Source organism: Jutongia hominis (assembly GCF_014384965.1).
Lineage (GTDB): Bacteria > Bacillota > Clostridia > Lachnospirales > Lachnospiraceae > Butyribacter > Butyribacter hominis.
The window spans coordinates 1-230,686 of record NZ_JACRSW010000001.1; the positions used below are offsets into that span (position 1 = coordinate 1).

The window sequence follows — 230,686 nt, forward strand, 5'->3', positions numbered from 1 at the left end:
CCGCCTCTGCCAGACACCTTGTCATCCGTATGCATGCATCCGTCTGTCTGCGGTGTCTGTCCTAGCTGCGTTGCAGCTATCTGTGCTACGCACAGAAACGGCGGTAAATTATCGTTTATCCTATTATTCAATTCAATTTTTTCATCTATGTTCGACAAAATCGCTGCTATTTTCTTTTGCGTTAGTAGATCAAAATTTGGCACTTCGTATTGCATTATTGCAGTTTTATCACCACGAGGCATTTTTGTACCTTTGGATGTTGCTGTCGAATAATTGAAAAAGGCATCATCGGCAAGCACATAATAAAGGAATTTTGCATTAATATTCTCTTTTGCTCTCAAAACCAGTACATCATTTGAACAGCCACCGTCGCAATCAGCAAACCATATTTTTTTGAAATACGGTCTTATATTTGACACCAAAACATCACCTTTTTGATAAGCCCGTGTTTGAGCAGTTTTCGGAAGCGATGACGCAGTAGTTACACCTTCCTTGTTAGGCAACATATTTTCTGTTGAAATATAATCTGTACCTTTCAAAACGTTCACATCAATTTTTCCCGTAGCATAAAAGCATATGTCTTTCAACTTATATTTCATACCCAATCGCCCCCAATTTCTTTCTGATTTCATCCTCCAGCTCATGCGATCTTGCAAACATATCCGAAAGTTCAGATGTAAGACGAGTCATTTTTTCTTCAAACGGTTCTCCATCATCTTCCTGTTCCTCAATGCCTACATAGCGTCCCGGTGTAAGAATATAATCCTGCTTTTCAATTTCCTGAATGTCTGCCACCTTGCAAAATCCAAGTATATCTTCCTGTGTACCGTTTTGGAACGCCTCAAAAGTATCTGCCAATTTTTGAATGTCCTCATCCGTAAAATCACGATGTTTCCGGTCAACCATGTGGCCCATTTTTCGTGCATCAATAAAAAGTGTTTTTCCTTTTTGCCTTTTCCCTTTTGTAATAAACCACAATGTTACCGGAATTGTTACACTGTAAAACAACTGTGTTGGCATCGCAATAATTCCTTCAATCAAATCATCCTCTATGATTTTCTTGCGAATTTCTCCTTCGCCACTGGATTGTGTAGAAAGTGCACCATTTGCAAGAACAAGACCAATTTTTCCATTTGGTGCAAGATGATGAATCATGTGCTGAATCCAAGCGTAGTTGGCATTACCGGCAGGTGGAAGTCCATATTTCCAACGCTTATCCTCCATCAACTTATCTTGTCCCCACGGATGATAATTGAAGGGGGGGTTAGCTAAAATAAAATCTGCCTTTAAAGTCGGATGTAAATCACTTGTAAAAGTATCTGCATTGTACGGACCAAGATCTGCATCAATGCCACGAATTGCCATATTCATCTTTGCCATTTTCCAAGTATCCGGATTTGCTTCTTGTCCATAAACAGAAATGGCACTTCTTTTATGACTGTGTGCTTCAATAAATTTCTCACTCTGCACAAACATACCGCCAGAGCCACAGCAGCAATCATATACTCGACAGTTATCAAATGGTCGAAGGATAGAAACCAATGTTTTTACAACACTAGATGGTGTATAGAATTCTCCACCACCAACACCTTCTTTCTCAGCAAACTGAGCAATGCAATACTCATATGTGCGTCCAAGCAGATCTTCACTTGCTTTTGCATCACTCATATCAATATTATTAGTGAAAATATCAACCACATCACCTAAAATTCTTTTATCCAAATCCGGGCTTGCATAATTTTTCGGAAGAACATTTTTCAGTTTCTTATTCTCTGATTCTATCGCTCTCATTGCATTATCAATGATTGTACCAATTTCCGGTGTGTGTGCCTTAGACGCAATATTTCCCCAACGTGCTTCCTCCGGAACGAAAAATACATTGTCCATTTCATAAGCATCACGATCATCTTCAAAACCATCACCCTCATCAACAAGTTCTTTGTAACGCTTATCAAATGCCGCCGAAATATAGCGAAGAAAAATCAATCCTATAATTACTTTTCTATACTCTGCTGCCGGAATGTGTCCCCACAAAACACAAGCTGCATCCCAAAGTTGTTTTTCAAATCCAATATTGGCGTTTGTCTTTTCTGCCATTATAATATCCTCCATATCAAGCATTTATCTTCAAATTTCAATCATTTTAAAATAACATATCGCCCTATTACTCACCTCTGTCATTTTTATTTCTGTAAATGCCCTTTGTTCTATTTTATCATAAGAAATAGCATTCAACAATATCACCTGCAATAATGAATACTCAGCAATTCTGTTCATTTTCCTATTCTGATAACAAGATTTTTTAATCAATATCCTCACCATTTCCACTTGTTCTATTCCACCAGCATAACCATGGGATAAAACTTTTCATTCAAAAATATCATAAATGATCAAAAAGCTTCAAAATTATATATATTCCTCAAAACAAAAAAGAACCAATCAAAAATCGACTGGTTCTAGTCTCTCTGAAAACTTATTATAACTTACTTTGATAATTTTCCAATTGATGAAAAATTCCAATTACATTGACAACATCTGCTGTCACATCAAAAATGATGATATAATTCATTTGCGGCACAATGGCTTCGCGATATCCTTTCTTGGCAAGATATTCATCTTTGCATTCCAGAAATTGATATGGATTAAACTCCAATCTTTCATAAATAATATTGATACCATCCAATAGATGTCTAGCAGCCTGTTTATTATTCAGGCGGTCAATCAAATGATATATATGATGATCAAGTAATTCATCAGCATATTCTGTAATATTCAATTTATAAGCCATACTTTTTCCTCATTTCTCCTAGTGCAGCTTTGGCATCTTTTACCTGACCTGCTTCTATCTGCTTTTCAGAAATTTCAATATCTCTATACAAATTAAATTTTCCCATCATTGTCTCATAACTTTCCATGCTCATAATAACCATATCACCATAACCATTTTTTGTTACATAGATCGGTTCCTCCATCTTGTGACACATATCAGAAATTTCTGATGTATTTTTTAAATCTTTAATCGGAATAATCTGTGGCATAATATGCACCTCCTTATCTATGGATTAATTATACCATAATTATACCCTGTTTCAACCCATTTATTATTACTTCCGATCATTTTTCCACAAAAAAAGACGATAGCCTCTAACTATCGTCCTCTGAATGCACCAGGTGGGATTTGAACCCACACAGTGTTGCCACCGACGGATTTTGAGTCCGTTGCGTCTGCCGTTCCGCCACTAGTGCATGCTGTGTCACAACAAAAAATATATTATCATACATAATGGAACTTGTCAACTGCCTGATGGCATTTTCCCATCTGTTTTATGAGCCGTTTTCCACCTGTTTTATACATAAAAAGCTGTTTTTATCAGCACTACGCATGAGATTATCATATAATAAACATTTCTGCCATCTTGACAATAAAAGCTGCTGCACTTGCACCTACCGCAACAGTCAAAAGTCCTTTCTTAGCAAATGCCAATACCAAAGCGACGATTGTTCCGGCAATTGCAGAGACCAGTCCGTTGGTTGAAAAAATAATAGCCGGAAAGGTCATCGCCCCCAGGACAGCATAAGGTACATATGTTAAAAAGGAACGGATAAATACGTTTTTGACCTCACCTTTGCATAACACAAACGGAATTGCACGGATCAGATAAGTAACGCCCGCCATCACTGCTAAATAGATAAAAAATAAAACCGTATCCATAATATTCTCCTTTTGTAAATTTATCCTATCTGTTCTTCCTGTTCCATTGCTTCCATCTCTTCTTCCGATGGCACCGGATACAGCCATGCTCCGATCGCGGATGCCACAACCGCGCAGATAATAACAACAAATCCCGATGAAAGCTTACAAAGAACCGGAAGCCATTTGAACGCACAACTCATCGCTGCCGCAATCAATATGACAAATAAAAAGCGATAATTTTCTTTTGCTTTCGGTATAATGATTGCTAAAAACATTCCATAAATGGCAATTCCCAAGGCATCTGACAAAACAGCCGGCAAAACACTTCCAAGTAACGCCCCCATTACTGTTCCAACTGCCCAGCCAAGATAGGGAACAATGATCAGTCCGGATAAATACCGGCGGTCTACTTTTCCTTTCCGACTCATGGCAACCGCAAAAATTTCATCTGTAATACCGACTCCGGTAATAAAACGCCATGGTGTATTTAATGACTTATCTACTTTCTGCGATAAAGATAATGCCATCAATGCATAACGCAGATTGATCACGAATTGTGAAAGTGCCATCTCAATAAAAGCACCTCCAGCAACCATAATGTCCAATCCTGCAAACTGTCCGGCAGATGTAATACATGTCATAGAGATCAGGACAGCCTGCCACCAGCTCATCCCGACGTTTACAGCCATCAATCCAAATGTAAAACTAACCGAGACATAACCTAATGCGATTGGAATTCCATCTTGCATTCCTTCTTTTAATGACTTCATCCTTCCCACTCCTCACTATTTCTTTCCTATCTTCTGATAATACCTTACACTGCTCTTTTATATTTTTTATAAGATCACGACGCAAAAGAAAAGCACCGTATAGCTATTGCTACGATGCTTTCCTGAAAATCATAGAATCATTCTCAATCTTCTATCAAATAATTAACCAATAATTCTTCTTGCACATGCCGGTGTTCTGTATCTGTAGTTAGAAATCTTGATACCGTCTTTCTTATTACTAGCATGAACAACACGTCCGCCACCGATATACATAGCAACGTGACCAATACTTCCACCATTGCGATAGAAGATCAGATCTCCTGGCTGTAAGTTTGAAAAACTTACGCTTCTACCACAACCTGCCTGTGCACCCGATGAATGTGGCAAGCTATATCCAAACTGTGCATAAACAGCCATCGTAAATCCGGAACAGTCTGCACCATTTGTAAGACTTGAGCCGCCCCATACATATGGATTACCAACAAACTTCGTTGCATAGGATGCAATCGAAGAACCTGATCCACTGCTTGATACAGATGGACTGCTCGAACGTCTGCTTGAGCTTGAACTGCTTGATGAACTTGATCGTCTGCTTCTGCTTGACGAACTTGAACGTCTGCTTGACGAACTTGAACTGCTTGATGAGCTTGAACGTCTGCTTGACGAACTTGAACTGCTTGATGAGCTTGAACGTCTGCTTGATGAACTTGAGCTGCTTGACGAAGACGAACTGCTTGATGATGCACTCTGTCTTTCTCTTGCAAGTTCCTCCAAACGCTGCTGTTCAGCTTCTTCGGCTGCCTTCTTACGACGAGCCTCGGCTTCTTCTTCTTCAATAGAAACAGCCTTTTTAAAACGAACTCTTGTATTTACAAACTCTTTTGCAATATATCCTTTGACACCTTCATCAATCTCTACTTTATACCAATTATCGCTTTCACCAAGGATTTCATACTTTTCATCCTCAGGAATCTGTGTAATGATCGTTGAAGTTGTACTCTTCTTAGAACGGACATTTAATGTAATGACACCTTTCTTTAAGAACGCATATGCTGTGCCATATTTTCCTGCTAACTTCTGAGCATCTGCACCAATAGCAAGAAGATCCTTACGAATATAACCTGTAACAGAGCCGGATGAAATCTTAACCCATCCATTCTTTTCACTTAAAATCTCTGCTGAGGAACCTTTATAAAGTTTTCCGACGATTTTACTGTCTGTATTTGGCTTCTTACGGATATTTACATAATCACTTGCGGTTGAAATACCAAGATTTCTAAACTGCTTTGCAACTGATTCTTCTTTTCTCTGCTCTTCTGTCTGAGCTGCCTGTGCTGCCTGCGTTGCAGCAGGATCTGCTGTCTGTGCAGCCTGAGCATTCTGTGCAGCATCTACTGCGGCATCCGTTGCCGGAACAGCACCTGCTTCTACACTTGCTGTTGCAACAGGATCTGCTGCTTGTGCTTCCTGCTCCTCCTGTGCTACGTTCTCTAAATAATATTTATCAAGCGACAAGGAAAGACCTGCCATTTCTGTTTCCTGACCGTAACTTGCAGCATCCGCATTATCACTAACACTTGTATATGTAGCTAATGATAATGTAACGGCTGTGCCGAAAATAGCAGCATTTCTTATCCAACGTGTCTTTAACATAATAACCCTCCATAAAAATTTGAAACACTAAATGAATTCTAGCGATCTGTGTAATACATACAATGCCATAACATTGCCGATTGTTTTATCCTATGAATGATTTTTTCATAAAATATTACAAATTTATTACACATCAAAAACAATTATAACAAGGTCTCCCTTCATTGTCAACCCACCCGCCAGAAGTTTTATCTAAACGAATGCCTTAATTTATGGGACTTTTTCGTCATATTCCATTTATTGGATGATTATTCTTCATACCGAAATCTTTTCTACGATCGTAGAATTTTCTGTAATATTTTATCCGGACCAGATTATCACACATTTATTTACATTTTATTATTTGATCGCGATCGCTTCTACTTCAATAGCAACATCTTTTGGAAGCTTTGCAACCTGTACACAGGATCTTGCAGGATACGGTGCCACAAAATAGTCTTCATAAATAGCATTGATCTTTGTAAAATCATCCATATCTTTAATAAATACAACTGTTTTTACTACTTTTTCCATAGAAGATCCTGAAGCTTCTACTAAAGCCTTTAAATTCGAAAAAGCCTGTTTTGCCTGTTCTTCAACAGAACCGGTTACCAGTTCTCCTGTAGCAGGGTTGATTGGGATCATACCTGATGTATATACCATATTATTTACTTCAATTGCCTGTGAATAAGGTCCGATTGCTGCCGGTGCATTTTTTGTACTGATCTCTTTTTTCATAATTTACCTCTTTTCTGCGTCAAAACGCTTATACTGTTTTGTTTTTCAACAATAGTATAACATTCTTTCTTCGTTTTTCAACCGGACTATTTTTCAATACGCCATTATCTATGAACCATTATCGCAACATATTTATCTTTATAAAACTATATAAATATGATATAATAATTCCAAGATACAAGCGTTACACGCTTGACGCACTTTGTGCTGTATTTAATTTTGTCCTTCATGAATTCTGCACCAGAAAGCCAGCTCTCCTGTGTTGCGAATTCATGATATTGTATTGAAGATAATACAACAACCGGATATACTCTCGGAATTTTCTAAATGAAAAATTTCGAGAATACATCCGGACAGAACGGAGGTAATAATGACACAAAAAATCGAACTGGGTAAATATCAGGAACTGATCGTTACAAAGAAAACAGATTTCGGTGTATTCTTAAACACACCAACCGGTGAGGATTCTCAAAAAATTCTTCTACCCAAAGCACAGGTACCGGCAGGAACGGATTTAAAAGACGTTCTCAAGGTATTTGTCTATAAAGATTCCGAGGATCGCCCGATCGCAACAACTTTAGAACCGGATCTTACTTTAGGCAATGTCGCACGTCTTTATGTTACACAAGTCACCCCGATCGGTGCTTTCTTAGAATGGGGGCTTGCGAAAGATCTTTTTCTTCCATTTAAAGAACAACTGTATAAAGTACAAGAAGGTGATGCCGTATTAGTCACTCTGTATATTGATAAGAGTGAACGCCTTTGTGCATCCATGCACGTCTATGATGCTCTTCGCAATGATTCGAATTATCAAAAAGATGATGAAGTAAGTGGCAGAGTTTACGAGATCAGCGAAAACTTCGGTGTATTTGTCGCCGTGGATGATATGTATTCAGCTCTGCTTCCGAAAAAGGAAGTATTTGAAACATACCGCATCAACCAGCCAATCTACGCCCGTGTAGCACAGGTAATGGAGGATGGCAGACTGACATTAAGTGTTAAAAAGAAAATACCGGAACAGATGAATGAAGATGCTGATTTCATTTACCGGTGTCTCGAACAGGAAGGCGGCTTTTTGCCATTTCATGATAAAAGTGCACCGGAAGCGATCAAGAACCGGTTCCATATGAGCAAAAATGCTTTCAAACGCGGCATCGGTCATTTGATGAAAAAAGGTCTGATCACGATCGCTAACGATGGTATTCGCAAGGTATAACATATCTGCTTTACTTTGTGAAACTAGCAGGAAAAGGGGTTGCGGTTGTCGCCGACCAGATTCGTGAACTCTCCGAACAGACAAAAAAATCAACAGAACAGATTGAACAAATTGCAGAACAGCTAAATTCCAATGCAGATGTTACTGCAGATCTTGTTGGAAAATCTTTGTCTGCCACCATGCAACAGAAAGATTTGATCGAACAAAATGCAGCAAGCTTTGTTCAATTGCGTAATCATTCCGACAGTCTTTCTGAACGTGCAGATAATTTAGAACATGAAATCAAGCATCTGCTTCATTCTAATAACCGTATTGTGGAAAGCATCACCCAACTTTCTGCTGTTAGTGAGGAAGTCACTGCAAGTACCCAGGAAGCCAGTGATATGAGTGAACATGATCTGGAAGAATTAGAATCTGTCACCATCCGTATCTTAGACGTACAAAAAACAGTAGATCAGTTGAAACAATATCATACAGAGGATTCTGAATCTGCTGAGCAAACTGATTGATCAGCTCTAAAAAGATCATAGCATAACAAACAATATTAGCATTGTAAAACGGTCATACAGAGAAGTGTTCTCTATATGACCATTTTAAGTACTCAGAGAATTAAAGATCTGTTCTCTGCTCTTTAACTTATACTTTTGCCTTTTATCTCTTTTGGCACATATCTAAAAAGTAAGCATGGACTTTATCACAATCTGTCACTTCCGGATGAAAGGCAAGACCTAATTGTTTTTTATATTGCACGGCAACTATCTTTTCATCAACCTGTGCTAAAATTTCTACCTCATCCGTGCACTTTGTAACATAAGGTGCACGGATAAAGTTCATCGGGATCATGCCTACACCTTTCATTTCATGTGTTGTATGAAAACTTCCTAACTGTCTTCCATATGCATTTCTTTTTACTTCTACCGGCATCGTAGCAAAATGTACCACATCATCATCTGCCAATTGTTTTGCCAATAGGATCAGACCTGCACAGGTTCCCATAACCGGAAGCCCCTCTTTAATCCTCTTATGAAGCGGATCAAAAAGATCCAGATCTTGTAAAAGCTTTCCCATCACTGTACTTTCACCACCCGGCAGTATCAAACCATCCATCGGATTTTGCAGATCTTTTGCCTGACGGATTTCAAAAACATCCGCTCCAAGAGCAGTCAGCTTCTGTTCATGTTCTGCAAAAGCTCCCTGTATTGCTAATACACCAATATTCATTGTTATCTCCTTTTTTACAGCAACACTGTCATAGTGTTTTTCTTCACTGTCCATCAGTTAATCTGTCATAGCATTTCTCTTTATTGCCCGACAGTTAATCTGTCATTATATTTCTCTTTATTGCCCGACAGTTAATCTGTCATTATATTTCTCTTTACTGCCACCTGACACTAATCGGTCAAATTTCTATTTTCCACGTTCTGCCATCAAAAGCTCGATTTCCTGCTCATTGATACCAACCATGGCTTCACCTAAATCCTTTGAAAGCTCTGCAAGCAGTTTAGCATCATTATAATTCGTTACCGCCTGTACGATTGCCGCTGCTCTCTTTGCAGGATTCCCTGACTTAAAGATACCGGATCCGACAAAGACACCTTCTGCACCAAGCTGCATCATCAAAGCCGCATCCGCAGGGGTTGCTACACCACCGGCTGCAAAATTTACAACAGGAAGTCTCTTTTCCTCATACACCTGTTTTACTAATTCATATGGTACCCGTAATTCCTTTGCTGCCTGGAAAAGCTCGTCTTCACGCATCGATACCAGTTTTGCGATCTCCTGATTCATTTTACGCATATGTCTGACTGCCTGTACAATATCTCCTGTTCCAGGCTCACCTTTTGTACGGATCATGGATGCCCCTTCATTAATTCTTCTAAGAGCTTCGCCTAAATCCTTTGCACCACATACAAATGGTACATTAAACTTTGTCTTATCGATATGGAACACATCATCTGCCGGAGAAAGCACTTCACTTTCATCGATATAATCTATTTCAATGGCTTCTAAGATCTGTGCTTCTGCAAAATGACCGATACGGCACTTTGCCATAACAGGAATGGATACCGCTTCCTGAATGCCCTGTATCATCTTCGGATCACTCATACGTGATACACCACCGGCTGCACGGATATCTGCCGGGATTCTTTCTAATGCCATAACTGCACATGCTCCTGCTTCCTGTGCGATCTTTGCCTGCTCCGGTGTCGTAACATCCATAATCACGCCGCCTTTTAACATCTGTGCTAACTGTTTATTTAATTCATAACGATTATCTGACATATTTTCCTCTTTTCTGCACATCATTCCTTTGTAACCGGGCCCTGTTCTATCCGATGTGCGGGATATACGTTGTATTATAACAAAGTTTGGATATATTAAAATAACCATTTTTGTTTATTTTAATAAGGTCAGTTTTTTTGCAATTTCCATAAAAAGGTGCAAAGCCAGCGCTTTGCACTCCAAGAATTGCTAAAGCAATTCTTGTTGGTGTACCACTACTGTACGAGCAGTTTCCTATTCCATAAAAAAGTGCAAAGCCAGCGCTTTGTCAAAAGTTTAATGGAACATTAAACTTTGCAAGAATTGCTAAAGCAATTCTTGTTGGTGTACCACCGCTGTACGAGCAGTTTCCTATTCCTTTAAAAAAAGAGAAACATCTCAAATGAAACATTTCTCTATCCTGACTTTTATTCTTTTGGGGGACAAAACACCTGATCCATTCATTACTCTGCCGTCATGATATATGCACACTTTTCCAAATTCGTAAATGACAGATCGTTTCGCTTAATGGCAGATCATTTCACTTAATGGCAGATCATTTCACTTAATAGCAGATCATTTCACTTAATAGCAGATCATTTCGCTTAATGACAGATCATTTCACTTAATGACAGATCGTTTCACTTAATGACAGATCATTTCGTTTGATCACATATCGTTTATTCTATAAATTCACCGAATTTACGGAAACGGTTGTATCTTTCTTCTAAAAGCTCGTCGATATCCTTCTTTTGCAGTTTCGGAATGGTTTCACACAAAGCTTCTTTCAACGCATCTGCTGTATATTCGAGATTGTTTTCCAGTCCCTCTTTAGGTTCTAAGAACATCTTGTCGATCACTTCATTTTGTAAAAGATCTCTGGCTGTCATTTTCATCAGCTCTGCTGCTTCTGCAACTCTTGACGAATCACGCCATAAAATACTTGCAAAACCCTCAGGCGAAAGCACAGAATACATACCATGCTCTAACATCCATACCCGGTCAGCAACGGCGAGTGCTAACGCACCGCCACTTCCACCTTCACCAATAAAAATACTGATGATCGGTGTTTTCAGACGTGACATTTCCATCTGGTTACGAGCCAATGCTTCTCCCTGACCACGTTCCTCTGCACCGATTCCGCAAAAAGCTCCGGCTGTATTGATAAACGTAATGACCGGACGGTGGAATTTCTCTGCCTGCTTCATCAATCGAAGAGCTTTGCGATATCCTTCCGGATTCGGACATCCAAAATTACAGGCAACATTTTCATCTAACGTATGTCCTTTTTGCACTCCGATCACGGTAACAGGAGTTCCATTCAATGAAGCAATCCCACCAACGATCGCACCATCATCCGCATAATAGCGGTCACCATGAAATTCCATAAAATCATCAAAAATAGCTTTAATAAACTGCCTGGTGTTCGGTCTCTCGATCATTCTGGCGATTGCTACCGAATTCATTGCATTACTCATCTAGGCTTCCTCCCTTCCGGTCTGGCTGTGTAGGCGAAGAATCTTACCAAGCTCATTGCGAAGCTTCTCACGATGAACGATCCGGTCTACAAATCCATGCTCTAATTGAAACTCGGCACGCTGAAAACCTTCAGGAAGATCCTGATGGATCGTTCCTTTGATCACACGCTGTCCTGCAAAACCGATCAAGGCTTTCGGTTCCGATAGGATAATATCTCCAAGCATAGCAAAACTTGCTGTCACACCACCGGTCGTTGGATCGGTAAGAACAGTCACATATAAGAGTCCTGCTGCATCATGTCGTCCTAACGCTTCTGATACTTTCGCCATTTGCATTAGTGAAATGATACCTTCCTGCATTCTAGCACCACCGGATGTTGTAAAGATGATGATTGGCAGACGATGTTTTGTTGCATATTCTACTGCTCTTGTAATCTTTTCTCCGACAACAGATCCCATGCTTCCCATCATAAAATGACTATCCATAATAGCAAGAACCGTCTTTTGCCCATGAATCGTACATCTTCCGGTCACAACGGCTTCTTTGATCCCTGACTTATCCTGTGCTTTCTTTATCACCTGATCATATTCCGGGTAATTCATTGGATTCTTCGGATGCATATTCTGATCAAATTCCTCAAAGGAACCTTCATCACATGTAATGGCGATCCGTTCAGCCGGGTTCATTCGAAAATGTGCATCACAATTCGGACAAAGCTTATACTCTGTTACTTCTTTTTTGTAAATAATCGCTTTGCATGTATTGCACTTGATCCACATTCCATCCGGGATCGATGGCTCTGCTTTCTTTCTTTTATCCACCTTTTTTGTCCGTTCCCTGTTCTCTATAGAAATATAATTTTTCTTACCAAATAAATTCAACGAATCAGTCCTTTCGATCTATCACTTTTTCTTCCAGAAATGTTGTATCAAAATCTCCGGCAATATATTCTTCGTGATTCAATATCTTTTCCTGAAATGCAATATTCGTATCAATTCCTTTAATGATAAATTCATACAATGCACGTTTCATCTTTGCAATTGCTTCTTTACGATCCCTGCCATGAACGATCACTTTTGCGATCATCGAATCATAATACGGAGGGATCTCATATCCTTCATAGACTGCTGTATCTACACGGAGCCCAAGACCTCCTGCCGGCAAAAGCAAATACTCGATTGTTCCCGGACAAGGAGCAAAATTCTTATCCGGATTTTCTGCATTGATCCTGCATTCAATCGCATGACCGGAAATCGTTACATCTTTTTGTGCGATCGACAGACGTTTTCCATCTGCAATACGGATCTGTTCTTTGATAATATCAACTCCGGTGATCATTTCCGTAACAGGATGTTCTACCTGTACACGGGTATTCATTTCCATAAAGTAAAACTGCTTGGATCTGTCATACAAAAACTCAATCGTGCCTGCACTCTGATAACCTGCCGCTTTCGCCGCACGGACAGCCGCTGCACACAATTCTTCCCTGACAGACTGCGGTACAGCGGGCGACGGTGCCTCTTCTAATACTTTCTGGTTCTTACGCTGTAAAGAACAATCTCTTTCTCCTAAATGGATCACATTACCATAATCATCACCAAGGATCTGGACTTCGATATGTCTTGCATGTTCGATCACTTTTTCCATATAAAGTGCATCATCACCAAACGCTGCCTTTGTCTCACTTTTAGCTGATTCAAATGCTTTTGCAAGATCTTCTTTTCTTCGCACGATACGGATTCCTTTTCCGCCGCCTCCGGCAGAAGCCTTTACCATAACGGGATATCCAAGTTTTTCTGCAATCTCGTAAGCCCGGTCGATATCTTTTACCACACCATCACTTCCTGGAATGACGGGAACCTGTGCATTTTGCATCATCGTTCTTGCATTTGCTTTGTTTCCTAAAAGATCGATCACTTCAGGATCCGGTCCGATGAACTTGATATTACATTCCTTACACATAGCAGCAAATGTACTATTTTCTGATAAGAAACCAAAGCCCGGATGAATCGCCTGTGCTTTTGTCAATACTGCTGCACTGATAATATTATTCATATTATTATAACTGTCTGCTGCTTTTGCAGAGCCAATACAGACAGCTTCATCTGCAAGCTGTGCATGAAGTGCCTCTCTGTCCGGTTCCGAAAAAACAGCTACCGTTTTTATTCCCATCTCGCGACAGGCACGTATGATCCTGACGGCAATTTCGCCACGATTCGCTATCAAAATTTTATCAAACATCTGCGCCTCCCATAAAGAACCTGTGTCTTTATTCTACAATGAACATAAACTGTTCTACCTGACATGCTACCTGGTCGCCCACATAGGCTGTCCCGTGTCCGATACCTATATTTCTCTTTAACTTATCAATTTCTAATTCCAGACGAAGTGTATCTCCGGGTACGACTTTTCTTTTAAATTTTACATTCTTGATCGCACCAAAATACCCTGTCTTGCCACGGAATTCATCCATTGAAAGAATCGCCACTGCTCCTGCCTGTGCCATTGCTTCTACGATCAGAACACCCGGCATAACCGGTTCCTGCGGAAAATGTCCTGCAAAAAACGGTTCATTATAAGAAACGTTCTTTAAGGCAGTAATTGATTTTCCTTCTTCCATCGATTCGATCCGGTCGATCAAAAGAAACGGCTGTCTGTGAGGGAGGATCGACATGATCTCATTAATATCCATTACCATAATATTCTCCTTTATCTGACACGGAACAATTCCTGGCCATACTCTACAAAATCACCATCATTAACAAGAATTTCCGTAATCGTTCCACTAACTTCACTGTTTACTTCATTCATAAACTTCATTGCTTCAATAATACAAACGACATCTCCTTTTGCAATCGTATCGCCTATCTTTACAAAAGGTTCTTCATCTGGCGAAGCACTTTGATAAAATGTACCAACGATCGGTGACTTGATCACTTTATCGCCCTGATTTTCGCTCTCATCTGCTGTTGGCACAGTACTACTTATGTTCTCTTCTACTGTCTCTCCACTTGCTGCTGTCTGTGACGTCAGAACAACAGGCTGTGTGGCTACGGTTCCCTGTGTCTGTGTATCAGTACTTCCCGTATGTGTAAAAGGAGATACTGCTCCGCGGTTTAGGCGAAGTACCGCATTATCTAACTGTACTTCCATATCGTTTAAATCTGTCTTTTCAAAAATTGCGATCAATTCTTTAATCTGTTCATATTGCACGGTCTTATACCAGCCTTTCCGGTTTGTTGCTTATTTACCAGTCCATTTTTTAAAGCAAAGCACGCCATTATGTCCTCCAAAACCAAGTGAGTTTGACAATGCATATTCTGCTTCTTTTGCTTCCCTTCCTACATTTGGAATGTAATCAAGATCACATTCTTCATCCGGTGTATGATAATTGATCGTAGGAGGCAAAAAGCCTTCCTCTAATGCTTTCACGCAGGCTATTGCCTCGATCGCACCTGCTGCACCGAGCAAATGTCCTGTCATAGATTTTGTGGAACTGATCGGGATGTTCTTTGCACATTCTTCTCCCATTGCAAGCTTGATCGCTTTTGTCTCTCCGACATCGTTTGCATGTGTACTGGTTCCATGTGCATTAATATAACCAACCTGCTCCGGTGTGATACCTGCTTCCTGCATTGCGAACTTCATGGCTTTCGCTGCACCTTCCCCGGTTGGTTCCGGTAACGTTACATGATAGGCATCTGCTGTAGCACCATAACCTACGACTTCACCATAGATCTTTGCACCACGCGCTAAAGCATGCTCTAATTCTTCCAAAACAAGGATGCCTGAACCATCGCCCATAACAAATCCGTTTCTTTCTTTGTCAAATGGTCTGCATGCTTTTTTCGGATCTTCTTCCGTTGATAATGCCGTCAGATTCGTAAAACCTGCTACACCGATTCCACAGATAGCACCTTCTGCACCACCTGCAATACAGGCATCCAGATAACCATGCTTAATATTACGAAATGCTGTTCCGATCGCATTTGTTCCGGTTGCACAGGCTGTTACGATATCTTCACAAACACCCTTTGCACCGACACGGATCGCAATGTTACCTGCAGCCATGTTACCGATCGTCATGGTAATAAACAGTGGGGATACTCTTGATGGTCCTTTGTCTGTCAGTCTTTTTACCTGCTCTTCCATTGTCATAAGGCCACCGACACCGGAACCTACAATCACACCGATTCTGTCTGCATCTTCTTTTTCCATATCTAACTTTGAATCTTCAAAAGCCTGCATACCGGCTGCCAATGCATAGATAGCAAAAAGATCATTTCTCTTAACATCTTTCTTCGTCATATACTGTTCCGGATCAAAATCCTTAATCTCGGCCGCGATCTTTACTTTATAATCTGTCGTATCAAATTTCTTGATATAATCAATTCCACATACACCATTCTTAAGTCCATTCCAATACTCTTCTACTGTATTACCAAGTGGTGTAACTGCTCCGAGTCCTGTGATCACGCATCTTCTTTCCATGTTCAACCTCTACTTTCTTACATTACCATTCCACCATCTACATTTAACACCTGTCCGGTAATATAAGTATTCTTTGCGAAGAACACTGCTGCATTCGCAATATCTTCTACCTGACCATAGCGTTTTAATGGAATCGCTTCTAACATCATGCTCTTTTGTTCGTCTGTCAAAACGGCTGTCATATCTGTCTCTACGAAGCCCGGTGCAATTGCATTACAAGTCACTCCTCTGGCTGCAAGCTCTTTTGCTGTTGCCTTGGTTAGACCGATCACACCGGCTTTTGAAGCCGCATAATTTGCCTGACCGGCATTTCCTGTCACACCAACGACAGATGACATATTGATGATCGCACCACTGCGCTGCTTTAACATCACACTGCTGACATGGCGGATCATATTAAAGGTACCTTTTAAGTTTGTCTGTATCACACTGTCAAACTGTTCTTCACTCATACGCATCAAAAGCATATCTTTTGTGATTCCTGCATTATTCACTAAAACATCAACCGTTCCAAATTCTTTTTTGGCTTTCTTTACAATCTCTGCAGCAGTTGCGAAATCACTGACATCGCCCTGAAGCGGCATGCATTTAACATTGTATGCTTCAATCTCTTTGATCGTATCATCCGATACATTGCTACGGTAATTCAAAACAATATTGCATCCCTGCTTTGCAAATGCCAATGCAATCGCTTTACCGATACCCTTTGCCGCACCGGTTACTAACACGGTCTTTCCTTCTAACATAAGACTTCCTCTCTTTCTGCACTAAACAAGTTCATGAAGCTTTTTCATGGTCTTGTCTAATGTTGCACAATCTTCAACATTTAAAATAGATACTCCTTTGACCGTTCTTTTTACAAATCCGCATAAGGACTTGCCCGGTCCTAATTCAATAAACGTATCTGCACCTTTATCATACATCTTCTGGATAATATCCGAGAAACGCACCGGACTAACAATCTGTTTTTCTAAGATCGGAATAATCTGATCTTCGGATTCTACAAGCTGTGCATCTACGTTTGTATAAACCGGTATATGCATTGGTTTCATATGCAACTTACGCAATTCTACACTAAGCTTTTTCGCAGCCGGATCAAGCATTGGTGTATGAAAAGGTCCGCTTACTTTTAGCTTAACTGCTAATTTGGCACCTTTTTCTTTGGCAAGCTTTGCGGCCTTCTCTACCGCTTTTGCGGCACCTGCGATCACAATCTGTCCCGGGGCATTATAATTTGCGGGAATGGCAAGTCCGAGGCCTGCATCTACCGCTTCTTTACATGCTTCTTCTACTAATTCTGTATCTAAACCTATAATGGCATACATTGCTCCTTCTCCTGAAGGAACGGCTTCTGCCATGAATTTTCCTCTTTTTTGAACTAAAGCGACTGCTTCTTCAAATTCCATTGCCCCGCTGGCAACATAAGCAGAATATTCTCCTAAACTTAATCCTGCAGTCATTTCTGCACGAACGCCCTGTTCTTCTAACACTTTCATTGCCGCAATACTCATTGTAAGGATTGCAGGCTGAGCAAACTCTGTCTCACCCAATTTTTCTTCATCTTGAAAGCAAATATCTTTGATCGAATATCCTAATACTTCATCCGCCCGATCAAATATTTCTTTTGCTACAGAATGATTTTGATATAAATCTTTTCCCATGCCAGCGTACTGAGCACCCTGACCGCTAAACATAAATACTGTTCTCATAAAAATTAGTACCTCCCTGGGAATTATTCCCGGTATGAAAGCGGCACATAACCATGTGCCGCAGTCTTACAGCTCCGACAGCAATTCTGTCTGCGGTATGCTGTGTCATCCATCATTATTTGTGGCTTTCTACAAAATCTACTGCATCTTTTACAGTAACGATCTCTTCCGGATTTTCAACAGATACATCGAATTCATCTTCAATATCATTGATGATCTGGAATAAATCTAAAGAATCAGCATCAAGATCCTCTTTTACATTAGTCTCTAATGTGATCTCGCTCTCATCCTTTCCTGTCTGCTCTGCAATAATTTCTCTGATTTTCTCGAATACCATATTTTTGTCCTCCTAATTTTTTAATAATATATATATACTGCATTTGCAGTAATACACGCTACCATTCGACGATCATAACGCCCCATGTCATACCACCGCCAAAACCGGCAAGTACGATCTTATCTCCACGTTCAATCAGTCCTTTTTCATTTAACTCATTCAAAGCGATCGGAACGCTTGCAGAAGATGTATTTCCATACGATTCCATATTAATATAAAATTTATCCATTGGAATCTTTAATTTCTTTGAAATCACTTCCACGATACGGATATTTGCCTGATGTGGCACGATATACCGGATATCATCCCCTGTCAGACCTTCTTTGTCTAACAGCTCCTGAATACTGCTGATCACCTTTTTCGTTGCAAACTTAAAAACTTCTCTTCCATCCATAGAAACATAATACTTTGGATGAATTCTTTGCTCTTTTACAATACTGAAAGGATTTGTGCATTCCGAATATCCCTCTGTTAATATATCATATAATGAGCCATCAGAACCAATTTTCCTGCTCACAATACCACCTTGTTCTGAAGCTTCTATATATGCTCCGCCTGCACCATCGCCAAAAAGGACACAGGTGCTTCTGTCTGACCAGTCAACAATTTTTGATAATGTCTCTCCACCGATCACAATCGCATTTTTATACATACCGGAACGAATATACATATCTGCTGTATTTAATGCAAAGATAAACCCGGTACAGGCAGCCGTAATATCAAATGCAACAGCATTGATAGCATGAATTTCTTTCTGAACCATGCAGGCTAAAGACGGTGTACCATAATCCGGTGTTACGGAAGCTACAATGATCAGATCTATATCTTCAGCATTCACGGAAGCCTTCTCTATTAACTGTTTTGCGACATCAATTACAAATACCGATGTATTTTCTCCATTTGATATATGTCTCGAATGGATTCCCGTACGCTGTACGATCCATTCATCACTCGTATCCACGATCTTCGCAAGATCATCATTTGTGATCACCTGATCCGGTGCTTTTGCAGCAGTTGCAATAATTCTACTCGACATTCTTTTCTATTCTCCCATCTTTTTGGTCTTTTGGTTCTGACACGATCCATTCTCCTGCTCACGGCAGTCCGTTTTTTCCGATCAATGTTTTGCTGTTTGGATTGATTGATATCCTCTGTCAACAAAACCTTTCAGATTCAACATTGCTTTTGATACAACAACCTGTTCTTCTTCTGAAAGATCTTCGATCATCGCATCTACAAGATTTTTATGAAAAGCTTCATGTGCACTAAAGATCACTTTTCCTTGCTTAGTCAGTCCCAGTTTTACAATTCTGCGATCTTTTTCACTTTTATATCGCTCCACATATCCCTTGTGAACCAAATTATTGATTGCTACAGTCAGAGTACCTACTGTAATATGTAATTTTTCAGCAATCTCGCCCATGCTGCAAAGCATGTCCGAACCTACCGCGGATATTGTATGTATTTCAGACATGGACAACTTTTTACCAACATTCGTATTGACAAATTCATGCTCTACCTGCATTACGTTTTCAAATATTTCTACTAACTGTTTGCTGATCGTACTCTTTCCATCATTCATATGCACTCTCCGTAGATACTTTGTTAATCAAAACTTTTCTAAACATCTAACAGTATATTCCATACATCTGCTTCTCGTCAACAACACATTTGCATATTTTTCAAATTATATTCAAGTCATTTTTGTGCAACTCTTACAATATATATCATGTGTTTTTGAAAACCACATTGATTCATATGCATATCGGCATCATCTGTTATTTTGATTCTCAAAGCTTTTTTATCCTTTTTCAATGAAGAGAGCGTTTTGTACTTTTCCGACACCCGATAAGTTTAAAAATGCCATTCCTGCAAAACAATTTGCAGAAATGGCATTGTTCCTGTCTTTTGTTCTAAAATCAATCTTCTTTGTGTTCCTCACAATGTTTTTTCAGCATATCTAATGTCGCCAAAAGAACTTCATCTTCCCATGGCTTTGGAATCAGATATTTTACTCCGACACTGCGCACTTCCTCTAAGGTGCCGGAATCACATAAAGAACTCAGCATTAAGATTGTGGCATCTGGATCTTTTTTCATTAAGATCTCTGCTGTCTCTAATCCATCAATTCCCGGCATTATAATATCTAATATTACAATATCAGGATGGAGTTGGTCATACATAGCAATCCCTTCTTCACCATTCTTGGCATAACCGATCACTTCATAGCCATTTTCTTCGACAACATCTTTTAACTGCTTTGATGTAAATGGAGAATCATCAACTACAATAATTGTTGTTTTCTTCATTATTATTCTCACTCCTCTGTATTATCCATAATTTAATCTTAAAATCTTTTTACAATATTGCAACATTTAGTCTGAGCATGCTATCACATGCAAAACACCCTTTTCTGATTGGTACGGCAGTACCATTCTATTCTCCTCCGGAATCTCTTCGAGTATATCCGATCGTGCATATAAGTGCGGAACGGTTATTCTGGTTGACTTTCCAAGCATATCATTTAGCCTTGATATTGCATGACCGCAAGTGATGTTGATAAACTCACCGATATATAATTGCCTCTCATCTTCTGAAGGAAGACTACCACAGTTCATTGTACGTACAATATAATAATACAATTCCTCCGGGAAATAATAAATCAATGTTGCATTCAAGTAACCATGCATATGAATGACACCACGATAATACTCCTTTGTCTCATCCGGTTTCCAGCCATTTGCATCTGTCATCTTTCGTAACTCTATTCGAAGCAGTTTATGACTGACCTTGTAAATGGCTTCATCAAAGATAGAAAGAACCTGCTGTTTCTCTTTCTCTATCAATATGCCACCTCCAGTTTGAACATGAGATCAAGGTTATTCCCCCAGAAATCTCATCTTCCCTTTACTGCTTGCTTTTATACCAGAAGCATGCTGTTGTTCTTTTTCTTGATACATACTGGAAAACTGATTCGTCATTTTCTTTTTACATTCACTACAATATCTTCCTGTTAAAATCGCTCTTCCACAATTCTCACATTCAATTGAAATACCGGAATCTTTTGTGAATGCCAGTCTTTCCTGACGTACCCATTTCTTGATCTGCTGGATTGGCACATCCATTTCCTCTGCTACCGTTGACATTGATGCCTTTGGGTTATCATAAATATACGTTCTGACATCAAAGAACTTCGCTTCCAGCTCTTTTGCACATGCCGGGCATAACGGCTCCCCCGTAAAATTAAATAGTTTTCCGCACTTCTTACAATTTCTAACATCCATATCATATGCCTCCTACTCTGCTTGTCCCGAACATAGACATAAGAAATATATATTTTGTACCCCAATTTTCCTCATTACCTGCGAACAAGCTTCTATCGTACTTCCTGTTGTGTAGATATCATCTATTATTATAACACAATTTATGTTTGTATACAACTCTGCTTCCTTTACGGCAAACGCCCCCTGAAGATTTTGAAAGCGTTCCTGTGCGGACAGTTCCTTTTGCGGAAGTGTATTTTCCTGACGACAGAGCCAGTCAGTTACAACCGGGATTCTTGCATGTACTCCAAGCTCTTTTGCGATCAATTCAGCCTGGTTATATCCTCTTTGCTGCAGCCGTTTTTTATGAACCGGTACAGGCAGCAGCATATCCGGCTGAATCTTTTGTATCCATTCTTTATGGACTTTATACATCATTCTTCCATAATAAGAAGCATATTCCTGTCTTCCATGATACTTAAACCTTGCAATCGATCGTCGCAGATCGCGATTGTAGGAAAAAACAGATCTGCCACAAAGAAATGTTGTCTTTTTGGATTGACAGTCTTCGCAATATTCCTGTCCTTCCGGCACACGTTTTCCGCATTTCATACAAAAATTCTCTCCGATCAATAAGGGAAGTCCTTTGCATTGGCTGCAGATTTCCTGTTCTTTCATTCTTAATATCCGATCACAGATCACACACCTTCTTGGATAGAAAATATCCCAGATCCCCACTAGCATTCCCCCTGTTCTTCTAACATACGGTCATGTATTCTCTGACATAAACCGGAATACCTTTTTTGTTCATGTACATTGCCTATCATCTGGTAAACCGTTTCTTTGCTTCCCACTAAAGTCACACATTTTTTTGCTCGTGTTACTGCTGTGTACAAAAGATTCCGATTCATTAACATACGCGGTCCGCCGAGGATTGGAATCACAACAGCAGGATATTCACTTCCTTGCGATTTATGGATCGTAATTGCATAGGCAAGCTCCATCTCATCCATCTGTGAAAAATCGTATTCTACCATTTTACCCTCTTCGAATTCTACTTCTACAACCTCCTCTGTCTCATAGATGCGCTGTATAATGCCGACATCACCGTTAAAAACTCCGGTTCCCTCTTCATATACATCACCAAACCTTGTCACTTTCTTCCATTTCATCTGGTAATCGTTCTTGATCTGCATGATCTTGTCCTGCTCGCGGAATAAAACACCATGAAATTCTCTCTCCTTTTTACCCATTTCCTGTGGATTGACAAACCGCTGCAGGATCTTATTCAGATTTTCCACACCCAGTTCCCCTTTTCGCATCGGTGCTAACACCTGAATATCATACGGTGATGCATCCACATAAGATGGCATATTCTTCATCACAAGCTGAATCACAACATTAATGATATCCTGAATCTTATATCTCTCTAAATGAAAGAAATCAACACTCTGATTATCTAACGCAATTGCTTCTCCTGCGTTGATCTTATGTGCATTGACTACGATCTGGCTTTTGGCTTCCTGACGATAGATCTGATTCAGTCGTACGACATTACAAAATTCAGACTGGATCATATCACGCAACACATTTCCCGGTCCCACAGACGGAAGCTGGTTGACATCTCCGACAATGATCAGACGGCATCCCGGCACCAGAGCATTAAGTAACGCATTAAGCAAGTAAATATCTACCATCGAAAACTCATCAACAATCAAAACATCGGCTTCTAATGGCTGCATTTTATTTCTTTCAAAATGCATGCCGGACTTATCGTCATCATTCACACCACCATTTAATTCTAACAGACGGTGGATCGTCTGTGCTTCCCAACCGGTTGTTTCCGACATTCTCTTTGCTGCACGGCCTGTCGGTGCAGCCAGCAAAACATCCATTCCATCTTCATCAAAAACCTGTAAGATAGTATTAATAATTGTAGTCTTACCGGTACCCGGTCCGCCGGTAATGATCGTAACACCATTTTGCACAGCCTGATGCACTGCTTTCTTTTGCAAATCATCAAGACAAAAGCCTTGTCTTTTTTCCACCTCGCGAATTCTTTTTTGCAATAATTCTTCTTCTACCGGAAAATCTAAATTCAGATCTAAGAGCATTCCCGCACAGTTCATTTCCATATAATATAAAGTACTCGAATAGAGCCGTCTTTCTTCTCCGACCTCGTCAAACTTTACTTCTTTATCCAGCACCAACTTTTCTAGTGCTGTAGAAACAAGTTCTTTTTCCACGCCAAGCAATTTAGCAGTCATTTCAATCAATTCTGCCTCCGGCAGATAACAATGTCCCTGATTGCCGGATTGCTGCAATACATATAAAACTCCTGCACGAATACGAAACTCCGAGTCAATATAGAATCCACCCTTTTGTGCAATACTATCAGCAATCTTAAAACCGATACCAGAAATATCTTCTGCCAGACGATATGGATTTTTACGGAGAACTTCGTAAATCTCTTCTTTATAATAACGATAAATTTTAACTGCCATATTCATGGAAATACCATAATCCTGTAAAAAGATCATTGCCTGACGCATCTGCTGTTTTTCATTAAACTGATTTGCAATGCTGACCGCCATTTTCTGGCTGATCCCTTTAATCTCTGCAAGTCTTTCCGGTTCCATCTCCATGATAGAAAGGGTATCTTTTCCAAACTTCTTAACAATTCTTGCTGCCAGTGCGGGACCGATGCCTTTAATCGCACCAGAGCCCAAATATCGTTCTAATGCAACGGTATCATCCGGCTGCTTTTCTTCATAGCTTTCAACCAGAAGCTGTGGTCCATAATTTTTATGTATGGTTCTTTTTCCTTTTACTAACAGGTAAGAACCTTCCGCTACATAAGAAAAACAACCGACGCAGCATTCTTCCTCATCTTCGGTATCTTCTGCTTTTGGATTTACCAGATATAAGACAGTATAGCCATTTTCTTCATTCCGAAATGTGATGCGGTCTACATAACCTTCAAATTCGTCCATAAGTCACCTCAATTTCCTATTCCATAAAAAATGCCACTGCAAAAACAGTGGCCCTTTTTCTTATTTTATTTTCATCAAAAGAATTTATAACAAACACACAGTTTTACGCATTATTTTTCACTTTGCAAAATGCATTGCCTGTTATAATTCTCTTTTTTATACATGATACGTGGTCTTCATTGCATCATATAACTGCTGTGCAAGACCTGTGCCACCATTTTCCGTAATAGCATCCGCATATTGCTGGTTTAAGATATCACCAAAGTACTGCATATACTCACCCTGATCTTCATCATCTTCATCTGCAATCGTTGCTTTAGCTGATTCAATGACTTTTTGTACAAAATATGATTCAAAGCTTTTACAAGCCTCCAACAGCTGATCATCAGAAGATGTGTCACTGACATTGCCAAGTGAACTTTGTAATGTAGAAGATACCGCATTTGATGCAGTTTGTGAATATGTATTATAAAGAGAAGAAGTATCTAAAATAGAACTCATCTTTTCACCATTCCTTTCTTCTTACATTTTATGAACGTAAGTTATTTGCCTGCTGTAACATTTCATCCGATGCAGTAATCGCTTTTGAATTCATTTCATAGGCTCGCTGTGTTACGATCATATCCACCATCTCATCAACTGCCTGAACAGAAGATGCCTCCAGATAGCCGTTCTTGATCACACTGACACTTAATGCTGCGTCCTGTCCTTCGATTCTGGCATTGCCTGATGCTGCGGACTCTGCAAAATAACTATCTCCAAGCTTTGTCAAACCGGATGGATTGTTAAACTGGGCTGCGCCGATACGAACACCTGTCGGCTGAATAACACCCTGTGCATTTTTATAAAAGATATTACCATAATTATCAAATGACAATCTTGTCGTATCCGTAGCTGCATCAAAAGTGATTGCCTTTCCATTCGAGTCTAACACACTATATCCATCTGCTGTTGTCAATGTTGTTCCGCCATTTGGATTGATCGCCATCAGAAAATTACCATTACGTGTATATCCTGTTGTGCCATCCGGCATCTCAATCATGAAAAACCCATTTCCCTGAATTGCGAAATCAAAGTCGCCTGTTGAAGCAGTTAACTCACCTTGTTCGAACTCCGTTGAAACTGCCGAAACTTTAACACCTAATCCGACCTGAGCACCGATTGGTTTGGGATTTCCTTCATGATCTGTTGTCTTTTCCTGAATCGTTTGATACAGAAGTGACTGAAATTCTGTTCTCTCTTTTTTATAACCTGTTGTATTGATATTTGCTAAGTTATTTGAAATTGTATCAAGACTGGTCTGCTGTGATTTCATACCAGAAGCAGCCGTCCAAAGTGATCTCATCATAAACTACTCCAATCCTGCTGTTTAACAACATACTTTGTCATGAGCTATCAGACTTTTCCAATCTGATTTACCGATGCATCCAGAAGGGAATCCTGTGTGCGAATCATCTTCTGACCGGCTTCATATGCACGCGTGATCGTGATCATCGAAACCATCTCGGAAATTACATTTACATTAGATTGTTCTGTATATCCCTGCTCAATCTGTCCTACCGCATCTTTTGTCGTAGCTCCGTCTACTGCGTTAAACATATTGTCACCATACAACTCAAGATAATTATAATCTTCAAAGTCTGTCAAAGTAACCGTATCTACTAATACTCCGTCTGCATATACTGAACCATCATTTTTGATCGCTATTTCCTGTGCATCAACCGGAACCTGTAGATCACCACCACTTCCCTGTAAGTGGTTTCCATCTGCATCTACAATATAACCATCTGATGTGCATTTAAAAGTGCCGCATCTGGTATATTTGATACTGCTTTCTCCATTCGAATCGGTAACACGCATCGCAAAAAATCCATCGCCTTCAATGGCAAGATCATAGGTATTTCCTGTCTCTCTAAGAGAGCCTTGTCCCCAATCCATATAAGTCTCTCCGATTTTTACACCGGGATTGAATTTACCGATCACCTCATCAGTATATCCATTCGAGCCATCACGGATCTTTACTGCCATAAAATCCTTAAAGGAACGACTTGTAACATTTTCCTCTTTGTATCCGATCGTGGCAGAATTTGCAAGATTATTCGAAATGATATCCAAACGTTTCTGTTCATTTGACATGCCCGTATAAGCAGTATACAAACCTCTTACCATTTATTTATCTGCCTCCCATCCATCAATCTAGTATTTATATCGTCAAAAAAAGAATATTTATTAAGACATACCTGACAAAATTCTTTTCAGGATGAACTGCTTTTCTTATTCTTTTTCTTTGCCATCTTCAGAAATCTACTCGTCGTCTCTGACACCTGCTAAAAATTCAACAAATTTACCGGTTCCAACCGCTACTGCTGTCATTGGATCTTCCGCTGTCATTGTGTTGATTCCTGTCTTTTCTTCGATCAGTTCTTCCAAACCATATAAAAGACTTCCGCCACCGGTCAATACGATACCTCTGTCTGCAACGTCTGCTGCTAATTCCGGCGGAGTTTTTTCCAAGACACTGTGAACTGCTTCTACAATCTGTGATGTAATCTCTTTTAATGCTTCTAATGTTTCATCAGAAGTAACAGTGATCGTCTTTGGCAGACCTGTCACCAAGTTACGTCCACGAACATCCATAGAAACCACTTCCGGTCTCTGGTATGCAGAACCGATATTGATCTTGATCTCTTCTGCTGTTCTTTCACCGATCAGAAGATTATGTGTCTTTCTCATATAACGAACAATCGCTTCATCAAAGTTATCTCCTGCTACTTTGATAGATGTACTTACTACCGTACCACCTAAAGAAATCACGGCAATATCAGCAGTACCGCCACCGATATCAACGATCATGTTACCGCATGGTCTTGAAATATCAATACCAGCTCCGATCGCTGCGGCAATCGGTTCTTCGATAATAGCTACTTCACGGGCACCTGCTTCGTAAGTGGCATCTTCTACGGCTTTCTTTTCTACTTCTGTAACACCACTTGGTACACAGACACTGATACGTGGTTTTCTAAAACGTGACTTTCCACAGGATTTCTGAATAAAGTAACGAAGCATCTTCTCTGTTACGGTATAATCCGAGATAACGCCCTGACGAAGAGGACGTACCGCAACAATATTGCCAGGTGTACGTCCGAGCATCAGACGTGCGTCCTCGCCGATTGCTTTAATCTTATTTGTATCACGATCAAAAGCAACTACAGATGGCTCTCTTAAAACAACACCTTTTCCTTTTATATATACAAGTACATTCGCTGTACCAAGATCTATTCCAATATCACTACCGTTCATGAATCTTTTCTCCTTTCAAACTTGCATCTTATCTTTATATCTTTTCCAAAGTAACGCTAATTAAACATATACTTCTATAGTATATACTATTTTTCCGAAATAGAAAAGGGGGCTTTTAAAATTTCTTTATGTAAATCCCATCAAATCACTTCTTACAAAACTATTGCCTGTTTTTATTTTGTCTATTATACTAATGTTTGTATTAAAAATATAACATCAATATGTCACCGGACATCTGAAGAAATACTGCATCTGACAAAAATCCAGTCAGCAGCCTTTCTGCTATCCGGATCATATATTACAGAAATGAGGAATCTTTATGGAACTTAGTCAGGCAACCATCGCACAAGTGCACACAGAACAACGTTTCATTGCAAAATATACCGGTATGCTGTTTGCAAGACTTCTGTTAATGATCTGTCTTTTTTTTCTTTTCTTTTTTATGCAGCAGATCCCGGTCTATCTTTTTGCATTCAGTTTTCTTTTCCCATGGATCTGGTCTGATATACTGACAAGACGAAAAAAAGAAAAGCCGCTGATCCTTTTTAGTACAGCACAGAAATATCACTATAATATTTCCCGTTACCATGCTGAAAAGATTACATATCAGGCACTTTTCTTCTTTTTGGTTGTATGGCAGGTTTCTTTATGTAAATACAATCCTTACGAATCTGTTTTCCTTCCGGTTCCTGCATTTTTGCTCTTTTTATTTGTATTAACCAGAATTGTATGTACCGGTATAATAAAACATCAGATCCATAAAACATACACTTCACTTGATCTGTTATCCTGATCATTTTAAGTACCTGCTTTACACTTTTTTACTCTTGTCTGCCCACTATAATCTAAACTGACACCATTAAGATAATGGTGTACTTTCGCTAAACATCTGCTCTACAATACTGTCGATCGTTGAAAAATCAAATTCCTGACCTACAAGTGCCGCCTGATTCATCTGCTCCGCCGTACTTTGTGCAGACGTACTGTTTTGTGTACTGTTTGTATTATTTGTACTATTTGTACTTTGTGCAGCCGCCGAACCATTGATCAACGAAGCTGCTGTACCGGACATTTTCTCTGTGAAGTACTCATAAAGTTCCTGTACTGTCTTATATGTTGTATTAGAAGTATCCTCTGTCTTTGCAGCTTCCTGTAATACATCTGATAACTTTTCTGCCATCTGTGCATCCTGTGCACTGTCATTTTGAGAATGTATCGCCTTAGTAAGATAACTTTGTAAAATAGTTGCAAAGCTGCTATCCTGACTAACACCCGACAGACCCGACAAACCGGATGTACCGGATAATCCCGACAGACCGGATAAACTTGAAATTCCTGATAACATACTATCATCATCTGATGAATCACCGGACAATGCATTTAACATCGTGCTTGCCGAGTTATGATTGATCAGATATTGATAATATAATGTTTCTTCATCTATGCCGTTCACTCCTGAAACTCCAGCCATTCTTTTTTCCTCCCTGTTATTCTGATGTACCTTCGGTATCTTCTCAAAACAAATCCTTTCATCCGGAAGATTCTATGCGTACATGCTGTCTTTTTTGATATTTCATATCAAAATCCTGCTTTTTTGATAGTAGATGTATTTTCCCATAATTATTTATATTTTAGCATATTACATCAAAAAAACAACCCCTGCATCGGCAAGCAAAAAATAAGTCACGCTTTGATCAACGGCAATCAAGTACTTCAAATTGAACACCGCCAAAACGTTCATTGATCGTTGGATAAAACAATATATCAATCGCATATTCCTGACCATCTTTTTGCATCAGGCTTTCCCATGCAGCTTCTCCATAACGTTCACGGATTGCTTTAGCAAGATGCAGTTCACAGCGAAAGTCCACACCCTGATATGTTCGTATTCCTTCCTTAAAACGAATCCGTGCAATCTGATTTTCATTCCCGCATAATGCAACTGCTGACACAACGACCTCTCTTTTTGAAAAAACAGCTTTGGGATTATTCTGACCAAATGGTTCCATCCAGTCTAGTTGTTTTACCAGATCTTCTGTCATATCTTCTAACATTACATCTTTATCTAAATAAACTTTTTCAATCAGATCTTCTTCCTGCAACGTACATTTTTGGTTTAAATCTTTTCGCAATGCATCTAAGTTTTCTTCCGGCAAAGAAAATCCTGCTGCCAAAGCATGTCCTCCAAATTCGGTCAGAAATTCTCTGCTTGCTAAAAGCCCCTGCTGCATATGATATTCCGGAATGGAACGTCCGGAACCTTTTAACCCTTTTTGCGCCTTTGTAAGGATCAGAGTTGGACGGTAATATTTTTCTCTGATCCTGCCAGCTACGATTCCCGCTACACTTTCATGACAATCTTCGAGACTTACCACATATATTTTATCATTTTTGATATCAGATGTCTCTATGATTTCTTCTGCCCGACGGGTTGCCATGGCAGTATAATCTTTTCTGATCTGATTGAGTTCTAAAAGCTCTAAAGCTTTCTTTTGTGCCTTCTTCGGTTCCTCTTCAATCAAAAGATCCATTGCTTTTTTTGCATCAGAAAGTCTTCCTGCAGCATTGATACAAGGACCAATTCTAAAACCGAGATCAGTTGATGTAATCCTATGCTGAAACTGCTGTATATCCAATAAAGCCTTCAATCCAATATCCTTTGTGTGTTCCAGATACTTTAGTCCGTTTTTTACAAGAATACGGTTTTCTCCAAGAAGCGGCACGACATCACAAACGGTTGCGATCGCTGCATACGGCAAAAGCTCCTGTTCGCATTTTTTTCCTCTTTGCTGCATCATATAAGTGATCAGCTTATAAGCGATCCCGGCTCCGCAAAGTTCTTTAAAAGGATAGGAACATTCTTTTTGCTTTGGATCAATGATCGTATCTGCCGGTGGCAGTACTTCTTTCCCATCGATGCATGGCACTTCATGATGATCTGTTAAAAGGACAGTCATCCCAAGCTCTTTTGCTTTCCGGATCGCATCCACTGCTGAGATACCATTATCACAAGTCAGGATCGTTGTATAACCTTCTTCATATGCTTCCTGTGCCATATAATCACGAATACCATAACCATCTTTTACACGATGAGGTATCCGAAAACCTGCTTTTCCACCAAGCATCTGCATCCCACGATATAGAATATAAGTAGACATCACACCATCCACATCATAATCACCGATGATCATAATGTTTTCTCTGTTTGCAATCTTTTCTTCCAAAAGCTGTGCTGTCTTTTCCAGATCTTTCATCTCTGCAGGATCATGCAGGGATTCCATATCAGCGAACAGATACTGATCCATTGCCGTCCAGTCAAAAAGTCCTCTTTTTACCAAAACTTCTGCCAGTATTTCCGAGATTTTATATCTTGCTGCAATCTTAGCTGTATCAATTCGGTATGTCTTTTGCATCCATCGTTTCATCAATCCGTATTTCTCCAATCTTTCGTCGCATTTTCAGTCTATTTATGATACACTTATGCTATCCAAAAGTCAAAAAACATGTACAAAGCTTGCTGTAAAAAATATACAAAAAAATAGTACAAAGCTTATTTTCAAAAAACATGCAAAGTTTACCATTAAAACTTTTCTTAAACAAAAAGCGCAAAGCCGCAGAATGGAGCACATAACATGAAATGGATAAAATATGATATTACAACGACAACAAAAGACGCGGATATGATTGGTGAGATTTTATCTGAATTTAATATTTCGGGATACGAAATCTCAGATCGTGTACCATTGACAAAAGAAGAAGAAAAAGCCATGTATACCGATATTCCGGCTGAGTTAGAACCGGATGACGGAACTTCGATCCTGACTTTTTATACAGAAGCTCCGGGCAATGATACCCAGGAATTTTTTAGTACCGGTTCTTCTCTTCGGGATTCTACATTAGAAGAACAAATGACTGTTTTACAGCCGGATGACCTGGTGCAATCCATCCTGCAGCGAATCCAGGAACTCTCATTTTTACAGACACCAACAATCACATATTGTGTACAGGATGATTCTCTCTGGAAAGATAAATGGAAAGAAAATTTCAAACCTTTTCATGTTGCAGATGATATCATTATCAAACCCACCTGGGAAGATATCCCGTCAGATGTAAAAAAAGATGATATCATTATTGAGATTGATCCCGGTTCTGCTTTTGGTACCGGTACACATGAGACAACAAAACTTTGTCTCTTAGCACTCCGAAAATATATCACACCGGAAACTACGATCCTGGATGCCGGCTGTGGCAGTGGCATTCTTGCGATTGCGGCACTGTTATGTGGTGCAAAAAGTGCATTTTGCCTTGACATTGATCCGGCTGCAGTAGAAGGCACATTGGAAAACGCACAAAAGAATCATATCTCTTCCGATCGTTTACAGGCGATTCACGCTAACATTTTAGAGAATCACAAAGAAATTCTTGCACAATGCCACGCACCTTTCCATATAACAGTTGCCAATATCTTAGCCGATGTGATCGTACCGCTTACCGACTATATCGGTGAGTTTATGAACGAGGACAGTATCTTTATTTCTTCCGGTATCTTAGCCGAAAAAGCAGATATGGTAGAAAGGTCTTTACACAAAAATAATTTTACGATCATTGAGAAAAACACAATGGGTGACTGGGTTTCTTTTGTTGCGAAAAAAACAATTGATGCAAACAATGAAATTAAAAGCCAAAATGCAACAAAACACAAAAAAAAATAATAAACCAAAATACTGCAAAACACTCAAAAAATGACAAGCCAAAATACCTCAAAACACCCTAAAAAATAATAAACCAAAACGCTGCAAAACACGATAAGAAGCAAAATATAAAACAATATAATTAAAAAATTGAACTATGTAAATACAATACATCATAGCGAAAAAACAAAAATAGCAGGAGTTCCTAAAACAGAACTCCTGCTATTTTTTATAGAAAACCTATTAAATTCGGAATACAGAAAGCATAATCTTTGCATTTTTCATACGCTCCCGACGCTTTATCATCAAGAGATTTCAAAAATAAAACATTTCTATTTTCTTGCTTTCTTTCCTTTTCCTGTATGAACACGTTTCTTAATTGTAAGCCACAATGGACCGGTGATACATACAGAAGAATAACCACCGCAGATAATACCCACTAACAATGGAATTGCAAAGTCTTTTACAGAATCCACGCCTAAGATTGCAAGCATGATTACCATAAAGAATGTTGTTAATGAAGTATTGATACTACGTGTTAACGTCTGTGTAATACTCTGGTTTACGACCTCTGTAAGAGCTTCTTCACTTGTCTTTGAACCAAGGTTCTCACGGATACGGTCGAAGATAACGATTGTTGCATTGATCGAATAACCTACGATTGTAAGCATACAAGCGATAAATGTATTACCCACAGAAATCTTAGACACTGCATATACCAATAATACAACTACTGCATCGTGAAGTAATGCCAATACCGCACTACCGGCAAATACGATATCCTTAAAACGGAACCAGATATAAATCAGCATACAGATTGCAGCGATCACAACTGCTACAATTGCATCCGTCTTCATTTCATCCGATACCGAAGCACTGATATTCTGATACTGGATATTCTTTTCTTCTATACTATATGTCTTAACTAATGACTTTGTTAATGCATCACGTTTCTTCTCTGATAATTCGACTGTCTTTACAGAAAGACCGTTTGAACCGGCAATTTCTGAAATGACAACATCATTCGAACCGCTTTCCTTACTAAATACTGATTCAATATCTTTCTTCATATCAGAATCAATCTTCTGATCTTTGTTAAATGTGATATCAAATGTTGTACCACCGGAGAAATCCAAACCATAATTCAGGATATTTCCGTTGCATCTTCCTGCCTTGTTAATAAACAGACAAACTACACAAGCTACAATTAAAGCGCCGGAAATCACAAAGAATTTCGCTTTATTTTCAACAAAGTGAATCGTCTTTCTTTCTTTTTCAACACCAAAGTATTTAATATCGTCTACACCCAATGCATACATTGCCTTCAAAAGAATCTTTGTAATGTAAAGAGCGGTAAACATTGATAAAATAATACCGATCGCTAATGTTGTTGCGAAACCTTTTACTGTACCGGAACCTTTAATATATAACACAAACGCAGCGATCAGGGTTGTTACGTTACCATCAATGATAGCTGATAACGCTTTATCAAAACCAAGCTTGATACTTGATTGTACTGTCTTGCCCTTAGCCAGCTCTTCCTTAATACGTGTAAAGATAATAACGTTCGCATCGACTGCCATACCGATATTCAGTATGATACCTGCCACACCCGGAAGGGTTAAGGTAATATCTAATGCATTCAAGCCTACCAGCATCACTACCAGATAGAACACCAACGCAATAGAAGCTGCAAGACCCGGCAAACGGTAAAATACAATCATAAACAGCACAACCAATGCAAAACCGATCGCACCGGCAAGCAAGCTTGACTGGATTGCATCCTGTCCGAGCTGTGCACCTACTACTTGCGACTGTACTTCTTTTAATTCTACAGGGAGAGCACCGATTCGGATCATAGAAGCAAGCTCTTCCGCACTATCATATGTTTTAAAACTTCCCGAAATAACAGCCTCTCCGTTTGAGATCTCACTCTGTACGGCCGGATAAGAAATCACCTTACCATCATATACAATATAAATAACCTTCTTTGATGGAGCTGCTGCTGCAGTCGCATTTGCAAATGACTTTGTGCCTTTTGACTTAAACTTCAAAGATACGACATATTCTTTCTTCTTTGTTACTTCATTCTGCTGTGTCGTAGCTTCTGCAGTCTTTACGTCTTTACCGGTACAAACTGTCTTTGTATATTTTGGCTTTGTCTGATCATTATCTTCAAATGACATATCATCCTGAGCTACAAAATCAAGAGATCCTTCTTTACCTAATGATGCAAGTACCTCATCTGCATTTGCAACACCAGGAATGTCAATTGTGATACGTCCGCCATCACCAATTACTACAGAAGATTCTGTACTATATACCTCGGCACGTTTCTGCATCATGTTACGAGTATCTTCCATCTCGGTCTGAGAAGGTGTATCTCCGACAGCTTCATATGTAATACTGACACCACCGGCAAGATCCAGACCAAGCTTGATGTTCTGTGCGCTACCTTTATGGTGCTTTGTAAAGCCAACTAAAGTTGTGAAGCCACAGAGACCGATTATTGCAAGGATCAGAATAATTTGCAATAACCCCTTTTTCTTGTTCTTCATGCTACATTTCTCCTTTAAATTTAGAACTTTTTTCGTGAATTTTTATAATTTTTCTAAAATCACGTCAAAGTCTATTATATCAACTAATGCACAGAATAGCAACTATTTTCCAATACATGAAACCTTAAATTGTCTATAAAAACAGCACACCCCATAAGACTATTGTTCACACAAAACCACTATAGGAACATTTTTCTATTCCACACAAAAAGCATCATAATTGCTCTTAAACAGCTTTTATGATGCTTTTTGCGAACCAGAAGAACATATTCCTGACAAATTAAATCTGCTATTTGAATCATTTTCCGCTAAAATGCAACTCTCCTGCCTTGATCGGAATGCCTTTATAATAAAAAAGTTCATCTACTGTAACTAATTGAAATCCCTGCTTTACCAGACGCGGCACTAACTTTTTAACAGCTTTTGCTGTCGTTGGATACAGATCATGCATCAGGACAATATCTCCATCCTCAAGCTTTTTGCATCTTTTCAAAACTTTTTTTGTATTTCTGGATTTCCAGTCTTCTGAATCAACACTCCAGCAGATCATCGGTACTTTCATATTCTTACGGACTTTTGCATTGACAAACCCACCCGGTGGACGTAAAGCAGTCGGCTCGCAGCCAATGATATTCCGAATGGCTTTGTTGGTCTTATTCTGTTCTTTTTTAATCCCTTTCGCTTTTAATCTGGTCAGATAAACATGTGAATACGTATGGCTTGCAATCTCACATCCCATATTATATGCCCGTTGTACAGAGGAGGCATACTCAGATACTCTGCTTCCTACGCAGAAAAATGTCGCTTTTCCATTATTCTGTTCAAAAACATCTAAGATCTTCTCTGTAACAGGAGAATATGGACCATCATCAAATGTCATGGCAATCATTGGTTTACTTGGATCCAGATCTTTTCTTAACCATCGTTCACTTCCAACAGGTGCCGGTGTTGGTGTTGCTGTCGGAACCGGTGTCTGCTTTGCTGCATTTTTCTTTTTCTCCGCAGCTGCTTCTTTCGCTGCTTCTTTTCTCGTGTTTTCTCTATTCAAAGATATTGCTTTAACAACTAAAACCCCTAATATAATACAAAGTGCGATAATAGAATTCATAATAATCCATCTTAATCGCAACTGTTTTTTTCGTTTCCGTGCTCTGATATCAGCTCTCTGACGCATACTCATCTCCGGGAATTCCTCCTGCTTTTCCCTTTTGTTCTCTAATGCTTTCATATTGCCCTCCATCTTCTATTCATTATACAGTTACCTATCATAGCACAACAAATAATTTTGTCATCACAGTTTCATTTCTTTTTTGTTAAAAAACTATTACTTTTTTCATTTTCCTTTTGAAAACATCCCTCCTACCATTCCTGAAATACTGCATATAAATGCACTGCCGATAATTTGTGTATGCTGTTTTAAATCAATATGCATCATTGCTATGCCGAGCAGCAGTAAAAACATAAAATAAAGAAAGCCAATAAACAGACCCCATAAAAATTTCTGTGACCCCATTGCTTTTCCGATCAGACAACCTCCGATCAGACTGCTGATGATATACGCAGCGATCACACCGGCAGATAAGAAATTTGCTCCACCATCCATTTTCCAGATACATATTGTTAAAAGCAGCAATACTATCACCGAACTGATCAACATAATACCAAGAATAACACTTATGTTTTTTATATTTTCTTTCATAGTCCTTCTTTACTCCATCGATTCTTTTACTCTACTATAACTTATACCGTATCGAAAGAAAATATTCCTTTGTTTCTCTGACTTTTTTATCTTGCCAGATTGTGGTAGAGTATATGTATACAAACTTTGTAATCAAAAAACGATACACAAAGCAACATGGTAATACAAATTATAACATTTTGACATATGACCAAAAAAGAAAAGAGGCGATTTTATGCATACGATTGATCTACATGTACATTCAAATTTTTCAGACGGAACCTGTTCTCCTGAGAACTTGATAGAATTAGCCTATAAAAAAAATCTGTCTGCTTTTGCACTGACAGATCATGATTGTGTCGAAGGTCTTGAACCGGCTTTCGCATATTTGAAAAAAAAGGGCTATCCACTCGAATTGATCCCCGGTACAGAACTTTCGGTTGACTATAACCATCATGAGATCCATTTAGTCGGTCTTTTTATTGATATCCATAATCAAAAGTTAATAAAACAGACAACTGATTTTGTCAACAAACGAAAACAAAGAAATCTGGATATGATAAAAAACTTTCAAAAAGCCGGAATTCCGATGACAGCAGAAGAACTTTCGGGAGGAAATCCGAATGCTGTCATTACCAGAGCACATTTTGCACGTTATCTGATCGAACATGGTGTTGCAAAAGATTCGAAAGAAGCATTTTCTAAATATCTGGGCGAGGATTCTCCCTTTTATGTCAAGCGGACACGTACAGCCGCTATTGATGGCATTCATCTGATCTGTGAAGCCGGTGGTGTTCCAATCCTTGCCCATCCACTTCACTATAAACTGCCTGAGCCTACATTACGTGCCATGATACAAGAGTTCAAAGAACATGGACTGCGTGGTATTGAAGTAATGTATTCGAACCATTTTGCTGCTGATGAAGTTTTTGTTAAGCGTCTTGCAAAAGAATATGATCTGCTGCCAAGTGGAGGTTCGGATTTTCACGGGAAGAATAAACCTTCCATTGATCTTGGTTCCGGCAGAGGCAACTTAACGATCCCCTATCAATATCTCGTAGATCTTGCTGCCTGCGTTGATTATCCATTGCATCAAAAAGCGGATTAAAACGATACATAAAAAAGTGCAAAGCCGGGGCTTTGCTATATGTACCACTACTGTACGAGCAGTTTCCTATTCCATAAAAAAGGTCTGTAAACAGAATTCTTCGCATCTTTCAAGTTCAGGCATTTGCCTGATCTCTGAAAGAATAGTGCAATTCTTTTACAGACCTTTTTATTTTAAAAAATTTACAAAACCGGAAGCTTACTCTTCTCCGTTCTGCTTATCGATCTCAACGATATTTTCTTTCTTCATAGGAATTCTACAATTCTTGTTATTACCGAATTCAACAATAACAACTTCATCCATAATATCAATCACAACACCGAAGAATCCACTTGTTGTTAAAATGCTGTCGCCTACTTCCAAAGATGATACCAAAGAATCATGTTCTTTTTGTTTCTTCTTCTGCGGGCGGATTGCAAAGAACCAGAAAATACCGATAATTGCCGCATAAAGAACAACGATCGATACTATATTGGTTCCACCTGTTGCCTGACTTCCTAAAACTGAAACTAAACTCATTTTGTTTCCTCCTTCATCTGCTCTAATTTCTTTTTCTTATATTCCTTAAAACATTTGTGTTCAATGGCATCACGGATCTCTTCCATCATTGTATTATAAAAATACAGATTATGTGTTACCATCAGGCGTAGTCCTAAGGTTTCTTTCGCCTTTAGCAAATGTCTGATATAAGCACGACTGTAATGCTTGCAAACCGGACAATCGCAAGTCTCATCTAACGGACGATCATCAAGCTCATATTTTGCATTCAAAAGATTCATCTTGCCATGGTTCGTATAGGCATGACCATGTCTTCCGTTTCTTGCCGGATAGACGCAGTCAAAGAAATCAACACCACGCTCCACAGCTTCTAATATATTAGCAGGCGTTCCGACTCCCATCAGATACGTTGGTTTATTTTCCGGCAGATACGGTACCGTCTTTTCAATGATATCATACATTTCCTGATGTGTCTCTCCTACCGCCAGACCACCAAGAGCATATCCGTCTAAATCCATGTCGGCAATCCGTTTGGCATGCTCCATGCGAATATCTCCAAATGTGCCACCCTGATTAATTCCAAAAAGAAGCTGGTTCGGATTAAGTGTATCTTCTAACGAATTCAGACGTGCCATTTCTTTTTTACAACGTTCTAACCAGCGTGTTGTACGATCCACCGAATTTTGCATATATTCTCTTGTTGCCGGATGTGGCGGACATTCATCAAATGCCATTGCGATCGTCGATGCAATATTCGACTGAATCTGCATACTTTCTTCCGGGCCCATAAAAATCTTCTTTCCATCAATATGCGAATGAAAATAAACGCCCTCTTCTTTTATCTTTCGAAGTCCCGCCAGAGAAAACACCTGAAATCCACCGGAATCCGTCAACACAGGGTTGTCCCAGACCATAAATTTACGAATTCCACCCATTTTCTTTACAACATCATCTCCGGGACGTACATGCAGATGATATGTATTAGACAAAACAATCTGTGTTTTCAGATTCAAAAGATCTGTCGTTGCTACCGCGCCTTTCATCGCACCAACTGTCCCCACATTCATAAAGACAGGAGTCTGTACCGTTCCGTGAACGGTTTCTAACTGACCTCTCTTGGCACTGCCATCTTTACAAAGAATCTTATACATATATATCCTCTCTTCTGTCATACACATTTTTCTGTGTAAGATCGTAACCTCTTGCCATTGTTCTTAAAAACGAACCTCTTTATATCACACACAAATAATGCGATAATACCACCGACAGCACATTCTGTCAACCGTATACTTTTTTGCTGACTGCCCATCTCCTTGCAAAAACGATCTGCCTATCGGTCAAAATAATCCATGATCAGCTTGACAACAAAGATGATCAATATGACAGGAAGTAAAAAGACAACGAAAATCTTTAATGCCAATGCAAGAATCGCAAGAACAACCGCTATGATCACAATACCGATGATCCAGCGTTTGATCTGTTCTGCTTTCGAATATCCTGTGTCTTCTTCCGACCAGCTATTACTACCTGACTCGTCGTGATATTCGGAATGTTCTCTGCTGTATTCGCTTCTTGCCTTCTCTGTATAATAATCTGCCATCGGACCTTTGGAAGCCTTATATGCTTCTATGATCGTTCTGGCGATCAGACGCGGATCACCAAGTTCCTGTATCACTTCCTGCTCTGAACCGTCAGCATTATCAAAATAATTGCGATAAAAAGTAACATTTTCTTCTACGTCTTCTAATGGGATACAGCCTTCGAGACTTTCCCTTAAAATCGAAAGAAATTCTATTCTGTCCATCCTGACCTCCTCGTATCGCCTCTCTATCAAACCTTTTTTGTTCCCTGCCTTTTAGAAAGAAAAGACACCCATGCATATAAATTGTATGGCTGTCTTTTCTTTTTATGAAGTATCCGTAACTTTCGTTTTCAATACTTCTAACTTTCATTTTAAACGATCAGTCTGACGATCGTTTCTGCATGAAATACATTATTTTGCTTTTCCAACAGAACCGAAAAGTTCCATCTTCTCTTTTACAGTAGCTTTGATTGCTTCTGCACCTGGAGCAAGAAGTTTACGTGGGTCAAATCCCTTTCCTTCTAAGTCCTTACCTTCTTCGATATACTTACGTGTAGCCTCCTGGAATGCAAGCTGACACTCTGTATTTACATTAATCTTAGCAACACCAAGAGAAATCGCTTTCTTGATCATATCCGCAGGAATACCTGTACCGCCATGAAGAACTAATGGCATATCACCTGTCTTAGCCTGAATGGCATCTAATGTCTCAAAGCTTAAACCAGCCCAGTTTTCAGGATATTTACCATGAATATTACCGATACCTGCTGCAAGCATTGTAACACCAAGATCAGCGATTGCTTTACATTCATCAGGATCAGCACATTCACCGGCACCGATAACACCATCTTCTTCACCACCGATAGAACCAACTTCTGCTTCCAAAGAGATACCAAGGATATCACATGCATGAACTAACTGTGTTGTCTTTTCGATATTCTCTTCGATCGGATAATGAGAACCATCAAACATGATTGAAGAAAAACCTGCATTGATACAAGCCTTTGCACCTTCAAATGAACCATGATCTAAGTGAAGAGCAACCGGCACGGTAATGTTTAATTCTTCAAGCATACCTTTTACCATACCTACGATTGTCTTATAACCACACATATATTTGCCGGCACCTTCTGATACACCAAGAATAACCGGTGACTGTAATTCTTCTGCTGTAAGTAAAATGGATTTTGTCCACTCTAAGTTATTGATGTTAAACTGTCCTACTGCATACTTTCCTGCTTTTGCTTTTGTAAGCATTTCTTTTGCTGATACTAACATAATATAACCTCCATCTTTTGATTTACTCTCTATGAGCCTGTCTGTTTTCCTCATAAACAAACTTTATTATATACTATTTTTTCTAAAAAGGGAATAGATATTATAATATCTTTTGGATCCGGTCGATCTGGTCGATCGTCTTTTGGTATCCTTCTTCGTAAGTCTGTCGAAGAACACTGACATCTTCTTCATAACTGTTTAATGCATGATCCGGACGGATAATGATTCCCTTTCCTTCTTTTTCAAGCTGTTCACAGGCTTTTACCGATTCATTATATTTCTTATACCGTTCACAAAGTGCTTTTGCAATCATCGGATATTTATGGCGGATGATGCGTGCCACGGTTCTGTCGGAACGCTTACATTCCTTTTGAAAGCCTTTGGGCTGTGTCAAAACCATCAAAGCCCTGTCATTCCCATCAGCTAAAACTTTATCGATCGGAATGGGATTGGACAAACCGCCATCATAATATTTACGTCCCTGTACCTCGATTGCCGGGAATGCAACCGGAAGTGCACAACTTGCACAGATTGTATCGAAATTATGATCCACATCTTTTTGCGTAAAATATTTCACTTTACCGGTAACAGCATCGGTTGTTGTGATCAAAAATTTACCGGAATACTCTGAAAATGTTTTCATATCAAACAGATCGATCTTATTGGGAATATCACGAAAAACAAACTGAATTCCGAAAATGCTCTTTTGCCTGATCAGATTGCGTTTTCCAACATATCTTTTATCGTTTCGATATTTTTCAAACACTCTGATATTACGTCCTTTCTGCTTGGAAATATAAGAAGCTGCATCTGCTGCTCCCGCTGAAACACCTATACAATAAGGAAAGTAAATCTCTTTTTCCAAAAGAGCATCCATCACTCCACAACTAAAAACTGCCCGAAAAGAACCACCTTCAAAAAGAACACCTGCCATTTTTGCTCACTCCTTTATTTGAATTTCTGTCATCAGCAGATCTTATCCGTCTTCTTTTGCAATATTTCTGCAATTGTCTTACGAAGTATCTGAGAATCAATTGGTTTGGATAAATGTACATTGATTCCTGCCTTTTCTGATTTTTCTCTGTCTTCATCATATGCATTTGCAGTCATCGCAATGATCGGAACGCACTTCGCATCCGGTCTGTCTAACTTACGAATATTACGTGCAGCTTCCAGACCATCCATGACCGGCATACGGATATCCATAAATATGATATCATACATACCGGCATCCGACTGCTCAAACATTTCAAGACCAATCTTTCCGTTGTCTGCACAATAAATCTGTGCTCCCTGATTTTTAAGCATTTTGCTAAGAATCATCTGATTGATCGGATGATCTTCTATGATCAGCACATTTTTTCCTTCTAAAAGCACTTTTTCCGTTTCAAACTGCTTTTTCGGTGTACTGTTCTTATCTGCTTCTTCAAACGACAGATTGATCAGGAATGTCGTTCCAATATTTTTTTCACTCTTAATCTCGATATTTCCATTCATTTTATTGATAATACCATACGCAATTGCAAGTCCGAGACCGGTACCTTCTACCGGGTGTTGTGCCATTCGCTCTTCCTGCATAAAAGGTTTGAATAGATTCTTTTGAAACTCTTTGCTCATCCCAATGCCATTATCTGCTACTTCAAACCGGCAGTTGATCTTATGATCCTGTCTGTTTGTCTGCATCGAAAGCAGAATTTTTCCACCATGCGGTGTAAACTTGACTGCGTTTGAAATAATATTAATAAAAATCTGATCTAAACGAAGTTTATCAACATAAATATCCGGAAAATCTTTTCCTGCTGCGATCAATAATGTGATATTCTTTTGTTTGCATAATGTCTGGACATAATTTTGCATATTCATCAAAAAGTCTTTCAGATTATAACGTACCGGATGCAGCTTAAACTCGCCGCTTTCAATTTTTGACATATCAAGCACATCATTAACCAGATGTAAAAGATGTTTCCCTGACACTTCGATTTTATTCAGATAATCTAAAAGAACTTCCCTATTATCTATCTCAGACTTTGCTAAATCGGTCAGTCCAAGCACAACATTCATCGGTGTACGAATCTCATGACTGACGGTTGCAAGAAATTCTGATTTGGCATTATTCGCCTGTTCTGCCAGATTCAAAGCAGTCTCTAACTGCCGTTTCTTCTCGCGTTCTCTGCTGACAACCGATTCTACATCCACCTGATTAACCGCAATTATATTTTTCTTGGAATCAACATACCGATAAGAGAGGTTCTTGCGGTGTATGGTTCCATCATTTGGATTGAGCATATCAACTTCTGTACGATACACGGTTTTTAACCGCAGACGTTTCTGAATCTCTTCCATTGAGTTGTTCCATACTCTCTTTTCAACATCATCATTCACACAAAACTTTAATAAAGATTGCCGGATCAGTTCCGGATAATTTCCACTAACATATTCTTCTTGGTATTTTCCTTTGTTCTGTTTGCAATAGAAATAGTTATCGGCTTTTGTATAAATAATTCCCGCAAAATCATAATCATTCCCTAAAATAGCTTCCGAAGCACACTTTTCCATATAGGATCGGCTTTCATCCCTGGTATAAAAAAAAGCAACCACATCTAAATTTCCCGGGTGACGAAGTAATTTGCACTCTAACTTCAGGTATAAAGGTGCTTTTGTTGTATAGTCCCTTGCAAAAAAGTTAAACTGACTGTCACTGACCCCACTTTGATACTGTTCTAACAAATATTTTCTCGAAAAACGGTTTGCGTCATTCTGACTGATCCCTATTTCTTCAAACAAACTCTTCATACGGTCGTAATAGGACTTGACCTCCAACAATATCTTATCCGTTATCTTTTTCCCTTTTTCTTCCAGATATTCAATCGTATCTGTTGTCAGATTATAACGGCAATACTCCCATAAAAGATCTGTTCCGTTTTTTACTTTCTGATGTACCTCATCCTGAAACTCTTCCGAATGTCTTCTTTCTTCCATGCTCCGTTCTGTCACATCGTTCAGGATACAGGCTACATGGTCTTTCCGGTCAGGATACACGATAATTTCATAATAACGTTCTTTTTCTCTTTTTAATATATACGTCTTCTTTTGCTGTTTTTGTTTTGCTACTTCACATAATAATGAAAGAAAGCCCTGATCTTTCTTATCCAGCTCCGCTATAATATCTTTAATTCCGATGTTTTCAAAGATTTTCTCTAATGCATGATTATGATATACCATTTGATAATCGCGGTATTCTCCAGTTTTTCCAAAGATAAGCCGAAACATTGCAAATGCCACCGGTGCTTTATCAAAAACGGCACAATGCTGCTGTATATCAACAGTATGCTGCGACAGTATCTCCATTGCTTCTCCTCCATTCCCAGATCATTTTCTCTCCACATCATATCATTTTCCTTGTGATCAGACAACCATAAACTCAGGCCACGGATAATAAGAAATTGACTTAATTTTCGCATTATGGTATACCAAAACAAAAACATAAAATGAAGAAATGAGGATGATTATGTTAATCAAAATATGCGGACTGACAAAAGTAACAGAAGCGGATTATCTGAATGCCAACCATGTAGATTTTGCAGGTTTTGTACTCTTTTTCCCAAAAAGTAAACGAAATATTACGATTGAGCAGGCAAAAGAGATCATGCAGGCACTGGATCCTTCCATTAAAAAAACAGCCGTTGTCGTCAAACCTTCTATCAAACAGATCAGACAGATTGAAGCTGCCGGATTTGACTATATACAGATTCACGGAATGATCGATCCGGCTCTTTTCTCTCAGATCCGGCTTCCGGTTTTAAAAGCCTTTAATGTAAAGGATATGGATACGATTGCTGATTACCGCTTAGATAAAAATGTAGCAGGGTATGTCTTTGATGCGCATGAACCGGGCAGTGGAAAATCTTTTGACTGGTCTATGCTTTCTGATATTCCTCGCGATAATAAACTTTTCTTTCTTGCAGGCGGGATATCAGCAGACAATGTCAAAGAAGCGATTAAAAAGCTTTCACCGGATGGCATTGATGTCTCTACAGGCGTAGAATACAACGCAAGTAACAAGACCGGAAAAGATCCTCAAAAAATAGAAGAATTTGTCCGTATCATACGAACAGAACAAAAAACATATAACCGATTTTCTTTTTATAAGTAATCAGAAAATTTCAAAAGAATGCTTTACAGTCCACTTTTTGTATGGTAAAGTAAAGACAGTTATATGACTGACGGAAGTGGAGAATACCACAGGGAGTATAACTGATATGCAGCCGACCGTCTGGGCAGATTGTCCGGAGGAGTGGGCTTTTTTTATACTTTCAAACAAGAATCTGTTATTTTTGAACCAGAGAGGAGATTTATCATGAACGAGATCCAGTTAAAGTACGGATGTAATCCAAACCAGAAACCCGCAAGAGTATTTATGAAAGACGGAAGCGATCTTCCATTTCAGGTATTAAACGGAACACCGGGATATATCAACCTTTTAGATGCCTTTAACAGCTGGCAGTTGGTAAAGGAAGTAAAAGAAGCTACCGGGCATGTTGCTGCTGCTTCTTTTAAGCATGTCAGTCCCGCAGGTGCAGCGATTGATGTTCCTCTTGATGATACGATGAAGAAGATTTACTTCGTGGATGATGATATCGAACTGACTCCAATGGCAACAGCATATATTCGTGCAAGAGGCGCTGACAGAATGTCTTCTTTTGGTGATTTTGTCGCTCTTTCCGATGAATGTGATGTTGCAACGGCAAAATATCTGAAAACACTTGTATCGGATGGTATCATCGCTCCTTCTTATTCTCCTGAAGCATTAGAAATCTTAAAAGAAAAGAAACGTGGTAATTACTGCGTGATCCAGATCGATCCTGATTATGAAGCTGCTCCGTTGGAGACAAAAGATGTATTTGGTATTACTTTTGAGCAGGGACATAATACAGTAAAAACAACAAAAGAACTTTTCGATAACGTTGTGACAAAGAAAAAGAACCTTACAGAATCTGCTTTACACGATATGATGCTTGCAAACATCATCTTAAAATATACACAGTCGAACTCAGTCTGTTATGTAAAAGACGGTCAGGCGATCGGTATCGGTGCAGGGCAGCAGTCGCGTATTCATTGTACCCGTCTTGCCGGTGACAAGGCAGACAAATGGTTCCTTCGTCAGTCGCCAAAAGCTTTAAATCTCCCATTCCGCGATGATATCCGTCGTCCTGACAGAGATAATACGATCGATGTTTACTTATCCGATGATGATATGGATGTACTTGCTGACGGCATCTGGGAAAACTTCTTTACCGAAAAACCGGAAAGAATGACAAGAGAAGAAAGAGCTGAATGGATCAAGAACTTAGATAATGTTACATTAGGATCCGATGCATTCATTCCATTTAGTGATAACGTAGAACGTGCAAACCGCAGTGGTGTCAAATATATCGCACAGGCAGGCGGTTCTAAGAATGATCAGGCTGTTATTGATGCTTGTGACGAATTTGGAATTACTATGGCATTCACAGGACTTCGTCTGTTCCATCACTAAAATGAGATCCGGTTTCTTTTAAAACCGGACAGAATTTTTATATTTTGACCGAATACATAAAAAGATTTTCATATTATATAAGAGCATTCTGCATAAATCATAATATTGCACAGGCTCAGAAACGGAGAGTATCATGAAACAATTATCTTTAGAAAACGAATTAAAAAGCAACGCTTATCCGGGACGTGGCATCGTTGTTGGTAAAACACCGGATGGCACACATGCTGTCATTGCTTATTTTATCATGGGACGCAGCGAAAACAGCCGCAACCGTGTCTTCGTTGAAGACGGAGCCGGAATCCGAACACAGGCTTTTGATCCTGCTAAGTTAGAAGATCCAAGCCTGATCATTTACGCACCGGTACGCGTCCTTGAAAATAACACGATCGTAACAAACGGAGATCAGACAGATACCATTTATGACTTAATGCAGGAAGGTGCAACCTTTGAACAGTCTCTTCGTACAAGAGAATTTGAACCGGACGCACCAAATTATACTCCTAGAATTTCAGCGATCTTATCCGTAGAAGACGGTGGCTTCGACTATTCGATGTCTATCTTAAAAAGCAATAATGGCAACGGAGATGCTTGCAACCGTTATACTTTTGATTATGAAAATCCGGTTGCCGGAGAAGCACATTTTATCCATACTTATATGCACGATGCAAATCCTCTGCCAAGCTTTGAAGGCGAACCAAAGTTAGTCGATACCATGGACGATATGGACGCTTTTGGTGATATGGTATGGAACAGCTTAAATGAAGACAACAAAGTGTCTTTGTTCATCCGCTATATCAATATCGAAGATGGCAGTGTACAATCTAAGATCTATAACAAAAACAAATAATATTCCGGCTGGAAGTATTCTTTCCCGGAACTGCAAAAGCCCTTCCTATCATAATAATACTATGATAGGAAGGGCTTTTTACTTTGTCATCAACCCTGATTATCCACAAGCTCTTATTGCAAGATGGTACCATCGGTTCCAACGACTGTGACCTGCCATGGGATCATTTTGTCACAATTTTGTAAGGCTACCTTTGCAGCATTTAACAAACCACCACAACATGGAACTTCCATGCGTACAATATGCACACTCTTAATGTCATTTTGTCTAAGGATCTCTGTCAGCTTTTCACTATAGTCAATATCATCTAACTTCGGACATCCGATCACTGTGATCTTGTCACGAATAAAATCATCATGGAAGTTTGCATATGCATATGCTGTGCAATCTGCTGCGATCAAGAGATCTGCACCATCATAATACGGTGCTTTGACCGGCATTAATTTAATCTGTACCGGCCATTGACGAAGTTCTGAAATCACATTCGTTGTATGCTGCGCTGCACTGACAGACGCTTCCGGTGATCGTTTTATCATCTTTGCCTGACTTCCCGGACATCCTCCCTGCGGACGTTCGATCGCTCTTGGCCGGCTTCCCGGGCAGCCTCCCTGTGGGCGTTTGATTGCTTTTGCCTGACTTCCCGGACAGCCTGCTGTCTTCTGCTCTTTTGCTCTCTTTTCCAAATGCTTCCGTACTGCTTCTTCATCATAAGCAGCCGCCTCTCTTTCCACAAAAGAAATCGCCTGCATCGGACAACTTGGCAGACAATCTCCAAGTCCGTCGCAATAGTCATCACGCATTAATTTTGCTTTGCCATCTACAATCGCGATCGCACCCTCATGACATGCCGTTGCACATAAACCACATCCATTACATTTTTCTGTATCAATCTGAATTACACGTCTGATCATTTTCGTATCTCCATTTCTTTTTTATTTGTCTTTTTGTTTTTTATTTTTTATGTGTCTCTTTGATTCTGAAAGTAGTATAACAGCTTCCTATAAAAAACGATGTAACAAATGTTACACCGTTTTAGTCATTTAAAAAAATATATATCCATGATGATATTATCACAAACTGACATTACACCATTCTTTTCTGATCTTTCCTGTTATAAAAGATCTTCCAGGCTTTCTAAATCCCTGATCAAAATATTTTTTCCTTGCAATGCGATCCATCCTTCTTCCGCCATATTTCCGATTTCTCTGGAAAGAGAAGGTCTCGCCACATTCATATATTCCGCCAGCTCTTCTTTTGTCATAGACAAATAAACCATTCCATCTTCACTTGCATGTTCCAGCAAAAAAGAGGCAATCTTTTCTCGAAGACTTCCGGCACTTAACAACCGCAGTCTCTTGTTCAATAGATAGGCTTTTTTTGCAAAAAGCTGTAACAGATTCTTCATTAAACGGATCTCTGCCATCGAATTATCTGCTTCTTTTTCAAAAATGCGACTGTCAATACTTAAAACAGTTGTAGAAACAACTGCCTGTGCTTCCATCTCGAATTCCTTTTTTCCGATAAAAAGATAGATCTCTCCAAAAAGGTCTCCGACCGTTTCAATGCAGGTAAGAACACTCTTTTTCCCACTTGCACTTACTTTGGCGATCACAACCTTTCCCGAAACAAGCACAAACATTCGATTTGCTTTCTGTCCTTGCAAAAAAATGGTTTCGCCTTTGTCATAATGACAGATACGACAGCCATTCTGAGATAAGATCTCCTGTATCTCTTCCTTTGTCATCCCCTTACAAAGCGAACTTTTTGCAAGTATCTGTTCTGGTTCCTTCTCCACTCTTTGCTTCCTCCCTTACAAAATGCACTTTTTCTTATTGCATAATATTCTCTGATATTGCATTCTGTCCCTGCTCTGTTATTCCTAACAATACTATTAGTAAATATATATTTTTCACTATAAAAACCGGGGCATTTTCATGCCATTTCATTTCATGTATTTTTTCTGCTTTTAATATACCTTTTTTAATCTGCGCAGGCAATAGAAAAATGCCGGGATCAGGAAAATATCCGCACAGATCCATGCAACCGGACTTGCAAAGCAGGCAGCCACAAAGCCCCACATTGGTACAAATACAAAACCAACAATGCTTCGTGCAACCATTTCACAAATTCCTGCACAGATAGCCAGAACACTGTATCCCATTCCCTGAATCGTAAAACGGATGATATTGACCAGAGAAAGCGGGAAGAAGAACGCACTGTTGATCAAAAGGAATGTTGTTACGTTGCCAAGGATTGCTTTTTCTGAGGCTTCCATAAAGAGCAATGCCGTATACCGTCCAAAGAAAAATAAGAAGACAAACGCAAGCACTGCATAGATCAATCCAAGCAGACAGCAGGAAAGCATACCTTTTTTCACACGATCAAGCTTACCGGCTCCAACATTTTGTCCGGCATAGGTTGCCATTGTAGATCCCATTGCGTCATATGGGCAGCAAAAGAACATACTTACCTTGCTTCCTGCAGTAATTGCTGCAACTGCCGAAGAACCCAGAGTATTGACCGCAGTCTGTAAAATGACGCTGCCGATTGCCGTGATCGAATATTGTAATCCCATCGGAATTCCCATTCCGCAAAGAATTTTCATATATTTTGTATCCATTTTCCACTCTTCAGGACGGATCTTTAAAATTTCAAATTTATGCTTCATATAGAACAGGCAGCCGATCCCTGATACAGCCTGACTGATCACTGTTGCCCATGCCGCACCGGCAACCCCCATATGAAATGTCAAAATAAACAAAAAGTCCAATCCGATATTTAAAACAGAAGACACGATCAAAAAGAACAATGGCGAACGGCTGTCTCCTAACGAACGGATAATGCCGGATACCAGATTATACAGATAGGTTGCCGGAATTCCTATAAATATAATGAAAATGTATGTATTGGCATCTTCAAAAATATCTGCCGGAGTACGCATCCATGTCATGATCTGTCTGCATAAGATACAGGTTACAATGGTCATGATCACTGCAAAAACAATTGAAAGCCATACGCTGTTTGCCACGAATTTGCGAAGACCTGTCTGGTCTTTTGCTCCAAAACGCTGTGCCACCGGGATTGCAAAGCCATTACAGACACCCATGCAAAAACCAATGATCATAAAATTAACCGATCCGGTTGAACCTACTGCTGCCAAAGCATTGACACCTAAACATCTTCCTACAATGATCGTATCCATCATACTGTAAAACTGCTGAAAAAGCATTCCAAGTAATAACGGAATAAAAAAGCTTACGATCAAACGCATTGGTGAACCTACTGTCATGTCTTTTGTAACGGATTTGCTCATTTTTGCTCCTTTCTGACAAAGCAACCTGTTATCATTGTTTTACCGACAGGTTCTTTCCCTCGTTTTTTCTTTTCCGATATAAGCCTGCTTTTTGTTCAGTCGTTGATCAAAGAGAAATCATATACAATTCCTATGATTTCTTGTAAAGTTTGAAAATTTTTATCAAATCATTTTATCGTTTCCATATATTTCTAACGTATCATATACCAATATATATCTATTTGCAATAGCATTTTTTTGATTTCAAAAAATATTTATTTTTCAGTCTCCTTTGATACATTCATCGTAGAAATTGTATAAAAAAGTGCAAAGCCAGCGCTTTGCACTCCAAGAATTGCTAAAGCAATTCTTGCTGGTGTACCGCTACTGTACGAGCAATTTCCTATTCCATAAAAAAGATCATAACAGCATTACCACTGTTATGATCTTTTTAATCGAAACTCTTCTGTTGGATCTGTTCATGATCGTTCATCCACTGATACAGTCTTTTATAAACTCGATCTCAATCTTGTTTTTGATCATCCATTGAAACGGTCTTTTATAAGCTCGATCTCAATCTTGTTTTTAATCATCCATTGATACGGTCTTTTATAAGCTGAATCTCGTTCTTGTTTATGATCGTCCGTCCATTTTTATCATTATGACAAGAGCAAAAATGAAAATCCACTATAAAGTTCCTTTTAAGCTTTTTTTACATGTTTGAGTAACTTTTTTTCTCATGATGTCTTTGCAAGTCATGTCTATTGATACTGTATTGCAAAAACAGTATCTACCGTATTAACTGCCTTCTTTCCAACCTTGAGTTTAACGGTTTTTCCTTTTGTAGAATACTTGTATTTCTTGCCATTGCTGATACAGGTTACTTTTTTCACTTTGTACTTTTTATAACGTGTCACCGCTAACTTACCGTTTTTAGGCCATTTATTAACATGAACATAGACCATCTTTCCCTTCCGGGTATATTTTCCCCAGGATGGTGTTTTCTTAAACGGACTTTTTACTGCTCCATAAATACTTTCGCTGTTTTTCTTCATCCATTTTGCAACACCTTTTAAAACGGTTTTACTCTTTGGCGTCATGCTTCCGTCACCTTTTGGTCCGATGTTTAATAAATAATTTCCATTTTTTGATACGACATCAACTAACTCTCTGACAATCGACTTAGAACTGCGATACCATTTCTCATTTGCTTTGGTATAGCCCCATGAATTATTCATAGTCTGACAGGTTTCCCATGGTCTTGTAAGATCTGCTGCCGGTACTGTCTGCTCCGGACACTCAAAATCACCAATTCCGAAATTACGACACACACGTTCATTGACAATAACAGATGACTTGATACTCTTTAAATAACGGTAAAGATCTTTTCCGTCTGCCTTTGTCCACCATTTTTCCAATGTCGGATTGCTCTTTCTTAATGTCCAGTCTCCGTCAAACCACATAATCTCAGGATCATATGTTGTCATTAATTCTTTTAACTGTGCTTTCATATCCTGAATATACGCTTTTCTTGCCTCCATCGAACGCATTTTTGTAAAATCACCGGAAATCGTCTGAGAAGAATGATTCCAGTCCAAAATAGAATAATACAATCCGAAATGAATTCCTGCTTTCTTACAGGCATTTTTTAACTCCATCAGAATATCGCGGCCGGATGCTCCAAATGGTGTGTATTGCTGTAAGCTGAACGTCTTTGTACCAGTATAATCCTTAAAACTTTCCACCTTTGTATCCCACAAGGCAAGTCCTTCATGGTGCTTTGCCGTGATTACAATATATTTCATGCCTGCTTTTTTAGCATAAGAAACGATTTCTTTTGCATTAAAGTTCTTTGGGTTAAATTTTGATGCGATCTCTTCCTGATATTTTTTCTTTGAGATCTTATCAACATTCATGATCCATTCACCTTTTCCATAGGATGAATATGCTCCCAAATGGATAAACATACCAAAACGGTCATTAGCCCACCATTTCAAGTTCGATGGAACCTGATATGCTTTTGTTACGGCAGGAGTGGAAAAAACACTTCCTGCCACGATCATAATACTCAATAAAAATGCCATTATTCTTTTCATATGAAACCTCTTTTTTGTAAATTTTCTGAAATAATCTTTTTTTGTAAGTTACTCTCTAACAGCGTTCAGGCAAAATAGAATCTACCAGATTTTTGTTCCCAAAGGGCAATGTTTTGTCTTGTCATAGGCACTTGCTTCTACATAATATCCGCTCTTTTGGCATACTCCAAGCCGAAGCCACTTGCAATCACGGCAAATCGAAAGTCTTTCCTCAAAAAGCTCTTTATTAGCTCTTTGTTGTACCGGAAGTCTCTCACGGTAAGCTGTCACCTGCTTTAGTGCAGCTTTTTGATCCAAATCACGAAGCAAACAACGGATACAGGGAATCTTATGCTTTGACATGAACACTCACCTTATAAACGCTGCATGGTCCGACTTCAATCGTCTTTGTCTTTCCTGACCATTGTTCTATCTTATCCTGATGCATAATACAATCCGGCTGTTCAAATGTATTGTGAGCATGTACCTCACCTGTCAGCTCAGTAATTGACGCTTCTCCTGCAAATTGCATCCCTTCTTCTAATTCGATCGCTATCTGTGCCGGATCTTTTAATGACGCATTTGACAATGTGATCGTTAAGATTTTTTCTCCATTTTTCTCCTGGATCGAGCAGGATTCTGACAGAGCAGGAACCCATACTTCCTCTGTTCCTGTCATTCCCGGAAGCATATGACTTTCTACCAGTGTGGCATTCTGATGATCACGATACATCCAGAACACTTCATATGTCGGTGTTTTAACAAGCTGATCTGCTTGCGTCAAAATCATTGCCTGTAATACATTGACTGCCTGTGCGATATTTGCCATGGCAATACGATCACTGTGTTTATTAAACAGATTCAGATTATATGCCGCAACGATCGCATCTCGCATTGTATTCTGCTGATATAAAAATCCCGGATTCATTCCCGGTTCTACATCATACCATGTTCCCCATTCATCAACGATCAGACTGATCTTATGATCGGGATCATACTTGTCCATAACCGCTAAATGTCCTTTTATGACCTCGTCCATTCTCATCGTTTGCTGTATTGTCTGATAATACTCTTTCTCATCAAACTCGGTTGCACTTCCTTTATGTCCCCAGTCTCCTGTCGGAAGTGTATAATAGTGCAGACTGATCCCCCTTGTGTGGCATCCATTGACACGTTTTAATAACTCTTTTGTCCATTCATAATCATCTGCACTCGGTCCACAAGCAATCTTATACAAATGATTGTCTCCATACTCCCGGCAAAATGTCTGGTATTTCTTATATTCATTGGCATAATAGTCTGCTGACATATTGCCACCACAGCCCCAGTTTTCATTTCCAATACCAAGATATTTGATCTTCCATGGTTCTTTGTGTCCGTTCTTTGCTCTGAGCTTTGCCATATCGGACTCGCCATCTGCTGTCAAATATTCCACCCAGTCTGCTGCCTCTGCAACCGTACCGCTTCCCATATTAACCGCAAGATACGGTTCGCATCCGATCTGCTCACACAGATCCATAAATTCGTGTGTACCAAAGCTGTTGTCTTCTACAACACCTCCCCAGTTAGAATTTACCATATGCCGGCGGTTTTCTTCCGGTCCGATTCCGTCTTTCCAATGATATTCGTCGGCAAAACATCCACCCGGCCAGCGAAGAACCGGTACTTTTAGTTCTTTCAAAGCTTCGACAACATCTGTACGGATTCCGTTTTTATTAGGAATATCGGAATCCTCACCAACGTAAATTCCCTCATAAATACAGCGTCCTAAATGCTCCGAAAACTGACCATAGATTTCCGGTGCAATATGGCTGCATTCCTTATTTGCATTAATTTTTAGTTTTGTCTGAATCATCTTTCTCCTCCTGTTTGTCTATAAAAAATTTTTAAGCACGAAGTGCAACAACCAAATATAAAAATTAGTATATCATAAATTCGCAGCACAAGAAAGCTCATTATATTAACAAAATTCATAAACTCCAAAATCCAAGCATGCACGCTTGGATTTTGGAGTTTATGAGCTTTTTGAGTGGTGTGACATCAGCTTACAAATAATCACGCCTATCAGTGTACTTACCGTCGTCGCAATCAATCCCGGCACAACAATCGCAACCGGATTGACACTTCCATACTGACTGCGATAAGCGATCATACTAACCGGTATAACCTGCAATGAAGAAATGTTGATCACCAAGAACGTGCACATTTCGTCAGAAGCCATCCGATACCATTTTGCCGGTGCATTCTGCCGTCGAAGTTTTTCTCTTTGCAAATCGGCTAACTCTTTCATCGCTTTTAGCCCCATTGGCGTTGCCGCCCAGCCCAATCCTAAGATATTAGCGATTATATTAGCTGCGATATATTCGTTTGCTTTATGTCCTTTTGGAATTGCAGGGAACAAGAAATGCAATACCGGATACAGTCCTTTTGTCATACGATCCATCAGCCCGGACTCTTTTGCGATCTCCATCACACCGGTCCACATTGCCATAATGCCAAGCATCGTGATCGACATAGTCACCGCATCTTTTGCACCATCAATCGAAGCATTACTGACCGCTTCTGCATTCCCTGTAACAATTCCATAACTGACACCGATAATGATCATCAAACCCCAAAGCCAATTTAACATAACATTCCTCTTTTTTCATGCCTTTTCCTATCTATTCTATTCTGTGTTCTGACACTTCATGCCAGCCATTTTCGATGTTCCATTTCTATTTCTTGTATTCATTCCAAAAAGAGGTTCCGATTATTGCGATCCGACTATCCCATCATGCCGTATTGCTTACTATCCGAGTGCAACATCAAGAATCATCATGATCAGAAAACCGACAACAAAGCCAAGTGTTCCCACATTTTCTTTCTCTCCTAAATGTGCCTCCGGGATCAGTTCTTCTACTACCACATAGATCATCGTACCGGCAGCAAATGCTAATAATAATGGCATTACCGATTGCACCATTCCGGCAATGATCGCAGCGATCACACCAAACAAAGGCTCTACAGCTGCCGATAATGTTCCATACAAAAAAGCTCTTTTCTTAGAAATTCCTTCTTTTAACAAAGGAAGTGCAACTGCCATGCCTTCCGGATAATTCTGAATACCGATACCAACTGCCAATGCGATCGCACCGGACATCAAATTCGCATCAGACGGATGACTTCCCGCTAACGCAAATGCCATGCCGACTGCCATTCCTTCCGGAATATTATGGATTGTGATTGCAAGAATCAGCATAAAGGTGCTTTTGCTAAGATTTTGCTCTTTTGTTCTAAGGCGGAATTTTTGCATCTTTTTGCGCATAAAATAATCTACAAATAAAAGAAGTAATACACCAAGTAAAAAACCGCCTGCAGCCACAAACCATCCAATTTGTTTTTGTGCCTGTGCCGCTTCAATTCCCGGTATCAGAAGTGACCAGATTGCTGCTGCGATCATCACGCCTCCAGCAAATCCCAAAAAGAGACATTGTACATTCTGTCTGATATTTTTTCGTACAAAAAAGACGCTGCATGCTCCTAATGAAGTCAACAAAAATGTGATCATTGTTGCAACCATTGCATAAAGAACCGGCATGACCGCTCCTGCCATATAAACAGATTCCGTAAAATGCATTTTAGAAAAAAGGTATACTCCGTCCATATAAGACCCCTTATCTATGCAAAAGATATATTCTCTATTACTATATTACAATAAAAAAATCAGGTGACTGCATCTTCAGCCACCTGATATTAAAATTCTACCTCATCCTATTATACCATGTTCATTTTAAAATTCCGGTTCGATCAATCCAAAAGTATGGTCTTTTCTCTTATAAACCACATTGACTTCATCTGAGATCGCATTACGGAATACATAAAAATCATGACCTAACAATTCCATCTGTACGCAAGCTTCTTCCGGATCCATCGGCTTCATGGCGAATCTCTTAGAACGGATGATCTTAATCTCGTCATCATCTTCGATCTCTTCTTCCACAAAAGCTTTGCTCAGACTCGCTGCTGCCTGCTGTCTGTCCACAATTTTATTTTTATATTTTCGTAACTGGCGTTCAATGATCTCTTCTACCAAATCAATAGATACATACATATCATCACTTGTCTGCTCAGCACGAACAATATTTCCTTTCATTGGAATCGTAATCTCTATTTTTTGTCTTTCCTTTTCTACACTCAATGTAACATGTACTTCAGTGTCCGGAGTAAAATACCTTTCTAGCTTTCCAATCTTCTCATGGATTGCTGATTTGAGTCCTTCTGTAACATCAATATTTCTTCCACTGATAATATACTGCATGGTTACCACTCCTTTGCTTTTTTCTGATTCTATTATACCCTACTCGTCTTATAAAAGCAAGGAGAAAAACAGCTTTTTTTGTGCAAAATATCTCAATATACCTTGCAACGCATGATTTTTTAGTAAATTTTCACCAATCCATCTTTGAAATCAGCCTTATACAGCAATTTGCCAGCGGTATCTTCCTTGCATTGTGCTGTTGAAAAAATTTCATCCGTTCACTCAGCGGATCCACGCTAAAATTACACCCGGCATTCTGATGAATTCCACACAAAGACAATACAACTTTCGAAATATTCTGTCATATTTCGACAATATAGTTATACGCATTTTACCGTATTATGATTACGCACAAAATTGTTAATAATGTGGAAAACTTCGTTAATAACTGTATTTTTTGCCTCTTATTCATCAATAACAATGTGCAAAACTCCAAAATTATCAACATTTTTCAGCAAAATCCATGTTTTTGTCTAAAAGTTATGCACATCATTGCGAATAACTTGTGGACGAATTTTCAGTCATATTACTAAATTGTCTGATATTTTGTACAATTTCTTTTTCGTCAAATAAATCTTTTTCTACCTGTAAAAAGTATATGAGACGATATTGTTTTTATTTCTATCTATATGCCGGCAAATATTCCAGAACGAAAAAAAAGAGGTTTTCTTTCGAAAACCTCTCATCCTTTATGTATGTGCTATCCGATTACTTTCTTAACAGCTTCCAGTACACGATCTGCCTGAAATGGTTTAACAATGAAATCTTTCGCACCATTCTGAATTGCTTCAATAACCATTGCCTGCTGTCCCATTGCAGAACACATAATGATATTTGCTCCGGCATCGATTTCTTTGATCTTTTTCAATGCCTGAATACCATCCATCTCTGGCATAGTAATATCAAGTGTAATCAAATCAGGCTTTAATTCTGAATACTTCTGAACCGCAACAACACCATTCTCAGCTTCACCTACAACATTATAGCCACCTTTTGTAAGAATGTCCTTTACCATCATACGCATAAATGCAGCATCATCAACAATTAAAATATTATTTCCCATAGTTTTTCTCCCTTGCAATATTATTATAAATATTTCCTTGTCAAAAATAGTAATCCGATCATCTGACCAGACATATTATTATATCCAAGCAGAAAAAAGTACATTTACAATTCTTAGGATATTATATCTCTATGCCTATCTTTTGTCAAGAAAAATCAGCAGTTACTGAGTATTAAACAATCACTTTGTTTGTCTGTGTCTCTCTATTCAAATGACAAACCTTTTAATAAGAATCATTTTTCCATCCCGTATTCCATAACCTATTTTTTTTCAACTCCACATATTCTGCATATGCCTGTTCTAAAATCTGCTTTTCGTTAGAAAACTTTAACAAATGATATGCCTCATGGAACTTATAAAAACCGGAATCGCGAAAATATTCTTCTTTTTGCGGTTTGCTAAAATAACTGTCTGTATTCATCAAATACCAATGAACATCCTTTACAACCGTTTCTTTTGGTGTATTAAAGGTATATTGGCTTTTCCCAACATATTTTACAATATGTGCTACAGAGCTTGTCTCTTCTTTAACTTCACGCAAAGCCGTTTCGTGATATTCCTCGCCTTCCTCTACAGTACCTTTGGGTAACACCCATCCTTCATAACGATTTTTATAGTTTTTATATAACAATAATATCTTTCCTCTAAAAATCACTACACCACCACAGCTTGTCGCCTTAACCATTGTTATTCCTCCTCGGTAGGTGTCTTTCTAAATAGTATACCCTTTTTTGACATTGTTTGCAAATTTAATCTCCCAGATAACATTGCAGCATTTTCTTCGTTACAGGTACTGCATACCGACTGCCTGTTCCCGCACCTTCCACAACAACACTGATTGCAATCTTAGGATTGTCAGCCGGAGCATAGCCAATAAACCAGGAATGTGTCGTGCCTTCTGAATCTGCTTCTGCTGATCCGGTCTTTCCTGCAACCTCATAAGAAAATGACTTTAATGAATAACCGGTACCACTTGTGACCACTGATTTCATCATATCATTCATCTTTTGGGCAACCCATTCATCAACGACTTGTCCTTTTTCTTTCGGATCATAGCTTTTAACAACCTGACCGCTGTCACTTTCTACATGATCGACAACATATGGCAGCATCATTTTTCCGTCATTGGCGATCGTGGCAGCAATCAATGCATTTTGAAGCGGTGTTACTAACGTCTTTCCCTGACCAATCGCTGTCTGCGTCAACTCTCCGTTATCAGAGTGTTTATTTAATACAAATTTACTTTGATTATATTCAAAATCCGCATCTAATGCTTTATTATAACCGAACTTTTCGGCTAACTTATGAAAGCGATCCAGATCCAGCTCGGTTCCTAATGTTGCAAATGCACCATTACAAGATTCTGCTAATGCGTTTTTTAACGAAAGGATTCCATGACGTTCATTATCATAACAATGGATCACATGACCGGCTACGGTATCCGTTCCTTTACAACGGTAATTAAAATCCCTGTATGTCTGCGGATTTTCTATCATATATTCCATTGCCGTCAGAACTTTAAATGTTGATCCCGGCGGATATAATCCCTGTGTTGCACGATTGACTAACTTCGAATCATCATTCGAATCTTTGATCAGACTGCTCCAGTTTTTTGCAACGGTGTTTGGATCATATGAAGGTTTTGAGACCATTGCAAGCACTTTTCCGGTAGACGGCTCGATCGCTACAACAGCACCTTTATGATTCCCCAGTGCCTGATATGCGATTGTCTGTAATTTGGCATCTAATGTCGTGAACACACTGTCTCCGGGATTTTTCTCACCTTTTAATGTGTTTGTAAGCTGCCGCAGTGGATTGACATGCGATGTCAGCAAAGGATAACATTGCTGCTTTTCAATGCCTGTCATACTGTTTGAAATTCTGCCGACAACCGGTGCAAAGATCTCATCATACGGGTAGATCCTTGTATCCTTTCCCGTACTGTCTGTCTTTGTCTTCGCAAGCACTTTTCCGTCTTTGGAACGTATCTCGCCACGTTGCACTTTTTTTGCAAGCACTTCCTGTCGTTTATTATATGGATTGTTGATCACTTTATCGCTTTTTACTGCCATAAAATAACCAAGATATCCTGCCATTCCAAGAAAGACAGCAACCATACAATATGTCAGGGCCAAAATCTGTGCATTTCCTTTTTTATTTTCTTTTTCCTCACCCCGACCTGCCTGTCTGCTATTTTGCTTTCTTCGTTCAGGCTGTTCCTTTCTTGCTTTCCTTTTTTGCATCTGCAAGTTTTTATCTCTTTCTGACTCTTCTCTTTGATGCATCTGTCTCCTGCTGTGTCTCAAGCGACTCCTCCTCCTTGCAATTTAAAACATACATTCCCTGAATGATACAAAATAAAATAATGGTACTAATCACGGAACTTCCTCCATAACTGACTAAAGGAAGTGTAACACCGGTAGACGGAATAAACTTTGTAACGCCTCCGATCGTTAAAAAGACCTGAAAAACATATTCCATTGCCAGCCCCAGAGATGTTAATTTATAAAATCTTCTTTTTATTTTTAATGCTATATTAACAAACATAATAAAACAGCTGATCTCTACTAAAATCAGGCAAATAGCAAAAAATGCACCTAATTCTTCGCTGATCGCAGAAAAAATAAAATCTGTCTCGGCTACCGGTATTTTATTTGGCATTCCCTCTCCAAGTCCCATACCAAACCAGCCGCCGGTACCGATTGCAAAAAGGGACTGTGCAACCTGATATCCTGCATCATTGATCGTTCCCCATGGATCACGCCATGCTGTCACTCTGGTCTGTACATGTGTAAACAAATGATATGCGACAACTGCCGCAGCCGAACCGCCAAACAGACCAAGTCCCAGATAACCGATATTACGGCTTGCTACATATAAGATACTTAAAAATGTAATATAATAGATCAATGCAGCTCCAAGATCCTTTTCTGCAACAAGGATCAAAACATGCACGCCTGCTAAAACAGCCACTTTTACGACATCTTTCCATTGCGTTGACTTTGATAGCAATGCCGCGACAAAGAATACATAGATGATCTTGACAAACTCGGACGGCTGCATCGCAAAGCCACCGATCACGATCCAGTTCTTTGCTCCATAGATTGTTTTACCAATCACAAAAACCAAGGCTAACATCAAAATTCCGATTACCGCATAGACAAGTCCAAAGCGGTCAAAATAAGAAAAACGTTCAATCAGAAGCGGAATAAACAATCCGATCAGACAGATTGCTGCCGCAAAAATCATCTGCCGTATCAAATGATCCCTGTTCAGTCTCCCGATCATCACAAAGCCAATCATCAAAAGCATTAACATATTATTTAAAACCATTTTTGATGCGTTTTCATAAACATAAATATAGGCTTTATTAACAAAGATCAAAAGAGCAAGCTGTGCTAAGTATAATCCAAGGATAGTAACATCAAGGCTGTTGAGAAAAAGTACTGCTGTACAGATAAAATGAATTGTATACATGATCTTATTCTGTCGACGATAGACTTTGTCTTTTTTCTCTGTATTGTTCCCCACAAACACAGAAAAGCAATGCCATGTATAGATAGCAAACAATATGATAATGATATATTTCGATGTTTCTACAAGGATAGAATGCAACAGTCCTATAAAATCCATATGCCCAAAAATTGCGATCAGCTTCTGGGCAGCTCCATTTTTATCCATGCTTCCTTCCTTTCTGTTTTACTCTATTCCAAGATCAAAATGCCCACGCTGTGTCTTGCATGGCATATTTCCCTGTAAGATCCGTTCTACTAGTGATGCACTTTCTGTTGTAAAAGAATAACGGATACTTCCGGCTATCGTTGTGCTTTGATCGGCAATCTCTTCTAAATACAACGGAATGTCCTGATAAATAATATTATAACAATATCTACAGTAGTTTACACAAACAAAACGACGTTTTTTCTGATCTTCAAAAACGATCTGCTTGTGCCATTCTTTTGGATCCTGACAAACACACACCTTTTGGTTTGCCTGTATGCATTGTGCCGAAACCATCAAAGGAATCTTACCATATACCGGTATTTCCATTGGTTCATAATTCTGAAAGGCTTCTAATTCTCTTTTGGTTGCTTCAAGTGATGTGCTAAACAATGTCACATTCTGCTCTTTCCAAAAACGCTGTGCTTCTTCATTCATCACATACATATTGTGATCAAGCCGTATCCGAAGCTTTTCTTTTGGAATATATTTTGTTAGAAATGCAAACGATTCCGTGTTGCGGATCAGATAACCATCCCATATATCTTCGATCAAAGGAATATCTTTTTGCCCGTAAGCATTCTCTCTGATTATTTGAATTTTATGTTCAAAACGATCCCATATTGCATGACGGAAGATCACAGGCATTGCAAGCCAGACTTCTTTTTGCTTTTCTTTTGCAAGATGATATGCCTGTGACAGCTCTTTTTCAGTCATGACTGCCGTTTCGAAATAGATCCGGTCAACTTTCGGATTGGCACATACCGCTGCCGCCTGTTCAAAAGTTGTTACAGACGTGGCAATTTGAGGTTTAAGGCTTTCCTTTGATACAGCATGTCCTTTTTGATCATCCTTTTCCCTATTATTTATATCTTCGGATATTACAGTGTCTTTTCCCATGTTATCCATGTTTTCGGACATTACAATGTCTTTTCCCATGTTATCCATGTCTTCAAACATTACAGTGTCTTTTCCCATATTATCCATGTCTTCGGACATTACAATGTCTTTTCCCATGTTATCCATGTCTTCAGGCGTTACAGTATCCTCTCGCCAAAATTGTGCTAAGAACTGTTTGCGCACCTGTTCAAAAGCATCTCTTCTTAGCTGCTTAATCGCACCTACCGGTAAAAAAACATTTTCTTCTGCTTCTATAGAAAGCTTTTCAAAATAAAACGGACTGTTTCCTGTCTTTTGCAATATCTTACGAATATCCGATTCATCGATTGCTCTTTTTTTCGCTTTCTGACAGATTTCTCCCTGACAACAGATTGTCTGCCCTTTCAAAGTGACGGTTAAGGACAGAGGCTGTCCTTTTTGGGCAACACAGTGTCCCTGCACACTGACCTGTTCGTTTGTCCTTAAATAATCCTGTACGATTTTTTCTAACAATACCGCATTTTTCGTACGGTATACCTGATCTCCTATACGAATCTCAGAACCCTTTTTATAACGTGCTGTCACTAGTGTACCTGCCGGTACATCTTCTCCTAATGTATATTCATAAGACGGTGTCAGCGAATGATTCCGAAACTCTACAACGTCCTGTGCATGGATCGTTTTTTGCACTTTATAGATTACTTCTTTTGGATTAACTTTTTGAACGGTTCCGACTAGCACGCCACCATGTTTCGGACGTTTCGAAGCTAACATCGTTCCTTTTTGTCCCGGATGTCTCTGCGCACTGTCACCTGCCTGTCCGGTCAGATATCCCTGCGTAAAGCCTTCCCGGTTATAAAGATCGGAAAGATTTTGTAAATCTTCTTCCCATTCTTTTTGATTTTTCTTAATATAATCCCGATACTTTTCTTTTCCGAGTGCAAAATAAAGATCTACGTATTTGCGATACATGGAAGTAACAAATGCAGTGTACTCTGTTCTTTTCATTCTTCCTTCAATCTTAAAAGAATCAATTCCGGCTTCGATCATTTCTGCAAGATACGGAAGGTTACAAAGTTCTTTCGGACTTAACAGATAAGCATCTTCTGACCGATTCTGCTCTGCCATATGATATGGCAGACGGCATGGCTGGGCACATCTTCCACGGTTTCCGCTTCGTCCGCCAAGCATGCTGCTAAAAAGACATTGACCGGAATAACAATAGCATAGCGCACCATGCACAAAAACTTCCAATTCCATAGAAGTTTCCCTACGCATCGTACAAAGCTCCCGTAAAGTCAATTCTCTTGCCGGAACAATACGGTTGACATGATATTTTTCAAGAAATTCTTTTCCTTTTCCCATGGTCAATGTCATCTGTGTGCTGGCATGGATCGCAAGTTTCGGAAAATGGCGGCTGATAAAACGTAACACGCCCATATCCTGTACGATCACGGCATCCAGTCCCGCTTCATAATAAGGACGCAGATATGAAAAAAGTGCTTCTTTGATCTCACGATCTTTTAACACCGTATTGACTGTCATATAAAGTTTGACATCATGCAAATGACAATATGCGATCGCTTCTAACATTTCATCCTGATCCAGGTTGTTGGCAAATGCTCTGGCTCCAAATCGGTTTCCACCAATATAAACAGCATTGCAGCCTGCTGCGATCGCTGCCTTTAATCCCTCCATTGATCCTGCCGGTGCAAGAATTTCCGGTTTTGCTCTTTTTGTCATAATATATCCTCACCTGTTAAAAAAGGCCGTGTATCACACACAGCCTTTCTTTTTTCTTACTTTTTATACCCTACTGTATTGCTTTTGGAAATGCTGCTATTTAATGCATTTCCTGTGGAAGTCTTTTCCTCTGTTTCTTTCGGATCCGTCTGACTGTCGTCTTGGGAATCCTCTGCGTTCTCTTTGGAACTGCTTTGTGCTTTTGTCTCTAACTGAATCAACTTACGTTCGAGCTCTCTTTTTTCTTCTTTCAGGCTTTTATTTTTCTTTTCCTGCTTCTCTAAACGGCTTTTCAGATCAATCATATCATGTTTCATATGAAAAATCTCTTTTTCAAGATCTTCGTTATCTTTTTGTAAATTAACAACAACATCCTGTGCTTTATAATAATCATCGGACAGATTGATCGCTAACAAGATATTTTTCATTTCCTGATCTAACTTTGGAAAAGAATCACTTTTCTTAAATTCATCATATTTTGAATTGATATGCGTCGCAATTTTCTGCATGTATTCGCTGCTCTCATAGCCGCTGATAATATATGTTCTTCCATTAATGATCACTTCAACATCATTTTTTGTATTCATAACCTGATCCATCCCCTTTTGTGCAGACTATTCTTCTCCTTCGTCCTCATAATCTTCTTCGTAAGGCTCTTCCTGTGGCTGTTGCGATTCTGTTTCCGGCTGTGGTTCATTTGCCTGAAGAAGCTCTGCTTTGTTCTTACGGATGATCTCAAGATATCCACTCAAAGCAGTTTCTAAGGCTTTGGAATTATTCAAGGTGCTTTCATATGCTTTTGCAATGACTTTTTCTGCCATATCCATCATATCTGTTGTATAATAAATCGCACCACTTCCCATCTCATCTGCTTGCTTTCTGGCATTGGCAATGATACGTTCTGCTTCTTCATTTGCATTGGCAACAGTAATTTCTGCCTGCTGGTATGCTTCCTGCATAATGTTATGTTCTTCAACAAGTGCACTATACTGTTCCTGTGCATCTGCTAAAATATCTGCTGCCTTCTTTTCGGCATCCTCTAAAATAGCATCCCTCTGGCTTAGCATCTTGCGATAACGCTTGATCTCTTCCGGTGCATCGCGTCGAAGATCATCTAAAAGATCATACAGATCATTCTTTGGAACGATTACTTTTGTGGAAGAAAAACTTTGCATCTTACAGCTCTCTACAAAACCGTAAATGTCTTCTATCTTCTGTTCAATTCTGCTTTCCTGCATATGTACCTCCCCATTTGCTATTTACTCTTTTTTGTTTGTAATTTGTCAAATACGAAATCAGGTACCATCCTTTTGATATCGCCACCAAAACGATAGATCTCCTTTACTCCACTCGAACTGATATAAGAATACTCCGGAAGTGTTGCCAGAAAAATCGTATCTGCATTTGTATTCATTTTGTAATTTGCCTGTGCAAGTGGCAGTTCGTAAGAAAAATCCTGCGCACTTCTAAGTCCACGCACAATCACATCTGCATTCTTTTCTTCTACAAAATCAACCAAAAGACCTTCAAAAGATGTTATCTCTATGTTCGGAATTTCTTTTGTCAGCTCCTTTAGCATCTCTACTCTTTCTTCTAAAGAAAACAAAGGCACCTTCCCGATATTAACTAAAACACCTACTATCAGCTTATCAAACATTGCCGCACTTCTTTTTATCAAGTCTAAATGTCCATTCGTCACGGGATCGAAACTTCCCGGAAAAACTGCTGTTTTCATTCTTCTCCTCATCTGCTTGTCTTTATGCATCGCTTTCTTTTGTCACACGCAAAAAAACATGACGGTTTGTCTTATATTCTTTAACCCGTTCCATATCACAATCAAAATTTTCCATATATGAGATATCTGTATCTTTTGCTGTCTCTACAATAATCTGCGTTCCTTCCCGTACCAGAGAGGATTCTAACAGATACGGTATGATCTTTTCTTCGAATCCCTTACGGTAAGGCGGATCCATAAAAATAATATCAAACGGACGGTTCAACGTTTCTAACCGACGTAATGCCTGCATAACATCCATCGCCATAACCTGTGACTGATCCAAAAAGCCGGTTGCTTTTAAATTCTGCTTGATACAGCTTACGGCTTCTTTTCCATTTTCCACAAAAACAGCCTCTTTTGCACCTCTGCTCAGAGCTTCAATCCCGATACCGCCGCTACCGCTAAACAGATCCAAAAAGCGAATATCATACAAATCGGATTGTAATATATTAAATAATGTTTCCTTAATTCTGTCCGTTGTTGGTCTGGTGCCATCTCCGGATGGGCATACCAGATTTCTTCTTCTTGCAATACCTGCAATTACTCTCATATGCACCTCACCATCATTTCTTCAAATACAAAGTTCATTGTAACACATTCCTATAGTACGGTCAAACAACGACATCTTCTTTTTTCAATGTGATCAGATCCTCCTTTTGCGGATTTTCCATTTTTACTAAACGGTTTGCCTGATTCATCACAATCTTCTCAAAGAAGTTACGGATTCCTCGGGCATTTCCAAACTCTGCCCATTCCTGTCCTTTTTTATGATAAAGAATGTTCAATACACGTTTCTTGGCAGATTCTTCTATCTTAAGTCCGGCATCTTTTGTCATAACTTCTAAAATTTCTACAAGTTCTTTCTTCGTATAATCCCTAAACTCAATGAATTTGTTAAAACGTGATATCAGACCCGTGTTACTTTTTAGAAATGTCTTCATTTCCTCTGTATAACCTGCAACGATAACAATTAAGTTATCACGGTGATCTTCCATTAATTTTACTAAAGCATCGATCGCTTCGCTCCCAAAATCATTTGGTACATCAGGATTAACTAATGAATAGGCTTCATCAATAAATAAAATACCTCCTAATGCCTGTTCCACAATATCATGTACTTTCATTGCTGTCTGACCGACATAACCTGCAACAAGACCGGAACGATCTGTCTCGATCACTTTTCCATCCGAAAGGATACCAAGTTCTTTATAGATCTTTGCGACCAGTCTGGCTACTGTTGTCTTGCCGGTTCCCGGACTGCCTGTAAAGACCATATGATAGGACATGTCCATTTCAGGAATATTCATCTGGCTTCGTAATTTTCGAATCTTGATCAAATTGATCAAAGACTGGATCTCTTCTTTGACATTAGCAAGCCCCACCAAACTATTTAATTCATCCAAAAGCTCCTGAATCCTCTTTTCATGTGCTTCTTTTTCTCTTTGCTCGCGCTCCTGGATTCGCTTCTTTACCTGTAAAAACTGCTCTTTTGCCTGGGCAGAGATTTCTAATTCTTCTTTTTCGCTAAGTTCCTGCTCTCTTTTTTCTCGTTCTTCTTTCGAAAGCTGCGAAATATCCAACGTCTGATCGCTGTTGCTGTCTTCTGAAAGCAGCTTTTCATCATTTGTGTGATCTGTCTGATCCGACTGCGTATTCTCTTGTTCTTGTAAGTCTTTTACAGTCTGCTGTCTGTTTTCTTTTTTAGAATGTTTCTCACTCTCTTGTATCTTTTTCTTTTCTTCTGTATGTAACGCATCTTCCGGCAGCATTTCTATCGGACGTTCTATCTTAGCAACTGCAAGCGGTCCTGCCATAGCCGATCTTTTCTTTTTGCGTTCTTCAATGTTTTGCTTAATACAGCAGCCGATCTCATCTCCGCTGATCTTTCCAAAAATATAGCGAAAATGTTCATCCTGCGTTTTATCATTCACATAATAACTGATCTTATTGTAATATTTCTGGATAAATTCATTGATCTTAGCATCTTTACCTGTATTCAGATATGCCATACATAAAAGGATATTTAACAATCCATCTAAGAAATATTCGGTAATGTCTGCTCCTTTTTCTTTGTCATACAGACTACATAACTGAATCAGGATCGGAGGCATATGATACATTTTTTCTGTATCGTTCTTTAACTCTTCATCAATCGTGATCTGCGATGAGATTGCAAAAGGGTTGCTGATCGGAACTGTCTGAATAAAAGTCAGCTGGCTGTCTAATACATTTCCACAATGAATTGCAAGATTCATCAGTACTGACTGCACATACATATCAAGCACCTCTGTACTTGACTGCTGCATGACCTGCCTTGCTTTATCCCAAAATCCGGATGTCTCTAATGTCTGACAATATAATGCCAGTTTATCATAATTTTCTTTTCCAAGTTCAAAAAGCTGTTCATCCGTATAAATTCCGGCTGTCATCCAGACACCTCCCTTCTTTTTTATGTACTCTCGGTAAGAAGATTCCGAGAGTACATTTTTCACGATCTGTCTGCACACTCATAGCTATCATATCACATTTTGTATTATTTTTTAATCTTTTTTATGTGATATCTCTGTGTTTTTATGCTATAACCACAAAAATCCCCTTTTTTACTCTCTCAAAAATATACTGTCCGATTATTTGCTGTTTTCCGTTTGTCTCAATCTTTCTGTGTCTTATTCTGATAGTGGATTGTTTCTTCCTGCAAAACAGGGTAAACCACTACTTTCTTTCCATCCAGATCTTCTTCATGCATATCAACTGCGTTGATCTGGTGGTTAAAGTAAGTTGTATAATAATAAATTCCTTTTGATGCATTACAGCAGGAAGTATAGATCGTATATTCATATGCTCCTTCCTTGACTTCACAGCATCCTTTTGACTGCTCTACCGTGCCCATAATATGAAAGAACTGCCCTACGCTGTCCTCTTCCTTTTGTGTTGCGATCGCATTCAACTTTGTAAAAGCAGCCCGAACAAAACGGGAAGCAGACGAAAGATCACCCGGCAGCCCCAATGCACCCATACCGCGACTGTAAGTCTGAAGTTTTAACCGTTCACTAAACAGGTTCTTAGGCTGCTTGGGTGACAGGTGCATATAATTGTTTAACTGAAACATCTGCTGTGGAAATGGCGGGTTATTTGTCAATACTCCGACCGGATTGTCATATACAAACAGACCTTCTTCGACAGCTTCTACCGTGATCGTTTCTTTCTCATCCGCAATCAGCCAATGCAATGGAGATACCGGAAACGATTCATGAAATGCAAGATTGGTCACATTGATCTTTTCTAACAGTTCACGCACTTCTTTTACGGTACTGCACTGTCCTAATATCCATGGGATCAATTCAAACGATGCAATATTATCTTTTCCTTCTTTTTCTTTTCCATAACAGGCGTTTCCGACAAAGTTTAACCCGGCCATACCAAGCCCTTTTTCATTGACCGCCTCATAATACAACGGATAGCCGCCTGCCACATGTGCCATCCCGATCAAGGCATAATGCTCGTTACACTTCGCACCATTGCGAAAAGCAAACGGATACTGACGTGGCGTGATCACGATCTCTTCTCCATAAGAGCTTTCATAATCTAATGTACGTCCAAAATAAAAATCCTTTGTTTTATATGCTAATGCTGTACACATATTCTACCTCTTTTCTTTCTTGATATATTTCGTACCCAGCGAACAAATTTTCTGCGTAGCAGTATAGGAAATTCTGTAGAAAACAAACTTTCCTGTACTGCAAATTCATACTATTATAAATATACTTCTCCTGTATATTCCTGTAATTTTTGCCGCAAACCATCATATTTTTTGCATAAAAGCGATACATCCTGCTGTGTATACGATGCTGCCGCTTCATTTGCCTGCCTTAGTTCGTTTGCATCCTGATAAATGTCAGCCAGCTTAAAAAAAAGCTCGCCACTTTGACGGATTCCAAACAGATCGCCCGGTCCGCGCAGTTTTAAATCTTCTCTTGCGACATAAAAACCATCATTGGATCCTTCAATGATCCGCAAACGCTCCATGGTTTCTTTCGATGCATTTCCTGCCATAAAGATACAATATGACTGCGCACTGCCTCTTCCTACACGACCTCTGAGCTGATGAAGCTGTGCAAGTCCGAAACGTTCCGCATTCTCTATCATCATGACTGTGGCATTCGGTACATTGATTCCTACTTCAATAACGGTCGTTGAAACCAAAATATCAATCTGATGCGCTGCGAAAGATGCCATAATCTCATTCTTTTGTGCCGGCTTTAACTTTCCATGCAAATATTCGATCCGTATCGATGGCGGCATCATATCTTTTAAGGAATTGGTATAATCTAAGACATTTTCTGCTTCTGTATTCTCACTTTCTTCAACCATCGGGCAGATGATGTAGACCTGATGACCTTCTCTGACTTCTTTTTCCATAAATCGGTATGCCTGCGGGCGGTAATTTGTACCAACGGCACAATTTTTGATTGGCAGGCGGTTTGCCGGTAACACGTCGATCACGGAAACATCAAGATCACCGTATAATATGATCGCAAGTGTTCTTGGTATCGGTGTTGCACTCATGACCAGCATATGAGGATCTTTTCCTTTCTCAGAGAAAAGCTCCCTTTGCCTTACTCCAAAACGGTGCTGTTCATCGGTTACGATCAAAGCCAGATTGGCATATTCTACCTTCTCCTGTATCAAAGCATGCGTTCCTACCAGAATATCTACTTCTTGATCGGCTGTCTTCTGATACATTTTCCTCTTTTGCACTGCTGTCATCGAACCGGTCAAAAGCCCGATCCGAATGCCAAGCGGTTCTAAATATGCACAGAATTCTTCATAATGCTGCTTTGCCAGAACCTCTGTCGGAACCATGATCGCCCCCTGATGACCGCTTTTGGCAATTGCAGCAAGTGCAAGCATTGCAATCACAGTCTTACCGGATCCTACATCACCCTGGATCAGACGATTCATGACTTTTCCGCTTTGCATATCCTTCTTGATCTCTTCCCATGCTTTTTTCTGGCCGCTTGTCAGTTCATAAGGAAGTATCTCTAATAATGCATTATCATATACATCTCCATCGACCGGATACGAAGACGGTTTGCTATGCTTTAATTCTTTCATTCGATGAAGGGCTAAAGAAAACAAGAAGAACTCTTCAAATACCAGACGTTTTCTTGCTATGATATATTCCTTTTTACTGTCCGGAAAATGAATCGTCTGTATTGCTTTTTTATGCAGGATCAATTCGTATTTTTTTCGAATCTCTGCCGGTAAAAACTCCGATTCCCATTCAACTCCTTTTAAAGCTGCTGTGACGGCTTTTGTCACGGCATGATTCGTCAGACCGGCTGTCAAAGGATAGACCGGCATCATTTTTCCGAGCTGTCTGCTATACTCTTCTCTTGTCAGGATCTTTGGCTGTGTCATTTGCAACATGCCGTTTTTCAATACGATCCTGCCTCTTAAAATATAATGCATTCCCATTTTTAAGGAACGCATCAAAAATGGCATATTAAACCAGCTTACACGGATCTGAGCCGTAGTATCTTTGATCTGGCAGGAAAGGATCTTTAAGTTTCGGACATTTGCCATATGAGGCTTTGTCACAAAGCTGCCCTCAATGATAACGACTTCGCCTTCCTTTACTGATTGGATTGGCTGTATGGGTGTAAAAATATCATATTCTCTCGGGAAAAAGTTAAGAAGCTCTCCCACCGTCGATATTCCCAACTTGTAAAAGAGCTTCTCACTTTTTTCGCCAATTCCTTTGATGGTACGAATACTATCTGTTGGCTTCATTTATTTCCTCCATCCCTCCTGTAAGGAGTTCTGTTTCTGTCTGTTTCTGTATAGACAAGAGCTAAAAGATATTCCTTTTGTAACAGACATTTTCTAAAACCTGTCATCCCCTGCTCTATTCTACAGAGATGAAATACGAATAGATTGGCTGTCCGCCATATTGTACTTCTACTTCCACATCTTCATGTGCTGCGATGATCTCATCTGCTAATTTGTCTGCATCTTCCTGTGTCGTATCAGCACCAAAGTATAGGCTGATCAACTCGGAATCTTCATCCATCATCGATTCGATCAATTCTCTTGCAGCACCTTCTACAGTCTCACTGACTGACACGATCGTCTTATCGGTAAGTCCCATGAAGTTGCCCTGCTTGATCTCTTTACCATCCATAACGGTATCACGGACTGCATAAGTCACCTGACCGGAACGGATCTGTAACATTTCTGATTCCATGTTGGCTTTGTTCTCTTCATTAGACTGACCACCCATATAATTGATCATAGCTGCAATTCCCTGCGGGATATTCTTAGACTCGATTACAATGATCTCTTTGTCTTCTGTCAGATCACGTGCCTGATTAGCAGCAAGAATGATATTCCCATTGTTCGGAAGAATAAAGACCGTATCTGCATTGACTTTTGCAATCGCATCAAGCATATCTTCGGTACTTGGATTCATCGTCTGTCCACCTTCAATGATATGGTCTACACCAAGATCCTTAAAGATCTCACTTAAACCTTCTCCTGCTGAAACAGCAATAAAACCAACTTCTTTATGAGGCATTTCTTCTTCCTGCTTTGCCTGCTTCTCGGCATCACGGATCACTTTTTCCTGATGTTCTTCACGCATGTTGTCAATCTTCATGCTGGTAAGAGAACCATATGTCAAAGCCTTCTGAATAGCTAAACCGGGATCGTTTGTATGCACATGTACTTTGACAATATCATCATCTGCAACGACGACGACACAGTCACCGATCTTTTGTAAATATTCTTTTAATTGTGCTTCTACAACATTTTCATTACGCTCTAACATAATGATAAATTCTGTGCAATATCCGAATTTGATATCAGCTTCGCCTGCTGTACTTGCTTTTACAACCGTGGAATTGTTTCCGACTTTGATCGTAAAATCAGCAGTCCGACCATTCAATGCATCGATCGCACCACGTAAGAAAGTCATCAATCCCTCTCCGCCGGAATCAACAACACCTGCCTGCTTTAATACCGGCAATAACTCCGGTGTATTCAAAAGAGCTTCTTCCATACTCTGTGATACTTCATCGCAAAATGTCAGAAGATCCGTCATCTCACCATCCACAAGAATCTCCTGTGCTTTTGCAGCACCGGCACTTGCAACTGTTAAGATTGTTCCTTCTTTTGGTTTCATAACCGCTTTGTAAGCTGTCTCAGCCGCATGATTTACTGCATTTCCCATAATGGTAATGTCTAATTCATCATTGCCTTTGATCGATTTGACAAAACCTCGAAAGATCTGAGAAAGGATAACACCGGAGTTTCCTCTTGCACCACGTAAAGAACCGCTAGAGATTGCTTTTCCAAGTTCATCCATCGTCGGATTTTTCAACATACTGACTTCTTTTGCTGCTGACATGATCGTCATTGTCATATTTGTTCCCGTATCTCCATCCGGTACAGGAAACACATTTAATTCATTGATGTATTCTTTCTTCGCTTCGAGGGCTTTTGCACCTGCCAGAAACATTTTTTGAACCATCCCTGCATCAATTTTATTAATACTCACTTCTGCTCCTCCTCGCAATTAGGAAACTTGTTACTAATCTTCATCCACAATACGGACACCATCTACGATCACGTTAATCTTCTCGACTTTGAGTCCCGTGAATTCTTCTATTTTATATCTGACGCTTTCTAATACATTCTGTGCGACTGCACGAATGCTGACACCATATGCTACAATGACATGAAGCTCAATGCTGACACCATCCTCACTGACCACTACATTCACACCACGTCCGGCACTTTCTTTTTTCAAAAGCTTTGTTACGCCATCCTTCATATTTACCGCAGCCATTCCTACGATGCCGATGCAATCTGTAGTGGCTGTACCGGCATATTTTGCCAGAACATCACGATCAATGACAATTTCTCCCATATCGGTATTCATTTTGCCCTTCATATGCCTTCCTCCTTTTTATTCTAAATTTGTATCAATATTTTTACAAAAACACATATACTATAGTATAACTTATCATAAGATGCAAAGCAACCTTTTCCTTCTCAAATCCACTATTTACATTCCTTTGTCACAAACCGTTGTCCGAAACAGAAATGAGGATCTTATGAAACGAATGCTTGGCTTTATTATTTTTTGGATTGCCATTGGCATGACAATCATGTTTTTTATGACCAACAATCTGCTTGCAATGATCATTATTATAACCTGTCTGATCTTAGGTTATAATCTTTTTTGCTGTTGATTCTGCCATGATCTGATACATCAAAAAATTCAAAGACAGACTTTGCACGCCACTATGACTACGATATGAGTATTTTTTCTATACAGCAAAAAAGGAACCGGATAAATCCGATTCCCCTTTTATCATTACCAGATAAGCGCTTACGCACGCTCTACTGCTCCAGAACGTAAACATCCTGTACATACTGGCATTTTCTTAGCTCCACCATTCACTAAAACCTTAACTTTCTTAATGTTTGGTTTCCACATTTTGTTACTTCTTCTATGTGAATGACTCACATTGTTACCAAAGTGAACACTCTTTCCACATACTGCACATTTTGCCATCGTAAGCACCTCCTTCATTATATTTCCAACCTGATTTTATCTAAGAATTTGAATCAGTTTCATTAGCACAACATGAACATTCTACCAAAAATCAACAAGAAATGCAAGAAGAAATTTATTTTTTTGCGAATTATTTTTATGATTCTTTTGGGTCTTCCTCTTTCGTGACTTCTTTTTTGTCTTTGCCGTCAGAAAACTTATTCACCAAATCCGGAACCAGATCCAATACTTTCGTCAAACCATCCTGATTCTTTACATTGACAAGCTTTGTCTGTCCATCCTTAATCACAAGGATCGCACTTGGCTGGATTCTTCCACCCATGCCGCCTGCACCATTATCTTTCTTGTTTGTTTCTGAAAATGCACCTGCTCCCAGTCCAAAACTAACATCTACCAAAGGAAGGATGATCGTTCCATCATCAAACTTTACTGCATCCCCCACAACGGTCTTACTGGTAATAAACCCCTCCATTCCTTTAAACAGAGATTCTACCGTTCCTTTAAAATTATTTTCACCCATTTAAAATGCCTCCTTCCATCGGCTGGTATCTTTTCTAAATTGTTTCCATTCTTTACTCATAAAGATATTGATCAAAATGACAAGTACCGTAAAAACAGAAATATGTCCTTTCATTCTGATCCATCCTTCTAACCTTGTCTGTTCAAAATCGGGTATGATCGTAACGGACGATCCATAACATACATAAAATATAGCAAGTACGGCTAATATCTCACCTGTTGTATCAGGCTGTCCCGTTCCAAAGCATACCTTTGCTTCAAATTTCTTTGGCTTACATTTTCTCCATAAATGTAACACATTATCCTTTAGGATGCAAACAAACGCCTGCGTATTGTCATCTTGCCACAATACTTTTAACCATTCAGCCTGCCGGATGCGTTTTCGTATCAGTGTGATTACATTTTTTATCGTTTGAATCCACTTTTTTATTCTTTCTATCAACGAAATCTTTCTTTTCTTTTTTTTGCCGGTTTCTTCTGACTCTTTTTGCTCAGACGTTTCTGATTCTTTGGAAATCTTCTGATCTGTCCGATCAGAAATCTGAGCAATAGTAAGATCCTCTTTTGATTCTGTCTGTCTTTGTATTTCCCCTGAACGCTCTTTTTCCTGTAAAGATTCTTTGGGCTGCTTTATTTTTTTCGCTTTTTTTTCCTGACGTTTTCTTTTCTTCGCCTTTTGGGCTGCTTTTTTATCTGTTCTCTTTTTTAATAGTGCAATAATATCAATCCCCAGTATCCGTAATGAAATATTCCATTCTTCTTCATATCGTATCTGCGCATGCACCAAATGTAACAGCCAGCTTGCTTTTCCTTGTAAAACCTTTTCTTCTCCATAATTTCCATAGAAACAATAACGTACCGGAACCCACAGGATACAGCCTGCTAACACAAGCACAAAGAGAAATAAAAAAAGAAGAAAGAGCAGAATTTTGACGATCACAGATCCTAAGACGGATAGAATTGTTCCCATTTTGCTCCTCCTCTCCCTTATTATGTACTCTCGGTATCTTTTTAAAACGAATCCATTCGGCTGGATTTTTTCATTCTGAAGATTCCGAAAATACGTTATTTATGATTCATTGTTACCCAAATTAAAAAAATCCTTCACACAGGCTGCATTAAACGTACCATATTTTGCAATGATATCGGTAGCCATCTTTTGCAAAATTTCTTCTACACCCTCCTGATCGGCTGCCAGTCCGACGATATGTATCTTACGTTTTCTATAATATTGAAACCAGAATTCTCTTGAAGAATAAATATCAAGGCAATTCTGCTCATTGATCGGAAGAGTGATGCAATAGCATTTCTTTACAAGTTTTCGTCTTTCCAGACGACGACGAAACTTTTTAGGCTCTTCTTTTACTTTTTCGTCCATATAAAGAGCCGGATTCCATATAAACATCCTCTCCCCCCTTATATTCTGATTGCAAAACCTGCTGTTATCATTCATCAATAACATCTGATAAGATCTGCTTTACGGCATATTTTTCTGCTTCATCACTACATTGTTCCAAAGAATTTGTCACATAGTCGGCAACTTCCTGTGAACTTTGGAAGAATACGGGCATTTTTTCCAACGTATTCGCCATGATCGCACGACGCAGCATGCGGCTCTTTCCTTTAAACGCTTCTTTACATTCTAAGATCAAAGCTGCTGTTTCGTTTTCAATCCTTTCTTCTGTTACCTTTTCTTCATCTAATGCTTCGTTTAAATCCGCAAAGGTACTGTTCGAATTCAATAAAAACATTTTTTTCAACGTCCTGAAGTCATCTGTTAATCCAAGACGTTCAATATCTTCTTTCCTGCTTTCGATCAGCTCTTCTAAAACAGCTCCTGCTGTGTTGGTACTTTCGTAATAGTTTTCCTGCTTTCCTTCTACGGCAGGAAGTTTTTCACCAAGCCAGCTTAATTTATCTTCGGATGTCTGAAGAATATTTCCCTCTTCTACCATGTCCCATACGCTGCTGTCATCACTATTACAAAACAGTGCATTGATACCTCGGATCACGAGATCTGTTTCTTCTATTGCTGTTTCATTTTTGGTATATTTGTGTGCTGCACAGATCATATACATTTCATTGATCAAAGAACCTAACTCCATATACAGATCCGATATATCGTTTAACTTAGACGCATTAACACGAAGCTTCTCTGCATAGATACGATAGGTTGCTTCATCCATATTATCATAATCTAACTGCTCAAACTCTTCTAAGACCGGAACAAATTCCGTGAAACATTCGTTCATATGTTCGTTCCGGTATAACATTGCATTTGTACGGAACATATAAAGAAATCCGTCTAAAGAACTCTTATCCGCATCTTTATACAAAGAAAGGCTTTCTTTGATCAGATCAAAATATCTGCTTCTTGTCATCCGCATCGGAAGCTGACCGACCGCAAAACGGATATTATCACTGATCACGGCATTATCCCTGCTTCCAAAAATAAATTGCAACAGATCCTGTGCAAAGACACCGTCCGAAGGCATTGTTTCCATATCATCAAAACGATACTGGATACGATTCAGTACATATTCATAGACAACAAAACGATCGACATATGCTGTCAGCACATCCATTCTGTCAATGACTTCACGACGCAGGTCTAATAAATCCTGTGCCATTTTTTCTACCTCTGACATTGCCGGTTCTTTTTCAAAATATTGTTCAACGATTCCATGCAATGCATCCGCTGTCTCTTTGGCAGATTCCACATAAGGATTGAGTCCCTCTGAGATCATTTCATAGAACATATAATATTCCATCATCATTCTGATCCTGCTAAGGCTGTCCTGCGCAATCATATACTGTTTTGCATATTCCGGCAAAAGAACATCAATCTCTTCGCCTCTTTCGAGTTCCCGTACACATTTTCTGATCTTACTGCTCATTTGTTTGATTCCTTTCCTATCTTATAGGCTCTTTATTCTGTATATCTGTATACTATTTTTTACCATGTCTGGATCAATACCCAGCTGTCAAACCATTTCAGGTATTTCTGAACATATGACGGATCGACCGCTTTTCCGGAAATAACCGGATAGAACATGATAAATAACACTACCACCAACGCCGCATACACATACATGGCTTTCTTCCATTTTGGTTTCTCATCTACAATCTTTTTCATGCTGTAACCAATCATTAACGTAACAAACGGTACACTTGGGAAGTAATGGTAAATAAATACTACTCTTCCGATGAAAATCCATGGCAGATACTGAGAAAGATATCCAAATGTCAGATAGATCGCATTACGGTCTCTCTTTTTATAGATCAGATATAAGATGAATAAAAATGCCGGAATACCCATCCACCAGATCAATGGATTACCAAATGCACTGATTCCTTCACGCAGATGAGAATTGATCTCTCCTGAGAAATACCAGATCGGACGTTTCATGATCGGCCACTCATACCATTTAGAAGAATATGGATGTGTCGCATTCAATGTGCTGTGATAATTAAACATACTCGTCTGATTATCTAACATTCTGCGGATCAGGCCATGACCTGTTCCATCAGAGAACGGAATGTATGATAAAGTATAGATTGCTGCAGGAATGGCAACAAAGAATCCACAGCAAAATGCGATCGTTTTCCAAAACTTCTTATAAAAGGTATCAATGATATCTTTGTGCAAAATACCTTCTGTCGTACCATTCGGATTCTTTGACGCATACAGATATTCGCTGAATCTCTTGCCCATAACGATAAAGAAAATCAGGCAAAGACCGATTGAAGAATATATTCCGGTCCATTTGCATGCCCAGCTAAATCCCATTGCGATACCACATAAACCAAGAGGAATAAATGTCTTTTTCAGACTGGTATCGTAAAAACTCTTTCTGGTATAACAGAACATAAAGAAGTACGAAAGCATGATAAACAATGTAACAAAAACATCGATCGTAGCAATTCTTGTCTGCGCAAAATGCATAAAATCAAAAGCAAACATCAATGTTGTAATTCCACTGATCCATGTTTCCTTAAACATTTTCTTTGCAAAGATATAAATGATCGGAACCATTAACACACCAAATAAGGTTCCCATAAAGCGCCATCCGAACGGATTCATGCCAAAAATGCTGACACCGAGTGCAATAAAGATCTTGCCAAGTGGCGGATGCGTATTTTCATAACAATACAGATGATGGACCATTTCATATGCGGTACGTGCATGATAGACTTCATCAAAATACGTACCATTACTCCAGCTCTGTCTTCCTTCAAACATATCCTGCTCATCAAACAAAGCATGATAGTCTTTTTCATTTACCGGCATCAAAAGATTGCCATCGGCATCCTGAAATACCAATTCCAGTAAACTGTCATTAGAAGTTTCTGAATTTGGCGTGAGCTTTAAATAACGCGTTACGATCTGCCTGTCTGTACTGTTCCAGCAAAAAACAGAACCGGCATCCCATGCGTTGCTGTCAGAATAGATTTCCTGCCAGTTCGTTCCATCGGTTGATATCGAAACAATGTATTTCGGATTGTTCTGGTAACCAAGGAAATCCCACGTCTTCCTGATATCAACGCTTTTTCCGAAGTCAAGAACGATCTCACCGTCCTGAACAACCGAATAACCGGTTGTCGGGGCATGCATATTTCCAAGGTTCATAAAAGCAACAACCGCATAGATCACAGTGATTACCGCCATAACGATCAGGTCAGTTTTGACAATCTTTCCTAAAGTTTCCGTTCTTTGGATCCTGCTCTTAGACTGCGAATCGTCCTGCCTATTACTATAAGGCATACCGGCTTTGGATCGTGCTGTCTGTGTTTCTGTCTGCTGCATCTTTTCATCTGCTGCCGGTTCATATTGGATATAATACTTATAAGACAGATAGACCATATAACATAAGAATGCAACAAAACATGCACCGACAATAATAGGGAATGGTGCCATGTTATCAAAATTTGTATTATCAAAGAAGAACAATACATGCGTTACATTCAGATATGTAAGTGCTGCACCGATCACATAGGCGATATACAATTTCTTTCTGGGTCTTACTGCATAAACTAACAGCAAAAGTGCTACAGCCGGATACACATATCTCTCATGCATACGGACAGATAACGTAAAGACCGCCGTTACGATCAATGCCCCCTCAAAGTAATATTTAGACTTGTTCTCTTTTGACTTAAAGTTCAATATCGTTGTAAAGATCACTGTTGCAATAATGAAGAGCGTTCCCCACATCTTATAAGAAATTCCAAGTGAGGTTGCTGTCTGATCTGCCCAGTTCTTTCCAAACATCGTCCAGATATTATATGCATTGACAGAAGCATATGGATAAGATCCCATCGTCTCTGTATATTGCTTTAATGCATCCTGAAAACCAAACGGCATCATCAAAAGACCGATCATAAGGATCGCAACAATACCGGCTCCAAGCTGGATAAAGAAATTTTTCCGGAAATCATTTTTTGAAAGATTCTTATGACCTTCTAAAATAACCTGATCAATGATTCCATAGATCAGCACCGGTGTAAAGATCAAACTCTGCGGCTTGATCAAAATACCGATCGCAAAGACAAAATATGCCGGGATCAGTTTCTTTTCCGTTACCAGATAACACATCAATACAATAAATAATGTAAAGACACTGTCTACCTGTGCCCAGATGGCACTGTCTACAAAGATCACAGGTGTAAATAAAAAAATTCCTGCTAAAAGAGCAGCTCCGGTCTCTTTCATTCTCTTTGATGCGATCTTATAGACAAGATAACCGATCGCCATATCAGAAAGAATTGCCGGTAACTTCGTTAAAACAATGCTTAACGTAGATGTCTGCACAATATGAAATACCGAACGGATTCCACCGATCACAAAGAGGATATACATATATCCGGGTGGATAATCCGTAAAAGCATCTAAAGAATAAAACTTACCAATGCCGTTTTCAAAAATCATATCTGCCCATGCCAGAAAACAGTTGACATCTACTTCGTATCCTTTGTATGCGATCGCTCCGATCAGGCGTGCAAGCAAAGCAACTACAAATATAGCAATAAAAATAGAAAAACCTATCTTTTTTTCCTGCTGCTTCGACATTCCTGTTCCCGATAAGGACGAAGAAGGATTCTTTTTATAATGATACTTCTTTCCCTTTTTTGATGCTCCGGTATTTTCTACACGCACATATCTGTTACAATATGGATATAACAGATACATTGCGATGACAGATACCAGCGCAATACCTAACATGATTACCATAACACTCCTCCATAAATTTACTGATCATTACTTTTTCATCTATCTATAAGATCATGCTGTTTTCCATTCACATTGATCTTACTGATCCATCCGGTTACATATTACATAAACTTTTTCACATGCTGATGTGTAAACAGATGATCTGAACAATATTCATAATTCCCATCACATTTTGAACAATAACGAAAATCCAGCGAATCATCATCTAATTCTGTTCTGCCGCAAACAGCACATCTGTGTCTTGCTCCGTTTGCATACTGGTTTGTCTGACGTTCAAATGATCTCTTTCTTCTTTTCTGTTGCATCCTTGCTCTCGGTGACTGTCTTGTTGCAAAGAAATAGATCAGGAAGTTTGCCATTGCAACAATGATCGCGATTGCAATACTAAAGTATGCCCCGGCTGTTGTTGTATAGATCACACTTGCTCCCTGTGCCAGTGTACGAAATCCGAGATACAGACTGTTGATAATCTGATAAACCATATACACAGCATCCAGAAGGGCAAGCCATTTTACTTTAATCGGTAAAACTGCATAAAGCAAAAACTCCATATCCGGATTCATCAGCGCAAATGCAAAGAACATTGACCAATAAATATATTGCATACCCGAATCATAGTTCGAAACATGAAGCGGCGACAGATAAAGGATCAATGCCGCTATGATATTAAAAAGAAATCCCGATACAATATACATATTAAAACGGAATGTTCCCCATGCAGCCTCTAATGATCTTCCAAACAAAAAGAATAGATTGACCTGAAAAAAGAAAAAAATGATTCCTATCAAAAATCCTCCCATACTGCTACCTGATGAAAAGCCTGACGGTTCCAGCAAAAAGGTAAATAATCTCCAAATCTGTCCATGAAAGACTGCATTCATGTTCAATGACAGATATTGGTAATAAAAATATGGATTCACCAGTCCGATCACCGCGCCTGCACAATAGATTATAACGACGTATTTGATCAGGTCAGGAACCGCATATCTGCCAAATTTTCTCTCTAATGCATTTAAAAATTTTTCCATTGAGCCTGTCCTTTCTTTTTTTCATTTATGATAAAATGACATACTATTCATTATAAATTGAGCCTATACCTTTGTCAAACTTTTCACATAAAATACACAGCACATTTTCCCACCTTCCCCACCCTATCCTTTTACACTCGAAATTAAGCATTGTTTGGTACAACGGATGTTATCTTCCCGATCGTCTGCCAAAGGATTAACGATCCAGTGTGCCGGAACTGTTTTTTGTATCAGAAATGTAATAAGCAACGCCCGGAAGCATATACATATTAGCAAGTCCGTTTTTATCTACAAATGCCAAAACCTGATCCTTATCGCCTTGCAAAATATCAAAAAGAGTGTCTCCGGGTTTTACAACATATTTTTTCCATTCTGTGTCTGTCTGTCGGGTTGCTGATGTACTTTGCGGCACAAAAGCTACAGCACGCTCTTGTGTATCAGTTACCTTCGTGTTCCGTGGCATCGCTGATGCATTGCGGTCTGGCATGTCACTTTCATTTTCATCCCGTGGCATCGCTGTTACATTGCGGTCTGGCATGTCACTTTCATTTTCATCCCGTGGCATCGCTGTTACATTGCGGTCTGTCGTGCCAGCTGCATTTGCCTGCTGTGACATCGCTGTAGCATTACACTGCTGCATTACTGCTTCCTGATCCGTGTCACCTGTCATATTTCTTCTTGACGGTCTTGGTGTCAGAAATGCATTTTCTAAAGGCTTTTTGGTTGGAACACAGATTGTATCTCCAACCTGAAGATTAAACACATCCACATATGGATTTGCACGCAGCAACATAGATAAGGGAACCTTATGCTCTCTGCTGATCTCATATAATGTATCGCCTTTTTTGATCGTGTGTGTGATTCCGTCACAATATTCATAATTCATATATAGGACTCCTCTTTTCTGATCTGTCATTCTATTTTATTAATATATTCTGTTACAGATTATTTGCTACTAAAAGCGGCATTCTGTGCACAATATGCATCCGTCAGGCCGGATTTATAAAATATTTCTTCCTTCTTGTACCATATTGTCTTCCGGCTGCTGTCAATTGCTATCCGTAATCTTGCAACAAAAATTTGCATTCATAAAAAATTTGTCTTATAATAAGAGAATATGGCGATTTTTGCACACAATGTTTATTTTTGACCGAAATACAGTCTTTTTGTGACTGTATCGCGATGGAGGTAACTATGAAATTAAATTACAATACACTGGGAATCGATATTGGTTCCACAACTGTCAAAATAGCTATTTTAAATACAAACGGAGAAATCATTTTTTCCGATTACCAGAGACATTATGCTAATATTCAGGAAACCTTGGCATCTATTATCACAGATGCCTGTGAACAGCTTGGTGACCTTCCGGTATCTCCCATGATCACCGGATCAGGTGGTCTTACACTTTCTAAGCACTTAGATATCCCATTTGTTCAGGAAGTCGTTGCCGTTGCAACTTCATTAAAAGACTATGCACCACAGACCGATGTAGCGATCGAACTTGGTGGCGAAGATGCCAAGATCATTTATTTCACCGGTGGAATCGACCAGCGAATGAATGGTATCTGTGCCGGTGGTACCGGTTCTTTTATCGATCAGATGGCTACCTTATTAAAAACAGATGCATCCGGTCTGAATGAATATGCAAAGAATTATGAAGCAATCTATCCGATTGCAGCCCGTTGCGGTGTATTTGCAAAATCCGATATCCAGCCTTTGATCAATGAAGGCGCAACAAAAGAAGATCTGGCAGCTTCGATTTTTCAGGCTGTTGTAAACCAGACGATCAGCGGACTTGCCTGTGGCAAACCGATCCGCGGCAATGTAGCATTCTTAGGTGGTCCGCTTCATTTCTTAACACAGCTTCGTCAGGCATTTATTGAGACATTACATCTGACCGATGATGAGATCATTGCTCCGGAGCATTCTCACTTATTCGCAGCATCCGGTGCTGCAATGAACGCCAAAGAAGATCACCAGACTTCTCTTGGCAACTTAAAGCAGAAACTTGCCGAAGGCATTCAGATGGAAATTGAAGTAACACGTATGCCTCCTCTTTTTAATAATGAAGAAGAATACCGGGAATTTATAGAAGAACATTCGAAAAAAGATGTACCAAAGGGTGATTTTGCTTCTTATAAAGGAAATCTCTATCTTGGTATTGATGCCGGTTCTACAACAACAAAAGTCGCTGTGATCGGTGAAGACGGTTCTCTTTTATATTCATTCTATGACAGCAATAACGGAAGTCCGTTAAAGACTTCGTTAAAAGCGATCAAAGATATCTATTCGAAAATGCCAAAGGATGCAAGAATCGTCCGTTCCTGCTCTACCGGCTATGGCGAGGCTCTGATCAAATCCGCTCTGATGTTAGATGAAGGCGAGGTAGAAACCGTTGCCCATTATAAAGCCGCTGCTTTCTTTGAACCGGATGTAGATTGTATCCTCGATATCGGTGGTCAGGACATGAAATGTATCAGCATCAAGAACCATTCTGTTGATAAAGTACAGTTAAATGAAGCCTGCTCTTCAGGCTGTGGTTCTTTCATCGAAACCTTTGCAAAATCCTTAAACTATGAAGTCGCCGATTTTGCAAAAGTAGCATTATATGCGAAAAATCCGGTCGATCTCGGATCCCGCTGTACTGTCTTTATGAATTCCAAAGTAAAGCAGGCACAGAAAGAGGGAGCAAGCGTAGCGGATATCTCTGCCGGACTTGCTTATTCCGTTATTAAAAATGCGTTACTGAAAGTTATCAAACTGACCGATCCGAAAGATCTCGGTGAAAAAGTCGTTGTACAGGGCGGTACTTTCTATAATGATGCAGTACTCCGAAGCTTTGAACGCATCTCAGGATGTAATGCCGTCCGTCCTGATATTGCCGGTATTATGGGTGCTTTTGGTGCTGCTTTGCTGGCAAGAGAACATTACACCGGACAGGAAACTTCTATGCTTTCGATCGACGAGATCAATGATCTGCGCTTCGAAACTTCCATGACACGCTGTAAAGGCTGCACAAACCATTGTCTGCTTACGATCAACCGCTTTACAGGCGGCAGACAGTTCATTTCAGGAAACCGCTGCGAACGCGGTATCGGAAAGCAAAAGAACGAAAAACATGTTCCTAACCTTTTTGAATATAAGAACAAACGTCTTTTTGCGCATTATATTCCATTGGAAGAAAAGGAAGCAGTCCGTGGAACAGTCGGTATTCCAAGAGTTTTGAATATGTATGAGAACTATCCGTTTTGGTTTACATTCTTTACGAAATTAAAATATAAAGTGGTACTTTCACCGGAATCCAGCCGAAAGATCTACGAACTTGGTATCGAATCGATCCCAAGCGAATCAGAATGCTATCCGGCAAAGATCGCACACGGTCATGTCACCTGGCTGATACGTCAGGGATTAGACTACATATTCTATCCTTGTATTCCATATGAACGTACCGAAGTACCGGATGCTAATAACCATTACAACTGTCCAATCGTTACTTCTTATGGTGAAAATATCAAGAACAATGTAGAAGAATTGCGTGACAAAAAGATCACTTACCAGAATCCTTTCCTATCTTTTGAAAACGAAAAGATCCTGACAAAACGACTGGTAGCCTTCTTTACAAAGGAAAATAATATTCCTGCCAAAGAAGTAGAAGCTGCCGCCAAAGCGGCATGGGCAGAGTTACAGGCAACCCGTGAAGATATTATCAAAAAAGGCCGTGAAGTCTTAGATTATATGGAAAAGAACCATTGTCACGGTATCGTGCTTTCCGGTCGTCCATACCATGTAGATCCTGAGATCAATCACGGTATTCCGGAAATGATCAATTCATTCGGTGTTGCTGTTCTGACCGAAGACAGCGTATCGGAATTTGGTACCGTAGACCGTCCGACGATCGTAATGGATCAGTGGATGTATCATTCCCGTCTGTATAAAGCTGCTTCTTTTGTCAGCACACGCTCTGATCTCGATCTGGTACAGCTCAATTCCTTTGGCTGTGGTCTCGATGCCGTTACAACCGATCAGGTAAGTGATATTCTGACAAAACAGAATAAAGTGTATACAGTCTTAAAGATTGACGAAGTAAATAACCTCGGTGCCGCCAGAATCCGAATTCGTTCTCTGTTAGCAGCCGTAAAAGAAAGAGAACGTAAAAACATTCTTCCAAAGGCTGCCGATACCGCACATCATCGTGTGGTCTTTACCGAAGAAATGCGCAAAGATTATACAATCTTAGTTCCACAGATGTCACCGATCCATTTTGATATCTTAGAACCTGCACTTGCATCCTGCGGCTATCATTTAGAGATTCTTCCAAGCACGGAAAAATGTCTGGATTATGGTCTGAAATATGTCAACAATGATGCATGCTATCCATCTCTTCTGGTCGTTGGCCAGTTTATGGAAGCTCTGCTTTCAGGCAAATACGATCTCAATCGTGTTGCATTGATCATTACGCAGACCGGTGGTGGCTGCCGTGCTACAAACTATATCGGATTTATCCGTCGTGCTTTAGAGAAAGCCGGAATGTCACAGATTCCTGTTATTTCAATGAGTGCCGGTATTGAAAAGAATCCCGGCTTGCATATCAATTATAAAATGGCAATGCGTGCGATCCAGGCTTTGATCTATGGCGATGTCTTTATGCGTGTTCTTTATAAGACAAGACCATATGAAGCCGTAGAAGGTTCGGCAAATGCTTTGCATCAGAAATGGCTTACCATCGTTCAAAAGTCGGTTCAGAATGGAAATAAAGCAGAATTTAAGAGAAACATTCAAAATATTATAAAAGAATTTGATGAACTGCCATTAAAGGATATCAAAAAACCTCGCGTTGGTATTGTTGGTGAGATTCTTGTAAAATTCCTTCCTTTGGCAAACAATTTCTTAGTTGATCTGTTAGAAAGCGAAGGTGCCGAAGCGGTTTGTCCCGACCTGTTAGACTTCTTTATGTATTCTTTGTATAATGCGAACTTTAAAGCAGAATACTTAGGAAAGAAAAAGTCCGGTGCACGCATCAATAACCTGTTGATCGCTTATCTTGAAAACTACCGTAAAGTTGCTAAAGTTGCTTTACAAAACAGCAGACGCTTTGAGCCACCAACACCGATCGCTCATATGGCAGAATATGCTTCACCGATTGTTTCATGTGGTAACCAGACCGGTGAAGGCTGGTTCTTAACCGGTGAAATGATCGAATTGATCAAGTCCGGCGTATCGAATATTGTATGTGCACAGCCTTTTGGATGTCTTCCAAATCATGTTGTCGGAAAAGGTGTTATCAAAGAGCTTAGACGACAATATGAGCATACGAACATTGTTGCCGTTGATTATGATCCGGGTGCAAGTGAAGTCAACCAGTTGAACCGAATCAAATTAATGCTTGCAACAGCCGAAAAGAATCTGGTTTAAAATCTAAAACAAGAAGGTTCCGTCTATGTGTCTCCGTTACGAGACATAGACGAAACCTTCTTTTTCATTTACTCTTTCGATACTTATCTTATATTGCAATCATTCATCAATGAAAGACACTTACTCTGTACAGTCTTCGTATCTCTATTAATCATCAAAGTAATTATGATCAAAGCCGGTATCCTGCACATTGTCAGGGGTTGCTTTCTGATTCTGCTTTTGCATACTTTCTTCTTTTTGCTGTGACTGCTGTATCATTGCACCAAAATCACCTGTTTCATCCGTTCTTTGCTGCATTGTATTATCAAAACCGTTATTCGGATTCTGTCCGTTTGGTGCTGCTTCAAAAGGATTTTCCCGTTCTTTTTCTTCTTCCTGATTGCTATTTGCATTCGGATTCGTAAAATATGGATTCTGTGTCATATTCTGCATCATTTTTTGCATAAATTCTTCTTTTGCTTTCCGTTCTTTTTCTGTTCTTCTAAGACGTTCCTGCTCTTCCTGTGTATGAAGTTCAAGATCCTCTTCTATGGATATGATCATTCCTTTTCTATAAAGGCTCCAGACAAGAATACCAATACCTGCAAGAAGAACGAGTGTAACACTTAAGCCTCCTTCCAGTCCGAACTTTCCGCCATTGATAAAGGAAGCTCCTTCAACGCTCTTTCCGACAAAGACCGTTCTTTTGATTTGTATTCCGCTTACCGATACCCCAAAGATCGTTCCCTGCACAAAATTCCAGATGCTATGTGCTGCTCCTACGATCCAGATATTTTCATAACGAAGCATCAAAAGTGCCATCACTGCACCAAATAAAAATAGATTCAGATAAGCCAGTAATGACATATTGTCATTCATGCCATGCATCATAGAGAAAAACAAAGAACTGATCACGACAGCTCCGACCACAGAATTTCGTCTGGTAAGCGACACAAATAAATAGCCTCTGCACAAAACTTCTTCTGCCATCCCCTGTACAAGAAATCCGACCAGAAAACCAAACAGGTAAAGGATTGAAAAACTGTCTTTATTAAAGCCTTCTATGGTAACACTTTTTGTCAGAATGCAGATTCCATATGCAACAACGAAGGCTGCCGCACCGATCAGAAGTCCTTTTATATACTGAATTGCAAAACCCTTCTTTTGAAACCCCATGGAAGCAGCGTTTCTTTTTTCTATCAATTTGCAATACAATATACAAATGATAAGCAATGCAAACTCTGCTATCAACGTCACAATAACAAACCAATCCGGAATCGACTGCATAATCCGGTTCATCTGATTCACATCCAGGCTTCCGTTTTGTAACATTTTCATATAAGAACCATCTTTTAGCATATAAAACGCCAGCACAGGTGCCTGCACAAGACTGGTAGCCGTACTTCCTACGAAGAAAACCAGAAGTGCACAGATCAGCTCAAACGCTGCACTATGTCCATTCCCTAAAATTGCATTTTTCATAAAATCCGGTTTTTTTATTGCTTTCATATATCTTTAACCTCATTTCCAAACGTATATCCTGCTTGTTATTTTACCATATATGCAAACAAACTTCACCTTATTTTTATCTTATTTCACAGATGTAATCCACTGACTTTGTCAACGTTTTTCATTCAGTCTGCTTTCCTGCCCTGCTGTATTTTCCTGCTTTCGAAGCAAATAGTTATACCGATGGTAAATGCGCTCGATCTGGTCTTTTGAATATTGTGTCTGATACCTGTTTTGTATCTGTGTTTTTGTCCACCGTTCACCTCGGTCTGCATCTAATAAACACTGTACAATAGAATCTACTTCCTTTTTATTCATTCTTCCTCCTTAAACATTTTTCATTTCCTATTCTTATTCTTTCCCCGTATGAGCATGATTATGAAAAGAGAACTGTTACAATATGAGGAAAAGATCATCGCATATTTTGGGGAAATTTTAGCACACTATCCTTAATATAACAAGTATTGCCTTTTAAGTTTATTCTATCTCTGATTTTTAATTGTTATGCTTTATAGATAAGTGAATAAACATGCTTAGCTATCAATACAACAATGTGATTTTTAAGCAACAAAGAAATGAGGAACACGATCATTATGAATAAAAAACAAATTGGCAGGAATATACAACGTATCCGTCAGGTTCAAAACATCACACAGGCAGAACTTGCCGAAATGGTTCATTTATCCGTTGTCCATATATCGCATATTGAAACAGGAGCTTCCATGCCATCCTTACCAACACTTTTAGATATTTGTAATGCGTTAGAAGCAACACCAAATGATATATTACTCGGACAATACTGTACACCGGATATTGAAATGTTAGTAAAAGAAAATCCGAACGCAGAACCGATCACACAGGAAGATAAATTATTAATGCAAAATATTTATAACTATCTAAAGACAAAAAATAAAAAGAAAAAGTAAAACAAAAATAGAATCGAAGAACCCTTTTTTCAATACTAGGGTTTTCTTCGATTCTATTTTTTATACACTCTTCAATCTATAAGAATACATCTCTAAATAGATCCTGTCTTATCTTATTGTATTATTTTAAGTCATTTAAGAAGCTCTCGATGCGGTCTAAGCCCTTTTCAATCTGTTCGATAGAAATTGCATAAGAAAGACGTAAATGCTTCTCAAATCCAAAATCAGCACAAGGAACAACTGCTGTATTGTAATCATTGATCAGAATTTCTGCCATCTGCGCTACACTTTCAACAACCGTATCTTTATATTTCTTTCCAAGAACTTCGCTGGCATCTACAAAGACATAGAATGCCCCCATTGGTTCGATCGTGCTGACAAGCGGCATCTTACAGATACGCTCATACATATATTTACGACGCTTATCAAATTCTGCATGCATTTTGGCAACACTGTCCTGTGGACCTGTTAATGCTTCTACTGCTGCCTTCTGCGCGATTGAGTTTGGATTTGATGTCTGGTGGCTCTGTACGCTTCCCATCATCTTTGCGATCTCTTTTGAAGAACCTGTATAACCGATTCTCCAACCTGTCATTGCATAACTCTTTGCCAAACCGCTGCAAGTGATCGTTCTGTCATAAATGTCTTTGCCAAAGGATGCAATACTGATATGCTTCTGCTCGCCATATACAAGGTTCTCATACATTTCATCCGCTACGACATAAATATCTTTTTCTACAACTACTTTTGCGATCGCACGAAGCTCTTCTTCTGTATAAAGCATACCGGTTGGATTGTTTGGTGTATTTAATACAACCGCTTTTGTCTTGTCTGTGATCGCATTTTCAAGATCTTTTGCTGTTAATTTGAAATTCTGTTCTTTCGTTGTCGTAATGATAACAGGAACACCACCTGCTAACTTAACGATCTCAGGATAGCTCAACCAGAAAGGTGCCGGAATGATCACTTCATCACCAGGATTTAATAATACAGTGAAAATATTGGTTAAAGAATGCTTTCCACCATTACTGATCACGATCTGATCCGGTGCATAATCCAAATGATTGAAGGCTTTGAATTTTTTACTGATCGCTTCTTTTAATTCGTTGATTCCTGAAGCCGGTGTATATTTTGTAAAACCATCATTGATTGCTGCTATTGCTGCATCACAAATATTCTGAGGTGTGTTGAAATCAGGTTCCCCTGCACCAAATCCTACAACATCTTTTCCCTGCGCTCTTAATTCTTTTGCTTTTGCTGTAATTGCTAGCGTTGAAGAGGGCTTCACCGCTGCAGCTTTCTTTGATAATTCTAATGACATAATACTATATCTCCTTTCGGTATTTTAATCCCGCATGTATTCCTTTGCCCATTCAAGGCAACATATTTGTTATACCACACAACGCACACATGTGTCAATGTATAATTGTATACAATATTATTATATACAAAATGGATCTTATCTTTCCAGATAAAATCCATTTTATATTCTTTTTATATTGTAATCTTACAATCCTGTCGTACCATATTCCCATTTTTTTAATCTTATGAAAAATCAGTCGACTGTCTTTTATTCTTTACATAATTCCTGTAAAACGATATTTCGGATAGTAGGACAGCTTTTTATAGAAAGTTTTATGCTTTACATAATTCCTGTAAAACTTCTAACAGATAGTCATAGACACGGATTGCCGACGGAATGGAAAGCTTCTCCTTTGGTGTATGAATATCTAAAATGTCCGGTCCGATCGCAACCATATCTAACTCCGGCATTTTTTCTGATAACAGACCGCACTCCAGTCCCGCATGGATCACTTCTACAACAGGTTCTTTCTGATAAAAACGTCGGAATACTTCGACCATTTTTTCACGCAGAACAGACTCTTTACGGTAGAGCCATGCCGGATAGTTTCCTTCCTCCTGATAAGAAGCTCCGATGCTCTTTGCAAGACATGCCAGTTTCTTGGAGAGATATTCTTTATAACCTGCTGCCGAGCTTCGAACCGAATACGATGCTTTCATTTCTTCTTCTGCTTCAAAAATGCCCATATTCAAAGAACTTTCTACTAAGCCTTTAATATCACCACTCATTGCCTGTACGCCGTTTGGTGCTGTATTTAATAAAAACAGGATCTTATCTGTCTGCTCTTTTGCAATTACCGAAGCACCTGCCTGTGCTTCTTTTCTGAGACAGATCTTCATGTCCGGCTCAAAACTTGTATATTCATCCTGATACATAGCCGTTCTTTTCTGAAATTCCTCTTCAAATGCCGATGCATCCTTTTCATCGACTACAAGCACTGCTTTGGCTTCTCTTGGAATCGCATTGTCTTTGGTACCGCCTTTCATGCTGACAAGTGCAAATGGTGTCTCCATTTCAAAAAGAAGTCTTCCGAGCAGCAACGCTGCATTGACCCTGTTCTTGTCAATCTCACAACCGGAATGACCGCCTAAAAGTCCATTCACATGACATTCATAACAAATACCGTCTTTCTCATCACGATCCAGTTTTAATGTGATATTACCACGAAGACCACCTGCACAGCCGACTAATAAAGAACCTTCCTCTTCTGTATCCAGATTGATCAGATATTTTCCTTTCAAAACGCCTGTATCTAATGCTTTTGCACCAAACATTCCGATCTCCTCATCGGTTGTAGCTACCAATTCGATCATCGGATATTCCTTCGTATCATCGGCAAGAATTGCCAGACCATATGCAAGTGCGATACCATCGTCACCACCAAGTGTCGTGCCCTTTGCATAGAGATAATCTCCAGCAACTGCCAGATCAAGACCTTCATTTGTAAAATCATGTTCTACGCCGCTTTCCTTTTCACAGACCATATCCATATGTCCCTGTAAAATGATTCCCGGCAGATTCTCATATCCTTTTGCTGCTTCCTTGCGGATCACTACATTATAAGATGCATCCTGATATACAAACAATTGATGCTCTTTTGCAAAAGCCACCAGATAATCACTGATTGCTTCATTATGTTCTGATCCTCTCGGTACAGCACTTATCTCCTCAAAATAATGAAAAAAATCATACTTTTCTAACTCTTTTAACATAATACTCTCCATTTCTGAGCAGTTCTTTTATTATACTCTTTCCATTTATACATTCTGTTATACAATTAGTTTTTAAAACTATGAATTGGTGCCGGAATTCTGCCTCCACGCTCAATAAACTCTGTACAGTCAAATGAATTGACAGGCATAACAGGTGCGTATCCAAGTAATCCGCCAAACTCTACCGTGTCGCCAACTTTTTTACCGCATACCGGAATCAGTCGAACGGCTGTCGTCTTCTGGTTGATCATACCAATCGCCATTTCATCGGCAACAATACCCGAAATCGTAGATGCTTTTGTATCACCCGGAATGGCGATCATATCAAGACCTACCGAGCATACACAAGTCATTGCTTCTAACTTTTCTAATGTCAATGCACCATCGACTACGGCATTGATCATTCCCTGATCTTCACTGACAGGAATAAATGCACCACTCAGACCACCCACGTAAGAAGATGCCATAACGCCACCTTTCTTTACCTGGTCGTTTAACAAGGCGAGCGCGGCTGTCGTTCCCGGTGCTCCGGCTCTTTCGAGTCCCATCTCTTCAAAAATATCAGCAATGCTGTCACCAACCGCAGGTGTCGGAGCTAAAGAAAGATCAATAATGCCAAATGGAATACCAAGTCGCTGAGAAGCTTCTCTTGCTACCAGCTGACCGACACGTGTAATCTTAAATGCGGTCTTTTTGACTTTTTCGCAAAGGGTACCAAAGTCCGCACCATGTACTGACTCTAATGCTTTACGCATTACACCCGGTCCACTGACACCGACATTGATGATCTCATCCGCTTCTGTCACACCGTGGAAAGCGCCTGCCATGAACGGATTGTCATCCGGTGCATTACAAAATACAACTAATTTGGCACAACCGATACCATCTCTGTCCTCTGTTGCTTTTGCAGTCTCTAAAATGATCTCACCCATCATTTTGACTGCATCCATATTCAAACCGGTCTTTGTTGAACCAAGATTGACAGAGCTGCATACAAAATCCGTTGTCGCAAGAGCTTCCGGAATTGACTGTATCAAAAGCTCATCACTCTTTGTCATACCTTTTGAAACCAATGCACTAAAACCACCGATAAAGTTTACACCGGTTGTCTTAGCCGCACGATCTAATGTCTGTGCGATCTTTACATAATCTTTTGGTGTCTTGCATGCAGAACCACCGACTAATGCGATCGGTGTAACCGAAATTCTCTTATTGACGATCGGAATACCATACTCTTTCTCAATCTCTTCGCCGGTTGCAACAAGGTCTTTTGCAACCGTTGTAATACGGGTATAGATCTTTTCACACAAACGATCTACATCTGTATCAATACAGTTGAGCAGACTGATTCCAAGAGTGATTGTACGCACATCCAGATTTTCTTTTTCAATCATTTCATTTGTTTCAAGAACTTCATGTATATTTATCATTTTCATCCTCATTTCTATGCTTGCATTCTCTGTTTTTACTATTCTTATCTGTCGGATCCCGCAGGAAGTTTTACCTTTTGATCCATTACAATGCTCTTTTACCAAAATCTGTGCATTGCAATCGGCAGCTACTATAATCTATGCATCTTGTCAAAGATATCTTCACGCTGTGCTTTCACGATACAGCCCATATCTTCTCCGAGTTTTTCCAACTCATCTACCATAACTCCGAATTCTTTTTTGCTGTCTGCAACATCTACGATCATCATCATGTTAAAAAATCCATCTACGATTGTCTGTGAGATATCCAGAATATTGATCTGGTTATCAGCAAGATACGTACATGTTTTAGCAATAATTCCTACGCTGTCTTTTCCTACTACCGTGATTACTGTTTTTTTCATAATAAGTTTCCTCCAAATATTTTCTTGTATTTATTGCTACACCTGACAGAATGGATTCTATAAGGTAATAAGCTTCGATGGTTTATCTCTATTTGCTACTGCCAACTCAAAGGGAATACTCGTAACACCCATCTCTTCCCAGATCTGACATTTTACTGCTTCATACGCAAGCTCCGGATAATTATTTTCCTTTGATAAATGTGCCAAAAATGCATATTTCAATTTTTTATGTACAAGGCGGCACAGTAATTTTCCTGCCGCTTCATTCGATAGATGACCTAACTCGCTTAAAATCCTGCATTTTAGCGGATATGGATATTTTCCCGCCTCTAACATACTAATATCATGATTTGCTTCTAAAAGCAAGACATCACTTCCTGCCAAATGGTCAATAATATATTCGTCATATACACCAAGGTCTGTTGCCATACCGACTTTTTTACCATCTGATTCCACGGTATAACATACCGGATCGGCTGCATCATGTGACATATGAAACGGCACCACTTTTAACTTGCCAATGTGAACCGCTTCATCTGCATAGAGCTGGTACAGATTTTCTCTTTTAACCATACCTTTTTTATCTTTCATACAAATTGCATCCAGAGAGCCTCCGGTTGCGAAAATAGATGTACCAAACATTTTCGACATCATATTAATCCCACTGATATGATCAGAATGTTCATGTGTCACAAAAATAGCGTCCAGCTGTTCCGGTGCAACGCCAATGCTTTGCAATCCATCCACAATACGTTTGCGGCTGATTCCGGCATCGATCAATATGTGATTCTTATCGTCTCCTATATAAATACAATTACCACTGCTTCCGCTGGCAATACTGCAAATTCTCATATTTTTTGTTCCTCGCTTCTAGTTGACCCATTCAATCCGAACGGCATCACCTTCCCGTAACGGATATGTGAAATCACATTCCATTCCATTAACGGCTGTCAAAAGTCGGTTGCCATGTGCGACACTTGTATCGACCGGATAAAAATCCAAAATATCTACAACAATATATTGTTTCTTTCCTTTCAGACTGACCATTTCTCCGTTGACAGTAATATTCAGGTCATGAATACTTCCGGATTTAGGATCGGCTCCTATTTCTCTTTTTGCTGCCTGCGGTTCTTCCAAACCAGCTTCTTTGGTCTGCTCTTTCTGTTCCGTTTCGTTGATCTGCTCTGATTCTTCTGTCTGTTCCGTTTCGTTGATCTGCTCTGATTCTTCTGTCTGTTCTGTTTCGTTGATCCGCTCTGATTCTTCCGTCTGTTCTACAGACGAAAAAGAAATGTCTGTGCTTTCTTCCGTCCGGAACTGTGATTCTGTTCCACTTTCTTCAATATCACAGGTAATCACAAAATTATCATATACTTTTGTATCCGGTGTTGCAGGCATATTATTTACCTTAACATTACCGTACTTTAAAATGTCCATTAATTCCATAACCTGCTTTAATGTATAAAAATCAAGTATTTCTACATGATCTTCATCCTGAATCTCATGAAATTCCGAAACAAGTATATCATTAACAGAGACAAAACGAGAGCAGGTAATTGTTTTTCCGTTGAATATAAAAGTAAGTGTGGATTTAAATTCCTGCAGCTTTCCAACCGGCATACCGGCATCTTTTCCTCTTGTGGAAGCCTGAATTTCGATCTTGTCATTTGAAGCGATCGGTGTATTGATTCCGGTCTCATGCCCATTTAACAACACAACAGCTGCTTCACCGTTTTCTCCGCGTGCCATTCTCTTTTCACCTGACACATAATAAGTGATCGTTTTACCGCGTTTTGGAAAGAGATCTTCATTCGGATAGCCAACCTGCATTGCCGCATCCATGATCGTAAGTTTATTATTATCATACAGTTTGATCCGTTCATCATTGACCGTCACAAAAATAAAGTTATTTTTCTGCTCATAATAGTTCAGACAGATTCCGATTGGTGTAACAAGCAGGGAATCTACTTCAATATTTTTCTGAAGGAATGTAACATCACGCAGGACTTCTGCTCCACGAAGAGCCACCCTTTCTTTTGGCAGTCCCTGGAACTGTGCCAGATTCTCCACAAATCCTCCAACTTTTCCGCCACCACCAACAACGAAGATCGCACTAACCGGTTTTCCGCCATTTAATTCTTTGATCCTGTCGGATACATTCTGCGTGATCATTTTGACCGTATCAGCTACCGTATCAATAATTTCCTGTGACGGAATTTTCTGTGACAGTCCCATGATATCATGATATTCTACTTCATCTGCATACGTACTGGCACATTTCATATGATCGGCTTCGGTAAAATCCGTCAGATACTTCTTAGCGATCGTCTCTGTCAGCTCATCACCTGCAAACGGAATCATTCCATATGCAATAATACTGCCGTCTTTTGTAATTGAAATATCAGATGTTCCTGCTCCAACATCCACTAAGGCAATATTTAACAGACGGAACTTCTCCGGTATCGCTACATTGATCGCTGCAATAGGCTCCAATGTCAGATTTGCAACATATAATCCGGCTCTTTCCACTGCAGCATATAAACCATCCACTACTTCATCAGGCAAAAAGGTTGCAATTATTTCTGTTCGAATCTGTGTTGCTTTATGCCCTTCCAGATTAGAGATCGGATAATCATTCTGATAATACTGCTTTACAGAATAGCCGACACAGTAGAATTTGACATCATCGGAAGCCATTTCTTTACGCAGAATATCATATGCGTTTTCTACACCAAGCATATTCAATGTATAAATATGCTCGTTCGTAACAACGGTCTCATTAGAAAAAGACATTGTAGCATCGGCTTCTACTGTCTTTAATACACGGCCGGCAGCCGCAATACAAACCTGTTGCAATGTTCTTCCGGTCATCTTTTCAAGTTGTTCTTTTATTTTTGAGATAGTTGCCGCAACCTGTCCGATATCATGAATCTGCCCATCAATCATTGCTCTCGTTTCATGCTCGATCGCCACCTGGGCAACTGCAACAAATCCATTCGTACTATTTTTATATCCAACGGTACCGACAATGCTTCTTGTACCAATATCCAGTCCAAAGACAAGCTCTTGTGGAACATTTGTCATATCCACTTTTTCTTCCTGTGCCTGTACTCCCAAATCCATTGTATCGGAAACCTCCTTGACCATTCTCTTTTTTTCTGTTTTTATCAAACTGCGAAGTGAAATATCTCTTTGCACTTTGCAGACATTTTCTTTTGATTTTATACCATCACATTATATAATAGCACATATCATTCTTTTAACGCAACGATATCCCTGTTTTTTTAAACCATTTACGGTATTCTTTCTTTTTACCTGAAGGAACTTTAACTGCTGCATTCTTCTTACATTTCTTAAACACGTTGTAACCGACGTTTTTGTTCTTTAACAATTTGCTCTTGAGCTGGATTTTCTTTAACTTTGGACAATATGCAAATGCACCAAAGCCGATCTTTTTTACCTTTTTGCCGATCACTGCTTTTTGAAGAGATTTACAACGGTAAAAAGCATTTCGACCGACTATTGCCACTTTGTCTCCGATCGTAACAGTTTTTACTTTACCACAAAATGCAAATGCAAGATCTGTAATCTGTGTCACCGTATAGCTCTTCCTACTATAAGTAACCTTTGCCGGGATCGTTACTGATGTGATCGTTTTCTTGGATGTTCCGATGCATGCAACAGTCTTTTTCGATGTCGATAACACTTTATAGCGTAAGTTCTTGCTTGTAAAAATGCTTCCTTTTTTCACTGTATTCTTTGTAACAGTTGAAGCTTGTTTCGTTGATGACGGGCTGCTGTCAGTAGTATTAGAAATGCAGCTGTCATCCCAACCACTGTCATTTCCATCAGGATCATTACTTCCACCTGCCGGAATCACGGTAATTCTTGAACGTTGGCCGCAACGCTTGCAATGAAGTGACTTTTCTCCCGCTGTTGTTGCAGTTGCCGGGATATCAATCGTAAATGTACTATTCCAGTCATGACCTAACGGATAGATGATTGCATCATTCATTACAATCTCCATCGTTGCATTTTCATCTAAATAATATTTTCCGCAATCAATGCAATGGTAGTAATCCATCATGCCTGGTTCTGTACAGGTTGCAGCTTTTCCTTTTTGGAATTCCAAACTGTGAATATGTTTTAAAGTACGATCGACTGTAGCATTTGCAATCTCAGCAATTGAATCATATCCATAACCGGTTAAATGCACTACAAAAGCAAGTGTTGAATCTCCTCTATTCTCCCAGCTGTCTTTCTGTACATCCGGAGCTTTTTGTGAATAAAATGACATCTGTGTCAAACCAGTACAGCCTGCAAACGCCCGGCTTTCGATTGTTTTTAATGTTTTTGGTAAAGAAACCGCCGTGATCGCACTCTGTCCGGCAAAACCATTCTTTGCGACAGTAATTACGGAATACGAAGTATTTGCGATCGTTACTGTTGCGGGAATTGTAATCTCACCGGATAAAGAAACACCATCTGCTGCCGAAACCTGCAAGGTCTTTTTTCCATTGATATCTTCCTGTAAGGTATAACGCAGTCCGTTCTCTTCTATGTATTGTATATCACCGCAAACCGTACATACTCCATTTTCATATCGATGTCCGGCTGCTTCGATCACTTTTTGTTCATTGATCGTCTGTCCACAGACTGCACAATGTGATCCCTGCGTATATCCTACCGTCATACATCCTGCTGCTATGGCCGGATCTGTAACTGCCTGATGCATATGCTCTTGTGTAACAGACGGATGAATCGTAAAGGCTTCTTTAATGGTGCCATAGAAAAGGCCTTTTCCTTCTATTACAGCATATGCTGTACCCGCCACAAAATTATTTTCATAATGTACGGTATAGTCCACACCTTCTGTCAGCTTTGTTGTATTGTAATATACACTTGCTTGGGGCGTACAATATGCATTCTGATAGGTGTACTCATCCTTTTCAAGATAAACATCGGCTTCTTTGATTGAAATCTCTTCTTTCTGCCCAATCCGGACTAAATAGTTCTTCCCTAATCTTTTGTTATATTTTGGATATACCGAGATCTGCGTGATTCCATGCCCTTTTATTGTCAATGCATCGGAAGAACTGTTTGCACTTAATTGATTTCTAACGGCAATCACACTTTCTTCCGAAGATTCAATGACCATCTCCCGATAAGCCGGATCACCGTCTACACCTGTAGTAAAACAGTAAATGGTATCACCAGTCTCATTTTTTTCAGGAAATTCTTCCTCATAGGAATGCATATTCCGGTCCATATTAAGCCAGCTAAACTTACATGACTTTGGCGGATTGATCGTGATCGTATCCTGACATACCGAACATACACCGGTGCATAAACCATTTGAATCGGTATCGCCATAGACATAATCATGTGCTTTTTTCTCAATCGTTACATTTTCGGTATCTTCACAAACAGGGCAGTAAAACTGCTTGATCCCTTCTGTCGTACAGGTCGAATCGGTATATTTTCTTAATCGTTTTCTATGCCCGCATTCAATCGTAACCCGCTTAGAAAGTATATCTTTTCCATTCGATCTTGCCGTGATCGTAATAACACCTTTCTTATGTGTTGTCAGCTCACCATCGCTTGTAATACCGGCAACCGATGGATCAGAAGAAACATATTCATCAATACCAAGCATATATAATCTTCGTTTATTTTTGGAAAAATGTCCGCCTTCATTCTGGATCCATGCTCTCGCTGCCACCTGTACCGTTTCATCCGTTTTCATGGAATCTTCTACATCTAACTCTGTTTCCTTCAAAAAGCCATCCTGTACTTCGATTTTCTGAATGACATTATGTTTCTCTTCTAACATCGTCCGGTCTGTATTTCCTTTTCGCGAAAGTTCCCCTGCTAATGTAACCGGATAAGGAACATCTTCGTTATAAAAACATCCAAGACCTATGTATATATATGAAGGATTAATAATACTGGTGTAATGCCTTACTTCCGTGCCATTAGAAATATCTTCTCTGTTTAACCACCCTTTTTTCTCCATATACCATAGCAGGACCCCCTCTCTCATCTGTGCATCCTCGCCATCCATCTTATAGTAATAAGACAGATCTTCTGCATTTCCTGACAGACCGTTTGAAGTAACCGAAAAAGTATCTTTCCCATTCAAACGCATATGACCTGTATCCATAAAACGGAATGCATATCCTGCTTCTGCTGCACGGATACGTGCGATCCGCTCCAGATCTGTTGACCATTTAAGTGGCACATAATCACTTGGTGTCAGCATACGGGTTGGATTTCTCGGATCAGGGACATCTCCTTCCTCACAGGCTTCTTTACGATATTGATTGATCTGATCTAATGCTTTCTGTGCCTGACTGTAAAAAGTACCATATGCACCATATAATGTACAACCTTTTGATGCTTCCGATACATCCGTATCTAAAATTTCGGTTGTTTTCTTGCTGCCGGATGTTTTCTTACTGCTTGTCTGTGCCTTTTTCGTCTTTTTCGTCTTTTTTGTGCTTTGTTTCTTTTGCTGCACCACACCATCTTTTGCGGTTGTTACATCAATATTTTTTGCATCCTTTGATTGGAAAGCTGATGGTGTACTTTGCACTTCCTGTTCTTTGGATACTGTCAGTGTACTCTGTGCTTCCTGTTCTTTGGATATTGTCAGTGTACTTTGCACTTCCTGCTTTGTCGATGCCGCCTGTGTGCGTATGCTTCCTGCTGGAAAAAGTACTGTGCAGCACATAATTACCGTCATCATAACCGTTAACCATTTTTTTCGTCTCATAAAAATCCTTCTTTTTTATTATTATATCTTAGTATTTTGTATTCTCTTTGTTTTCCTCTAGCTTACAGCTTAAAAGTGATCTGTTAACTCCTGTACATCCACCTCATATTTCTTTAGATCGACTCTGCCATTAACAACTTCAATCCCGTCTTTTCTTAACAATTCTTCCTGTATGCCCTTCCCGCCGAAAGCAAATGAACCGGAGCATTCTCCCTTTGCATTCACAATACGATAGCATGGAATATGATCCGGATCGGGATTTTTATGTAAAGCATTACCGACCGCACGACACATCTTTCGGTCACCCGCCATCTGTGCAATATCTCCGTAAGTTGCTACTTTACCTCTTGGAACTTTTTTGACCGCTTCATAAATCCTTTTGGTCGGACTGTCTGTAATGACCTGATAACTTTCTTCTATCATCTGTTTTACAATATCTTTTGGAATGCTTCCATCCATAATAACGGTGTTCCAATGTTCTTTATTCTGATGCCATCCCGGTATCACAGACGGATATACACTACGATAAAAATCTCTCTTATCCGGTGTTGTTTTCAAATTCAGATGAATCCTTCCGTCCTTTTCGTATGTCCATAAAAAAGCTTTCCGGCTTTGCTTTACTCTGACAAGCTGCCAGTTTGGATCATGAAAAGGAGCATCCTGATAAGTATCCGCAAATGTCAGTCCATAGCCCAGTGCCCATTTACGGACATTTTCGGTATCTTCTATATACATATATCATCCTCTTTTCAAAAAAAGCCCTCGAATCCAAGGGATTTCGAAGGCAGAAATGTCAATTTATTCCCTTCACATGATAGCACGACTGATTATTTTTTTCAATGACCGATACACTATGTAAAAGGAACTTTTATTCGCTCTCGTTTTATGTTATACTAATAAAATAAATATTTAATGTATCTTTGAGCAGCATATCAAGGATTTCATTTTCGTCGTACAATAAGAGTTTCAAACAAATGACTATAACACGGATATTTTCCTGTTTAAGTATATGTTGTGAGATAATAGGATAGGAATGGAGTAACTACTATGAAATCAAATGAATCATTAGAAAATTATTTAGAAACGATTCTTATGCTTGGTAAAAAGCTTCCGGTTGTCCGGGCTGTTGATATTGCCAATGAATTAGGCTTTAAGAAATCAAGTGTCAGCATTGCCATGAAGAATCTTCGTGAAAAAAAATACATAACCGTTATGGAACAGGGATATATCTTCTTAACCGATGAAGGAAAAGAAATTGCCGAAATGATCTATGAACGTCATGAATTTCTGACGAAATGGCTTACCTCTCTTGGGGTGGATGGAGCAGTTGCCGCTGAAGATGCCTGCCGTATTGAACATGTGATCAGCAAAGAAAGCTTTGAAGCGATCAAAAAAGCCATTCATATGGATGACTGATGCATTTGTATTCCATACAAAGATAACGTCAATATGTTATATGCCGTGAATTGCAAAAAGCAATTCCTGATTTATGTTATAATGATCATTTTTATATAGAAAAAGCATATCGGATCAAACTTCCGATATGCTTTTTTGTTGCCTTTTGTCTATGACTTAGAAGAAATCACTCACAGCAATTTCCTCTAAGCTTTCTAAAAATATACTATGCTTTATGCAAAGCATTGTCTTATCCGTTACTGTCTGACTTTAATATGCGCTTCACGGAGCTGAAGTTCGGAAACTTCTCCCGGTGCACCACACATCAGATCCTGTGCGTTGCCATTCATTGGGAATGGAATGATCTCACGAATGTTTTCTTCGTTACGAAGAAGCATGATCATACGATCAACACCCGGTGCCATTCCTGCATGTGGCGGTGCACCAAACTGGAATGCATTATATAATGCTCCAAACTTCTCTTTTAAGTCTTCCTCTGTATAGCCTGCTATTTCAAATGCCTTGACCATAATATCAAGATCATGGTTACGGACAGCACCCGATGATAGTTCGATACCATTACATACAATATCATACTGGTATGCTAAGATCTCATTTGGCTCTTTTGTATTTAATGCCTCTAATCCACCCTGTGGCATAGAGAACGGATTATGTGTAAAGATATACTTCTTCTCTTCATTGTCATATTCATACATTGGGAAATCGTTGATATAGCAGAAGCGGTATGCGTTCTTCTCTAACAGATCCAGACGGTTACCAAGCTCTGTACGGATCTGACCGGCATACAATGCAGCCTGCTCTTCTCTGTCTGCAATAAAGAAGATCGTATCACCAACCGTAAGCCCTGCGATATCCTTGATCTCTGTCTTCATATCATCCGGAATAAACTTATCGATCGGTCCCTTATATGACATATCTTCTAAAACTTCCAGATAACCAAGTCCGCCCATACCGATTGACTGTGCAAATTTCAAAAGTTTCTCATGCTGACCCTTAGAAAGCTTTGCATGCACATTGATCGCACGAACCGTCTTTCCGTGGAACGGCTTAAATGTACATCTCTGGAAGAAATCTGTAACATCTACAATACGAAGTGGGTTTCTTAAATCCGGCTTATCTGATCCGAACTCAAGCATTGCCTGCTTATAACTGATGATCGGATACGGTGCCTGTGTTACTTCATAGCCCTTTGGTGCAAATTTTTCAAAAGCGGCTGTCAATACTTCTTCACCGACTTTGAATACATCTTCCTGTGTAGCAAAGCTCATTTCAAAGTCAAGCTGATAAAATTCTCCCGGCGAGCGGTCGGCTCTCGCATCCTCATCTCGGAAACATGGAGCAATCTGGAAATATTTATCAAAACCTGACACCATTAAAAGCTGCTTATACTGCTGTGGTGCCTGTGGCAATGCATAGAATTTCCCTTTGAATTTGCGGGATGGCACAATATAATCTCTTGCGCCTTCCGGTGAAGATGCACAAAGGATCGGTGTCTGGATCTCTAAAAATCCCATCTCTGTCATTTTCCGGCGAAGGAATGAGATCACATTAGAGCGAAAGATCATATTATCTCTGACCTTCTGGTTACGAAGATCCAGATAACGATATTTCAAACGGACATCTTCACGCGTTTCTTTTGATGTCATGATTTCAAAAGGAAGCTGCTTGTACACACGTCCTAAAATAGTAACCTTGTGTACTTCTAACTCGATCGTTCCTGTCGGAATCTTTGGATTAAAAGTTTCTTCATCACGGTGCTGAACAACACCTTCTACGCTGATACATTCTTCTTTTGTAATTCCATCCAAAAGGCTGGTATCACGAAATACTATCTGCATCACACCATACATATCACGCAGATCAATAAAAGATACACCACCATGGTCACGAATATTTTCTACCCATCCGGCAATCCGTAATGTCTTTGTGACATCATCTTCGCTGATCTTGTCTAACGTTGTCTCACGATAAATATTTGAAGTATTCATAACTACCTCCGTCTTTCTTTGTATTTTTGCTCTTCCTGGGATTGACTCTGTTACTTTCTAAAAAATCCTATATCCATATATTGTAAAACATACAAAATCGTTTTCCTGTCTTCTTTATAAAATCAAAAAAAGTCCATCCCAAACATACGAATGATGTTCAGGACGAACCTATTATAGTCCGCGGTGCCACCCGAATTACTGTGATCAGTCTCTCGATCATTTCCAAAAGATCATTTTGTTCTTTTTGAAAATGCTGCTAATTATCGCTTAGCGCACGGCTCACCTACTAAAACTCCAGAATCAGCAAAAGTTTTCTTTTGTCCTTTCTAGAATTCTTTCAACTCGCAGCTGTTAAAGTGTTATTCACATTAATTCACTTTGCGAAGCTCTCACCATCCTCCGCTCTCTGAAAACGATAATTAATGCTACTTGTCTTCGTCATCGCTATCTTTTTAATTATATAATAGTTTTCTTTCATTTGTCAACTTGAATTTCCCCGGGATTGCAGATAACGAATGCCTTAGATGCAAATTTACCGGCATGAACATTCTATAACAGACTTTGACGGATCAAAGTGCAAAGTACGCTAAGCAAAAGACCACCGATTGTTGGTTTGATATAATACGGTAAAGAAGAAAATGTATTTCTTTCCTGAATCGAAGCATAGATACAGGATACCATATTAAAAACAACTACTGAAACAATAACACTGATCCCAAATCCTGCTATCGCTACCAGATAACCGTCAATTCTGCCATGTTGCATCTGACATCCTATATAATATCCGATACCGGGCAGAATTTTACATAGGATCGAACCCGGAAGCAGATTTGCCACCATCACAAGCCTGGCATAAAAGAACTCTGCATCGACCAGTCCGCTATGCACAAAAAAGCCTTCTGCGACAGTCAGATAAGCATCCCCTCCACCAAAAGAAAGTAATGTCGAACCAATACCTGAAAAGATAAATGTAATCTGATCTTTCAGTATGAAACACGATGGAAGTAAAAAGATTAAAAGCCACATGATACAAATACCATTTTCTCCTACTATCATCTTCCAGTCTGTTTTCTTTTTTTCTTTGCTAAGTTCTTTGATCGCCAGACCAAGCATCACAGCTTCTGTCAACAACCGAACCCAGGTCAATGAAATCCATGGATCGTTCTTTACGCATGCAATATATAATGCAGAAAGTATCATAAGTATGATCTTTTTTTCTTTTTGGTTTCCTTTGTCACAACATCCCCAAAAAAGAGCCAGCAATAATATCCGTAATGTCGATATATCAAAAAAAGGCTGCCTGTCGATCGCAAGCAATGTATATAAGCTTTTTTCTCCTGTCAGTATAAAAACTCCCGCCATGATGGCGATCGTATGGATCATCTGCCCTGTTCCACTCTTCTTTGCCTCCTGCATGATCCCCATCTCATATCGGATAAGCAGATAACAAATATAAATACCGGTTAAAACCGAAAGAATGTGTACACCGGTTAATATATTTTGTGATACATCTTCCAATGCAGACAACAATAGAATGGTCATAAAAGCTCCCGGAAATGCCACACAAATTGCTGCAAGAAGCATTCCTATACTTCCACCAAGTCTTTTTCCGATTCCTGCTGCAATTTCTACAGGCAATGCTCCTGGAGTGATCGTTGCTGCTAAGACATCCTGTGCATACTCTTCTTTTGTCAGCCATTTTCTTTTTGTAACAACTTCTTTTTCAAATACAGGTATCAATGCACTACCGCCACCAAAACCAAGGAAACCGATCTTTAACATACATTGTAAAAGACCTTTGTTCCATTGTTCCAGTAAAAATGCTTTCTTTGTACCTTTGCTTCCTGACGGGATAAGTATTTCATCCATTCCTATTATCTTACTCCACTTTCTTTTCAAGAAATTTTCCTGCTGCGGTTCTTTTTTATCTCTTATTTTCATCCATGATCGCAGATAATTGTTCCATGATCTCATCTACACAATCTTCAATCTTTTTGCCCGAAGTATCGACCACGATATCAGCATTTCGTGGCACTTCATATGGACTCGAAATTCCTGAAAAGTCTGTGATCTTACCTTTTCTTGCTTTTTTATATAGTCCTTTTACATCCCTTTTTTCGCATTCTTCTAATGGTGTACTGACATAGATCTCAATAAAAGAATCTTCTCCAATGATCTCTCTTGCTTTTTGTCTGTCTGCCTCAAACGGAGAAATAAATGAAGTCAATACAATAATGCCTGCATCGTTCATAAGTTTGGCAACTTCCGCTACTCTTCGTATATTTTCTTCTCTGTCTTCTTTACGAAAACCCAGATCTCCATTCAGTCCCATTCTTACATTGTCACCATCTAATACCATTGTTTTTTTCCGTTGTGCAAACAATCTTTTATCCATTTCATTGATCAGGGTAGACTTCCCGGCTCCGGACAATCCGGTAAGCCAGATTGTTTTCGGAACCTGCTGTAAGCTTTCTGCTCTTTTCTTTCTCGTTATTGTCATTTGCTGCCAGACAATATTTTTATTATACTGTACGTTTTGATCCGCTCTTTCCATGCACGTCATTGTTTTCCTCCCAAGCTCTTATATGTACTCTCGATATCTTCACTAAATAAACCGAAATTTTTCATTCAGAAGATTCCGAGAGAATATTTATCCCATCTGGGTTGTCGATTTTTCTGTTATATTCTCATTCTCTTCGCTGCCGGAATGTGTGATCCTTTCTTTTAAGACAAGCCTACATTTTCGCCGGATGCGCTTTAAAAGGCTTTGTGTTTCCCGCAGATATTGAATATCTTTTTTATATTCACATTCCTGCTTTCGAAGCTCCTGTATCATATGGATTTTTTCTACTCTGCTTTCTTCATGCTCTGCAAGAACACGTCCACACAAATCAAAAAGCTCACGGTCGCTATATTCTGTCTTTTCTTTTTGATCAAAACTCGCATCCGCTAAAAATAATCTTCCACTTTCCCGATGCAGATACCGGACAGCTACAAAACTATTTTCTTCCTCGAACTGACTCATAAACCTTTGATGACTTTCCCGATCAAACCAGACTGCCTGATCATAAAACTGCTTTCCCTGTTCTTTCTCCTGTAATCTTGTCAGGATCACAACAAGGAAATTCTTCTTTGTCCGGTAAATCGGATATTGGTTCATCCGTCGCTTGTATTCCAGATAAATTCCTGACAAACTGGTATTTCGTATCGGTTCATCCTGACTAAAGTCAGAAAGATCATTGATTGACAGGATATCCATAAAATCCGATAAGATTGTCCTTTCGTCTCCCGCATATTGCTCTTTTTCATAAACACGAACGATCAGGTTTTCAAGTCCGACCGCCTTTTCAATCCGGCTTAATCTTTTTGCATAATGCATTTGAAAATATGCATATCTTCTTTGTTCTAAGTATTCTAAAAAGGAAAGCTGCAACCCTTCTTTTACCTGTTGTGCCCAATAAGACTGTACTAACAGATCCTGTCTACGCAGATATACGATCACTTTTAATGTTGCTCCCATCTTTTCCATTTGCATCCGAAGCATTTGAAACCGTTCTTCATCCCATTCTGTTTCATTCCAGAGATGTTCATCGGATAAAACAACCTTATCGGCTTGTTGCAAGCTTTCCCGAATAACTTTCATGCCTTCCTGATAGATTTCTCCTTGTGCAGCATAATCTCTTTTATCATCTTTATAAACCTTATGTGATAAAAAATGCGCATTACGATATTGTCCGATTCCTTCAAAAGCAAATGGCATCTTAGGATATGCAACTCCTTTTTCTTTTAAGATCTTTCGATTGTTTCCACAAAAAAACTGTATTGCACTGCTCCCGGTCTTAGGAGTTCCTATATGCAAATAAACCACCTTGTCCATCTTTTATAACTCCGTTTCTTTCAAGTTTTCGTATGATCTGCTCTTACAACCGATCTATATTTATCTTCCTTATATTTCATGGCACTTTTTTGTCAATGTTTTGTTAGTTTTTTGAAACCTTTGTGGCAGATTACATTGTATCTTTACATGGTCACAATAAAAAACATTTTCTATTATTAAGAAGAAAAGAAAAATACAAAAAATCCCCAAAAGAGACTTTCTAAAAAAATTGCAATAAAAAAAAGGTTTCATAACAGATAATCACTCTGTCATAAAACCTTTTTAAGCTCCTCATTTTAAAAAGAAAGTCTTTTTTAATCCTACAAAACTTTGCTCATTGCGTGACGAATTTGCAACACTTTGCTGCCTGCCGTGCAAAAAATATCTTGGTGTTATTTCTTCCATAACTGATCTAATACACTATAAAGTACTTTTGTTTCGATCGGCTTTGCCAAATGACCGTTCATTCCGGCATTTAATGCATTCGTAACATCTTCTGCAAACGCATTAGCTGTCATAGCATAGATCGGTACTGTCTGTGCATCCTTTTTGTTACTTTTTCGTATTCTTTTGGCTGCCTCATATCCATCCATAACCGGCATATTGATATCTAAGAAGATAGCATCATAATACCCTTCTTTTGACTGCTCGTAAATCTCAACAGCCTGCTTACCATCTTCGGCACAGGTACAACTAACGCCGACCATACTTAAAAGCTTGATCGCAACTTCCATATTCAATGCAACATCTTCTGCGATCAAAACGTGTCTGCCTGTAAAATCATATTTTTTATCCTGTTCCTTCGCAGATATCTGTTTGTAATTCCCCTTGGAAATCTCCATGATCGTTTTAAACAATGTGGATTGGAACATAGGCTTCGTAATATAGTAATTAACTCCGGCATCCTTTCCTATCCGCTCCACTTCACTAATATCATAAGCAGAGACTATGATCACGATCGCATCATCACCAAAAACTTCACGAATCTGTTTTGTAACCTCGATTCCATCCATCTCCGGCATTTTCCAGTCGATCATACAAAGCTTATATGGATCTTTCTGATCTTCTGCGTCTCCTAACATCATCAATGCCTCTTCCCCGGTCATTGCATAATCATAACGGACACCGAGACGCTTTAATATCGTTCCTGTATAATCACAGGCATCCGGATCGTCATCCACTACTAATGTTCGAACATCATCAAAGCTTACTTCATCATCATAGTGTACTGCATTCTTAGCTAAAACGAATGGTATATCTACTGTGAAAGTAGTTCCAAGTCCCACTTCACTTTCTACATCGATTGTTCCACCCATCATCTCTGTCAGATTTTTGGCAATTGACAAACCAAGACCACTTCCACCATGCTTACGGGCTGTTGAAGCAGATTCCTGTTCAAAAGGTTTAAATAAACGTCCTAACATTTCTTCACTCATGCCACATCCGGTATCGGTTACAATAAAGCGGAATTGCACATGATCTCTTGCCCTGCTTGCCTGAATCACACTCAGACTGACACTGCCGCCTGCCGGTGTAAATTTGATCGCATTAGATAACAGATTCATTAAGATCTGGTTGACACGAAGCTGGTCACCACCAACAACTTCTTCTGTGACACCTTTCATTTTAACTTCAAAATGAATATTCTTTTGGTGTGCCTGCTGATAAAACATTGTTGTAATATTTGAGATCTGTTTTTTAAAATTATATTCCGCCGAATCAATTTTTAGCTTACCGCCCTCAATCGCAGACATATCCAAAACATCATTGATAATTCCAAGCAAAAGTTTAGAGCTATTCGCAATTTTATCTAAATAGTCACGAATTTTTTCATCCGGCTCTGTTTCCATTTTCGCAATATCTGTCAATCCTATCACCGCATTCATCGGTGTCCGGATCTCATGACTCATCTGTGCCAAAAACTGTGATTTTGCAGCATTCGCGCTATCTGCTTTTTTCACTGCAATCTCTAAGGAATGATTGAATTTTGCAAGGCGGTCATAATTTCTTTTTCTTACTTCCCAAAAAATAATAATTCCTGCAAACAAAATAAATAAAAGAACCACACCCACGATCAAAGTCAAACGAAATTTATAAAGAAAATCCATCGTTGTCAATTTATAATGATTTTCCACAGTTCTATTTACGACACATTGTTCTTTTTCTTCTGAAGTCACATTGGCGATTGCTTTATTTAAGATTGATAAGATAATCGCATTTTCACTGTTTTTTGTCCCGACAATACCAATCTTTTCCTGCATAATATACGATGGCAAAATTGTCATATCATTATATCTTGGCTTTTGCATCCAGGAATTTACAATATTGATATTTTGCGCCATAAAATCTGCTTTACCATCTTTTACCCCTTGAAAGCATGCCTCATTTGTCGGAAACGTTCTGACTTTGAATTGCGGATAATTCTTTTTGACATAACCGATCAATGCAGTATAACTTGTCGGTACTGCAAGCGTATAGGTTCCTTCTTTTGCAAATACGTCATAATGCTGATCCGGATTTGATACCAATACCACATCATCACTATAATAATTATCCGATACCAGGTATTTTTTGCTGACAAAATACGGGTTATCAACTGACACACCTGCTATAAAATCCGTCGGATTCTTCGACAGATAATCCATACTGCTCTGTCCTTTTTTTAGCATCTTAAATTTCATTTTAATGCCACTTTTTTTTGCAACCAGATCCATCACATCTTTTGTAATGCCTTCCATTTTTCCTTTATCGTTTATATAAGAAAACGGTGCATGGTTCGGAATCAGACTAATTGTTATTGTTTTCTTTTGCGCAATCCAGTCTGCTTCTTCCCGCGAAAAAGCAATTGGCGATTTGGAAGCTTCTTTTCCATAATAATCTGTATATAGCTCTGACTCAAAAGACTGGTTCAATGACTTGATCTGTCCTAATACGTTGTCCAGCTCATTCAAAAGTGCCTGATTATTCTTCGCAGCCATAATATAAAATGGTTCCGCACCAAATTGACAAATATTACGGTATTTTGTGTTGACTGACAAGCTGCCGACTGCAACCGCATCTACTTTTTTCTCTTCTAACGCTGTATATACTTCTGATACTGTCTTATAAACAACCGGTATATATGAAAAATGATTTGCTTTTGCATATTCATCGAATGCTTCGTTCTGATAACTGCCTTTCATCATGCCGACGCGTATACCATCAAATGCCGCAAAATCATTATAATAATATTTATCATTCTTATCTAATACATAGAGATAGTTTGATTCCATGCCAACCGAATACTTTGAAAAAAGATACTTTTCCTTCCTCTCCGGTGTCATCTTTGCCTGGCATACTATATCAATTTTTCCTTTTTTTAGGGCATCTAACTGTTCTTCCCATGTACCATATACATATTCGTATTTCCATCCGGTATATTTGGCAATTTCATTTAAATATTCAACGGCATATCCTGAATAATTGCCGGAGCCATCCTCCTCGATAAATCCTTTATAGCCAATATATCCGACTTTTACAATTTTTTGGGAATCCGAATCTGCTTTCGCTGTTATCTTCGCTGCCATTGGTATGCTCAAAAGCATAGCGATCATACATAATGTTATTATCGGTAATTTCATTTTTCGCATTCTTTTCATCTGTATCTCCATTTCTGTCATTGTTATCTTTTCTTTTACATTTCCATCCAATTATATTTTACTATGACAGTTTTTTAATATCTATATGCTAGAATTCCCTTTGAAGAATTAATTTCGGTTGTATATACACAAAAAAAGCCCATCTGAACACAAACATTCAAATGGGCTTCTCTTATTTATTTATGATTCTAGTAATATTGCGAAAATTACTCGACGATTGTAGCAACCTTACCAGATCCTACAGTACGTCCACCTTCACGGATAGCGAAGTTAAGACCCTGCTCCATAGCTACCGGATGGATCAATTCGATTGTCATTTCTACGTTATCACCAGGCATACACATTTCAACACCATCAGGAAGTTCGCAAACACCTGTTACGTCAGTTGTTCTGAAGTAGAACTGTGGACGGTAGTTGTTGAAGAATGGAGTATGACGTCCACCTTCATCTTTTGTTAAAACGTAAACCTGAGCTGTAAATTTCTTATGGCAAGTTACAGTACCTGGTTTAGCAAGAACCTGACCACGAACGATCTGATCACGGTTGATACCACGAAGAAGTGCACCGATGTTATCACCAGCCTGAGCCTCGTCTAACATCTTACGGAACATTTCGATACCAGTTACAACAGTCTTACCAACTTCTTCCTTAACACCAAGGATTTCAAGTTCATCGTTGAGGTGAAGTGTACCACGCTCTACTCTACCTGTAGCAACAGTACCACGACCTGTAATTGTAAATACGTCCTCTACCGGCATAAGGAATGGCTTATCTGTATCACGCTCTGGGTTAGGAATGTACTCATCAACTGTGTCCATGAGTTCCATGATCTTGTCTCCCCATTCTCCGTTAGGATCTTCAAGAGCCTTAAGAGCAGAACCCTTGATGATTGGGCAGCCTTCGAAACCATACTCTTCAAGAGCTTCTGTTACTTCCATCTCTACTAATTCGATAAGCTCAGGATCATCTACCATATCGCACTTGTTAAGGAATACTACGATATAAGGTACGTTTACCTGACGAGAAAGTAAGATATGCTCTTTTGTCTGAGCCATAACACCATCAGTAGCAGCTACTACAAGGATAGCACCATCCATCTGAGCAGCACCAGTGATCATGTTCTTTACATAATCGGCATGGCCTGGGCAGTCAACGTGTGCATAATGTCTCTTAGCTGTCTCATACTCAACGTGAGCTGTAGAAATAGTGATACCACGCTCTCTCTCTTCTGGAGCCTTATCAATGTTTTCGAAATCTACTGCTGCGTTACCTTCTACTCTTGCAGCAAGAGTCTTTGTAATAGCAGCTGTTAATGTTGTTTTACCATGATCGACGTGACCAATGGTACCAATGTTACAATGGGGTTTCGTTCTTTCAAACTTTTCTTTAGCCATTTTTAATTATCCTCCTTTAATTCATAGGCAAAATGCCTAATACGCTTTGCGTTTATAATCACGCTATGGGCACTATTATATTGCAAGTTGAATGAATTTTCAAGTGCTTTTCTTATAATAATGCCTAGCGTTTTGCATAATTTAGATTATATTACTGGTTTTTGTTTGCAAGGACTTTGTCCTGTACATTCTTAGGAGCCTGCTGATACTTCTCAAAGAACATTGAGTAGTTACCACGACCCTGTGTAGTAGAACGAAGTTCTGTAGAATAACCAAACATTTCAGCAAGTGGTACGAATGCTTTTACAAGCTTACCGCCACCGATGTCTTCCATTCCTTCGATCTGACCACGTTTTGCATTTAAGCTTCCGATAACATCGCCCATGTATTCTTCAGGCATTGTTACTTCAACCTTCATGATAGGCTCAAGAAGAACGGCATTACCTTTCTTCATAGCATCCTTGAATGCCATAGAACCTGCAATGTGGAATGCCATTTCTGATGAATCGACTTCATGGTATGAACCATCCCATACAGTAGCGTGTACACCAAGTACAGGGAATCCACCAAGGATACCTGCCTGAGCAGCTTCCTCGATACCTTCACCAACAGCTGGGATGTATTCCTTAGGAATTGCACCACCGACTACTGTAGATTCAAACTTGAATGGTTCCTCACCATTAGGATCCATTGGCTCAAACTTAACTTTACAATGACCGTACTGACCACGACCACCAGACTGCTTAGCATACTTGCTGTCGATATCAACGGCCTGTGTAAATGTTTCTTTATATGCTACCTGCGGAGCACCTACGTTAGCTTCTACGTTGAATTCACGAAGAAGTCTGTCTACGATAACTTCCAAATGAAGCTCACCCATACCGGCAATAATTGTCTGACCTGTTTCCTGATCTGTATGAGCACGGAATGTAGGATCTTCTTCAGCAAGTTTTGCTAAAGCTTCACCCATCTTACCCTGATCATTCTTTGTCTTAGGCTCGATAGCAAGCTCGATAACAGGCTCTGGGAATTCCATAGATTCCAAAATAACAGGATGCTGTTCGTCACAGATTGTATCACCTGTTGTAGTGATCTTAAATCCAACGGCTGCTGCGATATCACCAGAGTAAACTTTGTCAATTTCGCTACGGCTGTTAGCATGCATCTGTACAATACGACCAACACGCTCCTTCTTCTGCTTTGTTGCATTCAGTACATAAGAACCTGAGTTTAATGTACCTGAATATACACGGAAGAATGCGAGCTTTCCTACGAAAGGATCTGTCATAATCTTGAATGCAAGTGCTGAGAAAGGTTCATCATCTGATGACTTACGAACTACTTCGTTACCTTCTTCATCTGTACCTGTGATATCAGGGATATCTGTTGGTGCAGGCATGAATTCTACAACACCATCAAGAAGCTTCTGAACACCCTTGTTCTTATATGCAGAACCACAATATACAGGTACTGCTTCACAAGCGATCGTTCCTTTACGAAGTGCTTTCTTTAATTCGTCAATTGTTGGCTCTTCACCCTCAAGGTATTTCTCTAACAAGTCATCATCTAACTCGCAGACCTTCTCGATCAGGTTGTTATGCCATTCATCGGCAAGATCTTTGAGATCATCAGGAACATCTGTAATCTCAATATCCGTACCTTCATCATTCTTGTAGTAGTATGCATCCATTTCAAATAAGTCGATCAGTCCGATGAAATCATCTTCCTTACCGATTGGAATCTGAACAGGGATTGCATTCTTTCCAAGACGATCAATAATTGTCTGAACTGACATGAAGAAATCTGCACCCATTTTGTCCATCTTGTTGATGAATGCCATACGAGGTACATTGTATGTGTCAGCCTGTCTCCATACGTTCTCTGACTGAGGCTCAACACCTGCCTTAGCATCGAATACACCTACGGCACCATCCAATACACGAAGAGAACGCTCAACTTCAACTGTGAAGTCTACGTGGCCCGGTGTATCAATGATGTTGATACGATGTTCTAAAGCACCTGGTTTCTTTTTGTGATGATCTTCAAGTGTCCAGTGACAAGTTGTAGCAGCAGAAGTAATTGTGATACCTCTTTCTTTTTCCTGCTCCATCCAGTCCATTGTTGAGGCACCGTCATGTGTCTCACCGATCTTATAGTTTACACCAGTGTAATATAAGATACGCTCTGTCAATGTAGTCTTACCGGCATCAATATGAGCCATGATACCGATATTTCTAGTTCTATCAAGTGGATATTCTCTTCCAGCCAAGACTCTTACCTCCTAATTTATTGTGATTTTCAATAGAAACAATTTGATATGCCGTCGCAAAAAACGACGAATGCACAAACGTTCCGGCATTTTGTCAGACAAAACACCGGAAACCCTTTGCATCTTACCAACGATAGTGAGCAAATGCCTTGTTTGCTTCTGCCATCTTGTGCATATCTTCTTTTCTCTTAACTGCTGCACCTGTATTGTTAGCAGCATCTAAAATCTCATTAGCAAGTCTTTCTTTCATTGTCTTTTCGCCTCTCTTACGAGAGAAAAATGTAAGCCAACGAAGAGCCAAAGCCTGTCTTCTGTCAGGTCTAACCTCGATAGGTACCTGATAAGTTGCTCCACCAATACGTCTAGCCTTAACTTCAAGCTGAGGCATGATGTTGTTCATAGCTTCTTCAAACACTTCAATAGCGTCCTTACCTGACTTTTCTGCTACCTGCTCGAATGCACCATAAACGATCTTCTGAGCAACACCCTTCTTACCGTCTAACATAATGTTGTTGACCAACTTTGTCACAACCTTGTTATTGTATACAGGATCTGCTAATACATCTCTTTTCTGAATATGTCCTTTACGTGGCACGTTACTTCCCTCCTTAACATTATTTAGTAATACTAACAGCCGACACTGCTTCGAACGTACTACTATTTCATTAATTCATCGGTACTCACGATATTCTGTGTCCGCACCAGGTTAATTATATAAAATAGATAAAATTAATCCGGCACTTCCCCAAATTAGTGAATCTTACTTCTTAGGTCTCTTTGCTCCATACTTAGAACGACCCTGCTTTCTGTTTGCAACACCGGCTGTATCGAGTGTACCACGTACAATATGATATCTTGTACCTGGTAAATCCTTTACTCTACCACCACGGATAAGTACAACGCTATGCTCCTGAAGGTTATGACCTTCACCCGGGATATAACTTGTTACTTCGATACCGTTTGAAAGACGAACTCTGGCTGTTTTTCTAAGAGCTGAGTTAGGCTTCTTTGGTGTAGCTGTACGAACTGCAGTACAAACACCTCTCTTCTGTGGAGAACTCTGTGCAACAGTTTTCTTGTTAAGTGAGTTGTAAGTGTACTGAAGTGCAGGAGAATTAGACTTCTTCGTAGCTGACTTTCTTCCTTTTCTTACTAACTGGTTAAATGTTGGCATTAATTTCACCTCCTATGATTATTTTACATGTTTTGCACATTTTCACGCAACGCAAAAATGCACACTCAATCAGTATAATACTGCGGTGTGCACTTGTCAAGCAGTTCTTTCAAAAAAACATTTTATATATTTTAAAAATCTGATCCAAATATGCGTTCAAAAACCGCCTGTCATTTTAAACGGATCACTTTGACTTTTGAATTTTGTATCATAAAATAACGATTGTGTCTTTTTCCCGGGAAGAATGCACTGATCTTGCTTTTAAACTGTTCGTTATATTTTTTGACACCGTTTGTCCGGTAAATCGTACAACTTCCTGCCGTATAAAATAAAACTTCATCATCACTCATTTCGACATGATCATAGCTGCTGTCAACATTGATCGCAAGTTTCCTTTCCCGATCCTGTCCGTACAGATAAAGCCGTGATTCTGTTTCTCCTTCTTTCAGGACCAGTCCAACATACGAATCATTGACTACCGCACTTTGGATTTCTCCGGAAAAAGACTTTTTCCAAACGGCTTTTGGCTGTTTCATATTTTCCCAGACGGCAAACCCTTTTTCCGCAAAAAGGATCACATGGTCATTATCCCAAAAATGTACTTCCGATATCATCCTGTCATTATAATTGTGTGCGCCAACAAAGCAGTTTTCATTTTTTCCGACATCCGAGAAATTGTAGAAGGCAACCCTGCTTTGTGCTATACCTGTGGTTACACAAAGATATGATACAACGATACTGCTTCCATCCGGTGCAATATCTAAACTGACCGGATAACCGTCATCTACGTTCGTCGGAATTTCTGCTAAAAGCTTGTCAGAATCAGTAAACAAATCATAAAGATAGATCGTGTTTGATGAAATATCTTCTGTTAAAACCGCTACAATCCCCTGTTCCGATACACATGCCTGCACGATGGGATAATCTACACGAAAAGATGCACCTTTGTCTTCGCTTCCTTTATAGACATACAGGCTTTTTTCACCAATATCCGCGATCACTACGCTCGAACCACAGGTATCGGCTTTCGGCGTTGCCATATCGTAGCTGCCATTCCAGACTGTTTGGCCTTTGTCACTAATCGCACTTGCACCATCTCTGCCATAGCGTAAGATGCCACTCTCGAAAGACCGGTAATGTACCATTTTGTCATCCTGCACTTTCATTGTTGATGTTACGCTATGGGATGTAAACTGTCTGTTTAAGAACCAATGATATGCAAAATAAAACAATACACAGCATAATAGGATGCTGACAATCGTGATCCCTATGCAATTTCTTCTTTTCTTATGCTGTTCCTGCAATGCAACGGCATCAAAGGAACGTCCGATTAAACTCCTCATCTATTGTACTACCTCTGTTTTCGTATGTTTGTTTCTTTTGCAATTATACAGCACCAATGCTTCATAAGCAACTCAATCTTCATATTCCGGCAATAAAAGAAACTGTCCTTCCTGAATCTTGTCATCGTCTTTGATATGATTGACATCACGAACCATGGCAATACATGCAAGATTATGATATTGTCTCCATACGATCTGGCTGAGTGTATCACCGGCTTTCACACGGTAACCGGTCTTTTTCGGTTCTGCGGTCGCTGTTGTTTTTTCCTTACTGCTTTTCCCGGCTGCAACTTCTTTTTTTGTTTTTTTAATCTTTTCTAATGATTTTTTTGTTGTCTGGCCGGAATCCTCCTTTATACCCTGTGGTGTAAAAAAAGGACTTGAACTTTCTTCCTGTGTTGCAATACCGGTCTCTTTTTCCGGCTGACTGCTTTTCTTTTTTTCTTCCTGCCCCTTTTTGGAATCTGCAGACTTTTTGATATTAACACCAGCCTTGGCATTTGAACTTTCTTCCCGTGTTGTCGTATCTTTTGCATCTGCAATTGCACTGCCTGTCACCACATCACCGGTAGAATGTGATAATGTTTCGATCGTCTGCTGTAAATTCCGGATCCTTTTTGTACTCTGAAACAGTAAAAACGCCCCAAGAAGCATTAGTAAAAAGAGCAAGCTGCTTATCCCATAGATCACATTTCTTTTATTATAATGTAACTCTTTTTTCTGGTGGATCACTTCCCGGATATTTTGTGTGACATCATCCTGATAACCGCCCTCCATGCTTTTATGCGGAGAAGTTGCTAACATATACTCCTGCATCTGTGTATTTTTCGAAAAATAGATCCAATAACCGGGAAGTTCTTGCAATCCTTCTTTCTTTGTCACAAAAAGCTTCTCTTCCTTCTCGCCAAGGTCTGCTAAGAAAAGCAGGCGGTCTTCCATCGGAAAATTTTCTTTCTGCATTGCCTGAATGCTTTGATCTACCTGGCTGTTCCACATTCCGACACCGCATCCGAAGCCAAAAAGTTCTCCTTTCGGGAAATAAGTCTGTACCGCCTGATAGATCTCCTGCCATTTTTGTGTGTCCAGTGCTCTTTTACCATCCAATACATTGCACTCCGCCACAATCGCACCATATATAAAAATACAGTTTTGGGCTTCCTTTTTGCCTCTTTTTCCAACAAACAGAACTATTCCTTCTTCCTTTTTATCTCCCATACATTTACGCAAAAAAGTCATCACATAATCTTCTATAAAAAAGCGGGTTCCCTGCATTGTTTCGCCTACCTGTCTGACATTCTTCGGAAGGGATTCAAAACAATATTCCTCATTTGTAGCATTATGCCTGTCCTGACTCATATTTCAAACACTCCTTTTTTCCTTTCTCCAAGCATATCACCTGCTCTTTGCATTTTTTGTCGAAGTATCTGTAACTTTAGCTCTTTCATTTCGTATTTTTTCGACTTCTTCTTTCTACGTTGCTTTTTTCAAAATCCATATATTTCCTTTTCAAAATCCGTGTATACCTTTCTCAAAATATACAAAGATCTTTTTCTTTTTTTCAAAATATACGAATATCTTTTTCAAAAAAGGCAAGGCTTTAAATAATTGTTAGGGCTGTTTGCTTCCGAGCAAAAGGAGACAGCTTCATTTTCAGAATAAGAAAAAATGCTGCTCAGAAACGAGGATTATATGAAAATAATGCAACCAGCGGACACACTTTTATACTTTGATCCGGCTTATAAAACAGCACTTAAGGACTTCACAAAAGAAATTCGGCATTTAAAAAAATCCGTTGCAAAAAAGCAACAGACTCTTGTCTTTTTTTGTATCGGTTCTGACCGTGCTACCGGAGACTGCTTAGGTCCGCTTGTCGGTCATATGCTGTTACAGCATTTTTCTAATGTAAAAAAACACGCGCACTTTCTTCCACGTATCTATGGAACATTAGAAACGCCGGTTCATGCACTCAATCTGGAAAAAACATTAGAACACATACAGAATACTTATGCAGTCCCTTACGTGGTCGCGATCGACGCAAGCCTTGGTATTGCAGAACATGTAGGATATGTCACCTATGCTCCGGCACCGCTGATTCCAGGAATCGGCGTACAAAAAAAGCTCCCACAAGTGGGAGACTCTTCGATCACCGGCATTGTCAACCGGTCCGGACTGAACAGCCATACAACACTGCAGACAACACATCTTTCTACTGTCTTAAACAGTGCTTCCTTTATCGCAACCGGCATTTTAAATGCCTATGCTCTGCCGGCACCGGGCCGACACAAAAAAGCTGTTCTGTCGTTCTTTTGAAACAGACCGGTTATCAAGAAAACGTATCACTTCGCATCACATATCCGTTCTGCCTTCTAAGGCACGATATAATGTCACCTCATCAATATATTCCAGATCGCCTCCTGCCGGTACTCCGCTTGCAATCCTGCTGACACGGATTCCCAGAGGCTTGATCAGTTTACTGATATAGGTTGCTGTCGTGTCGCCTTCTAAGTTCTTATTCGTAGCAACGATCACTTCATCCACATCGCCTTGCAGCCGCACCATCAATTCACTTAACCGGATATCCTGCGGACCGATTCCAGCCATGGGCGAGATCGCACCATGTAACACATGATAAACACCTTCAAACTTCCCGGTCTTTTCATATGCTGCAAGATCTCTGGTATTTTCTACGACCATGATCTGCTTATGATTTCTCTTTGGATTAGAACAGATCGGACAAAGTTCATCATCCGTATATGTACAGCATTCCTTACAATAACGCACATTTTTTTTTGCACTAAGCATCGCATTGGACAAGCCTGCCACCTGATCCTGCGGCATATTCAGGATATGAAATGCCAGACGCTGTGCTGATTTTGCACCGATTCCGGGCAGATGTGAAAGCTGTTCTACCAGATTACTGATCTGCGTACTATAAAAATCCATTTATATTCCTCATTTCAAGTTCATCTTTGATCTTTTGTCAAAGATAATGATTAAAACATTCCACCAAGACCACCTGTCAGCTGGTTCATCATTGCTGCATTTTCTTCTTCCATCTTACGAAGAGCTTCATTTGTAGCAGCCACGATCAGGTCTTCTAACATTTCAATATCATCAGGATCTACTACTTCTTCACTTAATTTTACGGAAAGCACTTCTTTCTTGCCGGATACACGGACCGTAACTGCTCCACCGCCTGCGGTTGCTTCCCATTCTTTTTCTTCCATTTCTTTTGTCTTTTCTTCCATCTGGCGCTGCATTCTCTGTGCCTGCTTCATCAGATTATTCATGTTACCGGGCATTGCTCCTCCCGGAAATCCACCTCTTTTTGCCATGATAATATCCTCCATTCTTTTTGTTTTTTATATCATGTTCTGCTATAAAACCTCGCTTCATGCAAAATGCATTTTGTCACTTTCTTTTTACTGAATCTCAATATTGTCATAATTGATCAGCTTTCCGATATCCTGAAACTGGCTGTCTACCTGTTCTGATACGGTACGCACTTCTATTTCCATTTCTTTTCCCACCATATTCTGAATGACCGTCTTTAATCGTTCTAACTCCTGACCATCATTTTGTTCAAAAAATTCTTCATTCAGACGATCGGTAAATTGTAACACCAAAGCTCCCTGATCCGATAACAGATGTTTTGCATTTGCCAACATGCTTTTGCCCGGATTATCATATGCATTGCATATCTTATTCCAGTTCTTTAAAACTTCTTCTACATCTTCAGGAAGCGCTTTCGGAAGCGGCCTGACCGGTTCCTTTACATCATTTTCCTTTTGAGACTCCGTCTGGACAACCTGCTTTTCTACCACGATACCCTCTTCGATCTTCTTTTCAAGGATCTGCATTCTCTGTTCTAAGGTTGAAAGATCCTGCTTTGCATCCATTTGAGGCATACAAAGCTGAATGATCGTTACTTCTACCAATACTCTTTTTTGTGTCGAGTACCGCATCTGGTTTGCAAGATCTGACAATATACGAATATAGCGTATCAATGTCTCTACGTCAACCCTTTTTGCTTCCTCTTGCATTTTAGAAAGCTGCTCCTTTGATACATCCAAAAGATCACTGCCATTGCCGGAAGCATCCATTAACATCAAACCTCGAAGATACCAGATCAGCTCACTGACAAACTGGTTTAAATCCCGTCCGGCAAGCATCATTTCTTCAATCAATCCGATACAGCCTTTTACATTTTGTTCTGTAATATAATCAAACATACGGCTGTAAACAATCGTATCCACTGCTCCAAGCACTTCTAAGGCTTTCTCATATGTAAGTTCCTGCCCGAGATAAAAAGCGATACACTGATCAAGCAGACTCAATGCGTCACGCATGGAGCCATCTGCCACCTTTGCAATATAACGCAATGCCTTTTCTTCTGCCTGTACTTTTTCACGCATAGCAAGTTCCTGTAGTCTTGCTGCGATCGTATCGATCGTAATCCGGTGAAAATCATATCTCTGGCAACGTGAATGGATCGTGATCGGAATCTTATGTGGTTCTGTTGTCGCTAAAATAAAGATCACATAAGAAGGAGGTTCTTCTAATGTTTTCAGTAACGCATTAAAAGCCCCTGTAGAAAGCATATGAACCTCGTCAATGATATAGACTTTGTATTTTCCTTCTGCAGGAGAATATTGGACTTCTTCTATGATATCACGGATATTAGCGACACCATTGTTTGATGCCGCATCTATCTCTACAACATTCATCGAAGTCTGCTTATTGATCTTCTGACAGGTTGCACATTCGTTACATGGATTTCCATTGACCGGATGCTCACAGTTGACTGCTTTTGCTAAGATCTTTGCAATTGTTGTCTTGCCGGTTCCTCTGGTTCCACAAAACAGATAAGCATGTCCTATACGTTCTGTCTGAATCTGATTACGGAGCGTTGTTACAATATGATCCTGCCCTTTTACTTCATCAAACTCACTTGGTCGGAATTTTCGATATAATGCCGTATATGACATGTTCTAACCTCCTAATCGCCAAAGCAGATTCCTAATCCTTTAGCTTCTTTTATAATAGTAGATTCCGGATCTACCATCTTTAATTTACCTGCAACTTCTTCTAATGGCACCGGTACGATCTCTCCATCACGGAAACCTACCATGTAACCATATTTTTTCTCAATGATCAGACGTGCTGCTGCCGCACCGAGACGGCTTGAGATCACACGATCATAAGGACATGGTTCTCCACCACGCTGTGTATGTCCGGGTACCGTAATACGGACTTCCTGACCGGTTCTTTCTTCAATCTCTTTTCCTACCTGATATGAAATAGATGGGAACGGATTTTTCTTTCTCTTGGCTTTTAATTCTTTCTTGGTCAATGCAGCATCTTCCTTTGAGATAGCACCTTCTGCTACAGCAAGGATTGAAAATCTCTTGCCCTGCTCGGTACGTTTATTAAGTGCCTCAACAACAGAATCAATATCATAAGGAATCTCCGGCAGTAAAATGATATCTGCTCCTCCTGCAATTCCCGCATGTAATGTCAGCCATCCTACTTTATGTCCCATTACTTCCACAATAAATACGCGTCCATGAGAGGCTGCCGTCGTATGAATACAGTCAATTGCATTTGTTGCAATATTAACTGCACTTTGGAAACCAAATGTTATATCGGTTCCCCAGATATCATTATCAATCGTCTTTGGCAATGTAACAACATTGCATCCTTCTTCTCTTAACAGATTGGCTGTCTTATGGGTTCCGTTTCCTCCCAAAATAACAAGACAGTCAAGTTTCCATTTTTTATAGTTAGATTTCATCGCTTCTACTTTATCGAGTCCGTTTTCATCCGGTGTTCTCATTAATTTAAAAGGCTGTCTTGACGTTCCTATAATTGTGCCGCCTTGTGTCAGGATTCCCGAAAAATCCTTTGGCTCAAGTAATCTGTAATTTCCATAAATCAATCCTTTATAACCTTCTAAAATTCCATAAATCTCAACATCAGGATACTGCTGATATAATGTCTTAGCGACACCACGCATCGTTGCATTTAAGCTCTGACAATCTCCGCCACTTGTTAAAAATCCTATTCTTTTCACTTGAAACCTGCCTTTCTGTGTACTTCATCTGCTCCTGTGTCTCTTAGTTCCGATTTTACCATACCGCCCGGTATTGCGCAAATATTTTTGCTCTTCTAATTCTTTGTCTCTCTTTGGAGTATAACCCCATTTTTTATTTGCTATACGCTGTAAAAGAAACGATCCAAACAGGCTGACAACAACAAAAAGAAAGACCGCTATTCCCATCCACAAAAGCTTATTTTCCAAAGAAACACCTCCTGTTCTAAGTAGAAAGGAATAGCGAACAGGAGGTTATGTAATCTGATCCTATCCGCTATCCTACTTTTTCTGCCGGACACTTTCTTGATAAAAGTTCCTGCTATTCTATGATGTTCTTCTTATTGATGCTCTATTTTAATTTCCAGATATCTTCATTGTACTGCTCGATCGTTCTGTCTGATGAGAAGAAGCCGGCCTTGCTGATATTGACTAACATCTTCTTTGCCCATGCATTGCGGTCTTCGTAATCTTCAAAGAGCTGTTCTTTGACACGGATATAATCTTTGATATCCAAAAGTGTCATAAACCAGTCTTTTGTAACGATTTCCATATACAAACGGATCAGGCTCTTTTTATTACCTACCGCAAATAACTCTTTGCTGATGATAAAGTCAACTAATTTTGCAATTTCCGGATCCCGGTCATAAATCTTTTCTGCTACATAATCCGCATTTTTATAATGTTCAATGACCTCGTTGCTGGATTCTCCGAAGATATAAATATTATCATCACCGACAAATTCGTGGATCTCTACATTGGCTCCGTCTTCCGTACCGAGTGTGATCGCACCGTTTAACATAAACTTCATGTTACCGGTACCGCTGGCTTCTTTCGATGCTAATGAGATCTGTTCGGAAACATCTGCTGCCGGGATTACTTTTTCCGCATATGTTACATTATAATTCTCTAACATAACAACTTTCAGATATGGACTGACTTCCGGATCTTTACGGATCACTTCAGACAGGCATAAGATCAGATGAATGATATCTTTTGCGATCGTATATGCCGGAGCTGCCTTTGCACCAAAGATCATTGTGATCGGTCTCTTTGGCTTATGACCTGCTTTGATCTGCATATATTTATAAATAATATACAATGCATTCATCTGCTGTCTCTTATATTCATGCAAACGTTTGACCTGAACATCCAGAATGGAATCTTCATCGATCGTAACACCCTCTTTTTGCTCTAAATAACTCTTTAATTGCTGCTTCTTTATCTTCTTGATTGCAAGAATTTTTTCAAGATCTGCTGCATTGTCCGCAGCCGTCAGCAATTTTTCCAATTCCGCGGCATCTTTTTTATAACCGTCACCGATCTTTTCGGTAATAAACGCTGCCAGTTCGTGGTCACAATGTAACAGCCAGCGGCGGAATGTGATACCATTTGTTTTATTATTAAACTTATTTGGATAAATATCTTTAAATGGCTTTAATTCGCTTTCTTCCAGGATCTTCGTATGCAATGCTGCAACACCATTGACACTAAAACCATAATGGATGTCAATATGTGCCATATGTACTCTTTGATCTTTATCAATGATCGCAACGCGTTCATCCTGATATTTTTCTTTTACCTTGACATCTAACATCTTAATGATCGGCACAAGCTGCGGTACAACACGATCCAAGAACCACAAAGGCCATGTCTCTAAGGCTTCTGCTAAGATCGTATGGTTTGTATATGCACACATCTTTGAAACAATCTCGATTGCATCATCCATCTCGATATTATGTAACACAAGCTGACGGATCATCTCAGGAATAACCATGGTTGGATGTGTATCATTGATCTGGATCACGGCGTAATCTGGAAGGTCATACAAGTTGCTTCCTTTTGCCTGTGCTTCATCAATAATAAGCTGAGCCGCATTGCTGACCATAAAATACTGCTGGTAGATCCGAAGTAATTGTCCCTGATAGTCACTGTCATCAGGATACAAGAACAACGTTAAATTCTTAGAAATGTTTTCTTTATCAAACTGAATACCGCCATCCTGTACAATTGATTCATCAACAGTATCCAGATCAAAAAGCTTTAATGTATTGCATTTGTTATCATAACCTGTTACGTCTATCTCATACATAACAGACTGTACTTTCTTATCTCCTAAAATCACCGGATAGCTTACATCTGTTCTGCGAAGCCAGCTTTTTTGTGTCATCCATGGATTCGGAACTTCTTTTTGAAGATTTTTCTCAAATTCCTGCTTAAAAAGTCCAAGATGATAGTTCAGACCAATACCATCTCCCGGAAGTCCCAGCGTTGCGATCGAATCCAAAAAGCAGGCTGCCAAACGTCCCAGTCCGCCATTTCCAAGTGATGGTTCGTTCTCGATCTCTTCAATCTCAGCCATGGATTTTCCATGTGCTTTCAAACTTTCTGCCACCTGATCGTAAATTCCAAGATTGATCAGATTATTCGATAATAATTTACCGATCAGGAATTCGGCAGAAATATAATATAACTTCTTCTTTCCTTCAATACGCCCTTTCTGCTGTGTGATCTTTCCTGCCAGTTCTAACAGACCGGAATAAATCTCCTCATTCGAATTTTTTGCTGTAATCTGTGCAATTTCGTTCTCGTACATACTCTCCCTCTCTTCCACATTGCGATGCGTCCTATCATACACATCCATCGCATCTGTCTTTTTTACTGTTAAATTTAATCATATCATATTTGAAAGAGTTTTTCAGCAATTAATTTTTCCCTTTTCTCCACTCATAATTCCTTTTTTATCATTATATTTTACAAACATTCAAAGAAGGGAGCCTCTGTCTGCTGTCCCATTCTTTATCCATGCCTTTATTTACTCTTGAACAGAATACAAACCAAATATTTTCAAAAGAATCTTTCTAAATACAGATACTTCCTGATAAATTTTCTTCTCGATCCATTGTAACTGTCTGTCCCATAATCCCCAGTCCTCCTGCGTTGGAACCTTTGCAGAAAAAGCAAGTCCTTCTATCTGTTTTGCAAGCTTTTGTACTACTTCTTCCATTTCCTTAGATGGCATTTTTTGTGCTACTTCCTGTATCCACTCGCTATCTGTACTGTTCTTCTTTTCACGGATTCCTGCCATCCGAACGAAACGATAGGTACTTTGCAATCTTTTTTGTTCTTTCTTTCGAAGATCTATTTCTCTCATCATACTTCTTTGATAAACCATCTGACGCAGACGGATCACAAGGATCATCATACAAAGCAGGATCACGATCCAGACTACTATGCATATCAAAACAGCCTGCCACAAATGTTCTTTGGTACCTGCTTTTACTGTGCTTTGATCTTTTGCTGCCGATGCAGTCGGAACGGTTGTTGCAGTCGGCTGTATCGTCTGTTTTTTTTCTTCCTTTGTGTTATTCACCTTTGTATTGTTTTTCTTTAAAGAAGATGCATTCTTCTTTAACGTTTTAACAGAAGCGAGGTTATTGGCTGCATTTGCTGCCGGTGTCATGTCTTTGCATACCCAGCCCATGTTTTTGATATATACTTCACTCCATGCATGGGCATCGGAATCTTTAACTTCTGCTGTATAACCGCCATCCGGATCGATCTTAAAATCTTCCGGATCAACCCGGTATCCCGTTACATATCTTGCCGGCACACCACAAGCCCGCAAAAGAAGCGTTCCGGCTGTTGCAAAATGTTCACAATAGCCTTTTTTTTGCACCAGAAGAAAATACTCGGCATAATCCGCTCCTTTTGGCACAGGATCCAGATTCATGCTATAAGAAGCATTATTTCTAAGATATTTCTTTACAAATTCTGCTTTGCTCCATGTGCTTTTCAGATCACCCGCCTGCTTTGCGATCTGATAAAAAGATTGTAGGCGCCCTTTGGGCATTTGTGTATAATATTGCTTTGCAAGTTTTTGATAGACATCATAAAACTCCGCAGTATAAGTAAATGGCAATAACGCATCTTTATCACCTTTTAACGTTTTTACGGTCTGATAGAGAAGCTTTTCTTCATTCTCTGTCAAAAGCAGACAACCGACCTGAAGCCGGTTATTTTCTTTGACGCAGTGATTATCTCCTTTTGCATTCAGATAATGTTCTCTTTTTTCGCTCCAATTGCCATTATCTTCATCGGATGACGCACCTGTTGCCGAAGAAAAGTAAGGCAGATAGGCATATTTACTTAATGCTCCGCCGCCGACATATTCTATGTGCATAGAATGAACGATCAATAATGCATTCCTTTCGTCTGTTATAGAACCATTATCGTCCATATCATTTTGATACATACCGTCAAAACTTTTTGCAATCTGAAAGCCCATATCCCAGATTCCTTCTAACATCGTATCATCATCAATATTCTCAAATCCCTGAAAATGTGATGCTGCTTTCTTTTCTACTTCCCGATAAGAACCTGCTTTCCATTTCCCATTTGTATAAGTGTCTCCGGTAAACCCTCTAAGATATACCGGCTGATCGGGTATCCTTGGCAGATTTACTTTTAAAACAGTCCGTTCCGTATATTTTGGCTCCTGATTGGATAAATCTCCTGTGTTGTCTACTATTGTGGGATGAAAAAGCGTCTGCACCAAATTTTTCCCGGTATTTGCCATGTTTTGCACCATAGTCTCATTCTGGTCTCTAGCTTCCTGTGCATCTTTAAAATAATGCTTTTCAAAACGCACTGCATAAAAATAAGAGACCGATAAAAGAACCATTCCTATCAAAGCAGTGATCACAAAAATACTCTTATCGCTATATTCTTTTTGCCAAAATGTAACTTTCTTTACGCCTTTAACCCCTCTCTCTTCACGGCTCATCCAGACAAATAACCCAACACTGCCAAGCACAAGCCAAACAACCGAAACAACACCGGGCGTCTTACCAAAAATCATGCCCAGACTCAATGCAGCAACATCAAACAATAACAAATAGCCTTTGCTGTGCATACAAAGCACAAAGATTGCTGCATATAACAGCAAAAGAAAACCGATCAGCATTTCGAACCAGAAAACATCCTGTCGGATCGTTTTCCAGATCTGTATCGAAGGTTTTACCGTATGCATATAAGCTGCCATTCTGTTTTTATACAGATAACTTACAAATCGAATACCGTATACAACTGCCTTGCGTTTTGTAAAAACGATGAAAACGCCTGCCACTGTCAGAACGATACCTGCACTCCATGCATATTTTCCCCGCAATGTATAGATTCCATAGACAAATACGGCAGCCAGAATGCAAAGAATACATATTGCCTGTATCTGATCTTTTTTTGAAAAACAGATGGCAAGGGAATCAAGCTGCCCTTTATTGGTATAAAAATAGGTATCATAAAAACTCAAAAAGATTCCTGTTATCAAACAAGCGACACATATCCACGGCAGCAGCCATTTTCTTTTTTTCATGTTTTCTCCCACCTTTGCTATATACTACAGATACAGGATCTGCTCTTTTGTTCTTTCTGTTTCCTGCTCTGCTTTCTTTTGTCTGCATTTCTTTTTGGGAACGATCAGCTTATTTGCATCAAAGGTTACTGCCATTCCCTGACTGTTTGTTAATGTAAGATCAGACGAAAGGATCAGTCTGTTCTCTCCAACCGGCTGCCTGCTTTCTAATTCCAATTGCTCTTTGGCAGAAACCATTTTCTTTTTGCTCCAAAGTCCTTCTAAAGAGCTTAGCAACAACATCGCTTTAGACGGTGTATCAACTGCAAATTCACAAAGCTGCTCTTTTTGATGATCATACCAGATCACTTTATGCCGGTATCCCGCTTCCAAAAGACCTAGCATACTTGAATAAAGCAGTGTAAATAACGCTTCCCGGTTCTTTTTTTGTTGTTTTTTGCTTTCTCTTTTTTGTTTCTTTTCTTTTGGCAGCATTTCTATAATGAAAGGAAGTTCCGTTTTTCTTTCTGCTTTTTGACAGCGCACCATCCATTCTTCTGCTTTGGCGGATAATTTCCAATGAATATGATGCATTTTATCTCCGTTTTGGTAACTGCGGTATTCCCAGTCTCCGTCACCATCTTCAGACAACTGATATAAAGAGTCTGCCTGCTGTGCTTCTGTCTGACTTTCTTCGTTAAATTCAAAAACGATCGGCTGTTTCTTTGGAAGTATCAAAACTTCTACAACATCTTTGGCATTTTTCCGAAAGAGCGGAAATTCCAACAAGCCAAACCAGTCAGATACAAAAACACGTTTTACTTTGATATGGTACAAGCCGGCATCCTTTGGATACCATTTTGTCTGTACCTGTATGATTTCTTTTTGTCCGTCTTTTTTCATAATTCCGGCAGTCACAGGCAAAGTCACCATGGCTTTTTGTTTTTGATGTGCATAGACATTTTCTTCGATGACTTTGATACGCATTTTATTGATCGGTAAGCGGCTTTTGTTTTGTACCGTAAACCGAATCGTATAGCCATCCTGTATGGCATTGACCATACTCTCTGCATCTGCCTCGATCCTAAGTCTGCATGCCAGTCTCAAATAATACAGAAGAGCAAAAATAATGATAAATACTTCCAAAATACCGATCATCAGAAGGCTTCGGCTTTCAAATAACAGCGCCATATAAAAGGTGATGGCAGTTGTTATCCCGTAAACAATCCCTCTTTTCATTTATTTCCCCACTTTCTTTACATCCGCTTTGATCTATTTCTTTCGGATCACCGGTTTCTCTGCATCTGCTTTGATCTATTTCTTTCGGATCACCGGTTTCTCTGCATCTGCTTGAATCTATTTTTTCAGATACCGGTTTCTTTGCATCTGCTTGGATCTATTTTTTCAGATACCGGTTTCTTTGCATCCGTTTTGATCTATTTCTTTCGGATCACCGGTTTCTTTTCTTTTTGTAATAACTCTTTTAGCACATCAGCGGCACTCATATGTCCGGCTCTTGCCTTTGCATTTAATAAAATACGATGTGCAGACACATCCAAAAAGATTTCAGCAACATCTTCCGGCACAACATAATCTCTGCGATGTAAAAATGCAATCGCTTTCGCCATAGTCACGATCGCAAGCGTTGCACGCGGGCTTAATCCCAGCGCAATATAGCCATTCTGTCTGCTTGCCTGTACAAGATTGCAAATATAACGATACATACTGTCCTCTACAAAGACATCTGCTGTTTTTTCCTGTAAAACAATAAGTTCTGCTGCTGAAATGACCGGCTCGATCAACTCCACATCAACCCCTAAACTTTTACCTTTTGCAATCGCTATTTCATCTTCCAGTTCGGGATATCCCATTGTCATGCAGATCATAAAACGGTCTAACTGTGACTCCGGTAACTTCTGTGTTCCTACACTGCCGACCGGATTCTGCGTTGCCATTACAACAAACGGTCTTGGAACTTTTCTTGTAACACCATCTACCGTTGCACTTCCTTCTTCCATAACTTCGAGCAATGCCGACTGTGTCTTTGGCGATGTACGGTTGATCTCATCTCCTAAGAAAAGATTACACATAACAGCTCCGGGCTGATAGATGAATTGATCTTCCTTTTTCTGATACATCGAAAAACCGACCAGATCCGATGGCATGACATCCGGTGTAAATTGAATTCTTCTGCTTTCTAAATCCATTGCATTCGAAAAGGCTCTTGCAAGGGTTGTCTTACCGACCCCCGGAATGTCTTCGATCAGAATATGCCCACCGGCAAGAATCGCTGCCATTGCTTTCTGAATGCATGCATCCTTTCCAATCACTACTCTTTTTACCTGTGCGATCACAGCCTCTGCTTCCTCATAATATTTATCCATACGCTCCTCCATTTACGATATCTTTCTTTTTACGTTTTTCATCAGTATACCGAATCTTTTCTCAAAACACAAAGATAGAGAACCAAATTCATGGCTCTCTATCTATTATAACGATCCATATTTCAATTCTGTTTCAACTTCCTTACAATTTTCTTACAATTCCAACTAAAGATCTCCTTCCCCCTGTCCCCCCTATTTCATTGGCTTTTCAAAGGGAGCAAAACAGATCATCTGCGTCCTGTCGGTTCGATCTGATCTTATTTTAGGAAAAGCTAATAATTTTCCACAAAAAAGATAATTATTTCAACTCATTTTTATTGCAAATTCACCCTAAATATAATAAAATGTATATGTTGCATGAATCATAAGATAAAATAGTTTTTTATTCAGAAAGCTACGATATCATGACGATGCACAAAAAAATAATTGGAAGCGTTCCGGCTTTTTACCCGCTTATATTTTGCCGGACAAGTACCAAAATAAATACCTTATTTTAAATGAAGAAAGGATGGTCAAAATCATGGAAAACATGCCAAAGATCAAAATCGGTATTGTTGCAGTAAGTAGAGACTGTTTCCCAGAATCACTTTCTGTAAACCGTAGAAAAAATTTAGTAAAAGCTTATACAGACAAATATGATGCCGCTGACATTTACGAATGTCCTGTTTGTATTGTGGAAAGCGAGATCCACATGATACAGGCTCTTGAAGACATCAAGAAAGCCGGATGTAATGCACTCTGTGTATATCTTGGAAACTTCGGTCCTGAAATTTCCGAAACTCTTCTTGCAAAACATTTTGACGGACCTAAGATGTTCATTGCTGCTTCTGAAGAAGATGGCTTAAACGGCGGTCTGATCGACAATCGTGGTGATGCTTACTGTGGTATGCTGAATGCAAGCTACAACTTAAAGCTTCGTAATGTTCACGCTTACATTCCTGAGTATCCTGTAGGAACTGCTGAAGAATGTGCTGACATGATCCACGAATTCGTGCCGATCGCACGCGTTGTCTATGCATTAAACAACTTAAAGATTATCAGCTTTGGACCACGTCCTCAGAACTTCCTTGCTTGTAATGCTCCGATCAAGCAGCTTTACAATCTTGGTGTTGAGATTGAAGAGAACTCTGAGCTGGATCTTTTTGAATCTTTCAACAACCATGCAGGTGACGAACGTATCCCTGACGTTGTAAAAGATATGGAAGCAGAACTTGGTGCAGGTAACAAGAAACCTGAAATCCTTGAAAAGCTTGCTCAGTATGAACTTACTCTGCTTGACTGGGTAGAAGCACATAAGGGTTACAGAAAATATGTTACATTAACAGGAAAATGCTGGCCTGCATTCCAGACACAGTTTGGTTTCGTACCTTGCTATGTAAACAGCCGTCTGACAAAGAGAGGCATTCCGGTATCTTGTGAAGTAGATATCTATGGTACATTAAGTGAGTTTATCGGTACTGTTGCAAGTGAAGATGCTGTTACTCTTCTTGATATCAACAACACAGTACCTGCTGATATCTATAACGAGGATATCAAAGGTAAATTCGATTATACACAGAAAGATACTTTCATGGGATTCCATTGTGGAAATACCGCTTCTGACAAGCTTTCATTCTGTGAAATGAAATACCAGAAGATCATGGCTCGTTCTCTTCCTATCGAAGTTACAAATGGTACTTTAGAGGGAGATATCATTCCTGGTGATATTACATTCTTCCGTCTTCAGAGTACAGCAGATGCTAAGCTTCGCGGTTACATCGCACAGGGTGAAGTTCTTCCTGTTGCTACACGTTCTTTCGGTGCTATCGGTATCTTCGCTATTCCTGAAATGGGACGTTTCTATCGTCATGTATTGATCGAGGGCAACTATCCTCATCACGGTGCTGTTGCATTTGGTCATTACGGAAAGACATTATACGAAGTATTCAAATACATCGGTGTTGATGTAGATGAGATCGGCTTTAACCAGCCAAAGGGAATGCTCTACAAAACAGAGAATCCATTCCAGTAATTTCAAATGAAACACTTTGAGAAGGAGGCGATGGCTTCAACGCCATTGTCTCTTTTCCGTTGTAAGACACAACGTAACGAATAGAGTTTGTTTGCTAAGCGCATCCGGCACAAACTTTTCAATCTTCAGGCAACAAGGAGCGCAGAAATGAGGATTTGTATGAATTATTTAATTGGTATTGATTTAGGAACTTCTTCTACCAAAACCGTACTCTTTGATGAAAACGGTGAAGTGATCGCATCTGCCGGAAAAGATTATCCGCTTTATACTCCACAAAACGGATGGGCAGAGCAGAAACCGGAAGACTGGCGTGACGCTGCTTTAGAAACCATTGCAGCCGTTGTAAAGGAATCCGGTGTCAATGCGGAAGACATCAAAGGACTTGGTATTTCAGGTCAGATGCATGGTCTTGTTATGTTAGATGAAGCCGGTGAAGTGATCCGTCCTTCTATCATCTGGTGTGACCAGCGTACCGAAAAAGAATGCGAAGAGATTACTGAAAAAGTCGGTGCAAAAAGACTGATCGAGATTACAGCAAACCCTGCATTAACCGGTTTTACTGCTTCTAAGATTCTCTGGGTTCGTAACCATGAACCGGAAAATTATGCAAAGTGTAAACACATCCTTCTTCCAAAGGATTATGTACGCTATGTATTAACCGGTGAATTTGCTACAGAAGTATCGGATGCATCAGGAATGCAGCTGTTAGACGTACCAAAACGTCAATGGTCTGATGAAGTCTTAGAAAAGCTTGATATCGATAAGAGCTTACTTGCAAAGGTATATGAATCACCGGAAGTAACCGGAACGATCTTACCGGAGATTGCAAAGAAGACAGGTCTTTCTACTTCTACGGTTGTAGTAGGTGGTGCAGGTGATAACGCTGCTGCCGCTGTTGGTACAGGCGTTGTAGAAGATGGTAAAGCATTCACAACCATCGGAACAAGTGGTGTCGTATTTGCTCATTCCAGTGATATTGCTATCGATCCAAAAGGTCGTGTACATACTTTCTGCTGTGCCGTACCGGGTGCATGGCATGTTATGGGTGTTACACAGGCTGCCGGTTACTCTCTGGCATGGTATCAGGATAATATGGGTGCTTCTTATGTTCAGGAAGCAAAAGAAAAAGGCTGTGGCGTCTTTGATCTGATCAATGCAGATGTCTTAAAGACTCCGATCGGTGCAAACCGTCTGATCTATCTTCCTTACTTGAATGGCGAGCGTACTCCTCATCTTGATGCAAACTGCCGTGGTGTATTCTTTGGTTTGTCCAGCATGCATACCCGTGCAGACCTTGCCCGTGCTGTCATGGAAGGTATCAGCTATTCTTTAACAGATTGCAAAGATATCCTCTCAGAAATGGGTGTTAAAGTAAATGATATGATGGCTTGTGGCGGTGGTGCCAAGAATGGTGTACAGCGTCAGATGATGGCTGATATGTTTGGCTGTGATGTCAATACCGTTACAGCAACAGAAGGTCCTGCTCTCGGTGTTGCCATCCTTGCCGGTGTTGGTGCAGGCATCTACGAAAGCGTAGAAGCAGCATGCCGCAAGATGATCCACAAAGATCCTGCAAAAGAATGTAAACCTGTTCCTGAAAACACAAAAGAATATGCTAAATTCCATCAGATCTATAAAAATCTCTATCCTGCATTAAAGGATCAGTTTGATGCATTAGCAGAACTGTAAGAGATTTCTATCTGATACGAAAATTTATCGGAATGCATTTATAAAGCTTATTTATCAGGAGTTTTATAAGAACATTTCTATCAGTTATAAAATTCGTAAAGAAGAGCGAAAAAATTTTATTTTAAAATGAATACAAAAAGGATGAAAAGCCATGATCTGCTTTTCATCCTTTTTGTATCCTGTAATAAAATTTCTGTCTACCAATAATGCATTCTGTCTCGATTCGATTCCGCAATATTGTTCAGTCCTCTTCCAACCTGTCTTCCATTTTCAGCTATAGCTCCCACAAGTGCCAACTTTGCCATATGCTCTTTATCAATCTGGTATTTTCTCTGTGCCATTTCCGCCTGATATCTTTTCTGACAGTCAAAAGACTGCTGTCAGTTCGGTATATCCTCTGTATCCTTGACAGGGAATCTTCCACACTGACAGCAGCCTCTTTTTTTATTTTATCTATTTTATTTTCTATGGTTTTTGCACTGCGATCACAGACATTACTCTTCTACTGCATGCAGGTTTTTCAATGAAATATCCATAATAGGAGCAGAATGTGTCAATGCACCGCTCGATACATAATCGACACCAAGATCAACAATATTTGGAATGTTTTCTTTTGTAACATTGCCTGAGCATTCTGTCAAAGCACGTCCATCTATGATCTTAATTGCTTCTTTCATCTCATCATGTGACATATTGTCAAGCATAATGATATCCGCACCGGCTTCTACTGCTTCACGGACCATATCAAGATTTTCCACTTCCACTTCTACTTTGTTGACAAAAGAAACATAATCTCTTGCCATCTTCACTGCCTTTGTAATACTGCCTGCTGCACCGATATGGTTATCTTTTAACATAACCGCATCCGAAAGGTTATAACGATGATTTGTTGCACCACCGGCTTTTACGGCATATTTTTCAAAAATTCTCATATTCGGTGTTGTCTTTCTGGTATCGAGAAGTGTTGTGTGGCTTCCTTCTAACATTTTAACGATCTCATTGGTATAAGTAGCGATTCCGCTCATGCGCTGTAAATAATTCAATGCGGTACGCTCTCCTGATAAAAGTGCTCGGATATCTCCGGTTACCACACCCATCAACTGTCCTTTTGTTACTCTGTCTCCATCTTTTACTTTCATATCAAAAGCAGCCGTATCATCTAACAGTTCAAACACTCTTTTAAAAACACCAAGACCTGCGATCACACCATCCTGCTTGCAGATCAGATCTACACTGCCTTTCCGGTATTCCGGCATCACACAATTTGTTGAGATATCTTCACTTGTGATATCTTCTTCTAATGCCATCATCAGCAGCTTATCGACGTTTACCTTAAATGTAATTGGATCATTCATGTTCCTCTCTCCTCGTATACTATCTTTTCGATACATAAATACATGTATTCCGGTTTATAAGTTACTATATAAATATGGTTCAACAGACTTTTTCGTTAATGTAATATATATTACCTTCAATGTTTTTTCACTTCAATAATTTTTCATCAATGTGAAATGTATCACTTTTTAATGACTTTGTTTTTCTCTTTCAATCTCATCTAATACAATCTTTTTATACTCTTCTTTCAACTTCTCAATGTTTGCATACAAAGCTGCATCTGCTTCTTTTATCGTATCATCAAATGTTACCGTTTTGATTTCTCCACAGATTGCTTGTGCCGCTCTCTTTGCAAAAACCATTGATTCTAACAATGAATTACTTGCAAGACGATTCTTTCCGTGGACACCATTACATGATATTTCTCCAACTGCGTAAAGACGATTCATGGATGTCTTGCTAGAAAGATCCACTTTAATCCCACCCATAAAATAATGCTGTGCCGGCACAACCGGAATGCATTCTTTGGTCGGATCATAGCCCTCTTCTAAACACCTTTGCAAAATATTCGGAAAATGCGTCTCTATCTCTTCCTTGGGAATACGTTCCATAGAAAGCCAGACATATGGCATATTATCTGCCGCCATCTGCTTTTTAATCTCTGCTGTTACAACATCACGCGGAAGCAATTCATTGCAAAAACGCTCTTTCTTTTTATTTAGCAGGATTGCTCCTTCTCCCCGGACAGATTCTGAGATCAGGAAACGTCTTCCGGGTTTTTCAGAATATAAGGTTGTAGGATGAATCTGGATATAGTCCACATGCTCTAATGTAATCGCATGCTTTTTTGCAATCGCAAGAGCATCTCCTGTAATATGACGAAAATTTGTGGAATGTCGGTACAGACCGCCAAGTCCGCCACAGGCAAACACCGTGTATTTTGCCTGAACACTTTCGATCGTTCCATCCTGATCCTGCATTACAATACCATAACAGCAGTTATCTTTTTCTAATATATCGAGCATTGTTGTGTATTCTAAGATTGTAATATTCTTTCTCTTCTTTGCGTTCTCATATAATGTTCCTGTAATTTCTTTACCGGTGACATCTTCATGAAACAAGATTCTCGGACGACTATGACCACCCTCTCTTGTAAAGACAAGTTTTCCGTTTTCACGATTAAAATCAACACCATATGCAAGCAGCTCTTTTGCAACATCCTGTGACGAACGAATCATAACTTCCACAGACTTTTTATCATTCTCATAATGACCTGCTCTCATTGTATCTTCGAAATACCCTTCATAATCTTCTTCATCACGAAGCATACACATGCCCCCTTGTGCTAAGAAAGAATCGCTCTGATCAAATGCTTCTTTTGTGATCATTAAAACATTAATCTCCTCCGGTATATGTAATGCACAATATAGACCTGCGGCTCCGGTACCTATAATTACAACATCTGTTCTTTTCATGTTAATCTCCATTCTGCCATCTCTTTTCCATCTAAACTTTTCAAGATCAAAAACAGAAAATACTGACTGGCACAAAATACCCACAATAATGCGAGTATAGCATAAATGCTGATTCTTTACAAGCACATCCCCCTTTCCGATCATTCCTGATAATATAACAGACATTATTCTAACATATATTGAAATTGTATAGGACATACAAAGGCAAAAAGCAAAGTATACATGATATTTTCTAAAATTCCAAACAAAATGAGCAAAATCTTTCCATTAAATTGTTTTTTTCTCCTTTTTATTGTATAATACATAATATATAGACTATCAAATAAGAGATAACCAAAAAAAATATATGTGTAAAGAATTTGCACAAGATCGGAGATGCGTATGAATATCAGAGATTTTATGGACTTACAAAAAATGCAAGAAGTACAGGATGAGTTTTCCAATGCAACCGGACTTGCTGCCATTGCAATTGACAACGATGGACAATATCTGACAGAGGGAAGTAATTTTACAGACTTTTGTATGAAGTATACCAGAGGTTCTCTAGAGGGTAACAAGCGTTGTATAAAATGTGATTCCGAATGCAGCGGCACTTATTTTTGCCATGCCGGCTTAATGGACTTCTCAATTGATCTTATGATTAATGATAAAAAGCTTGGTTCGATCATTGGCGGACAAGTTTTACCAAAAGAACCTGATGAAGAAGAATTCCGTGCTGTTGCAAGAGAATTAAACATTGATCCTGATGCATATATTCAGGCATTAAATAAGGTTCCAAGAAGTACCGAAGCAAAGATCAGAGCTTCTGCGGACTTACTGGGGCTGATCATGAACCAGTTGATCAATCTGGAATATGTAAAAGCAAAAACTGTTGGCAAATTAGATGAATTAAGTGCAGAAATTAAGAATGCAACAGATTTGATCGAAACGATCAATAACAATACCCATTCCTTACAGTCTATTGCAAACAAGCAGAAAATGCTTTCTTTGAATGCTTCTATTGAAGCAGCCAGAAGCGGAGAAGCCGGTGTCGGCTTTGCCGTTGTAGCAAAAAGCATGGGAGATCTTTCTTCACAATCTGCTACGATTTATGGAGATATTGATAACTCTGTTGCACAGATCACAAAATCAATCAACCACCTATCTTCACTATTTGAAGAAGAAAGACAATAAAGGAGCAAAGCCCGATAACTTTATCATAAATTGTAATGATCAGTCATTACAATTTACAGCAATTGTGAAAGCATCTTTTACATAGTGTTGATTTATTTCATGATCATTATATATTACAGGGTAATCATAGAGCCGTATGTAACACAATATTATTATGTTGCTTACGGCTCTTTTCATAGTCTGTATTCTTCTTTAGCATGAATCACAAAAATTGATGCTTTTCATTTTTACAAAACAACTCACGTTTTCCTATATTATCTTGCTGCTTCTATCAGTTTACTGTATTTTATCTTGCTTTTTTAACATCTATTTCTTTATTGTGTCGAAACATCGCTGCTATTTTGTTTCCTATTATAATATCAGAAACGGAAATCTCTTTTTCCTCCATTTAATTCCTTCAGATATTCCATTGCTTTTTCTCTGACTTTCTCATTAGGAACATTTAAGATCTCTTTTTCGATCAGCTTTTCACCAATCTCTTTTGTTTCTGGTGATGCGTAATCTTCAAGGTATTCTTTCAATGTCATCAATGCATTTGGCTGACAGCAATTGACGATCTGACCTGACTTGAGTAATGACATAAAGCGGTCACCGGTTCTGCCGGCACGATAACAGGCAGTGCAAAAGCTCGGAATATATCCTAATTTCATCAGCCAGTTGACCACTTCATCTAAGCTTCTGGTATCACTGACATCAAACTGGGCAGAACTGTCGTCACGAACCGGTACCGTATAACCGCCTACGCTGGTACGCGAACCACCGCTGATCTGCGAGATACCAAGCTGTAACACTTCTTCACGCGTCTTTTGTGATTCTCTGGTTGATACGATCATTCCGGTATATGGAACAGCAATACGAATGATCGCAACAATCTTTTCAAAAATCTCATCCGGTACCGCATTGGAAAAGTCAGCAGTATCGATATCATCAGCAGGACAGATACGTGGCACACTGATCGTATGCGGGCCGACACCATGTACTGCCTCTAAATGCTCTGCATGCATTAAGATACCAACCAATTCATAACGATACATTTCAAGTCCAAACAAAACACCAAGTCCTACATCATCAATGCCACCCTGCATCGCACGATCCATGGCTTCTGTATGATAGGCATAGTTGTGTTTTGGTCCGGTTGGATGTAATTTTTCATATGCTTTCTTATTATATGTTTCCTGGAAAAGAATATATGTGCCGATTCCGGCATCTTTTAATTTTGCATAATCTTCCACAGTCGTTGCGGCAATATTAACATTGACACGCCGGATCGCACCGTTTTTATGCTTAATGCTGTAAATCGTTTCTATACTTTCCAGGATATATTCCAATGGGTTGTTGACCGGATCTTCTCCGGCTTCCAACGCCAGACGCTTATGTCCCATATCCTGCAGGGCAATAACCTCTTTACGGATATCTTCCTGTGATAATTTCTTACGTGCAATATGTTTATTCTTATAATGATATGGGCAATAAGTACATCCATTGACACAATAGTTTGACAGATACAATGGTGCAAACATGACAATACGATTGCCATAAAACTTCTGCTTGATCTCTTTTGCCAGTTCTTTGATCTGCTCATTGACTTCCGGAATATCACATTCCATCAAAACAGCAGCTTCTTTATGGGAAATTCCCTTTGCTTTTTTTGCCTTTTCCAAAATTTCATTGATCAGACTTTGGTTGTCTTTATTTTTTTTTGCATAGGCAAGGCTTTCTAAAATCTCTTCATCATTGATAAATTCCTCTGCCTTCATGGACTTCATATTATATCCCATTTGTTTTCCTCCATTTTCTATTTTCACATTTCTGTCGGTTTTGTTTACTTTTTTCTTTTCGCTTTTCTATCAGCTTTGTATACTTTGTTTTCTTTTCGTTTTTCTGTCTGCTTTGTATACTGTTTTTCTTTTCGCTTTTCTATCAGCTTTATATACTGTTTTTTTCTTTTCGTTTTTTTGTCTGCTTTGTGTACTGTTTTTTCTTTTCACTTTTCTATCAGCTTGTATACTGTTTTTTCTTTTGTTTTTCTGTCTGCTTTGTATACTGCTTTTTTTCGCTTTTCTGTCAGTTTTGTATGTTGCTTTTTTCTTTTTGCATTTCTATTTTTTAGAATAGACGGCTTTGGCACTGACACCCTCTAACATCCCCAGTTTCCCGGACAATGCACTGATCACATCATTCGGTGCATCCATTACAATGCTGATCACAGATATGTTTTTTTCTTTATAGGGCATACCCATTCTGCCGATAATATACTCTCGCTGCCGGTGTAAAAGTTCATTGACCTTCGAAACCACTTCCGTATCTTCTATGATGATTCCTAAGATTGCAATGCGTTTCTCCATTCTGCTTTCACCTCATTTCATGTGGTTTACACACTACCGTTCATAAAGCATTTTCCTGATTCGAACCTTTATGACTGCACGAGCAGTTTCCTATTCCATAAAAAAGTGCAAAGCCAGCGCTTTGCACTCCAAGAATTGCTAAAGCAATTCTTGTTGGTGTGCCACTACTGTACGAGCATTTTCCTATATAGTAAAAAAGACATATCCCGTTATGCTTGGCTGCATTAGGATATGTCTTCTTATAACGCAAGGATAACGCATACCTATTATTTTCATAAAAGATATGCGATATCTCCCATTACATTATAACAGCCTTAACATCAGGACGAACCTTTTGCTTTAGAACGTTTTTTGTAATACTTTTATTTTGATTTTTGATCCGCTTGGTCTTACATTACCATTCTTACTTCTGTAACCGGTGTGAGTTTTGAAGCCGGAATGTAGTTGTCATCCTGCTTCTCTCCATTGATGTAGAATTCTTTGAATCCTGCTTCTGCGCCATTTGGATTCTCGACTGTAATCTTAACAGTGCTTCCACGGAATGTCTTCTCCATTGTGAACTCTTTCCAGTCACTTGGAATCGTTGGAGCAACGCGAAGACCATCTAAGTCAGGACGCATACCACAGATACCTTCTACACAGCCTACCATACAAGTAGATGCTGTACCGGTCAGCCAGTGTACATGAGAACGTCCATGGAACGGACTTTCGTCACCTTCTGTGTACTGACCATGTACATATGGCTCTAATTTACGTATCTCTGCTTTATCATTCTGTGATGATGGAGAACTCTCTTCAAAATACTCGAATGCTTTGTTTCCATGTCCCATTAAAGCTTCTGCAAGAATGATCCATCCCTGTGTCTGAGAGAAGATACCACCATTTTCTTTTGTAGATGGTGGGAATAATCCTGCCAATGCACCATCAAAGTAATGATCTACATAAGAAGGTGCCATTACTTTTGCACCATATGCTGTATTTAATTCTCTGTCTACAGACTCTAATGCTTTCTCAGCCTGCTCTTTTGTAGCAAGACCGGAAATAACAGCCCATGACTGTGGGTTTAACCACATACTTGCTTCCGGATCTTTCTTAGAACCGATCAATTCTCCTGTGTCCTTGAAACCACGGTTAAAGCGGTCATCTTCCCACCAGTATTTGTTGATCTTTTCACCGATCTCTTTCTGTGTCTTATCTAAGTATGCGATATACTCTGTATCATTCTTCTTCTCGGCAAATTTACGCATGATCGTAAATGCATAGTATAACTGAAGTGCTACGAAAGAAGACTCACCCTGTGCACCGAGACGGAGACAGTCGTTCCAGTCTGCATGAAGACCTGCCGGAAGACCATGTGGTCCTAAATGGTTCATTGAGAATGCAATCGCTCTCTTTAAATGCTCATATACTGTTGCTTTTTCTTCAATGTTAGACCATGTGATCTCTTCATCGATGAAGTCAAGCTGTCCTGTCTCAGCAATGTATTTGTAAACTGTTGGGAATAACCATAACGCATCATCCGCACGATATGCAGGATGTCCTGTCTCACGTACATAATCAGGATCATCCGGTGTACCTTCATGACCGGCACGTTCCGCATGATCGAAACGAACCAATGGAAGTCCTCCACCATTATCAACCTGAGCAGATAACATAAAACGGATCTTTTCTAAAGCTGCTTCCGGATCAGTATGGATCACACCCTGAATATCCTGAACCGTATCACGGTATCCGTAACCATTACGCTCTCCGCAGTAAATGAAAGAAGCTGCTCTTGACCATGTAAATGTTAAGAAACACTGGTATGCATTCCATGTATTAACCATGCTGTTGAATGCAGGGCTTGGTGTATTGATCTTGAAGTTATCTAACTTCGCATGCCAGTAATTTTTTAACTCTTCAATCTCTTTGTCACATACAGATACATCTTCATAAGAAGCGATGATCTCGTCTGCAACAGATTCTTTGTGTCTTCCTAAGATAAATGCCATTGTCTTAGTCTCACCAGGCGCAAGCTCTAATGCTGTATGTAATGCACCACAACTGTTCTCATTGTAGTTGCATACGCCATCACACTCGCCACGCTCTACAGCGATCGGATTACCATAATCATGATACATTCCGATAAATGCTTCTTTGTCACCGTTATAGGATGTTACAGGCTGTCCTGCCAAACCAAAGAAACGTTCTTTTCCGTTACTTCCATCAGGACCTTTGTACCAGTTTAAGTTGATCTGCTGATAGATTTTATTCTTACGGAAGCTTGTATTTGTTGTACAAAGTGAATACTGAAGGTTGACCTGATCCTGGTTGTAGTTATCATCATTTGAAAGTTCTGCATAACCGAATGCTGAGATCTTTCTAGGCTTATCAGATGCATTTGTTACCTTTAAGCACCATACTTCATATACTTTGTTCAAAGGAACATAATACATAGCCTCTGATTTGATTCCGGCATATTCCGCAAACATCTTTGTATAAGCGGTACCATGATGTACTTCACTCTTATATTCATTTAAGTCTTTACCAACCGGCTGCCATGAAGCTGACCAGAAATCTCCGTTCTCATCATCTCTTAAATAGATATAACGTCCCGGTGTATCATCACTGTTGAAGTGATAACGAAGAATACGTCCGTTCGCACCACTTTTTACGAAACTGTATCCGCCTGCGTTGTTTGAAATGATCGCACCGTATTCCGGTGAACCTAAATAATTACACCATGGAGCAGGTGTATTTGGTTTTGTAATGACATATTCTCTTTTTTCTTCATCGAAATAGCCAAAATTCATTAATCTTTCCTCCTTGTCATTCATTGATCTGTTATGATTTCTTTTTTATGCAATATTGACTTTTGAGTACAATATCACGTATGCTCTTTTTTCTGATGCAATCCGCCCAAAAGCAAATTTGCACACTAGGTTTATTATACGATAGCATGACTTGATACGCAAGAAATATTATCGCATTTTCTAACACTATTTTGATGTTTGAATCTTTTCCCAAATAAAAAAGTGCAAAGCCAGCACTTTGCACTCCAAGAATTGCTAAAGCAATTCTTGTTGGTATTCCGCTACTATATGAGCAGTTTCCTATTCCATAAAAAAGTGCAAAGCCAACACTTTGCACTCCAAGAATTGCTAAAGCAATTCTTGTTGGTGTACCACCACTGTACGAGCAGTTTCCTATTTCATAAAAAAGTCTTTCTGTATCTTATGTCATACATAAAATACAGAAAGACTTCCACATTACATCATGCGTTCAATTATTATTTTTCCAATGCTTTTAATTGCTCTTGTACTTTAGCCATCATGCTTTCGTACTTCGCAAGCTTTTCTTTCTCCTCGGCAATCTTTGCTTCAGGAGCTTTACTCATGAATTTTTCGTTATTTAACATACCATGAACACGTTTTAACTCGCCCTCTAAACGTTTTTGCTCTTTTGCAAGACGTTCTTTTTCCTTCTCAAAGTCGATCAGGTCAGCAAGCGGCATATAAACTGTTGCTTTGTCGATCACTACGGATACCGCATTTTCATCAATACCTGTCTTGTCCATCTGTACAAATACTTCCGAAGCCGAGATCATATGCTGGTATGTTCCCACCAATTCTTTTAAGCTGTCACAAATCTTTGTGTCATCAGCAACAATGTAAACCTGCGCTTTTCGTGATGGTGCAACATTCATCTCTGTACGGATATTACGGATACCACGGATCAGGTTTTTCATCATTTCTGCTTTGTTTTCAGCATCTTTGTTCTCCCAGGCAGCATCAAACTCCGGCCATTTTGAGATCATGATCGACTCTTCTTCTGACTGTAATGTACAGAAGATCTCTTCTGTAATAAATGGCATATACGGATGTAACAGTTTCAAAGAATCAATTAAAACTGTCTTTAATGTCCAGAAAGCAGCATTTGCAGATACCGGATCTTCTTCTTTGTTAAAGAGTCTTGGCTTAACAAGCTCGATATACCAGTCACAAAATTCTGTCCAGATAAAGTCATAGATCTTTTGTACCGCAATACCGAGTTCGTATTTTTCCATATTCTCAGTCACATCTTTTGCCAAGGTGTTCACGGCAGATAATATCCACTGATCGATGACTTCCAGATCTTCTTTTGCCGGTTTCGTGATCTTTGCGTCACCCAGATGCATCATGATAAAGCGGGAAGCATTCCATACTTTGTTTGCAAAGTTACGGCTTGCTTCTACACGTTCCCAATAGAAACGCATATCATTTCCCGGTGCATTTCCGGTAACAAGAGTAAAACGAAGTGCATCGGCACCGTATTTATCGATTACCTCTAACGGATCAATACCGTTACCAAGTGATTTACTCATCTTACGTCCCTGACTGTCTCTTACCAGACCATGGATCAAAACGGTATTGAACGGAACTTCTCCTGTATGTTCTAAACCTGAGAACATCATACGGATTACCCAGAAGAAAATAATATCATATCCGGTTACTAACGTACTGGTTGGATAGAAGTAATCGAATTCTTCTGTCTTGTCCGGCCAGCCAAGAGTAGAGAATGGCCATAATGCAGATGAGAACCAAGTATCCAATGTATCAGGATCCTGACGCATTGGCTTACCGCATTTCGGACAGTTGCAGCTTGTCTCTTTTGTAACAACCATTTCACCACAATCGTCACAGTAAAATGCCGGAATCTGATGTCCCCACCATAACTGGCGGGAAATGCACCAATCTCTGATTCCTTCTAACCAATGATAATATGTCTTATCAAAGTGTGGCGGAACAAACTTTGTATCGCCTTTCTTGACAGCTTCGATCGCAGGCTTTGCAAGATCCTGCATCGCAACAAACCACTGTTTTGATACACGTGGCTCAACCGTTGTTCCACAGCGATAACAGGTTCCTACATTGTGTTCATGTTCTTCTGTTTTAAGAAGTGCGCCTTCTGCTTCCAGATCCGCTACGATTGCTTTTCTTGCCTCATAACGATCCATACCGGCATATTTTGGATAATCTTCTACAATCTTAGCATCATCGGTCAAGACATTGATCACTTCAAGATTATGACGCAGTCCCACCTCAAAATCGTTAGGATCGTGTGCCGGAGTGATTTTTACAACACCGGTACCAAATTCCATATCTACATAATCATCTGCGATGATCGGAATCTGACGGTGTACGATCGGCAGATCTAACATCTTGCCAACCATGTCTTTGTAACGATCATCTTTTGGATTAACTGCAACAGCCGTATCACCAAGCAATGTTTCAGGACGTGTCGTTGCCAGATCGATATAACCGGTTCCATCTGTTGTCTTATAACGCAGATGCCAGAAATGACCTGCCTGATCCTCATATTCTACTTCTGCATCGGAAATCGATGTTAAGCAATGAGGACACCAGTTGATGATTCGTTCACCACGATAGATCAGACCTTTGTTATATAATTTTACGAAAACTTCCTTAACGGCTTTCGAACAGCCTTCGTCCATTGTAAAACGTTCTCTGTCCCAGTCGCAGGATGAACCGATCTTCTTTAACTGCTCTACGATACGTCCACCATACTGCTTCTTCCAGTCCCATACATGCTCTAAGAACTTTTCTCTTCCGATCTCTTCCTTAGAAATGCCCTGCTCACGAAGCTTTTCTACGACTTTTGCCTCTGTTGCGATCGAAGCATGATCGGTTCCCGGTACCCACAATGCTTCATATCCCTGCATTCTCTTAAAACGAATCAGGATATCCTGTAATGTGTTATCCAAAGCATGTCCCATATGAAGCTGTCCTGTAATGTTTGGAGGTGGCATAACGATCGTAAATGGTTTCTTGTCACGATCTACCTCTGCATGAAAATACTTCTTCTGCTGCCATTTTTGATATGTTCTTGGCTCAATATCGGCAGGATTGTAATTTTTTTCTAATTCTTTTGCCATATGATTCTATTTCCTTTCTTTGTGTTCCTTGTATTTTGGATGCTTTCTTTTCTATTGCTGACAACACCCTTTTTCCTTACCCAAAAAAGATCCGATGTCCAGCATCTGCTATAGACAAGAGCTGCTTTCCTTTTGTTGTCGCTGCTTTTGTAAAAAGGGAAAAGAAAAGCCCTTTACTATTTGCTATCATCCAAATAGTAAAGGGCGAATATTCTACGCGGTACCACCTTTTTTGTTTCAGGATCTACGATCCTTTTCTCTTTGTATCTTTAACGGAACAACCCGGCAACTCCTAATACGAACGTTTCTCAGAGTTGCATCTTAGAAGCTACCTTCCAGACATTTCTGCTTAAGCAGCCTTACAGCCAATGAACTGCTCTCTCTTAAAGGAAACTGCCTGTACTCTTCTTCCTCAATGATTTTATATCTTATATATGATACTAGACTCATTACCGTTCGTCAAGCTTTAATTTAACAGAACCGAGCCGTTTTTTATTCCTTATGGGCGAAGTGAGCTACTTTAAATTTACGGATCAATTCATTTAGGTTCTCAGCCTGTGTACTCATCTCCTGACTGGCGGCCGCACATTCCTGTGAAGTAGCGGAGTTTGTCTGTACGACATCATTGATCTGATCTACACCTGTATTGATCTGATGGAAAGAATCCTCCTGTAATCCAAGGATCTTTGCAATCTTGGTCACTTCATCCGTGATGACTTTAGAACCCTCTGCTACATTTTCTAACTGCTTTGCTGTCTGATCTGCAATAACCGTTCCTTTTTCAACTGCTTGAACGGAAGTATCGATCAGAACCGCAGATTCTTTTGCTGCTTCTGCACTCTGTGCTGCTAAGACAGCAACTTGATCGGCCACAACCGCAAAACCTTTTCCGGCTTCACCTGCTCTGGCTGCTTCAATCGATGCATTTAACGCTAACAGATTTGTCTGTGAAGCAATGTCATTGATCGTAGCAATGATCTTTCCGATCTGTTCCGATGCTTCACTGATATCACTCATAGACTGTACCATTTCTTGCATCTTGCCATTACCTGTTGCAATCTCTGTGCCAAGTTCATCCACTTTATTGCTAATCACTTTAGCAGATTCGGCATTTCGTGAAACTTCCTCGGATACTTCTGTGATCGTTGCGGCGAGTTCCTGTGTAATACTTGCCTGTTCTGTAGCACCTTCTGCAAGGTTTGTAGAACTGTCTGATACCTGTTCCGAACCGCTTGCCACTTCATCAGCAACACTCTGGATTCCCTTAACTGTAGTAGCCATACTCTCTTCAAACATCATAAACGAATCTAAGATTCCTTTAAAATCGCCTTTCCATTCCACTTCCGGATGTACATCAAAATTACCTTTTGAGAACTCGCTCATTGCTCTTGAAATATCGTCAACATATGAGCCAAGAATACGAATGGATTTACGCATATTATGTGCTAAAAGACCGACTTCATCATCAGAATGAAATTCTAATTCACTATGTAAATCTCCTGCTGCAAGATCTTTTGCTACCTTTTCGATTTCTGCAATCGGTTGTGTAATCGAATTAACGGCATAATTTCCAATCTTTCGGGCAACAATTACAGCTGCGATGATAAACATAACAATAAATACAATACTTGCTATGAAATGTATAAGGTTATTTTTAACTGCTCCTGCTCCAAGCTGTCCTCCGCTCATACCACCCTGTATCGTAACAAAAAACACCGTCAGACTAACAATGGCAAAAAATCCGGATATGATCATCAGCATAATAATAAACTTATACCCGTAATTCAATTTGTTCTTAAGACTCAGACTTTGTAACTTTTTTTCAAACATTATAAATCCTCCCCTTTATCCATTTCTTTTTTTATCTGCCATTCTCAACACACAGCCTGCTTTTTGCTGTGTGATTGATGGCTAAATGTTCTCTATTGCGTCAATACTATTATTTTGAACTCATTTTATGACAAAGATATGAACAAATAATTATTTTTATTTAAATTAAATCTTCATAAATGTAGTCACAACTCATTGTTCTTCTATAAAAATCAGCAATATTTCCTATAAACTGATATAACTTTTCTATATTGACCTTTTTTTGATCAACGCAAAGTAACAGTTGAATTTAATCCGGCACCGAAATCATTGATGCTTTTTACTAATATGCGAATATCTGTCCTTTTGCAATCCTTCGGCTCTAATTTGATTGTATGCGGTACTGCCCATTCATAAGCAAACTCCGTTCTCTTCTCTTCATTGATATATACTTCGCATTCTCCCCAGATACCATACAGGTATAACTCCGGAAAATGTCCGTTAATCTCTTTTGGTATCTGTACTTCCTGCTGATATATAACATATTTTCCTTTGGCATTTTCAAGGACTTTGGGTGAACCGCTCTCTTTATTTACATAAATGTCCTGCCATGAATTCATATCAAAGGACTCTGTCTTTTGTAAAACATCCGGTCTTTCTTCCGACACCGGTGATAGTTTCCAATGTGTCAATGCCATCTCCTGTACGGTGCTAAGTTCTTTTGCTTCTTTTGCACTTACCACAGGAAGAATCAGACTTTTCTTTAAAAAGCTATCGATCGGCTTTTCGCAATGATCCTGTACATCACTGAAAAGACCGTTCCTTTGTTCGGTTAATTCAGCTCTTACCATCACTTTTAATTCATTTACACCACGATTCGGTCTGACTACTGCCATGCATTTTCCATGAAAGATACTTCTTACCTTTCCGTCAAACGGCTCATGACAATTCGGATCTCCATTACAGCTTCCAAGTAACTTTCCGCCTTCAACGGTAATCTCTGTCATTAGATTACAATCCGGCACCACAAGACCTGATGCATCGATTGCTTCTATGATGATCACTGCTGCATACTCACCATTTTCCAAAATATTCTTTTTCCACGAAGATAAACGGATATCTTTACATTCTCCGGTTGTCATTTGTATATCGGATGAAACAACTTTTCCATCCCGGTATCCGTCTAAACGGATCTGACCGGGTTGATACGGCACGATCCACTCGCATTGCTTAAACAGATCCACATTTTTTCTGCCAAAGCTTTCTCCATTCACAAAAAGCTCCGCTTCTTCACAATTAGTATGTGACATCACACGGATCGGACTGCCTTCTTTTCCTTTATGGTTCCAATGTGGAAGTACATGACACACCGGTTCTTTTTCAAAGATTGCTTTTGCAAGATAAAAGCCGTCTTTTTCAAATCCACAAAGATCAAGAAGACCAAAGAAAGAGGATACCGACGGCCATACATGTGGTGTCGGCTCTCCGAGATAATCAAAGCCGGTCCACATAAAACCACCTGCTACAAAGTCCCGTTCCATAATTGCTTTCCATGTATCACGAACCGTGTTTCCCCAGTCTGCAGGAGAATCATCATACGATGCCAGGAGATTTTTGCTGTCATCTTTTTCATAGCAGCCTCTTATAGAAAACGTAGATGTCGTTTCTGTTGCGATCATCGGCATGGCAGGATTTTTTTCATGAAAGGCATCATAAATAGGAAGCTGGTAATTAACGCCTGCTACATCAATAGCGATCGCTGCATTTTCTTCTTCTAACATTCCACCATGCATCGCACCTGTTACGAAACGGCCCGGATCTAATCGTAATATCGTACGCCGCATCTTTTTTGCCATTCGCATCCCCTGTAAGGTTCCTTCTAACGGCTCTTCATTAAAGATAGAATACAAGATCACACTAGGATGATTGCGATGCCTTTTGACTAAAGTTTCAAGCTGACCGATTGCTTCTACAGATGTAGAAAAATTGCGGTTTTCATCTAAAACAAGCATTCCCATTCTGTCACACGCTTCGATCAGTTCATCAGCAGGCATTCCATGTGCGCAGCGATACGCATTGCTTCCCATGGCTTTTAGCTTTTCAATGCGATATTCCCACAGATTCGATGGTACAGCCACACCAATACCGCCAAAATCCTGATGGTTACATGTTCCAAAAAGTTTCACCGGTTTATGATTTAAGAAAAAACCTTTCTTAGCATCAAAGGTGATTGTTCGGAAACCGCAAACGGTCTGTACAGAATCTATGATCTCTTCTTCTTTTGCTCCTTCCAGCAAAAGAATCATCTCAACTTCATATACATTCGGATGTTTTACATCCCATAACAATGGCTCTTTTTTAAGAAAGCTTCCTGTCACTTTTGTCTGATCCGGATCAAAACTCTGCTTTTCTGTTTCCCATACAAGTTCTTTTTGCCCGTTTGGAGAAGTCAGATAACATTGCAATTTACCTCTTTGTACTTCTGATGTTGCATTTTCTATCTCGGCTTCTATCGCAACGGCAAAACTGCCATCTTCCTGCTCTTTCGGATTCAAAAAAACACTGTCACGATCTATATGTACCGGATGCATCATTTCTAACCACACACTACGGTAAATACCTGCACCTTCATACCACCAGCCTTCCCAGATTGTTGCATCTACAAAAACAGCCAGCGTATTCGGAACATTTTCAAAGTACACAATATCTGTAATATCCATTTCAAACGGCGTATACCCCGATGTATTATGAAATATCTCTGTTCCATTCAGATAAACTATGCAACGGGTAGATACTCCTTCAAAACCGAGTACCAGCTTTTTGTCCTTTGCTTCTTTGGGCAGTAAAAAGGAACGGCGATACCATCCTTTTCCTCTGGATTTATATCCCCAGTCTGCTACATTTTCTTTATCAAATGGTGTATGGATTGACCAGTCATGAGGAAGGTCAACCTTCTGCCATTGTGACACATCATAATCTGCCTGTGGTATTCCCTGGCAGGCTCCTGCTTTTGCTGTACTATAGATCACTCCGTGATCCGTCTTAATGGCATTTTCAACTTCTCCAAGATGAAAATGCCAATCTCTGTTTAATAAATAACGTTCTCTTGGCATGCTTTACTCCTCTGTTTTTAACATCTGTTACTGTATCATAAAAACTATTTTCTTTGACTAGCTTTCTTTTAAGATTTTTTTACTGTTTTCACTATTTTATTCTATAAAACCGGTTTTGTAAATTGTTCCAATTTCTTTCGCATCTGTGACACAGACTGCATCAGTTACTTTAACTTTCATTGTCGTTGCTGTCGAAGTATCCGGGAAAACGAGCTGTAATGATTTTAATTCTGCTACATCTCCACCATCTACTTTTGATACATCAAATACCATTTGGTATGTTCCGTCTTTTTCAATCTTTACATCGTCTGTTTTGTAATTTGTGTCCCAGCATGATATCTCATTGCCTTGTGAATCTGCAATCATATAATTCCAATAACATTTCATATCTTTGATATCTAACCCTGTCACATCAAACGTAACCGCTATTGCTTTTGTATCTTTTACGTAGCTTTCCGTATCATATAATGTTAATTCCGGATCCCAGATCGTTGCAATCTTAACCCATGAACTTCCTTTCTTTTCATCGTAGATTCCTTCTGCATTATTCAATGGTATCAGATTACTGTTCGATGTTCTTTTCATTGCAACTGCTGATGAATTTTCATTTTGAGAAGATTTCTTTTGCTGCGACTGTTCTGATGTCACAGACACATTCTTTTTTTTGTCACTATTCTTCCCACATCCTGACAGCATTGCTCCTATAAGTACAATTGTCATTCCAAGCACCAATACATTTTTTCTCTTCATTCTAATCCTTCCTTTCTTTGCCGTAATTTCTCATTACCCTGCAAGCATGAAATTTTCCAAAAATGAACATTACTTATTCCTAATCAAGTATAATATGTTTGCTTTTTTTATCAATGAATTGTATTATCAAAATGAAACAAAATGAACATTATTTTTATAGAAAAGAGGGTTTTTATGAGCTTCATCTGCTTTCCGGATCTCTCATCCGTACAAGATCTGCCTTTTTATACTGTCAGCGTTGGTTTACATTATTGGCAATATCCAACCGAGCGTCCTGACGGATATGCTTATCCTCAATTTCTGTACAGCAGCCAGGGACAGGGCATTCTGACGACAGAAGGATATACAATAGAAATTCCACCACGCTCCATTATCTATCTTCCACCAAACAGTCCGCATTCCTATCACGCTATAACAGATATATGGGATGTCCGCTGGTTTGTTCCGAGTGGTTTTGAAGCACTTAAACTTTTACAGCAGCTCGGTTTTCAAAAAGCAGCGGTTTTTCCTATTACAGATTTAAGAAGCCTTGAAGAATTACACAATAAAATTCATATGGCTTTTCAAAGAAATACAAAAGACAGTCTCTTTTTTTCAGCATCCTATACATATGAATTTATATTTGAATTCTATAGACAATACAAACAAATTCACGCAATCCCTGCATTGCCATACAGAAAACGCCTCACTCCGCTTTTAGACTATATGGAACAACATTTTTCAGAGCCATTGACACAACAGGACTTATGTGCGTATATTCAAGTGACACCTCAGCATCTTTGCCGTATGTTTAAGCAATGTCTGCAAACACGTCCTATGGAATATCTTGCCCAGATCCGCATTCGCCATGCCTGTGAACTTTTGCGTAATACAAAAAACAGCATAGACTTCATATCCTATGCTGTTGGTTTTCATAATACGAATTATTTTTGTAAAGTTTTTAAAAAGATCCAGGCAATAACCCCCGGACAATATCGAATCTCTCCACGGCCTCTTTCTCCGACAGATCCGGAACTAAACAGTTAGCCTCTATAATATGCTTTAGAACTGTATCGTTACGACGCATTCTTTACAGCAGGTACAATACTTCCACATATCGACAAGCCAAAAAGAGCTATATCCATAAGAATATAGCTCTTTTTGTATATGATATAAATATTTATCTTGAATTATGCAAGCTTAGACTTTGCAACTTCTACAAGTGCTGCAAATCCTTCCGGATCACTGATAGCCATCTCAGAAAGCATCTTTCTGTTGATGTCGATCTGTGCAAGCTTTAATCCATGCATTAATTTGCTGTATGAAAGTCCATTAAGACGTGCTGCAGCGTTGATACGTGCAATCCATAATCTTCTGAACTGTCTCTTTCTTTCTTTTCTACCTGCGAAAGAAGAAGTAAGCGCTCTCATAACAGACTGCTTAGCAACTCTATACTGCTTTGATCTTGCACCTCTGTAACCCTTTGCAAGCTTTAATGTTCTATTGTGTTTTTTCTTTGCATTTAAACCGCCTTTAATACGTGCCATCTTAACTTTCCTCCTTTATTATTTAGAATATGGTAATAATCTCTTCATCATCTTTACATTAGACTCATCAACCTCAACGGCTTTTCTAAGCTGTCTTTTTCTCTTTGTTGTCTTCTTGTTTAAGATGTGGCTTGTGTTCGCATTCATCTTCATAAGTTTACCTGTTCCTGTTGTTTTGAAACGCTTTGCTGCTGCGCGCTTAGTTTTCATTTTTGGCATAATAAATTTCCTCCTTAACCTTTTGTTCTATATGGGAATCTGACTTCCTCTGAAAGACTTGCCTGAACCACAGACAAAACTTTACTAGCGTTTTTGTGACAAAAACAATACCATGCTTCTGCCTTCCATCTTTGGCTTTTTATCAACCGTAGCGATATCCTCTAACTTCTCACAGAAGCTGTCAAGGATCTGCTTGCTGTAATTGACATGTGCCATCTCACGTCCACGAAAACGTAATGTTACTTTTACTTTATCTCCTTTTGAAAGGAACTTTCTTGCCTGATTGATCTTTGTATTCAGGTCATTTGTATCAATATTTGGAGAAAGACGAACCTCTTTGACTTCCATCGTTCTCTGCTTCTTCTTAGCTTCCTTTTCTTTACGGGCAAGCTCATAACGGTACTTTCCATAATCAATGATCTTACATACCGGCGGCTTTGCTCCCGGTGCGATCTTAACCAGATCAAGATCTGCTTCTCTGGCAATCTTCATCGCATCTCTGGCAGACATAATTCCTAACTGCTCTCCATCCTGTCCGATCACACGTACTTCTTTGTCTCTAATCCTCTCATTAATCATTACTTCGCTAATGGTAGTGCACCTCCAAATTTTTTTCGATCTTCCAAACTTTAAGCTACTATTCCACAAAAAAACGTGGATGTAAAGTCATCCACGTTTATCAAAATAGCATTTTGTCTATTGATATTCTATCATAACCCAAGTCACTTGCTCGTGCTAAGGTGAGAGTGGATACTCTACTTCGTCTGTGCTCACACAGCAAAGAAAATAATATCATAGCTGTTTACTTTTGTCAATATTATTTTTAAATTTTTCTATCCTTTATTTTTAATTTTTTCTATTCATTTCTATCCATTTATCGTATTTTTTTCTATAAATACCATATTGATCTTGTTTTCATTACGACGTAAGGAGGACGGTCATGACTCAGATTCAGGCATATTCTATCATACTTTCTATAGTGACTTTTTATATTACTGCATCGAGATCATTGCCCGTGGCTATTCCCGCTTTTCGATGCTGCTTGGAAATACTCTGCAAAGATAGCATATTTTTTTATGATTTATTGTTCAAATCATCTGCTTTTTATACTCCGATGGCGTAATTCCCGTATACTTCTTAAAAACTTTTGAAAAATAAAACTCATTCTGGAAACCTGTCATGGAGGCAATTACTGCATTGCTATACTGTCCGCTTTTTAAAAAGCGTTTACTTTCTTCAATACGATATCCATTTAAAAAGCGAAAAATAGTATCTCCTGTATATTTTTTAAATTGACGATTTAAATAATCAAAATTCATGTGCATCTCACATTCGATCTTATTACTATCAATTTTTTCCGAGTAATATTTTTTCAAATAAGCCATCAGCTTTGCTATCATCTTTGTCCCCTGATCAGCCCCCACTAAAAACTCTTTTTCTAATATCCGGTATAATTCCAGCCATAAAAGCATAAGGCGTCCTCCCGCCTGTACTTTATAAAATCTATTCTGCTTTTTCATTACAAGCATGATATCTTCTAAGGATAATATAATTTTAGGAAGCTCTTCCTGTCTGATATGAAAAAATTTTGGGAACCACAAAAGAGTATTCTCCTCTTCTTTGTATCCTGTATAATAATTTTTTTGCAAATACTCCTTTTTATATGATTCTATCGTCATAATTTTTTCCTGCACTACATTCATTTTAAAATGAACATAATAATAAGTAACATCGCTCGCCAATTTTCTTCCAATATGCCATCTTGACGGATCCAATAAAATCATATCGCCTTTTTTTAAGTCATATTCCTGTTCATTTTCCGTCAAAAGCATTCTACCATCCTTTATCAAATATAAAATAAATTCCGTTGGTTTGCGACGAAAATGCTGATTTGGCGAATCTATGGATACCTTATTCGCCAAAAGCACTTCCGGAGTCCCGCACAGATCAATCTGAAAAAAATTTTCTTCTGTCCTCATCATCCACCTCATTTCCTTTCATCCTTGATAGCCTGAAATTTCTACACCCCTTATGAATATCTCATTTTCTAATCAGTCGCTAATATATAAATTTTTTCGTTTTTATACATGGATATTCCTTTTTCGTCATGCTATTGTAATTATGGAAGTGATAATTTTTATCTGACTGTTCATTACTATATGGACATCTTTTATTCTGTAAAAATGTATCATTAACCATACCATATTTTTATAGTATCACATTTATTTGTTTTTCACGAATATATATTAGTGGTTTTCTTTTTCCTAAAATCAATCTATAAAATGTATATTCACAACGTATTTTAAGAAGGAGGTCGCTATGAAACACACTCTACATTACAGAAGAAACCTTTTTTTGTCTTTATCTTCTTTTGCAGCAATTCTTTTGGTTGGATCAGCAACTATTCATGTAAATGCAAAAGTGGTCACACCACGTCTCAACATAAAGAAAATGACCTTACAAGTCGGTTCAACCAGGCAGCTCAAAGTTAAAAAGACTAAAAAAAGGGTCATTTGGAAAAGTTCTCACAAAAAAATAGCATATGTAACAAAAAAAGGATTGGTAAAAGCAAGAAAAAAAGGAAACGTTAAAATATATGCCTATTTAGGCAAGAAGAAGTTTGTTTGCAATGTGAAGGTTATTGCTAAAACAAAAAAACAGTCGGCTAAAAACAAACAAACACCATCTTCTTATACAACAGCTACAGCACAACCTTCTTTACCTGTTTCAACGGTTGTACCAACTAATACGACAGATCCAACTTTTTCTCCAACTTCTGTACCCGAAGAAGATAACTGGAATATTGATAAACAAAGTGGCACTAAAGAGGCTTTTAAAAAGTATTTTAAAGTGGACCTTAATACTTATACCGAAGGAAAAGATACACCACTTGGCACAATCCAAAAAATTCATTATGATTCTACGGTTATTGGAGAAACTCGAGAAGCTTATGTTTATACCCCAAACGGCTATACAACTGATAAAACCTATCCCGTCCTCTATCTGATTCATGGCATTGGCTGTAACGGATCACAGTGGGTATCCATGCAACTCAATGCAATCCTTAGTAACCTGATCGTTAAAGATAACGTCGCACCTTTTGTTGCAGTTTGCCCTAGCGTAATCCCCCCTGCGGATAAGCGAACAGATGTCACATTAAGTCCCGAGAACATTCAGGCATTTACTGATTTTGATGCAGAGTTTACTACTGATCTGCAGCCATATATTCAAAGTCATTATTCGGTTTCTACTGATCGTAAAGAAACAGCGTTATGTGGTTTATCTATGGGTGGAATGGAAGCACTTTCATTAGGATTTTCACACCTTGACCTTTTTGATTATATTGGTTCCTTTTCTGCAGCACCAACCTTAGATACTTCACTTCTTACAACTAAAGGAAGTGCCTATATTCCGTCTTTAGTTATGCTTTCAAGCGGAACTGCTGACAATACAGTTGGTGACACACCTAAAAAATATCATGAAGTTCTGACACAGAATCAAGTTGACCATATCTGGTTTCAATATCCTCGTGGCAGTCATAGTACAGAAGTATGGCAGAACGGATTGATCAATTTTGTGAAAAGAATACCATTTTAAGATGTTTAAAAAGTAAATTTTAAAAGCAAAGTATACTCCGTATAATGGGTATACTTTGTTTATTTATTGCAAAATTTCTGTTAGTATTTCTTTTATGCTCATACATGGCAAAAGCTGTTTTTGCTTCTTTATCAGCTTTTCACAGCAGAATCATATAAACTGTATCCCTGCACGATTGAAAGCAGCTCTTCTTTGTTTTCTGCATTCTCCTGTAACAACCGGTCAATGCTTTGAATAAACTCTTTTTTTACTTCCTCGTTGTATTCGATCCGCTCTCGCAGACGTTGTCTTTGTACATTCAATCCATGACGGATCTCAACCATTTCACGCGGATCTATAATCGCAAGCACTTGGGAAAGCCAGATTTCCCGGTCACGGATCTCATACTTTTTCAGCATTTTGATCAATTGTTCGCAATAGAAATTCAACTGTTCTGTATTCTCTGCAAATTTCTTTTCATATTCTTTCTCTTTGCAATATTCGCCCCAGATCTTTTCAAAATCCGATGCATTTTTAACACCGAACTTCTCATGATTATATTCCATGACATTCAGATTATTCACGCATTTGATCTTTACACGGTTCAAAAGTCCGATGGCTTTATCCAGCTTGCGGTCAGCCATTGTCATATCTCTTCTGTTTTTATTTGATTCAATAAAAAGAACCGTCGCCGATATTGCTGCTAACAATACTGTTGCAAGATACGGAAATGTCATATCCGTTTCTAATGCGAAATAGATTGCAACAAATAAGACAAACAAAGACAGGATCAATGCAATTAAAAACTTTGCCATTACTTTTAATGCATGCTGCTTTTCAACAATGTCTCCCTTTTCTTTGCGTATCTTTTTCTTTTCTGCATGAAGTTTTTCAAGGTCTCCATCCAGTGCTTTCTGGTAAGCTTCCTGTTCATACATTTTCTTGATCTCATCGACTAATTCTTCTTCATAAGGATCCAGCCTTCGTATAGCCGCTTCTGAGATAGTCAGATTACGATTTTTATACTGGTTTCTTTCTCTGGTCAGTTTAACGATCTGTCCGGCAGAATCCAATACTTCTTTTTTATCTTCTCCCTCAATCCTTTCAATCCTTTGGATATCCAGCAAAGATTCTGTCACATTCTGGTACTCTTTCCGGCACTTTTCAATCTGGCGGTCTGCATCGACCACAGACTGGCAGCATTCCGTGACGTACCGTTTCTGATCATTTTTATAAACCGGTTTGATCACTTCTGTTTTATATTGCTCCTGTGTTGCCACACCTGCCGGAATCTCTTCCGTATCTTTATCTTCTACAGAAGTATCCTGCATAATTTCTTCTGTCTGCTCCGTCTCTCGTTCCTGTTTTCTTTTTTTTCTCTTTCGATTCCAAAAAGCCATTTTTATCCCCATTTCCAAATATCATTTTATTATACAAACCAATCCATCACGTACGCTGCCGGATGATAAACAACTTCATCGCTTATATGATCGACAAACGAGCCAATCCGACGCTTGCTCTGCCGACATACGCTCACACGATCTGTTTGCGGTATTCGTTCTTCCAATCTAACACATATTTGTGAACTTTATCGTAATACTCTGCCACATTGCCACTCTTCATCACATTTCGAAGCTTTTCTATCTTAAGTGCTTCCCTGCATTGACTGCTCTGACTGATCACTTGCGTATATTCTTTTTCCCATTGAAGCTGTTTTTCCGGTGAAACATCAAAGTCCACAAGTGCTTTTTTATACCCTTCTACATCCTTGCTCAGACGCAGGGCAAAAAGTCCCTGTGACAAAGAAGCATCCTTCTTGTTCTGTTCATATGCTTTCAGAAAATATTCTGCTGCCTTACGAAATTCCGCGAGATTGCTATACGCCACACCCATATTATGAAAAATACTTCCGTACGCTTCTTTTTCGGCATGTAAGACCTCATCACTTTCAAATACTTTTTCATATTCTTCCAGGGCTTTTTCATATGAATGGCAGGCAAGATAAGTATCTCCTTTATGCTTTTTCCTTGCATATGCCGGCATCTGCTCGATCTCATCCATCAGACGGATCAGTGCATTGATCTCTTCTTCATCATAATAATCACAGCTACAGCAGATCGTGACCACGATATCCCTCAAATTTTTATGATCCTGTATCAGACAGGCAAGCTTATGTGAGGTCTCTTCCATATGCAGTTCTTTTTCAATCCACATTACAAACTCACGATCAAACACTTCTTCCTGGATCATATAAATATTATGCCAGATATAATAGCAGACTTCTTCCATCGAATACACATTAGTATCTGTCAGCCGAAAATGATATGGTGTCAAAGCCAGCGGACTGCTGCATTGAATTAATTTCCCCATGTTTCTTCCTCCTACAGTTGAATATGACGTTCCCAGACACGATTACTTGCTGCACAGATCTCACCAAATCCGTTGTCTTTTAATGTAACAATGCAGTTTGTCCGGTTTGCAAAACGAATGCGTATCGTAAAACGTGTTGTTTTATTTTCTCTCTTGGAAAATCCACTTAACGAAAGCATATGCGCTTTCGTTTCATGCTTTAACACATCCTGTACTACGATCTGTATCTCATCTTCCTGATCCGGTATAACATCTACACTTCCATCGACTTCTTTCCATGGTGTGCCTGCTTTTACCAGAAGTTCTTCATGATCTGTGGCATCTTTATATGTTCTGATATAGATATTACTCGCTACCATCTCATCATCAAGGAACAGACAATGATCTAATTTTCCCATGCCGGATAATTCTCTTGCCGCATAACATGCCCCATGTGTAAAAAGGTTCTGTCCGCGAAAGATTCTGCGCCCCATACAGAGTTCTTTTAGTGCTTCATTGGACCACTCGCCTTCAAAGCCCTTGCCGGTAACATAGATTGTTGTAACATACTGCTTGTGCAATGCTGTCTGGGCTGCATTCAGAAAAGCATACGACAGCATTTCTTCTTCCTGTCCAATCTTGTCCCAGTCAAGATCCTGTGTCAGATTCTTCTTTGTAACACCTATGATATACGGTTCTCTTTTGCGGTTAATATCAATCTGTGAATACCAAAGCCCTTTTTGTGTCAGTTCAAAAAGACCGACATTGTTGCTCCAAAGTTCCTTGGGCTGACTGATCGCATAATACATATAGCTCTGCTTATGATTCTGCACCACCAGTGTATCTTTTGGCATTCCAAGCTCATTGGCTATCTTTAAAAGATAAGAGACCAGGCGTTCTTCTTTCTCATCTAATGTGATCACAAGTTTTTTGATCATTTCATCCGGATAATATTCTGTCAGCAAACTTAATACTTTCACAAGATACCTTTTTAGCACCTGATAACTGTCAAGTTTTTGCATACCAACTTCGATCGTATCACTCTTTGCAACATCCAAAAGCAAGTGCTGTAAACGGATCTGTCCGGTCTGATCTCCTTGCATTTCATCGATCCAGTACCATTCCCCACTACCGGGTACATAAGTCAATGCTGTCGGAATCTCATATTCTCTTTTTCCATGGATCATTCTGCCGATCGCAACCGGCTCATAGGTTGTAAAGTCAAAACAGCTGATCTGTGTTACCTGTTCTCCGATATCCATACCAACTAATAATGTTCTTTTTTCTTCCATTGTCTTTTTCTCCCGATCATTTGTCTAATGGTTTAAACAGCCTGTTTACACTCTCTTTTGTTTCTACATATTCTTTCATCATATCAATCAATGTGTTCTCTTCGTTCATTTCCTGTGCGATCATCATCAGGTTCAGCATATGATAACGGCTGCTTCTTCGTTCATTATCCATACTTTCATCAAATCGTACCGAAGCACTCTTTGTGATCACTTCGCCTTCCGGACGCACCTCAGAGATATAATATTGAAGCATTTCATCCTGAAAAAGCACAAACTCCTTGACACGCTGTCCATAAAAGACATCCCGCATGGTTTCCGTGACATATTCCCCTTTTTCGTATCCTGACGAGATCATATAATGGATCCGTACTTCATATGCCGGATCAGTAATATAGTCTATATAACACTGGTCTAACAAATGAATTGGCAAAGATGCCACTCCATCAAACTCTCTGTAAAAAGGAAAGATCATTTTCTTTTCATACAGACGATTGATATGATATTCTACAAATTGCTTTTCTTCCGGTGTCAGATTTTTCTTTTTACTTAAATCTTTCAGGCTTGCGATCAGACAAAACATATTGTCCTGCATCTGTACCTCTTTATAAAAATAATCAAACATTTCTGTCGGAATAACCCAGGAATGGATCAGATAGTGATAGGCAATAAATTTCAAAAACGCCCACACTAACTGCTTATCCCGTTCTAACGGATAATACGAATAAAAGACTTCATAGGCATCCGGTGACATTTCTCCGGTAAAAATGATCTGTCCTAAGATTCTCTCCGAAAAATCCGTTGTATCGATAGAGAAACCTTTTGCATATTTCCATATCTGAACCATACTGCTGATATTCCCGTTATAATAACGGCAAAGATAACGAAGCATATTTTCATCAAAATGTCCTGTTTCCAGTATATACCATGCTATTTTCAAAAGCTCGGTATCTTCTTTCTCCATGGATTGCAAGAAAGAATCCGATGCAATCTTTAACAGTCGTTTTCCATCAATCTTATGAAAGCCATAACGGTAAATTCCATCCATTGCTTTGTCAAAATAACGACGTACCGCACAATATTCAAAGAATTGTTTTCGCTCCGATACATTGACCATATCCCAGTCAAGTTCTTCTAATGCTTCATCTAAAAGTTCACTTTCAAAATTATCATAATAATAGCGTACCAGCGAGCAGAATGCTTTTTTGTAATAATGTCTGCTTAACTTCTCAATACCAAGCACTTCTTTTCGTACTGCCATGACATCTTTGCCAATCTGGTTCATACGCTCTGCCTTGTCATACAGATACAGGATCAGACGAAAATCCCTGCATCCTTTTTCATAACAGCTTCCTGCCAGAAAGTCGAGATTCAGGAATCGCTGTAACGTATAATCAATGGAAAGAGCATAACGATTATCTAACTGATCTGCCAGAAAGATCTGATAATTTTCTGTAAACAGCTGTACTACTGCTTTTCCTTTTACCAATGGCACAAAAATCTCTCCTTCTAACTCCCTGTGTTTTACATAGACACCAATGATCTTATCATTTTCACAGGTAAGTTCATAAGAAAACATCACATTTGCCAGCTCTTTTGCCGTCTTTTCGTTCAAAGCATCTTCCTTGATAAATTCTTCATATAACACAGCCAGATTGGCGTTGATCCTGCCTTCCGCAAGCTGTCTGTATGTATATTCTTCCATCACCGGAAGATATGCCTCATACGTTTCTGTCATGTTCTCTTTGTTGCGTACCACATAAGCATATAACATTGCTTTCTTCATAACAGTCAGATGATTGTCATACAGGAAATATAGCAAGGTACTGTCCTGCAAACGCATTTCCTGTGACTCATCGATCGAATACATATAATATTCATACAGATCTGTCAGCTTCAGGTTATGTTCAACACCAAGATCATACCAATAGAATGCTTCCTTCGTGGTCATCTGTCCTTTCATCAGGATCTTACATACAGCCGCTAACAGCTCATCATCCTGATATTGCTCATAAAAACGGCAGACATCCCCTAAAACGACTTTTGAAAAATAACGCATCTTTCCAGCCAGATAACAAAATCTCGTTGCTACAGCTTCTTCCACAAACCCCTGCTTGCTGCCCCAGTGAATTGCATTACATACACCTTCTGAAAGTTCTAACAATAAGGATGGATCGTCATTTAAGATACTGCAGATCTCCAGATACAGTACCGGACTATGACATCCGTGATCCAGCTGTTTTAAGATGTCTTCATACTTTTTATGTTCCGAACGATATTCCTCTGACAGGAACAATAAGAACCACAGATACCGCCAATCCGATGCATTCTTTTGATATAAATCCCGAATCTTTGCAACATACTCTTCTACAACCTCTTCCTCGTCACACCAGATTCCCTTCAGGTACAGATAAGCCCCATATAATAATGGTTCTTTTTGCAATTTTTCTTCCTGCGTTTCTAAAAAAGAAAAACTGCTTTGCACTAACTGTTCGTTATGTTCCATAATCCCAAAATGGGTGCGGTAAAGCTGCGTAACGATCGTCATGCCATCCTGTTCCATCTGACGGATGACATTTTCTGCTTCAGAAAGATATACATCCTGCTCTAAATGTCCCATACAGAATTCCATATAAAACTGAATGATCTTTAATAACTGCTTCTGGCGTATTCTCTTTTGTTCGACCGCTTTATGCGTCTGTCCTGCCTTATTTGCTTCAATTAAGATCTCTGTTTTCTGTCCTACGGATTCTACTGTCATACGGGCATAATTCTTACCCGGAAGCATCTTATCGACATTGATCGTAAAATACAATGTATAGACATTTCCAATAAATGCATCGGTCCAGATCCTCTTATTTTGCGGAATCACAAAATCACTGTCCGATGTCACTTTATACTCCGCATATCCCCAGTTATCTTTGGTCAGAACGATCTTATCCTGAAAGTTCTGCGTACAGTCTTCATATAAAAAATGTGTCTTATCTGCTGTAATATGAATACCGACTTTTTTATGGATCGCGATCAGAAATTCTTCCATTGCAAGACCTTTCGCAGAACCTTTGGCAAGACCTTCGTATAAAGCAATATTTACATTATCATGATAGAGAAAAATATCTTCGAAATGTTTGTTACGAAAAAGCGCTGCTGCCTCATCCGGCTTTTCTTTTGCAAGATTTGTAAAATGAAACAGATCACGGATCTTTCCGGTTGACACTTCACAGGATGGCACACCAACTAATGCCTCAAACAGCAGTTTTTTCGTACCACAGTCCGAGATCACACGGATACACCCTGTTATTTTTTCGCCGGGTTGCAAAGAAGTTGCATCAAATTGATATGATATCGCATTCTGCTTCCCATGAAAAAATTCTGTCTGAAACTGTAAAAAATGACTGTCTGTATGAACCACACCCCGCATGTCCTCTTCCTGATCGTTGCTGACAACAAATTCCCCACGAACGATTTCTCCGGCATTGACTGATATCGTAAGCTCTGTGATTGAAAGTTTTATCTTAGGAACGCTATATGTAAATTCACCTCTTGCAGCCTTATTTATTTTCTCTCTCATAATTCCTCCCGTACATTTCCATAGATACTTTATATTATATCACTTTTTGCAAGTATCTTTCAACCGATAACGCTCTTGAGTCTGTATTATTTTAGTGCTATAATTCCATGACAAAGAACAAAGTGCCTATTGGCACATTTGCAAAAGCAAATAATGACTTATTTCGAAAGGTAGTGTGAAGCAATGGAACAAAAAGAGCATTTTCATGGAAGTGATTTAGAAAAGATTGAAAAAATTTTCGGTATCAAAAAAGAAAATATCATCAGTTTTTCAGCAAATGTCAATCCCTTAGGAATTTCTTATGATCTGAAAGAAGAACTTCCGAAACACATTGATGCGATCACTTCATACCCTGACCGTGAATATACGGATCTGCGACGTGCGATCGGCGACTATATCGGTATTGATCATTCGAATATCATTGTCGGAAACGGATCGACCGAACTGATCTCTCTGGTTACACAAAATCTGCATCCTAAAAAAGCACTGATCGTTGGACCTACTTATTCGGAATACGAACATGAAATTTCATTAGAAGGCGGTCGCTCGCATTATTATCGTCTTCATGAAGATGAAAACTTTGGTCTGAATGAACAGCATTTGTATGATGCACTGACAACGGATATCGATCTTTTAGTAATCTGTAATCCAAACAATCCGACTTCCTCACAGATCTCACGTCCTGTCATGCGCAATATTCTTGATCATTGTAAAGAAAAGGGGATCTTTGTAATGGTTGATGAAACCTATGTGGAATTTTCAGAAAACAGTGAAGCGATCACTTCGATCCCTCTAACACAGATTTATAATAATATCATTATCTTACGTGGTATTTCGAAGTTTTTTGCAGCACCCGGACTTCGTCTCGGTTATGCGATCTGCGGCAATCACTCACTATTGAAAGAAATGGAAAGCTTTAAGAATCCTTGGACGATCAATTCACTGGCTGCGATTGCCGGCGAGATCATGTTTCGTGATAAGCGCTATATCGAGGATACAAAAGAACTGATCTCTTCTGAGCGAAAAAGAATCTGTACGATTCTTGACCGGTATCAATCACATTTTAAATATTATGTACCACATGCGAACTTCATTCTGGTGCGTATCCTTGACGATGAACTGACGAGCGATCATTTATTTGAAAAAGCGATCAAAAAGGGACTGATGCTCCGTGATTGTTCTTCTTTCCCGTTCCTGGATAATAAATATTTTCGTTTCTGTTTTATGAAACCTGAAGATAATGACAGGCTGTTGGATGTGATCTTAGATGACATCCCGGCTGATGATCGCACCAATTAAATCTGCTATAGTGCTTTTGCCATGTTCATGAAAAAACAGAACACAGCATATTCAGCTAAATAAAAAAAGACGGTCAACTGTATCTGATATGGCTTTCTTTTTACAAAGTTCATTCGAATACAGCCGGCTGTCTTTTCTTTTTTTATCTTTATACAATAGTATCAATAACAAAATGCTGAATTTGTACTTTTCACTATCTACTGTAATTTCACTTTTAATTTTTTCGTAATATATTTGTCACCTGATTTTCGCATCACCGTACAAATAACTTTCTCTCCGCTATTATGCTGCAACAGGACATTATGAACATCTGTCATGCCACCCACGATCGAATCATCAATCTTTGTAATAATATCTGCAACACGCATTCCTGCCTGGTAAGCAGGTGCCTGTGCATAAACCGTCCTGACATATGCCCCGGTTGGCAGATCATGTGCAGATGCTGTTGCTTCCAAAATACTCTCTCCTTCAATTCCCAGATAAGCTACATCCTGCTTATGTTGTAAAAGTTCCAGGATTGTTGAAACATTGGACATATCTATAAAACCCATGCCGGAAGTACCGGTTTCTATTGTAAATTTTGTTGTGATCATACCAACTACATTACCTGAAATATCCAGTACAACACCATTTCCATCCTCCGAATAAGGAATATCTGTACTAAACAATTTTACCTCTCCGTCTGTGATCGTTCCGTATAAACTATTATTCGAAACATGTCCTGTCATGACAGAATATAACACACCGTTTGGACAGCCAATTGCGATCACATCACTTCCATTGCGCAGACCGCCGCCATATCCAAGCTCTGCTACCTGCATCTTTTCCTGTGTTTCCTGTGTGATCTTAGATTTGCTGATCATGATCACCGCCACATTGTACTGAAGATCGCTGTCTAAAACTTTTCCTTCTACAACCGTTTCATCTGCCAGCTGTACGCTGACCGTATGCTGTTCCTTCACTATATTGTAAGTTGTCGCAATATAGTAGTTCTTAGTATTTTCCTTATATATAATACCAAATGAAACATTCTTGCTGTTGTTCTGCTTCTCTGAAAACCAATCCTGCGCATCTGTTTTATTTTTAACTCCAACAATCGAAGCACTTGCCTGTCCTCCAATTGCTGCAAGCTGTTCCGACATTCTGTTCATATTTTCGGTTGTAAGACGGGAACTGTTATTACTGCCTCCTGTTGCTGGCGTTTCCTGCGGTTCCGCCGTAGCGGCTGCCGTTGCACTATACGTATTGATCTTAACAACGTTTCTGGTGCTGTTCTTTTTTGCGCGACTTGTGATCAGGCAGATCGCACCACCTGCTATTCCACCAAAAATACAGGCTGATACAATAAGAATTCCCAGCCTTTTCGCCCAGATCAGACATTGCTTTTTTCTTTGCGGTTTTACCTGCTCACGCATAAACTGATAACGTTCTTCCTTATGGGAATCATTGTTTTCTCTACTAAACATAGTTTCTACTCCAATGAAAAAATATATCAAGTTCCATTTACACTCTTTATAGAATAGCATACAGATATGAATATACTATGAATAACTTGTAACGTATTTTCCCATCTACCTTGCGAATTCATGATACACTATTGATAAAAGCACACTTTTTGTTGTATCATATACCATACATATAGCAGACATTTGTAACACCATTACATTTTCTAAAAACTCGCAAAACAAAAATGATCCAATGCGTCATACCCTTAGAATTTGTGTTGTGTTTCTATTTCTGTTTGTATTTTGGGTAGACACGCCACCTGATAAGAAGTTCTGATTTTTTAAGCTTTTTTGCTTATTGGGCGCGGGTCATAACTATAGGGGCGGCTCAGTCTGAGTAGCATTGTTGTTTGGGACACGCTCCCGCTTCGCAAAGCCACGTAGCGCACACATAGCATTGCAAAAAATCTTAGAAATTCTTATCAGGTGAAACAGTGCTCCAAAATACAATAGAAATAGAAACACAAATAAAAAGCTACTGCTATGACGCATTGTAATATTTTGTTTTGCGAGAATATTTGCAAGAATGCAAATGTCTGCCGTGCCTATAGAATAATGAGGAAACAGAAACGAGGATTTGTATGAATAAGAAAGTTTTCCATACGTTAGAATATGATAAAATAATACAAAAACTGATCAAACATGCTGCTTCTCCGTTAGGAAAACAGTATTGTCGTGATCTGACACCTTATACCGACGAAGAAATGATCCTGCATGAACAGCGTGAAACTTCAGATGCATTGACACATATCCTGACACAGGGTGCTGTCTCTTTTCAGGGAGTCAGAGAAATCCGTGAAAGTTTAAAAAGACTGGAGATCGGTTCTATTTTAAGTACAACAGAGCTTTTAAATATCTCTAATCTTTTGAATGCTGCAGGCAGTGTCAAAGCTTACTTTCGAAAAAGTGTCAATGAGACAGACGAAACAGGGGATTCTTTAAATGACTATTATCAGAAGATTGAACCACTTTTTCCCTTAATGAATGAGATCCGTCGATGTATACTTGCCGAGGATGAGATTGCTGATGATGCAAGTGCCGGTCTGTCTAAGATCCGTCATTCGTTAAAACGAACAGGCGATAAGATCCATGAACAATTAAATGCGATCCTAAACAGCTCTGCACGTTCCATGCTGCAGGACAGTCTGATCACGATGCGTAACGGAAGATACTGTCTGCCGGTAAAAGCAGAATACCGTTCTTCTTTTCCTGGTATGCTGCATGACCAGTCCGCTACCGGTTCTACCCTCTTTATGGAACCGACATCGGTTGTTAAACTAAACAACGAGATCCGTGAATTAGAATTAAAAGAACAAGAGGAGATTGAAAAGATCCTTGCTGATCTGAGCAATCAGGCTGCAGAACAGACCTTTTTTATTGAACAGAATTTTCAGGTTCTTTCAAAACTTGACTTCATTTTTGCCAAAGCATCTCTTTCGAGAGAAATGAAAGCAACCGAACCGAAATTTCCCAAGGAAGGCTATATAGAATTAAAAAAAGGGCGGCATCCTTTAATCCCATATAAACAGGTTGTTCCGATTGACCTGCATCTTGGAAAAGATTTTTCTCTGCTCGTTGTAACCGGTCCGAATACCGGTGGTAAAACTGTTTCTTTAAAAACAGTCGGACTTCTTACTTTGATGGGACAGTCAGGACTTCATATTCCGGCATTTGATGGTTCGAGCTTACGCATTTTCAAAGAAGTATATGCGGATATCGGCGATGAACAGAGTATTGAACAGAATTTAAGTACATTTTCTTCGCATATGGTCAATACCGTATCAATCTTAAAACATGCTAATCAGGATAGTCTGGTACTTTTTGATGAATTAGGTGCCGGAACCGATCCGGTAGAAGGTGCTGCTTTAGCAACTTCAATCCTGTCCGATCTGCACAGCCGTGGTTCAATCGTTATGGCAACGACACATTACAGCGAGTTAAAGCTTTATGCTTTACAGACTCCGGATGTTGAAAATGCCTGCTGCGAGTTTGATGTAACCACATTGCGTCCAACCTACCGTCTCTTGATCGGTGTACCGGGTAAAAGTAATGCTTTTGCGATTTCAAGCAAACTTGGTCTGTCTGATACGATCATACAGGATGCCAAAGCAAGGATCACTTCTGATGCACAGGCATTTGAAGATGTGATCAGTGACCTTGAAAAGACAAGGGTCGAATTAGAGAAGGAACATCAAAGCGTATCTCAAAACCGCAAAGAAATTTCCGAGCTAAAAAAACAGCTTCGACAGAAAACAGAAAAGATCGATTCTTCTAAAGAAAAGATTTTGGCAAATGCAAACGAGGAGGCTGCACGTATCTTAGCCGACGCTAAAGAATACGCAGATTCTACGATCCGAAAATACACAAAATGGGCAAAAAGCGATAAACACATCCGCGAAATGGAAGCGGAACGTGCAAAACTGCGCGAAGAGATCAACAAAAAAGACGCTAACAAAAAAATCGCTGCACCAAAAAGAAATACAAAAAAAGTCAAAGCAAGTCAGTTAATGATCGGCTCCGACGTCCGTATTCTTTCTTTGAATTCCGTTGGAACGGTCAGCACACTTCCAAACGAAAAAGGAGATCTTTTTGTACAGGCAGGACTGCTTCGAACCAAAGTAAATTTAAATGACATTGAACTGATCAAACAGGCACCTGTTAAGCCGGAACCGAAGAAAAAATCCGGTGGAGGCCACATCCGTATGGACAAGGCTGCCAGCATCCATCAGGAGATCAACCTGATCGGCATGACAGTCGATGAAGCAATGCCGGTTCTTGGCAAATACTTAGATGATGCCTATCTGGCTCACATGTCACAAGTCACGGTCATACACGGTCGCGGAACCGGAGCTTTACGAAAAGCAGTACACAATCATCTGAAGCGCACCAAATACATCAAATCATTCCGTCTGGGTGAATTCGGTGAAGGGGATATGGGCGTTACTATCGTAGAATTCAAATAAATACACTACAAAAAGGAGAATGAAAAAAATGGTAAACAAACAAAAAATACTGATTGTTGATGATGATGAAAATATTGCAGAGCTTATCAGCCTTTACCTTGCGAAAGAATGTTTTGATACTAAAATTGTAGGTGATGGTGAATCTGCTTTAGAAATGATTAAAACCTATCAGCCCAATATTATGTTACTCGACATCATGCTTCCGGGCATTGATGGCTATGAAGTATTGCGTGAAGTGCGCAAAAGCTCCAACCTTCCTATTATCATGCTCTCTGCCAAAGGAGAAGTCTTTGATAAGGTTCTCGGACTGGAACTGGGTGCTGATGATTATATTATGAAACCTTTTGATTCCAAAGAAATGGTTGCCCGTGTAAAAGCCGTATTACGTCGTTTCCAACCGACAATACAGGCAGCGAACACGCCTGAAGATACATTACCGGTCGAACAGGTAACGTATCCTGATCTGACAATCAATCTGACGGATTATTCTGTTCATTACAAAGGCGGAGTGGTAGAAATGCCACCAAAAGAATTGGAACTTTTCTATTTCCTTGCTTCTCATCCTAATCAGGTGTTTACACGCGAACAGCTTCTTGATCATATCTGGAGCTACGATTATATCGGTGATACCCGAACCGTGGATGTGCATATCAAGCGATTACGTGAAAAGTTCAAAGATCATCCGGCATGGAAACTAACAACGGTTTGGGGAATCGGATATAAGTTCGAATACCACAAATAATTTTTTGCTTACAAAGGAGAATGAATTATGCCTAAATCATCTCTTCGCTTCCAATTTGTTTTATCCTATGCTATTTTATGTATTCTGGTCTTTGTTCTGTTAAACACCTATGGACGTACCACGATATACAATCATTTGATCAAAACAGAAGAAACGAAATTATACAATGAAGCGGAATTGATCGTAAAAGATTATATTCCAAGCATGGATATATTAAACACCTCAGATGCTACTTTGTTAAAACACTTTTCTTCTCTCCAGACATTAACAAATATGCGTGTCTGGCTTGCATCGTCTGATGGAATGATCCTAATTGATTCTGATATGAAAAACAGCCAGAAAGGACGTAATATCAACCGATATGATTCCGGTTTTTTATCCAACCAGACGATTGTCGGCCGCTGTCCTAAGGGACTGCTGTCAGAGTCCATGATCACGGTGATCTATCCGATCACAGAATCTTTAGAGACAAAAGGATACGTCATTTTGATGTCTCCTAACTCAGGAATGTTAGACCAGGCGACCCAGTATATTGACACGATCCTGATCTGCTTTATTCTGCTTTTAACTGTAACGGCTTTGATCTTTTTTTACCTATATCATAAGAGTGTAAGACCACTTCGTCTTATGACAAATGCAGCGAAAAAATATGCTGACGGACAATTTGATGAGGGAATCACAACTTCCTTTAGCAAAGAACAAAATGAGCTGGCATCTGCAATTTATTATCTTTCCGAACGAATGCATAGTATAACCGATTATCAGACAAAATTCATTGCCAACGTGTCACATGATTTTCGCTCTCCGCTGACCTCGATCAAAGGATATGCCGAAGCGATCGCAGATGGTACGATTCCGCCGGAAATGCAGCAGAAATATTTTAATATTATTCTTTTTGAAGTAGAACGTTTAACAAAACTTACCGGAAATCTTTTAGAATTAAACCAGTTTGAGCAGGATGGTCTTGTATTAGAATTAGCAGACTTTGATATCAATCAGGCGATCAAAGACTCTTCTGCCGCTTTTGAACAAAGATGTACAGAAAAAAAGATTTCTCTGAATCTGATCTTTAGCGACAAAGAACTTTTTGTCAATGCAGATATCAATAAGATCCAGCAGGTTATTCAAAACTTATTGGATAATGCGATCAAATTCAGCCCAAATGATACAACGATTGAAATACGAACTGCAAAACGAAACCATAAAGTCTTTATTTCGGTAAAAGATCATGGTATCGGTATTGCAAAAGAAAGCCAGAAAAAAATCTGGACACGTTTCTACAAAACAGATGATTCCAGAGGCAAAGATAAGACCGGCACGGGGCTTGGACTTTCCATCACAAAAGAGATTATTGAAGCACATAATGAAAATATCAATGTGATCAGTACAGAAGGTGTCGGAACGGAATTTATCTTTACGCTGCCACCTGCCAAAAAAGATGAAAAACACACATAAGACAAACGATAGTCCTCTGATCAAACAGAGGACTATCTTACCAAAGCAGCAGCTTTGTTCTTTTTATTTTTTGTTGATCGTATATGACTTATGACTTGTTGCTCTCTTTAAAGCATCCATCAGACCGTTCAGTTTCCATTCCATTTTTGTCCGGTCATATTGTTCGCCATTATCCCAAAGAAAACTTGCAATGCCTTTATCATATGTATACTTTACGAAATTTTCAACAAAATAACGACAGCTTGCCGGATCGTTTGGCCCAAATCCATACTCTCCTACAATCACCGGAATTTCCTTCTTCACACAGGTTTTATCCAATTGATCGATCAGATCATGCATCTGTTTGATTTCTTCTTTACTTCCCCATGTATTCTGCTGATTTGTTGTACAGAACTGCCATGGCGTATAATAATGTACCGATAAGATTTCTCTGTCTTTAATCGTATCTTTTGGCATTTTAAACGTTCCATTCTCAATACCTGTACAAGTCTTTTCAATATCTGTCCAATACCCGGCGATCAGAAGATGTCTTTTGGCATTATTGCCACCACTGCTTCTGACGGTATCCACAAAAGTCTGGTTGAACTCATTTAATAATGCAAATGCTTTATTTTCTTCCATATCATCAAATCCAACTTCATTCATTGATTCAAAGATCAGATAGTCGGAATAATTCTGAAAACGGGATGCAATCTGAGTCCATAATGCTTTATAGCGTTCAAAAACTTCTGTCTTCGTTTTGTCACCTTCCGATGCAGATCGTATCCATGCACCAAAGTCAGGATCACCACCTCCGTCATGATGCAGATTGATGATCACATACATTCCATTTGTATATGCATAACGGACAACCTCTTCCACACGATCCATCCATGCCGGATCAATGGTATTCTTCTTTTTATCTATGATATGATCACGCCATGTCACCGGAATACGAACTGCATTGATACCATCCTTCTTTAAGCTGTCAAAAAGCTTCTGTGTGGTCTCAACATTGCCCCATAAGGTCTCATCTACCTTTTTGCCGGGCTTTGGTGTCTGGTTGACCTTACCATCTCCATCCGTATCCGCTTCACAGACATCAAGAGAATTGCCCAGATTCCATCCGATCTTCATCTCTTTGATCAGCTGCTGTGATGTGATGTCTCGCATCTTACCGGCTTTCTTTTCCAACACAGAGGTATCGCCTGCTGCAAGGCCGGTATTTACCGGATCTTTTGCCTCCTGGTCTGCACTTTGTGTAACATCCGCTTTCTTAGTCGTGCTCTTAGTCTCTTTTTGGTCACCGCAGCCACTCAGAAGCGATATAACAATTCCCATAGAAAGAACTGTTGTGATCAGTTGTTTTTTTAAACTTTTTCTCATATCTTTTTCCTCCCTGTAACACTCGGTAGTGTCACTTTCAAAGCATGTCTTTTTCACGGCTCATTTTTCATAGTTCACCTGACACAATCTAAACTGCCTTTCTTTTGTGTCCGTGCAAAAACCTTTTTTCAGCCTATCCTGTCTTTCCTTCGTTTTCCCGCAATACTATTTTTTCAGTCCGATTGATTGCAAATGGCAGCTTTTCTTTTTTTGATTATAGCAGATGTCTGCTATGAAAGAACTATATAAATTAGTACAAATATACTTCAAATTTCGGACACTTTATACGTATTTTCCACAAAAAAGACAATGAAACCATTCGGTCATATACTTTTCATGCTATTAACATTCTTCCATTGAAAAGATATTTCCGTAACAGATCACATTGTCTTTTTTAATTACAACTATTTTAAATTAAATACCTTGCAAAAGTCTGCCAGATATATGTATTGGCACTATTCTATTATTTATGCAGCTTTTGCCATGTTTTCATTAGATATTCTTATAATCGCATCTTGTACCAAGAATACTTGCTACCTGATATTCATAATCATCAATGCTCTTCTTCATCTTAAATGCTTCTTCAATATCTATATCATATACATGACCATCTTTATAACCAACCAGACGATTTTTCTTACCCTGATCGATAATGTCAACTGCATAGGATCCCATAACAGATGCATAAACACGATCACGTGCTGTAGGACTTCCGCCTCGCTGTAAATGACCGAGAATCGTTGCTCTTGTCTCTACACCTGTAGCTTCTTCAATACGCTGTGCAAGCTCATAAGAATGACCGACACCTTCTGCATTGATAACAACCTGATGTGTCATACCTGCTTCACGGTTCTTCTTGATCTCTTCGATCAGCTTGTCATAATCATTGTCAAAACGTTCCGGTAAAAGAATCTCTTCTGCACCATTGGCGATACCACACCAGAGTGCGATATATCCTGCAGAACGTCCCATAACCTCTACAACGCTGCATCTTTCATGCGAATTAGAAGTTTCACGAAGACGATCAATTGCTTCCATCGCAGTATTTACTGCCGTATCAAAACCGATCGTATACTCTGTATATGCAATATCAAGATCAATCGTTCCCGGTAAACCAATAACATTTACACCATACTTTGATAAATCCTTTGCTCCTGTGAAAGAACCATCTCCACCGATTACAACCAATGTGTCAATTCCCATTTCTTTACAGATTGCTGCTGCTTTCTTCTTACCGGCTTCTTCGCCAAACTCTGCACTACGAGCTGTAAAAAGGAAAGTACCACCATGCTGTAATTTTTCTGATACATCCTGAAATGTCATTAATTCCATTTCTTTATTCAAAATACCATTGTATCCTCTTTTTACACCAAATACTTCGTATCCTTTTGCAATACCGGTACGTACAACGGCACGTACTGCTGCATTCATTCCCGGTGCATCTCCACCACTTGTTAATACGGCAATTCTACCTTTACACTCGATCATTTCCTATATCCTCCATTTCTGTTGCTTGTCATGACGTTCCCATCATAAACTGTTTATGTATGTTAAACTAGCGTTTCTATTCAACAAAAACGAAACTACTATATTATAAACAACGTTACTATTTTATTATTTTTAGATTTCTTTTTCAACATCTTTTTCATAATTCTGCTTTTTTTCTCCATTATGTACAAAAAAGAAAGTGTCTTACTGTTATATTTCACTATAACGCTATGTCAGAAGTTGGTTTCACAAAGAAACTTCACTAATATTTTCATTAAGATATATTCTCAGGCTGACAGGTGATCTGCTGCATTTTCCCGGATCAGACCGGTCTGCTCTTTTTATCATTGCTATATTGACATCTAATATTATATGGCGTATAGTATCAATAACAAATAATACTATACGCCATATAATATTATTTATCATACTAATATACTCTCAGGAAGGAGGAATATTATGGTATTTAATACAGGAGCTGCTCTTTTGGATGCGATCGTCCTTGCGGTCGTCTATCGTGAAGAAGAGGGAACCTATGGGTATAAGATCACACAGGATGTTCGTGCTGTGATTGAGATTTCGGAATCTACCTTATACCCTGTACTGCGACGACTGCAAAAAGATGACTGCCTGGAAGTATATGATAAAGAATTTCATGGCCGCAACCGTCGTTATTATAAAGTGACTGAACGCGGCAGATGCCAGTTAGAGCTTTATCGTCAGGAATGGGGCAGTTATATTTCTAAGATCAATGATTTATTACTCAATAACAAATGAGAAGCATGGACATACGAATAAAAAATGCTATTCAAAACATTTCACAACGTTTACTGCTTCCACTATGATAGATACGCGAAAAAATCGCGGGAAAGATGGGGATTATCATGAATAAAAAATTATTTTTAGATGAATTACATCGTCTGCTCTCAGATCTTCCTCCGGAAGAACGGAATCAAGCGATCAAATATTATGAAGATTATTTTGAGGATGCAGGACCTGAAAACGAGCAGGCAATCCTAAAAGAGCTTGGATCACCACAAGAACTTGCCAATCAGATCAAAGCAACAACACAGGATGATATCGAATACGGTCAGGGAAGTTCTTTTCACAGATCGGCTGCTTACCCGGAGTTCTATGCACAAAAGGAACAATCAGATTCACAAAACGAAAACAACAGCGCTTTTAAGCAGACAAATGATGGTTTCCAACAAGGACACCAACAAGCCGGCAATGGTTTCAATAACGCTGGCACTGGCTACCGGCAGACCGACAATAATTTCAATAACAATGGCTACCGGCAAACCGACAATGGTTTCAACAACAACAGCTATCAGCAGACCGACAACGGTTTCAACAACAACAGCTATCAGCAAGCCGGCAACGGTTTCAGCAACAACAACAACTACAAGCAGGCCGGCAACGGTTTCAGCAACAACAACTACAAACAGGCCGGCAACGGTTTCAACAACAATGGCTACCGGCAGACCGGCAATGGTTTCAACAACAACAGCTATCAGCAGGCAGCCAACGGATACAATAGCCATTATCAGCAGCAATCAGCACGCAAAGCTGTGTGGATCGTTCTGTTTGCTCTCCTTGCAATTACGATCGGACTTCCTTGTCTGTCTGTGCTATTCGGAATCCTCCTTACAATCTTCTCTGTGATCATTTCTATTGTTCTCGCATTATTTGGAACCGGTGGCGGATTGATGATCGGTGGTATTGCATCTTTCTTTGGAAGCTTTTTTATGACGGCTGCTTCCGGTACAGGTGCTGTGCTTTTTACGATGGGAATCGGTCTTGTACTTTTTGCGATCGGTGCTTTGATCATATGGATCGGTGTCTTATTTTGTATCCGGTTTCTGCCAGCTCTCTTTCAGGCATCTTGGAAAGCTGCAAAAAGTGTAACCCTGAAATTTCAACAATGGATAAAAAAGAGGTGGTAGTGCTATGAAAAAGAAAAAACATATTATTTTAATCCTGTCCGGAATCCTGTTCCTGCTTGGCGTTCTTTTGATCCTTGTTGGAATGATCCTGGGTGTAGATTATGATGAGCTGACGATCTCATCGCATTCCGTAACAACACAAACAGTTTCACATACGATTGAAACGACAGCATCCGATGATCCATCAACCGTCCATAAGCTTGACTTTGACTTGTTTGCAGGAAATATCATCATTAAAAGTGGCGATGATTTTTCTATTTCCGGTGGCAAACTTTCCAAAAATATAATAGAAGATGGTGTCTGGAAAGTAAAAACTTCCAAACACAAAAAGCTTTCTGAGTTGATCCGTCATACTTTCACTTCCTCTGACACACACAACGGAACAATTACGATCACAATTCCTGATTCTGCTGCCTTGACAGAAGTACATCTTGAACTTTCTGCCGGCAATGTCAAGATCAACACACTAAAAGCAGATACCATAAAAATGGGTGTCTCAGCAGCGTCCACGAAAGCCGATACAATACTGGCAAAAAATGTATCTCTGGATGTCGCTGCCGGAAGCATGACGATCGATCAATTTACGATCAATGACAAAGCTTCCATCGATTGTAGTGCCGGTGATATCAAGCTCGGTTCAAAAGATAACGCAGCCAAAAATGTCTGTAACAACCTAAAGACTGACTGCTCTGCCGGTTCTCTTGATATATATGGAAAATTAACCGGATCTTCTGATCTGCAGGTACATATGGGGGATATTACTTTAGGACTTGCCGGTGCAAAAAGCAACTATAACTTTAACTCGGCATCCGCGACAATGGGGGATATCCGATACAAAAATGAAGGTACGGCTACAGATACAACCATCTATGGTGATGTATCACTTGATTGTACTATGGGGAACATCAAAGTTACATTTCATTCATAATAAAAAGAAACGCCTGAACCGGTAATGTTGCCGGAACAGGCGCTTTCTAGTCAGGGACTTTTTTTCAGTCTTATTTCATTTCTAAATTTTCATCGATCTTCCAATCAGCGATCAGCCAAATTTACTGTCAAAAAACATCTTACAGTTTATAAAGCGGACCATATGCTGCACACGCTCTGAAATCCTGTCCTTCTTTGTCCATACCAAATGCATTCCATGCTGCCGGACGGAAGATATCCTCTTCCGGCACGTTATGCATACAAACCGGAATACGAAGAATAGATGCTAATGTGATCAGATCTGCACCAATATGTCCATAACTGATCGCACCATGATTTGCACCCCAGTTGTTCATAACATCATATGCTGTTTTAAATGCACCCTCGCCTGTTGTTCTTGGAGCAAACCAGGTACAAGGCCATGTATAATCAGTACGTTTCCAAAGCTTATCCGATACCTCATCCGGGAGTTCTACCGTATATCCTTCACATATCTGTAAAACAGGTCCAAGTCCTTTTACTAAATTCAAACGTATCATCGTTGCAGGCATTGTTGCCTTTGTAAGATAACGTGAAGAGAATCCACCACCACGGAAGTAACCATTATCCGCTTCACACCATTCTGTTGCTTCTAAGCAGGCTTCCTGGTCCTCCTGTGTCATCTCCCAGAATGGCTTCATCACACCATTTCCGTTTTCATCCTTTACAGCACCACTTGCATCCAAGCAGGCTGCACCGGAATTGATCAAATGTAAAAATCCACCGGCTTCTTTTGCAACACCTTCCAATTCATAACCGGTTGCTTTCTTTACTGCTTCAGGACTCCAATATGTACGCACATCGGCAAAAATCTGGGCACGGCCTGTCAGAAGTTTCATAAAGAGCATTCCAATACCATTTAATGTATCATTTTCTGTTGCAAGAATGTAAGGTTCTCTTGCCCCATTCCAGTCAAAAGACGAATTCATCAACGCTTCTGCAAAATCACCATTTGGATAGAAGTCTGTCCACTGTCTCTGTCCCTGGAAACCTGCAGCGATTGCATTATGACCAACGGCTTCTTCTTCTCTTCCTTCCGGCAGATTTGGATTTCCATTCATCAAATCTTTTAAGATACACATCATCTTAACAACAAATTTCCAGTCTCTGTCTTTCTGTTCATCGTTTCTCTTTACAAAATCAGGATTTTTATCCCATCCTTCTTTACAATGTGACTTTGTCCATGAAAGTGCTTTTTCATACTCCTTCTCATCGTAAATGCCTTCTGTCATTCGACGAATGATCTCGACTTCATCAACTGATTCTACACGCATGCCAAGATATTCTTCCATAAAAGCAGAATCAATGATTGATCCGGCAATTCCCATTGTGACGGAACCAACCTGAAGGTAAGATTTCCCACGCATTGTAGCTGCTGCCACCGCTGCACGTCCAAAACGCAGTAATTTGACTTTTACATCTTCCGGAATCTCTGTCGCATCTGCTTCCTGAACATCTCTTCCATAAATACCAAATGCCGGCAATCCTTTTTGTGCATGTGCAGCGAGAACTGCTGCAAGATATACAGCACCCGGTCTTTCTGTTCCGTTAAATCCCCAGACACCCTTGATCGTATGCTTATCCATATCCATAGTTTCAGAACCATAGCACCAGCAAGGTGTTACTGTCAGAGTAATATCAACTCCTTCTTTTCTGAATTTATCTGCACATGCGGCTGTCTCTGCAACACGTCCGATCGTTGTATCAGCGATCACAACTTTAACCGGTTCTCCGTTAGAGTATTTCAGATTCTGACGAAAGAGTTCCGCAGCACTCTTTGCCATATTCATCGTCTGCTCCTCTAAGGACTCACGAACCTTTAAAGGTCCTCTTCGACCATCAATCGTAGGTCTGATACCGATTACAGGGTAATCTCCAATCAATCTGTTTTCTGCCATTCTATCCTTCCTCCTTTTAAAAGCAAAATACTTAATCATTTTTTACAGAACCTCTCTTGTATTTTACTATATTTTTGTATAAAATGCACTCTTTTTTTAATTATTCCGTTAAAAAGTGCAAAACAAAAGAAAACATCGCATAGTAAAATGAACGTCTGCTTTTGCCACCGGCGTTTTTACCATGCGATGTCTATTCTTTTTTATGTAAGTTATCTCAAAAGATTATTTTACCTTTACGGTAACCTTTGCTGACTTCTTACCAACTTTTACAGTAACCTTTGTGCTACCCTTCTTGAGAGCCTTTACCTTTACTGTAAGAGCATTCTTTGTAAGCTTCTTAGAAGTAACTTTAACGATCTTCTTATTCTTAACGCTTACAGAAACCTTATCTGTTGTCTTTGTGTTCTTCTTAGCAGTTTTTACTGTAAATTTAAGAGCAGCTTTCTTACCCTTCTTTACTGTAACTTTTGCTTTCTTTGCTTTTACTTTCTTACATGCAACTTTAACTTTCTTCTTTACAGGAGCCTTTGCAGTTTCTACTAATACTACAGGTGATACAGACGGTGTAGCTGATGGAGATACTGTTGGTGTTGCTGTTGGCTTTAATGTAGCCATTGTTGCTGTGTTTGTAGGTCCTGCCGGTGTTTCTGATGCTACAGGTGCTGTTGGTGTTGCTGTTGCTGCTGAACCTGTTGCTGTTGCCGCTGAACCTGTTGCTGTGATAGCCGGTGCAGAAGCCGCCTGTGAACCAGCTGTCTCATCCTGAGCAGATACGGTCTTAGCGTCTGTAAAGTTTGCACCTGCGACAACCAAAGCTGTTGCTAAAAACATAGAAACAACTTTTTTCATTTCTTTTGTTAATCTCATTTTTGTTTCCTCCTTGTGATGAAATAATTTTGGGGATAGTAAATTCTACCAAAAAGCATTATACGTCTTTCCTACTTGCAATCCTATTGACAATTTGCACATGTTTTTCTCACTTTTCGTCGATTTTTTGAATGCTTTTTTTCATTTTCACCGCAAAGAAGCTTTTTTTATTCAAAATCGGGAAAATTTCACGACTTTCCTTAAATTTTTCATACCTGCTTTCATTCAATTTTTCATGATAAGCTATTTTTATAGTATACTTTTTTATTGGTTTTGTATATTTTTACATCACTTTTCAACGCTTTTATATACATTTTTTGATGTTTTATTCTTTGTGTATCCAATTCCCTGTTGCTTTCTTGTGTTTCCAGTGATCCTGATTTTCATTATAATTTTTAACAAGTAATGTCTGCCATGGACTTGAAGTCTTTAAAGAACGATAGACTTTTTTTAATGCAATTCTTTTTCGGTTTCGCTTTGGCTCTCCAGAATCAGCTATAAAAACAGAGTCTGTATTTTTATCATATAAAAACAACGTAACATAATGCCCGGGTGTATCTTTCCAGAAACAGTTTGAATTTGAGCTGCTTACTAAAGCAATCATACAAGTATGATTCATGATCTGACCTTGAAACTCCCGGTAAGTTGCCGGCTTTCTCGAAACATTGCAATCCATACCCATCTTACTTAATGTCCTTCTCATGTATCCCCAGTCAATTGCACCACCACCTGCATATCCGGTGTGTTTCTTAGCATATTCGTATGCCTGCACCGGCGTACAACGGTATGGCGTAATCGATGAATAGATATTAGCAATGCAGCAAAGTCCACAGCCAAAGCCGCCAAAAGACCCCCCATCCATAAATGTTGTGCCCCAATAGCCTGACCATGTGATTTTTTGTCCCCATGATCTTGGTCCCTGAAGGTAACTGTACACATTGTCTTCGGGATTCCGTGTAGGCTGAATCTGTACCGGTTCTTGTGTTGCCGTGATCTCCGGTGATGCCTGTATCGTGATATCCGTGTTTTTCTGTGTCATGGTTTCTTTCACTGCCTTTTGACGGACTAATTTATTTGCCCAGCCAATGACAAGCAGAAGAACAAGAAGCAAAATGACTAACAGAATTTTATTTCTTTTTGAATTCATCCCGGCTTTTGAGACTTTTTTCATTTTTTCTTCGAACGTTGATACTATATTTTTGCGATCACAATTTCTCTTCTGGTTCTTTTTCATATACACCTCTTTGCTTTCTTTATCTATGTTATTGTCTGTGTATATTTACACTTTTTACTTTCTATTCCAAATCTTTTGTACTTACTCTGCTTCTCTATATATCCGGCTCTTTTATTTCACCTGATTTTTTACATTTGGTCTTTCCTCTTTAAACTTTTTCCGTATCGTTTGCTCTTGGTCTTTTTCATTTTAACCTTATGTTTATTATACTGATATCCTATGGCTTTTCAAGTTCAGCATTAAAAAGACGGATTTTTCCTGTTCAATAAAAAATTTTAAGTTTTTCCTAAACTCCCGACAAAAGACCTGAATAGAAAAACGGATGACCTTTATGTTACCATAAAAGCCATCCATTTATTTATTGACCGGAAATTCCGGTTATTTTATTTTTTGATTACAATGTAATCTCTACACTTGTAGAACCAGCCTTAGCTTCTACTGTCTTACCTTCAGCAGTTACCTTAAAGCTCTTATCTGTAGCAGCATAAGATACTGTGATCACATTACCATTGCGTGTAGCTGTAATGTCAGTAATCTTATTTGACTCGCTGTCAAAGATAGTTGCCTGTGCTGTCTTACCATCTTCTAATCCATAGACAACTGCTTCAGCATCCTGAAGATAATCATAAACAACTGTCATCTTATCTTCTGCGTCAAAGTTACCATATGTTACGATGCTGTTTGGACGTGCAAGAATCGGTGTCTGGAAATAATCACACTTTCTTGTATAGTATTTTCCGCCTTCATATGTTTCACCGGACTGGATATCTGTCCATGTTCCATTGTCCGGTACATAGAATTCCGCAATACCTTCTTCGTTCATAACAGGCACGATGCAAAGGTTATCACCAAGCATATACTGCTGATCAAGGTACTTACAAGCTGTATCGTCAGAGAATGCAATGATCATAGAACGCATCATCGGTACACCTTCTGTATGAGTCTTGTTAGCCTGGGCCCAAAGATATGGCATTAATCTTCCCTTTAATACTGTGTAATGACGAAGTACGTCACAAGCTTCTGTATCACCATCTTCATCATAAACCCAAGGTACTCTGTAAGAAGTAGAACCATGTAAACGGCTGTGTGTTGATAACAGGCCGAATGCACACCATCTCTTGTAAACATCAGCAGGTGCTGTAGCTTCGAAACCACCCATGTCGTGAGAGAAGAAACCAAAACCTGATGAACAAAGAGAAAGACCACCGCGAAGTGTTTCTGACATTGCTGAATATTCTGCGTAGCAGTCACCACCCCAGTGTACAGGGAACTTCTGTCCGCCTACTGTTGCACTACGGGCAAAGAGACATGCTTTGTCTTTTCCATAATATTCTTCCAATGCTTCAAATACACACTTATTGTAAAGGTATGTGTAGTAGTTATGCATCTTGATCGGATCTTTTCCATTGAAATATTTTACCTTTGTAGGGATTCTCTCGCCAAAGTCTGTCTTGATGTTATTAACACCCATATCAAATAATTTCTTAAGAAGACCCTTGAACCATTCGCAAGCTTCCGGATTTGTGAAATCGACGATTGCCATACCAGGCTGCCACATATCAGACTGGTATACGCTGCCATCTAAGTTCTTGATAAAGTATCCTTTTTCTTTTCCGATATCAAAGAGCTTTGACTGCTGTCCGACATAAGAGTTGATCCATACACAGATCTCAAGTCCTCTGTCGTGAAGTCTCTTTAAAAGTCCTTCCGGATCAGGGAACATATCTTTATCCCATTCAAAGTTACACCATTCATATTCTTTCATCCAGAAACAGTCAAAATGGAATACCTGAAGCGGGATCTTACGATCTTTCATACCATCAATAAAACTTGTTACAGTTTCTTCATCATAGCTTGTTGTAAATGATGTAGATAACCATAAACCAAATGTATATGCTGGTGGTAATGAAGGCTTACCTGTCAGATCTGTATAATGTTTTAATACATCCTCTAGGTTTTCACCACCGATAATGAAATATTCTAATTCTTCACCCGGCTGTGTAAATGTTACTTTAGAAACCGTATCAGAGTTTACTTCAAAAGAAACTTTGTCTGAGCTGTTTACAAATACACCATAGCTCTTTGATGAAATATAGAATGGAATATTCTTATAACTCTGATCAGAGCATGTACCGCCATCTGAGTTCCAGATCTCTACAACCTGTCCATTCTTTACAAATGGAGTAAACTTCTCACCGAAACCATAGATGCACTCACCGATATCTGTCTTTAACTGTTCTCTGATATATGTGCGGTTTGGATCCTGTGGATAGTTAAAGTCCTGATCATCTTCCTGTAATTCCATACGCGCATTTGCATGGAACTGGTTTTCATGGATGATCGATGTTGATCTCCATGCACCACCTGTCAGATGTCTATCTTTATAATAGAACTGTACATCCCAGTCATCGGCAATACGGATCACAACTTTTGTATCGCCTGAGATCAATTCTACGCTGTCTTCACTGCGATTGATCACCGGCTTAAAATTTGGATCCTCATTTAATTCAAAACGAGGAATGTTATCAAGACCGCCTCTGTAATGATCAATATGAACCTTAATTGTGTTTTCACAGGTAGAAGAATATGTAATCTCTAAGTTTGGACCTCCAAGAGTCATTCCTCTGTTCATAACAGTATAAGGTGTTGCAAGAACTTTAATGGCGTTCTCTGTCGTCTCAACCTTATATGCCTGTGATGCATAGTTTACTTCGTAACCTTTTTTGCTTAACCAAAATCCATCAGCTACCTTCATTGTAAATCTCCTTTCTACTATTTAAAATAATATGCGCAACCGGTTATAACCGGCTGTAATCAATTGCATTTCTCAGACATTTTTCACACATTTTCATGCATTCCTCTGTAAAATTGCAATTTGTATTTTTAACTTACAATCATATTATATTAACATATAACCCCATTGTCTATAACAAAAAACACGAAAAATAACACATTTTTGATATAAAGTCCCAATTCCCACATAAAAAAGAACAAATTTCTGCTACAAGCTTGCTTGTATAAAGAAATTTGTTCTTTTTTATGGACGGCGAATAGCCGGACTCAACCCAATGACTAAGCTTTTAGCAGCATGCTTTTTTGCTGCGGCATTCGCTGACTTTGCGAATGGCTTAGGAATTGGTTGTGTAGAAATCGGTTAGAGATAAATTGGGGCTATTTTCCCTTTTTCTCTTTATCCAGGCATTTCTCGCACACGCCGTAAAACATCGTCCTATGCGGATTCACATTAAAATGATGCTCCTGCCGCACATGTTCATACAGTTCACTCATATGCCCGCAATCCATATCCATGATATCGCCACAATCTTCACACTTTAAAAGAAATTTACTTTCTTCTTCCTGTGTTCCGACATATTGGTAGCACGCTCCGCTATTTCCATCAAGGACAATCTTTTGAACGATTCCTTCTTTTTGAAATTTATCCAACTGACGATAGATCGTTGTAAGTCCGACCGATTCGCCTCTCTCTTTTAAATATTCCGCAATCTGACTGACCGTATGATATTTTTGATCCGAAGCAATCAGAAATTGCAATATCGCATTCTGTTGCTTTGTGTGATATGTCTTTGCATGATTCATATCAATCCTACATTCCTTTCTCTGTCCGTATGTACTAAACTACAGACACAAATTTGTAGTATGAGAATCTGTCACATATGGATTTTCACACGAATGACATCTGTTATTTCACACTCCAAACCGTACCTTCTCTTGTGTCTTTGAGTTCAATGCCTTTTGCAAGCAATTCATCACGGATCGCATCTGCTTTTGCAAAATCTTTTGCTTTCTTGGCTTCTTTTCGCTGTGTGATCATATCTTCTACATAGGCTGCAAGTTCATCATCTACGACATCCTCTTTGATTTCTTTTGTCAGATCTAATGATAACACTTGATCAAATTCTTCAATAAGCTTTCTCTTACTGTAATCATTCATATCTGCCTTTAACACATCATATACGACTGTCAATGCCTGTGAGGTATTAATATCATTTCCTAATGCCTGTGCAAATGCATCACGATATGCTTTCATCTTTTCTTCTTCCGGATCGCCATCTTTGCTCAATATTGCAATCTTTTTGATCAATTTGTCATAAGCTGCTTTGACGTTATCCAGAATATCATACTGGAACAATAATGGTTTACGATAATGTGACTGTAAGCAGAACATACGATATACCAATGGGTTATATCCTTTCTTTTCCAATAAAGAAACGGTCAGAAAATCCCCCTTTGATTTGCTCATCTTACCGGTACTGTCATTCAAATGAAGAACATGGAACCAGTAATTGCACCATTTATGACCAAGATAAGCTTCACTTTGTGCAATCTCATTTGTATGATGCGGGAATACATTGTCAATACCACCACAATGAATATCTAATTTATCACCAAGATATTTGATACTGATCGCAGAACACTCGATATGCCAGCCCGGATATCCGACACCCCATGGGCTTTCCCACTTTAATTCCTGATCGTCAAATTTCGACTTTGTAAACCAAAGAACGAAATCTGTCTTACTCTTTTTATTTGTATCTTCTTCGACATCATTTCTGGCACCGACCATAAGCTCTTCTTCATTCTGGTTCGATAATACATAATAATTTTCAAGCTTTGATGTATCGAAATAAATATTGCCACCTGCTTCATAAGCATAGCCCTTTTTCAATAGCGTTTCGATCATTTCAATAAATTCAGGAATACAGCCGGTCGCCGGTGCAACGACATCCGGTGTTTTAATATTTAACTTCTCACAATCCGAAAAAAATGCGTCAGTATAGAACTTTGCAATATCCATCACGGATTTGTGTTCTCTTTTTGCACCCATCAGCATTTTGTCTTCTCCACTGTCTGCATCACTGGATAAATGTCCGACATCCGTGATATTCATGACACGATTTACATCATATCCTGCATAACGCAAACTTTTTTCCAAAACATCTTCCATAATATAACTTCGAAGATTACCGATATGTGCAAAATGGTACACTGTCGGACCACAGGTATACATCTTTACTTTACCCGGTTCGTTTGGTTCAAAAGTTTCGACTTTCTTCGTCAAAGTATTATATAATTTTATCTCATTCATGATCATCCTCATTTCCGGGCGCTCCATTTTCGCCCCTGTCGCTTGCTTTTTGCTTAGGCTCATTATATAAATTCTATTTCAAACTCACAAATACGCTCTTTCAGAGCTTTTCTTTCTGCTTCGCAGAAATATTTGTTCGTTAATTCGCCTTGAAAAGCAAATGCCGGCTCTGCCGTCGCTTGCTTTTTGCTTAGGCTCATTATATAATACAGGATTTCACATTATTTCACAAGTATTAGCAACAATTTATCCTCCAAAATCTATTGTATGCATTTTATTTAACAGATTGCATGACATGTATCTTACAAATCTTCCTTTGATTTCGTCTTATCTTCTTTTATTTTACGTCTTGCCGCCATGATCCCACCAACCTTTCCACTCTGTCTTGCCGTCAGCGATTTCCAGCCTTTCTGAACCACTTGGTCAAACAATCCAAGTTCCAGAGCAATCTCCCATTTTTCCTGTTCTTTTTTTTCAAGCAAAGCAATATCCTTTATATCTTTGATCTCAATCTTTTCTTTTTTCATTATAAACTTCCTTTCCTGATCTGAAATACCGAAAAAATTCACTATAATTCCCTTTCCTATGCATTTGTCTACTTGAAAGTCTCTTCAAAAAAATGTATACTATACCTATAGAATAGTGTGTTTCCCATTTATTTTATAAAACTATGAATTTAAGATTAGGGGGGTAACAATATGGCTTCAACAAATAATGCAAACTTTTCCCTTTTAAGTCAAAATGAAATTGACGTATTAGTGAAATTTTTATTAGAAAAAAAAGAAACTCTCGGCACAGATGTAATGAATCAGAAAAGCATTGACAAATTGATCATGTTGATTCAGACGGATTACGAAAAATTATCAAATCTGGATTCTTCTTATGCCAGATTTGATAAAAATATCTTAAAAGATCTGCACTTCAGAGAAAATGATGCCGATGTTTGTACTTTACATTTTAACACCGATGAGACAACTCATTTTGTAACCTTAGAGATTACAAATGAAACAACAAAACAGACAATGCCTCTTTTACCAAAGCATTTCGATGACAATGATTCTGATGCGTGGGGAATTTCTATGCCACCTGTATTATTTACACATCTTGCTCATACACTTTCCATTAAATTCACACAGGAAACATATGATAAGGTTTGTGATACATTTACATCACATCAGTATGGTACATTGAATTATCCGCTTCCGGCAATCTATCTTCCGGATAATATGTTGTTATTAGAATGTATTCAATAAAAATATTCGTACATAATGCACTGTTATCAAAGCTACATTTTTATGGAATAGGAAAATGCTTGTACAGTAGCGGTATACCAACAAGAATTGCTTTAGCAATTCTTGGAGTGCAAAGCGCTGGCTTTGCACTTTTTTATAGTTTCATTTTGACAAAACACAAGAGGCAAAGTAACTGACTGCTCCAGACACGCATATTAGTCCAAAAGAAAATGCCATATTCGATCATTCTTCATTGATCGAATATGGCATTTTTATATACTCGCAACTCTTTGCTTACGCCGCAACCCAGTCAAGTTCACGCATCATGCGCTCTCCCTGGTGTCGGTCACAATTTGCTGTGATCCACATTGGATTTCGCAAATCCATTGTCATAATTCCTAAAATAGATTTTGCGTCCACACAATAACTACCGCAATATAAATCCACATCTACGTCATACTGAGAAACAACATGGACAAACTTGCTGACATCTTCCACATCATTGAACTTAATTTCGAATTTTTCCATGATATGCACACTCCTTACCTGCAAAAACATCTTGTATCCTATATTTTGTTCCTATATCCCATCCAATATAACTCGTTGATACTACCACAAAACTTGACAGGTTTTTATACATTTCATACACTATATTGTACGTTTTCTATTATAGAGTGTGAATTTTTTATTCTATTCATTTCTTGTCTTTTTATATTTTTTGCGATATTTCGCCGGAGTAATTCCGTTCTTTCTTTGAAAATATACACTAAATCGGCTTTGCGAACTAAATGCACAAAACGTACTGATCTCCTGCAGTGAATAATCTGTATATTTCAAAAGATTCTCACTGCTTGATATCTTTTCATTGATGATATATTGTTTAAGTGTCATGCCCATGGCCTGGCTGAACTGTTCTGACAGATAGTTCGGCGTTACACCGATAAATTCAGCAATCTCTCTGACACGGATCGCATCATGGATATGACAGAATACATAATCACGCACCTGCATAACCAAAGGATTGTCATTGCCCTGTCCTTTCAGATCATGCACGGCATTGGCAAATTCAAACTCTGCATCACGCGTGGCTTTCTCGATCTTAACCGGTTCTGTCATGTTATCCTCAATATTACGAATAAAGGAATCCGACATGGAAAAAGCCATTTCCGGATTTAACCCACCTTCGATTGCACAACGGGTTGCATTCGTGATCACGCAAATTGCGAGGTTCTTATATTGTCTTACCGGATCACTTGCAAGAATACCAATATTACCGGAATATGTCTCGTTGATACTTTTCTTGAGAGCTGCAATATCACCTCTGCGGATACTGTCAAGTTCACGCAGTTCCTGTGCATATGGATTATGAGACTGTCCTGATTCCTGACGTTCAAAGACATTCTTTGTAATCTGTTCTCTGACATCAGAAATATCTACAAATATATTTTTTGCCCAAAGTTCACCGACACCGACTTCTTTGCCGGAAATCACATTCCAAAGAATGGATACGATCGTGGCAAATTCATCCTTTTGACAATATGGATATTGTGATGCTTCCTCATCTCCAAAATCATAAATGCGGATTTTTCCAAGTCCTAAGAAATATCCTTCTTCTTGTACCCACATCAAGCAAAAAGCCACTCCGTTTTCTTTGACATAAATACACGGAATTGTCTTTGATATCTCTATAGAAAAGTCTTCTTTTTCAATCAATTTTTTCCCATTATTTTCTTCGAGACATTGTATGATATCTCCCTCTGCACTATAGATACAAATCGGTGCATGTAATACTTTGATCATTTGCGTCGCTATAAATATATTCATCATAATCCCCATTTCCGCGCAATTTTTATCGTTTCTGTGTAACCCCTTCTTCTTATGCTAAGGCTGCTGTAATGATCGCCATAGAATATACTTCTGAAGCATTGCATCCTCTGGACAGATCATTAACCGGTGCATTCAATCCTAAAAGGATCGGTCCATACGCATCAAAGTTACCCATGCGCTGTGCAATCTTATAACCAATATTTCCTGCATTGATATCCGGGAAGATAAACGTATTTGCATGACCTGCTACTTTTGACTCCGGACACTTTGTTCTTGCAACACGAGGTGAAACGGCTGCATCAAATTGTAACTCCCCGTCAATTGGAAGTTCAGGGTATTTTGCTCTTGTTTTCTCTGCTGCATTACGCATCTTGTCAACAGCATCGCCCTTTCCTGAACCATGTGTAGAATAACTTAAGAATGCAATCTGTGGATCAACACCGAAAATTTTTGCACATTCTGCAGCTTCACCGGCAATCTCTACAAGCTCATCTTCGTTTGGTTCAATATTGATCGCACAGTCTGCCATCGCAAGAACCTCATTTTCACCGGTTGCACTTGGTCGAACCAGGATAAAGCATGAAGACACAATATTGTTCTCCGGTTTTGTTTTAATCAACTGTAATGCCGGTCTTACGGTATCGGCTGTTGAATATGTAGCACCTCCGAGAAGGGCATCTGCAATGCCCATCTTTACAAGCATGGTTCCAAAATAATTTGCCTGTAATAAAATCTCTCTTGCTCTTTCCGGCGAGATTCCCTTTTTCTTACGAAGCTCACATAAAAGATCCACCATTTCATCCATTCTGTCAAAGTGTTCAGGATCTATAATCTCAGCACCACGGATATTAAAACCGCATTCTTCTGCTGCTATTGCAATTTTTTCTGCATTTCCAATTAATATTGGATGTAAAAAGTTGCTTGCTAAAAGTCTTGATGAAGCCTCCAAAATTCGTGCATCTTCACCTTCTGTGAACACGATCTTTTTGGGATTCTTCTTTAAAATGTTAATCAATTGACCAAAACCAAACACAAAATCATCTCCTATCTTTATTTTATCTTACTCTGCTTTGCCTATTGTGTACCAAATCCTGCATTCTGTCAATAGAAAAAACACACAAAATATCATATGTTTCTAATATTTTTTATCATTCTGTTTTGCACACCTTTTTTCTACCGAATATCCGTTTTTTTCCGCATTTTGATTATCTCTCTTTTACCAGTTTTTTCCTTATGTAATATTCTTCTTTCTGATAACTTTTATACGCTTTTTCATGTAAGATTTCTTTTGATACTTCTTTTTACCTGTCCGCTTTTTATATCTTCTCTCCTGCCTTCTCCTATATCTGTTTTCGGATCTCTTCTTCTACCTGTTTTACTTCCTCATAAAATTCTCTTGCAGATATCAGGCGACACCCTTGTCCTCTGATGATAAGCTGCTCTAATCCATCTGAAGTTGCTACCGTCACATGGTAATCGCGTCCCATTTTATGTGCGAGCTTTTCAATATACTGATCAGCCGTTTCTGCTTCTTTTGTATATACAACATGAATATTATGATAAGGAATCATCTGTCCTACATTTCCTTTTACACGATACGCATCAAACACAAGGATCAATGTACATTTTTTATATCCCTGGTAATTACACATAATATCCATTAGTCTGCCCCGTGCCGCATCAATATTGTCTTTTGCAAGTTCACTTAATTCTTGCCATGCAAAGACAATATTATAACCATCTACTAACAAATATTGTTCATCGGATTTTTTAGGACGCATTGCACTGCCATGCGAGATCACCCTTTTTTCAATACGTTTTTTCGTTTTCTTAGAATCCTTTCTTTTATTCGCCCCATAAGTCTGCTCAAAGATCCGGTTAATTTCTTCTTCTCCCATGAAATATTCTTCCTGTGGCTTCGGAACCCTCGTCTGCCATTCCGGTTCTTCTGCTTCTTCCTGCACAGATCCGGTCTGTAACGGCAGATGCATCTTTTGTTCTACTTCATACCATGGCACAACAATACCGCTTCCATGGCTGCAAAATACAGAAGCTGATGGATTGGCAATGTCCGCATCGGGATCATACCATGAATTTTCCAGAACTTCTTCTTCATTATGACATGGATAATATCCTTTCAGACTACATATGATCCGGCCGGTTCCTTTTGTATAAGAATGTACTTCCTGCTGGTAGTTACACATTGTCGCTACCGGTGCGATACCAACCAATACTGCCTGCTTATCATCCTGTGTTTCCGTCTTAAAGCTTGCACACATCTTCTCAAGATCCATCATCGCACGGCCTAAATTAGCTGCCGGTATCTCTAAACGAAACGCATAATAAGGTTCCAACAGACAACTTTGTGCTTTCATAAGTCCTTGTCTGACTGCACGATATGTCGCCTGTCTAAAGTCTCCGCCCTCTGTATGTTTGATATGCGCCTTTCCTGAAACTAATGTAATTTTGACATCCGTAAGTACTTTGCCTGCAAGCACACCGATAAACTCTCTTTCCGTCAAATGTGTCAGGATCAGGCGTTGCCAGTTCTTTGCCAAAAGATCTTCACTGCAGTCGGCAAGTACCTGTACGCCACTTCCATGCTCTCCGGGTTCAATTTTCAGGTGTACTTCTGCATAATGACGAAGCGGTTCAAAATGTCCGACTCCCTCCACCGTATCAAGTATGGTTTCTTTATAAACAATCTTTCCTTCCCCAAAATGTACATCTGCTTTAAAACGATCCCTGATCATGCAACGCAGAATTTCTATTTGTACTTCTCCCATGATCTGTGCCTGAATTTCACCGACTTTCTCATTCCAAACGATCTTTAGTTCGGGTTCCTCTTCCTCTAATTGGCGAAGCTGTGGTAAAAACTGATTGACACTGATATCATCCGGCAGGATCATGGCATATGTCAGCACCGGTTCTAACAACGGAAGATTTGCTTCTTTCTCTATTCCGAGGCCTTCTCCTGCATACGTATGGCTAAGTCCTGTCACAGCACAGATCATGCCTGCCTGTACTTCAGGCACGGCTTCATATTGCTCGCCGGAATACACACGGATCTGGTTGACTTTTTCTTCCCATTCCTGTTCTCCCTTATTCGTCAGCTTCTGACGTACTTTTAAGCTTCCTCCTGTAATCTTCATATAGGTCAGACGGTTATTTTGTTCATCTCTTGCAATCTTAAACACTCTTGCTCCAAAAAGATCTCCATACGTTACATCCTTTGTATATTCTTCTAATCCCTTTAAAAAAGAATCGACTCCATCTCCTTTTAATGCAGAGCCAAAAAAGCAGGGATACAACTTCTCACTTGCGATCAGTTCCTTAATCTCTTCCTTTTCAATTGTATTGCTTTCTAAATATTTTTCTAATAATCCATCATCACAAACAGCCACTTCTTCAAAGAACAGCTCATCTTTTTTTGTAAAAGAGACACAATGGCGATCCAGTCTTGTCTGTATTTCTTCCATCAGACTTTCCGGTGTTCTTCGTGCCTGATCCATCTTATTGATAAAAAGAAATGTTGGAATATGATATCTTTTTAAAAGCCGCCATAATGTCAGCGTGTGTCCCTGCACCCCATCAGATCCGTTGATCACAAGGATCGCATAGTCAAGCACTTGCAACGTACGCTCCATTTCAGCAGAAAAGTCTACATGTCCCGGTGTATCAAGCAATGTCACATCCCGGTCACCCAGCAAAAATTCAGCCTGCTTAGAAAAAATCGTAATACCGCGATCCTTCTCCATCTGATCGGTATCGAGATACGCATCTCCATTATCGACACGCCCCATCTTCCTGATCTTTCCACAATGATATAAAATGCTTTCTGAAAGCGTTGTTTTACCTGAATCCACGTGAGCTATCACACCCATGCACAAATGTTTCTTATTCATTTTTATCCTCATTTCCAAATATGTTATCTAAATAATGTTCTATCTGTATTAGTCTTTATTATAAAGACTAATACAGTAAAAGTCCATTTCCCCGCAAAGACTGTTATGAAAAAATTTTCCTCCTTTTTCCACGATACTACAAATAGAATTATCATTGTCTTTTCATAACAGATACGATACAATAATATCTTGATATTTTAATTTTTCAGGACTTTTAGAGGATTGGAGTTTTACAATTTTCAATACAGGGCTTTCAAAAGCGAATGCTTTGAAACATATACTTTTTTTAAATGCAGGTCTTTTTTTAATGAAAACTTTGAAGCTTTTCACTTTTTAGAATGAATTTTGAAAAACTTTAGTCCTTTCAAATATCATATATCATATTTTTACAACAAAATGTACTCTTGGAATCTTATGCATAAAAATCCAGCCGAAAGGATCTTCTTAGAGGACATACCTAGAGTACATAAAAGAGAAATGGAGGAATTTATGGACGGATTCTACTTAGTATTATGGCTTTTTTTCCTGTATTCTTTTGCAGGATGGTTCTTAGAAACAGGATTTTCGATCCTGTTAAAAAAACGGATGATCAACCGTGGTGTATTAAACGGACCGCTTTGTACAATTTATGGTGTAACTGCTTTGATCATCTCAATCGGTTTTTCCGAATTGCGCAACCAATGGTTCTTTCTCTTCCTGGGATGCGCAACTATTTCTACACTTGTAGAATGGTGTGCCGGACATTTTTTAGAAAAGATCAATCATAAAAAATGGTGGGATTATTCTAAGCGGAAATATAATGTAGATGGTTATATCTCTCTGGATTTTTCTATCCTATGGGGAATTCTCGGACTTCTTTGCCTGAAATTTGTCAATCCACTTTTGGTAAGGATCTATCAATGGCTTCCATCCTCTTTTGTACATATTACTTTGCTTGCTTTGACGATTCTTTTACTGATTGATATTCTCGGAACATATGCCGTTGCATTTCCGGCATTACGAAAAATCCGAACAATTGATGATGTAAGCGGAAATCTTCATCATCTCTCACAAAGATTGATCCACTGGATCAGAAAACGAATCCGCAGCCGTATTGAGAAAGCCTATCCTAATATTGCCAAAGACATTCCTGACACAGCCGGAAATTTTGCATCAGGATGCAGTTTTTATAAGATCATCATGCTCTTTTTTATCGGTTCTTTTCTCGGAGATATCATCGAAACGATTTTTTGTCGGCTGACTGCCGGTGTATGGATGAGTCGAAGCAGTGTTGTCTGGGGACCTTTTAGTATCGTCTGGGGCCTTGCACTTGCCTGCAGTACGATCCTTTTATATAACTACCGCAACCGGACAGATGGTCAGCTTTTCTTAATCGGCACAATACTGGGTGGTGTCTATGAATACCTTTGCAGCGTATTTACAGAGCTCTTTTTTGGCAAGATCTTTTGGGATTACAGCCATTTGCCATTTAACCTGGGCGGCCGCATTAATTTGCTGTATTGTTTCTTCTGGGGCTTTGCTGCTGTAATCTGGCTAAAAAAAGTCTATCCTGTCTTATCAGACTTAATCGAAAAAATACCACAAAAAGCCGGAAAGATTTTTTCATGGCTCTTTATGGTATTTATGATATGTAATATTGCCATCTCTTCTCTCGCTTTGTTACGATACAATACTCGTGACAAACAACCGAAAGCTCAAAATCAGATGGAGCAGTTCTTTGATACGCATTATGATGATGCAAAAATGGCTAAGATCTATCCTAATGCCAAATCGACGAACTAATAACAATCATTTAACAGCAACCAATTATCGGCAACCAATTAACAACAACCCATTAATGACAAATATCAAAGATAACAAAAACAAGGTTTCCATTCCAAGAAACCTTGTTTTTTATTATCTTTTTTTCATTTTAACAGGAAACACACCGGAAAAATATTTTCCTGCCTCTATTCTACTTATTAGCAGTCAAATTGTAACTATTCCGTTTTTTATTTTTATGTTGTTAGCGATTAAATTGTAACTGAACAATACTATATCTTCGAATTACAAATGTAACACGCGTTCTTTGATCTCCTGTGTTCGTCCCTGGTTCCAGAACTGTGTTCCGATATAACCGCAGGTTCTTCTGGCAACATTCATTTTGTCCTGATCCGTGTTACCGCAATTCGGGCATTTCCAGATCAGTTTTCCATGCTCATCGTTCACGATCTCGATCTGACCGCTGTAATCACAGACCTGACAATAGTCACTTTTTGTATTTAATTCAGCATACATGATATTATCATAGATAAATTGCATCACCTGTAAAACAGCATCAATATTATTTTCCATATTCGGCACTTCTACATAGCTGACCGCACCACCCGGTGATAAGTTTTGGAATTGTGCTTCGAATTTCAGCTTGTCAAATGCATTGATCTCTTCTGTCACATGCACATGGTAACTGTTGGTAATATAATTCTTATCTGTGACACCTTTAATGATGCCAAAACGTTTCTGAAGGCATTTTGCGAATTTATATGTTGTCGATTCCAATGGTGTGCCATACAGGCTGAAATCAATATTTTCTTCCTCTCTCCAACGGCTGCATGCATCATTTAATTTTTCCATGACCTTTAGTGCAAACGGGGTTGCTGACGGATCAGTATGCGATTTTCCTGTCATATAACGTGTACACTCACAAAGTCCTGCATATCCTAAAGAAATAGTAGAATATCCGTTATATAACAGTTTGTCAATAACTTCGCCTTTCTTCAGACGTGCCAATGCACCATACTGCCATAAGATCGGTGCAACATCAGAAGGTGTTCCTTTCAAACGGTTATGACGATACATCAACGCTTTTTTGCAAAGTTCCAATCTCTTGTCTAAGATTTTCCAGAAAGCTTCCTCATCTCCATCCGAAGAACATGCGACATCTACCAGATTGATCGTAACCACACCCTGGTTAAAACGTCCATAGAATTTCGGACGGTCTTTTTCATCATGATATACTGTCAGAAAACTGCGGCAGCCCATGCAAGGGTAGCAATTTCCGTCCTTCATTTTTTTCATGATCTTTTCTGAAATGTAATCAGGAACCATTCGTTTTGCCGTACATTTTGCTGCTAATTGTGTCAGATACCAATACTTCGATCCTTCTCTGACATTATCTTCTTCCAATACATAGAGAAGCTTCGGAAATGCCGGTGTGATATAAACACCTTTTTCATTTTTCACGCCTTGCATTCTCTGACGCAGGATCTCTTCCATGATCAAAGCAAGATCTTCTCTAAGTCTTCCTTCCGGTGCCTCGTCAAGATACATGAATACACTGACGAAAGGTGCCTGCCCATTCGTTGTCATCAATGTAATGACCTGATACTGGATCATCTGTACACCACGTTTGATCTCATCTCTTACGCGGATCTCGGCAATTTCATCCACCTGTTTACTATTATAGGACAAACCGGCTTCTTTTAATTCATTTTCAACCTGTTTTTTGTATTTCTGACGACTGATATCCACAAATGGAGCAAGATGCGTCAGACTGATGCTCTGTCCGCCATATTGCGAGCTGGCGATCTGTGCAATGCTTTGTGTTGCAATGTTGCATGCAGTCGAAAAGCTCTTAGGCTTTTCTATCATCGTTTCACTGATCACAGTTCCGTTTTGCAGCATATCCTCAAGATTGACCAGGCAGCAATTGTGCATATGCTGTGCGAAATAATCAGAATCGTGAAAATGAATAATTCCCTGCTCATGTGCACGTACAATCTCACTTGGCAGCAAAAAACGTTTTGTAATATCTTTGCTGACTTCCCCAGCCATATAATCTCTTTGCACACTGTTGACCGTAGGATTTTTGTTCGAATTTTCCTGCTTTACCATTTCATTGTTACATTCAAGCAGGCTTAATATCTGCTTATCCGTAGAATTTGCCTTACGAAGCAATGCACGATTGTAACGATATGTGATATATTTTCTTGCTACAGCAAATGCTCTTCGATCCATAATCTGTTCCTCCACCAGATCCTGGATTTCTTCCACACTTAAAGCCCGGTTCATATCCAGACAGATGTTCTCTACATCAGCCGTGATCAATTCGATCTGCTCTTTCGATAATCGCTCCTTTGTCGGCACTTCATAATTTGCTTTCGTAACGGCTGCTGTGATCTTTCTGGCATCAAACGTATCCTCAGAACCACTGCGCTTAATAATTTTCATCCTCATACCAGCTTTCTTTTTCTAGATTTATTCTGTGTGAACGCTTTACATAATACCATATCTTGTGTTCGTTTTCAATAGCATACATAAATATAGTATTTTTTCATGTATTTCCTACTTTTTATTTTCTTTTGTTTCTTCATTTGCCCTAATCTCATTCCATTTTTCACGGATCGGTTCTGTTTTCTTTTTAAAATGAATCATAAGATCTTTGACAGAAACTGCTTTCTGTCCCTTTGGATAAAATTTCATTGTCGGAAACGCATCCAGAATACGTCTGCTGCCAATAAAAGGATTCTTATCATTCAAACGATTCCTCTTTTCCCAGAAAATCCGGAATCGTTCCTCAAAAGTTGTAAGCTTTACACTATTTTCTTTCGGATCTCTCTTTAATGCCTTTAATTTACTATATAACTGTTCATTTTTCTGCTCAAAAGCAGCAAGAGACATTTTCTCGGAAAATTCTTTTCTCGTTTCTAACAGAAAATCTTTCACGGACTGCAATTGCACATCTTCAAGCAATTCCTCGATCTCCTTCTTAAAACCAAAAAGCGTTTCGAGCTGCTGACGGAAGTTGATCGTCCTGATCACGGTAACTACCGTATCGACAGCCATGAGCACTAAGATACCGGATACGATGTAAATACCAACCTCTTTCGGCACCATCTCTATCAGCATCGTAGCGAACGGCTGTAAGAAATCAAACATGATCAGTGATAAAATTCCCCAAAACATTGAAGGGATCAATGCAATTCGTCCATTCAGATTATAGGGATCTTTGGTATAGTCCCACCATCGTGTATGAAAACAAACCTCTAACAACCATGATGTCATATATTCCAAAAACGTTGCCACAAGCATTCCCATGATATATAACAGACTCGGAATCTTTGCAAACGGACGAAGTAAGATGTAAACGATCACAGCTCCAAATCCATACAGCGGAAGATACGGACCGATCAGAAAGCCACGGTTGACTACCTTCTTCGTCCGAACAGATACAAACGTACTTTCATAAATCCAGCCTGCCACACAAAAAATAATAAAATCAAATGCCACAAAATAAAGCGGCAGTCCCAACACTGTAATATGATCTAAAAACATATACCCTCTCTACTTTCTATACTTTTATTGTTCCATATAGTCACGATAAATACCATTCTTTCAAAATCCGATCTGTCGTTTTTAGCTGTTACCCTTCTATCTCTTCTTTGAATTCAAACTTCCAAAATAGCGTCTTTACTGACTTTTTCATTTATGTTATTCCGTTTCTTCTCTTGATTCCAAATCCTTTGATAACATTTCAAGATAATGAATATAGATCTGGTTGGTAAATCGGATGCGGTACGACTGATCTAACTCTTCTCTTCGAAAACTCTTTCTTCCACCATTCTTGGCTCTTTCCCAGAAAAACAAAACATCTTTAAAAGGAACATAATAATAAATATCTGCGTCTGAAAAATAAATGATCAAAAAAGAAATTCCCTGCTGCTGCTCATACTCTTTCATAAAATTCATCTGATGCTCATGAATATTATGGATCGGAAATACATCGGTCTTACATTCTTTTGCATCAAAGCAGATTGGAATGCCCTGTACATTTCCAACATAATCAACGGTACTTTTCTGCTCAAAATACGCTAATGTGATATGATGTTTTTCTTTGTCAATCTCCATTGGTGTGATCGGTGTTGGAATCTTTTGTACCAAAGCCAGCTTTTCCATGCGATATTTTTCATTTGTTATATTCAATGCTTCCTCCAAAACCGATCCTCTAAGACCCCTTGAGTTCCATGATGGCATCTCTAATTCCTCACTTTCATGCCCATTTTTTTAAGGATCGTCTGAAACTGCTCCGGTAATGGTGCCGTCCATTCTTTGCCATGCAAACGATCCGGCAAATAAGCTGCATCGCCTAAACATAACTTCCATGCGTGCAAAAGCTGGTATTGCAATCCAAATTCCTTTTGATAAAAAGAAGCATCTTTTCTGTTTCCGTATTTATGATCACCGATCAAAGGATGACCAATGCTTTGCAAATGTGCACGGATCTGATGGGATTTACCGGTGATCAGATCAACTTTTAACAAGGTATATTCTTCCTTTTGGTATCTTCCATATTCCAATGGCTCATAGGCTGTCAGAATCCGAACACTGCCTTCTTTCTTTGCTTTTTGTATCGTTACTTTATTGCTTTTTTCTTCTTTCTGCAAATAACCATCAATTGTTTCTTTTTGTGCAATACATCCCTTTACAATACAAAGATAATATTTATGTAATTCTCTTTCCTTAAAAAGCCGGTTCAGATATTGCAAGCTTTCTACTGTTTTTCCTGCAACGATCAACCCGGTTGTGTTGCGGTCCAGACGGTTGCATATGCCCGGTCGAAATACAGAATCCTGCTGCTGTTGCCGCGTCATAAGATAATCTGTAATGTATTCTACTAAAGAACGGTCTTCTTTCTTTGCTTTTTGTGATAACATCCCTGACGCTTTATTGACCACTAAAACTTCATCATCCTCATAGACAATAGCTAACGACTGCTCCTTTTTATTTACAGCTGTTTTGTTTGCATCTGTTTTATTTATCGCCGGTGCATTTACTGTCTGCTCTATTCCTCGAAATTTATCAATTGTTTCATCTGACAAAAAAAGCTTGATCTCATCACCTTCCTGTACTTTTTCCATTCCGGCTGCTTTTTTTCCGTTCAGCGTGATATTCTTTTTACGAAGCATTTTATAAAAGAAGCTTTTTGCCGCTTTAGACATATATTTTGCAAGATAACGATCCAGACGTTGTCCGGCTTCCTGCTTACTGACTACAATTACTCTCATATCATCCTCATTCCTATATCAACCAGAAAAACTCTCTGTCTTTGCATCCTTAGACGATCAGTGAAAGCAGATACGAATTGACTTTGTCTTCTTCATCCCGGTTCACCTCAACCGGCTGTACTTTACTTAATTCTCCCAAAAATGTTTTTTCACTATCGACTACTTTTACTTTATAGTTTCTTCCCCAGTTATGCACACCTTCTGTCAGATATTTCCGAACATAGTTAAGCTCCTGTTTTCCCTGTCCTAACAGACAGATAACCTGCCCGTTGCCAACTGCCGCAAGATCTAAATGCATGATCTTTTCCGGCGATGTGATCACAAGATCGGAATATAATTTCATCTCTTCACCGATCATATCTTTTGCTTTCTGATAACGTTCTTTTTGGGTCGTCTTAAATGGGAACAATACAATAAATGCAACTAATTGTTTGGCAGCCGGAAGAACGGCTAAAACGGCAATGATCGTAAAAAGGTTACGATTTGACATTTTGTTTAAGAACAAGCCAACCAAAAAGATGGCAACACCGATCAACGCAATAATGATCGTTCCAAGCAATGTTTTCTTTTTCCTTGCTGCTATATATCCATATTCGCCTCTTTTTTTATTCATGTTATTTTTTCCTTTCCTCTTTTTTCTTGTTTAGGTTTAATTTCCTCCTGAAAGATCTGTCTGAAACAAATCTTTTTGTTTTTCTTGTTTTTCCTATTATCCGGCTATTGGTAACGCCATCCCGGATAATATTTATTTTTCAATAATGTGGTACCGCTGCCCTGGCACCAGCCCAAGCCAAATCCATCAACACAGACTAATACATTGCCTCGATACGCCATATCTGTCTGTATGCTTTCTCCTTTCAGGTAACGGATCACCTGTGGATCGGCTGCCTGAAAATTGATCACCTGATCAAAATCCTCATCCCTCAAACACAACGCCAGCTGATGGGATAATACTGTTTTTTGCTTTATTTCACAGACTGCTACACCTTTATGCACAATCCGCAGCTTAGAAAGCGATTCGATCCACAAAGGCTCAAAAGAAATCTGATTATTGTGTGAAACATATCTTCCTTCTTCAAACGGAAGATGAGATAAAAACTCTTTTGTCTGCATATCTGCTTTTTGCACAGTCTGCCCTTGTGATGCTTTTTCGAATTTCTCCCTTCCTGATTTTCCTTTTTTCTTATCAGACTTGTTACGCTGATATTCTTTTTTCTTAGAAAAACTGCCTTTTTGCGATCTGTCCTCTATTGTGATCGTAAGATCTTCTATCGAATCTTCCAATTGCTTTTTATGCTCTTTTGTCAGACTTTCCCTGCTGCGCTGCGTTTCTTCTGCATCTGCCACAGAATCTCCCTTTTGCAAAAGTACAGCAAAATGTCCTTCCCCTTTTGCTTTATGCGGAAAGATCCTGACACAATGCTTTAATTCCTCTCTTGCTGCGATACCCTCCGGTCTTCCCGGCAAAAAGCCTTCTTTTCGTTCCACCGGGCACACTTTCATATCCTGATATATGTCTAAGAACCATTCGATCACAGCCTCGTCTTCCTGTAAAGAAAATGTACAAGTAGAATATACCATTTTTCCACCGGGTTTTAACATCTGATATGCCTGTGTCAAAATTTCTTTTTGTATCTTAGCATAGTATGCCGGTCCTTTCTCTTCCCAATCATGAACCATACGCGGCTCTCTTCGAAACATCCCCTCTCCGGAACATGGTGCATCGATCAACACTTTATCAAAAAAGTTTGTAAAAACAGAAGCAAGCTTCTCCGGTGTTTCTGCTGTCACAAGACAATTTTGAATACCTGCGATCTGCAGGTTTTTGGCTAATGCCATAGTTCTTGATACACTGATATCATTTGCTACCAGCAGTCCATGTCCCTGTAACTTTGCACCAAGCTCCGTTGCTTTCCCCCCCGGTGCAGCGCAAAGATCTAACACTTTATCTCCGGGTGTTACCGGAAGCAGACTTGCCGGGATCATCGCACTCGGTTCCTGAATATAATATAAACCGGCATAATAATAAGGATGTCTGGATGGTATCGGACTCTCCTGTTGACCTGATTCATTCTGTCCATTTCCCATTGCATCTTCAATATAAAATCCATTTTCCACCCATGGGATCGGACTTGTCCGAAAAGGATTGATCTTTTCCCATTGCTGTAACGATATTTTCCTGGTATTGATGCGTATCGCCTGATATGTTTTTTCTGACAGACTATCTATATAGTCTGTATATTCTTCTTGCAATAGTTCTTTCATATTTTCACAATATTTTTCAGGCAAATTTACCATAATGATCCTCTTTTTCTTCCCAGATTATAAATTTCATTTTTTCGTACTATGTACCTATTCTTTCTGTACCGAAACATCCGGTTTCCTGCAATGTACTTCTTCTTTTTTACCAAATATCCGGTTTCAAACTTCTAAGCATATTTCTATTCTGTCTGTTCGCAAATTTCCGATCACCGCTGTACACTTTGTACACGATAGGTCTCTGCAATAATATCTAACTGCTTATTAAAACGGATCAACAAATTCATATCATCTTTCAAATAAATCTTAAAAAATTCATTCTGAATCTTTGTGACTTCACGTTCATTTGCTACATAATACAGATTTTCGATATTATTTAAAATATCAGAGATGATCGTTGCTTTCTGACGGTTAGAATTTTGTGCATCCATGATCTCATCACGCACAGAAGCCATTTCATTATCCAGCATATCTACGGCATCTGCCGCACGCAGCAGTCTTTCTCTTAATTCATCCGGCATATGTTCTTTGTATTTGTATTGTAAAGAATGCTCGATTGTAGACCAGAAGTTCATTGCCAATGTACGGATCTGAATCTCAACGGCAAGTTTTTTCGGTCCTTTTACCGTCTGTACGGTATAATAAACAATCATATGATAACTGCGATACCCGCTTGGCTTGCTTTGTGTAATATAATCCTTTTCTAATTTTACTTCCATATCTGCACGATTACGAATAATATCCACAACAGTATCAATATCTTCTACAAATTGGCAAATAATACGAATCCCGGCAATATCTTCAATCTTTTCCTCTAATTCTTCCAGATTCACACCTTTTCTCTTTGCTTTTTCTAAAATACTCGACACCCTTTTCACACGACCACTGACCATTTCGATTGGTGAATACATCCTGCTATCCTGATATTGCTGCTTGATGTGCGTAAATTTCACAACCAGTTCATCCACTGCCAGACGATATGGTGCTAAAATTTTTCTCCAAAGCTGTGTTTCCATTTCAACCCTCCATTTTCCCTAAAACATTTTCCTTCTTATTTTAGTTTCAATAATACATCATATGGGTTCAGACTGCACTCTTCCCCCTTTTTATCCCGATAAATGCCAAAATGCAAATGAACTGCAAATTTGCCATGCGTACCTTCTTTTCCATAGCCGGTATCTCCCATCGTGCCAAGCAGCGTACCTGCTTTGACTTTTTTCCCTTTTTTTATACCGGGTGCATAGTTTCTCATATGTGCGTAGTAGTAATAAAAGCCACTTTTACTGCGAATGCCCAGACGATAACCTCCAAGCCGCAGCCAGCCGATCTGTTCGATCACACCATCTGTTGCCGACTGGATCTGAAAATATCCACTCCGGTCATTACTTGCCATAATATCGATTCCCTCATGAGACCTTTTACCGCCATACGACCTGACACCGCCATATCCATTATCAAAATCATACTGTTCTTTCTTCTTTGGATCTTTTCTGACCGGAAAACACTTCATTTCTTTGTCAATGGCACTTATCTGTGCTAACGAACAATCCATTGCCATATGATGAAAGTTTTCTTTGATGCAATAGATCTGCTGATGCCAGTAAACAAGAAAAATAATACTACACAGGCATCCTAGCCAAAAGCAAATTCCTTTAACCGATAAATATCTTTTATTCTTCTGGCTTTGATTATGGTATACGACTTTCTTTATTACTTTTTTTATAAATTCTTTTGTCAGATCTGCCTTTTTTTCCTTCTTTTTGATCATATGATAAGAATTGTCACTTTCTTTTTTATCAAGATATGCTTCATAAAAAAGACACATGACAATCAGAAAAGCAAATCTGTAAATATATCATCACAAACCCATTACATATTTCTGGATTTGTCAGCACAAGCTTTCATACATTCCATCACGCTGCCGCGGAAACCAGTCTGCTCTAAGACACGTACTGCCTCAATCGTTGTACCTGCCGGTGAACAAACCATATCTTTTAATTCTCCCGGATGTTTTCCGGTCTCTAAGACCATCTTTGCACTGCCCAGAACAGACTGTGCCGCAAACCGATATGCCTGTGCTCTTGGCATTCCTTCGGCAACCGCTGCATCTGCCATTGCTTCAATAAACATAAAAACATATGCCGGCGAACTTCCGCTGACGGCAATCACAGCATCCATCATGCTCTCTTTGATCACTTCTGCTTTTCCAAAGCTTTCTAACACTTCACAAACCTGCGTAAGTTCTTTGTCTGTAACCTGTTCATTAGGGCAGACAGCCGTAATGCCTTCTCCGACCAATGCCGGTGTATTTGGCATCGTACGAACAATCTTCGTATCTTTTCCAAGCTGTTCTTCCAGCCATGCCATTGTCTTACCTGCCGCAATTGACACAATGATCCTGTCTTTTGTTAATTTATCTTTAATCTCCCGAAGCACCTGTTCACAATATACCGGTTTTACAGCAAGAAAGATCATATCAGCTTTTGCTATTTCCTGATTGTCAAGCGTTGTTTGCACACCAAATTTGTCTTTTACGGCATCCAAAGTCTTTTGTGTTGCCGCAGATGCTATAATCTCATCTTTTGAAACGAGCTTTGCTTTTAAGATACCACCTATCATTGCCTGTGCCATATTTCCTGCTCCAATAAAACCAAAACGCATATTGTTCCTCCTTATGTTGCATGTTTTTTTATGTCTCTCTTTATTTTAACACGTTTCTATATACATTGCGATACTATTTTCCTTAACACTTCCTATTCTTTTTGCTAAACTTCCCACTTTTGAAATGTCATGGATGTAAACAGTGCCTTTTGAAAACTGTCAATCTTAGCAAGTTCTACATGATGGATTTCTTTTGCTTTTTGTTCCCATTCTTTTGCAATTTCAGTATTCAATAGCAATTGGGCTGCTCCTGTTCCTGCAGCATTTTTCACAAAATGAAGTTTTTCTTTCTCAACGTCCGGAAAAAGCCCGATCTCTAATGCATTAGAAACTTTCATACAACTGCCAAGCACACCTGTGATGACAATTTCATCCACCTGTGTAAGGGACAGATTACAAGTTTGTAAAAGGGTTCTAACCCCTGCCTGAATCGCTCCCTTCGCAAGCTGCAGATTACGGATGTCTGATTGCGAAAGGTAGATTTCTTTTTGACCCTGTCTTGTCAGAATAAAAATATTTTCCTGATTCTTTATTACAAGTTGTTTTGCTATCTGCTCTGATATTCCTTCTGCAAGAGCCTCCTCTTTTGAAATCAGATATCCATCTTCTCTTAACACTTTACTTTTTCGTAATTGTGCCAGAAGATCCACCAGACCGGTTCCACATATTCCTTTCGGGTGATCAGACTCTAACACTTCTAAGATCATATTCCCATTTTGAACGGCGATACGGACTCCATTAATGGCACCTGCTTTTGCTGTCATTCCACAATCTACTCCTTTTCCTTCAAAAGCCGGCCCTGCCGCTGTCGAACATACGGAAAGTTTTCCCTGATCATTCAAAATAATCTCTGCATTGGTTCCAAGATCGATTGCTAACTGCCTTTTCTTTTTTTCTTTTCCCAAAGCCAGCGCTCCGATCACTGCCAGTGCATCCCCGCCAACATGTGCCTGGATATTAGATAAAACAAGAATCGAGGCATTCGAAAAAAGGTTCATTCCGACCTCTTTGCCCTTACATTGATAATTTCCCGCATAATCACCTACAAAAGGTGCACCTGCCAGTCCTTTTACATCTCTTCCAAGAAAAAGATGACTCATCGTTGTATTTCCAACGACTGTAAATATGATATTCTGTTCATTTTTTCTTCCTGCTTTCCGCAAAATATTTTCCGCCATAGATTCTATTTGCTGTACAACCATTTGTTGCAATTCTTTTTCTTTTCCCCGGATAGCATGCATGATCCGCATCATAACATCGGATCCTAATTGTGTCTGCACATTTACCTGCGAACATTCGCCCAAAGAACTTCCATCACAAAGTAAGATCCCTGTCATCGCAATCGTCGTGGTACCAAGATCCACTGCAAAGCCAATCCCATCTCTTCCGGGATTTTTAATAGCAATGGGCTCATTCATTTTCTTTGATTCTTTTTTCACATTTCGAATTACAATCATATCTTTCTATTCCATTCTTTTTACACTTCTACTATACGAGCATTTTCCTATTTCATAAAAAAGCTGTCGCACTATAAAATAGTGCGACAGCCCATTTTGCTCTGTTATAGACATTGTGATTTATTTCGCATAGTCTGTTGCTCTGGATTCACGAATGACATTTACTTTGATCTGTCCCGGATATTTCAATTCGTCTTCAATCTGCTTTGAAATATCACGAGCTAAAAGTACCATTTCATCATCTGATACTTTTTCAGGAATAACCATAACTCGTAATTCACGGCCTGCCTGTATTGCAAATGACTTATCGACACCTTTAAAGCTATTTGAAATATTTTCTAACTGTTTCAATCTGTTTGTGTATGTTTCTAACGTCTCTCTACGAGCACCCGGACGTGCCGCAGAAATCGTATCTGCTGCCTGAACAATACAGGCGATAAGGCTCTCAGGTTCCACATCACCATGATGTGCTTCTACAGCATTGATAACAATACCTGATTCCTTATATTTACGACAAAGATCTGCACCGATCTGTACATGAGTACCTTCCATGTCCTGATCAACAGATTTGCCAATATCATGCAATAAACCAGCACGTTTTGCTGTTCGTACATCCACACCAATCTCTCCTGCAAGAAGACCAGACAGATGTGCTACTTCAATAGAATGTTTTAAAGCATTCTGACCATAGCTGGTTCTAAATTTCATTCTTCCTAACAAACGAATAAGTTCCGGATGTATTCCGTGAACACCAACCTCAAGCGTTGCTGCTTCACCTTCTTCACGAATCATAGAGTCAACTTCTTTTCTGGCTTTCTCAACCATCTCTTCAATTCTGGCCGGATGAATTCTTCCATCAACTATAAGTTTCTCAAGAGCAATTCGTGCAACTTCTCTTCTCACTCCATCAAATCCCGATAAAACAACTGCTTCCGGAGTATCATCAATAATCAGATTTACACCGGTCATTGTTTCAAGAGTACGAATATTTCGACCTTCACGACCGATAATTCTACCCTTCATTTCATCATTAGGCAGCTGAACCACAGTGATTGTGTTTTCTGCAACCTGATCTGCTGCACAACGCTGAATTGCTGTAACAACATAATCTTTTGCCTTTTTATCAGCTTCCTCTTTTGCTTTTCTTTCGAGTTCTTTTACAAGAACCGCAGTTTCATGCTTAACATCTTCTTCAACAGATTTTAACAGATATTCCTTAGCCTGCTCTGTAGTTAGTCCGGAAATTTTTTCAAGCTCTTTTAAATGACTGTTCTTAATCTCTGCCAATTCTTTTTTCTGCTTATCTAAATCGGCATCCTTTTCATTTAATTTTGCTTCTTTCTTTTCTAATACATCAGCTTTCTTATCCAGAGCTTCCTCTTTCGACAATACACGTTTCTCATACCGCTGAATCTCTGCTCTTCTTTCTTTGGATTCACGTTCAATCTCATTTTTGTTCTTAAGCGCTTCTTCCTTAGCTTCCAGCAAAGCTTCGCGTTTTTTTGTCTCTGCTGTCTTCAAAGCCTCATCAATAATTACCCTGGCTTTTTCTTCTGCATTACCAACTTTTGCTTCTTCTTCTCTTTTATACTTCTGAACAGAAACATTGCCGGCAGCCAATGCAGTAACAACAGCTACAACAAGTATGATCACAATGGCTACGATTACATATACCGCCATTGACATCGAATAGGAGCACCTCCTTATTTTTTTCATTGCATTATAAACACAACACTATAATTTTATACTTTATACACAAATATGTCAAGAAAGTAATCCACAGAATCTCCCCGAAATATACAACAAATTGTCGGATATCCTTATGTATTTCCATTGCGATAAGATTCCAGTTCCCGAAATATGGAATCTGTTCGAAATCCTTTCCGGTATAATCGTGCGATATATTTTTGTTTCTCCTGATAAGACATCCGGTCAAAAAAATCCCGCTGTCCTTTTGTAAGCTTTCGAATTTCTTTTCGAAGTGCCATAGAATCATCCCAATCAATATTTTCCAATGCTTCTTCAATCAACAAATCGTCTACATGTCTCTTTTGCAAATCCAGACGGATTCTCTGAATACTACGGCTTTCTTTATAGATTTCCGCGAAACGCATAGCATATCTGCGGTCATCAATATAGTGAAAGCTCTCTACATAAGCGATCGCATCTTCTATCACTTCTTCTTCAAATCCATGCTGCTGTAACTTGTCACGTAATTCCCATTCTGTTCTGTCATTGTGTAATAGAATTGCCATCGCCTTTTTTCTTCCCAGGTTAAACTTTTCTTCCATGTGCATCCTCATTCTGATCATTTCAGAAAAGCTGCCGATATTTTCATATCAACAGCCCTTTCAATTTTATCCATTTTAGTATTCTTATTATTTTTCAGCGACGTTTTTTGATGTCTTAGAAACAGTACCATCTTCCTTTGCTGTCTGCTCTGCATCCTTTACATCTTCCGATGCTTCGTTGGCATCTTTATTAAAGAACTTATCTCTTACCTTTTGCTCTACTTCTGCTAAAATATCAGGATGTTCGATCAGATATGTCTTTGCATTCTCACGTCCCTGACCAATCTTATTGCCTTCATATGCATACCATGCACCGCTCTTTACAACAATACCTTCTTCTGCTGCCAGATCCAGAATCTCACCTTCACGCGAAATTCCCTCTCCATAAATAATATCAACTTCTGCTGTACGGAATGGAGGTGCAACTTTATTCTTCACAACTTTGATCTTGGTACGGTTACCGATTGGTTCTCCATCTTTTTTGATCTGCTCTCCACGTCTGACTTCGAGTCTGACAGAGGAGTAATATTTTAAAGCTCGACCACCTGTCGTCGTCTCCGGATTACCAAACATCACACCGACTTTTTCACGTAACTGGTTAATAAATACAACGCTGCAGCTTGTCTTGCCGATCACACCTGTTAATTTACGCAATGCCTGTGACATCAGTCTTGCCTGTAAACCAACATGACTGTCTCCCATATCACCCTCGATCTCAGCTTTCGGAACCAAAGCAGCAACCGAATCGACAATAACAATGTCAATCGCTGTAGAACGCACCATTGTCTCAGCAATCTCTAATGCCTGTTCGCCGGTATCCGGCTGTGAAATATAAAGATTATCAATATCTACACCTATCTTCTTGGCATATATAGGATCTAACGCATGCTCTGCATCAATAAAACCGGCAATTCCACCTTGCTTTTGCACTTCGGCTACCATATGTAATGCTACCGTTGTCTTACCACCGGATTCCGGTCCGTAAATCTCAATGATTCGTCCCTTCGGAATACCGCCTACTCCCAATGCCAGATCCAACCCCAGTGAACCGGATGGTACAGTTTCTACATTCAAATGAGCAGTATCGCCCAGTTTCATAACAGATCCTTTTCCATACTGCTTTTCAATCTGTGCCATTGCTGCCGCTAATGCTTTTTGTTTATTCTCATCAATCGTAACTTCTTTTGCCATGTCATTTTCCTTTCTTGTCTGTTCTGTATTACGACTCTCCCCTTCATTTTACGAACAGATGTTCTTTTGGTATCATAATCCATTTTCAGAATTCTGTCAACTACTTTTCTACCGGCATTTGTATCTGCTTATAAAAAACTTTTCCAGCAGATACAAAAAAACTTATTTCTGCAATCTTTTCACAATGCTGTCTATGGCTGTCATTCATTCCGACAACATCGTTTAATGGAAACCTATCATAATTTTCCTTTCCCTGTCAATGGAAATAATCCACAAAGAAGATCAGTTCGTTTTGTCCATATTGATCGTCCTGTATTTTTGTGTATACTCTGTCACATATTGTTGTGTGATCAAATGATATTTTTTCAATTCACGAAGTGTCTGCACAAACTCTTCTCCACTGATCGGAGCTGTCAACAATGCATCTAATGTGATCTCTACTTTTTCTTTATATCCCTCCAGGTTGATAATTCCGTTTTTACACAAAATACTATTGCGGTATACTTCTTTAAAATATTCATTAAAATATGTTGAAGATGTTACTTTATCATCTACTAAAAATGCAACATCCGGAAGAAGAACACTTTGCAGATTAGCAACAGAGGTATTTGTCAGATAAATCCCCGGATCAATCCGAAATGTATTTTTCGTAAATTCCAGATTGCCCTGGTTATTTTTTTCTCTATATGCCGGAAGAAACGGCCGAAACATTTTACCGATAAAGGAATTATATTTATAAAAAGCATAGTCCTTCTGCGGATCTGCAGGAACATTCTTTACCAGCAGAATTCCTTTGATATCCATTAAAGGCACTTCAAACTCTTCGACCTGTGCAGACATGATCATAAAATGCAACATTGTATCGGTTCGCCATACAACAGCCGGTGATTGTTCAATCTGCTTTTCCGGATAAGAATCCACCATAACTTTTACATGAATCTGATTCACTTTATGCTTTTTCATGTTTTTTTTCATTGTTTTGGCATCAACAGAATGTAAAAATTTTGTCTTTTCCTGTTCTTTTTTATAACGATTGCTCTTTTGTCTGCCTGTCTCCTGTTCTTTTTTTAAACGATCATTTCGCTCCTTTGAACCATTTTCCTGTTCTTTGGATGAATCCGAACTCTGCCCCTTTGATCCGTCTGCCGATTCTTTTACTTTTGGTTTCGAAGTTTTCTTCTTATGTGGTTTTTCAAGATCTTTTAATGATACAGACTGTGATGTAACCAGGCCTACAAAACCAAAGCCGGCTGCACCCGCTCCCAATGCAGGCATTCCAAGTGCAAGTGCTGCCGCAAGCAGGATTAGGGCTGCTGTTCCCAGCGCGATCACCGACCACAAAAAAAGTTTTGTTCTGAAATTTCCATGCACCAGGCTGTTTGCTATCTTTTGCAGCATTTAACGCAGTCTCCCTCCTTCATAATGTTCTAAAGCATCCAGACAATGCAGTATGGAATCATATTGTTCTTCTGCTGTTCCATCCTCTAATACAATGTCTAATGCAACCGCTATATTCATAAGCAGATTTTTTGTCAGATATTTTTTTAAGCCTTTAAAGATTTCTCTTTTCTGATGAAAGCTTTCTGCATCCAGAAGCTGCATCATCCCCATTGTTCCAATCTCTTTAGCACTCATTTTATCCTCAAGGAATTTTTCCGCCCTTCCTTCCAGAAAGATGTCATGAAGTTCTTCCTTTGAAAATTCTTTCAAACTATTCGCCGGCTGTTTTATATCTTCTGTATGCAAAGATTTTTCTGTAGGTTCCTTCTTTTGCAATTTATTTGTCAAAACACTGGCTGCCTGCTCATTTTTATACCCATCTTCCTGCAATGAACATTCTATCTGTCTCTTTTGTATATCGGATTGTAATCCCTCCGGCATAATTCGTTCAAAACGATACTTCTGTGAGGCATTTGGATATTTTCCCGTATCAACCGGTGCCATAAAATTTTCATAATTTCTGACCCAGCATTCATATGGCGGATACATTCCCTGGTAAACTACAATTTTGTCTAATGTTTCACTATCTTTTGCAATCTCTCTTATCTGATATACATTTCCTTTAAAATGTCTGTAAAATTCTCCTATCTGTAATTCTCTTTCCATATATACCACTCTTTTCTGTCAAAATAAAGCAAGGTGTCAAAAAATACATTATCTTCCGGCTGTTCCTTTTGCTTTACATATAAAACATACTAACAACAATCACATCCGCCAATCTTAGCAACGTACTTTTGACACCTCGAAATCATTAGTGAAGTTTTTTCATTCCTTCTGATTTTAAGTTTTTAATCTTTTCTACCAGTTTTTCTGATACAGAACCAATCTTCTTTGTCGAAATCTTACACTGCTGCATAACCTTTCCAAGATTGTCCATATTTTCCTTTGTAACACGTCCGCTCTCTGCATTTTCCTGAGCAAATTGTGCAAGGTTTTCAACACCTTCTGCGATCACATTCTTATGCTCATCAAGATCAGATACCTCCCGATCTATCTCATCAATTGCAGAACCGACTCTCTTGATCTCGGAATTTAATGTACCGAAAACAGACTCTGTATCTTTAATCTTCTCATCCTGCTTTTCAAAAGCTTCGGATACTTTCTTGGTAATCTCTACACTTGTATTTGAATTTGCAATCAGACCGTTAACGATCTCGCTGATATGTTCTGTTGATTCTCTGGACTGGTCAGCCAGCTCACGAATCTGTTCTGCTACAACAGCAAAACCTTTTCCATTCTCACCTGCTCTGGCTGCTTCAATACTTGCATTCAGTGCAAGAAGATTTGTCTGATTGGAAATGCCGGCAATAATACCTGTCACCTTCTGGATCTCCTGTGCAGACTCGTTGGTACGTGTTGTCTGTGTGCCAACTTCTTCCATTGCATGTCCGCTTTCTTCACTGATATCTACAAGTTCTTTCATGATCTCGGATGCAGCATGATTGCAATCTAATACCGTATCTACACTTTGCTTTAATGATTCCACATTATTTAAGATATGATCCACACCCTCACTGATCTGCTCTGTCATCTTCTTGATATCACTTACTTTGTCTGCCTGGATCGATGTATTATCTGTGATTATTTCTACTGCACTATTGGTACTATCCGCTACTTCATTCATGTTTTCAAACATCTGTGCAAATTCACCGGAAACTTCCTCTAATTCTGAAGTTGCGATGCGGATCGCACTGATCGTTTCCGCAAATGTTTCAACATTGGACTGAATTTCTCTTGCTACTTTGCCAATCTCATCATCTCTTGAAGATAATTTTTCCATCTTTTTAGCAACCACCGAGTTTTTTCGGATTGTTTCTCCGGTGATGGCAGCCTGAAACGGAAGCAGTAAAACTTTAAAAATGTTGTATATAATAAAAAATGCGATTGCCGCAACAATTGCATTTAATACAAATGCAATTGCCGTCTTGATCACTCCATACTGAAGCAACTCATAAATGATTCCCTGTATGATCAGAAACGGAAGCACAACCGCTAAAATCCCACCGATCAGTTTCCCTTTGACATTATTATGTTTTTCCATAATTCTCCTCTTTTCTACGCATTTTGTGAATTTTGACAGTGCCAATGCGTAATGCTCTGTCTTTTGTGAATTATGCTTCTAATTGTTCTAATACTTTCATCAGAATTGCACATTCAATACGCTTTCTCTGAATCTTGCAAGACAGCTCATATGCTTTATGGATATCACCATTGAATACAAAGTTATTCGCATTGCATCCACCGCTGCAATAAAATCTTGCCCAGCATTCCTGACAGGCAGGCTTCGAATAAACATGACATCCTGCAAATTCCTTTTTGATATCATTGTTAAAGGTACCTTCTTCGATATTCCCCATTTTATATTCATCATGACCTACAAACTGATGACATGGATAAATATCTCCATCCGGTGTGATCGATACATATTCATTACCGCTTCCGCAGCCACGAAGTCTTTTGATCACGCATGGTCCCTGATCCAGATCGATCATGAAATGGAAGAAATTGATATGCTTTCCGCTTTTCCTGATCGCACCGATCCGGTCTACTAATTTATCATATTCCGCATAAATCTGATCCAGATCTTCTTCCGTAATGGCATAAGCTTCTTCCGGCGATTCAATAACCGGTTCAACGGAAATTTCGTCAAAACCGGCTTCATACAAATGCATAACATCTTCCGAGAAATCAAGATTATACTTTGTATACGTTCCTCTGACATAATATTCCTTGTCACCACGTCCATCTACTAACTTTTTAAATTTCGGAAGAATTCTGTCATAACATCCGCTTCCATCTACACGGACGCGCATACGGTCATTAACTTCTTTACGTCCATCGATTGAAAGAACAACATTATACATCTCTTTATTGATATAATCGATCGTATCATCATCAAGAAGCATACCATTTGTCGTAATGGTGAAACGGAAATTCTTATGATATTCCTCTTCTTTGCTTCTTGCATACTCAACGATCTGCTTAACAACATCAAAGTTCATCAATGGCTCTCCGCCAAAGAAATCAACTTCAAGATTTTCTCTTCCCACTGACTTTTCAAGCAGGAAATCTATCGCAGCTTTTCCAACCTCAAACGGCATCAGTTTACGTCCTTTTCCAAAGTCACCGGTCGATGCAAAACAATACTTACAGCGAAGATTACAGTCATGCGAAATATGCAAACACATTGCTTTGATCGGTGATTCTACAACTGTCTTAGAATAATCGCCGTAGACATCATCACTATATAACAATTTGTTATCGTACAATTCTAAAATATCCGCATATGCTTCCTTTATCTCTTCTTCTGTATAATTTTCTTTTAAAATATCCATAACATTTTTAGGACATTCTTTTTCAAATGGCGGTTCTGCATGATCTAACAGATCAAATGTAACATCATCGATCACATGCACTCCACCGCTATTGGTATCTAATAAAATACAAATATCTTTTGCTTTAAATTTATGAATCATTTTTACCTCATTTCTCTATCTGATCAAATTGCAAAATATACTTTGAACAGCCTGCACAACGAACCCACTATACAGGACAGACAATTTGGCAATTTAATCTATATTAGAATAGCTGTTATGAGCAACTCTCATAACAGCTATCGTATTCTTTTCGTATCATGCGATATGGTTCTTATGTTCCATATCTTAGAAAATAAAAAATGTCAAACCTAACCGGAATTATTTATTTTCCTCGTTTGCACACTTCTGGTTACCTACTGTACAAGATGTCTTACATGCTGACTGACATGATGCCTGACATTTTCCACAGCCACCTTTTTTTGCTGTTGCGCTTAAGTTTGCCTTATTGATTGTTTTGATATGTTTCATTTTAGTATCCTCCATACGTTTTATGTATTTGCGCATTAGTAATAACGCAGTTATTATTTTTAACAATAATCATACAAGAATATTGTATCACATTATAATTTTTTTTCAACCTTTTCTCCAAAAACTACCAACATATTTTTTCTGTTCTATCACATACTAGTATCAGATAAGAAATTTCTTATCCCGTCAATCAACGCGATATCAATCTTTTCGTGATTCGTCGAAAAGAATCAAATCGCTAAAAAAAGGAGGAAAAAATCATGACAAATAATCAGAGTTCAAGAATGGAAGTACCACAGGCAAAAGCAGCTATGGACAAGTTCAAAATGGAAGTTGCAAACGAGTTAGGTGTGCCTCTCAAACAGGGTTACAACGGTGACCTTACTTCCGCACAGAACGGTTCTGTCGGTGGTGAGATGGTTCGTCAGATGATCAAACGTCAGGAAGAAGAAATGTCAGGAAGATAGTTTTTCTTTTTGATCAATATCATCTCTGTTTCATAAGGATCTGACAAGTTCATTTTCTTATGAAACAACACAAAGAGAGGCGACATACTCTTTCGTATGCCACCTCTCTTTTTCTTATCCATGTTATCTGACTTTTTCTTATCATGTATGCAGATGAGTTATATTTAGGAGTTCATCATTCAAAAGCCATCTAAACATTTGATTATTTTAATGAAATATTTGATACGGTAGGAGTTGCTGTACCTGAACCAAGTTCTACATTCAGTGAGATCGTAGCTCCTGCAGCAAGATAGCTGTCCCATCCCGGATTGCTGATCGTGTAACTGTTTGTTCCTACATTTGTTAATGTACCACTCCAGCAGTTTTTGATCGAACGATCACAATCAAATGATACCGTCCATCCATCGGAAAACGTCTTACCTGTTGTATTTTTAATAGTGATTGTAGCAAGTCCGCCTGTTCCCCAGTCACCTGTTACTTTGATATCACCCTGTAAAGTTCCGGCATCCGGTGCTGTTGTCGGTGCCACTGTTGGTGCTACTGTTGGTGCAACTGTTGGCGCTACTGTCGGTGCCACTGTTGGTGCTACTGTTGGTGCAACTGTTGGTGCCACTGTTGGTGCTATTGTAGGCGCTACTGTTGGTGCTACTGTTGGTGCTGTTGTAGGCACTGTTGTCGGTGCTACTGTTGGTTTTGCTGTACGGTCTGAGATAGAAAGACTTACGATCTTACCACCATTCCATGTATACAGACAAATATATGAAACCGTTGATGACTTTTTAATCTTTAATGCGTCTTTTAACTCTGCTGCAGTACAAGTAGCAGTTACAACGTCTGTTGGATTACTTGCTGCATTATATGATGTGCCGGAATTCCAACCGCCATCTACGGAAGCTCCCCATGACATCACACCCCAGTTACCATGTGATGCATCTGTACAGGTATACTGTAATGTGATCACATCATCATCTGCTGCTTTTGTCAACCAGCTTGCATCCCATGTTTCGTATTTGTTTGTCTCATTGGTGCAAAGTACTTTTGAACCGGTTGCCGGTGCTGTTGTTGGCGCTACCGTTGGTTTTACTGTCGGTGCTACCGTTGGTTTTACTGTCGGTGCCGTTGTTGGTGCTACCGTTGGTTTTACTGTCGGTGCTACTGTAGGTGCTACCGTTGGTTTTACTGTCGGTGCCGTTGTTGGTGCTACCGTTGGTGCCACTGTTGGTTCTGTTGTTGGTGCCGTTGTTGCTTCTCCACCTGTAGAGCCACCTTTGATATCTGATACACTAAAGTTGATTGTTAATGTATTTTCTGTCTGATAAGATGCATTATTGAAATATGCAATATAATTCCAATTCTGTACCGTTACATCATTTACATGTGTATTTGCCCATACATTAATGAATGAAAAGTTAAAGATCGGATTAGAAAGTCCGTCTTCTGAACCTTTACTTAAGCTTGTATCATAAGTAAAAGTATCGTTCTTCATGCTGTATGTCTTGCCATTTAAAGTAAATGATTTTACTTTGATCTTAGCATAGTCAAATGCAGATGCATCTTCTTCTCCTACGCTGATATCACGGATATATAAAGAACCAATATTCTTTAACTGCTCCTCTGTTGCTTTTAATGAAACAGAATACTCTCCACCGGCTGATGTAATTTCTGCTACATCATCACTGATAACTGATTTCCAGCTTGAAGTTTCTAACAGATACATCTTTGCACGAATGCTTGTTGGTCTTGGAACCGTTACTTTACAAGTTGCTTTGTATCCGTTCGGAACGCTTGCTGTGATCGTGCAGGTTCCTGTAGAAACAGCACTAACCTGTCCCTTGGAATTAACTGTTGCTACATCTTCATCGCTTGATGTCCATGTAATCTTATCCTTGCTGTCTGCTGGTGTTAATGTAGCAGTAAGTGTCTGCTTTCCACCTCCAACTGCTAAGGTAAGTGATGTTTTGTCCAATGTAATTCCTGTTGCGGTTGCCTCTGAAGTATCACCATAGATCTCCATGATTCCATCAATGACAGACTGCTGTGTTACTTTATAGGTATAGCGATCAAAAAGTCCAAAGCCATATTCACCATTGTAACCATTATCCCAATATACAGGAATCAATCCATACATATCAGAATAGTAACAAACTTTTTGTGCAAATTCTTTTCTGTTGGCTGTGCTTGCCGAATCATAGTTTGATTTGTCAATCGAACCATATTCACCGATCACAACCGGATATCCTTTTGCAACAAATTTATCATGCATTTTCTTAAACTGGGATTTCATATAAGTCTCATCACCCCAGCTTGCTACTTTAGAACTGTTTGTAGCAGTATCACCCCACTGTGTTACTGCGCCGGATTCTGTTCCGCAGAATTCCCAAGGATCATAGTAATGAACAGAAACCATGATTCTCTTTTCACCTGATCCGATCTTGCTTGACAAATAATTATCTGTAGGAAGTTTAAATCCATAATCATCTGCTGTATAGTTAATATTTGTATTCCAGCCAGGGATCAATAACCATCTCATATCATTGTTTCCGCCTGTCTGACGAACGGTATCTACGAAAATCTGGTTGTATGCATTAATATTAGCATATGCACTTGAACTTGGATTTCCATAAGTTCCGTCAAACTCTTCATTCATTGACTCGAATACTAAATGCTCATCATAATCTTTAAATCTTGTTGCAATCTGTTTCCAGCATGCAGCGTATTTCTTCTTTATCGCTGTCTGGTCTGCGTTGCCGCAAAGCAGCCAGCCACCATCAATTGAAGTATATCCGTCTCCATGCATATTGACAATTGCATATAAGCCATTGTCTACACACATATCAACAACCTGCTGTACTCTGTCAAGCCAAGCGGAATCGATCGTATAATTGGAATCATTTCCAATCTTGCTCAAATATGATACAGGAATTCGAATAGACTTGAATCCGGCATCCTTTACAGCAAGGATCAGATCTTCTGTGATCGTCGGATTACCCCATTTTGTTTCTTCCGGTGTACCGCCAACAGCCGACTCCAACTGGTTACCCAGATTCCATCCAGCCCCCATTGCTGCTGTCATCCGGCTCTGGTTCAGGTTGTTAAATGAACCGCCTGCCGCTTTTACTGTCTTTGTGTTTGTTTGTGGACACGATGCAGAAGTAACTAACATCGCTGCAGTCAAAAGAACTGCTAAAACTTTTTTGCGTAATCGCATAAAATACCTTCTCCTTTCTTTGTGAAACCCAAAAAGAAAAAGATGCATTACGAATTTCATTATACTTGTCTGTATTTTTAACACCCCTATTAAAAATACAATGCATTCGTAATAACACCCCTGTATTTTAGATTTCTATATGTAAATGCTACTCTCTTATAGTAACATATTTGTCATAATTATCAAGTTTTTTTGTCTAAATCATGTAATTTTCGTCTATTTCCACAATTTATTCATATCTAATTTACAATTTCGAAACATTTTCTATCCATTTTGCACAATTTTTGATGCAGTTATGCTAATTTGTCTAATTATAAATCAAAGTGTGACAGCACCTTAGCATGTGTTTTAAAAAATACGTTTTTACCCCGGCTCTCAATAAAGAACGAAAAATGCACTCTTCCGGATTCTCCAAAAGAGTGCATTTTTTGTTTCATTTATTCACAGCCAGACAATTAGCTTACTATGTATCAGACAGATTAGAATTCTACAAACTTTCCTTCTGCTTTATCATTGATAACATAGTATGCTTTTCTTTCATCCGGATTAATATATACACGAAGTGTTTTGATTGAAGAAATGCGATGTCCTTCATTCTTATATGCTTCCTGAATACGGCCTACAAGTTCCTCTGATAAGATCTGTTCGCCGTTATATTCAAAATAAACTTCTGTTATTTTTTCAACCGGTTTTTTCGCTGCTTTCCTAGCTGTTGTCTTTTTCGCCGTTGTCTTTTTCGTTGTTTTAGCAGTTGCTTTTGTTTCTTTTGCTGTTGTCTTTGCTACCGGTTTTTCCGCTGCCTTCGCTACAGGTTTTGACTCTTTTGGCTGTACTTTTTTTTCTGTTTTTACTGTAGCTTTTACCGGCTCTGTCTTAACAGTTTCTGTCTTCTCTGCTACCGGTTTCACTTCTTCTTTTTTAACCGGCTGTACTGTTTCTTTTACAGTCTCCGCTGCTGTCTTTTCTTCTACCTTCTTTTCCTGTGCAACAACAGTTGTCTTTGCAAGATTTTTCTGTGTTCTTCTACTATTCTTTCCTCGACTCATAAATACTTCTCCTTTACCCTGAAATTATAAACTCTTTTTTATCTTCTACTGTTTTTTATGCTTTTTAAATACCCATGTTTTCTCTAAGCACTTTACAGTATTCATCATAAAAAGTTTATAGCTTGTTTCCATATTTTTCAAGGGCTTTTTCTATTTTTGTATGAATTGTATATTATATTTGTTTTTCTTCTTTTTTTTCATATAAATTGTCCTACAACAATCGACTTTTTTCTGACTTTTTTCGTAATAATTATCATTTCATCTTTGGTTTAAAGAACAATGATGCAATATAACCAAAAAGCAAAGCTGCACTTACACCAACCGCACAAGCAGTAAAACCGCCTTTAAAAAGTCCGATAAATCCCTCGCTGTCGATTGCTTCTTTCATCCCTTTAAATAATGTATTTCCGAAACCCAGTAATGGCACAGTCGCCCCTGCACCTGCCCATTTTGCAAATGGCTCATATACACCGATCGCACCTAACACTACTCCGGTACAGACCAAGATCACCATGATCCTTCCCGGCATCAGCTTCGTATTATCCATCAAAATCTGCACCAACGCACAGATCGCACCTCCGACTAAAAAAGCCCAAACATAATGCATTCTTCTTCCTCCTTCTTTCTTGGCTAACCACATCCCGCACTTTCTATATCCGCAGGATCCTTATCCTAAACGGCATCAAACATATCTGTAAATATTTGCAGGTTCTATTTTTTGTTTCCTTTTGAAATGACACGACGCTTAGTTAGGATATCTGATTTTTTAGCTTTTTTGCTTATTGGGCGCGGGTCATAACTATAGGGGCGACTCAGCCTGAGTAGCATTGTTGTCTGGGACACGCTCCCGCTTCGCAAAGCCACGTAGCGCACACATAGCACTTCAAAAAGCAAAGACGTTTTTTGAAGTGCAAGTGGCGACGGGCTTTGAGATTCCCAGACAGCAATGTACATCAGCCAGGCCTTGCCCCTATATCAGATGAGAGCGCCCATAATAAGAGCAAAAAAGCAAAAAATCTTAGATATCCTTAGTAAGCGAAACAGTGCTTCAAAAGGAAACAAAAATAGAATCGCAAAGAAAAGTATTACATTTTGATGCCGTTTAGGAGAAAGGATCTGCGTTATAAGTGTAGAGGGATGTGTTAGCAGCTTGTTAATATGACGGCATGTGCTGTGCCGGGCACGCTGTTGCCTTCGTTATAGCTGACTTGTGATAACAATGCTCCGGTCGGTACAAAAAGAATTCTGTGCCATTTCTTTTTTTCGAGCATTTTTAAAATGTAGCCTGTCAGCATGACCGCACTGCATCCACAGCCGCTTCCGCCTGCATGAACCTGTTGTTCTTCTCCATAAATTTCAATTCCGCAGTCCATGTATTGTTTACTGATATCAAAACCTTTTGCTTTGAGATAATCCAATACGATATCTTTTCCGACTTTTCCAAGATCACCGGTTATGATCTTGTCATAATAATCCGGTTTGACACCCAGATCATGCAGATTCTGTGCGATGACTTCTGCTGCTGCCGGTGCCATACATGCTCCCATATTCATACTGTCTTTTATGCCAAAATCAACTACTTTACCGGTTGTAATTCCTTCAATATGCACTTTTCCTTTTTCTTTTAATGCTTCTTTGGAATAATTTTGACCTATCTTATGCGATTCTTTTTCTTCCTCTAAAACAGACTTCGAAATAACAACCGCACCGCTTCCGGTCGCTGTCCATGTTGATGCTTTCGGACGTTGATTGCCATAGCCAAGTGGAAAACGAAATTGCTTTTCTGCACTTGCAAAATGACTTGATGTCAATGCAAGGACATGATCGGCAAAGCCACCCTCTACGATCATTGCGGCAATGCCCATGGATTCGCCCATTGTCGAACATGCTCCATAAACACCAAACAACGGAATTTGCAAAGAAAGCAGTCCAAAAGAAGATGCCATTAACTGTCCTAACAGATCTCCTGCTACAATGTAACGGATCTCTTTTTGTTGCAAACCGGCATGTTCTATTGCAAGCTTTGCTGCTTTTTCTTGAAATTTACCTTCGGCTTCTTCCCATGAATCTCCACCCATCTTTGGATCTTTTTCTATACAGTCAAACCATTCTCCGTAAGGTCCTTCTCCTTCTTTCTTTCCTACAACAGAAGCTGCCCCCTGAATAACCGGAGGGTGCAAAAAACGAATCGTTTGTTTGCCAACCTGTTTTTTTGCCATTGCCTTCTCCTTTCTATTGCAATCTGTTTGTGAGTTGTATTCTTTACTATCGTTAAGAAATCAACCATTTTTCCTATCTCACTTTGTAATTCTTTTTCTTTCCATTTTCATGTTTCTAACAGTATGGCTTATATTTCCTTTTTTATTCTTCAACATTTTTCTATCAGAATAACACATAAAAACCCCCTTTTTACCGAACATTCTTAATCCGAGCAAAAAGGGGGATTTTGCAAAACATATTACACTTTTTATTTTTCTTTTTAATACAACTCATCATCCGACATTGTCAATGATTCTTCATCGCCAAGATCTACTTTCTTTAACTTGCGACGATATAAGATATCATAAAATACCGGAACGATAAACAATGTCATCAAAGTTGCATACAGCAAGCCTCCGATCGTTACGATCGCCATTCCGCGGCTCATACCGGCTGTAGAATCTTTACTGAATGCCAATGTTGACATAGCAAGAATTGTTGTCAAAGCAGTCATCATAATCGGACGCATACGTGTCTTTCCGGTTTCGATCAATGCTTCTTTCTTTTCCCAGCCATTTAAGCGGAGTTTATTGACATAGTCCACAAAAACAATACCGTTATTTACAACGACACCCTCTAAGACCAAAAAGCCCATCAATGCCATTACGGATAATTGTTCTCCCGTGATCAAAAGTCCTAACAAACCACCAGTAAAAGCAAGCGGGATCGTGAATAGTACAATAAACGGAGATAGCAGACCTTGGAACTGTGCTACCATGACAAGATAGATCATCACAAAGGCAAGACCGATCATCAAAAGCATATTACTGACCATCTCGGTATTGGTCTCGCTTTCACCCTGAATCTTGACCTCATAGCCATCCGGTATATTGTATTTGTCTAATTTCTTTTGTAACTGACGGCTGAGCAATGTTGTGTTATATCCATCTTTGGTATCTGCTGTTACCTGTACATAATTCACAAGATTTTCGCGGTCGATAGAAGCAACACCTTTTGTCTCTTTAAAGCTTGCAAATTCTTTTAACTTATGTTTCTTCGTCTTTGTTTTTCCATTTGCATCAGTCGTTGTTGTCTCAAACTCATAATCCATAATATTGGATGTATTTAACTCTTCACGGTCATCAACAATCTTTACATTATAGCTGTCACTTCCAACCGTCAAAGTCGTAGAATCTTTTTCTGTCTTTAACTTATCTGCCAGTTCGCTATAAACCTGCGCTACGGTTAAACCAAGACGCATTGCTTTGTCTTTATCTACTTTGACAACCACTTCCTTATCTCCGGCTTCCTGTCCGTTTGACGGTTTTTCAAAACCTTTTACTTCTTTTGCCATCTTCATGACATCTTCACTGATCTTGATCAGCTTATCGCTGTCTTTACCATAAATATTCACCTGTAAACCGGAACCCATCAGGCTTGACATATCCATATTGGAATCCGATACTGAATAATCCTTGCACTTATTCTTTTTAAATACTGACTCCATCTTGGATGCGATCTTTTTATTGCTATTTGCATATTTTTCATCCAGAAGGATCATAAATGAATAGGTTTTATCGGAATTTGCACTACTCATGGCACCCGATGTACTTCCCTTCATCACACCAACGGTCTTAACACCTTTGATCTTTTGCATTTGTGTAGAAATCTTATCTGCTAATGCGTAATCCTCATCCTGCGTTGCTTCCGTATCCATTTTCAACGTTGCAGACATCTGTTCGCTTCCCATCTCCGGCATAAATACAATACCCATACGGGTCACCTGCCAGACAGCAAATACAAGTAAAGCCAACGCAGCTGCGATTGGAACGATCTTAAATCGAAGGAAGAAACGAAGTACTCTTTCATAGCCAACGATCATCGCATCAAACCATTTATGTTCTTTGCTCTTGGTATCCTTTAGTAAAGTTGCTCCCATGCTCGGAACTAATGTCAATGCAACAATCAGACTTGCACCCAGACTGTATACGATCGTCAGACACATATCCATCATTAGCTGGCGTGTCAGTCCCTCGGTAAAGACGATAGGTAAAAACACACATACCGTTGTTAATGTAGAAGAAAAGATCGCACCTGCCACCTGATTTGCACCCATAACAGCCGCTCTTGCCGCAGATACTCCTTTGTTTCGTAAACGATATATATTTTCAATCACGACGATTGAATTATCTACCAGCATACCGACACCAAGTGCCAGACCGGACAACGAGATCACATTTAATGTAATATTCGTAAAATACATCAAAATGATCGCAAACAGAACACTAAGCGGAATACTGAATGCGACTACAGCTGTCGGGCGCAGATCCCGTAAGAAGATGATCAATACTATGATTGCCAGCAATGCACCCCATAAAAGATTTGATAAAACAGAGTGGATGATCAGATCGATATATTCACCCTGATCCATCAGATTCGTAAAGCGAAGACCGCTGTATTTCTTTTCCAATTCTTTCATCTTAGCATTGCATTCTTTAGATACGGTAGATGTTCCGGCTGTACTTGCTTTTGATACATTCAAAAGGATCGCGTCATTTCCATTTACACGACCATAAGAATCCGACGAATCATCAATCTTTGTTACTTTTGCAACATCTTTCAGACGGATGTCACCAATACCGTCCAGTTTACAAAGAACCGTATCTTTCATTGCATCCATGCTGCTGTATTCATCACCGACTTTGATCAGATATTGTGTTCCGTCTTCACTGATATAACCGGCCGGCATCGAAAAGTTTTCTGCTTTCAGAATACCTGCTAATTTTTCCATTGTCAGGAGCTGATCCAGATTTGCCTTTTTCAATGCTTCCTTTTTTGATTTTTCATACGATTCTTTTCCTGATGCAAGCTCTTTTTCACTTGAAGCCAAAGAAGATTGTGCACTGTTGATCTGTGCATTAGCCGTACCAAAGGCTGCCGCAGCGGAAATCTTCCCCTGCTCCACTTCTTCGTATTTATCTTCTGCTGACTTAATAGACTTTTCTACCTGCTTTAATACCTTTTTGGCTACCGTGATCTCTGTCTTTAAGTTGCCAAGTGCCGTATCAATCTGAGGGATACGTACTTCCACAATATCATACAGAGATTTTAAATTCTTCTTTGTAAGCTGTTTAGCTGCTTTTTCCTGCCCCTGCTCTTTTAACAATGCCTGATATGCTTTTAATTTTGATGCATTGTCAATCGCATCTTTTACATCTTTTGGCAATGCATTTAACTGTTTTTTTGCCTGCTCTTTTGCTGTTTTTTCTGCCTGTTTTTCTGCTTGTGCTGTCAATGCAGATGCCTGCGTGCCAAGCTTTGCAACATATGTATTAACATTTGCTGCTGTAACCGTATCTGTGATACCCAGGCTTGCAGCCTGTGACTGTACGATTGCTGCTAATGTCTGCTGATAAGCAGAATCGTAAATTGCTTTATATGCTGCACCATCTTCTGCAAAACTGTCACGAACGGTCCGGATTCCCTGACTGATCGCCTGATAAGAAGATACGACTTTATTCTTTGTATAGGCTTTCTTTTCCATTTGCAATGCGCTCTGATTGGCTTTCAGACTGGTCAGTTCAGAAGATTGCGCCTGCTTGGTCGCGATCGCCTGATTCATTAATTTACTGTATTTTGCAAGTTCACCTGATGTTTTATCCTGCTTGCTTTCTAATTGACTCTTTTGCTCTTCTAATTTTGCTTTGCCATCATCGAGCTTTTTTTGCGCATCATCTAATTTTTTCTTTGCTTTTGCTAAGGATTTATTTGTCTTTTCTAATACTTTTTCATTAACATCATCAATCTTATCCTGATCTAAGCGAACTTCAACGGATTCGGTTACCATGCCGGATGTTCCGACACTTGCCACGCCATCCTGCCGTTCTAATTCAGGAATGATCTTTTCATCAATGAACCTGGATAATTCTGCACCGCTTTTTCCTTTGTAATCAACACTTGTCATCATCGTTGCCATCATATCCATAGAAATCTGCATGATCATAGGTTTTCCTGCATTTTCAGGGAGTTCTACCTGATTGACGGCAGAAGATACTTTGACCATCGCTGCATCCATATCGGTATCATCCTCAAATTGCAGTGACACAATACTGGAATTTTCGGAAGAGGTACTGGTCACTTTCTTGACACCATTAACTGTTCCGACAGAATTTTCCACCGCTTCACTGACTTCTGATTCTACTTTTTCAGGGGAAGCACCCGGATACGTTGTGATAACGATCATATATGGCATGTTCATATTCGGCAT

At 39.2% G+C, this 230,686-nt stretch carries 185 protein-coding genes, 1 tRNA gene, 1 pseudogene, 1 riboswitch and 1 other annotated feature (1 of these 189 cut by a window edge); of the genes and pseudogenes, 28 read left to right on the forward strand and 159 right to left on the reverse strand.

Annotated features, from left to right (window positions below; genetic code table 11):
* From H8700_RS00005 to H8700_RS00045, 9 genes are all read right to left on the reverse strand, one after another.
* On the reverse strand, nucleotides 1–599 hold a 599-nt coding region (locus H8700_RS00005; RefSeq protein ID WP_249302020.1), incomplete at its 3' end, for a restriction endonuclease subunit S.
* Nucleotides 589–2,097: a type I restriction-modification system subunit M gene (locus H8700_RS00010; protein ID WP_249302022.1), complete on the reverse strand. Its 1,509-nt coding sequence runs from the start codon at nucleotides 2,095–2,097 to the stop codon at nucleotides 589–591. The genes H8700_RS00010 and H8700_RS00005, both read right to left, overlap by 11 nt.
* Before the next feature lie 379 nt (nucleotides 2,098–2,476).
* A complete protein-coding gene (locus H8700_RS00015; RefSeq protein WP_249302024.1) occupies nucleotides 2,477–2,788 on the reverse strand; it encodes a type II toxin-antitoxin system RelE/ParE family toxin in 312 nt (103 codons plus the stop codon).
* Nucleotides 2,778–3,038, reverse strand: a complete 261-nt coding sequence (locus H8700_RS00020; RefSeq protein ID WP_249302026.1) for a type II toxin-antitoxin system Phd/YefM family antitoxin — start codon at nucleotides 3,036–3,038, stop codon at nucleotides 2,778–2,780. The genes H8700_RS00015 and H8700_RS00020 overlap by 11 nt, the downstream gene beginning before the upstream one ends.
* 125 nt (nucleotides 3,039–3,163) lie before the next feature.
* A tRNA-Leu gene (locus H8700_RS00025) sits at nucleotides 3,164–3,246 on the reverse strand.
* Between the two features lie 145 nt (nucleotides 3,247–3,391).
* Nucleotides 3,392–3,712 carry an AzlD domain-containing protein gene (locus H8700_RS00030; protein WP_249302028.1) on the reverse strand — a complete coding sequence of 107 codons (321 nt, stop codon included), beginning with the start codon at nucleotides 3,710–3,712 and terminating at the stop codon, nucleotides 3,392–3,394.
* Between the two features lie 20 nt (nucleotides 3,713–3,732).
* Nucleotides 3,733–4,464: an AzlC family ABC transporter permease gene (locus H8700_RS00035; protein ID WP_249302033.1), complete on the reverse strand. Its 732-nt coding sequence runs from the start codon at nucleotides 4,462–4,464 to the stop codon at nucleotides 3,733–3,735.
* A 162-nt stretch (nucleotides 4,465–4,626) separates the two neighbouring features.
* Nucleotides 4,627–6,117: a C40 family peptidase gene (locus H8700_RS00040; protein ID WP_249302040.1), complete on the reverse strand. Its 1,491-nt coding sequence runs from the start codon at nucleotides 6,115–6,117 to the stop codon at nucleotides 4,627–4,629.
* A 339-nt stretch (nucleotides 6,118–6,456) separates the two neighbouring features.
* Nucleotides 6,457–6,834: a RidA family protein gene (locus tag H8700_RS00045; protein WP_022141587.1), complete on the reverse strand. Its 378-nt coding sequence runs from the start codon at nucleotides 6,832–6,834 to the stop codon at nucleotides 6,457–6,459.
* A 370-nt stretch (nucleotides 6,835–7,204) separates the two neighbouring features.
* On the opposite strand from H8700_RS00045, the gene H8700_RS00050 reads away from it, so the two are divergent.
* Entirely contained in the window at nucleotides 7,205–8,050 is an 846-nt protein-coding gene (locus H8700_RS00050; protein WP_022141588.1) for a CvfB family protein, read from the forward strand.
* A 17-nt stretch (nucleotides 8,051–8,067) separates the two neighbouring features.
* Complete coding sequence (locus H8700_RS00055) at nucleotides 8,068–8,559, forward strand: methyl-accepting chemotaxis protein (RefSeq protein WP_249302042.1); 492 nt, start codon at nucleotides 8,068–8,070, stop codon at nucleotides 8,557–8,559.
* 142 nt (nucleotides 8,560–8,701) lie between these two features.
* Here the strand turns inward: H8700_RS00055 and pdxT are convergent, their stop codons facing one another.
* The 21 genes and pseudogenes from pdxT to H8700_RS00165 form a co-directional block, all read right to left on the reverse strand.
* A complete protein-coding gene (gene pdxT, locus H8700_RS00060; RefSeq protein ID WP_249302044.1) occupies nucleotides 8,702–9,271 on the reverse strand; it encodes a pyridoxal 5'-phosphate synthase glutaminase subunit PdxT in 570 nt (189 codons plus the stop codon).
* 186 nt (nucleotides 9,272–9,457) lie between these two features.
* On the reverse strand, nucleotides 9,458–10,333 hold the full coding sequence (gene pdxS, locus H8700_RS00065) for a pyridoxal 5'-phosphate synthase lyase subunit PdxS (protein WP_249302046.1): 876 nt from the start codon (nucleotides 10,331–10,333) through the stop codon (nucleotides 9,458–9,460).
* 659 nt (nucleotides 10,334–10,992) lie between these two features.
* Nucleotides 10,993–12,672, reverse strand: a pseudogene (locus tag H8700_RS12510) (acetyl-CoA carboxylase carboxyltransferase subunit alpha).
* Nucleotides 12,673–12,676: 4 nt separating this feature from the next.
* Nucleotides 12,677–14,032: an acetyl-CoA carboxylase biotin carboxylase subunit gene (locus tag H8700_RS00080; protein ID WP_022141594.1), complete on the reverse strand. Its 1,356-nt coding sequence runs from the start codon at nucleotides 14,030–14,032 to the stop codon at nucleotides 12,677–12,679.
* Nucleotides 14,033–14,060: 28 nt separating this feature from the next.
* A complete protein-coding gene (fabZ, locus tag H8700_RS00085) occupies nucleotides 14,061–14,489 on the reverse strand; it encodes a 3-hydroxyacyl-ACP dehydratase FabZ (RefSeq protein WP_330606250.1) in 429 nt (142 codons plus the stop codon).
* Nucleotides 14,490–14,500: 11 nt separating this feature from the next.
* On the reverse strand, nucleotides 14,501–15,004 hold the full coding sequence (gene accB / locus H8700_RS00090) for an acetyl-CoA carboxylase biotin carboxyl carrier protein (RefSeq protein ID WP_249302049.1): 504 nt from the start codon (nucleotides 15,002–15,004) through the stop codon (nucleotides 14,501–14,503).
* Nucleotides 15,005–15,034: 30 nt separating this feature from the next.
* Entirely contained in the window at nucleotides 15,035–16,282 is a 1,248-nt protein-coding gene (gene fabF / locus H8700_RS00095; protein ID WP_022141597.1) for a beta-ketoacyl-ACP synthase II, read from the reverse strand.
* Between the two features lie 17 nt (nucleotides 16,283–16,299).
* The gene (gene fabG / locus H8700_RS00100) at nucleotides 16,300–17,028 is read right to left on the reverse strand and encodes a 3-oxoacyl-[acyl-carrier-protein] reductase (protein ID WP_249302051.1); all 729 of its coding nucleotides are present in this window, start codon (nucleotides 17,026–17,028) and stop codon (nucleotides 16,300–16,302) included.
* 21 nt (nucleotides 17,029–17,049) lie between these two features.
* On the reverse strand, nucleotides 17,050–17,991 hold the full coding sequence (gene fabD / locus H8700_RS00105) for an ACP S-malonyltransferase (protein ID WP_249302054.1): 942 nt from the start codon (nucleotides 17,989–17,991) through the stop codon (nucleotides 17,050–17,052).
* A 115-nt stretch (nucleotides 17,992–18,106) separates the two neighbouring features.
* Nucleotides 18,107–18,328 (reverse strand): acyl carrier protein, encoded by a 222-nt coding sequence (locus tag H8700_RS00110; protein WP_022141600.1) that lies wholly within the window; start codon nucleotides 18,326–18,328, stop codon nucleotides 18,107–18,109.
* 58 nt (nucleotides 18,329–18,386) lie between these two features.
* Nucleotides 18,387–19,364, reverse strand: coding sequence for a beta-ketoacyl-ACP synthase III (locus H8700_RS00115; protein ID WP_249302056.1), 978 nt, complete (start codon nucleotides 19,362–19,364; stop codon nucleotides 18,387–18,389).
* 81 nt (nucleotides 19,365–19,445) lie between these two features.
* Complete coding sequence (locus H8700_RS00120) at nucleotides 19,446–19,910, reverse strand: MarR family winged helix-turn-helix transcriptional regulator (protein ID WP_022141602.1); 465 nt, start codon at nucleotides 19,908–19,910, stop codon at nucleotides 19,446–19,448.
* A gap of 337 nt (nucleotides 19,911–20,247) precedes the next feature.
* On the reverse strand, nucleotides 20,248–20,637 hold the full coding sequence (locus tag H8700_RS00125) for a response regulator (protein ID WP_022141603.1): 390 nt from the start codon (nucleotides 20,635–20,637) through the stop codon (nucleotides 20,248–20,250).
* A 66-nt stretch (nucleotides 20,638–20,703) separates the two neighbouring features.
* Complete coding sequence (locus H8700_RS00130) at nucleotides 20,704–21,174, reverse strand: chemotaxis protein CheX (protein ID WP_249302060.1); 471 nt, start codon at nucleotides 21,172–21,174, stop codon at nucleotides 20,704–20,706.
* 33 nt (nucleotides 21,175–21,207) lie between these two features.
* Nucleotides 21,208–21,612 (reverse strand): flagellar protein, encoded by a 405-nt coding sequence (locus tag H8700_RS00135; protein WP_249302062.1) that lies wholly within the window; start codon nucleotides 21,610–21,612, stop codon nucleotides 21,208–21,210.
* A 12-nt stretch (nucleotides 21,613–21,624) separates the two neighbouring features.
* Nucleotides 21,625–22,335: a ComF family protein gene (locus tag H8700_RS00140; RefSeq protein WP_283242139.1), complete on the reverse strand. Its 711-nt coding sequence runs from the start codon at nucleotides 22,333–22,335 to the stop codon at nucleotides 21,625–21,627.
* Nucleotides 22,329–24,584 carry an SF1B family DNA helicase RecD2 gene (gene recD2 / locus H8700_RS00145; protein ID WP_249302066.1) on the reverse strand — a complete coding sequence of 752 codons (2,256 nt, stop codon included), beginning with the start codon at nucleotides 24,582–24,584 and terminating at the stop codon, nucleotides 22,329–22,331. The genes H8700_RS00140 and recD2 overlap by 7 nt, the downstream gene beginning before the upstream one ends.
* A 156-nt stretch (nucleotides 24,585–24,740) precedes the next feature.
* The gene (locus H8700_RS00150; RefSeq protein WP_022141608.1) at nucleotides 24,741–25,085 is read right to left on the reverse strand and encodes a rod-binding protein; all 345 of its coding nucleotides are present in this window, start codon (nucleotides 25,083–25,085) and stop codon (nucleotides 24,741–24,743) included.
* 28 nt (nucleotides 25,086–25,113) lie between these two features.
* A complete protein-coding gene (gene flgG / locus H8700_RS00155; protein ID WP_249302068.1) occupies nucleotides 25,114–25,932 on the reverse strand; it encodes a flagellar basal-body rod protein FlgG in 819 nt (272 codons plus the stop codon).
* 47 nt (nucleotides 25,933–25,979) lie between these two features.
* On the reverse strand, nucleotides 25,980–26,753 hold the full coding sequence (locus tag H8700_RS00160; protein WP_249302070.1) for a flagellar hook-basal body protein: 774 nt from the start codon (nucleotides 26,751–26,753) through the stop codon (nucleotides 25,980–25,982).
* 135 nt (nucleotides 26,754–26,888) lie between these two features.
* Complete coding sequence (locus H8700_RS00165; protein ID WP_022141610.1) at nucleotides 26,889–27,884, reverse strand: rod shape-determining protein; 996 nt, start codon at nucleotides 27,882–27,884, stop codon at nucleotides 26,889–26,891.
* Nucleotides 27,885–28,203: 319 nt separating this feature from the next.
* On the opposite strand from H8700_RS00165, the gene H8700_RS00170 reads away from it, so the two are divergent.
* Complete coding sequence (locus H8700_RS00170) at nucleotides 28,204–28,677, forward strand: hypothetical protein (RefSeq protein ID WP_249302072.1); 474 nt, start codon at nucleotides 28,204–28,206, stop codon at nucleotides 28,675–28,677.
* A 66-nt stretch (nucleotides 28,678–28,743) separates the two neighbouring features.
* Here H8700_RS00170 and H8700_RS00175 read toward each other — a convergent pair whose 3' ends face one another.
* A complete protein-coding gene (locus H8700_RS00175) occupies nucleotides 28,744–29,355 on the reverse strand; it encodes a hypothetical protein (protein WP_249302074.1) in 612 nt (203 codons plus the stop codon).
* Between the two features lie 223 nt (nucleotides 29,356–29,578).
* Nucleotides 29,579–31,309, reverse strand: a complete 1,731-nt coding sequence (gene recJ / locus H8700_RS00180; protein ID WP_249302076.1) for a single-stranded-DNA-specific exonuclease RecJ — start codon at nucleotides 31,307–31,309, stop codon at nucleotides 29,579–29,581.
* 207 nt (nucleotides 31,310–31,516) lie between these two features.
* Here recJ and prmA point away from each other — a divergent pair, with 207 nt between their 5' ends.
* On the forward strand, nucleotides 31,517–32,596 hold the full coding sequence (gene prmA / locus H8700_RS00185; RefSeq protein WP_249302078.1) for a 50S ribosomal protein L11 methyltransferase: 1,080 nt from the start codon (nucleotides 31,517–31,519) through the stop codon (nucleotides 32,594–32,596).
* Between the two features lie 311 nt (nucleotides 32,597–32,907).
* Here prmA and secD read toward each other — a convergent pair whose 3' ends face one another.
* The 3 genes from secD to H8700_RS00200 all read right to left on the reverse strand — a co-directional run bounded on the left by secD (nucleotide 32,908) and on the right by H8700_RS00200 (nucleotide 36,832).
* On the reverse strand, nucleotides 32,908–35,133 hold the full coding sequence (gene secD / locus H8700_RS00190; RefSeq protein WP_249302080.1) for a protein translocase subunit SecD: 2,226 nt from the start codon (nucleotides 35,131–35,133) through the stop codon (nucleotides 32,908–32,910).
* Between the two features lie 298 nt (nucleotides 35,134–35,431).
* On the reverse strand, nucleotides 35,432–36,361 hold the full coding sequence (locus tag H8700_RS00195) for a polysaccharide deacetylase family protein (protein ID WP_249302082.1): 930 nt from the start codon (nucleotides 36,359–36,361) through the stop codon (nucleotides 35,432–35,434).
* Between the two features lie 105 nt (nucleotides 36,362–36,466).
* Nucleotides 36,467–36,832, reverse strand: a complete 366-nt coding sequence (locus H8700_RS00200) for a TIGR04086 family membrane protein (protein WP_249302084.1) — start codon at nucleotides 36,830–36,832, stop codon at nucleotides 36,467–36,469.
* A 214-nt stretch (nucleotides 36,833–37,046) separates the two neighbouring features.
* On the opposite strand from H8700_RS00200, the gene H8700_RS00205 reads away from it, so the two are divergent.
* Nucleotides 37,047–37,919 (forward strand): PHP domain-containing protein, encoded by an 873-nt coding sequence (locus H8700_RS00205; RefSeq protein WP_249302086.1) that lies wholly within the window; start codon nucleotides 37,047–37,049, stop codon nucleotides 37,917–37,919.
* A gap of 198 nt (nucleotides 37,920–38,117) precedes the next feature.
* On the opposite strand, the gene yajC is transcribed toward H8700_RS00205, so the two are convergent.
* The 6 genes from yajC to H8700_RS00235 form a co-directional block, all read right to left on the reverse strand.
* A complete protein-coding gene (gene yajC / locus H8700_RS00210) occupies nucleotides 38,118–38,438 on the reverse strand; it encodes a preprotein translocase subunit YajC (RefSeq protein ID WP_022141619.1) in 321 nt (106 codons plus the stop codon).
* Nucleotides 38,435–39,568 (reverse strand): tRNA guanosine(34) transglycosylase Tgt, encoded by a 1,134-nt coding sequence (tgt, locus tag H8700_RS00215; RefSeq protein ID WP_022141620.1) that lies wholly within the window; start codon nucleotides 39,566–39,568, stop codon nucleotides 38,435–38,437. Before tgt ends, yajC begins: the two co-directional genes overlap by 4 nt.
* A gap of 179 nt (nucleotides 39,569–39,747) precedes the next feature.
* Nucleotides 39,748–40,221, reverse strand: a complete 474-nt coding sequence (locus H8700_RS00220) for a DUF1700 domain-containing protein (RefSeq protein ID WP_249302091.1) — start codon at nucleotides 40,219–40,221, stop codon at nucleotides 39,748–39,750.
* A gap of 189 nt (nucleotides 40,222–40,410) precedes the next feature.
* Nucleotides 40,411–41,277 (reverse strand): class II fructose-1,6-bisphosphate aldolase, encoded by an 867-nt coding sequence (fba, locus tag H8700_RS00225; protein WP_022141622.1) that lies wholly within the window; start codon nucleotides 41,275–41,277, stop codon nucleotides 40,411–40,413.
* A gap of 100 nt (nucleotides 41,278–41,377) precedes the next feature.
* On the reverse strand, nucleotides 41,378–42,211 hold the full coding sequence (locus tag H8700_RS00230) for a patatin-like phospholipase family protein (protein ID WP_022141623.1): 834 nt from the start codon (nucleotides 42,209–42,211) through the stop codon (nucleotides 41,378–41,380).
* A gap of 32 nt (nucleotides 42,212–42,243) precedes the next feature.
* Entirely contained in the window at nucleotides 42,244–44,625 is a 2,382-nt protein-coding gene (locus H8700_RS00235; RefSeq protein WP_249302093.1) for an ATP-binding response regulator, read from the reverse strand.
* A 160-nt stretch (nucleotides 44,626–44,785) separates the two neighbouring features.
* On the opposite strand from H8700_RS00235, the gene H8700_RS00240 reads away from it, so the two are divergent.
* The 3 genes from H8700_RS00240 to H8700_RS00250 all read left to right on the forward strand — a co-directional run bounded on the left by H8700_RS00240 (nucleotide 44,786) and on the right by H8700_RS00250 (nucleotide 47,660).
* Nucleotides 44,786–45,430 carry a phosphoribosylanthranilate isomerase gene (locus tag H8700_RS00240; protein ID WP_249302095.1) on the forward strand — a complete coding sequence of 215 codons (645 nt, stop codon included), beginning with the start codon at nucleotides 44,786–44,788 and terminating at the stop codon, nucleotides 45,428–45,430.
* Nucleotides 45,431–45,483: 53 nt separating this feature from the next.
* Nucleotides 45,484–45,563, forward strand: a riboswitch (ZMP/ZTP riboswitch).
* 71 nt (nucleotides 45,564–45,634) lie between these two features.
* Nucleotides 45,635–46,813 carry a phosphoribosylaminoimidazolecarboxamide formyltransferase gene (locus tag H8700_RS00245; RefSeq protein WP_249302097.1) on the forward strand — a complete coding sequence of 393 codons (1,179 nt, stop codon included), beginning with the start codon at nucleotides 45,635–45,637 and terminating at the stop codon, nucleotides 46,811–46,813.
* 133 nt (nucleotides 46,814–46,946) lie between these two features.
* Nucleotides 46,947–47,660, forward strand: a complete 714-nt coding sequence (locus H8700_RS00250) for an IMP cyclohydrolase (protein ID WP_249302098.1) — start codon at nucleotides 46,947–46,949, stop codon at nucleotides 47,658–47,660.
* Nucleotides 47,661–47,773: 113 nt separating this feature from the next.
* On the opposite strand, the gene H8700_RS00255 is transcribed toward H8700_RS00250, so the two are convergent.
* From H8700_RS00255 to H8700_RS00365, 23 genes are all read right to left on the reverse strand, one after another.
* Nucleotides 47,774–48,571, reverse strand: a complete 798-nt coding sequence (locus tag H8700_RS00255; protein WP_249302100.1) for an ATP-binding protein — start codon at nucleotides 48,569–48,571, stop codon at nucleotides 47,774–47,776.
* Between the two features lie 200 nt (nucleotides 48,572–48,771).
* The gene (locus tag H8700_RS00260) at nucleotides 48,772–49,455 is read right to left on the reverse strand and encodes a Crp/Fnr family transcriptional regulator (RefSeq protein ID WP_249302102.1); all 684 of its coding nucleotides are present in this window, start codon (nucleotides 49,453–49,455) and stop codon (nucleotides 48,772–48,774) included.
* Between the two features lie 171 nt (nucleotides 49,456–49,626).
* Nucleotides 49,627–50,973, reverse strand: coding sequence for an MATE family efflux transporter (locus H8700_RS00265; protein WP_022142280.1), 1,347 nt, complete (start codon nucleotides 50,971–50,973; stop codon nucleotides 49,627–49,629).
* A gap of 740 nt (nucleotides 50,974–51,713) precedes the next feature.
* The gene (locus tag H8700_RS00270) at nucleotides 51,714–53,048 is read right to left on the reverse strand and encodes an alpha-L-fucosidase (protein ID WP_249302104.1); all 1,335 of its coding nucleotides are present in this window, start codon (nucleotides 53,046–53,048) and stop codon (nucleotides 51,714–51,716) included.
* An 81-nt stretch (nucleotides 53,049–53,129) separates the two neighbouring features.
* Nucleotides 53,130–53,390, reverse strand: coding sequence for a DUF6171 family protein (locus H8700_RS00275; RefSeq protein ID WP_249302106.1), 261 nt, complete (start codon nucleotides 53,388–53,390; stop codon nucleotides 53,130–53,132).
* Nucleotides 53,377–54,882 (reverse strand): alpha-N-arabinofuranosidase, encoded by a 1,506-nt coding sequence (locus H8700_RS00280; protein WP_249302108.1) that lies wholly within the window; start codon nucleotides 54,880–54,882, stop codon nucleotides 53,377–53,379. Before H8700_RS00280 ends, H8700_RS00275 begins: the two co-directional genes overlap by 14 nt.
* 159 nt (nucleotides 54,883–55,041) lie before the next feature.
* Entirely contained in the window at nucleotides 55,042–55,659 is a 618-nt protein-coding gene (locus H8700_RS00285; protein ID WP_249302110.1) for a nucleoside recognition protein, read from the reverse strand.
* A gap of 159 nt (nucleotides 55,660–55,818) precedes the next feature.
* The gene (locus H8700_RS00290; RefSeq protein WP_330606251.1) at nucleotides 55,819–56,673 is read right to left on the reverse strand and encodes a ZIP family metal transporter; all 855 of its coding nucleotides are present in this window, start codon (nucleotides 56,671–56,673) and stop codon (nucleotides 55,819–55,821) included.
* Nucleotides 56,674–56,799: 126 nt separating this feature from the next.
* The gene (gene hpf, locus H8700_RS00295) at nucleotides 56,800–57,327 is read right to left on the reverse strand and encodes a ribosome hibernation-promoting factor, HPF/YfiA family (protein ID WP_022142286.1); all 528 of its coding nucleotides are present in this window, start codon (nucleotides 57,325–57,327) and stop codon (nucleotides 56,800–56,802) included.
* 700 nt (nucleotides 57,328–58,027) lie between these two features.
* On the reverse strand, nucleotides 58,028–58,390 hold the full coding sequence (locus tag H8700_RS00300; protein ID WP_249302112.1) for a response regulator: 363 nt from the start codon (nucleotides 58,388–58,390) through the stop codon (nucleotides 58,028–58,030).
* 223 nt (nucleotides 58,391–58,613) lie between these two features.
* Nucleotides 58,614–59,075, reverse strand: a complete 462-nt coding sequence (locus H8700_RS00305) for an NUDIX hydrolase (protein WP_022142288.1) — start codon at nucleotides 59,073–59,075, stop codon at nucleotides 58,614–58,616.
* 64 nt (nucleotides 59,076–59,139) lie between these two features.
* A complete protein-coding gene (locus H8700_RS00310) occupies nucleotides 59,140–60,675 on the reverse strand; it encodes a peptidoglycan D,D-transpeptidase FtsI family protein (protein ID WP_249302118.1) in 1,536 nt (511 codons plus the stop codon).
* A complete protein-coding gene (locus tag H8700_RS00315) occupies nucleotides 60,644–62,071 on the reverse strand; it encodes an FtsW/RodA/SpoVE family cell cycle protein (RefSeq protein WP_249302120.1) in 1,428 nt (475 codons plus the stop codon). The genes H8700_RS00310 and H8700_RS00315 overlap by 32 nt, the downstream gene beginning before the upstream one ends.
* 18 nt (nucleotides 62,072–62,089) lie before the next feature.
* The gene (locus H8700_RS00320) at nucleotides 62,090–64,732 is read right to left on the reverse strand and encodes a peptidase U32 family protein (protein ID WP_249302122.1); all 2,643 of its coding nucleotides are present in this window, start codon (nucleotides 64,730–64,732) and stop codon (nucleotides 62,090–62,092) included.
* Between the two features lie 56 nt (nucleotides 64,733–64,788).
* Complete coding sequence (locus H8700_RS00325) at nucleotides 64,789–65,319, reverse strand: cell division protein ZapA (RefSeq protein ID WP_249302124.1); 531 nt, start codon at nucleotides 65,317–65,319, stop codon at nucleotides 64,789–64,791.
* A 27-nt stretch (nucleotides 65,320–65,346) separates the two neighbouring features.
* Entirely contained in the window at nucleotides 65,347–65,970 is a 624-nt protein-coding gene (locus H8700_RS00330; RefSeq protein WP_022142292.1) for a F0F1 ATP synthase subunit B family protein, read from the reverse strand.
* A gap of 17 nt (nucleotides 65,971–65,987) precedes the next feature.
* On the reverse strand, nucleotides 65,988–66,467 hold the full coding sequence (gene coaD, locus H8700_RS00335; RefSeq protein WP_022142293.1) for a pantetheine-phosphate adenylyltransferase: 480 nt from the start codon (nucleotides 66,465–66,467) through the stop codon (nucleotides 65,988–65,990).
* A gap of 22 nt (nucleotides 66,468–66,489) precedes the next feature.
* Nucleotides 66,490–67,059, reverse strand: a complete 570-nt coding sequence (gene rsmD / locus H8700_RS00340; RefSeq protein WP_022142294.1) for a 16S rRNA (guanine(966)-N(2))-methyltransferase RsmD — start codon at nucleotides 67,057–67,059, stop codon at nucleotides 66,490–66,492.
* A 61-nt stretch (nucleotides 67,060–67,120) separates the two neighbouring features.
* Complete coding sequence (locus H8700_RS00345; RefSeq protein ID WP_249302126.1) at nucleotides 67,121–68,938, reverse strand: AAA family ATPase; 1,818 nt, start codon at nucleotides 68,936–68,938, stop codon at nucleotides 67,121–67,123.
* 221 nt (nucleotides 68,939–69,159) lie between these two features.
* Nucleotides 69,160–70,149, reverse strand: coding sequence for a choloylglycine hydrolase (bsh, locus tag H8700_RS00350; RefSeq protein ID WP_249302128.1), 990 nt, complete (start codon nucleotides 70,147–70,149; stop codon nucleotides 69,160–69,162).
* 113 nt (nucleotides 70,150–70,262) lie between these two features.
* On the reverse strand, nucleotides 70,263–72,302 hold the full coding sequence (gene recG / locus H8700_RS00355) for an ATP-dependent DNA helicase RecG (RefSeq protein WP_249302129.1): 2,040 nt from the start codon (nucleotides 72,300–72,302) through the stop codon (nucleotides 70,263–70,265).
* Between the two features lie 115 nt (nucleotides 72,303–72,417).
* Entirely contained in the window at nucleotides 72,418–74,067 is a 1,650-nt protein-coding gene (locus H8700_RS00360; protein WP_022142297.1) for a DAK2 domain-containing protein, read from the reverse strand.
* A gap of 33 nt (nucleotides 74,068–74,100) precedes the next feature.
* Nucleotides 74,101–74,463 carry an Asp23/Gls24 family envelope stress response protein gene (locus H8700_RS00365; RefSeq protein ID WP_249302131.1) on the reverse strand — a complete coding sequence of 121 codons (363 nt, stop codon included), beginning with the start codon at nucleotides 74,461–74,463 and terminating at the stop codon, nucleotides 74,101–74,103.
* Nucleotides 74,464–74,626: 163 nt separating this feature from the next.
* On the opposite strand from H8700_RS00365, the gene H8700_RS00370 reads away from it, so the two are divergent.
* Entirely contained in the window at nucleotides 74,627–74,764 is a 138-nt protein-coding gene (locus H8700_RS00370; RefSeq protein WP_022142299.1) for a hypothetical protein, read from the forward strand.
* Nucleotides 74,765–74,904: 140 nt separating this feature from the next.
* On the opposite strand, the gene rpmB is transcribed toward H8700_RS00370, so the two are convergent.
* From rpmB to H8700_RS00410, 8 genes are all read right to left on the reverse strand, one after another.
* On the reverse strand, nucleotides 74,905–75,090 hold the full coding sequence (gene rpmB, locus H8700_RS00375) for a 50S ribosomal protein L28 (protein WP_178413192.1): 186 nt from the start codon (nucleotides 75,088–75,090) through the stop codon (nucleotides 74,905–74,907).
* 136 nt (nucleotides 75,091–75,226) lie between these two features.
* Nucleotides 75,227–75,610 (reverse strand): GerW family sporulation protein, encoded by a 384-nt coding sequence (locus H8700_RS00380; protein WP_249302133.1) that lies wholly within the window; start codon nucleotides 75,608–75,610, stop codon nucleotides 75,227–75,229.
* The gene (locus H8700_RS00385; protein ID WP_249302134.1) at nucleotides 75,611–76,579 is read right to left on the reverse strand and encodes a hypothetical protein; all 969 of its coding nucleotides are present in this window, start codon (nucleotides 76,577–76,579) and stop codon (nucleotides 75,611–75,613) included.
* Nucleotides 76,580–76,678: 99 nt separating this feature from the next.
* The gene (locus H8700_RS00390) at nucleotides 76,679–77,014 is read right to left on the reverse strand and encodes a hypothetical protein (protein ID WP_249302136.1); all 336 of its coding nucleotides are present in this window, start codon (nucleotides 77,012–77,014) and stop codon (nucleotides 76,679–76,681) included.
* Between the two features lie 40 nt (nucleotides 77,015–77,054).
* A complete protein-coding gene (locus tag H8700_RS00395; protein ID WP_249302138.1) occupies nucleotides 77,055–78,506 on the reverse strand; it encodes a hypothetical protein in 1,452 nt (483 codons plus the stop codon).
* Between the two features lie 59 nt (nucleotides 78,507–78,565).
* A complete protein-coding gene (locus H8700_RS00400) occupies nucleotides 78,566–81,841 on the reverse strand; it encodes a glycosyltransferase family 39 protein (RefSeq protein ID WP_249302140.1) in 3,276 nt (1,091 codons plus the stop codon).
* A 101-nt stretch (nucleotides 81,842–81,942) separates the two neighbouring features.
* The gene (locus tag H8700_RS00405; RefSeq protein ID WP_249302142.1) at nucleotides 81,943–82,869 is read right to left on the reverse strand and encodes a hypothetical protein; all 927 of its coding nucleotides are present in this window, start codon (nucleotides 82,867–82,869) and stop codon (nucleotides 81,943–81,945) included.
* Nucleotides 82,870–83,065: 196 nt separating this feature from the next.
* Complete coding sequence (locus H8700_RS00410) at nucleotides 83,066–83,755, reverse strand: LysM peptidoglycan-binding domain-containing protein (protein WP_249302144.1); 690 nt, start codon at nucleotides 83,753–83,755, stop codon at nucleotides 83,066–83,068.
* A 308-nt stretch (nucleotides 83,756–84,063) separates the two neighbouring features.
* Between H8700_RS00410 and H8700_RS00415 the strand changes: the two genes are divergently transcribed.
* Complete coding sequence (locus H8700_RS00415) at nucleotides 84,064–88,284, forward strand: 2-hydroxyacyl-CoA dehydratase (protein WP_249302147.1); 4,221 nt, start codon at nucleotides 84,064–84,066, stop codon at nucleotides 88,282–88,284.
* A 147-nt stretch (nucleotides 88,285–88,431) separates the two neighbouring features.
* On the opposite strand, the gene H8700_RS00420 is transcribed toward H8700_RS00415, so the two are convergent.
* Both H8700_RS00420 and H8700_RS00425 read right to left on the reverse strand, forming a co-directional pair.
* Nucleotides 88,432–89,772 (reverse strand): CPBP family glutamic-type intramembrane protease, encoded by a 1,341-nt coding sequence (locus tag H8700_RS00420; RefSeq protein WP_249302149.1) that lies wholly within the window; start codon nucleotides 89,770–89,772, stop codon nucleotides 88,432–88,434.
* A gap of 111 nt (nucleotides 89,773–89,883) precedes the next feature.
* The gene (locus H8700_RS00425; protein WP_249302151.1) at nucleotides 89,884–90,090 is read right to left on the reverse strand and encodes a hypothetical protein; all 207 of its coding nucleotides are present in this window, start codon (nucleotides 90,088–90,090) and stop codon (nucleotides 89,884–89,886) included.
* Nucleotides 90,091–90,365: 275 nt separating this feature from the next.
* Here H8700_RS00425 and H8700_RS00430 point away from each other — a divergent pair, with 275 nt between their 5' ends.
* Complete coding sequence (locus tag H8700_RS00430) at nucleotides 90,366–90,698, forward strand: helix-turn-helix domain-containing protein (protein WP_249302153.1); 333 nt, start codon at nucleotides 90,366–90,368, stop codon at nucleotides 90,696–90,698.
* A 121-nt stretch (nucleotides 90,699–90,819) separates the two neighbouring features.
* Here H8700_RS00430 and H8700_RS00435 read toward each other — a convergent pair whose 3' ends face one another.
* The 8 genes from H8700_RS00435 to H8700_RS00470 all read right to left on the reverse strand — a co-directional run bounded on the left by H8700_RS00435 (nucleotide 90,820) and on the right by H8700_RS00470 (nucleotide 103,117).
* A complete protein-coding gene (locus H8700_RS00435) occupies nucleotides 90,820–92,019 on the reverse strand; it encodes a pyridoxal phosphate-dependent aminotransferase (RefSeq protein WP_249302155.1) in 1,200 nt (399 codons plus the stop codon).
* Nucleotides 92,020–92,333: 314 nt separating this feature from the next.
* The gene (locus H8700_RS00440; protein WP_249302157.1) at nucleotides 92,334–93,773 is read right to left on the reverse strand and encodes an aminoacyl-histidine dipeptidase; all 1,440 of its coding nucleotides are present in this window, start codon (nucleotides 93,771–93,773) and stop codon (nucleotides 92,334–92,336) included.
* 65 nt (nucleotides 93,774–93,838) lie between these two features.
* The gene (locus H8700_RS00445) at nucleotides 93,839–95,203 is read right to left on the reverse strand and encodes a PFL family protein (protein ID WP_022142031.1); all 1,365 of its coding nucleotides are present in this window, start codon (nucleotides 95,201–95,203) and stop codon (nucleotides 93,839–93,841) included.
* 131 nt (nucleotides 95,204–95,334) lie between these two features.
* The gene (locus H8700_RS00450; RefSeq protein ID WP_022142032.1) at nucleotides 95,335–95,607 is read right to left on the reverse strand and encodes an ACT domain-containing protein; all 273 of its coding nucleotides are present in this window, start codon (nucleotides 95,605–95,607) and stop codon (nucleotides 95,335–95,337) included.
* Between the two features lie 57 nt (nucleotides 95,608–95,664).
* Nucleotides 95,665–96,459, reverse strand: coding sequence for an MBL fold metallo-hydrolase (locus tag H8700_RS00455; protein ID WP_249302159.1), 795 nt, complete (start codon nucleotides 96,457–96,459; stop codon nucleotides 95,665–95,667).
* Between the two features lie 18 nt (nucleotides 96,460–96,477).
* On the reverse strand, nucleotides 96,478–98,730 hold the full coding sequence (locus H8700_RS00460) for a cell division protein FtsA (RefSeq protein WP_249302161.1): 2,253 nt from the start codon (nucleotides 98,728–98,730) through the stop codon (nucleotides 96,478–96,480).
* A 136-nt stretch (nucleotides 98,731–98,866) separates the two neighbouring features.
* Nucleotides 98,867–102,382 carry a leucine-rich repeat protein gene (locus H8700_RS00465; RefSeq protein ID WP_249302162.1) on the reverse strand — a complete coding sequence of 1,172 codons (3,516 nt, stop codon included), beginning with the start codon at nucleotides 102,380–102,382 and terminating at the stop codon, nucleotides 98,867–98,869.
* A gap of 69 nt (nucleotides 102,383–102,451) precedes the next feature.
* Nucleotides 102,452–103,117, reverse strand: coding sequence for a methylated-DNA--[protein]-cysteine S-methyltransferase (locus H8700_RS00470; protein WP_249302163.1), 666 nt, complete (start codon nucleotides 103,115–103,117; stop codon nucleotides 102,452–102,454).
* A 312-nt stretch (nucleotides 103,118–103,429) separates the two neighbouring features.
* Between H8700_RS00470 and H8700_RS00475 the strand changes: the two genes are divergently transcribed.
* Nucleotides 103,430–103,798, forward strand: a complete 369-nt coding sequence (locus tag H8700_RS00475) for a metal-dependent transcriptional regulator (protein ID WP_022142037.1) — start codon at nucleotides 103,430–103,432, stop codon at nucleotides 103,796–103,798.
* Between the two features lie 236 nt (nucleotides 103,799–104,034).
* Here H8700_RS00475 and aspS read toward each other — a convergent pair whose 3' ends face one another.
* The 11 genes from aspS to H8700_RS00530 all read right to left on the reverse strand — a co-directional run bounded on the left by aspS (nucleotide 104,035) and on the right by H8700_RS00530 (nucleotide 120,837).
* Nucleotides 104,035–105,786, reverse strand: a complete 1,752-nt coding sequence (gene aspS / locus H8700_RS00480; protein ID WP_249302164.1) for an aspartate--tRNA ligase — start codon at nucleotides 105,784–105,786, stop codon at nucleotides 104,035–104,037.
* Between the two features lie 549 nt (nucleotides 105,787–106,335).
* Nucleotides 106,336–107,685: a chromate transporter gene (locus H8700_RS00485; RefSeq protein ID WP_249302165.1), complete on the reverse strand. Its 1,350-nt coding sequence runs from the start codon at nucleotides 107,683–107,685 to the stop codon at nucleotides 106,336–106,338.
* A gap of 25 nt (nucleotides 107,686–107,710) precedes the next feature.
* On the reverse strand, nucleotides 107,711–108,349 hold the full coding sequence (gene cysC, locus H8700_RS00490) for an adenylyl-sulfate kinase (RefSeq protein ID WP_283242141.1): 639 nt from the start codon (nucleotides 108,347–108,349) through the stop codon (nucleotides 107,711–107,713).
* Between the two features lie 87 nt (nucleotides 108,350–108,436).
* Nucleotides 108,437–109,663 (reverse strand): hypothetical protein, encoded by a 1,227-nt coding sequence (locus H8700_RS00495; protein WP_249302166.1) that lies wholly within the window; start codon nucleotides 109,661–109,663, stop codon nucleotides 108,437–108,439.
* Between the two features lie 392 nt (nucleotides 109,664–110,055).
* On the reverse strand, nucleotides 110,056–113,301 hold the full coding sequence (locus tag H8700_RS00500) for a response regulator (protein WP_249302167.1): 3,246 nt from the start codon (nucleotides 113,299–113,301) through the stop codon (nucleotides 110,056–110,058).
* Nucleotides 113,302–113,507: 206 nt separating this feature from the next.
* Nucleotides 113,508–114,695 (reverse strand): elongation factor Tu, encoded by a 1,188-nt coding sequence (gene tuf / locus H8700_RS00505; RefSeq protein WP_249302169.1) that lies wholly within the window; start codon nucleotides 114,693–114,695, stop codon nucleotides 113,508–113,510.
* Nucleotides 114,696–114,846: 151 nt separating this feature from the next.
* Nucleotides 114,847–116,964, reverse strand: coding sequence for an elongation factor G (fusA, locus tag H8700_RS00510; RefSeq protein WP_283242142.1), 2,118 nt, complete (start codon nucleotides 116,962–116,964; stop codon nucleotides 114,847–114,849).
* A gap of 124 nt (nucleotides 116,965–117,088) precedes the next feature.
* Nucleotides 117,089–117,559 (reverse strand): 30S ribosomal protein S7, encoded by a 471-nt coding sequence (gene rpsG / locus H8700_RS00515; protein WP_022142244.1) that lies wholly within the window; start codon nucleotides 117,557–117,559, stop codon nucleotides 117,089–117,091.
* 165 nt (nucleotides 117,560–117,724) lie between these two features.
* The gene (gene rpsL, locus H8700_RS00520) at nucleotides 117,725–118,138 is read right to left on the reverse strand and encodes a 30S ribosomal protein S12 (protein ID WP_022142245.1); all 414 of its coding nucleotides are present in this window, start codon (nucleotides 118,136–118,138) and stop codon (nucleotides 117,725–117,727) included.
* 170 nt (nucleotides 118,139–118,308) lie between these two features.
* Nucleotides 118,309–119,481, reverse strand: a complete 1,173-nt coding sequence (locus tag H8700_RS00525) for a DUF5711 family protein (RefSeq protein ID WP_249302171.1) — start codon at nucleotides 119,479–119,481, stop codon at nucleotides 118,309–118,311.
* A 72-nt stretch (nucleotides 119,482–119,553) separates the two neighbouring features.
* Nucleotides 119,554–120,837 carry a LysM peptidoglycan-binding domain-containing protein gene (locus H8700_RS00530; protein ID WP_249302173.1) on the reverse strand — a complete coding sequence of 428 codons (1,284 nt, stop codon included), beginning with the start codon at nucleotides 120,835–120,837 and terminating at the stop codon, nucleotides 119,554–119,556.
* Nucleotides 120,838–121,170: 333 nt separating this feature from the next.
* Here H8700_RS00530 and yyaC point away from each other — a divergent pair, with 333 nt between their 5' ends.
* Entirely contained in the window at nucleotides 121,171–121,791 is a 621-nt protein-coding gene (gene yyaC, locus H8700_RS00535) for a spore protease YyaC (RefSeq protein ID WP_249302175.1), read from the forward strand.
* A 36-nt stretch (nucleotides 121,792–121,827) separates the two neighbouring features.
* Here yyaC and recR read toward each other — a convergent pair whose 3' ends face one another.
* From recR to H8700_RS00580, 9 genes are all read right to left on the reverse strand, one after another.
* Nucleotides 121,828–122,424 (reverse strand): recombination mediator RecR, encoded by a 597-nt coding sequence (recR, locus tag H8700_RS00540; protein ID WP_022142249.1) that lies wholly within the window; start codon nucleotides 122,422–122,424, stop codon nucleotides 121,828–121,830.
* 50 nt (nucleotides 122,425–122,474) lie between these two features.
* Nucleotides 122,475–122,816, reverse strand: a complete 342-nt coding sequence (locus H8700_RS00545; protein WP_022142250.1) for a YbaB/EbfC family nucleoid-associated protein — start codon at nucleotides 122,814–122,816, stop codon at nucleotides 122,475–122,477.
* An 87-nt stretch (nucleotides 122,817–122,903) separates the two neighbouring features.
* On the reverse strand, nucleotides 122,904–124,469 hold the full coding sequence (gene dnaX, locus H8700_RS00550; protein WP_249302177.1) for a DNA polymerase III subunit gamma/tau: 1,566 nt from the start codon (nucleotides 124,467–124,469) through the stop codon (nucleotides 122,904–122,906).
* Nucleotides 124,470–124,480: 11 nt separating this feature from the next.
* Nucleotides 124,481–125,554 carry a 6-phosphofructokinase gene (locus tag H8700_RS00555; RefSeq protein WP_249302178.1) on the reverse strand — a complete coding sequence of 358 codons (1,074 nt, stop codon included), beginning with the start codon at nucleotides 125,552–125,554 and terminating at the stop codon, nucleotides 124,481–124,483.
* Nucleotides 125,555–125,578: 24 nt separating this feature from the next.
* Nucleotides 125,579–125,782, reverse strand: coding sequence for a hypothetical protein (locus H8700_RS00560; protein ID WP_249302179.1), 204 nt, complete (start codon nucleotides 125,780–125,782; stop codon nucleotides 125,579–125,581).
* Nucleotides 125,783–125,924: 142 nt separating this feature from the next.
* Nucleotides 125,925–128,168, reverse strand: a complete 2,244-nt coding sequence (locus H8700_RS00565; protein ID WP_249302180.1) for a glycogen/starch/alpha-glucan phosphorylase — start codon at nucleotides 128,166–128,168, stop codon at nucleotides 125,925–125,927.
* Between the two features lie 219 nt (nucleotides 128,169–128,387).
* Nucleotides 128,388–130,946: a transglutaminase-like domain-containing protein gene (locus H8700_RS00570; RefSeq protein ID WP_249302182.1), complete on the reverse strand. Its 2,559-nt coding sequence runs from the start codon at nucleotides 130,944–130,946 to the stop codon at nucleotides 128,388–128,390.
* Between the two features lie 24 nt (nucleotides 130,947–130,970).
* Entirely contained in the window at nucleotides 130,971–132,164 is a 1,194-nt protein-coding gene (locus H8700_RS00575; RefSeq protein WP_249302184.1) for a DUF58 domain-containing protein, read from the reverse strand.
* Between the two features lie 197 nt (nucleotides 132,165–132,361).
* The gene (locus H8700_RS00580; protein WP_249302187.1) at nucleotides 132,362–133,309 is read right to left on the reverse strand and encodes an AAA family ATPase; all 948 of its coding nucleotides are present in this window, start codon (nucleotides 133,307–133,309) and stop codon (nucleotides 132,362–132,364) included.
* A gap of 520 nt (nucleotides 133,310–133,829) precedes the next feature.
* Between H8700_RS00580 and H8700_RS00585 the strand changes: the two genes are divergently transcribed.
* Complete coding sequence (locus tag H8700_RS00585; protein ID WP_249302188.1) at nucleotides 133,830–135,320, forward strand: L-fucose/L-arabinose isomerase family protein; 1,491 nt, start codon at nucleotides 133,830–133,832, stop codon at nucleotides 135,318–135,320.
* Nucleotides 135,321–135,479: 159 nt separating this feature from the next.
* Nucleotides 135,480–137,009, forward strand: coding sequence for a xylulokinase (xylB, locus tag H8700_RS00590; RefSeq protein ID WP_249302190.1), 1,530 nt, complete (start codon nucleotides 135,480–135,482; stop codon nucleotides 137,007–137,009).
* Between the two features lie 197 nt (nucleotides 137,010–137,206).
* Here the strand turns inward: xylB and H8700_RS00595 are convergent, their stop codons facing one another.
* The 3 genes from H8700_RS00595 to H8700_RS00605 form a co-directional block, all read right to left on the reverse strand.
* A complete protein-coding gene (locus H8700_RS00595) occupies nucleotides 137,207–137,350 on the reverse strand; it encodes a hypothetical protein (protein ID WP_178414106.1) in 144 nt (47 codons plus the stop codon).
* A gap of 153 nt (nucleotides 137,351–137,503) precedes the next feature.
* On the reverse strand, nucleotides 137,504–138,364 hold the full coding sequence (gene nadC / locus H8700_RS00600) for a carboxylating nicotinate-nucleotide diphosphorylase (RefSeq protein ID WP_249302192.1): 861 nt from the start codon (nucleotides 138,362–138,364) through the stop codon (nucleotides 137,504–137,506).
* Nucleotides 138,365–138,532: 168 nt separating this feature from the next.
* Nucleotides 138,533–139,831 carry an L-aspartate oxidase gene (locus tag H8700_RS00605; protein WP_249302194.1) on the reverse strand — a complete coding sequence of 433 codons (1,299 nt, stop codon included), beginning with the start codon at nucleotides 139,829–139,831 and terminating at the stop codon, nucleotides 138,533–138,535.
* Between the two features lie 369 nt (nucleotides 139,832–140,200).
* On the opposite strand from H8700_RS00605, the gene H8700_RS00610 reads away from it, so the two are divergent.
* Nucleotides 140,201–140,992, forward strand: a complete 792-nt coding sequence (locus H8700_RS00610; RefSeq protein ID WP_249302196.1) for a PocR ligand-binding domain-containing protein — start codon at nucleotides 140,201–140,203, stop codon at nucleotides 140,990–140,992.
* Nucleotides 140,993–141,351: 359 nt separating this feature from the next.
* Here H8700_RS00610 and hydG read toward each other — a convergent pair whose 3' ends face one another.
* The 8 genes from hydG to H8700_RS00650 form a co-directional block, all read right to left on the reverse strand.
* Nucleotides 141,352–142,770, reverse strand: coding sequence for a [FeFe] hydrogenase H-cluster radical SAM maturase HydG (gene hydG, locus H8700_RS00615; protein ID WP_249302203.1), 1,419 nt, complete (start codon nucleotides 142,768–142,770; stop codon nucleotides 141,352–141,354).
* Nucleotides 142,771–143,091: 321 nt separating this feature from the next.
* A complete protein-coding gene (locus H8700_RS00620; protein ID WP_022141280.1) occupies nucleotides 143,092–143,337 on the reverse strand; it encodes a TM1266 family iron-only hydrogenase system putative regulator in 246 nt (81 codons plus the stop codon).
* A gap of 40 nt (nucleotides 143,338–143,377) precedes the next feature.
* Complete coding sequence (locus H8700_RS00625; protein ID WP_249302205.1) at nucleotides 143,378–143,587, reverse strand: hypothetical protein; 210 nt, start codon at nucleotides 143,585–143,587, stop codon at nucleotides 143,378–143,380.
* A 139-nt stretch (nucleotides 143,588–143,726) separates the two neighbouring features.
* Complete coding sequence (locus H8700_RS00630) at nucleotides 143,727–146,129, reverse strand: glycoside hydrolase family 94 protein (RefSeq protein ID WP_249302207.1); 2,403 nt, start codon at nucleotides 146,127–146,129, stop codon at nucleotides 143,727–143,729.
* A 476-nt stretch (nucleotides 146,130–146,605) separates the two neighbouring features.
* Nucleotides 146,606–149,251, reverse strand: a complete 2,646-nt coding sequence (locus H8700_RS00635) for a valine--tRNA ligase (protein ID WP_249302210.1) — start codon at nucleotides 149,249–149,251, stop codon at nucleotides 146,606–146,608.
* Between the two features lie 197 nt (nucleotides 149,252–149,448).
* Nucleotides 149,449–149,676 (reverse strand) — a binding site (T-box leader).
* A gap of 67 nt (nucleotides 149,677–149,743) precedes the next feature.
* On the reverse strand, nucleotides 149,744–151,081 hold the full coding sequence (locus tag H8700_RS00640; RefSeq protein WP_249302212.1) for a methyl-accepting chemotaxis protein: 1,338 nt from the start codon (nucleotides 151,079–151,081) through the stop codon (nucleotides 149,744–149,746).
* A 266-nt stretch (nucleotides 151,082–151,347) separates the two neighbouring features.
* Complete coding sequence (gene galA / locus H8700_RS00645; protein ID WP_249302214.1) at nucleotides 151,348–154,173, reverse strand: beta-galactosidase GalA; 2,826 nt, start codon at nucleotides 154,171–154,173, stop codon at nucleotides 151,348–151,350.
* A 96-nt stretch (nucleotides 154,174–154,269) separates the two neighbouring features.
* Nucleotides 154,270–154,923 carry a hypothetical protein gene (locus H8700_RS00650; RefSeq protein WP_249302216.1) on the reverse strand — a complete coding sequence of 218 codons (654 nt, stop codon included), beginning with the start codon at nucleotides 154,921–154,923 and terminating at the stop codon, nucleotides 154,270–154,272.
* A 174-nt stretch (nucleotides 154,924–155,097) separates the two neighbouring features.
* Here H8700_RS00650 and H8700_RS00655 point away from each other — a divergent pair, with 174 nt between their 5' ends.
* Nucleotides 155,098–155,949: a helix-turn-helix domain-containing protein gene (locus H8700_RS00655; RefSeq protein WP_249302218.1), complete on the forward strand. Its 852-nt coding sequence runs from the start codon at nucleotides 155,098–155,100 to the stop codon at nucleotides 155,947–155,949.
* A gap of 143 nt (nucleotides 155,950–156,092) precedes the next feature.
* Here the strand turns inward: H8700_RS00655 and rplT are convergent, their stop codons facing one another.
* From rplT to H8700_RS00675, 4 genes are all read right to left on the reverse strand, one after another.
* Nucleotides 156,093–156,449 carry a 50S ribosomal protein L20 gene (gene rplT / locus H8700_RS00660; RefSeq protein WP_022141286.1) on the reverse strand — a complete coding sequence of 119 codons (357 nt, stop codon included), beginning with the start codon at nucleotides 156,447–156,449 and terminating at the stop codon, nucleotides 156,093–156,095.
* 18 nt (nucleotides 156,450–156,467) lie between these two features.
* Nucleotides 156,468–156,668 carry a 50S ribosomal protein L35 gene (gene rpmI / locus H8700_RS00665; RefSeq protein WP_022141287.1) on the reverse strand — a complete coding sequence of 67 codons (201 nt, stop codon included), beginning with the start codon at nucleotides 156,666–156,668 and terminating at the stop codon, nucleotides 156,468–156,470.
* An 84-nt stretch (nucleotides 156,669–156,752) separates the two neighbouring features.
* Nucleotides 156,753–157,247: a translation initiation factor IF-3 gene (gene infC, locus H8700_RS00670; RefSeq protein WP_249302219.1), complete on the reverse strand. Its 495-nt coding sequence runs from the start codon at nucleotides 157,245–157,247 to the stop codon at nucleotides 156,753–156,755.
* Nucleotides 157,248–157,756: 509 nt separating this feature from the next.
* A complete protein-coding gene (locus H8700_RS00675) occupies nucleotides 157,757–158,650 on the reverse strand; it encodes a helix-turn-helix domain-containing protein (RefSeq protein WP_249302220.1) in 894 nt (297 codons plus the stop codon).
* 373 nt (nucleotides 158,651–159,023) lie between these two features.
* Between H8700_RS00675 and H8700_RS00680 the strand changes: the two genes are divergently transcribed.
* Nucleotides 159,024–160,265 carry an alpha/beta hydrolase-fold protein gene (locus H8700_RS00680; protein ID WP_249302221.1) on the forward strand — a complete coding sequence of 414 codons (1,242 nt, stop codon included), beginning with the start codon at nucleotides 159,024–159,026 and terminating at the stop codon, nucleotides 160,263–160,265.
* A gap of 131 nt (nucleotides 160,266–160,396) precedes the next feature.
* Here H8700_RS00680 and H8700_RS00685 read toward each other — a convergent pair whose 3' ends face one another.
* The 4 genes from H8700_RS00685 to H8700_RS00700 form a co-directional block, all read right to left on the reverse strand.
* The gene (locus H8700_RS00685) at nucleotides 160,397–161,644 is read right to left on the reverse strand and encodes a hypothetical protein (protein ID WP_249302222.1); all 1,248 of its coding nucleotides are present in this window, start codon (nucleotides 161,642–161,644) and stop codon (nucleotides 160,397–160,399) included.
* Between the two features lie 133 nt (nucleotides 161,645–161,777).
* Nucleotides 161,778–162,614 carry a tetratricopeptide repeat protein gene (locus H8700_RS00690; RefSeq protein ID WP_249302223.1) on the reverse strand — a complete coding sequence of 279 codons (837 nt, stop codon included), beginning with the start codon at nucleotides 162,612–162,614 and terminating at the stop codon, nucleotides 161,778–161,780.
* 11 nt (nucleotides 162,615–162,625) lie between these two features.
* Nucleotides 162,626–163,885 carry a DUF5716 family protein gene (locus H8700_RS00695; RefSeq protein WP_249302229.1) on the reverse strand — a complete coding sequence of 420 codons (1,260 nt, stop codon included), beginning with the start codon at nucleotides 163,883–163,885 and terminating at the stop codon, nucleotides 162,626–162,628.
* A 16-nt stretch (nucleotides 163,886–163,901) separates the two neighbouring features.
* Nucleotides 163,902–167,453, reverse strand: a complete 3,552-nt coding sequence (locus H8700_RS00700; RefSeq protein WP_249302231.1) for a DUF5717 family protein — start codon at nucleotides 167,451–167,453, stop codon at nucleotides 163,902–163,904.
* A gap of 183 nt (nucleotides 167,454–167,636) precedes the next feature.
* On the opposite strand from H8700_RS00700, the gene H8700_RS00705 reads away from it, so the two are divergent.
* On the forward strand, nucleotides 167,637–168,752 hold the full coding sequence (locus tag H8700_RS00705; RefSeq protein WP_249302233.1) for a pyridoxal phosphate-dependent aminotransferase: 1,116 nt from the start codon (nucleotides 167,637–167,639) through the stop codon (nucleotides 168,750–168,752).
* Nucleotides 168,753–168,949: 197 nt separating this feature from the next.
* On the opposite strand, the gene H8700_RS00710 is transcribed toward H8700_RS00705, so the two are convergent.
* Entirely contained in the window at nucleotides 168,950–170,218 is a 1,269-nt protein-coding gene (locus tag H8700_RS00710; RefSeq protein ID WP_249302235.1) for a S1C family serine protease, read from the reverse strand.
* A 620-nt stretch (nucleotides 170,219–170,838) separates the two neighbouring features.
* Between H8700_RS00710 and H8700_RS00715 the strand changes: the two genes are divergently transcribed.
* From H8700_RS00715 to H8700_RS00725, 3 genes are read left to right on the forward strand one after another with little or no spacing between them, the layout of a single operon-like run.
* Nucleotides 170,839–173,220: an endonuclease MutS2 gene (locus tag H8700_RS00715; RefSeq protein WP_249302237.1), complete on the forward strand. Its 2,382-nt coding sequence runs from the start codon at nucleotides 170,839–170,841 to the stop codon at nucleotides 173,218–173,220.
* Between the two features lie 28 nt (nucleotides 173,221–173,248).
* Nucleotides 173,249–173,962 carry a response regulator gene (locus H8700_RS00720; protein WP_022141353.1) on the forward strand — a complete coding sequence of 238 codons (714 nt, stop codon included), beginning with the start codon at nucleotides 173,249–173,251 and terminating at the stop codon, nucleotides 173,960–173,962.
* A 27-nt stretch (nucleotides 173,963–173,989) separates the two neighbouring features.
* A complete protein-coding gene (locus H8700_RS00725; RefSeq protein WP_249302239.1) occupies nucleotides 173,990–175,417 on the forward strand; it encodes a sensor histidine kinase in 1,428 nt (475 codons plus the stop codon).
* Nucleotides 175,418–175,480: 63 nt separating this feature from the next.
* Here H8700_RS00725 and H8700_RS00730 read toward each other — a convergent pair whose 3' ends face one another.
* Together H8700_RS00730 and pfkA are read right to left on the reverse strand one after the other, a co-directional pair.
* Nucleotides 175,481–176,782 carry a glycoside hydrolase family 5 protein gene (locus H8700_RS00730; RefSeq protein WP_249302241.1) on the reverse strand — a complete coding sequence of 434 codons (1,302 nt, stop codon included), beginning with the start codon at nucleotides 176,780–176,782 and terminating at the stop codon, nucleotides 175,481–175,483.
* A gap of 492 nt (nucleotides 176,783–177,274) precedes the next feature.
* Nucleotides 177,275–178,270, reverse strand: coding sequence for a 6-phosphofructokinase (gene pfkA / locus H8700_RS00735; RefSeq protein WP_249302244.1), 996 nt, complete (start codon nucleotides 178,268–178,270; stop codon nucleotides 177,275–177,277).
* A 459-nt stretch (nucleotides 178,271–178,729) separates the two neighbouring features.
* Between pfkA and H8700_RS00740 the strand changes: the two genes are divergently transcribed.
* The 3 genes from H8700_RS00740 to H8700_RS00750 all read left to right on the forward strand — a co-directional run bounded on the left by H8700_RS00740 (nucleotide 178,730) and on the right by H8700_RS00750 (nucleotide 181,144).
* Entirely contained in the window at nucleotides 178,730–179,047 is a 318-nt protein-coding gene (locus H8700_RS00740) for a PadR family transcriptional regulator (protein ID WP_022141357.1), read from the forward strand.
* A 107-nt stretch (nucleotides 179,048–179,154) separates the two neighbouring features.
* Entirely contained in the window at nucleotides 179,155–180,216 is a 1,062-nt protein-coding gene (locus H8700_RS00745) for an HAAS signaling domain-containing protein (RefSeq protein WP_249302246.1), read from the forward strand.
* Between the two features lie 4 nt (nucleotides 180,217–180,220).
* Nucleotides 180,221–181,144, forward strand: coding sequence for a DUF4097 family beta strand repeat-containing protein (locus tag H8700_RS00750; RefSeq protein WP_249302250.1), 924 nt, complete (start codon nucleotides 180,221–180,223; stop codon nucleotides 181,142–181,144).
* Between the two features lie 139 nt (nucleotides 181,145–181,283).
* Here the strand turns inward: H8700_RS00750 and H8700_RS00755 are convergent, their stop codons facing one another.
* The 7 genes from H8700_RS00755 to H8700_RS00785 all read right to left on the reverse strand — a co-directional run bounded on the left by H8700_RS00755 (nucleotide 181,284) and on the right by H8700_RS00785 (nucleotide 190,815).
* The gene (locus H8700_RS00755) at nucleotides 181,284–183,080 is read right to left on the reverse strand and encodes an L-fucose isomerase (protein WP_022141359.1); all 1,797 of its coding nucleotides are present in this window, start codon (nucleotides 183,078–183,080) and stop codon (nucleotides 181,284–181,286) included.
* A gap of 222 nt (nucleotides 183,081–183,302) precedes the next feature.
* Nucleotides 183,303–183,947 (reverse strand): hypothetical protein, encoded by a 645-nt coding sequence (locus tag H8700_RS00760; protein ID WP_249302253.1) that lies wholly within the window; start codon nucleotides 183,945–183,947, stop codon nucleotides 183,303–183,305.
* A gap of 325 nt (nucleotides 183,948–184,272) precedes the next feature.
* On the reverse strand, nucleotides 184,273–185,181 hold the full coding sequence (locus H8700_RS00765; protein ID WP_249302256.1) for a chaperonin: 909 nt from the start codon (nucleotides 185,179–185,181) through the stop codon (nucleotides 184,273–184,275).
* Between the two features lie 394 nt (nucleotides 185,182–185,575).
* The gene (gene yicI / locus H8700_RS00770) at nucleotides 185,576–187,936 is read right to left on the reverse strand and encodes an alpha-xylosidase (RefSeq protein ID WP_249302257.1); all 2,361 of its coding nucleotides are present in this window, start codon (nucleotides 187,934–187,936) and stop codon (nucleotides 185,576–185,578) included.
* A 416-nt stretch (nucleotides 187,937–188,352) separates the two neighbouring features.
* Complete coding sequence (locus tag H8700_RS00775) at nucleotides 188,353–188,778, reverse strand: Fur family transcriptional regulator (protein ID WP_249302259.1); 426 nt, start codon at nucleotides 188,776–188,778, stop codon at nucleotides 188,353–188,355.
* 103 nt (nucleotides 188,779–188,881) lie between these two features.
* The gene (gene cysS, locus H8700_RS00780; protein WP_283242149.1) at nucleotides 188,882–190,294 is read right to left on the reverse strand and encodes a cysteine--tRNA ligase; all 1,413 of its coding nucleotides are present in this window, start codon (nucleotides 190,292–190,294) and stop codon (nucleotides 188,882–188,884) included.
* Nucleotides 190,295–190,590: 296 nt separating this feature from the next.
* On the reverse strand, nucleotides 190,591–190,815 hold the full coding sequence (locus H8700_RS00785; RefSeq protein WP_022141366.1) for a small, acid-soluble spore protein, alpha/beta type: 225 nt from the start codon (nucleotides 190,813–190,815) through the stop codon (nucleotides 190,591–190,593).
* A gap of 171 nt (nucleotides 190,816–190,986) precedes the next feature.
* Between H8700_RS00785 and H8700_RS00790 the strand changes: the two genes are divergently transcribed.
* Nucleotides 190,987–191,541, forward strand: coding sequence for a hypothetical protein (locus H8700_RS00790; RefSeq protein WP_249302262.1), 555 nt, complete (start codon nucleotides 190,987–190,989; stop codon nucleotides 191,539–191,541).
* A 273-nt stretch (nucleotides 191,542–191,814) separates the two neighbouring features.
* Here H8700_RS00790 and H8700_RS00795 read toward each other — a convergent pair whose 3' ends face one another.
* The 4 genes from H8700_RS00795 to H8700_RS00810 form a co-directional block, all read right to left on the reverse strand.
* Nucleotides 191,815–192,048 carry an HPr family phosphocarrier protein gene (locus H8700_RS00795; RefSeq protein ID WP_022141368.1) on the reverse strand — a complete coding sequence of 78 codons (234 nt, stop codon included), beginning with the start codon at nucleotides 192,046–192,048 and terminating at the stop codon, nucleotides 191,815–191,817.
* A 162-nt stretch (nucleotides 192,049–192,210) separates the two neighbouring features.
* Nucleotides 192,211–193,344 carry a helix-turn-helix transcriptional regulator gene (locus H8700_RS00800; RefSeq protein ID WP_249302264.1) on the reverse strand — a complete coding sequence of 378 codons (1,134 nt, stop codon included), beginning with the start codon at nucleotides 193,342–193,344 and terminating at the stop codon, nucleotides 192,211–192,213.
* A 52-nt stretch (nucleotides 193,345–193,396) separates the two neighbouring features.
* Nucleotides 193,397–194,380: a phosphate acetyltransferase gene (gene pta / locus H8700_RS00805; RefSeq protein WP_249302266.1), complete on the reverse strand. Its 984-nt coding sequence runs from the start codon at nucleotides 194,378–194,380 to the stop codon at nucleotides 193,397–193,399.
* 307 nt (nucleotides 194,381–194,687) lie between these two features.
* Complete coding sequence (locus H8700_RS00810; protein WP_249302268.1) at nucleotides 194,688–197,252, reverse strand: translation factor GTPase family protein; 2,565 nt, start codon at nucleotides 197,250–197,252, stop codon at nucleotides 194,688–194,690.
* Between the two features lie 489 nt (nucleotides 197,253–197,741).
* On the opposite strand from H8700_RS00810, the gene H8700_RS00815 reads away from it, so the two are divergent.
* Nucleotides 197,742–199,034 (forward strand): putative ABC transporter permease, encoded by a 1,293-nt coding sequence (locus H8700_RS00815; RefSeq protein WP_249302270.1) that lies wholly within the window; start codon nucleotides 197,742–197,744, stop codon nucleotides 199,032–199,034.
* A gap of 264 nt (nucleotides 199,035–199,298) precedes the next feature.
* Here H8700_RS00815 and nrdD read toward each other — a convergent pair whose 3' ends face one another.
* The 18 genes from nrdD to scfA form a co-directional block, all read right to left on the reverse strand.
* Entirely contained in the window at nucleotides 199,299–201,461 is a 2,163-nt protein-coding gene (gene nrdD / locus H8700_RS00820) for an anaerobic ribonucleoside-triphosphate reductase (protein ID WP_249302272.1), read from the reverse strand.
* A gap of 114 nt (nucleotides 201,462–201,575) precedes the next feature.
* Nucleotides 201,576–202,565, reverse strand: coding sequence for a putative ABC transporter permease (locus H8700_RS00825; protein WP_249302274.1), 990 nt, complete (start codon nucleotides 202,563–202,565; stop codon nucleotides 201,576–201,578).
* Nucleotides 202,566–202,721: 156 nt separating this feature from the next.
* Complete coding sequence (locus tag H8700_RS00830; RefSeq protein ID WP_249302276.1) at nucleotides 202,722–203,264, reverse strand: Holliday junction resolvase RecU; 543 nt, start codon at nucleotides 203,262–203,264, stop codon at nucleotides 202,722–202,724.
* Nucleotides 203,265–203,266: 2 nt separating this feature from the next.
* Nucleotides 203,267–204,295, reverse strand: a complete 1,029-nt coding sequence (locus H8700_RS00835) for an RluA family pseudouridine synthase (protein ID WP_249302278.1) — start codon at nucleotides 204,293–204,295, stop codon at nucleotides 203,267–203,269.
* Nucleotides 204,296–204,344: 49 nt separating this feature from the next.
* A complete protein-coding gene (locus H8700_RS00840) occupies nucleotides 204,345–204,908 on the reverse strand; it encodes a hypothetical protein (RefSeq protein ID WP_249302280.1) in 564 nt (187 codons plus the stop codon).
* Between the two features lie 104 nt (nucleotides 204,909–205,012).
* Complete coding sequence (locus H8700_RS00845; RefSeq protein WP_249302282.1) at nucleotides 205,013–206,593, reverse strand: methyltransferase RsmF C-terminal domain-like protein; 1,581 nt, start codon at nucleotides 206,591–206,593, stop codon at nucleotides 205,013–205,015.
* Between the two features lie 170 nt (nucleotides 206,594–206,763).
* Complete coding sequence (locus H8700_RS00850; RefSeq protein WP_249302284.1) at nucleotides 206,764–207,570, reverse strand: GTP pyrophosphokinase; 807 nt, start codon at nucleotides 207,568–207,570, stop codon at nucleotides 206,764–206,766.
* A 35-nt stretch (nucleotides 207,571–207,605) separates the two neighbouring features.
* Nucleotides 207,606–208,322 carry a M23 family metallopeptidase gene (locus H8700_RS00855; RefSeq protein ID WP_249302286.1) on the reverse strand — a complete coding sequence of 239 codons (717 nt, stop codon included), beginning with the start codon at nucleotides 208,320–208,322 and terminating at the stop codon, nucleotides 207,606–207,608.
* Nucleotides 208,323–208,423: 101 nt separating this feature from the next.
* Nucleotides 208,424–209,215, reverse strand: coding sequence for a pyrroline-5-carboxylate reductase (gene proC, locus H8700_RS00860; RefSeq protein WP_022141381.1), 792 nt, complete (start codon nucleotides 209,213–209,215; stop codon nucleotides 208,424–208,426).
* Between the two features lie 104 nt (nucleotides 209,216–209,319).
* Nucleotides 209,320–210,672 (reverse strand): ASKHA domain-containing protein, encoded by a 1,353-nt coding sequence (locus H8700_RS00865; protein WP_249302289.1) that lies wholly within the window; start codon nucleotides 210,670–210,672, stop codon nucleotides 209,320–209,322.
* A 120-nt stretch (nucleotides 210,673–210,792) separates the two neighbouring features.
* Nucleotides 210,793–212,352, reverse strand: coding sequence for a ribonuclease Y (gene rny / locus H8700_RS00870; RefSeq protein ID WP_249302451.1), 1,560 nt, complete (start codon nucleotides 212,350–212,352; stop codon nucleotides 210,793–210,795).
* A 140-nt stretch (nucleotides 212,353–212,492) separates the two neighbouring features.
* Nucleotides 212,493–212,963: a regulatory protein RecX gene (locus H8700_RS00875; RefSeq protein WP_249302297.1), complete on the reverse strand. Its 471-nt coding sequence runs from the start codon at nucleotides 212,961–212,963 to the stop codon at nucleotides 212,493–212,495.
* Nucleotides 212,964–213,050: 87 nt separating this feature from the next.
* On the reverse strand, nucleotides 213,051–214,154 hold the full coding sequence (gene recA, locus H8700_RS00880; RefSeq protein ID WP_249302301.1) for a recombinase RecA: 1,104 nt from the start codon (nucleotides 214,152–214,154) through the stop codon (nucleotides 213,051–213,053).
* 282 nt (nucleotides 214,155–214,436) lie between these two features.
* Entirely contained in the window at nucleotides 214,437–215,552 is a 1,116-nt protein-coding gene (locus H8700_RS00885) for a hypothetical protein (RefSeq protein WP_249302303.1), read from the reverse strand.
* On the reverse strand, nucleotides 215,553–216,260 hold the full coding sequence (locus tag H8700_RS00890; RefSeq protein WP_249302305.1) for a DUF1653 domain-containing protein: 708 nt from the start codon (nucleotides 216,258–216,260) through the stop codon (nucleotides 215,553–215,555). It lies immediately after the preceding gene.
* A 145-nt stretch (nucleotides 216,261–216,405) separates the two neighbouring features.
* The gene (locus H8700_RS00895) at nucleotides 216,406–217,695 is read right to left on the reverse strand and encodes a methyl-accepting chemotaxis protein (RefSeq protein ID WP_249302307.1); all 1,290 of its coding nucleotides are present in this window, start codon (nucleotides 217,693–217,695) and stop codon (nucleotides 216,406–216,408) included.
* Between the two features lie 70 nt (nucleotides 217,696–217,765).
* Complete coding sequence (scfB, locus tag H8700_RS00900) at nucleotides 217,766–219,130, reverse strand: thioether cross-link-forming SCIFF peptide maturase (protein WP_249302308.1); 1,365 nt, start codon at nucleotides 219,128–219,130, stop codon at nucleotides 217,766–217,768.
* 219 nt (nucleotides 219,131–219,349) lie between these two features.
* The gene (gene scfA, locus H8700_RS00905; RefSeq protein ID WP_022141390.1) at nucleotides 219,350–219,499 is read right to left on the reverse strand and encodes a six-cysteine ranthipeptide SCIFF; all 150 of its coding nucleotides are present in this window, start codon (nucleotides 219,497–219,499) and stop codon (nucleotides 219,350–219,352) included.
* Nucleotides 219,500–219,759: 260 nt separating this feature from the next.
* Here scfA and H8700_RS00910 point away from each other — a divergent pair, with 260 nt between their 5' ends.
* On the forward strand, nucleotides 219,760–219,966 hold the full coding sequence (locus tag H8700_RS00910) for an alpha/beta-type small acid-soluble spore protein (protein WP_022141391.1): 207 nt from the start codon (nucleotides 219,760–219,762) through the stop codon (nucleotides 219,964–219,966).
* Between the two features lie 202 nt (nucleotides 219,967–220,168).
* Here H8700_RS00910 and H8700_RS00915 read toward each other — a convergent pair whose 3' ends face one another.
* The 6 genes from H8700_RS00915 to H8700_RS00935 form a co-directional block, all read right to left on the reverse strand.
* Complete coding sequence (locus tag H8700_RS00915; RefSeq protein WP_408610839.1) at nucleotides 220,169–223,129, reverse strand: cellulase family glycosylhydrolase; 2,961 nt, start codon at nucleotides 223,127–223,129, stop codon at nucleotides 220,169–220,171.
* On the reverse strand, nucleotides 223,059–223,280 hold the full coding sequence (locus H8700_RS12515) for a peptidoglycan amidohydrolase family protein (protein WP_408610837.1): 222 nt from the start codon (nucleotides 223,278–223,280) through the stop codon (nucleotides 223,059–223,061). The genes H8700_RS00915 and H8700_RS12515 overlap by 71 nt, the downstream gene beginning before the upstream one ends.
* A gap of 373 nt (nucleotides 223,281–223,653) precedes the next feature.
* Entirely contained in the window at nucleotides 223,654–224,220 is a 567-nt protein-coding gene (locus H8700_RS00920) for a DUF6465 family protein (RefSeq protein ID WP_249302311.1), read from the reverse strand.
* Nucleotides 224,221–224,473: 253 nt separating this feature from the next.
* Nucleotides 224,474–224,827 carry a stage V sporulation protein AE gene (spoVAE, locus tag H8700_RS00925; RefSeq protein WP_249302312.1) on the reverse strand — a complete coding sequence of 118 codons (354 nt, stop codon included), beginning with the start codon at nucleotides 224,825–224,827 and terminating at the stop codon, nucleotides 224,474–224,476.
* Nucleotides 224,828–225,362: 535 nt separating this feature from the next.
* Entirely contained in the window at nucleotides 225,363–226,439 is a 1,077-nt protein-coding gene (locus H8700_RS00930; RefSeq protein ID WP_249302318.1) for a stage V sporulation protein AD, read from the reverse strand.
* Between the two features lie 260 nt (nucleotides 226,440–226,699).
* Nucleotides 226,700–230,686 carry the 3' portion of an efflux RND transporter permease subunit gene (locus tag H8700_RS00935; protein WP_249302321.1) on the reverse strand. It continues 102 nt past the right edge of the window, so 3,987 of the gene's 4,089 nt are visible here — the last part of the coding sequence; its start codon lies beyond the right edge, outside the window; the stop codon is at nucleotides 226,700–226,702.

Bases quoted from the DNA above. Each gene is read 5' to 3' on its own strand.
- H8700_RS00010 (WP_249302022.1), bottom strand. From the start codon at position 2,097: ATGGCAGAAAAGACAAACGCCAATATTGGATTTGAAAAACAACTTTGG.
- H8700_RS00015 (WP_249302024.1), bottom strand. From the start codon at position 2,788: ATGGCTTATAAATTGAATATTACAGAATATGCTGATGAATTACTTGAT.
- H8700_RS00020 (WP_249302026.1), bottom strand. From the start codon at position 3,038: ATGCCACAGATTATTCCGATTAAAGATTTAAAAAATACATCAGAAATT.
- H8700_RS00030 (WP_249302028.1), bottom strand. From the start codon at position 3,712: ATGGATACGGTTTTATTTTTTATCTATTTAGCAGTGATGGCGGGCGTT.
- H8700_RS00035 (WP_249302033.1), bottom strand. From the start codon at position 4,464: ATGAAGTCATTAAAAGAAGGAATGCAAGATGGAATTCCAATCGCATTA.
- H8700_RS00040 (WP_249302040.1), bottom strand. From the start codon at position 6,117: ATGTTAAAGACACGTTGGATAAGAAATGCTGCTATTTTCGGCACAGCC.
- H8700_RS00045 (WP_022141587.1), bottom strand. From the start codon at position 6,834: ATGAAAAAAGAGATCAGTACAAAAAATGCACCGGCAGCAATCGGACCT.
- H8700_RS00050 (WP_022141588.1), top strand. From the start codon at position 7,205: ATGACACAAAAAATCGAACTGGGTAAATATCAGGAACTGATCGTTACA.
- pdxT (WP_249302044.1), bottom strand. From the start codon at position 9,271: ATGAATATTGGTGTATTAGCAATACAGGGAGCTTTTGCAGAACATGAA.
- pdxS (WP_249302046.1), bottom strand. From the start codon at position 10,333: ATGTCAGATAATCGTTATGAATTAAATAAACAGTTAGCACAGATGTTA.
- H8700_RS00080 (WP_022141594.1), bottom strand. From the start codon at position 14,032: ATGTTTGATAAAATTTTGATAGCGAATCGTGGCGAAATTGCCGTCAGG.
- fabZ (WP_330606250.1), bottom strand. From the start codon at position 14,489: ATGGTAATGGATATTAATGAGATCATGTCGATCCTCCCTCACAGACAG.
- fabF (WP_022141597.1), bottom strand. From the start codon at position 16,282: ATGGAAAGAAGATGCGTGATCACAGGACTCGGAGCAGTTACACCACTT.
- fabG (WP_249302051.1), bottom strand. From the start codon at position 17,028: ATGTTAGAAGGAAAGACCGTGTTAGTAACCGGTGCGGCAAAGGGTATC.
- fabD (WP_249302054.1), bottom strand. From the start codon at position 17,991: ATGAGAACAGTATTTATGTTTAGCGGTCAGGGTGCTCAGTACGCTGGC.
- H8700_RS00110 (WP_022141600.1), bottom strand. From the start codon at position 18,328: ATGGTATTCGAGAAAATCAGAGAAATTATTGCAGAGCAGACAGGAAAG.
- H8700_RS00115 (WP_249302056.1), bottom strand. From the start codon at position 19,364: ATGTCGAGTAGAATTATTGCAACTGCTGCAAAAGCACCGGATCAGGTG.
- H8700_RS00120 (WP_022141602.1), bottom strand. From the start codon at position 19,910: ATGAATGATGGAAAGAGTACGATCAGCAAACAGTTAGTAGAAATATTT.
- H8700_RS00125 (WP_022141603.1), bottom strand. From the start codon at position 20,637: ATGAAGAAAACAACAATTATTGTAGTTGATGATTCTCCATTTACATCA.
- H8700_RS00135 (WP_249302062.1), bottom strand. From the start codon at position 21,612: ATGGATGTTAGAAATTGTAAGAAGTGCGGAAAACTATTTAATTTTACG.
- H8700_RS00140 (WP_283242139.1), bottom strand. From the start codon at position 22,335: ATGCTAGTGGGGATCTGGGATATTTTCTATCCAAGAAGGTGTGTGATC.
- recD2 (WP_249302066.1), bottom strand. From the start codon at position 24,584: ATGGACGAATTTGAAGGTTATGTAGACCGCATCACATTTCGGAATGAA.
- H8700_RS00150 (WP_022141608.1), bottom strand. From the start codon at position 25,085: ATGAGTTCTATTTTAGATACTTCTTCTCTTTATAATACATATTCACAA.
- flgG (WP_249302068.1), bottom strand. From the start codon at position 25,932: ATGATGAGATCACTTTGGACGGCTGCTTCTGGTATGAAATCACAGCAG.
- H8700_RS00160 (WP_249302070.1), bottom strand. From the start codon at position 26,753: ATGGTAAGAGGTTTGTATACTGCTTATACGGGCATGTCAAATGAACAG.
- H8700_RS00165 (WP_022141610.1), bottom strand. From the start codon at position 27,884: ATGAACGGTAGTGATATTGGAATAGATCTTGGTACAGCGAATGTACTT.
- H8700_RS00170 (WP_249302072.1), top strand. From the start codon at position 28,204: ATGGAACTTAGTCAGGCAACCATCGCACAAGTGCACACAGAACAACGT.
- H8700_RS00175 (WP_249302074.1), bottom strand. From the start codon at position 29,355: ATGGCTGGAGTTTCAGGAGTGAACGGCATAGATGAAGAAACATTATAT.
- recJ (WP_249302076.1), bottom strand. From the start codon at position 31,309: ATGAAACGATGGATGCAAAAGACATACCGAATTGATACAGCTAAGATT.
- prmA (WP_249302078.1), top strand. From the start codon at position 31,517: ATGAAATGGATAAAATATGATATTACAACGACAACAAAAGACGCGGAT.
- secD (WP_249302080.1), bottom strand. From the start codon at position 35,133: ATGAAGAACAAGAAAAAGGGGTTATTGCAAATTATTCTGATCCTTGCA.
- H8700_RS00195 (WP_249302082.1), bottom strand. From the start codon at position 36,361: ATGAAAGCATTAGAGAACAAAAGGGAAAAGCAGGAGGAATTCCCGGAG.
- H8700_RS00200 (WP_249302084.1), bottom strand. From the start codon at position 36,832: ATGAAAGAAAATATAAAAAACATAAGTGTTATTCTTGGTATTATGTTG.
- H8700_RS00205 (WP_249302086.1), top strand. From the start codon at position 37,047: ATGCATACGATTGATCTACATGTACATTCAAATTTTTCAGACGGAACC.
- yajC (WP_022141619.1), bottom strand. From the start codon at position 38,438: ATGAGTTTAGTTTCAGTTTTAGGAAGTCAGGCAACAGGTGGAACCAAT.
- tgt (WP_022141620.1), bottom strand. From the start codon at position 39,568: ATGTATAAGATTCTTTGTAAAGATGGCAGTGCCAAGAGAGGTCAGTTA.
- H8700_RS00220 (WP_249302091.1), bottom strand. From the start codon at position 40,221: ATGGACAGAATAGAATTTCTTTCGATTTTAAGGGAAAGTCTCGAAGGC.
- fba (WP_022141622.1), bottom strand. From the start codon at position 41,277: ATGTTAGTATCAGCAAAAGAAATGCTTACAAAAGCAAAAGCAGGAAAG.
- H8700_RS00230 (WP_022141623.1), bottom strand. From the start codon at position 42,211: ATGGCAGGTGTTCTTTTTGAAGGTGGTTCTTTTCGGGCAGTTTTTAGT.
- H8700_RS00235 (WP_249302093.1), bottom strand. From the start codon at position 44,625: ATGGAGATACTGTCGCAGCATACTGTTGATATACAGCAGCATTGTGCC.
- H8700_RS00240 (WP_249302095.1), top strand. From the start codon at position 44,786: ATGTTAATCAAAATATGCGGACTGACAAAAGTAACAGAAGCGGATTAT.
- H8700_RS00245 (WP_249302097.1), top strand. From the start codon at position 45,635: ATGAACGAGATCCAGTTAAAGTACGGATGTAATCCAAACCAGAAACCC.
- H8700_RS00250 (WP_249302098.1), top strand. From the start codon at position 46,947: ATGAAACAATTATCTTTAGAAAACGAATTAAAAAGCAACGCTTATCCG.
- H8700_RS00255 (WP_249302100.1), bottom strand. From the start codon at position 48,571: ATGATCAGACGTGTAATTCAGATTGATACAGAAAAATGTAATGGATGT.
- H8700_RS00265 (WP_022142280.1), bottom strand. From the start codon at position 50,973: ATGAGCAAATCCGTTACAAAAGACATGACAGTAGGTTCACCAATGCGT.
- H8700_RS00270 (WP_249302104.1), bottom strand. From the start codon at position 53,048: ATGAAAAGAATAATGGCATTTTTATTGAGTATTATGATCGTGGCAGGA.
- H8700_RS00275 (WP_249302106.1), bottom strand. From the start codon at position 53,390: ATGTCAAAGCATAAGATTCCCTGTATCCGTTGTTTGCTTCGTGATTTG.
- H8700_RS00280 (WP_249302108.1), bottom strand. From the start codon at position 54,882: ATGATTCAGACAAAACTAAAAATTAATGCAAATAAGGAATGCAGCCAT.
- H8700_RS00285 (WP_249302110.1), bottom strand. From the start codon at position 55,659: ATGTTAAATTGGCTTTGGGGTTTGATGATCATTATCGGTGTCAGTTAT.
- H8700_RS00290 (WP_330606251.1), bottom strand. From the start codon at position 56,673: ATGGACGGAGTATACCTTTTTTCTAAAATGCATTTTACGGAATCTGTT.
- hpf (WP_022142286.1), bottom strand. From the start codon at position 57,327: ATGCAGTATATTATCAGTGGAAGAAATATTGATGTTACAGAAGGACTC.
- H8700_RS00300 (WP_249302112.1), bottom strand. From the start codon at position 58,390: ATGGGAAATAATATTTTAATTGTTGATGATGCTGCATTTATGCGTATG.
- H8700_RS00305 (WP_022142288.1), bottom strand. From the start codon at position 59,075: ATGGTTAAGGCGACAAGCTGTGGTGGTGTAGTGATTTTTAGAGGAAAG.
- H8700_RS00310 (WP_249302118.1), bottom strand. From the start codon at position 60,675: ATGCATCAAAGAGAAGAGTCAGAAAGAGATAAAAACTTGCAGATGCAA.
- H8700_RS00315 (WP_249302120.1), bottom strand. From the start codon at position 62,071: ATGGATAAAAATGGAGCTGCCCAGAAGCTGATCGCAATTTTTGGGCAT.
- H8700_RS00320 (WP_249302122.1), bottom strand. From the start codon at position 64,732: ATGACAAAAAGAGCAAAACCGGAAATTCTTGCACCGGCAGGATCAATG.
- H8700_RS00325 (WP_249302124.1), bottom strand. From the start codon at position 65,319: ATGAATACAAAAAATGATGTTGAAGTGATCATTAATGGAAGAACATAT.
- H8700_RS00330 (WP_022142292.1), bottom strand. From the start codon at position 65,970: ATGCAGGAAAGCAGAATTGAACAGAAGATAGAAGACATTTACGGTTTT.
- coaD (WP_022142293.1), bottom strand. From the start codon at position 66,467: ATGAAAACAGCAGTTTTTCCGGGAAGTTTCGATCCCGTGACGAATGGA.
- rsmD (WP_022142294.1), bottom strand. From the start codon at position 67,059: ATGAGAGTAATTGCAGGTATTGCAAGAAGAAGAAATCTGGTATGCCCA.
- H8700_RS00345 (WP_249302126.1), bottom strand. From the start codon at position 68,938: ATGACAGCCGGAATTTATACGGATGAACAGCTTTTTGAACTTGGAAAA.
- bsh (WP_249302128.1), bottom strand. From the start codon at position 70,149: ATGTGTACAGCATTAGCATATAAAACAAAGGATTTTTATTTTGGACGT.
- recG (WP_249302129.1), bottom strand. From the start codon at position 72,302: ATGAAGCCAACAGATAGTATTCGTACCATCAAAGGAATTGGCGAAAAA.
- H8700_RS00365 (WP_249302131.1), bottom strand. From the start codon at position 74,463: ATGAAGGGCAAAATGAATACCGATATGGGAGAAATTGTCATTGATCGT.
- H8700_RS00370 (WP_022142299.1), top strand. From the start codon at position 74,627: ATGAAACGAATGCTTGGCTTTATTATTTTTTGGATTGCCATTGGCATG.
- rpmB (WP_178413192.1), bottom strand. From the start codon at position 75,090: ATGGCAAAATGTGCAGTATGTGGAAAGAGTGTTCACTTTGGTAACAAT.
- H8700_RS00380 (WP_249302133.1), bottom strand. From the start codon at position 75,610: ATGGGTGAAAATAATTTTAAAGGAACGGTAGAATCTCTGTTTAAAGGA.
- H8700_RS00385 (WP_249302134.1), bottom strand. From the start codon at position 76,579: ATGGGAACAATTCTATCCGTCTTAGGATCTGTGATCGTCAAAATTCTG.
- H8700_RS00390 (WP_249302136.1), bottom strand. From the start codon at position 77,014: ATGTTTATATGGAATCCGGCTCTTTATATGGACGAAAAAGTAAAAGAA.
- H8700_RS00395 (WP_249302138.1), bottom strand. From the start codon at position 78,506: ATGAGCAGTAAGATCAGAAAATGTGTACGGGAACTCGAAAGAGGCGAA.
- H8700_RS00400 (WP_249302140.1), bottom strand. From the start codon at position 81,841: ATGGTAATCATGTTAGGTATTGCGCTGGTATCTGTCATCGCAATGTAT.
- H8700_RS00405 (WP_249302142.1), bottom strand. From the start codon at position 82,869: ATGGAAAAATTTTTAAATGCATTAGAGAGAAAATTTGGCAGATATGCG.
- H8700_RS00410 (WP_249302144.1), bottom strand. From the start codon at position 83,755: ATGAATTATGAATATTGTGACGGAATCACACACACGATCAAAAAAGGC.
- H8700_RS00415 (WP_249302147.1), top strand. From the start codon at position 84,064: ATGAAATTAAATTACAATACACTGGGAATCGATATTGGTTCCACAACT.
- H8700_RS00420 (WP_249302149.1), bottom strand. From the start codon at position 89,772: ATGAAAGCAATAAAAAAACCGGATTTTATGAAAAATGCAATTTTAGGG.
- H8700_RS00425 (WP_249302151.1), bottom strand. From the start codon at position 90,090: ATGAATAAAAAGGAAGTAGATTCTATTGTACAGTGTTTATTAGATGCA.
- H8700_RS00430 (WP_249302153.1), top strand. From the start codon at position 90,366: ATGAATAAAAAACAAATTGGCAGGAATATACAACGTATCCGTCAGGTT.
- H8700_RS00435 (WP_249302155.1), bottom strand. From the start codon at position 92,019: ATGTCATTAGAATTATCAAAGAAAGCTGCAGCGGTGAAGCCCTCTTCA.
- H8700_RS00440 (WP_249302157.1), bottom strand. From the start codon at position 93,773: ATGTTAAAAGAGTTAGAAAAGTATGATTTTTTTCATTATTTTGAGGAG.
- H8700_RS00445 (WP_022142031.1), bottom strand. From the start codon at position 95,203: ATGATAAATATACATGAAGTTCTTGAAACAAATGAAATGATTGAAAAA.
- H8700_RS00450 (WP_022142032.1), bottom strand. From the start codon at position 95,607: ATGAAAAAAACAGTAATCACGGTAGTAGGAAAAGACAGCGTAGGAATT.
- H8700_RS00455 (WP_249302159.1), bottom strand. From the start codon at position 96,459: ATGAGAATTTGCAGTATTGCCAGCGGAAGCAGTGGTAATTGTATTTAT.
- H8700_RS00460 (WP_249302161.1), bottom strand. From the start codon at position 98,730: ATGGATTTGGGAGTACAGGCACAGGAAGAAAAAGTGGATATGACAAAT.
- H8700_RS00465 (WP_249302162.1), bottom strand. From the start codon at position 102,382: ATGAGACGAAAAAAATGGTTAACGGTTATGATGACGGTAATTATGTGC.
- H8700_RS00470 (WP_249302163.1), bottom strand. From the start codon at position 103,117: ATGTATATAGAAGATACCGAAAATGTCCGTAAATGGGCACTGGGCTAT.
- H8700_RS00475 (WP_022142037.1), top strand. From the start codon at position 103,430: ATGAAATCAAATGAATCATTAGAAAATTATTTAGAAACGATTCTTATG.
- aspS (WP_249302164.1), bottom strand. From the start codon at position 105,786: ATGAATACTTCAAATATTTATCGTGAGACAACGTTAGACAAGATCAGC.
- cysC (WP_283242141.1), bottom strand. From the start codon at position 108,349: ATGACGTGCATGGAAAGAGCGGATCAAAACGTACAGTATAATAAAAAT.
- H8700_RS00495 (WP_249302166.1), bottom strand. From the start codon at position 109,663: ATGGACAAGGTGGTTTATTTGCATATAGGAACTCCTAAGACCGGGAGC.
- H8700_RS00500 (WP_249302167.1), bottom strand. From the start codon at position 113,301: ATGAAAAGAATGCGAAAAATGAAATTACCGATAATAACATTATGTATG.
- tuf (WP_249302169.1), bottom strand. From the start codon at position 114,695: ATGGCTAAAGAAAAGTTTGAAAGAACGAAACCCCATTGTAACATTGGT.
- rpsL (WP_022142245.1), bottom strand. From the start codon at position 118,138: ATGCCAACATTTAACCAGTTAGTAAGAAAAGGAAGAAAGTCAGCTACG.
- H8700_RS00525 (WP_249302171.1), bottom strand. From the start codon at position 119,481: ATGAGGAGTTTAATCGGACGTTCCTTTGATGCCGTTGCATTGCAGGAA.
- H8700_RS00530 (WP_249302173.1), bottom strand. From the start codon at position 120,837: ATGAGTCAGGACAGGCATAATGCTACAAATGAGGAATATTGTTTTGAA.
- yyaC (WP_249302175.1), top strand. From the start codon at position 121,171: ATGAAAATAATGCAACCAGCGGACACACTTTTATACTTTGATCCGGCT.
- recR (WP_022142249.1), bottom strand. From the start codon at position 122,424: ATGGATTTTTATAGTACGCAGATCAGTAATCTGGTAGAACAGCTTTCA.
- H8700_RS00545 (WP_022142250.1), bottom strand. From the start codon at position 122,816: ATGGCAAAAAGAGGTGGATTTCCGGGAGGAGCAATGCCCGGTAACATG.
- dnaX (WP_249302177.1), bottom strand. From the start codon at position 124,469: ATGTCATATACGGCATTATATCGAAAATTCCGACCAAGTGAGTTTGAT.
- H8700_RS00565 (WP_249302180.1), bottom strand. From the start codon at position 128,168: ATGTACGAGAACGAAATTGCACAGATTACAGCAAAAAATTCGAATGAG.
- H8700_RS00570 (WP_249302182.1), bottom strand. From the start codon at position 130,946: ATGAAAAAAAGAAAATGGCTGCTGCCGTGGATATGTGTCGCTTGTTTG.
- H8700_RS00575 (WP_249302184.1), bottom strand. From the start codon at position 132,164: ATGAAAAGAGGGATTGTTTACGGGATAACAACTGCCATCACCTTTTAT.
- H8700_RS00580 (WP_249302187.1), bottom strand. From the start codon at position 133,309: ATGGATAAATATTATGAGGAAGCAGAGGCTGTGATCGCACAGGTAAAA.
- H8700_RS00585 (WP_249302188.1), top strand. From the start codon at position 133,830: ATGGAAAACATGCCAAAGATCAAAATCGGTATTGTTGCAGTAAGTAGA.
- xylB (WP_249302190.1), top strand. From the start codon at position 135,480: ATGAATTATTTAATTGGTATTGATTTAGGAACTTCTTCTACCAAAACC.
- H8700_RS00595 (WP_178414106.1), bottom strand. From the start codon at position 137,350: ATGGCACAGAGAAAATACCAGATTGATAAAGAGCATATGGCAAAGTTG.
- nadC (WP_249302192.1), bottom strand. From the start codon at position 138,364: ATGAATGATCCAATTACATTTAAGGTAAACGTCGATAAGCTGCTGATG.
- H8700_RS00605 (WP_249302194.1), bottom strand. From the start codon at position 139,831: ATGGAGATTAACATGAAAAGAACAGATGTTGTAATTATAGGTACCGGA.
- H8700_RS00610 (WP_249302196.1), top strand. From the start codon at position 140,201: ATGAATATCAGAGATTTTATGGACTTACAAAAAATGCAAGAAGTACAG.
- hydG (WP_249302203.1), bottom strand. From the start codon at position 142,770: ATGGGATATAATATGAAGTCCATGAAGGCAGAGGAATTTATCAATGAT.
- H8700_RS00620 (WP_022141280.1), bottom strand. From the start codon at position 143,337: ATGGAGAAACGCATTGCAATCTTAGGAATCATCATAGAAGATACGGAA.
- H8700_RS00630 (WP_249302207.1), bottom strand. From the start codon at position 146,129: ATGAATTTTGGCTATTTCGATGAAGAAAAAAGAGAATATGTCATTACA.
- H8700_RS00635 (WP_249302210.1), bottom strand. From the start codon at position 149,251: ATGGCAAAAGAATTAGAAAAAAATTACAATCCTGCCGATATTGAGCCA.
- H8700_RS00640 (WP_249302212.1), bottom strand. From the start codon at position 151,081: ATGTTTGAAAAAAAGTTACAAAGTCTGAGTCTTAAGAACAAATTGAAT.
- galA (WP_249302214.1), bottom strand. From the start codon at position 154,173: ATGCCAAGAGAACGTTATTTATTAAACAGAGATTGGCATTTTCATCTT.
- H8700_RS00650 (WP_249302216.1), bottom strand. From the start codon at position 154,923: ATGAAGAGAAAAAATGTATTGGTGCTTGGAATGACAATTGTACTTATA.
- H8700_RS00655 (WP_249302218.1), top strand. From the start codon at position 155,098: ATGAGCTTCATCTGCTTTCCGGATCTCTCATCCGTACAAGATCTGCCT.
- rplT (WP_022141286.1), bottom strand. From the start codon at position 156,449: ATGGCACGTATTAAAGGCGGTTTAAATGCAAAGAAAAAACACAATAGA.
- rpmI (WP_022141287.1), bottom strand. From the start codon at position 156,668: ATGCCAAAAATGAAAACTAAGCGCGCAGCAGCAAAGCGTTTCAAAACA.
- infC (WP_249302219.1), bottom strand. From the start codon at position 157,247: ATGATTAATGAGAGGATTAGAGACAAAGAAGTACGTGTGATCGGACAG.
- H8700_RS00675 (WP_249302220.1), bottom strand. From the start codon at position 158,650: ATGATGAGGACAGAAGAAAATTTTTTTCAGATTGATCTGTGCGGGACT.
- H8700_RS00685 (WP_249302222.1), bottom strand. From the start codon at position 161,644: ATGGCTTTTTGGAATCGAAAGAGAAAAAAAAGAAAACAGGAACGAGAG.
- H8700_RS00690 (WP_249302223.1), bottom strand. From the start codon at position 162,614: ATGGGGAAATTAATTCAATGCAGCAGTCCGCTGGCTTTGACACCATAT.
- H8700_RS00695 (WP_249302229.1), bottom strand. From the start codon at position 163,885: ATGGAAGAAAAAAGAACATTATTAGTTGGTATGGATATCGGAGAACAG.
- H8700_RS00700 (WP_249302231.1), bottom strand. From the start codon at position 167,453: ATGAGAGAGAAAATAAATAAGGCTGCAAGAGGTGAATTTACATATAGC.
- H8700_RS00705 (WP_249302233.1), top strand. From the start codon at position 167,637: ATGGAACAAAAAGAGCATTTTCATGGAAGTGATTTAGAAAAGATTGAA.
- H8700_RS00710 (WP_249302235.1), bottom strand. From the start codon at position 170,218: ATGTTTAGTAGAGAAAACAATGATTCCCATAAGGAAGAACGTTATCAG.
- H8700_RS00715 (WP_249302237.1), top strand. From the start codon at position 170,839: ATGAATAAGAAAGTTTTCCATACGTTAGAATATGATAAAATAATACAA.
- H8700_RS00720 (WP_022141353.1), top strand. From the start codon at position 173,249: ATGGTAAACAAACAAAAAATACTGATTGTTGATGATGATGAAAATATT.
- H8700_RS00725 (WP_249302239.1), top strand. From the start codon at position 173,990: ATGCCTAAATCATCTCTTCGCTTCCAATTTGTTTTATCCTATGCTATT.
- H8700_RS00730 (WP_249302241.1), bottom strand. From the start codon at position 176,782: ATGAGAAAAAGTTTAAAAAAACAACTGATCACAACAGTTCTTTCTATG.
- pfkA (WP_249302244.1), bottom strand. From the start codon at position 178,270: ATGATCGAGTGTAAAGGTAGAATTGCCGTATTAACAAGTGGTGGAGAT.
- H8700_RS00740 (WP_022141357.1), top strand. From the start codon at position 178,730: ATGGTATTTAATACAGGAGCTGCTCTTTTGGATGCGATCGTCCTTGCG.
- H8700_RS00745 (WP_249302246.1), top strand. From the start codon at position 179,155: ATGAATAAAAAATTATTTTTAGATGAATTACATCGTCTGCTCTCAGAT.
- H8700_RS00750 (WP_249302250.1), top strand. From the start codon at position 180,221: ATGAAAAAGAAAAAACATATTATTTTAATCCTGTCCGGAATCCTGTTC.
- H8700_RS00755 (WP_022141359.1), bottom strand. From the start codon at position 183,080: ATGGCAGAAAACAGATTGATTGGAGATTACCCTGTAATCGGTATCAGA.
- H8700_RS00760 (WP_249302253.1), bottom strand. From the start codon at position 183,947: ATGAGATTAACAAAAGAAATGAAAAAAGTTGTTTCTATGTTTTTAGCA.
- H8700_RS00765 (WP_249302256.1), bottom strand. From the start codon at position 185,181: ATGAAAAAGAACCAGAAGAGAAATTGTGATCGCAAAAATATAGTATCA.
- yicI (WP_249302257.1), bottom strand. From the start codon at position 187,936: ATGAAGGTAGCTGATGGATTTTGGTTAAGCAAAAAAGGTTACGAAGTA.
- H8700_RS00775 (WP_249302259.1), bottom strand. From the start codon at position 188,778: ATGAATCATGCAAAGACATATCACACAAAGCAACAGAATGCGATATTG.
- cysS (WP_283242149.1), bottom strand. From the start codon at position 190,294: ATGATCATGAATGAGATAAAATTATATAATACTTTGACGAAGAAAGTC.
- H8700_RS00785 (WP_022141366.1), bottom strand. From the start codon at position 190,815: ATGAAAAAAGAAAAGATTGAGATCAAAGATATAAAGGATATTGCTTTG.
- H8700_RS00790 (WP_249302262.1), top strand. From the start codon at position 190,987: ATGGCTTCAACAAATAATGCAAACTTTTCCCTTTTAAGTCAAAATGAA.
- H8700_RS00795 (WP_022141368.1), bottom strand. From the start codon at position 192,048: ATGGAAAAATTCGAAATTAAGTTCAATGATGTGGAAGATGTCAGCAAG.
- H8700_RS00800 (WP_249302264.1), bottom strand. From the start codon at position 193,344: ATGAATATATTTATAGCGACGCAAATGATCAAAGTATTACATGCACCG.
- H8700_RS00810 (WP_249302268.1), bottom strand. From the start codon at position 197,252: ATGAATAAGAAACATTTGTGCATGGGTGTGATAGCTCACGTGGATTCA.
- H8700_RS00815 (WP_249302270.1), top strand. From the start codon at position 197,742: ATGGACGGATTCTACTTAGTATTATGGCTTTTTTTCCTGTATTCTTTT.
- nrdD (WP_249302272.1), bottom strand. From the start codon at position 201,461: ATGAAAATTATTAAGCGCAGTGGTTCTGAGGATACGTTTGATGCCAGA.
- H8700_RS00825 (WP_249302274.1), bottom strand. From the start codon at position 202,565: ATGTTTTTAGATCATATTACAGTGTTGGGACTGCCGCTTTATTTTGTG.
- H8700_RS00830 (WP_249302276.1), bottom strand. From the start codon at position 203,264: ATGCCATCATGGAACTCAAGGGGTCTTAGAGGATCGGTTTTGGAGGAA.
- H8700_RS00835 (WP_249302278.1), bottom strand. From the start codon at position 204,295: ATGAGAGTAATTGTAGTCAGTAAGCAGGAAGCCGGACAACGTCTGGAT.
- H8700_RS00840 (WP_249302280.1), bottom strand. From the start codon at position 204,908: ATGAATAAAAAAAGAGGCGAATATGGATATATAGCAGCAAGGAAAAAG.
- H8700_RS00845 (WP_249302282.1), bottom strand. From the start codon at position 206,593: ATGGTAAATTTGCCTGAAAAATATTGTGAAAATATGAAAGAACTATTG.
- H8700_RS00850 (WP_249302284.1), bottom strand. From the start codon at position 207,570: ATGGAAACACAGCTTTGGAGAAAAATTTTAGCACCATATCGTCTGGCA.
- H8700_RS00855 (WP_249302286.1), bottom strand. From the start codon at position 208,322: ATGATCAAAAAGAAGGAAAAAAAGGCAGATCTGACAAAAGAATTTATA.
- proC (WP_022141381.1), bottom strand. From the start codon at position 209,215: ATGCGTTTTGGTTTTATTGGAGCAGGAAATATGGCACAGGCAATGATA.
- H8700_RS00865 (WP_249302289.1), bottom strand. From the start codon at position 210,672: ATGATTGTAATTCGAAATGTGAAAAAAGAATCAAAGAAAATGAATGAG.
- rny (WP_249302451.1), bottom strand. From the start codon at position 212,352: ATGGCGGTATATGTAATCGTAGCCATTGTGATCATACTTGTTGTAGCT.
- H8700_RS00875 (WP_249302297.1), bottom strand. From the start codon at position 212,963: ATGGAAGAAAAGTTTAACCTGGGAAGAAAAAAGGCGATGGCAATTCTA.
- recA (WP_249302301.1), bottom strand. From the start codon at position 214,154: ATGGCAAAAGAAGTTACGATTGATGAGAATAAACAAAAAGCATTAGCG.
- H8700_RS00885 (WP_249302303.1), bottom strand. From the start codon at position 215,552: ATGCTGCAAAAGATAGCAAACAGCCTGGTGCATGGAAATTTCAGAACA.
- H8700_RS00890 (WP_249302305.1), bottom strand. From the start codon at position 216,260: ATGGAAAGAGAATTACAGATAGGAGAATTTTACAGACATTTTAAAGGA.
- H8700_RS00895 (WP_249302307.1), bottom strand. From the start codon at position 217,695: ATGGAAAAACATAATAATGTCAAAGGGAAACTGATCGGTGGGATTTTA.
- scfB (WP_249302308.1), bottom strand. From the start codon at position 219,130: ATGATTCATAAATTTAAAGCAAAAGATATTTGTATTTTATTAGATACC.
- scfA (WP_022141390.1), bottom strand. From the start codon at position 219,499: ATGAAACATATCAAAACAATCAATAAGGCAAACTTAAGCGCAACAGCA.
- H8700_RS00910 (WP_022141391.1), top strand. From the start codon at position 219,760: ATGACAAATAATCAGAGTTCAAGAATGGAAGTACCACAGGCAAAAGCA.
- H8700_RS00915 (WP_408610839.1), bottom strand. From the start codon at position 223,129: ATGTTAGTTACTTCTGCATCGTGTCCACAAACAAACACAAAGACAGTA.
- H8700_RS12515 (WP_408610837.1), bottom strand. From the start codon at position 223,280: ATGCATTGTATTTTTAATAGGGGTGTTAAAAATACAGACAAGTATAAT.
- H8700_RS00920 (WP_249302311.1), bottom strand. From the start codon at position 224,220: ATGAGTCGAGGAAAGAATAGTAGAAGAACACAGAAAAATCTTGCAAAG.
- spoVAE (WP_249302312.1), bottom strand. From the start codon at position 224,827: ATGCATTATGTTTGGGCTTTTTTAGTCGGAGGTGCGATCTGTGCGTTG.
- H8700_RS00930 (WP_249302318.1), bottom strand. From the start codon at position 226,439: ATGGCAAAAAAACAGGTTGGCAAACAAACGATTCGTTTTTTGCACCCT.